Source organism: Arthrobacter sp. LjRoot78 (genome assembly GCF_964254335.1).
Classification (GTDB): domain Bacteria; phylum Actinomycetota; class Actinomycetes; order Actinomycetales; family Micrococcaceae; genus Arthrobacter.
Genome location: NZ_CAXUTG020000001.1, coordinates 1,296,353 through 1,527,038 on the forward strand (window position 1 = coordinate 1,296,353; position 230,686 = coordinate 1,527,038).

Below are 230,686 nucleotides of genomic sequence, written 5' to 3' on the forward strand. Positions count from 1 at the left end.
GCTGGACGCGGACCCGCTCGGGCAGACAGGGCTGCTGCCAACGTTTGAAGGACGCATCTTCAGCGCCTCGGAGGTTGACCGCGGAAAGCCGGCCCCGGATCTATTCCTTCATGCTGCGCGGACGCTCGGTGTGGAACCGGCCGGATGCGCCGTGGTGGAGGACAGCCTCTACGGAGTCCAGGCGGCCCGGGCGGCCGGCATGCATGTCTTCGCCTTTGGTGGGGGAGTGACGCCGGCGGCCAGGCTGGCGGGTCCGGGCACCACGGTTTTCCGGCACATGAGGGAGCTGCCGGACCTCATCGCTGTCGGCAGGCCCTAGGCAGGCCTGCCGAGCACCGCGATGGCGATGGCGATGAAGTGCGCGGCAAAAGCGAACACGGTGAAAGCGTGGAAGAGCTCGTGGAAGCCAAAGTGCTGGTAGCTGAAGTTCGGCTTCTTGAGGGCGTAAAAGACGGCGCCGGCGATGTAGAGGGCGCCGCCGACGCAGATGAGGACTGCCGAGGCGACACTGGCCGCGAAAAAGTCCGGCAGGTAGAACAGGGAGCCGCAGCCCAGGGCTATGTAGATGGGCACGTAGAGCCAGCGCGGTGCATCGGTCCAGAACAGCCGGAACAGAACACCGAGGATCGCGCCGGACCAGATGACCCATAGCAGCACCACTGCCTTGGGCCGTTCCAGCAGCGCCCACGCCAGCGGCGTGTAGCTGCCGGCGATCACCAGCATGATGTTGGTGTGGTCGAGGCGCTTCAGGACGATCTTGACTCCCGGTGTCCAGTTCCCGCGGTGGTACACGGCACTGATGCCGAAGAGCAGTACTCCTGTCACGGCGTAGACGGCCGAAGCGATCTTGAGGTCGGCGGTGGGGGCCAGCAGGATCAGGACCAGCCCCGCGGCAAAGGCCAGCGGGGCGGTGACGGTATGGATCCAGCCGCGCCACTTGGGCTTGATCGTCAGGAGCTCCGCGATACGGACAGCGGCCTCGTCCATCGGGCCAGATTTCCGGCCGCGGCCTGCTCCCGCATCCGGTTGGGGAGTTTTGCTTTCCATTGCTCAAGAATAAACTACGTTCCAGTAAGTTACTGATGAGTAACCAGTGGATGGGCCGGAATCGGAAGTCCTCGTGCACCCCGCCGCCGTTGCGGGCGGGTAGCCTAGGAATGCACCGCCGTCGTACATCAAGGAAGTCAGGTGAGTCTCCGGATGGAGTTGCCCGGGATCCTCTATGGCTTCTACGAACGCAGGCTCCTGCGCTCGCTGGACAAGGACCGCATCCCCAAACACATCGGCGTGATGGTGGACGGCAACCGCCGCTGGGCCAAACAGTTCAACGCGCCCACCAGCCAGGGACACCAGGCGGGCGCTGACAAAATCCATGAGTTCCTCGGCTGGTGCCAGGAACTCGGCGTCAAAGTGGTCACGCTGTACATGCTCTCCACCGACAACATGAGCCGCTCCGGTGAAGAGCTGGACCTGCTGATGGGCATCATTGCGAACACCCTGGACCGGCTGGACGAGGACGAGGACATCTCCGTCCACGCCATGGGCGCGCCGGAGTTGCTTCCCGATTACCTGGCCGAACGGCTCAACAATCTGACGGCGCGGACGCCGGCCCATGAAAAACTCCATGTCAACGTGGCAGTGGGCTACGGCGGACGCCGCGAAATCGTGGACGCCGTCCGGGAGCTCCTCCATGATGCCGTGGCCGGGGGCAAGGACATCGGCAAGCTGGCGGACGACCTCACGGTCGACGACATCTCGCGGTTCCTGTACACCCGCGGACAGCCGGACCCGGACCTGGTGATCCGCACATCGGGTGAGCAGCGGCTGTCCGGTTTCCTGATGTGGCAGAGCGCCTACAGCGAGTTCTACTTCTGCGAGGCGCTCTGGCCCGCCTTCCGCAAGGTGGACTTCCTGCGGGCATTGCGCGATTACGCCGGCCGGCAGCGGCGCTTCGGCTCCTGAAGCCCCGCGCCTGCAGCCCGGCTGGAAGCCCGGACACCTGGAACAGCGCCCGCTCAGGGCCGGTTCACGTGGAATTCACGTGATCGCAACAAGAATCGCCGCGAAATAGTTTGGGAAACAAAGCGGCGGGGAATTACGTTGAATCCATTAGCAGGCACACTGCCCGCTAATCGGGGAGGCCAGTACATGGAGCGAATGTTCGCACCGGATGTATGGGAGGCCGGAACCGGCCTCGTGGCCGCTCCGCCTCACCTATAAATTATCCGGGCGTGCGCCCCGGGGCTGGAGTCGATGTGGCTATTTCTGAACACCTGCCCGACGTCATTTCCGACCAGGGAGAGAAAGCTACCTCTCGCACCGCGCGAGCCACCTCACAGACCGGTGCAGCGAACTATGACGCTGCGGCCGGTCTTGCTGTATCCGGCGGCAGTGCTGCGGCGGATGACACCTTGTGGAGCTTTGTCATCGACACCTCGGTGTTGCTCTCGGACCCCCGCGCCCTGCTGCGGTTCGCGGAGCACGAAGTCATTGTGCCGATCGTGGTCATCACGGAGCTTGAGGGCAAGAGGCATGACCCCGAACTGGGCTACTTCGCCCGTAAGGCCCTCCGCCTCCTGGACGACCTCCGGGTTCAGCACGGCGGACTTGACCGGCCCATCCCGCTGGGCGAAGACGGCGGCACGCTGATGGTGGAAATGAACCATATCTCCACCGAGGTGCTCCCCGCCGGGTTCCGCGGAGGGGACAACGACAGCCGCATCCTCGCCGTCGCGAAGAACCTCGCCAACGAGGGCCGTAACGTCACGGTGGTGTCCAAGGACCTGCCGATGCGCGTCAAGGCATCCGCCATGGGGCTCCTCGCCGACGAGTACCGCAACGAACTCGTGAAGGACTCCGGCTGGACCGGCATGGCCGAAGTGGAGGCAAGCGAGGAGGACGTCTCCACCCTGTACGGCCACGAGCCCGTCTTTATCCCGGCCGCAGCAGAGTTGCCCGTCAACACCGGACTGGTGCTGCTATCTAACCGGGGCTCCGCCCTGGGGCGCGTGGGGGCGGATAAGCAGGTCCGCCTGGTCAAGGGGGACCGGGACGTCTTCGGACTCCACGGACGTTCCGCGGAGCAGCGGCTGGCCATCGACATGCTGATGGATCCGTCCGTGGGCATCGTGTCGATCGGCGGCCGGGCCGGCACCGGCAAGTCGGCGCTGGCACTCTGCGCGGGCCTCGAAGCCGTGCTGGAACGCCGCGAACACCGCAAGGTGATCGTCTTCCGGCCGCTCTACGCGGTGGGCGGGCAGGAGCTCGGCTACCTGCCGGGATCCGAAGCGGAGAAAATGAACCCCTGGGCGCAGGCCGTCTTTGACACCCTCGGAGCCCTGGTCAGCCAGGAGGTCGTCGAGGAAGTCATGGACCGCGGCATGCTCGAAGTCATGCCGCTGACCCATATCCGCGGCCGCTCGCTCCACGATGCGTTCGTGATCGTCGATGAGGCGCAGTCCCTGGAAAAGAACGTCCTCCTGACGGTAATGAGCCGGATCGGCCAGAACTCGAAGATCGTCCTGACCCACGATGTCGCCCAGCGCGACAACCTCCGGGTGGGCCGGCACGACGGCGTTGCCGCCGTCGTCGAAACCCTCAAGGGACACCCGCTCTTCGGGCACATCACCCTCACCCGCTCGGAGCGCTCGCCGATCGCGGCACTCGTCACCGAACTGCTGGAAGGGGCGGAAATCTAGGCGGAATGCTTGAGTGAAGGGCCGTTGCCGGGTTGCCCGGCCACGGCCCTTCGCCGTCGCTTAGACACAGCGCATAGGGACCCGCTTCGGTCGCTGGGCGACCTCCGGGGTCCGATGCGCCGCGATGCGCTCCTACGCGAAGGACCGCGACCGGGCAGGTGGGCGTGTCGCCTCAGGCACTCAGCCGTTAGAGTCCCAGGAACTTGGCCGTGGCTTCGTGGCCTTCTACCTTCAGCGTCCAGTCGGGGCGTTTGAAGGTGGCCGGGGTGACTCGGACCTTCTGGACCTCCTCCACCTTGCCGCCCCAGGAGGCCCTGGTGACGCCGTTCAGTTCGTAGCCGAGGGAGCGGGAGACGCCCAGGGATTTTTCGTTCCAGGCGGCTGCCTCGGACTCCGCGACATCCGCTTTCAGATGATCGAAGGCATAGCTCACGACGGCGGCCCGCATCTCCTTGCCGAAGCCCTTGCCCTGCGCCGCTTTCGTGAGCCAGGAACCGGTGGTGACCGTCTTGAGCGTCGCGAAATCCTTGGCCTCGATGTCCTGGCAGCCGATGAACCCGCCGTCGTGCCAGATGCCGAGCAGGAGCGTCCAGGCTTCAGGGGAGACTCCGGCCCGGCATCGCCAGTACCACTGCGCCATGTTGGGACCCAGCTCCTCGGCAGGGGATTCTGCCCAGGGCCTGCTGAACGGACTGTGGCCGGGATCGTGGATGCCGCTCAGCGCCGCCTGCACCGCGGCCGGGATGTCCTCATCACGAATGGGCCGGAGGGCAAGGCGGGGCGTGGTCAGGGTGAGGGCGAACGGGGGCCAGAAGGTGGCGGGCTCAGTCATCAGGGAAGCTTAGCCGTGGGGCCCGTGCGCAGCCAGTCACACGCCCCGCGAAATGTCCCAGCTGATGTGGCGGCGCACGTCGGTGAGGTTCATGGATTCTGCGAGGAACAGGTCATCAAGCATGTACTCATCCACGCCGAGGATCCTGAGCCAATGGCCAAGACCTGCCGATTCGTTCTCCAGCGAGCGGCTTAGCACGCAGACACCGGTGCCGACATCGATGCGGATCAGGTTCCGTCCCGGTCCGCACAGCGGCGCCAAGGGGTCTGAGGGCCGGTAGGCGGCATTGGGAGTCACGACGGCTTCCAGAGCGGGGCGGCCCTGATGGTCCACCTCGGTGATGGGGCCGAGCTCCACGGCGTTGGTGTTAGGGAATTCGATGGGAACGGGGGCGTTGCCTGCCAGCTCCACCGGATCCAGCGCTGCGGCAAAGCGGCCGTTTCCGAAGCACGGTTCGCCGTAGGCGGCCTCCGGGCGGCGCCGGACCAGCCCGCCGTCGTCATACACGGGGGTGACCAGCTGCGGCGGCAGGAGCCACGACTTCCTGGTGGAGCTGACGTAGAAGCCGTCTTTGGAGTCGTTGATGCCGGTGGTGCTGTGCAGTACCACGCCGGACGAGGACTCCAGGCGGAGGGCGCCGGGCCGGCGCAGCCACGCACGAACGGTGTTGTCCGGGTCCGGGTTTTCGGCGCCCGGATCTGCGGTGCCGGGGTTTGAGGTGTCCGGAACGGGGCGGTCCACATACTCAAAACGGAGGCTCTGCCACTTCCAGGGAGAGGAACGGCACAGGTTCCGGAACTTTGCGGCCATGTCCGGCGGTCTGGTCTGTTGACCGGCTTCCCCCTGGCGCCTCGCGTCCCATGTCGACATATCCACAGTTTACGCGCGGGCTCCGCGGCGGGTCGGGAAAATCCAGTAGCATCCGAGAGTGATCCAACGACTGGGCGAACTTTGGCAATCCACCCCGCTGGGGTTCTGGCTGGTGCTGGCCGCCTGTGCCTACTACGGAGTGATGGCGGTGCGGCTTACGGTCATCGATGTCAGGCACCACCTGCTGCCGAACAGGATTGTGTTCCCGTCCTACGCCGTGGGCGGCGTGCTCCTGCTGGCGGCGGTTGTCGCCGTCCTCGCTGCCGGTGCAGACGCCTCGGCAGTGCCCGACGGCGCCGCCCGGCTTTTCGGGCTCCCGGGCGGACGCATCCTTGCCGGGGGAGCCGTGCTGTGGCTGTTCTACTTCATCCTGCGCATGGTTTATCCGCCCGGGATGGGATTCGGCGACGTGAAACTTGCGGGTGTGCTGGGCCTGTACCTTGGCTACCTCGGCTGGGGACACGTGTTCGCCGGAACCTTCGCCGCCTTCCTCCTGGGCGGTCTCTGGAGCCTGGGCCTGCTGGCTGCCCGCCGCGGCACCCTCAAATCGGACATCCCCTTCGGCCCGTTTATGCTGGCAGGTACGGCCGCAGCCATGCTGCTCCTGCCTGCGGCCTGAGGGCTGCGCAAGCGTTGCTGCCGCTAGGCTGAAGGGATGCCAGCACCTGAATTCGTCCTCAAGCTTCGCGAAAAAATCGGCCATGATCCGTTATGGATTCCCGCGGTTCGCGGGGTGGTCTTCAACGACGACGGCCACGTCCTGCTGGGCCAGCGCTCTGACAACGGACGGTGGGCGCTGATCTCGGGCATGCTGGAGCCGGGGGAACACCCTGCTCCCGGACTCGTGCGGGAGATCTTCGAGGAGACAGCCGTCGTGGCCGAAACGGAGCGCATGGTGTCGGTCGGCGTCGTCGGTCCGGTCACCTTCCCCAACGGCGACGTGTGCGACTTCCTGGATATTGTGTTCCGCTGCCGCCATGTGTCCGGTGAAGCACGCGTGAACGACGACGAGTCCCTCGCCGTCGGCTGGTTTCCGCTGGAGGGACTTCCGGACATCAGGCCCGGCGACCTCGAGTGCATCCGGCGGGCGCTGCTGCCCGAGGACGCCGTCCACTACGAACCCGGAGGGACTCCCTGATGAGGGAGTCCCTCCAGCGCGGCTTCCTAGACTGAGGCGGACTGGCGTTCAGCCTCGAGGCGTTCTGCCTCCTCGCCACCCACAGCCTCGCCCCGGGCCACCATTCCGGCGGTGTCGGAGAGCGGGATCTGCTTCAGGGTCAGCGCGAGGATCAGCGCAATCCCGAGGAACGGCAGCAGGTACCAGAACACCGGCGCCAGCGAATCTGCGTAGGCGTTCACGATGGCGTCCCGGAGCTGTTCCGGGAGCTGGCTCAGGGCCTGCGGATCGAGGGTCTGGGTGGACTGCGCCGCCTGGTCGGCGGAGGCGCCGGCCCCGGTGAACGCCTTGGTCAGGGCCTCGGCAAGCCGGGAGGTGAAGATGGATCCGAACACGGCCACGCCCAGCGATGCACCCACTTCGCGGAAGTAGTTGTTCGTGCTGGTGGCCGTGCCGATCTGCTCCGCGGGCACGGAGTTCTGCACCACCAGGACAATCACCTGCATGATGGAGCCCAGGCCGGCGCCGAAAACGAAGAGCTGGACGCAGATGACCCAAATGGGCGTGTCCGCCGTGAGCGTGGTCAGCCACAGCATGGCTGCCATGGTGAGGGCGGCGCCCATGATCGGGAACATCTTGTACTTGCCGGTCTTGGAGATCCGGATGCCCGAGTAGATGGCCATGCCCATCAGGCCCGCCATCATGGGCAGCATCAGCAGGCCGGATTCCGCGGCGGAGGTCCCGGAGGACATCTGCAGGAACGTCGGGACAAACGCGATGGCGGCGAACATGCCCAGGCCCAGGGTGAAGCCGATGGCAGTCGAGTTCACAAAGATGCGGTTCTTGAACAGGCCCAGCGGGATGATGGGATCCTCGGCGCGGCGTTCCACCATCACAAAGGCGGCAGCGGCCACCACCAGCCCGGCGCCGAATGCCCAGGTCAGCGGCGAATCCCAGCCCTCGTCTTTCTTGCCGCCGAAGTCCGTGAAGAAGATCAGGCAGGTGGTTGCGGCAGAGAGCAACAGCACGCCTGGGATGTCGATCCGCTTTTCGGCCTTCTTGTTCGGCAGCGTCAAGGTGAACCACGCAATGGCGAAGGCCGCAATGCCGATGGGGATGTTGATGTAGAAGGCCCATTCCCAGGTGAGGTGGTCCACAAAGTAGCCGCCCAGCAGCGGGCCGGCGACGGCGGAGAGGCCGAAGATAGCGCCCAGCGGGCCCATGTACTTGCCGCGGTCCTTGGCAGGGACGATGTCCGCGATGATGGCCTGCGAGAGGATCATGAGTCCGCCGCCGCCCAGGCCCTGGATGGCACGGAAGACCACGAAGCCCCAGAAGTCGGTGGCGAAGGCGCAGCCGACGGAAGCGAGGGTGAACAGGGCAATGGCCACGAGGAACAGGTTGCGGCGGCCCAGCACGTCACCGAACTTGCCGTAAATGGGCATGACGATGGTGGTGGCCAGCAGGTAGGCGGTGGTGATCCAGGCCTGGTGTTCCACTCCGCCGAGCTTCCCCACGATGGTGGGCATGGCGGTGGAGACGATGGTCTGGTCAAGGCTGGAAAGCAGCATGCCGGCGATGAGGGCGGAAAAAATGATCCAGATGCGTTTCTGGGTCAGCAGCAGCGGCTCGGCTGCCTTGGGACTGACGGCGGTGCTCATGGGCGTCCTTCTGCGGGTACGGGTTCTTCAAAGGGGAGGGAAAAGAGCTGGCGGGCGGCTGCGACGTTCTCCAGCAACAGTTCCTGGTAAGGACGGGTGTTGCCATCGGAGAAATAGGCCATGCTGCTCTTGCGGGCGATATTGCCCAGCAGGACAACGGCCATCTGGACCACCGGGTGGTCAGGCTCCACACCTTCGCGGATGGCCAGGACGCGGGCGAACTCCGCCTCGCGTTCCTCAGTGGCGCCGATGATCCTCAGCATGAGCTGGGGTTCCTTTTTGATGACCCCGATCAGCTGCCGGGTTTCCTCTTCGGAGGCGGCCATGTTTTCGGATAGCTTCAACGAGAGTTCGATGAGGTCCTGGAACAGCGTGGCGGAGATTTCGCCGGGCGCGGAGGACTCGCCGCCGTGGATGAAGCCGGCGATGACGTCGCCGGGAATTTCGTCGTCCACGTGACCAAGGATGGCGTCTTCCTTCGTGGGGAAGTAGTTGAAGAACGTGCGGCGTGAGATATCCGTCTGCTCGCAGACTTCTTCAACGGTGTAGCCGTTGAGCCCGCGTTCGGCGGTCAGCTTGCGCGCGACGGCGGTGATCGCCGCACGCGTTGCGGCCCGCTTGCGTTCGCGGAGCCCGCCGTCGCTTATTGCACTATTATTCACAAAGTAAAGTTTTGCACCAATCAATGATTAGTGCAATTTTAGCGCGAGCGGACACTTCCGGCCCCAACCGCGACGGCTCCCTTAAACGACGGCGGCCGCCCGCCTTCGCTGGGAAGGTGGGCGGCCGCCGTCGTACGTCTTGGAAACTATGCCTTGTGCGGCGGGCGGGTCATGGACATAACGTCCAGGGCGGTGTCCAGCTGCTCTTCGGTCAGCTCGCCGCGCTCCAGGAAGCCCATGGCGACGACGGTCTCGCGGATGGTGAGGCCCTCGGCGACAGCCTTCTTGGCGATTTTGGCGGCGTTCTCATAGCCGATGAACTTGTTCAGCGGGGTGACGATGGACGGCGAGGCCTCGGCGAGGAAACGGGCGCGCTCCACGTTGGCGGTAATGCCGTCGATCATCTTGTCGGCCATGACGCGGCTGGTGTTGGCCAGCAGGCGGACGGATTCGAGCAGGTTGGCGGCCATGACGGGGATGCCCACGTTCAGCTCGAAGGCGCCGTTGGTGCCGGACCAGGCGATGGCCGTGTCGTTGCCGATGACCTGGGCGCAGACCATGATGGACGCCTCGCAGATGACGGGGTTGACCTTGCCCGGCATGATCGAGGAGCCCGGCTGCAGGTCCGGGATGGCGATTTCGCCGAGCCCGGTGTTGGGGCCCGAGCCCATCCAGCGGAGGTCGTTGTTGATCTTCATGAAGGAGATCGCGATGTTGCGCAGCTGGCTGGAGGCTTCGATGAGGCCGTCGCGGTTGGCCTGGGCTTCGAAGTGGTCGCGGGCCTCGGTCAGGGGCAGGCCGGTGTCGGTGGCCAGCAGTTCGATGACGCGTTCCGGGAAGCCGGCCGGCGTGTTGATTCCGGTGCCCACGGCGGTTCCGCCGAGGGGAACTTCGGCCACGCGGGGGAGCGAGGCGTTGATGCGCTCGATGCCGTAGCGGACCTGTGCTGCGTAGCCGCCGAACTCCTGGCCCAGCGTCACCGGCGTGGCATCCATGAGGTGCGTGCGGCCGGACTTCACGACGTCCTTGAACTCGACGGACTTGCGGTCCAGCGAGTCGGCCAGGTAGCCGAGGGCCGGGATGAGGTCGTTGATCAGCGCGGAGGTCGCGGCGACGTGGACGGAGGTGGGGAAAACGTCGTTGGAGGACTGCGAAGCGTTGACGTGGTCGTTCGGGTGGACAACTTTGTCGCTTCCGGCGGCCTTGAGTGCGCGGGTGGCAAGCTCGGCGATGACCTCGTTGGTGTTCATGTTGGAGGACGTGCCGGAGCCGGTCTGGAAGACGTCGATGGGGAAGTCGCCGTCGTACTTCCCGGCAGCAACCTCATCAGCGGCGTCCGCGATCGCCTTGGCCAGCTCGCCGTCGAGCACTCCAAGTTCTGCGTTGGCCTGGGCTGCAGCCTTCTTGACCCGTGCGAGGGCCTCGATGTGCGCGCGTTCCAGGGTTTTGCCGGAAATGGGGAAGTTTTCAACTGCACGCTGCGTCTGGGCACGGTACAGGGCGTTCACGGGGACGCGGACTTCGCCCATCGTGTCATGTTCAATGCGGAATTCTTCAGTGGAAGTCATGGGGCTAGCTTAGGGCGATTGGCGGCCTTGGCTGAAACCGTGAAGCGCTTGAGTCGGGCGGCGGGCGGACGCCCGCACAACGGGGACTTAGAGTTCGCCGATGCCCGAAACGAGGTCCGCCCGGCCCTCTTTGAGGCTGTAGGAGAGGCCGATCACCGCTGCGCGTCCGGTTTCAATTGCGCTGGAAATCACACGGGAGCTGTCCACGAGCCGCTGTGAGGTCTGCTTCACGTGCTCCACCACCATGTCGTTGACTTCGGTTTCGTTGTTGCGCAACGAGGTCAGCACAGACGGCGTGATCCGCTCCACGAGGTCGCGGATGAATCCCACGGGCATCTTGCCTGTCTCGACGGCGTCCTTGGTGGCACTGACTGCGCCGCAGCTGTCATGGCCAAGGACCACGATCAGCGGCACACCCAGCACACCGATGCTGTACTCCAGTGAGCCCAGCACGGCGTCGTCGATGACCTGCCCGGCCGTGCGGACAACGAATGCGTCGCCCAGGCCGAGGTCGAAGATGATTTCAGCGGCGAGGCGGGAATCCGAGCAGCCGAAGATCACCGCGAACGGGTGCTGGTTCTCCACCAGCGAGGAACGGCGTGATGCGTCCTGGTTGGGGTGGGAGGATTCTCCGGCGACAAAGCGTTCATTTCCTTCGCGCAGTCGTCGCCAAGCCAGCGCGGGAGTCAAGTAAGTAGCCACGGGGCCACTTTACGGTGAAGGTGTGGCCGAGGGTGAAACCGTGGCGGCAGCGTTACTTTCCATGGACTTCACGACGGCGTCCGCCAGGACGGCGAACTCGTCGAGTTGCGCGGTGCCGGTCAGGATGACGGTGGTTCCCTTGTGGACGAGGACCATGCTTCGCTCGCCTTTGCCGGTGTCGCGGAGTTCCCAGTCCAGGCCGCCGGCGTTGCGGCTGCCCGTGACCGGGGCATTGTTAGTCTGCTGGAGCAACCAGGTCGGGTTCGCCTGGGCAGTCTGGACGAGGCCGATGAAGGATTCCTTCGGAGTGAGGTATCCGACCTCCCACGTCGGCACGCCGCTGCCGGCGCCGGACTCCCAGCGGGCGTAATTCGGACTGAATGTGTCGCCGGTCTCGGGTGCCACGGGTGTGAATCCCGCCACACCGGAGGCGTTCTGGGCCACGGCGCTGACATTAACATTCGGGCGGTAACCGTCGGTCTTGGGCGACGGGTTCATGAGCACGATGGGGAGGAACGCGGCGACGCTCACCAACAGGGCGATGATCATGCCGATGACTGAGGCATTGGCCCTTTTCGCCGCCGCCGCGCGGATAACAGGCTTCACGACGGGTGCATCGGGGGTGCCGTTGGTGGCCGCGGGGGAGCCCGTGCTGGCCGTTTGGGTGTCGGGGGTGGACTTGTCCTGCGTTTCGCTCACGCTTCTATAGTCGCCCATGTGAATGCCGTTCTCACATTCCTGCAATTCGGAGGTGAGGAAACGCCGGGTATCACGGGCCGGTCATCCCATGACCTTCGGATGCTGCCGCGACTATGATCAGTAACAGAGGAATCACCGTGACGGACTGTACCGGCCGCACGGGTTCAATGATCGCCACTCGAAGAAGAGGTTCACGTGTCACCAGCGCCTATGACCCAGCAGTATTCCACGATTTCGCCGTCGCTTGCCGTAGGCATTGACGAACCGGACCGCAACCTTGCCCTTGAACTTGTGCGCGTCACCGAAGCTGCGGCAATTGCCGGCGGCCACTGGGTTGGCTTCGGCGACAAGAACAAGGCTGACGGCGCAGCAGTCGACGCCATGCGCTCCTTCCTGCAGACCGTCCACTTCAACGGCGTTGTGGTTATCGGTGAAGGCGAGAAGGACGAAGCTCCCATGCTTTTCAATGGCGAGCACGTCGGTGACGGCACCGGCCCCGAGTGTGATGTCGCCGTCGACCCCATTGACGGAACCCGCCTGACCGCCCTGGGCATCAACAACGCCCTCGCCGTCCTCGCCGTCGCAGAGCGCGGCTCCATGTTCGACCCTTCCGCCGTGTTCTACATGGAGAAGCTCGTCACGGGTCCGGAAGCTGCCGACATGGTTGACCTGCGCCTCCCGGTCAAGCAGAACCTGCACTTAATCGCCAAGGCGAAGGGCGTGAAGGTCAACCAGCTGAACGTCATGATCCTGGACCGGGACCGCCACCGCCCGCTCGTGGAGGAAATCCGCGAAGCCGGTGCACGGACCAAGTTCATCATGGACGGCGACGTTGCCGGCGCCATCGCCGCAGCCCGCTCCGGTACCGGCGTGGACGCGCTCATGGGCATCGGCGGGACGCCGGAAGGCATCGTCGCCGCGTGCGCCATCAAATCCCTCGGCGGCGTCATCCAGGGCCGCCTCTGGCCCACGAGCGATGACGAGAAGCAGAAGGCCATCGACGCCGGGCACGACCTCGATCGTGTGCTGTCCACCAATGACCTCGTCTCCAGCGACAACTGCTACTTCGCAGCCACGGGCATCACCGACGGCGACCTCCTCCGCGGCGTGCGCTACTCCAAGGACAAGGTCCTGACCCAGTCGATCGTCATGCGGTCCAAGTCCGGCACCATCCGCTTCGTGGACGGCGAGCACCAGGCCAGCAAGTGGGAAGGCTACGCCCGCAAGAGCTAGCCCCTGCTTCACCCGCTTCATTCAGCGCGAACGTACACTTGAGGCCCCCAACCCCGGGGCCTCAAGTGTACGTTCGCGCTTTTGTTTGCCGATCAATACCGCGCGTCATGGCCGCTCTCACCTTCTCGAGCACGAACGGCTTGTCTCCCTCGAGATCCTCCTTGTAGACCCTGACTTCATGCCAGCCCGCCCGCTCTGTCAGGGAATGGCGGCGAAGATCGCTGCCGACTTGGAGCGGATCGGCGTGGTGGCCGCCGTCGTACTGCAATGCGATCCGTTGCTCCGTATAGGCCGCATCCGGCCACACGGCCGGCTGTCCCCAACTGTTCCTGATGACGTAGTTGAGTGCAGGTTCGCCATGGCCGGAGCGGGAGAGGATCAGCCGCATCCGGGTCTCCTGAGGAGAGTCAGCGCCTACACGGATTTCAGAGAGTGCAAGCCTTGCGGTCTTCATTCCGCGCATTCCGGGATGGGCCCCGACCATTCGGCGCAGTTCGGCCAGGGTGCAGAGGCCCTCCTTCGGCCTGGGGAAGTCAGTGCCATGGGCACAGACCAGCGAATCGCCGGCCGCGATGAGGTCATCGACGCTCATCAGCGAGGCGAGGTCGAGCCACGTCCTCGCGGGTGAGGTGACCCGGACGCCGTCGTGCATCACAACTTCCCCAACCTTGAAGGTCAGGCGGTGCCCGACGACGTTGTGCCGCCGCGGTTTGCTGCCGTTCCGTTCCCTGGCCACATGGATCCGCCAGTCCTCCTGCATCCAGGCGGGCAACGCGCACTCCCAGATGCGGCCACCGGAATCATGGGTCAGGACTGAAGTGCTGTCCAGCTCCGTGTATGCCCGGACGCTTGCAGCCGGACCGCGAACTCCCTCAAACGGGACGCGGATGCCACGTGAAGGTATGGCGACGTCGGGTTGCCTCTGCCGCTTTCGGGTCACCCCTAGTGCGCTGGCCGTCGTTGAGGTAAAGGATCCCGTGAGGAGTTCCTTGGGCAGGGACGTTCTGAGCATGCTTCAGTCTGCAACGCCGGGGGCCGGGCCAAGCCGTTATCCACAGGTCGGATTCCCCGGCTATGCGCGAACGGACATTTGAGGCCCCAAAGCTGCCCGTGCGGAGGGCCGCAAGTGTCCGTTCGCGCTCGTGCGGAGGGCCGCAAGTGTCCGTTCGCGCTAAGTTCACGCTCAGTCCGCGCTTGGGTAGAGCGCGTGAGCGTTCAGCGTCAGCTGCGGAGTGCGCGGAGCTTTTCGCGGGCCTTCCGGGCGAGCTGGTAGGCGCCGTAGCGGAGTTTCTTCACGGGCAGGTCCCAGGTGCCCGGGTAGGCGATTTCGCGCCCGCCGAAGGACTTCTTGAACGCCGTGAACCCGGCCCACTTGTGGCTCGGCTGATCCTCCGGTGCCACGCCCCACAGGTCGACGTACTTCAGGCCCTTCTCCTTGGCGTCCGCCATGAGCGTCACCAGCAGCGGAATGCCCGCGCTGAGCTTCCGGTGTGAGTCGTCCAGGGCTGCGTGCGCATAGGTGCGGGTGTCGGCGGAATCGTAGGCCAGAGCTGCGGCGATGGGGCCGCCGTGGCGTTCGGCGATGAACAGCGTGGCCGCGCCCGCAGGCATGAGGGACCGGGCCACCTGGCTGAGGTACTCATCGCTTTGCGGCTTGAATCCGCTCCGCTTGGCCGTCATGTGCAGGAAATTCAACAGCACGCGGATTTCTTCGGGATCCTGCGACGTCCGGAAGGTCACGTCCTTTTTGTGGATGTTCCGGTAGAGGTTCCGGTTGACGGGCTTCATACCGGCCAGGACCTCCTTGAAGTCCCGGTCCAGGTCCACGATCCAGCTCAGCTCGGGCTGCTGGTTGACGGGAGCAGGTCGCAGGCCGCGGCTGCGCAGTACGGTTTCGGATGCCGCGTTTTCAAATCCGGCGCGGACCGGCTCGATCCGGACGAAGGCCGCACCGCACTTGCGTGCCAGTGCCACCAAGGCGGCCAACGCGGCGTCGAATGCTTCGAGTGAATCAGCAATTGGGCCGTACGGGGCGTAAAGCACCTTGCCCGCCGGGTTTTTCTCCTCCACGGCGAGGAAGCTCCAGCCGGGACCCGACTGTTCGTGCACCGTGCGCCCGAGGGAACGCTGGACATCGGCCCACTGCGGGGTCTGCAGGAAGTATTCCACCGGATCAAGCCCCTGCGGCAGTGGTCACGGCGAAGGCCACGGCGGTCCCCGCGGAGCCCGCTGCAGGGTGCACGTTGACCGGCGCCTCCGCGGCCGGAAGGAACGCACTCGCGCCGCGGTCCAGATGGAGATCGCCCTTGGGGGAGTCGAGGAGCACGGAGCCGGAGACCACAATGATCACAGCCGCGCCGGACTGTGCCAGCGGGACGGGGCCGCCGTCGGGCTCCAATTCGATCCTTTGCAGCTGGAATTCACGGAACGGGGGCCGGTAGAGTTCCTGGCCCAGCTCGGACATCTCAGCGGCCAGCATTGGCACGCCCACGGACTCGAACTCCACAGTATCCAGCAGTTCGGGAACGTCCACGAACTTCGGCGTCAGCCCGCCACGGAGCACGTTGTCAGACGACGCCATGACCTCGATGCCGAGGCCGTGCAGGTACGCGTGGACATTGCCGGCCGGCAGGTATACAGCCTCGCCGGGGGCAAGCGAGATCCTGTTCAGCAGCAGCGAGATGAGCACTCCGGGATCGCCGGGGTAGTGGCCGTGCAGGCTGACCACCGTGGACAGCTCGGTCTGGTACGGGGACATCGGTAGCCCGGCCTTGAGTGCTGCCACAAGTTCGCGCACGGCGTGCGAGACGGCGTGGCCGCCGCCGATGAGCCGGGTGAACGCGGCTTTCAGGGCATCGTGTTCCACGGGCGCGGCGAGGTCCTGGGCAACGTCGAGGAACACGTGCGGAACCTCCAGCGACATCACACGCATGGACGCGGCCAGGTGCTCGAAGAGGGCGCGCGTGGACGCGGCCGGACGGAAGCCGCAGAGCGCCTCGAACGGCGTCAGGGCAAAGATCATCTCCGGCTTATGGTTGTCATCTTTGTAGTTCCGCTCCGCCGCGGAACGGTCGACGCCGGCAGCCTCCTCGCGGGCAAAGCCCGCCCGTGCCTGTTCCAGCGTCGGGTGGACCTGCAGCGACAGTGGACTCTCGGCGGCCAGGACCTTGAGGAGGAACGGCAGGCGCGGGCCGAACTCCGCCACGCTGGCGCTTCCCAGGTGGTGGCCCGGATCGGAGCTGATCAGCGTATCCAAAGCCAGCGGACCGCCGTCGGCCGCAAGTGCCACGGACGGCGAATCCGGGTGGGCGCCAACCCACAGTTCCGCTTCCGGACCGCCGGAGGCCTGCCTGCCCAGCAGGCCGGCAATTGCCGTGGTGGAGCCCCAGGCATAAGGCCGGAGAACATTCTTAATTTCGTACAAAGCCTGATGTCCTTTGTCTCAGTGCAGCAGTTGCGGCGGAAGGGGCGTGGGCGCTCAGAGCGGGCGGCACTGGCCGTTCGTGGCCACAAGGTCCCGGATCGCCTGCTCGTTGCCCTCACGCTTGAACTGGTTGAGCATCTCTTCGGTGATCGGCTCGCCGTCGGGGGTGGTGGTCACCGGTGTGAAGTCCGACGACGACGGCGATGGCGCCGGCGCCGTCAGGGGCGCCGCCGCCATCAGACGGCCTGGGGCCGTTCCGGCCTGCACGATGCTGTCCCCTTCGGCGGAATCCCCGGCAGCACCTGCCGACTTTTCGGACTGTGCGGCCAACAGCTGGTCCACCTTCTCGTGGATCTGGTCGAAGTCCGGCACGGTCGAGAACGATGCGTCGAAGTCAGGTGGTCCGATGGTCAGGCGGCTGACTTCCTTGCCCTTGGCCTTCATCGCCAGGTCCACAAAGCTGCCGAGCTGGCTGGCGGAAATGTTGGAGTCCACCACCTTCGTGCCCGCATTGGCGATGTCCTCGAACTTGGCGAGCAGCGTTGCCGGGTCCAGCTGCTTCAGCATGGCCTGCTGAACACACTGCTGACGCTGGATGCGGGCGTAATCGTCAACGAATTCGCGGGAGCGTCCGTACCAGAGTGCGTGGTAACCGTCCAGGTGCTGATCGCCGGCCGCGATCCAGCCGGTGGGCATCCCGTGGATGCCGTTGGCCTCATCCACCATGTCGCCGCTGAGCGGCACCCAGCCGCCGGCCTTGATCCTGATGCCGCCCATGGCGTCGATGAGCTTGGCGAAGCCGTCCATGTCCACCAGGACATAGGCCTGGACGGTGATGCCGAGCGTGCCCGAGACAGCTTCGAGGGTGGCCTGGGCACCGGGATCGGCGACGCCGGGATAGAGGTCGGCGTGCTCGTTGGTCACTTCGGTGTTGATGGCATTGATGAGGCACTCGTTGCCGCAGTCGTAGCCGTCCGGGTAGATCTGCCGCATCGGCGAGCCTTCGCTGAACTGTGCGTTCTGCAGGTTGCGCGGCACCGAGATGATGGCGGTCTGGCCCGTCTTGGCGTCGACGCTGAGGACGGAGAGGCTGTCCGGACGGCGGCCCGTGCGGTCGTCTCCGGCGTCGCCGCCCATCATCAGGAAGTTGTAGCGGCCGTCCACGGGATCAATGGCCGGTCCGGCGGAGAAGATGCTGCCGATGGCGTTCCGGCTCACATTCAATACGTAGGCCGCGTAGCCCAGCGTGCCGCTGCTGAGCACCATTGCCAGGACCAGGGCGACGCCCACGATGGGCCGCATTCCGGGCGCCAGCAGGACCGGCCGGATGAGCCTGAGGGTGTTGACGAACAGCGCGGCCCAGCCTATGGCGAGGGCGATGAGGATGACGATGATCAGGAGTGAAGCCACCGTGTTGGTGAGGATACCAATCAGGAGCGTGCGGTTCACCAGCAGCAGGACCAGTGCCACGATCGCCAGTCCCCATGCGCCCAGCGTCACGCGGAGGGCGATCCTTCCCAATTTGCGGTCGCCGGCCACGATCTGGGCGCTGCCGGGGACGAACAGGGTCAGCAGCAGGAGGACAAACGCGCGTTTGGTCCTCACGGGCGCCGGGGCATTCACCGGATTGCGGACGGGGTCCGTTAGAGCCGGTTGCGGTGCCTTGGGACGGGAGTGGCTGGTGGTCATCTGATTCCTAACGGCTGCCCCGGAGAACGACGTTGCCGTCGGAGAACACTTCGCTCACTTTGTGCCGCAGCGTCGCGCCCTTGCGGGTGGCGACGTCGTTGAGTTCCTGCGCGAACTCGATCAGGTCATCGCGCAGGCGGAGGGCGAGGTCGTCTGTGCCGGAGGCCAGGATGCGGACGGCCAGCAGGCCGGCGTTCCGTGCGCCGGCGATCGACACCGTGGCCACCGGAACTCCGGCGGGCATCTGGACGATGGACAGCAGCGAGTCCATGCCGTCCAGCGTTTTCAGCGGGACGGGGACGCCGATGACCGGCAGCGGGGTGACGGATGCCAGCATGCCGGGCAGGTGGGCCGCGCCGCCGGCTCCGGCGATGATGACGCGCAGTCCCCGCTCGTGGGCTGTCTGGCCGTAGCGGATCATTTCAGTGGGCATCCTGTGGGCCGAGACCACATCGGCTTCGAACGGGATGCCGAACTCGGCCAGGGCCTCGGCTGCGGCTTCCATGACCGGCCAGTCCGAGTCGGAGCCCATCACGAGGCCGACGATCGGCGCCGCGGCGTCGGTTTCAGCCAGGTGGATTGCTGCTGCAGGCGTGCTCATACGGTCTCCTCGGAGTTCCCTGGTGCTGTTCGGGCCGGAGCACGGCCGTCCCTGATGATGTTGGCGACGGTAGTGGCGCGCTGCCGGACGGAATCGACGTCGGAAGCGGCTGCGCCCACCAGGTTGACGTGGCCGATCTTCCTTCCGGGCCGGACGGCTTTGCCGTAGCAGTGGATTTTCGCGGCCGGCTCGCTCGCCATGGCCAGCGGATATGCCGAGAACAGTTCCTGGTTGTCTCCGCCGAGGAAGTTCTTCATCACAACAATCGGCCCCAGGGCGTCGGTGGCGCCGAGCGGGAGGTTCAGTACCGCGCGCAGGTGCTGTTCGAACTGGCTCGTGACGGATCCGTCCTGGGTCCAGTGGCCGGTGTTGTGCGGACGCATGGCGAGTTCATTGATCAGGAAGCCGGACCCGACGCCGGGAGTTTCGAAGAGTTCCACGGCCATGACGCCGGTGACTCCCAGTTCGTTGGCGATGCGGATGGCCGCGTCTTCCGCGGCCGCGGCCACCTCGAGCGGGATGTCCTGGGCGGGGGCGATCACTTCGTCGCAGACGCCGTCCACCTGGATGGTGTGGACCACCGGCCACGCGCGGGATTCACCGTTCGGCGTCCTCGCGACGAGTGCGGACAGTTCGCGGCTGAATTCCACCTTGGCCTCGGCCAGCAGGGGAGTCATGGCCGCGAACCAGTCGGCGGTTTCGGCGGCTTCCTCAGCCGAGCCGACCATGCGGACGCCTTTGCCGTCATAGCCGCCGCGGGGCGTCTTCAGCACCACCGGCCAGCCGGTCTGCTCGCCAAAGGCAATCAGGGCATCGACGTCGGCAACGGAGGCCCACGCGGGGTTCGGCAGCTCCAGCCGGTCGATGGCGGCGCGCATCACCAGTTTGTCCTGTGCGTGCACCAGCGCGTCGGGGCCGGGCTGCACGTTGACGCCCGCCTCCTGCAGCGCACGAAGGTGGTCGTTCGGGACGTGTTCGTGATCAAACGTCATGACGTCGAGGCCCTGGGAAAACTCCAGCAGGGCGTCGAGGTCCTTGTAATCACCTACCGGCGACGTCGGCACGGCGGAGACCGCGGACACATCTTCGCCCTCGGCCAGGACGCGTAGTTCAAAGCCCAGGGCCGTTGCGGCGGGGGCCATCATGCGGGCAAGCTGGCCGCCGCCAACTACGCCTATTACTGGAAAAGTCACAAGAACCAGCCTACAGAAGAGCAGGGGAGTTCCGGGCTTCACCACCGTTTCGGCCCGGAATTTGCGTTATTTCGAGCCAGCGGGAGCCTGCGTTGCGTAGCCCGTTCAGACTGTTTCCAGCTAACGGGCTAAAATGGGTACTCGGCCCTATGGCCCGAAATTTCAGACGGCCATGGAGGGTCATGATTTACACACTTGCAGAACGTTTGCGCGGACTCGCCTCGCTTTTTTGGCGTGAGGTGGCCAAGTTCGGCGCCGTCGGCGGTGTCGCATTCGTGATCGACAACGGCCTGACCTACTACCTGATGCACGGCCCGATGACTGACAGCGAGGCCAAGGCACGGTTCGTGGGCGCATCGGTTGCCACGGTCTTTTCCTGGATAGCCAACCGGTTCTGGACGTTCCGCCACCGCCGCCAGGACAATGTGATCCGCGAGTTCTTTATGTTCATCCTGATCAACGGCATCGGTATCGGCATCTCCACCGGCTTCACCGCCCTGGCCAAGTATTCGCTCGGCATCACGGACAAGAACATGCTTTTCCTGGCCGGCGTGGCCGGCATCCTCGTGGCCACCGTGGTGCGTTTCTTCGCCTACCGGTTCCTGGTTTTCAACAAGGAACTGGACGAAGAACCGTCGTTCTCGCACGACCACGAGATCATCGAACTGCACCACCACCAGGACAGGCACGCCGTCCGCGTTCCCGCCGACGAGGTACAGGCCAAGGTGCAGGATCCGGACCTCCCCGCCCCGCCCCGCAGCTAGCTAGGGCCTAGTCTCCCTGCACGCGTTCGTCGTTGAGGAGCTTCTCGGTCACCGAAACGTCGGGGTGGACCAGGACGACTGAACCGCCGTTGTGCCAAGCCCCCAGCGACTGGACAAGGGCCTCCTCGAGGCCCTCGCCTGCCCGGACCAGCAGCCGCACGCCGGTATCGTGCGTGGCGGCGAAGCCTTCGAGCAGTTCTGAGTGCGTATGCGCTGTGCCGGCAGCTGACACTATGGCCCGCTGTGACCCTTCCGGATCCTGATGGGCCATAAAGACGTCGCCGTGCGAACGCACGTCGGCGGCGAAGTCGACGACGCCGGGCGGCAGATCGCCCGGCCAGCGCATCGCCAGTGCCGGAAGCGGCACTGCAATGACGGCGTCGAACGCGGCACCGCCGCTACCGGCTTCCGGTGACTGGGTGGCGAGGAGCTCTGCGTCACCGGAGTCGAGGACAACTTCCATCCCGAGCTGCCAGGCGGCAAGGGCCAGGACCATCGACTTCCAGTGCGCCGGCAGATCCAGCCGGAGCCGTAGCCCGGGCTCGGCATCGAGTTCGTCCTGCAGCAGGTTGCTGGTTTTCGCTACCCAGTTGTCCAGGACCCGGCCGGACAGTTCCACCCGCTCGGAGTCCGGTCCGTACCAGGTCAGACGGGGAGAGGTGGAGTGGCCGGACCGCAGTGCAGTCATCAAGTCGATTGCGGGGATGCTCATGCCAACATCTTGCCACGGTGCCCGGCGGGGCGGGAGGTGGTGCGCGGGCCCGCGGGAACGCGGCCACCCTGAAGGCTGTGTGATTTGCGACACGTAATTTTTGATCACTTTGATTGCCTAAATCGCGGTGGACGGAGGATTCCCCGGGATTCCCGGCAAATTCCCAGAAAACTAGTCAGTATGCTGTTGAAATTCCCGTCATGGCGGCGAGTCGTCCGAAAATTCATGGGCGTGGCGTGGCAGCGGATTGGGAACGAAGTTGATTATTATCCCGGCAGCCGCTTGACTCCCAACGACTTACACACGTGTAATTAGTTATCGAACGCCATTGCGCAGATACGGGCCACACAACCGAGTGTCCAGGTATTCAGTCAGGGGCAGCAACATCAGGAGGGACGCCATAATGGGGCAAGTTGAGCGTATCCATGAAGATGCAGTCGTCGCGGGTCAGGCGTCGGCAAAGTACCGTTCGCGGGGTGTGCCAAGTGATTGGTATGTAGATCCGGCCGATCCGGATGCTGCAGAGCGGTACAACCAAAGCACCAACGATCTGCTGCAGGACCAGGCCACGGCCTTCCTGGCAGCGCATGAAGCACTCCTGGCGGGCAACCCCGACCAGGACAACGATCTGCACGATCCTCCGATGGAACTGCAGACACTCCACTCGGAAACCACCGCACAACCTGTCTGGATCGGGCTACCCTTCGAGCAGAACTTCGACGACGAAGGCGAGCTCGGCTGGCAGACGGACGCATTGTGCGCCCAGACTGATCCGGAGGCATTCTTTCCCGAAAAGGGAGGGTCCACCCGCGACGCCAAGAAAGTATGCGGCGCCTGCAACGTACGCTCGCAGTGCCTGGAATACGCACTGTCGAACGACGAACGCTTTGGCATTTGGGGAGGCCTCTCCGAGCGCGAGCGCCGTCGGCTGAGGAAGCGAGCGGTCTAATTCTTCAAGTAGTACATGTCACCGCCGTTGTGGTCGCCCACAACGGCGGTGACTATCTCCCCAGGACCCTGGCGGCTTTGTCGGAGCAGACCCGACCCGTTGATGCCTTCATCGGCGTCGATACCGGCTCACGGGATAATTCCCTGGCTCTGCTGGACCAGGCGTTCGGCGAGGCCAACGTCACCACTTTCCAGCAGGGGCGGGCCGGGATGGGGGATGCCGTCAAGGCCGGCCTGGCCGCGTTGGCCCCCCGGAACGACGATCCCGGGGACCGTGACCGGACGGCGGCCGACGCCGAATGGATCTGGCTGCTGCACGATGATGCAGCGCCCGCGCCGGAAGCGCTTGCCGAGCTGCTCCATGCCGTGGAGCGGGCACCGTCGGTGACGGTGGCCGGCTGCAAGCAGCTTGACTGGCACGCCAGGCGCCGGCTGATCGACGTCGGACTTTCCACCAGCCGCTGGGCTGAGCGGCTGACCCTCATTGAAGCGGATGAACTCGACCAGGGGCAGTACGACGGCCGCAGCGACACTTTCGCGGTCAACTCCGCCGGCATGCTGGTTCGACGGGACGTCTGGGAGGAACTGGGTGGTTTTGACGCTGCCCTGCCCGGCACCGGGGACGATGTGGACTTCTGCTGGCGCAACCGCCTGGCCGGACACCGTGTGGTGGTGGTGCCCACCGCACGGATGTTCCACGTGTCGCACCGGCCGCACGCATTGGGGAGCGCCAGCGCGGCCCGCAAGGCACAGGTTCACCTGCGCCTCAAGCACACCGTGTGGTGGAAGGTGCCGCTGCACGCGGCGGGGGCACTGCTGGGGAGTCTCTTCAAGCTCGTCCTGAGCATCGCGGTCAAGGATCCCGGACACGGATTTTCCCAGCTCATGGCGACGTTTGTGGCCCTCGGCCGACCTGCGGCGGTGATCCGCGGGCGTCGCGACGCAGCACGGACGCGACGGATCCGCCGCTCGGTCATCAAGGGACTCCAGACCCCGCGGCGCGAAGTCTGGGCACACCGGCGTTCTCTCATCGAAGCTTTGGGCTCCGACGACCAGGACGGGGACTCGGCGCGGATCGATCCGCTGGCCGAACAGCCCAGCGGTGACTCCACAGATGATTTCGCCGCGCTGACCACGTCGGACCGCGGCTGGGTGGGCAACGGCGCCCTGCTGGCCGTGATCCTGACAGCTGCTGCCTCGCTGATTGGGCTTTCGGGGTTGTTCCGTGCCGAAGCCGTCTCCGGTGGTGGCCTTATTCCGGTCTCGTCGAAGGTTTCGGACATCTGGCACCACGCCACCAGCTGGTGGATCGGGCTGGGCGCCGGACTTCCCGGCCACGGCGACCCCTTCGCCCTTCTCCTGTGGGTTCTTGGCATTGCCGGCGGCGGCGATGCCAACAGCGCCCTGGCCTGGCTGCTGCTCCTGGCCATGCCCCTCTCCGGCCTCGCTGCCTGGTTTGCAGCCGGCGGCCTGACCACGCGGCGGCGGTTCCGCCTCGTGGCTGCACTCGTGTGGGGCGGGGCGCCCGCCCTGCAGGTTGCTTTGAACCAGGGACGTCTGGGTGCGCTGGTAGCGCACATCATGATTCCGCTGCTCGTGGTGGGCCTGCTGCGTGCCACCGGCACTGCCCGGGGCCAGGGCCGCTTTGCGGTCCCCGAGCCGGGGGACCGCCGATTCCTGGAAAAGCCTCCCGCCAAGCCGGGCGTCAACGGGATGCCATCGTGGACCGCCGCAGCTGCGGCCGGCCTGGCGCTGGCCGTGGTGGCAGCGGCGGCGCCGTCGTTGCTGGTTCCGTCCGTCACCGTGGTTGTCCTGGCAGGGATCCTGCTCGGCAGGCGCGGGCGCACTGTTTGGTGGGCGTTGCTGCCGAGTGCAGCGCTTTTCGTTCCCTTCGGGTTCTCCGTCCTCGACCGCCCGCGTGCCCTGCTGGCCGACCCCGGCGTGCCGCTCGGTTTTGATGCCGCGCCGTTATGGCAGCAGGTGCTGGGACAGCCGCTGCATTTTGATGCCGACGGCGGGTTGGCCGGCCTTCCGGTTTTCGACGGATCTGCCGTCCCGTGGGCGCTGCTCCTTGCCCTTCTGGTCGGTTTCCCGGTACTGGCCCTTGCGACGGCGGCATTGTTTGTCCCCGGCAAACGCACCCGCGTTGCCCGTGCCCTGTGGGTGGCTGCGCTGATCATCCTCGCGGGCGGGTGGCTTGCCGGCCACGTCGCCACCGGCGCGAGCGCCGACACCCTGGTCACGCCCTTTACGGGACCTGCCGTGTCTGCGTCCGGATTCCTGCTGCTGGGGGCCGCCCTGATCGGGGCGGACGGTCTGCTTTGCTTCGCAGAGAGGACGGCCGCCGCGCCGGCTGCCCGCCGGATCGCGCTCAAGTCCATGTCCGTCCTTGCCATGGTGTTGCTGGTGGCCGGACCCGTGGCCGGACTGAGCGCCTGGGCGGCCCAGAACCTGTTGCAGTCCGCCTCCTTGGCTGCACCAGCCGGACCTGCCCCTGAGGCCTCGGCAACGGCCCCGTGGGGAACCCCGCGGCAGATTGCTTCCACCTCCGCCCGCACGCTGCCGGCAACGGCCATCGATCGCGGCCAAGGACCGGAGCAGACACGGACGCTGGTTATTGACACGGCCGAGGACGGCAGCTTCAGCGCCTCGATCGTGAGGGGGGCCGGCACCACCCTGGACGGATTGTCCACCATTGCGGCCGCCCGCAACATTATTGGCGACCCTGGCAAGGAATCCGTCAGGGATGACGACGCCGTCACCGCAGCCCTGCGCAGCGTCGTGGCCACAGTGGTCGCCGGCCAGGGCGTTGACCCGCGCCCTGAGCTGGAACGGCTGGGGGCAGGCTTCGTTGTCCTCCGGTCCTCGGACACCGCCGCGCAGCTGACCGCGAGCCGGATGGATGCCGTGCCCGGACTGGTGGCGGTGGGGCAAACAAATGTCGGCTGGCTCTGGCGGATCAGCCCGCTGAACCAGCCCGTCATCGACGCCGCGGATGTCGCCCACCGGGTGCGCATCGTGGATGGTGCCGGAGCCGCGATAGGGCTTCTGCCCTCGGAACTGGAATCGGTTGATGCCGCTGTTCCGGAAGGGCCGGAAGGCCGGCTCGTGGTTCTCGCCGAACGTGCGGATCCGGGATGGTCCGCATGGCTGGACGGCAGGCGCCTGACTGCCACAACGTCCGGCTGGTCCCAGGCGTTCACCCTCCCCGCCCAGGCGGGCCAGCTCACCATCCGCTACGAAAACCCGTGGGCGGTGTGGACCGCCGTTGTCCAGGCCACCGTCATTGGACTGACTGTGCTGCTCGCCATCCCCATGCCCGCCCGCCGGCCGAACACCGGTCTCTCCCGCGATGAAGGCTCCCTGCGTAAGGAACATCAGCATGCATAAGGACGGGAACGACGGCGTGCCGCCGGCACATAAGGAAGACGTCGCCTCCGCCGCCGGACCAACAGCGGGACGACCAGAGGGTTCAGACGCGCCGGCAGGTACCGCGGACCACACGGCTGACCATGCAGGAGGATCCGCCCCCGCGGCAGGCCGCCTGAAGGGATTCAAGGCCCGCGGCAGGGCTGTGCGCGGAACGGTGGCCGGGCTGACCTGGGCAGTGGTGATCGTGGCCGCCGCCGGAAGCCTGGTGGCGGCGGCGTCGATGGGCCCGCAAAGCTCCGGCAGCCGTACGCTCGAAGCACCCTTGGCGGCAGTACCCGCGGGAAGCAGCGTGGGGATCTGCCCCGGCCCCGCCCGCTTGTTGGAGGGCACGCCCGTGGGGACCGACCCGCAGTTCAGCCCGGAATCGGCCACCGCCAAGACCCTGGTCAACGGCGCAGTGCTGAGTACCAACGCAGGAGTGCTGCCCGGAAGCAGGCTCGCCGAACTCAACGGGAATCCGCTGGCAGAGATCGCCAAGGATCCCGGCAGCCCTACCGCCGCCACCGCCCCTCCTGCGTTGCTGGCAGGGGTCGTGTCCGAGCGCTCGGTGGATTCCGTCAGCGTCCTGAGTGCGGACGCGGCAGGCAACCAGCAGGCCACGGCCGGCGGCGTGATGAGCTATACCGCCACCGACGGTGACCTGCAGGGCCTGGCCGCGGCCGGTTGCCAGGCACCGTCGAACGACCTGTGGCTTGTAGGGGCGAACACGTCGCTGGGGCGGACCGCTGTACTAAACCTCAGTAACGCCTCCAGCACTCCGGCAACAGTCAGCCTGGACCTGTACGGCGCCGAGGGCCGGATCCAGGCGCCCGGCAGCCGCGGACTCCTGGTTGCGCCGGGAACCACCCGCTCAATCGTGCTGGCCGGACTGGCGCCTGGCCAGGCAAAGCTCAGCATCCACGCCCGGAGCGCCGGCGGACCGGTCACCGCCGTTATCCAGCAAAGTGTCCTGAGGGGGCTGACTCCCGGCGGCGTGGACTTCATTGTGCCCGGCGCGGCACCGGCGACACGGCAGGTCATGTCCGGACTGGACATCCAGGACCCGGCCTCCGCCAAGGCACTCACTGCCAAACAGGGCTTTGCGGACGCCGCTGCGGCGCTGCAGATCGCTGTCCCCGGCCCCGCGGACGCCGTGGTGGAAATCAAGCTGTACAGCCGTGATGGGCAAAAGGCACTGCCGGGCGGCGGCGTAGTGACGGCCAAGGGCGGGTCCGTGACCGAGGTTTCGCTGGCCGGTGTTCCGGCCGGCCAATACACCGTTGCGGCCAGTTCCGACGTGTCGTTCGCCGCTGCGGCGCGCGTCACCCGAGGCCTCAAGTCGGACGGTGCCACGGACTTTGCCTGGTCGCCGTCATCCGCCAGGCTCGGAAGCCAGCACGTGGTGGCGGTGCCGCGTGGTGGAGAACGCTACCTGGTCTTCGGCGCACCCGAAGGCCGGGCCAAGATCACCTACACGCCCATCACAGCTGACGGCAAGGTCCGCACGGCCGCCGCCGCGGACATCGCGGGCGGCACCACCGCAGTCATCAAGGTGCCGGCTGAAGTGGCCGATTCCGCGGTGCTCGGGTACGTCGTATCAGCATCCGGCGATGCGGCGTACGGCACCGTGCTGTTGGAGCAGGACGGGCGCGCGGACATCGGCGCAGTGGCGGTGGCGCCGGGCGCCGCGGGCCAGGAACAAGTCGCGGTGAAGCTCGGCTACTAGCAGCCAGCCAGTGCCGGCGATCAGTACCGGCGCCGGTACACGGGGTCCAGGGTTTCCGGCGCAACCCCGAGCATTTCAGCGGTGCGTTCCACCACGACGTCGTGCACCAGGTCCTGTAGTTCCTCGCGGCTGGAGCAGGCGTTCTCGATGACCCGGCGATAGAGCGTGATCACCGGACCTTCGTCGGCGGTGGCGGGCTCATAAAGACCCATGGGCGCGGGGGAGCGGTCCGCGACCAGCTGTTCCAGGCCCTGCGGGATCTCATCAACAGCAAACCTGACACCGTCCAGCGGCTTTCCCCAGATGTCATGGAGACGCTGGGCGGAGTCCATGACCATCTCGTCGAAGCGGTCCGAACGGGTGCGGTAGCCCGGAAGCGTGGGGAGCATCAGTTCGCCGCGCAGGCCACGCCCATGGCGGTTCCTGCGGCGCTCCCGGAAGCTTTTCCCTCGGACTGTTGGCGCGGGCGCGGCGGTGTCCGCCGGCTGGCCGGATCCCGGGTCAGCCAACCGGACCGTAAAACCCGGAACGTGGTGCGATTGCTGCATACATTGACTCTAAACCCGCCGCCTGAAATACGCGACATAACTAGAAACGCCACACGGACCATCCCGGCAACCTGCGGTACCACAGGACGACACCGCAGGACACTGCGGTCGCAATGCGCGGCACAATGGCCAACGGGGAGTAGTCTGTGATGTCGTGGGTGCTATTCGTCAATGTTCAAGGTCAGCCTGCCGTAACTCTGCGGTGGCCACTTTGACGTACGTCTATGCGGACTCCACAGCCGTCCTGGGGCCCCTGGCCACGTACGCTGAGCCCCATTGTTACGATTTGTGCGAACAGCATGCGGGGTCACTGACAGTGCCGCGGGGCTGGGAAGTACTGCGCCTTGCCATGCCGGCGACCCCGCCGCAGCCGGGGCCAGATGACCTTTTGGCCCTCGCCAACGCCGTCCGCGAGGCGGCCCTGCGACCGTCCGCCGCGGACCCCGCCCCGGGCCAGCGTTCCGCGCATGCGGCGCTCGAGGCCCCGCCGGCTTCGGAAGGCGCCCGACGGGGACACCTGCGCATCCTCCGCGAACCGTCCTGAGCCCGGCCGCCCCGCGAAGCTTGTACGCTGGAAGCTGCAAATCCATCGGCCACCGGCGCCTGCTGCGGCGCCCATCAGGGAGCAGTCACCATGCCAAAGATCAGTCCTGACCTGTTGTCCGTCCTGCGTTGTCCCGTTACCGGCTCAACACTGGTGCAGGAAGGCGATGAACTCGTCTCGACTGCCGCCGGTGCGTCCGGAGAAACGCTGCGCTACGCCATCGAGGACGGCATTCCGCTGCTGCTGCCGCCGGAACTCGTCGCCGCCGCGAACGCTGCGGCATCGGACCAGCATGACGGCGGCCACGGCCCCGTGGTATCAAACCCCGCGGCATCAGACCCTGACGGCGCCGAATAACTTCCCCCGCCGGCCTGAATAACTGCCCGGCCGGCCCATCGCCCTTCCGCTTGGCGCCGAACTTCCCATAGTTCGCCGAACGGACACGGACTTCCGCCGTTCCAGAATCTTCCGGATACAACACAAGGACTCACATGACTTTCGATTACAAGGTTGCTGACATCTCACTGGCTGAGGCCGGCCGCCACCAGATCCGCCTCGCGGAGCACGAGATGCCCGGACTCATGTCCCTGCGCGAAGAGTTCGGCGCCAGCCAGCCGCTCAAGGGCGCCCGGATTGCCGGTTCGCTCCACATGACCGTCCAGACCGCCGTGCTGATCGAAACACTCACCGCTTTGGGCGCCGAGGTCCGCTGGGCTTCCTGCAACATCTTCTCCACCCAGGACGAAGCTGCCGCCGCCGTTGTGGTGGGCAAGGGCACGGTCGAGGACCCGCAGGGCGTCCCCGTCTTCGCCTGGAAGGGCGAGACCCTCGAAGAATACTGGTGGACCGCCGAGCAGATCCTCACCTGGCCCGGCGCGGACAGCAACCCGGACCTCGGTCCGAACATGATCCTTGACGACGGCGGCGACGCCACCATGCTGGTCCACAAGGGCGTCGAGTTCGAAGCCCTCGGGTCCGTTCCGGCGGCAGCAGAGGACGAGTCCGATGAAGGGCGCGTCTTCCTCGATGTCCTGCGTGCTTCGCTCGCAGCGGACGCCGGGAAATGGACCCGCATCGGCTCCCGCCTGCTGGGTGTCACGGAAGAGACCACCACCGGTGTGCACCGTCTGTACCAGCTGGCGGAGCAGGGCAAGCTGCTCTTCCCGGCCATCAACGTCAACGACTCGGTGACCAAGAGCAAGTTCGACAACAAGTACGGCATCCGCCACTCGCTGCCGGACGGCATCAACCGTGCCACCGACGTCCTGATGGGCGGCAAAATCGCCGTCGTCTGCGGTTACGGCGACGTCGGCAAGGGTGCGGCGGAGGCTTTCCGCGGGCAGGGCTCCCGGGTGATCGTCACCGAAATCGATCCGATCTGTGCACTGCAGGCAGCCATGGACGGCTACCAGGTGGCCAAGCTGGAATCGGTCCTCAGCGAGGGCCACATCTTTATCACCACCACCGGCAACAAGGACGTCATCATGGCCGAGCACATGGCCGGCATGCGTGACAAGGCCATCGTCGGCAATATCGGCCACTTCGACAACGAGATCGATATGGCCGGACTGGCCCGGATTCCGGGCATCACGAAGGTGGAAATCAAGCCGCAGGTGCACGAGTGGGTATTTGACCAGGGCACGGACGCCGAGAAGTCCATCATCGTCCTGTCAGAAGGCCGGCTCCTGAACCTGGGCAACGCCACCGGCCACCCGTCCTTCGTGATGAGCAACTCGTTCGCGAACCAGACGATCGCGCAGATCGAACTCTTCACCAAGCGGGACCAGCCCGAAGGCGAGCGGGAGTACGAAAAGCAGGTCTACGTGCTGCCGAAAATCCTTGACGAGAAGGTTGCCAGGCTTCACCTGGACGCCCTCGGCGTCGAGTTGACGGAACTGTCCAAGGAACAGGCCGCGTACCTGGACCTGGACGTTGCCGGCCCGTACAAGCCGGATCACTACCGCTACTAAGGGTGCCGCCGCCAAGGCGGCAGCAAGCCCAGGCGGCAGATCAGCAGCATCGCGAAGGGCCCCGGAATGAATTCCGGGGCCCTTCGCCGTGGCCCTCGGGTGCCGGCTACCCGTCAGCTCCAAGGAGCGTGCCCTATGCTGTGCCCATGATGACTGCAAAGGACCCCGCGCTGTGACGGCAAGGGAACGCTGGACCACCGGCCGGAAGGTCTTCCTGCTCGGGGCGCTGTGCCTGCTCGCCGCCGGCGGCGGCGTTTTCGCCGCTGTGGCACCCGGAGCCGCCCGCGCCGCCTTCGAATCCGAAGCGGGCTCCGCCGAGCGGACGACGCCGGGACTCGCGGCGCCCGTGGTGGCGCCTGTACAGCTGGCAGCGTCGCCGGCAGACGGCGCGCAGCAAGTAAATCCGGCAGCCCCCGTATCGCTGAAAGTCACCAACGGAACCGTTGAACGCGTGGCCCTCACGGGCGGCGACGGCGCAGCAATCGAAGGCAGCCTGAACCCGGACGGTACGGGCTGGTCAGCCTCCGGCCCCCTGCAGTTCAACAGCAGCTACACGTACAGCTTCGTGGTGAGCGACGCTGCCGGCCGCAAGACCAACAGCACTCGAACGTTCACCACGGTGTCAACCGCCAACGAGGCGGATGCCGCCGTCTACCCGCTGGACGGCATGAAGGTCGGCGTCGCGCAGCCCCTGCAGATCACCTTCAGCGAACCTGTGCTGAACAAGCACGCGGTGGAAAAAGCCATCAAGGTCTCCTCGACGTCCGGCCAGGTGGGCGAGTTTCACTGGTTCAGCGATAGTATGGTCCGGTACCGGGCAGAGAATTTCTGGGCGGCCAACAGCACGGTCACCATGGACATGCAGCTTTTCGGCGTCGATTTCGGCAACGGTCAGATCGGAAACTTTAATAAGAAGGTCACGGTCCACATCGGCGACAAGAAGGTCGCCGTGGCCGACGCTACCGCGCACACCTTTTCGGTGAGTGTGAATGACAAGCCAGCCGGCTCATGGCCGGCCACCATGGGGGATACCCGGTTCCCTTCGGCCAAGGGCTACCTCGTGTTCATGGAGAAGTACCGGGTGGAGCACATGTCTGCCGCCAGCATCGGACTCAAGCCGGGCGACCCGGCATACTACGGCGAGCTGGACGTCAACTTCGCCACCCGCCTGACACCCAGCGGGGAATTCATCCACCAGGCCACCGACTCCGCAATGCCCTACATCGGTGTCAGCAACCTCTCGCACGGGTGCATCGGACTGGGCCCGGACGGCGCCCAATGGGTCTTCGAGAACATGACCACGGGCGACGTTGTCCAGGTAGTGAATACCGACGGTGAAAACGCCAACTTCGACGACGGATTCGGTGACTGGAACATCCCCTGGGCGCAGTACGCCAATTGATCCGTTCGCCATACGGTAAAATCGTCTGGTCACGGGTGAGTGCTGAACACCTCACTGACGTGCTGGCGAACGTATCAACTGAAGATTCAAGACGGTATTTGGGCTGATCACGGGCCTGTCGGGGGACATGGAGAAGGTCATGACAAAAGTCCACAAACGCAAAACCATGAAAATCCTGGGGATTGCAGCCATCTGCGTTGCGGTCGCTGCGGGCGGCATCGGTGTTGCCACGGCTCCCAGCTGGGCCGAGCCCGTATTCCAGTCGGAGTCTTCCAGCCCGGTCCGCAACGAACCGGGGCTCGCTGCTCCTGTGGTGAAGGCAGTCGAACTGGGTGTGACCCCCACCGACGGCGCCGCTGGAGTCAACCCCGCCGTTGCGCCGTCCGTCAAAGCCGTCAACGGCACCGTGAAGGACGTTGTCCTGACCACTGCCGGCGGTGAGCCCGTCAAGGGCACCCTCAGCGCTGACGGTTCCACCTGGACCGCCCTGGACCCGCTGGAGTTCGACGCCGCCTACGACTACGCCTTTACGATCGTGGACCAGGCGGGCCGCGAAACGAAAAAGACCCAGTCCTTCACCACGGTGGCAACGGCCAACGAGGCCGACGCTGCTGTGTACCCGCAAAACGGTTCCACCGTGGGTTCGGGCCAGCCGATCGAAATTGTCTTCTCCGAGCCGGTCCTGAACAAGGAGGCCATGGAGAAGGCCGTCACCGTCACCTCATCCTCGGGCCAGGCGGTCGCCTGGCGCTGGTACTCGAACCAGCGCGTGCGCATCCGTCCCGAGGCGTTCTGGGCCTCGGGCAGCCAGGTCACGGTGGACCTCAAGCTGTTCGGCGTCGATTTCGGGAACAAGATGGTGGGCAACGTGGACACCAAGGTCAGCTTCAAGGTCGGCCCGCAGCGGGTGGCCATCGTGGACGACGCCACCAAGACCATGAACGTCTACTTTGACGGCCAGCTGGTCCGGACGGCTCCCGTTACCCTGGGCGACGCCGAGTGGCTCTCGCCCACCGGTTACGCCGTGATCATGGAGCAGGAACGCCACTCCAAATTCAACGCCGGAAGCATTGGCCTCAAGCCGGGGGACAAGGGTTACTACCCGCCGCTGACCGTGGAATACGCAAACAGGCTGACGTCGTCCGGCGTCTACGTCCACCAGGCCCTTGAGTCCGCCTGGAGCTACGTCGGCAAGGCCAATGTTTCGCATGGCTGCGTGGGGTTGCTGCCGGCGGATGCTGCGTGGTTCTTCAACAACATGAAGACGGGCGACGTCGTCCAGACCCTCAACACGGGCGCTCCGCCGGTGGAGCCGCTGGAGGGTTACGGCGACTGGAACATTCCCTGGGCGCAGTACGCCAAGCGGTAGTGCAGGCGGCCTACCGGCTGTCCCGGCTGTAAGGGAGCCGGTTCAGCCGTTCTCCCACACCCGTGCTCCGGGCCCTCGCCCGCGTCAGCCGGGCCAGTTCCCGCTCGCGGCGTTCCACCAGCACGGCTGCCAGATACTCTTCCGGACCCGTGCCTGCCGGCGGCGGCGGGGCAACACACGCTGACACCTCAGTGGCGAGGGACACCGCCATGGAAGCGCGCGACGCCGGCGCCATCCGTCCCGACTGGCGGATGAACTGCGCCGAGCGGCGGGCCACCGGGTCCGGTATCCGGCCGATGTCGGCCAGCGCCGCCCAGGACCTCAGGTGCGGAGGCACGAACGGGACGAACGGCGGTTCGGTGGGCACCCGGCGCCGCAGGGAGTAGGTTCCTGCAACCACGTCACCGAGCCGCTTGGATTTGTCATTGAACAACGCGACGGCGATGGCCAGTCCGCCGAACGTCAGGTAGATCTCCAGGAAGCCGATCAGGCCGCGGATCAGCGCGTGGCGGAAGCGGATGGCGCCGCCGTCGTCCCGGACGATCCGGAGCCCGGCAGCCAGCTTCCCCAGCGAGAGGCCCCGGGTGAGGGTTTCCACCGCCACCGGGAGGATCACGAAACAGAAAACCACACTGACCAGCACCAGGGCACGCGCAGCCGCCCCGTCCAGGTCACTGTAGGCAGACGAAATCACCGTCATCATCACGATGAGGAGGACGACGTTCGCAACGACGTCCAGGATCAGCCCCAGCGCCCGCGCAGCGAACGACGCCGGGCGGAGTTCCAAGACAACTGCTTCACCTGTGATGATCGAGCTCAAACCGGGTCCCCGTCCCCTACACGCCGCCTACGGACGCTCACAGTCTAATCCGGGGGCGCTAGGGTAGTGCCGTGGACATCGATGCGTTCTCCGCGGTCAACGGGGACAAGTGGGCGCGGCTTCACGTGCTGGCGTACAAACGGCGCCTGGACGGCAGCGAAGCCGATGAACTGCTGCGCCTCTACCAGACCACGTCCGCCCACCTTTCCCTGCTGCGCTCCGTGGCCCCCGAAAGCGGGCTTTCGGCCTCCCTGTCGGCCACACTGGCCCAGGCCCGCACACGCTTCACCGGGGCCCGGTCCAACTTCATGGACGACCTCGCACGGTTCTTCGTCATAGCACTGCCGGCGGCGTTGTACCGGATCCGCTGGCTTACCGTCTGGTGCGGCCTGGCGTTCTGCCTGGTCGCGGGGGCGTACGCATTGTGGATCGCCGCGTCGCCCGACGCGCTCCGGGCCCTCGGTTCGGACGCAACCGTCAAGCAGTACGTCGAGCGGGATTTCGTCGACTACTACTCGGAGAATCCCGCCGCGTCGTTCGCCGGCGCAGTCTGGACCAACAACGCCTGGATCGCTGCCCAGGCGGTGGCCCTGGGCATTACCGGTTTCTGGGTTCCGATGATCCTCTTCAGCAACGCCCAGGGGCTGGGGATCGCGGCCGGTGTCTTCGCCGCCGTCGGGAAGTCCGATGTCTTCTTCAGCTACATCCTTCCCCACGGCCTGATGGAACTCACCGCAGTCTTCATTGCCTGCGCCGCGGGCCTGAAGATCTTCTGGGCGATGGTTTCCCCCGGACCCCGGACCAGGGGCCAGGCAGTGGCCGCGGAAGGGCGCTCGCTGATCACCGTGGCGCTGGGACTTGTCGTGGTGCTGTTTGTCTCCGGCCTCGTGGAAGGCTTCGTCACCCCCAGCAGCCTTCCGGTGTGGGCCAAAATCACGATCGGCGCGGCGGTCCTGGCTGCGTACTGGACGTATGTCCTGGTGTGGGGCAGACGTGCCTATCGTTCGGGCGCGTCGGGCGACCTGGACAGCGCTGATGCAGGCTACACGGCGCTGGCTTCGTGAATACGTGACGGAACGGGGTGGCACCTGCCGCCACGGAGTGCCTGACGGTAGGCTCATCTGGAGATAAGTAGCGTTGCCTGGCGGTGTCCGGCAACGCGGACGCCTACGGAAGTGAAACTGCAGTGACTGAAAAGACGCCCACCCCGCCGAATCGGCAGGATCCGCACCTGGACCCGGCCGAGCCCGCCTTCGACTGGATGAAGCCTGCCGGAACTGGGGCAGGAACGGCGGCAAAGGCACAGGGAACAGCCCCCGCCGGAAACACGTCACCTGTTCCAGGCGCTGCTGCAGGCAAGGGACAGCCGGCAGCGTCCGCCGGCACCCCTGCCTCCCAGGGCGGCGCCACTGCAGCCCGAGGCGGCACCCCTGCCTCCCAGACCGAAGCCACTCTCGCCCAAGGTGGCATGCCTGCTTCCAATGCCGGCACGCCTGGTTCCCAGGCTGGCAGCCGCGCCGACCGCAAGGCGGCGGAGGCCGCCGTCGGACCGGCCGCGGAGCCACAGGGGAGGGGCACGCATTTCCGCGAACCCCTGCCCACTTCGGCCCTCCAGGTGCGCCCGCCGCAGGACGAAGTGGAACGCCGGAACGCCGAACGGGAGTTGGCGAACAACACCAAGCCCGTCCTGCCGCGCGTGATGCAGGTGCTGCTCGCGGTCTTCTACCCGCTGGTCCTCCTGGTCCTGGCCGTCCGGGCTGTCGCGAGTCCGTTGTTCCTCTGGGTTGAATACAACCGTCCGGGCTTCCCCGGTGACGGCTACGGCTTCAGCACGGATGACCGCATGACCTACGGGTCCTACGCCGTGGACTACCTCAGCAACTGGTCCGGCCCGCGGTATCTCGGCGAACTGGTGAACCGCAGCGGCGATGCGCTGTTCCAGGAAGGCGAAGTCAGCCACATGGCGGACGTCAAGCTCGTCATCCTGTCAACGTTCGCCGGCGGCGCGCTGCTGATCCTGCTGGGCATCATCGCCATCATCTACCTGCGCCGGCGCAGCACCGGGGGAGTCCGCCGCGGTCTCTTCGCCGGCTCCGTCGCAACGCTGGTGATCATTTTGGGGCTGGGCACCTTGGCGGCGCTGGGCTGGCAGCAGTTCTTCACCGAGTTCCACCGGATTTTCTTCGCCAACGGGACGTGGACGTTCGCCCTGGACGACACCCTCATCCGGCTCTTCCCGGGACAGTTCTGGGTTGATTCCGGGATCGTCATCGGCGCACTGGTCCTGATCGCCTCCGTCGCCACCCTGATCCTCACCTGGCCCACGAGGAAGCGCCGCGGCCTCGCCAGGAAAACGAAGGACAAAGACACGGACGCCTTGGTGGCGTCAGCCAAGGACGGGGACGCCGGGACAATGGACCTCCCCGACGCCGCGCAGCGACGTACCCGTGGAAACTCCGCGACGGTGTAACAGACTCCGCAGAGGCACAAGGAAGGCGACCGGCGCAGGCCGGTCGCCTTCCTTGTGTGCACGGCATTCATTGTGTGCGGCACGGGCCGGGGCGACCGGCCCCGGGTTAGCGGTACAGGCCGTTGATGTGGGCTTCGAAGTCGCGGACGACGGCGGCCCGCTTGAGTTTCAGTGACGGTGTCAGGTGACCCGACTCCACTGTGAAATCGGCATCCAGCAGGACGAAGCTGCGGATCGATTCCGCCTTCGAGACCAGCAGGTTTGCCTGGTCGATAGCGCCCTGCACGGCTTCCCGGACCCGGACATCCGACGTTGCTTCGGCCACACCCAGTACCGGAATTCGCTGGGCCGAGCACCAGTTCTCCAGGCCCTCCGGATCGAGGTTGACCAGGGCGGAGACGTACGGCCGGCCGTCGCCCACCACCACAGCCTGGGCCACGAGCTGGTGCTCCCGGATCTTTTCCTCGAGCGGTCCGGGTGCTACGTTCTTCCCGCCAGCAGTGACGAGGAGGTCCTTCTTGCGGCCGGTGATGGTGAGGAAGCCGTCTTCATCCAGCGCACCGAGGTCTCCGGTGCGGAAGAATCCGTCCACGAACGCTTCCGCGTTGGCGGCCTCATTGGCGTGGTATCCCTTGAAGACGCCAATGCCCTTGACCAGGATCTCGCCGTCGTCGGCGACCCGGACGGTGGTGCCGGGCACGGGAATTCCCACCGTGCCCACCTTGGTCCGCGACGGGGTGTTGGCGGTACAGGGGGCGGTGGTTTCGGTAAGGCCGTAGCCCTCCAGCACGGGAATGCCGGCACCGCGGAAGAAGTGTGCGTCGTTGGAGCTCAGCGGGCTGGCACCGGAGACCGTGTACTTGACGTGTCCGCCGAAGGCCTGCCGGAGCTTGGGGTAGAGCAGCCGGTCAAAGACGGCGTGGTTGGCGCGAAGCATGAGGCCGGGCCCGCTGCCTTTTCCGCGGGCCTCAGCGTCGAGCGCCTTGGAGTAGTCGATGGCCACCGCGGAAGCGGCCGCGAAGAGCCGCTCCTTTCCGGCCAGGGCAGCCTTGTGGCCGGCACCTGCGTAGACCTTCTCAAAGATCCTGGGCACCACCAGTAGGAACGTGGGTTTGAACGAGGCCAGGTCCTCCAGCAGCTGGGCGGCGCCGGACGTGTGGCCCAGGGTCACTCCCGCGCTGAGGCACACCACCTGGACAGCGCGGGCCAGGACGTGGGCGAGGGGGAGGAACATGATTGTCCGGGCACCCTCCTGCCGCAGGATTTCGGGAAGGAAGCCCACGATGTTGGTGGCCACCAGGGCGAAGTTGCCGTGCGTTATCTCGCAGCCCTTGGGCTTGCCCGTGGTGCCGGAGGTGTACACCAGCGAGGCGACGTCGGCCAGGCCTGCCGTGCTGCGGTGCCGCTCCAGCTCGGCATCAGTGACGCCGGCGCCGGCGGCGGCGAGGCTCGCCAGGTTCGGTGCGCCGCCGTCGTCGTCCATGCGCACGACCGTCACCACAGCGTCGCCGAGCACTGCGGAGTGGGCCAGGACGCCGGCCACGAGCCCGGACTTGGCCGGGTCCTCAACGAACACCCTGCGGGCACCGGAGTCATGCAGGATCCACTCGACCTGGCTTGCCGAGGAGGTTTCATAGACCGGAACGGTCACGCCGCCGGCGAACCAGATGGCGAAGTCCACCAGGGTCCATTCATACCGGGTCCCGGACATCACAGCCACCGTGTCGCCCGGTGCCAGGCCTCCGGCGATCAACCCCTTGGCAAGTGCCACCACCTTGTCCAGGAACTGCTGGACGGGGACATCAACCCAGCCGTTCGGGCCCTTGCGCGAATATATGGCGTGCGACGGATCCTTGGCGTGCTGCCCCAGCAGCAGGTCAGTCACGTTGCTGTCCTGATCCAGCTCCACGAGCAGTTCAGTGCTTGCTTCCCTCACAGCCAGTCTCCCTTCCGGATCCGTGATGCGGTGTCCCCGGCACCCTTGCCATACTGCCCTAGATCCAGGACGGCATCCACATCCTGAACCGCCAGTCCTGGTACGGAATGATTTCCGCGGTCCAGATGGGGTAGAAGAACGCCGAGACCAGCACCGCTCCGACCACGAACACCGCCACGAGATACAAGCCGGAACGCCGGCGCCACAACGGGTCCGAGCGTCGTCCAAGAACCAGGCCCAGGCAATATGTCAGGGCCAGGACCAGGAACGGTTCAAAGGACACGGCATAGAACGTGAACATCGTGCGTTCCGGATACATAAACCAGGGGAGGTAGCCCGCGCCGATTCCGGCCAGGATGGCGCCGGCCCGCCAGTCGCGGCGGCCTGCCCACCAGAACAGCAGGATCACCAGAGCAACCGTGGCGCTCCACCAGATCAGGGGGTTGCCCACGGAAAGGATTGCCGAGGTGCAGTTGGCGACGTCGCAGCCGGGGCTGCCCTGTTTGGGGGACTCATAGAAGAACGACGTGGGCCGCCCCATCACGAGCCAGCTCCAGGCGCTCGCCTCATAGGGGTGGTCGGAGCTGAGTCCCTGATGGAACTTGTACGCTTCCAGGTGGTAATGGGCCAGGGACCGCAGCGGCCCCGGAAGCCAGCCCCACTCGGCTGAGGGGTTGGTGTCGGCCCAATGGCGGAAGTACGCATCCTTCGACTGGAACCAGCCGGCCCAGGTGGTGAGATAGACCAGCACGGCAACGGGCACGATGCTCAGGAAGGCGGGAATTCCGTCCTTGATGATGCCTCCGCTGATCCACCCGCGGATGCCTGCGATCCGGCGCGCGCTCAGGTCCCAGAAGACTGTGAGGAGCCCGAAGGCCGCCATGAAGAACAGCGCCGACCACTTCGTGCCCACGGCAAGCCCCAGGCAGATGCCGGCGGCAATGCGCCACCAGCGGATGCCGAGCCAGGGCCCGGACACGAGCTGGACCACGGAGGGCCTGCCGTCCGGGGCAGCTCCGGCCTGGCGCCCCAGCCTGGCTGCCAGGCGCCGTCGGCCGTCGTCGCGGTCCATCAGGAGCGCACCAAAAGCTGCAAGCACCCAGAACATCAGGAAGATGTCCAGCAAGGAGGTCCGGGACATCACCAGATGGTGGCCGTCCACCGCCAGCAGCATGCCTGCCACGGCCCCCAGCGTCAGCGAGTGGAAGAGCTTCTGCGCGATCAGGGTGATCAGGAGGATGGACAGCGTCCCGGTCAGCGCGGCGCCGAAGCGCCAGCCCAGCGGGTTGTCCGGGCCGAACAGCCACATTCCTGCCGCGATCATCCACTTGCCCACCGGCGGATGCACAACATACTCGGGCGAGGACAGGATGACGCCGGGGTTCCCTGCCACGAAGGATTCGTTGGCCTTGTCCGGCCAGCTGCGTTCGTACCCGCTGACCAGGAACGAATAGCCGTCCTTGACGTAGTAGGTTTCGTCAAATACCAGGCTGCGCGGACTCTCAAGGCGGACGAAGCGGAGGACGCCGCCGATCGCCGCGGTGATGGCCGGAATGAGCCAGAACCAGAGCCGCAGCGACGGGGGATAGTCGCGCCAGCTGCGGATCCCGCCGATCAGCCGCTCCTGCAGGGCGCTTTCGGTGAACGCTTCCCGCGGCCGGCGGATCCACCGCTGGCCCTCAAGGTTGCGTCCCGATGTCCCGGAGGCCGGCCGTGCTGGTTTGGCCGGGTCGGCCGGGTCGGCCTCGACAGGAGGTACGGAGGTCTGCGTCACGTGCCCATGCTACCTTTTGGCGCTGGAAGAGCCTGCCAGCAGTAGGCTGGTCGTGTGGACCAACAACTCAGTACTTCCCCCGCGAGCAGCTCCGATGACGCCGGTACCTTCGATGAGGCCTGGGCTCCGGCGGCCGAACCTGCGGCCCGCGTCCCGGAAGGGCAGCCGGGCAGGATTGTGCTGGCTGCGACGCCCATCGGAAATGTCGGCGATGCGTCCCCCCGGCTCGTTGAACTACTCACCACGGCTGACATCGTCGCCGCGGAGGACACCCGGCGCCTGCACCGGCTGGTGCAGAACCTGGGGATCGCCGTGGCCGGGCGTGTGATCAGCTACCACGAGCACAACGAAGCCGCGAAGACCACCGAGCTCCTGGATCAGGTGCGGGCAGGAAAGACCCTCGTGATGGTGACTGACGCTGGTATGCCGTCCGTCTCGGATCCGGGGTTCCGGCTGGTTGAGGGCGCCGTGGCGGCCGGCCTGACGGTCACCGCAGTGCCGGGGCCGTCGGCGGTCCTCACCGCACTCGCCCTCTCCGGGCTCCCGACCGACCGGTTCTGTTTTGAAGGGTTCCTTCCCCGCAAGGCCGGTGAACGTGCCTCCCGGTTGTCCGAGCTCGACGCCGAACGCCGGACGATGGTCTTCTTCGAGGCGCCGCACCGGCTGGAACCGATGCTTCGGGCGCTGCGCGAGCGCTTCGGCGGCGACCGCCCGGCCGCAGTGTGCCGTGAACTCACCAAGACCTACGAAGAAGTCATCCGCGGGCCGCTGAGCCACCTGCTGCAATGGGCAGAAACCAACGAGGTGCGCGGTGAAATAGCGGTGGTGGTTGGCGGCGCCCCGGAGCGTGAGCCGGGCAAGACGGAGGACCATGTGGCCGCCGTCAACGGGCTTATTGCACAGGGCATCAGGTTGAAAGAAGCCGTGGCGGCCGTGGCCGAGGACGCGAAAGTCAGCAAGCGGGAGCTCTACTCAGCGGTCTTGGCCGCCCGCTAGGAGCCGGGCTCCGGTCTTGTGCAGCTGCACAGCAACATCCGGAGTGCGTAGTGCGCCCATGCATAGACGCTCCGGAGCGCGCGGCAGTACCGTGGCTGTAAAGCAGCCGAGAGCTGAACCCATCCCACACCCCAATTGCTGACGAGGGAGTCATCGTGACTGTAACTGCACAGCCCACTGTTACTGCGGAGCGCGAGAGCGAGCTGCTGGCCTCTGTTCCCACCGGCCTGCTGATCAACGGCGAATGGCGCCCGGCAGCGTCCGGGAAGACGTTCGACGTCGAGGATCCCGCCACCGGCAAGGTGCTGCTTAGCATCGCTGACGCCGGCGCCGAGGACGGCAAGGCAGCGCTCGACGCCGCCGCTGCCGCGCAGGACTCCTGGGCGAAGGTCCCGTCCCGTGAGCGCGGGGAAATCCTGCGCCGCGCGTTCGAACTGGTCACGGCCCGCGCCGAGGACTTCGCGCTGCTGATGACCCTGGAAATGGGCAAGCCCCTGGCCGAGGCCCGCGGCGAGGTCACCTACGGCGCCGAGTTCCTGCGCTGGTTCTCCGAGGAAGCCGTCCGTGCGTTCGGCCGCTACTCGGTGTCCCCGGATGGCAAGTCCCGCCTCCTGGTGACGAAGAAGCCCGTGGGCCCCTGCCTGCTGATCACCCCGTGGAACTTCCCGCTGGCGATGGCCACCCGCAAGGTCGCCCCGGCCGTGGCCGCCGGCTGCACCATGGTGCTGAAGTCCGCGAACCTGACCCCGCTGACCTCCCAGCTGTTCGCCGCCGTGATGCAGGAGGCCGGCCTGCCCGCCGGTGTCCTGAACCTCATCCCCACCTCCACCGCCGGTGCCACCACGGGCCCGCTGATCAAGGACTCCCGGCTGCGGAAGCTCTCCTTCACCGGCTCCACCGAAGTTGGCCGCCGGCTGCTCTCGGACGCCTCCGAAACCGTGCTGCGGACCTCCATGGAGCTTGGCGGGAACGCCCCGTTCGTGGTGTTCGAGGACGCCGACGTCGACGCCGCCGTGGCCGGGGCCATGCTGGCGAAGCTGCGGAACATGGGCGAGGCCTGCACCGCCGCGAACCGGTTCATCGTGCACGAATCCGTCGCCGACGAATTCGCGGAGAAGTTCGCCGCGAAGATGGCGGACATGACCACCGCCCGCGGCACCGAGCCGGAGTCCAAGGTGGGCCCCCTAATTGATGCCAAGAGCCGGGACAAGGTCCACGAGCTCGTCACCGACGCCGTGGCCTCCGGTGCGGTGGCTGTGGCCGGCGGCGGCCCCGTGGACGGCCCGGGCTACTTCTACCAGCCCACCATCCTGAAGGGCGTCACCGAGGGCACCCGCATCCTGTCCGAGGAAATCTTCGGACCCGTCGCACCGATCATCACGTTCGACACCGAGGACGAGGCCGTCCGCCTGGCCAACAACACCGAATACGGCCTGGTGGCCTACGTCTTCACGCGCGACCTGAACCGCGGCATCCGGATGGGCGAACGCCTCGAGACCGGCATGCTCGGCCTGAACGCCGGCGTCGTCTCCAACGCGGCCGCCCCCTTCGGCGGCGTCAAGCAGTCCGGCCTGGGGCGCGAAGGCGGCCTCGAAGGCATCGAGGAATACCTCTACACCCAGTACATCGGCATCGCCGACCCCTACGCCGGCTAGTCCGGGCGCAGGACAACCGGCAGGCTAGCCCTGCCGCAGCCGCCGCAGGCCGTCGCGCACCGTCCGCCAGGACTGCGCGGCGGCCTGCGCCGGTATGGCGGCGGCCCGTGCGATGGCACGGAACGGGGCGGTGACCATGCGCCCCCACCGGTTCATGACCGACGGCGGGAGCCATTCCGCCCGCAGCCGTCGGGCCGCCTGAGAGTGCCTCCGCAGCGATGCCTGAACCACCGCTATCCTGTCTGCCGCGGAGGGCGGGGCGGCACCGGCGGTCCCGGCGGCACCGGCAGCGGCGGCACCGTCCGTGTGACCGGGCGGCGGCCCGTACTGCTGCCGTTCGTAGTCCGCGGTCAGTGACGCAACCGCCCGGGCTCCGGCGTCGTCCGCATTGTCCGGCCCGCCCAGAGCCCCCGACCCGCGAAGACGGCCGGAGAAGTGCCGCGGAGTTTCGCTGAGGCCGGGAGCCAGTCCGTAATCGGTGGCCAGGTCCCGCAGTTCAGCCCAGGCTGCCGCGGCCGTGTTGCCCGCGGAGGACGGTGCGCGCCGGAGCCGTCGTGACCGCAGGCCCGTGCGCACCATCCTGGGCGATGCGGCGATCAGGGCAAGGACCAGGAGGCCGGCGGCGCCGTAGAGCGGCAGCGTCAGCGGGTGCCCGGCTTCACCGGCCGAATCCAGCCCCGGGAGCGGCGCCGGCGTTTCCGGTGTGGCGCCCGGCGTGGCGGCATTGGACGGAATGAGGTCGTCGTTGTTTTCGTTGGTGCCGGCGCCGCCCGGGGTGAAGGCCTGCGCTGCGTAGTCCGGCACCATTCCACGTGAAGGCGTCGGTTCAAACGCCACCCAGCCGAGTCCTTGGAAGTAGAGTTCGGGCCAGGCGTGCGCGTCCCTGGAGTCAACTTCGTATTCGGTCAGTGCTCCCTGCCCGGGAACCGAAACCGTGCCACCCGTGGACCGGCCCGGCGCGTAACCCACGGCGATGCGGCTGGGGATCCCTTCCAGCCTGGCCATCACCGCCATGGCCGAGGCGAAATGGATGCAATAGCCGCTCTTTTGGCTCAGGAAATCCGCGAGAACTGAGAGCCCGTTGCCGTCGTAGCCGCCCTGCACCGGGGACTGCAGGGAATACGTGAATTCGACGGAGCGCAGGTAGTTCTGGATGGCCATTGCCTTGGCATACGCCGTGCTGCTTCCCGCGGTCACGGTGTCCGCGGTGCTGCGCACGATGTCCGGCACGTTGTTGGGCGGCCGGATGAATTCCTCCGAGATCCCGCGCACGGCCGTTGTGGACTGGGACAACAGTTCGGGCGTGAGCCTGGGGGCGGTGGACTGCACAACATACTGCTGGTTCCGTGAGTTGGTGTCCACGCCCTTGATGCTCAAGGTGGCCGGATCCCAGCTCCACCGTCCGGCCAGGCCGTTGACCGAGTCCGGAGCGTACGGCGCCGGCAGGTACGGGCTGGTGAAACGCCCGGTATTGATCGCCGTGACCTGCCGGACCTGCTCGTCAGCGACGATCTCGTATCCGGTGTCCATCCGCCCGACCCCCACCCGGCGGGAAGGGTCACGGTCGTCCGGTGACCACGAATCGCCGTCGAACCGGTCCACGGTGACGGACCGCAGGTAGGGGGGCCTGCTGGCACTGGTGGCGTAGGTGATGCGCCCGTCGCCGGCGGGACTCCGCAAGCTGTTGCCCAGGCTGATCATCGGGTTGAGGCCGGTGGACGAGCCCCACGGATTCAGCCTGGAACCCTGCGGGAAGGTGCCTTGGTCAAAGCCCGGAACGGCGAGGGGAAGGAGGAGCGTGATCGCCAGCGCCATGCCGCCGGTGAGGGCTGCGCGGCGGAACTGTCCCGGATTCCGGGCGGTGTCGGCCGTGGTGCGGTCAGCCGGAGCGAACCACTGGCTGCAGGCAAGGATCATCAGGTAGCCGGCGGCAGCGGCCGCGAACGCCCACGGCCCGACGCTCTGCGGTTTGACCATGGCCGGCACCACCAGGATGGCCACGAGCCCCAGCCCGCTGGTTGCCGGCAGAGCCAGGGGCACTGCAAGGGCATCGACCAGGATGACCACCAGGCCCAGGACGGCGCAGGTGACCAGTACGATGCCGGCGTTGGGCGCCACCGGGGAGCTCTCGGCCAGGACTGTTTCGCTGGCCCGGCGCAGGTACCTGCCCAGCTGCTCCATGGTGTCGCCGGATGGAATGAACCCGGCGATGCTGAACCTGCGGAAGAACGTGAAGGTCAGGATGAAGATGAGCGCTGCGAAGCCGCCCAGCGCCACCAGGAAGGGTTGCGCCCGCAGCGCCCGCAGGACGGCCATGGCCAGGGCAACAACAAAGACTGTGGTCAGGACCGGAAGATACCAGGCCCAGCCCCGCAGCACCCCGTTGAGGGACAGGGCGGCGCCGGCGACGGCAAGGGCGACAGCCGCGGCCATGACCCACGGATGCGCACCGACTCGGCGCCGCCGTGGAGCGGGAGCCGTGGATGGTGCCAGGACTTCGGAGGTGCGGCCGGTCCCCGGACCGGAGTGCCGCTGGGGAGTCATGGTCATCGGCTGACTCCTGTGGCGCGGCGGACGTCCGCGGCGGCCGTGGCGGCAGCCGCATCGCGCTGGTCGAAAGAGGACCATGCCGCTGCCACCGATGTGGCGGGGGTGATGGCCACGGCCCGCCAGCCGCCGGACCGCAACGACTCAACGGCGTCGTGGCACTCTCCCGGATGGTCGGTGACGATGATCGCAAAAGCGTTGGCCCCGAACCCGGCGGCGGCGGACAGCGAGCGTGCCTCGGCTGCCTGCACGTGTCCCAGGATCGCCATGATGGGGCCGCGCTGGCGGTGGGCGGAAAGCTTGTCCATGAGCCGGTCGTCGAAGGCCCGCTGACCCGACTCGGGCGCCGCGTGGTGTGCGGCATGGTGTGCGCCGGAAAGCTGGATGGCTGCCAGGCTCTCGGCAATGGACTGCAGGCCCGCGGACCCGGTGTATTCCTCGGCCTCAGGTTCCGGGGCGGAGGGAGAATGCAGGAAGGCGGCTTCCCCCGCGGGATCGAGGAACCGCAGGGCATAGTTGCGTTCGGCCAGATGGGCGCTCACCGACATGGCGGCCGTAACCGCCCATTCGAAGGTGTCGCTGGTGATCAGTTCGTGGCCGTCCTCACCGGATGTGGCTGAAAAGGCGGCGCCCGGTCCGCGCGCAAACGCCGACCACCGCTGGTCCAGGATGATGGTGGCCTCCGGCGTGGTCACGGATTCCTCCTGCCGCACCATCAGGGCGCCGTGCCGGGCGGTCGCAGCCCAGTGGACCCGGCGCATCGGATCTCCGTGGCGGTACTCGCGGGTCATGACGTCGTCGTCGCTCGGGTTCGCCCGGATCCGCGTGGCCGTAACGCCGTCGTTGCCGCGTGCGCCGGCCAGTCCCGTTGCGGGGAGTTCGACGGCGGCGGGCGTCACCGTCAGTGTGTCACCGTCGTCGATCGCGTGGCGGTGCAGCGAGAGTCCGAAGGGGTCGGTGAACTCGGCCGTCACCGGGCCGATGACGAACTGACCCCGTTTGCCGGACCGGAGGTGGTATTCGTAGCGGCTGGTCCCGCCGGTCGCCGCGCGGGACGGGAAACGGAAGGCCGGCGATTCGCCGAACCGTGACGGCAGGCGTTCCTCCATGATCACCTGGCCGGTGGCCGGGCCGGTACGGGCCACGGCGAGGCGCACGGTGGTGGTCGAGGAGGTTTCCACGCTGGCGGGGCTGAATTCGCGGTACACCTTGAACCGGGGCTTGAGGAGGCGGATCCCTGCCAGCGAGACCAGCGGGAGCACGATCAGCAGGATGCCGAGCGAAAGGAGATCGCGCCGGCCCATGACCTGTGCTGCCAGCAACGAAACCACACCGGCAGCCAGCAACCCCCAGCCGCGTGTGCTGAAGAGGTGCCGCGGGAGCCTGTCGGTGAGGGCCATCGTGGCGCTGTCCGCTAGCGGGTATGCCGAAGGTCCGTGCCGCCGCGCGGGCTGCCGGCCCGGGACGGTGCTGCGGACATTTCCTGGGGCACCGGAAGTTTGGCCAGGATGCTGCGGATCACACTATGCGGAGTTTCGCCCGTGCTGGCCGCCTTGCGGTCGAGGATGATCCTGTGCGCCAGCACGGCTTCAGCAACGCTGACGACGTCGTCGGGGAGCACGAAGTTCCGGCCCTCCAGCGCGGCAGTGGCCTTCGCTGCCCGCAGCAGCTGGAGCATGGACCGGGGGCTGGCGCCGAGGCGTAGCATGGCGCTTTCGCGGGTGGCGCGCCCCAGCGACACGGTGAACTCCTTGACTGCCTGCGAAACGTAGACGCGCTGGACGGCGGCGATCATGGCGGCCACATCGGCCGAGGTGACGACGGCGGTCACCCGGGTCAGCGGCGAGGTAGCCTGGTGCGTCTCCAGCATCTCGATCTCCGAGTCCTTGTCCGGATAGCCCATGGAGATACGGGCCATAAACCGGTCCCGCTGCGCTTCCGGCAGCGGATAGGTCCCTTCCATCTCAATGGGGTTTTGGGTGGCCACCACCATAAAGGGTTCGTCCAGCTTGTAGGAGTGCCCGTCCACGGTGACCTGGTGCTCTTCCATGCACTCCAGAAGCGCAGACTGGGTCTTTGCGGAGGCGCGGTTGATCTCGTCCCCGATGACAATGTTGGCGAACACGGCGCCGGGCCTGAATTCGAACAGCCGCGAGGCCTGGTTGTAGATGGACACACCCGTGACGTCCGAGGGCAGGAGGTCCGGGGTGAACTGGATCCTGCTCACCGAACAGTCGATGGTGCGGGCGAGTGTCTTTGCGAGCAGCGTCTTTCCCACACCGGGAACGTCCTCAAGCAGCAGGTGCCCCTGGGCCAGGAGTACCGTCAGGGCAAGCTTCGCCGCTTCGGCCTTGCCGTCGATGACCGTATTAATGGCTGTCAGGATGCGCTCGCTGGCAGCGTGGAAGGCTTCTGCGTCCATGGCCGGCGGCCGGGTCCCGTTCAGTGGGTTTCCCGCCACTCCCGCACTGTCGGGGAAGACCTGCCCGTCAGGGAGGGCTTCATCTACTGTCGTGCGTCTGTGGGAGTCCATCGGCAGCCTTTCAGACCTGGGGAAGCCTGGCACGGGTTGGCAGGAAGTGCCGGCGCCCGCCGTCGGGCGTTCGCCCGTATGCCACCAGACTACTAACACAACTGCCGGAGCTAACAGAGAGTTCCGGTATTTCCCGGCAGGATCCGGAATGCCCGGGAAGCTAGGGTAGAAGGATGAACACCCCGTTGACGCCAGCCCCGTTTCGCGTGCCCGGAAGCGATGGTTCCAGCCGGCAGGGCTATCCGCCCGCTCCCGAGCCGCTGCCCGTCCCGGTCATGGACAACCACACGCACCTGGACTTCCCCAACGCCGACGTGAAGGTGGAGGTGGCTGCCGCCCTGGACGTGGCCGCGTCAGTGGGCGTGCAGGGAGCCGTGCAGGTTGGCTGCGACCTGGAGTCCTCCAGGTTCACGGTGCAGGCCGTTGACCTGGACCGGCGACTTCTCGGCGCTGTGGCCATCCACCCCAACGACGCCCCGGACTATGCAGCCCGCGGTGAGCTGGAGGATGCGCTGGCCGAGATTGAAGCCCTGGCAGCGCATCCCAGGATCCGCGCAATTGGTGAGACGGGCCTGGATTTCTTCCGCACCGAGGGGGAGGGGCTGAAGCACCAGCGGTACTCGTTCCGGCGCCACATCGACATTGCCAAGCGCCTCGGCCTGACGCTGCAGATCCACGACCGCGACGCCCACGACGACGTCGTCCAGGTCCTGCGCGAAGAGGGCGCCCCGGAGCGGGTGGTGTTCCATTGCTTCTCCGGAGACGAACAGCTCGCCCGGACCTGCAACAACGAAGGCTGGTACATGTCCTTCGCGGGCACTGTCACGTTCAAGAACGCGGCCAACCTGCGCGAAGCGCTTGCGATTGCCGACCCTGCCAGGGTTCTGGTGGAAACGGATGCGCCCTTCCTGACCCCGCACCCCTTCCGCGGCCGCCCCAACGCCAGTTACCTCATCCCGCATACGGTCCGGGCAATGGCCGAGTTGACAAGCACTGATTTGTCGGACATTTGTGCCCAAATAGCCCAAAATTCCCTGCAGGCATACGGATCCTGGGACTAGCAACGACCTCGCTCAGGGAACCGTCAGGAATACCAGGTATGCACAATATCTTGGCTGCTTTATAACGCTTCGGTTACAGTGGATAACTATTAGCCGGGGTCGGGGAAGGCCTTCGGATAATTTCGCTCAGTTCCGGACCTGCCGAGAGGCGGGTCTGCGGAGTCCTGAGTATGGCGGCGCACACGTCTGCTGCAAACATCCGGACCATGTCCGGAGTTGCCCTGAGGGTGTTTGCGTCGGTGGGTGATGTGCGTTTTTCCCCGTGCCCGGATGGTCCTAGAGTTACGGGCAATCGTGGTCAAGTTCTTCACTTCGGACGGTAAATTCAGTTTCGTCAAGGTCGGCGCCCAGCTGCTTGTGCTCTCGGCACTCGTGCTGGGCCTCGTGGCCTTCGTAGGCAACAACAAAACAGTCACCCTGAACGTGGACGGCAAAGTCAGCTCCGTCCAGACCTTCGGCGGGACCGTAGGCCAAGTGGTCAAGAGTGCCAAGGTGGAGCTGCAGGCCGCGGACCGGGTATCCCCGTCTGCGGACGCCCGCGTGGAGGATGGCTCAGTCATCAACGTCAATCTCGCCAAGGCTGTGAAGATCAGCCTCGACGGGGCCGAAAAGACCATCAACACCACCTCGGCCAATGTCGAAGGACTGGTCACGGAACTCGGCGTTGCCAGCGCCTCGGAAGTCTCCGTGCCGAAGGATGCCCAGCTGGCTGTTTCCGGTTCCTTTGTGGCCATCTCCACGCCCAAGACCGTCAGCATCCTGGCGGACGGCAAAGCCACTAAAGCGACCACCACTGCGGCAACCGTGGCTGAGGTCCTCAAGGACGCGGGAGTGACCGTCGGCGCCGGCGACCGGCTTTCCCAGCCCCGGAACGCCCACGTCGTCAATGACATGGCGATCAAGGTGTCAAGGGTGGATTCCACGAAGACAGCTGCCACGTCCGAGGAGGTTCCTTTCGACACGATGAGTTCCGAAAGCGCCGACCTGTTCGTGGGCGAGAAGAAGGTCACCCAGGCCGGTGTCCCCGGCAAGGTGGACAAGAACTTCAAGCTGGTGCTGGTGGACGGCCGCGAAGCCGCCCGGACCCTCGTCTCCGAGACCGTCTCCGTCCAGCCCGTGACCGAAAAGGTCTCGGTGGGGACCAAGGAAAAGCCCAAGGCTGAAGCCGCTGCGAACACCGGTGCAGCAGCCCCCGCCATGATGAACGAAGCCATGTGGGACAAGATCGCGCAGTGCGAATCCACCGGTAACTGGTCCATCAACTCCGGCAACGGCTACTATGGCGGCCTGCAGTTCGACATCCAGACCTGGATTGGTTCCGGCGGCGGGGCGTACGCACCCAACGCCAGCCTCGCAACCAAGGCGCAGCAGATAGACATCGCCAACCGCGTCTACGCACAGCGCGGCCTCTCGCCCTGGGGCTGCGGCTGGGCAGCGACCAGCTAGCGGTTACTCCAGGTAGCAAGCACCACCGTCAACAGCCGCGGCAGCTGACCACCGCCGCGGCGGCATCGAAGGCCGGGTCCGGATTTTCACCGGACCCGGCCTTCGCCGTATCCCTTCGCCGTTCCAGTTTGTCCCTGGTCCCCGTCCCGCGGTCGGGCTTCACGCGCCGTGCCGCCGCAGGCCGGCGGGATAGGATACCTAGGTGACTGAACCGACCCCCGCCGCCTCCGGCACCGCGCCCGCACCACTTCTTGGCGCCTCCGACGTCCGCCGGCTCGCCGAGGAGATCGGGGTCCGCCCCACGAAGACCCTGGGCCAGAACTTCGTGATCGACGGCAACACCATCCGCCGGATCGTCGCGGCCGCTGACATCCACGCCGACGAGACCGTCCTTGAGGTCGGTCCCGGACTGGGCTCGCTCACCCTGGGATTGCTGGACGCCGCCAAGTCGGTCGTCGCCGTCGAAATCGACCCGGTCCTTGCCGCCAAACTGCCGGGCACCGTGCAGCAATGGCGCCCCGACGCCGCCAGGGATTTCCATCTGGTGCTGGCCGACGCCATGAGGGTCACGGAACTGCCTGTGGAACCGACCGCCCTCGTGGCGAACCTCCCGTACAACGTCGCGGTGCCCGTGGTGCTCCACCTCCTGCAGCACTTCCCGAGCCTCCGGCACGGCCTGGTCATGGTCCAGGACGAAGTTGCGGACCGGCTCGCGGCCGGCCCCGGTTCCAAGACCTACGGCGTTCCGTCGGTGAAGGCCGCCTGGTACAGCAGCATGCGCAAGGCCGGCGTGATCGGCATGAACGTTTTCTGGCCTGCACCCAAGATCCACTCGGGGCTTGTCGCCTTCACCCGCCGCGAACCGCCCGTGACGTCGGCCACGCGGGAACAAGTATTCGCTGTGATCGATGCCGCGTTCGCCCAGCGCCGGAAGACCCTGCGGGCCGCCCTTGCAGGATGGGCCGGAAGCGCGGCGGAGGCCGAACGTTGCCTGCTGGCGGCAGGCGTTGACCCCACTGCCCGGGGCGAAGTAATCGACATCGCTGCGTTCGCGCGGATTGCCGAAGCCCGCCAGGCTGCGCAGGATTGATGCCCGGGGGCGCTGCCGCATCGGGTGTCTCCATGGGGGCGCATGCTTGGAGCCTGACGCTGCCATGCCATAGCTTGGACTCATGAACGCAGTGAGAGGGCGCTTTGCCGCGAGGACGGTCCGGGTCAAGGCTCCCGGCAAAATCAACGTCTCGCTGGATGTGGGCCCGCTGCGTGAGGACGGCTACCATTCCGTTGCCAGTGTCTACCTGGCCGTTTCCCTCTACGAGGAAGTGGCCGCCACCAGCACTCCCGCGGAAGGCATCACGGTCAGCATCAGTCCGGCCAGCACGCTGGACCTGGCGGACGTGGACATACCGCTCGACGAACGGAATCTCGCTTACAAGGCGGCCGCCATCATGGCCGACGTGTCCGAGTACTCCACCGGTGTCCACCTGGAAATCACCAAGCGGGTCCCCGTGGCCGGCGGCATGGGAGGCGGCTCAGCAGACGCGGCAGCCACGCTGCTCGCGTGCGACGCCCTCTGGAACAGCGGGCTGTCCCGCGACGAGCTCGCCCACCTGGCCGCAGAACTCGGGGCCGACGTCCCGTTTTCCCTGCTCGGCGGCACCGCCGTCGGACTAGGCGTAGGGGACGAGTTGTCTCCAGCGCTGGCCAAAGCGCAAATGGACTGGGTCCTGGTCACAGCTGACTACGGGCTGTCCACGCCGGAGGTCTTCCGCACCCTGGACCGCCTTCGCCTGGCCGAAGGCATCACCGTGGAAGAGCCCGACGCCGTGGATCCAAAGATCCTGCAGGCGCTGCGCAGCGGGGACGCGGACGCCTTGAGCCGCGTCCTGATCAACGACCTCCAGCGCGCCTCCATTGAGCTGGCGCCGGGACTACGCGATATCCTTGGACTTGGCGAATCGTGCGGAGCGATCGCGGGACTTGTTTCAGGCTCCGGCCCCACCGTGGCCCTGCTCACGCACAGCCCCGCTGCGGCTGCCAGCCTCGCGGAAGACCTCAGTCATCACGGCCTGAACGCGCTGGCCGTCCATGGACCAGTGCACGGGGCCCGCATCATCTCCGATACGCTCCTTTAGTACTTTCGACTCCGTTCGATCCTTCACGTTCAACGAATTTCCACCGAAGAAAGCAGTTCCCAGTGGCTCACCTGCTCGGCGGCGAGAACCTCACGGTCTCGTATGCAACCCGCACCGTCCTCGACGGCGTAACCCTCGGCCTTGAAGAGGGTGACCGGATCGGGATGGTGGGCCGCAACGGCGACGGCAAGTCCACTCTCATGCGCCTGCTGGCGATGCGCTCGACGCCCGATTCCGGGCGCGTCACCAAACGCAGCGAAGTCAACATCGGCTACCTGGACCAGAGCGATGTGCTCGACGGCGACCTGACGGTCGGTGCCGCCATCGTGGGCGACCAGGCGGACTACGAATGGGCCCGCAACCCGCAGATCCGCGAGGTGATGGGCGGCCTGGTGTCCGACGTCGACTGGCACGCCAACGTGCACGCCCTCTCCGGCGGGCAGAAGCGCCGCGTTGCGCTGGCCAAGCTGCTGATCGAAGACCACGACGTCATCATGCTCGATGAGCCCACCAACCACCTCGACGTCGAAGGCGTCGCCTGGCTGTCCCGACACCTCAAGACCCGCTGGCGCGCCAACCAGGGCGCCTTCCTGGTGGTCACCCACGACCGCTGGTTCCTCGATGAGGTCTGCAACAAGACCTGGGAAATCCACGACGGAATCATGGACCCCTTCGAAGGCGGCTACGCGGCCTACGTCCTGGCCCGCGCCGAACGTGACCGCTCGGCTTCGGTAATGGAAGGCAAGCGCCAGCAGCTCGTCAAGAAGGAACTCGCCTGGCTGCGCCGCGGCGCGCCCGCCCGCACAGCCAAGCCGAAATTCCGCATCGAGGCAGCCAACGCGCTGATTGCCGACGTCCCGGAGCCGCGCGACTCGATGGCCCTAAGCAAGATGGCCACGGCGCGCCTCGGCAAAGATGTGCTGGACCTTGAGCACGTGTCGCTGGACTTCCTCGGCGGCGAGCCCGGGCAGAAGCTCTTTGACAACATCACCCTCCGCCTTGCACCGGGGGAGCGGCTGGGGCTGGTCGGCGTCAACGGCGCCGGCAAGACCACCCTGCTCAAGCTCCTCAACGGCGAAATCCAGCCCACATCCGGCAAGGTCAAGCGCGGTAAAACTGTTGTCACCGCCGTGCTGACCCAGGAGGTCAAGGAGCTGGACGACGTCAAGGACCTGCGCGTCATCGAAGTGATCGAACGCGAAAAGCGGTCCTTCAATGTCGGCGGCAAGGAATTCAGCGCCGGCCAGCTGGTGGAACAACTGGGCTTCACCAATGAGAAGCAGTGGACCCCGGTCAAGGACCTGTCAGGTGGCGAACGCCGCCGGCTCCAGCTCCTGCGCCTGCTCGTTGGCGAACCCAACGTGCTGATGCTTGACGAGCCCACCAACGACCTGGACACCGACACCCTCGCCGCCGTCGAAGACGTCCTGGACGGCTGGCCGGGCACGCTGGTTGTGGTGAGCCACGACCGCTACCTGCTGGAGCGCGTAACCGACCACCAGATGGCACTGTTGGGCGACGGCAAGATCCGCGCGCTGCCGCGCGGCGTGGACCAGTACCTCGAACTGCGCGAAGGCGCCTTGGCCGGCTCCACCATCACAGGCGGCGGCAACCCCGTCATCGGCGCCAGCGGCAGCTCGGCACCCGCCACCGCCGGCCCGTCCGAAGCAGAGAAGCGCGACGCCCGCAAGGCCAAGAACCGGATCGACCGCCAGCTGGGCAAGCTGACCCAGCAGGAAGACAAGATCCACGCCCAGATGGTCAAGAGCACGGCCGACAACGACTTCGACGCCATGGCCGACCTGAACAAGAAGCTCAAAACCCTGGCCGAGGAACGCGAAGCCCTGGAACTCGAATGGCTGGATGCCCTGGAAGTCCTGGGCGAATAACCACCAGGGTGGCAGCAAGGCGGGCGAGGGAGTTATCCGGCAGCGTGCGTCAAAGCGACGAAGGAGCAGCACGCAGAGGATGACTGCCTCGGCCGACGGCCGGCCCTAGTCCAGGTCGCTGCGGAGCTCCGGTTCCTTCTGCAGACCCGTGAGACCGTTCCAGGCGAGGTTCACCAGATGGGCGGCCACGGCGCGCTTGTCAGGGGTCCGGCTGTCCTGCCACCACTGCCCGGTCATGGCCACCATGCCGACCAGCATCTGGGCGTACATGGCACCGTCCGCCGCGCTGAACCCGCGGCGGGCAAACTCGTCGGACAGGATGTGCTCCACCCGCGCGGTGACGTGGGAGAGCAGCGTGGAGAAGGCACCTTCGGGCTGCGACGGCGGTGCGTCGCGCATCAGGATCCGGAATCCGTCGGTGCGGTCCTCGATGTACGTCAACAGGGCCAGGGCTGCCCGCTCCACCTGGACACGTGGCTTGGCTTCGTCCGTGAGGGCGTCATTGATGGCGGCCAGCAGGATCCGGAACTCGTACTCCACCACCTGGGTGTAGAGGCCTTCCTTGGACCCGAAGTGCTCGTAGATCACGGGCTTCGACACGCCAGCAGCCGCCGCAATCTCTTCGATCGTGGTGCCGTCAAGGCCCCGGATGGCGAAGAGCCCGCGTCCGATGTCGATCAGCTGTGAGCGACGCTGCGCACCGGTCATGCGGGGCCGGGGGACGTATCCGGGTGCCCTGACGGGCCCGCCGGGAGGGTTTCCGGCGCCATCGGGCGCACCGCTGATCTTGCTCACCGTCCCATCATGCCTTAAGGGATGCGCAGGGCCCCGAGTCGCAAGTGCGCCGACCTTCGTGGCAGAATTGGTTCTCGTGCCACGGGGCTGCGGGTCCGGGCACGGTCCGCCCTGGTGTAATGGCAGCACCCCGGCCTTTGGAGCCGTGGAGTATAGGTTCGAATCCTATGGGCGGAACTGCCGCTGTAGACGGGTCCCGGATCCGGAACAGACCGGCGAAGGTGTGAAAGTGCGCGCAACTGAGATCCACCAAGCAAGGAGAGCCTGTACGTGAGCCCCGAGACAACCGGCCCCGCCGCCGTCATCGTCCTAGCTGCAGGTGCCGGTACCCGGATGAAATCCCGGACGCCAAAGATTCTCCACGAAATCGGCGGCCGGTCGCTGGTTGGCCACGCCCTGCGCGCCGCCCGCACTATCGACCCCCGTCAGCTGGCCCTTGTGGTCCGGCACGAGCGCGACCTCGTGGCCGCACACGTCTCCCGGCTCGATCCCGCAGCGCTGATCGTGGACCAGGATGAAGTCCCCGGCACCGGCCGAGCGGTGCAGGCGGCGCTGGAAGCCCTCGACGCCGACGGTCCGCTCAGCGGCACTGTGGTGGTCACCTACGGCGACGTGCCGCTGCTCTCGGCGGAGCTGCTTGCCGAGCTGGTCCTCATCCACGAAGACGAAGGCAACGCCGTCACAGTCCTGACCGCGGTCCTGGACGACGCCGCAGGCTACGGCCGCATCCTGCGGGCGGCCGACGGCACTGTCACGGGAATCCGCGAGCACAAGGACGCCTCCGACGAGGAACGTGAAATCCGCGAAATCAATTCCGGGATCTACGCTTTCGACGCCGCCGTCCTCCGCGACGCCCTGGCCCACGTCACCACGGACAATGCCCAGGGCGAAATGTACCTCACAGACGTTCTGGGCATTGCCCGCGCGGCCGGCGGGAGGGTGGCCGCTGTGGTCACCAACGACCGCTGGCAGGTGGAAGGTGCCAACGACCGTGTCCAGCTCTCGGCATTGGGAGCCGAACACAACCGGCGCACGGTGGAGGCCTGGATGCGCGCCGGAGTTACGGTCGTGGATCCCGCCACCACCTGGATCGACTCAACGGTGACGCTCGCAGAGGACGTCCGGATCCTGCCCAACACCCAGCTGCACGGCGCCACGACTGTGGCGAGGGATGCCGTCGTCGGGCCTGACACCACCCTGACCGACGTCACCATTGGCGAGGGCGCCAAGGTGACGCGGACGCACGGCTCCGGAGCCGCGATCGGCGCGAACGCGAGCGTCGGGCCGTTCACCTACCTCCGCCCGGGAACGGTGCTGGGGGAGACCGGCAAGATCGGCGCCTTCTACGAGACCAAGAACGTCACTATCGGCCGCGGTTCCAAACTGTCGCACCTCGGCTACGCCGGCGACGCGGAGATCGGGGAGGACACCAACATCGGCTGCGGCAACATCACGGCCAACTACGACGGCGAGCACAAGCACCGCACCGTGATCGGTTCCGGCGTGCGCACGGGTTCCAACACGGTCTTCGTCGCTCCGGTCCAGGTGGGTGACGGCGCCTACAGCGGGGCCGGCGCAGTGATCCGGCAGGACGTTCCCGCCGGCGCGCTGGTCATCTCTGTGGCCAAGCAGCGGAATGCCGAAGGCTGGGTCGTCTCGCACCGCCCGGGCTCCATCTCAGCAGTACTGGCCGAAGCCGCGGGGGCAACGGCGCCGGTCAGCGAAACAGCCGCGGCACAGCCGCCCCTGGATTCCTCAAGCACCCCGGCACCTACAGAAGAGGGCAAGCAATCATGACCGAAATTACGGCACGCGGCGAGAAGAAACTGGTACTCGCCGCAGGGCGGGCCCATCCCGAGCTTGCGCGGGAGATCGCCAAGGAGCTGGGCACTGAACTGCTGCCGGTGGATGCCTACGATTTTGCCAACGGGGAAATCTACGTGCGCGCCGGAGAAAGCGTCCGCGGCACCGACGCCTTCGTCATCCAGGCGCACCCGGCCCCGCTGAACAACCACCTCATGGAACAGCTGATCATGATTGATTCGCTCAAGCGGGCATCCGCCAAGCGCATCACCGTGGTTTCGCCCTTCTACCCCTACTCCCGCCAGGATAAGAAGGGCCGCGGCCGCGAGCCGATCTCCGCCCGTCTGGTGGCTGACCTGTACAAGACGGCCGGCGCGGACCGCATCATGAGCGTCGACCTGCACACGTCGCAGATCCAGGGTTTCTTCGACGGCCCGGTTGACCACCTCATGGCCATCCCGCTGCTGGCTGACTACATCCGCACACGCGTCGCCGCCGACAACATCACTGTTGTCTCGCCGGACACCGGGCGCGTCCGCGTGGCTGAACAGTGGGCCGAGCGCCTCGGCGGTGCCCCGCTGGCGTTCGTCCACAAGAGCCGCGACCTCACGGTTCCGAACCAGGCCGTGTCCAAGACCGTCGTGGGCCAGATCGAAGGCCGCACCTGCGTCCTGATCGATGACATGATCGACACCGGCGGAACCATCTCCGGGGCCGTCCAGGTGCTCAAGAACGCCGGCGCCAAGGATGTCATCATTGCGGCGACCCACGCCGTCTTCTCCGACCCGGCAGCCCGCCGGCTCGCGGAGTCGGGCGCCCGCGAAGTGGTGGTCACCGACACGCTGCCCATCCCGGCCGACAAGCGCTTCGCGCAGCTGACAGTGCTGTCCATCGCACCGTTGATTGCCCGCGCCATCCGTGAAGTGTTCGACGACGGCTCCGTCACCAGCCTGTTCGACGGCAACGCCTGAGCTTCCTGACCTAAGCCCGCCGGCGTTGGGCCCCGTTTTCAATAACGGGGCCCAACGCTGGTAGGCTGGTCCACGATACCTTGGCGAGGGAGAGCAGTCTCCGTTATCGACTGGGTCTGAATCTCCCTTCTTGAAGGGCCGGCCACGGGCCGCCCGGCGTTGAAGGTCGCAAACAGACCTCCGCCCTTGCTGAACACCCGTTTAGATTTCAAGGAGATTTACATGTCTGAGCAGAAGCTCGCAGCAGAAGTACGCACCGAATTCGGCAAGGGCTTCGCCCGCCGCGCACGCATGGCCAACCTGATCCCCGCCGTCATCTACGGCCACGGCGCAGATCCGATCCACATCACCCTCCCGGCGAAGGCCACCACCCTGGCCGTCCGCACCGCCAACGCCCTGCTGACCCTGGACATCAACGGCGAACAGCACCTGGCCCTCGTCAAGGACATCCAGCGCAACCCGATCAAGCAGATCGTCGAGCACCTCGACCTCCTGACCGTCCGCACCGGCGAAAAGGTCACCGTCGATGTTCCCGTCCACCTCACCGGTGAGCTGGCTCCGGGCAACGCCTACAACCAGGAAATGACCGTTGTTTCCCTCGAGGCCGAGGCAACCCACCTGCCCACCGCCGTCGAGGTCAGCATCGAAGGCCGCTCCGCCGGCGAGCACATCCACGCTTCCGACCTGGTCCTGCCGAAGGGTTCCATCCTGCTGGCCGACCCCGATTCCCTGGTGATCAACATCTCCGAGGCCACCGAGGTCTCCGAGGAAGAGGCTTCCGAAGGCGCCACCTCCGAGGCATCCGGGGCTGCAGCCGAGTAATTCCGGCAGCCCGTTTCTCGTGGCCGGGTCCCTGTCGGGGCCCGGCCACTGCCGTGTTAAAGCCCGTTTGTAACAACCCTAGGATTGACGCATGACTGACACCTGGCTGATCGTGGGCCTTGGCAACCCCGGCACCGAATACAGCAACAACCGTCACAACGTCGGCCAGATGGTGCTGGACGAACTCGCGCGCCGGGTGGGCGGCAGTTTCAAAGTGCACAAGGCCCGCGCCCACGTGCTGGAGGGCCGGCTCGGGATCGGCGGACCCCGCGTCATCCTGGCCAAACCCATGAGCTACATGAACGTCTCCGGCGGTCCGGTGTCCGCCCTGTCGAAGTTCTATGACATAGGTCCGGAGCACGTCGTGGCCGTCCATGACGAAATCGACATTCCCTTCAATACCGTCAAGCTCAAGATCGGCGGCGGCGAAGGCGGCCACAACGGGCTTCGGGACATTTCGAAAGCGCTGGCCACCAAGGACTACTTTCGGGTCCGCGTCGGAGTGGGGCGTCCGCCGGGCCGGATGGATACCGCCGACTTTGTCCTGAAGGACTTCGCCACGGCCGAAAAAAAGGAACTGCCGTTCCTCCTGGATGACGCCGCCGACGCCGTGGAGACCGTGGTCAAGGACGGCCTGGCGGCCGCGCAGCAGAAATATCACACGTCGGTTTAGTAAAAATGCCTCGAAGCCGCCATTTTAGCGGTAGCCTGCGGGTGGGGACTGGTCACGGTTAGTGCAAGGCAATTGGTTAACCAGTTGCACAAAGCGGCCTAATTGTTTAGCCATACCTGCTATGGTAATTTTCACATTCAAGGTCTTGTTGCCTCGGTTGGCGGCATCGGAAAACTGAACACCCGACGGCTCAGCCAACTCGCATCAGCTGGAGCCACGAAGGTAGCGTGATCGATCGTGCTTGCATCACCAGGTTCTGAACACGGGGGGCTCCTGGAGACTGAACGCCGGGGCATGGGAGCCTCCGAGCGTCGTAAGTGGTCGTCTTTGGTCAGGCAGGACATCCAGGCGTCCGTCGTTTCGATCCTGTCCGAGAACGAACTTCACGGCGTCGTAGTTGTCGGCGCGCAAGGCGTCGGCAAGTCTACATTTGCGCGCGCAGTGGAAGCCAAGCTGGTGGGCAAGATGCATGTCATCCACCTCCACGGAACCACCACCGATCCTGCCATTCCGTTCGGTCAACTGGCGTTTCTCGTAGCCCGGCTGCCCGGACATGTGCTGGAATCCCCGGGTGAAATTGTCCACGGCATTTCCCGGCTCATCCGCGAAGACGCCGCAGGGCGCCCTGTCCTGGTAGTGCTCGAAGACCTGCCGGCGATCGACAGCATGAGCACCGCCGTCCTGATGCACCTCATCCTGAGCGGCGCCGCGAAGCTCATGGTCACCGTACGCAACGTGACGGACATGCCCGAAGACCTGATCCGGCTCCTCCGCAACAATTCGCTCGAGGAAGTCCGGCTCGAAGTATTCACCCGGCCGGAAGTGAGCAAACTGCTTGCCGGCGTTCTCGGGCGTCCCGTGACTGCTACAGCCGCCAGTTCGCTGTACGCGGCGAGCGGCGGAAACCCGCTGGTTCTCCAGGCGATCGTGATTGAGCAATTGCGTTCAGGCAACCTCCACCTCGCGGGGAAAGTGTGGGCGCTCCGCGGGGGGATCAACCTCGCGGAAGCCGACGCCCTTGTGGACCTGGTCAGGTCCCGGCTTGCACGTGAAACCCCCAAAGTCAGGGAAGGCCTGGAGTGGCTCGCCCTGATCCGCCGGGTTCCCTTATTCGTCCTCCTTGATGTCCTGGACCCGGCGGTCGTAGCCGACCTCGAAAAGGCCGGGTACCTGCAAGTCGGCGAGACGGGCCGCCGCTGGGTGAGCCTGAAGGACGAATACGTCGGCGAAGTCATCCGGGGCTGGATGGACCTGCCGCGGCGCAAGGAACTGCACCAGCTCGTCGCACGGGTTGTGGGTGCAACCCCTGCCGAGATGGATGTCGAAGAGCTCCTGGGGTATGTCGCCTGGACCCTTGACTGCGGTGAGCCTGTGGAGCCGGCGTTCGCACTGGCCGCAGCCGCTGCGGCGAACCGGCTGTTCGACCCGATGTTCGCTTTGGAAGCACTGGCGCAGATCCACGTCGGAGATCCTCACTGGGCTGAAGCTGCCAGGCAACGGGCCGCCGCCTACATGACGCTGGCCGAGCATGAATCGGCTGTGGCGGTCCTGGAGGAGGTCACACCCGAGCAGCTGGCTGAACTCCCCGCGACCGCCTACGCGAGCTGCGTGCAGGATTTCTGCAGCGCGCTGCTCTGGGTCCACGGAGGGTACACCCGGATCGACAGCATCCTGTCGGCGGCCCGGCAGGAGCTGACCCGGCGGGAAAGGGCATCCATCGGCAATGAGACACCTGCCGACTTTGCCCGTGCCCACGAGCTGATCATGCTCGCCGAATTCGAGCAAATGATCCACCAGGGTGAGTATGCCGCCGTCGCCGGAGACCTGGAACAGGCCTACAAAGAAGACGGCGACCCGCTGTACGTCCTGAACTGCGCCTGCCTGCTGACCATGGCGTGGGCAGTGCTGGGCAGGGAAGCCGACGCCATTGCCCTGGCAGCCGAGATTCAGCACCGGATGGAACAGTCCAACGTGGTGCCCGGAATGCTGAGCTGGCAGGCCGAAGGACTGTTTGCCGCCCTGCTCTGCAGCGGCCAATGGGAGGACTGCGTCAGGATACTCACTGACGCGCTGGACCAGAAGCCCAAAATCATGCAGTACCTGGGCGGGGCGGCGGAACTTGCGCTGGGCGTCGCCTACACCTATGCCGGACGGGCCGACCTCGCCATCGACACATTGCTCGGCGCCCAGGCACAACTGGAAATCAGGCGAAGCTACTACGGACCGTCACTGGCCTGCTCAGCGCTGGCCTTCGCCTATGCCCAGGCCGGTGATATCCAGGAATCGCGAAACTTCCTCGACCTGGCCGCCCAGGAGGAACAGCATGTCGCCTGGTTCACCTCCTGGATGGCCGACTTCTGCGTGCGGATGGCCAAGCGGTGGCTCAAGGATCCGGGCGCAAAGCAGAAGCTGATCGAGTCCGCGCACGAGGACATTTCCAAAGGGCGGACCACCACTGCCTCCATCAGCCTGTTCGGTGCTACGGTGCATGGAACGGAGGAAGAACTGGTCCTGCTGACCGAGGTTTCCTCCCGCAGGCAGGGAAAGATGGCCAGCGTCAACCGTCTGGTCGGGGAGGGGAGCAGAAAGAAGGATTCCAAACTACTGCTTGAGGCGGCGACACTGGCCCAGGAGCTGCACCTCGACGCGGTGGAGTCCAGATGCGTCGTGCTGGCGCTGGACATCGCCAGGGAAAAGGGTGACTCCCAGTCCGCACGTGCCGCCCAGCACCGGCTGGACCGGCTCGTGGAAACGTTGCCGGTGCTGCCGCTGATGCCGCATACGGTGGGACCTGAACTGACCGAACGGGAACGGCAGGTTGCCAGGATGGCCAGCCAGGGGTTGAGCAACAAGGAAGTCGCCAACCGGCTGCAGCTTTCCATACGCACGGTGGAAGGCCATCTCTACCAGATCTTCACGAAAATGGGGATTTCATCGAGGAGTGAGCTTGAAGGAACCGCTCAAGTCTGACGGGAAGGCTTCGGGGCGGTCGCGCGCCGGGACCCGGCGCCAGAATGCTGATGAACCCTGGATAGACCGGGGGGACATGCTGTCCGCGGTCAAAGACGCCCTCGCGTCGGATGACTGCTGGGCGGTTTTCGTCGTCGGCGACGCCGGATTGGGAGCGTCGTCATTTCTGACGCAACTGAATAGCGCAGGAAATGGCCGGCAGGCGGTCATGACTGTCCACGGAAGCCCGTCACTTTCGCCCGTTCCGTACGGTGCACTATCCCCGTACCTCGCCGATCTCTCAGTAGAGGACGTGACCTCAAAAGTGGCCGTCCTCAGGGCGCTGTGGGCGCACCTCGAAAGTGGCAGGAAGGGGCCGGGACCGGCCTTGCTGCTGGTCGACGACGCCCACGACCTCGACACCGCCACGGCCGAGATGATTTCCGAACTTGTCCAGGCGGGCTGGGCCAAACTCGTCGCCACCTGCATTCCGCGACCCGGCATACCCCAGCCATTGCTACGGCTTTGGCATGACGGCACGGCCGAACGGTTCGACATCGCCCCCCTCACCCTGGAACAGGGTCATCAACTGTGCGAGGCGCTGCTTGAGGGCAAAGTGCTCAACAGCACGTCGCGTGAATACTGGCAGGAGGCCGGCGGGAACACGCTGCTGCTGAAGACCCTGATCCGCGAGGCCCAGCGTTCGGGCGACCTGATCCAGCGCAACGGGGTCTGGCTCAACGCAGGTTCCTCCCATGTACGGACGCTGGAACTCACCGCCGTCGTCAAGGTCCAGCTCATGCGCATCTCGGCCGACGGCCGTGAGGCGCTGAACCTGATTGCGCTGGCTGAACCGGTGGACAGGACCCTCGTGGGAGAAATTGCCGGTGAGCCCGCGGTCAAGGAACTGCTGGACCAGCGGCTGGTAGTCCAGTCGGTGGACAGTGAACCGACCCTCCGGCTGGTCAGCCCGGTCTACGGGGAAGTTCTGCGCCGTATCGTTCCCGCGGCCCGAAGCCTGCAGCTGCACCGGGAGCTCGTGTCCCGGATGGAACTTTCCGCTGATAAACCCGAGTCCCTGCTCCGGATGGTTTCCTGGTCTTTGGACTGCGGAGCGGAAGTTCCTGCCAGACTGCTGATCCGGGCTGCTGTGCTGGCCTGCAAGCTCTTCGAAAGCGAAACGGCCCTGCGCATCGCCTGGGCTGTCCGGGATCCTGAACTGCAACAGACGGCACGGGCCGTGATGGCCCGCTCGCACTACAACCTGGGGCACTACGACGAAGCCGCCGCCCTGTTGAACGTGAATGTGGACGCCGGCAGCGGCCTCACGCACATGGTGGTGAACAGCCTCCTGAGGTCGGCCACCCGGACGGCACTCGGGCACCCCGCCTCGGCGATTACGGACGATGCCCGGCGGCTGCGCCAGTGGGGCGAAGAAGAGGCCGCGGCCCACCCCGCGGAGTCGGCCGCCATCCGCAAGGTCACGGCACGGCGGGCGTCCCTGGTGGAACTCATGGCGTACTCGCTCACGGGCGACTACAGGCAGATGGGTCCCAGGCTCGATGACCTGCTGGTGGCCGACGCTTCCGCCGGGGAACCGGACGGCGCGCTCACCAGGTCGATGGCACTGGCCCTGCAGGCCGAACGGCTGTGTGCACTGGGGTATCCGTTGCAAGGGCGCCAGCTCGCGATGGATGCCTACGGCCAGGTCCAGCCTCCCGACAACGACATCTTCTTCCTCCCGGAGTTCACCGTGGTCCGGCTCGTCGCCTGCGACCTGGCCGCAGGGGAGTGGGCTGAGGCCCAGCAGCTCCTGGACGGCTACGCCCAGACGTCTTTCGGTTCCGCCATGGTCTCGTTCAGCGGTGCCTCGTACGTCGTGATGGGCTACATAGCACTCCGGCAGGGGAAGCTCGCCGAAGCCCTGGAGTTGCTGGTCACGGGGCTCGAGGCCCTCCGCGACAGCGATCCCCAGCAGATGTTCCGGTTCTGCGCGGCCATGGCCTACTACGTGGCCGCAGCCCAGGGCTTCAAGGCCGAGGCCGACAGGCTGCGGTCAGACTATGAAGCATGGGGCGAGCGCGGCATGCACCTTGTGACAGCGTTTGCGCGGGACTTCGTTGCTGCCGGTGAGGAGCTCCAGGCAGGGACCGGGTCCGGCATCGCGGCCCTGCACCGAAATGCGGAGGAAGCCGCGCGACAGGGCGCCGCGTTTTTGGAACTGAATGCCCTCGCCCTGGCCATGGGCCTGGGAGACGCCACCAGGCTGGGGCGGCTGCAGGAGCTGGCGGGCGCAGTGGAAGGCACCTGGGCTGCGGCACTGGCCGAGTACTCTGCCGCGCTCGCCGATGGCAGCGCCGAACTGTTCCTGCGTGCGGGGGAGTCCCTCTTCGCGGCCTCGGCCTTCCAACTGGCCTCGGATGCCTATGCCGCAGCCCTGACCTCATTGGACCGAAGCCGGAACCGGGAGCTGGCTGCCATGGCCCGGGCCGGCATCGCCCGGTGCAACGAAGAGCTGGGCCACGCCGGCAACGAAGCCCAGCCGGACACGGTGGCCCCCATCCTGACCAAGCGCGAACGGAACATTGTGGGGCTGGCGGCCACCGGACTCAGCGACCGGATGATTGCGGACAAGCTCCAGATCTCTGTCCGCACGGTGGAAGGCCACCTTTATCGTTGCTACCTGAAGCTTGGCATCGCGGGACGTGACGAGTTGGCTGCCGCTGCGGGCCTCGGAGAGGACCCGCCGGTTAAGGCCAAACCATCACCCGGGAAATGAGTACCTGGACCGGGAGGCCCTACTCGGACGCGGCCGTCGAAACGGTACGGCGGCGGCAACTTGTTAACTATTTCGAAGCGCCCCGGGCGCCGCTCTAGCCGCCTGTCAGCGGCAGATCCGCGGGCCTGCGTACCTTGGACCGGCGACCAGGGGTACTTGCTTTCCAAGTACAGGTATGGCTAAGGCGCAAATTCGAGTACTCACTACTGGTGCCCGCGGGCGTGACAGCTGGTTAATTTGGGGTACCAGGAATCGCTCGTAAATACAGAGGTCTCACTCATGTTGACAGCTGATAATGTGGCCAGTTCACACGCCACCAGGTCCGCCGGAATGTCACGGGGCGCCGCATGGCCTTTGATCGGTCGCAAGCAGGCGGTCAGCGATATTACCCGCGCCTTGGCGGAGTCAGCAGGGGGAGTACTGGTGACCGGAGCCTCGGGCACCGGAAAGACGTTCCTTACCACCCACGCACTCAAGCAGTTCCGTGACGATTCCCTGGTTGTGACGCTTCGGTGCAGTGCCGCCTTGTCCCGTTCGCCGTACGGGGCCCTCAACATGCTGCTGAGCGACCTGGAGCCGGGATACTTGAACCACCCCGTGCTGGTGTTGTCCGGTCTCATGCGGCTCCTGCGGGAACGGGCCAAGGGAAAGACCGTTTACCTTTTCGTCGACAACGCCGGCGAAGCCGACGAACTGACGGCCGTGACAATCGCCCAGCTCGCCCGAAACCGCGCAGTCCGCCTGGTCCTGACTTGCTCAGATCCGCTGCGGCTGTCGGCAGAGATTTCGGGACTGTGCGACGGCGGATTCCTGACCCGGGTGAACCTCGAACCACTGTCCTTCCGGGAAGCCGTCAGCTGGCTTGAAGAAGGCCTCAGCGCAAAGGTCTCACACTCTGCCGTCCAATCGCTCTGGGCAGCAAGCGATGGCAACCCGCACTACCTCAAGATGCTCGCCATGGAGCTGGCTGACTCCGGTTCGCTGGTGGTCCGGGACGGGGTGTGGGTCCTGACGGCCGATCACAGGGTCCATGGACGGGCCATCACCGACCTGATCGCCACGCGGCTGGGGCGCATGGGCGAGGCTGACCGGCGGATCCTGGAAATCCTCTCACTCGCGGAAACCCTGCCGTTGGACACGCTGCTGACGCTCGTGGCTGCCGACGACGTGGACGCCCTCGAAGAGCGCGGGGTCCTTGCGGTCGAGGACTCCCTGCCCCGCCGCGTGAGGATCCAAAGCCAGCTGGTGGCAGATGTGGTCCGCGAGAACGTTCCGCCCGGCCGGAGCAACGAGCTCCGTGAAATGGTCCTCCTGGCAGCCGCCCCCTCCCTCCGCACCCCCGCCACGGAACTGCCGTTCGCGGTCTGGGCCCTCGACTGCGGCGCACCGTTGTCGATCGAAGAATCCCTTTCGGCCGCCCGACTCGCCAACAGGCGGCTGGATGCTGCCTTGGCGCTCCGGTTCGTCCGCTCCATCCCGGGACACGATGCGCTGGCCGCAGCAGTTACCGAAGAAGTGGCGGCGCTGATGACCCTCGGTGAAGTGGAGGAGGCCCTGGCTGTGGTTCGGCGGCACCGCAAGTTGTCGCAGGGAGACCCCGCGCTCGCCGAATCGATCGGCATACTGCTGTCTGAGAGCTCGGTTTTCCTCGCCACCCCGGACGCCTGGCGCGAGGCGCCGGCGTCTTTGGCCAAGGCCCGGAAAATACTATATGACGATACGTCCGGTCCGGCAGAGAAAATGTCGGCACCGGACCTCAGGCGCATCAGGGAACAGCTCACGCTGGCCGAAGCTGAAGCAGCCGGCTATGACGGAAGCTACCGGGACATGGCGGCGGACCTCACCGATTCCTTGAACAATGTCGAGTTCCACAGCCCGGAATTCAGGCTTCAGGCGGGCAGTTGGCTGTGTGAAGCGTGGGCCGTGACGGGACGCCAGTCAGATGCCGCCGAGCTCGCCGAACAGCTGAAGTTGCAGTGCCTGCGGCCTGAGATCCCGGTGGCCATCGCGCAGTCGGTGATCTCACGGCTCCGCTTTGCGTACCTGGTGGCCGGCAGGTGGGATGAGTCGACCGAGACCCTGCCAACGGAGGACTGGCTCCCGTCATCCGTGATCTACCGGCGGTTCAGTGCCACTGAAATACCGGAAGCGATCTGCGCTTGCATGCAGGGCCGCGGACGCGACGGACTCGATCTCCTCGTTCCCGGCATCAGCCAGCTGCGAATCCAGGACAGTGATGGCATCCTGCCCCTGGCCTGTGCCGCGGCGGCCTATGCTTCCGCGCTGCAGGGCGAACGGGAAGCGGCACTCGCTTATCTTGCCGAGACGGAATCCGTGTCCAGGCGGAAAACCTGGAAGGTGTCCCGGGCAGAAGGTTACTTCACGGCCCTTGCGCGGGCCGAACTGGACGGCTCGCGGACGGGAATTGAGCAGTTGCTCCGCATGGCGGAGGATGACCGTGGTTCCGGCAACGTCGGGCATGAGCTGCTGTGCCTGAGTTCGGCCGTCAGACTGGGGGAATCCGATGCGGCGCCGAGGCTGCTGAATAGTGCGCGCGAAAGTCAGGGACCCTTCGCGGAACTGTGTGCACATTACGCCCGGGGCGTCATGACCCGCGAAGCCGACGACCTCATGGCCGCCGCAAACCTCGCAGCCAGGATTCACAATGACAGGTTCGCCCTGGACATCGCCGAGTCGATCCTGAACCTCGACCAGGCGCACCTCGAAAGGAGCCTGGTCAGGCAGGCGAAGCACCTGGCGGAAACGTGTCGCCGGCGGTTGCGGACGCCACAGGACGGCACCCATGACCGGCTAACGCTGACGGCCCGCGAACTCCAGATAGCACAGCTGGCCGCCGCCGGGGCGAGTAATAAGAGCATCGCGGCCCAGCTGCACGTGTCAGTGCGGACAGTGGAGGGCCACCTCTACCAGATTTACGGCAAGCTAAAAATCGAAGAGCGTTTGGAGCTTCCGGTAGCCCTTGGCAGTACAGGAGATGACCAGCCATGACTGAAACCACCATCACGGCAGAGCGGCTGATTGGGCGATTCGGCATGGTTGCGTCGGTTGTCGACTGCCTCCTCGACGCCAACGGCCCCGGCGCACTGATCCTTGGAGACGCCGGCATCGGCAAGACCGCCCTGATCAACGAGGTTGTTTTTGAGCTTGGCAGCCGGATCCGGCCCTTTTACGTCTACGCGGGACCGTCGCTTTCCGAGGTACCGTATGCGGCCCTTGCACCGTTGCTGACCGCTTTGACTCCCGGACAGACGGACCAGCCGCGCGCAGTGCTCAAGGCGTTGGTAACGGAACTCAATCCGGAGGGCCTGCGGGACCAGTCGCAAGCTGTGCTGGTGGTGGAGGACGCCCAGCATCTGGACGACAGCAGTGCAGCCGTCATTGCACAGCTGGCCGCTGCGGAGGCCGCCAGGGTGGTCTTGCTCTGCCGCCCGCATCCTTCGGCGCCTCCGGAAGTGCTATCGATGTGGTCGGAAGGGCTGGTGGACCGTTTCGAACTGCAGCCGCTGACCAAGCAAGAAGTGGACGAGTTGTGCACGCGCGTGCTTGGCTCGCCCCTCGTCCCCAGCGCCAGCGCCGTATTGTTCAGGTCATCCGGCGGAAACCCGATGTTCCTGCTGGAACTTATAACCCATGCCAAGTCCCGCGGCCACCTGCTTCAGCGAAATGACACCTGGGTGCTCCTCGGCGAGCCCGGAGCGGCCACCGTCCGGCTGATGGACCTGGTCCGGAACCAGATCATGCAGCTGAACCCCGAACAGCGTCAGGCACTGGAATCGGTGGCGCTGGCAGAGGCTATTCCGCTCAGCGTCCTCCAGCGGGCCAGCGACAGCCACGCCGTCGATGAACTCAAGGAGCTCCAGTTCATCGCAATCTCTGCCGACGCCGCGCGGCACGTCCGCCTCGCGCAGCCGCTGATCGGCGAAGTGATCAGGCAGCTGGTACCGACCGCCCGCAGCGTGACCATCCGACGACGGATTGTCGACCTTCTGGACTCCCGCCCCGAGACCCTGGACGGCAGGCTCCGGCACGTCACCTGGGCGCTGGAGTCCGGGGCAACCGTCCCTGACGCAGACATCCTCGAGGCAGCCCAGCTGGCGAACCGGCTCTTCATTCCCGACTACGTGGAACGGGTCGTGGGTGCGATCCGGGAGCCGTCCCTCAAACTCGCGGCACAAGTGGAGCTGGCCCGCGCCAAACTCTATGGGCGCGATCCCGTCGGAGCGGGCCTGTGCCTCGAGGGTGTGGTGGAACAAGCCACCGACCTGCGCACCGTCCGGCAGGCATCGATGCTCGCGGCCCAGCTTGCCGCGGGCAAGCGCAACGGGCCCGAGGCCGTGTTGCGGGCAGCCGATGCGTGGGCAGAGGCCGTTTCCAGGCTGGAAGACGCCACTCCCGGGTTCGACACGAAGGAGTTGGCCACCGCCCGGCTGGGCAGCAGGCTCCTTGCCCTGGAAGGCTACCAGGCGGCAGGACGCCATGTGGAAGCGGAGCAGGAACTCCAGGAGATCTGGGAATCCACGGACGACGACGAGTCCCGGCTTCTGGCCGGAACGCTGCTGGCAGAGTCGCTGGCACTTACGGGACGCGCCGTATCTGCATTGCAGATTGTGATGGACGTCGAGGACATCCTCGCCGCCAGCGGTGATCGGCGGCTTGAGTACGCCGAGTTCGTGATGAGGCGCTACTTGCTGGCGCTGCTCCATGCCGGTGAACTCGACGTCCTCGACGACTACCTGCAGAACCATATCGCGCAGGCCTCGAACTCCCTGATCTACTTTGGCGGGATGCTGCACCTCGCGGCTGGCACGGCAGACCTGCGCCGGGGCACCATCGGGGCGGCCCTGCCGAAGCTGAGCCAGGCAGCCGAGGTGCTGCGCCTCTCCGACGCCGGCGGTGACTTGCCCGATGCGCTCGCGGCCACCGCGTACGCCGCGTCCATCCTCAACCGGACGGACACGGCCACTGCAAACGCGAACGCCTACGACGCGCTGCTGTCGGATCACCGCCATACTTCACTGCTGGGACAGGCCTACACAGTTGCGGCGCGGGCCGAACGGGTCGGTGTCCAGGCAGCTGTATCAAAGCTCATGGCGCTTGCCGACGCCGCGGCAACCTCCGGATTCCTCAGTTACGAAGTGGAGATCCTATCCCTGGTGCTCCGGCTCGGGGACCTGTCCATTGTGCCGCGCCTGGCTGCGGCGGCGGAGGGCTGTGAAGGGCGAAGCGCGGAGTTCCTGGCCGCGTACTGCCGTGCCCTGGCTGCCAAGGACGTCAATCGCCTCGTCGAAATGAGCGATGCGGCGGCACGGGACGGACTGGACCTGGCGGCCGCGGAATGCGCCACCCACGCCCTGCGGATCCTCGAGACCCGGGGAGACAAACCCCGGCAGTTCGAGGCCCAGAAACTCGTCAAACAGCGGAATGCTGCACTCAACAAGGCCGGTGCTTCGGCGGCCGAGATCCCACCGGACCTGCACAAGCTGACACGGCGCGAGCAGGAAATCGCGGCTCTGGTCCAGGCGGGGGCGAGTAACCGGGAGATCGCGCTCCAGTTGGGGCTTTCACTGCGGACGGTGGAAGGCCATCTCTACCGGATGTTCGCGAAACTCGGTATCAGCCACCGTGAGGATCTGGCTTCGGTGGCCTACGGTGCCCGCCACTCCGGCCTGCCTGGCCCTGCCTAGGGCCCGTGACGGGCCCGGTTCGCTGATTCAGGCTCTGCCCCGTCCTGCCCTGCCCCTCCGGCCACGGACCGGACTACATAGCGCCCGCCAACGGTAGTCAAGCCTCCGGCTACCCGCTGGATAATTGCCTGCGCCCCGAAACCGGAGCCGCCACTGCGTTCGCATGGCCCTCAAACGAGTATCCATGCGAGTGGTGGGGGCGGACCGCGCGGGTACCACCCCGTTCCCCTCAGTGATGCACCCGCAAAGACGGGTAGAGCCCACTCGCGCCCCGGCAGGTGGTTGGTTAATACGCTGTAGGTTGTTGGGCCGCAGGCATTTATTGGGGAAAGAAGTGAATCTCTACGTGTATCAATCAGCTGACAACTGGCTTTCGGAATTTCATGTGGCTATCGCCCTCGAACGCTCCTCCAGGGCGACCAGCATACCGCCGATTGCGGGCACCCCATTCGAGCCGGCGACGAAGCAGGCAGCGTCTTCTGAGACCGGGACCTGCCACCCGTCGTCGCCGGCCTTCACACAAACGGGACAAATCGAATACCGGGAGGTCGGTTTAGCATGACACCGAACACCAAACTAAAGGCTCACAAGGCCCCGCTGACCCGGGCCGAACTTCCACCGCTGCTTGACGATTCCCGGGAATGGCCGGAGAACGGGGCAGGGGCGCCTGAACGCGCGCCCGAGGCCGTGGAATCAGAGGCCGTGGCGGACGGCGCCGCCCAGGATCTCACGTTCACGTTCGACGTCGCGATAGTCGGACTCGGGTACGTTGGCCTGCCGACCGCGCTGGCCATCAACGCCTCCGGACGGCGCGTCCTGGGACTTGACGTGTCCGAGAACAGGCTGGCTGTCATCCGGTCCCGCCAGGCGGACCTGCTGGACTCCGACAAGGTCCGGCTGGGTAACGCCCTGGAGGATCCGACGTTCATGATCAGCACGGATCTGTCCCTGCTGGCACGGGCGGCGGCAGTGGTGGTCTGTGTCCCCACGCCGGTGGATCCGTACCTGGTGCCGGACCTCGGCATTCTGCGAGCGGCGTGCGCCTCGGTGGTGGAATTCGCGGTACCGGGCCAGCTGCTGATGTTGACGTCCACCACCTACGTGGGCTCCACCCGGGATCTCCTGGCAGTGCCGCTGGCCGCCAAGGGCCTGATCCCGGGCACGGACGTGTTCGTGGCCTTCTCGCCGGAGCGGATCAACCCGGGAGTGGACGCTTTCTCGCATGAGGACGTCCCCCGGGTGGTGGGCGGAGTAACTCCCGCTTGCGGTGAGGCCGCGTCGGCACTGCTCCAGGCCAGCACCAAGCTCGTGCACGTCGTGCCGTCCGCTGATGTGGCCGAGATGACCAAACTTGTCGAAAACACCTTCCGTGCGGTGAACATCGCGCTGGCCAATGAGTTCGCGGATATTTGCCACGAGCTGGGCATGGAGGTCATGGACGTGATTGACGCGGCCTCGACGAAGCCTTATGGCTTTATGCCGTTCACCCCCGGTCCGGGTGTCGGCGGCCACTGCATTCCGTGCGATCCGCACTACTTGTTGTGGCAGCTCAGGAAGGCACGGGTCACGGCTCCGGTCATCGAGCACGCCATGGCGGGCATCGCAGGCAGGCCCCACCAGGTAGTGGAAAAGGCCCGCCGCATCCTCTCGGACCGGAACCACGGAATCAGCGGAGCCCGTGTGCTGGTTCTTGGCGTGGCTTACAAGCCGGACGTCGAGGACCTCCGCGAATCGCCGGCCTTGGAAATCATCGCCGCAATGGTCGCCCACGGCGCTGTCGTTGCCTACCACGATCCGTGGTGCCCCACGGCTCCCGACGGCCAGGGAAGTGCCCTGGAATCGCTCGAGGATCCCTCGGGCTGGGACGCGGACCTGGTCATCCTTCACACGAGGCACTCGGCAATGGACATCGAGTGGCTGCGCGACGCGCCGGCCGTCCTCGACACCACCTACCGGCTTCCGGCCGGGACCAACGTCACGAGGTTGTGAATTCAGGTTGTGATTCCAGCGGCCCGCTGGGCTTCAAAAGAAAGTAGGAGAAGTGAAAACAGCAATCACCGGCGGAGCCGGCTTCATCGGGAGCCATCTCGTGGAGCACCTCCTCGCGGCCGGAGACACAGTCACCGTTCTGGATGACCTCTCGACCGGTCGCCTGGAGAACCTCCGGACAGTGATTGGCCACCGGAACTTCCACTTCGTGGAGGGCACCATCCTGGACCGCGCGGCGGTGGACAAAGTGGTGGCAGGTGCTGACCGGGTGTTCCACTTGGCGGCAGCAGTCGGCGTCAACCTCATCGTGGAGCACCCGCTGGAGAGTCTGCGCACCAACATCCACGGCACGGAAGTGGTCCTGGATGCTGTCCTGGAGTCCGGTGCCACGCTGCTCCTGGCGTCCACCAGTGAGATCTACGGAAAGAACACCTCGGACAGCCTGTCAGAGGAGTCGGACCGGATCCTCGGCTCCGCGCTCAAGTCCCGGTGGACCTACGCCGCGGCAAAGGGGATCGACGAGGCATTCGCGCACGCTTACTGGCGGCAGTTCGGCCTTCCGGTCGCCATCGTCCGGCTGTTCAACACCGTTGGTCCGCGGCAGACCGGCCGGTACGGAATGGTGGTGCCGCGCCTCGTCAAACAGGCGTTGGCCGGCGAGCCGTTGACGGTCTATGGCGACGGACACCAGACGCGGTGCTTCTCCTACGTCGGCGACATCGTCCCGGCTATCACCAAAATCTCGGAGGAAGAGTCCGCCCACGGCAATGCCTACAACCTCGGCGGCAGCTATGAGATCTCGATTTTGACCCTCGCTCAGCGAATCGTGGAGCTGCTCGGCAGTGAAAGCCCCATCACCCTGGTGCCCTACGAACAGGCCTACGCGGAGGGTTATGAGGACATGCGCCGCCGAGTACCAAACAACAGCAAAGCCAAAGATCTGGTGGGCTTCGACCCCAAGACCACGCTGGACCAGATCATCCAGAACGTGGCGGCCGATCACCGCCCGGTGAAAGCACCCGATCCGCTCGGGTGGAAAGTCACGATGGCGGCCAACTAGCCGTCCGTGAGGTGCCGCGCCGGACGGGGGCGCAACTGTCCCAGAATGAAGTGAAAACAACTGAGGTCCGGGCGGCTATCGATTCCTAGGGGAAACAGTGCGCGAAACTGACTCCGAGCTGGTTTGCCGTGCACGCAGTGCAGGCAGGACAGGGCTGCTGGCGGCCGTGCTGCTGCTGTCAATGGTGGCCACAGCCTGCACACCTCCGGAGTCAGAGCAACGGTCGCAGGGGAAATACCCTTGGCACACGAACATTGTTGCCACCACCTTCTGGGTGGGCGAAGTCTTTGACCCCGACGCCGCCGACGGCAGCCAGGTCTTTTCCACCTATGACTCGAAGTGGATGGACAGTTATGGCGGTTGTGACGGCCGGCTCACATCTGACGGTTGTGAGACCGAACCACGGTCAGGTTCCAACGGCTATGCGCCCGCCAACCTGAAGCCAAAGGAGAACCCCTTCTACCTCGACCTGCCGTATGACGATATCAACAATGCCGCCGCCTTCCGGGAGCGGGCAACAGTCATCCCCTGGGCAAACGACGACGGATACAAAGGCCAGGCCACCAACCGCTCCTTCAGTTACATGAAGAACCGCTGGGTCAAGATCCGCAAGGACGGCAGGGAGTGCTACGGCCAAATCCAGGATGCAGGCCCGGGGGAATACCAGGACAAGGAGTACGTCTTTGGTGCGAACGATGCGCGGCCGGCCAACAAGAAGTTCAATGGCGCCGGAATGGACGTTTCGCCGGCCCTCAACGGCTGCCTCGGCTTCAGCACCCTCAACGGGGAAGCGGACAAAGTGGATTGGCAATTCGTGGATCAGAAGGATGTTCCGCCAGGCCCCTGGCTGGACGTAGTCACAACCAGCCAGGTGAAGTAAGGCCCGCGCTCAATCCATCCGGCCTCAATCCATCCGGCCAGGGAGTCCTGATCCCAGGAGATCGGAGAATCTGCTGCCTCCCTGGTCCACGCCGCTGCAGGTAAAGCTGGCGTCTTCCCTTTGCTCACTGGAGGGGCAGGTCGCGTCGCGGTTCAGCGACCACATCGACAGGCGCTGGATCTCCAACTCCACGGCGTAGTCTTTCAGGTCACGGGCAGCGTCCAGCCCGAAGATCTCGCCCGGCAGGTCGTTGCGGCCGATCATGGGGGTCAGCCCGATCTTCTTCCAAAGCTGTTCGCGGCTGAGGTTGATCCCGGCTCGCTGGTACACGATGCTCAGCTGGTCATGCGTGGCCTCCGCCGCAGCCTTGGCGGCTTCGAGCATGCCTTGGGAAATGCTCCGGCTGGCGCCGTAGTTCATGGTCATGATGTTGACGCCGGCCAGTTGCACGCCAGCCTGGAGCATCTGTTCGACGGCGGCTATGCCGGCGTCGGTGAGTCCTCGCGGAGAAGCAGGAAGAGTCAGCCAGACCGGGAGCTCCTTACCTGACGAATTGCGGTCTCCCTGCAATGCCGCCACTGCCCTGGCCCTGCGTTCGCCACCGGCCTGGTCCAGCAGGTCGGCGCCCTCCAGGTCGAAGTCGATGAAGGCAGGTTCGTAGCGCTCAACGACGTCCCGGTAGGCGGTGCGGAGCTTCCCTTCGTCCCTGCATGTTGTGGCCAGTTCACCGTTCCGCGCCCCGCCAAAGGACACGGCCGCCGATCCGCCGCGGGAGCGAAGATCGGAAATCCGCTTCTCCAGGCCCAGGGCGGTGTTTGCCTCCTCGAGGCCGTAGGTGGGGCCCCAGCTGGCCACACAGAAGTCCTGCGGGGAAGCGACAAGAAAAGCCAGCACAACGTCCCTGGTGCCCGGCGTAGCACCCTCCTCGAAGGCGTAGGGCGGGGAGACAGTGACATCGACGTACCCTGCGAACCACGTGGGTTGCGCGGCTCCCGTGGCCAGGCCGGAACGCCAGGCCCAAAAAAAGATCACGCTGGCGAGGATGGTGGCCACAGCAATTCCGGTTATGAGGGGCGACGAGGGCTGACGCAGCTGAAACGGCCGGCGGGCGCGGGATCCACCGGCAACCGGCTGCTCAACCGGCTGCGGCGACGGCTCCTTTTCGGCCCTGGCGGCCGGACCCGAGCCTCGGCTGATGGCTGACATCCGGTTCCCACGCCCCCCTCTGGTTTACTTAGACACCATTTCACCACGGCACCCCTCTCGGTGGCTCCCAGGCACCTGCCACTTCGGGTGTCTTCGGGTACGCAACGAGTACCGCGCCGGGTAGCGGGCGAGTGGCGCCGGGCCCACCCGGCACGCGATAAAGGCAAAGACGGGTAGGCACCACTCGTGCCGCAGGCCTCCCGGCTTAATAGGCTTTGGATGTCGGATAGATACAGAGTTCCGGGGGAGAATCGGGTCTCAAAATGGGAATGGACGCACCTTTGCGGGCGAATGCACGCAACCATACCCCTGAACGGCAGTCCGTGACGGCCATGGCAGCAGGAATGCCCGGGCCAGCGGAGCCCGCCGGTGAAACCTCTCCCAATTCTGCCGACGCAGCTGCCGCGAGGCAGCCAGCCCTGGCGCGCAGGCCCGGGGCCCATGATCGGGGGTCGGTGGCGAACAAGCCTTTGAGACCAAGGCTTCCCCCCAGTCGTCACCGACCCCTTCAAGGTGTCACTTCATGAAACACTGCGGCCTGGGGGATCCTCTTGCGGCCGGGCGATACGGATGTAAAAGGGGATGTCTGTCATGAGCGAAAGGTATGAACTGCCGGGGGAGCAGGGCGGTCCGCCCGGTTCCGGATTGACCAGGCAGCGGAAACGGACAACGCTCTTGGCAGTTTCGTGGCTTGCCGGACTGGCACTCCTGACAGGCTCCGCCGCCCTGGCGCCAAAGGACAGCATGGTACCGGCCAAGGACGCACAGGGGCCGCTGAAGAATTTTGCGGCACCAGTGGACACCAGCCTGGCGCTGACCACGGTCACACTGACGTTCGACGGCGGCAGGGCCAGTCAGCTGGCTGCCGCCCGGACCCTTCGAAGCCAAGGACTGCGGGGGACGTTCTTCGTTAACTCCGGGTTCATGGGGGCAAAGGACTACATGACAGTGGAGGACCTGCACGCGCTGGCCGCCGATGGCAACGAGATTGGCGGCCACACGGCAACCCTCGCCGACTTGACGGCACTTGAACCTGATGAAGCCACCCGGCAGGTCTGCAACGACCGGTCCAACCTCACTGACTGGGGCTTCAAGGTCACCTCCTTTTCCTACCCGTTCGCCGCGAAGTCGCCGGAGGCGAAGGCGATGGTTGCCGGCTGCGGGTATAACAGTGCACGCAGCGAGGGCGATCTCCGCAGCCGGCTGGGTTGCGGCGACTGCGCCGTGTCTGAAACGGTGCGGCCGGCTGACCCGTTCAGCACGAGGTCGACGCCAGAGGTCGGTTCCGCGTGGACCATTGCGGATCTGCAGCAGTCAGTGATGGAAGCTGAGACCACAGGAGGGTGGCTGCAGCTGGCCTTCTATGACATCGACGACAGCGGCAGCCCGCGGTCCGTCAGCCCGGCACTCTTCAATGACTTCGTCTCATGGCTGGTAACCCGGACTGACGAGGGCACCACTGCCATCCGCACCGTGCACGACGTCATTGGGGGAGGGGCCAAGCCCGCAGTTCCGGGACCTTCTGCTCCGCCCGCGCCGCCAGGCACCAACGCGCTGCGTAACCCGGGGCTGGAAACAGCCGGAAAATACGGACTTCCGGAGTGCTGGCAGGTCTCCTCCTACGGCGAGAATTCACACGTTCTAAGCGTGCTGGCTCCCGGCCGTACCGGCAGCATCGCGCGGCGGCTGGACGTTACCGGATACACATCCGGGGACGCGAAGCTGCTGCCTGTCATGGACCTGGGGGCGTGCGCGCCAAGCGTCGTCCCCGGCCACAGCTACACGCTGCGGGCCTGGTACAGCTCCACGGCATCCACGCAGTTCGAGTTGTACTACCGCAACAAGGTTGGCACCTGGACCTATTGGACAGCCAGCCCATGGTTTCCCGCCAGCGCTGCCTACCGGCAGGCTGAGTGGACTGCACCGCCGGTGCCGGCAGACGCCGTCGGGATCAGTTTTGGCTTGAATCTGTTCAGCGACGGGGAGCTGGCTACAGATGACTACGAGATGTACGACACGGGGGCGCCGGCCGCCTCCCCCTAGGCCCCGCCCGTTGCCGCCAGTGCTGAGGCTCCACGGGCTCGAAAACAAGAATCGAGTCGATTCCCATGAGGTTCAACACTCCGGGGCGATTGCCAACGAAGGTTGACGTGGGACCTGCACCCCGCAGGATTGGAAAACTGGCACAGACCGCCGTGACGGTCCTGGGCATCGTGGCCCTCGCAGTGTCCGGTGTGGCTGCGCTGGCCTTTCCCGCCCAGGCCGCCGGCCCCACCGTGGTGTCGTTGACCTTCGACGACGGCAATGCCGACCAGATGACCGCCGCCCAGATCATGAACAATTATGGGCTGGACGGGACGTTCTACATCACCTCCGGAGTGATCAGCACCCCCAACTACCTAACCGTCGCCAACCTCCAGAGCCTGGCTGCCAACGGCCACGAAATCGCTGGGCACACGGTAACCCACCCGGACCTCGTCACACTCCCTGCGGACGAGGCGACCCGGCAGGTCTGCAACGACAGGGTAAACCTGACCAACTGGGGTTTCGCCGTCACAAGTTTTGCCTATCCGTTCGCATCCTCCAACGCAACGACGGAAGGCATCGTAAAGAATTGCGGATACAACAGCGCGCGCGGCCTGGGTGATATCCAGACCAGGTTCAGCTGCGCCGGATGTGCCCTGGCCGAGACCATCCCGCCAGCCAATGCCTACAACACCGCCGCGCCGGACCAGGTAGACAACAATTGGTCACTCGCCGATCTCCAGCGGTCCGTCACACAGGCAGAATCGGTGGGCGGCTGGATTCAGCTGACGTTCCATCACATCGCAGCCTCCAGCGCGGATCCCCTGAACGTCACCCCGACCGTCTTCCAACAGTTTGCGGCCTGGCTGAAAGCCCGGCCGGCCACCACTACGGTGAAAACGGTGAATCAGGTCATCGGCGGAACGGTCAAGCCTGCCGTGTCCGGCCCCGCCGTTCCGCCGCAGCCCACGAGCGGCAACCTGGTCAAGAACCCAAGCCTCGAAACCCTGGTCGGCGGTGTGCCCCAATGCTGGCAGGAGGGCGGCTACGGCACGAATTCGAGAACGTTCACCACGGTGAGCCCCGGACGGACCGGATCCGTGGCCGAGCGGCTGGTAGTGACCGGCTACGTCAACGGCGATGCAAAGTTCCTGCCGTCCCTGGACCTAGGCGGATGCTCTCCGACGGCTACGCCCGGGCACACTTACCAACTGGGCGCCTGGTACAAGTCCACGGCCAACACTCAGTTTGCGCTCTATTACCGGACAGGCGCCGGGTCCTGGGTGTACTGGACCTCGAGCCCGTGGTTCGGGCCCGCCACTACGTTCCAAAAGGCCAGCTGGACAACGCCCGCCCTGCCCTCGGGAGCTAGTGGCATTAGTTTCGGGCTCAACCTGTTCAGCAATGGCACGTTAACCACCGACGACTACGAAATGACCGACACTGCGTCCTCGCCACCCCCTCCGCCCCCTCCGCCAGCCGGTACCAACCTGGTACAGAATGCCAGCCTTGAAACGGCCGGCGCCGGTTCCACGCCGCAGTGCTGGCAAACCGCGGGATTCGGCTCCAACACCGCCTCCTTCAGCACCGTCTCAACCGCCAGGACGGGGACCAAGGCAGAGCGCCTCGTGGTGAGCAACTATTCCAGCGGTGATGCCAAGCTCCTGCCAACGCTCGACGCCGGATCGTGCGCACCGGCCGCCGTCGCCGGCCGGAGCTACTCGCTTCGCGCCTGGTACACCTCGACGACGGTGACGCAGTTCGCCGTGTATTACCGGAACTCTGCAGGCACCTGGGTTTACTGGACGTCCAGTCCCTGGTTCGCAGCGGCAGGTTCCTACACGCAGGCCACCTTCACCACTCCCGCGTTGCCCGCTGGCGCAACCGCGATCAGCTTCGGGCTGAACCTCTTCAGGAATGGCACACTCGTCACGGATGACTATGCCATGTACGACACGATTGGAGCACCGTCGCTGTGATAGCCGTATATATCGTCCTCGTTCTTGGAATCAGCACGATCTTCTGGTCGTTCGTTGGCTTGCTGCGCCTGGCCAATGAGCAGTACGTCCGGCGAGTGGCGCTGGGCCCTCCGCTGAGCGGACGCCTGCTCCGGCTCCTGCAGCGCTGGCCGCTGGCCAACCGGCTTGGCTCCAGTGTCCACGGCGTCCACACGTTGCCTGCACCGCGGGCACACCGGGGGCAGATCCAGCGGGAGCATGGCCGGCACCGTGCCAGGGCCCCGAGGATCCTGCCGGCAAATGTTGCGGTGCTCATTGCTGCGCATAACGAGGCGCTGGTCATTCGGGAGACCATCCGGGCAGCTGCGGCCCTGGTGCCGCTCCGGAACATCCACGTGATCTCGGACATGTCCACGGACGATACTTCAGCGATTGCCCGCGCCGCCGGGGTCAAGGTGCTGGATCTGGAACCGAACAGGGGGAAGGCCGGGGCGCTTGCCGCCGGAATTGCCTATTTCGAGCTGTGCCGAAACTTCAAAGTGGTGATGATGCTGGACGCGGACACCCGGCCAACCCCCGACTACCTGGACACCGGCCTGCCGCTTTTCGGTGATCCCTTCGTGGTTGCCGTGGCTGGCCGTGCCAAGTCCATCATGACGCCGCCGGCGCCCACGGTGCTTGGGCGCTTCCTGGTTGCCTACCGTGAGCGGCTGTACATTGTGGTGCAGCTCCTGCTGAAATACGGGCAGGCGGCCAGGGGTGCCAACGTCGTCTCGATCGTGCCGGGCTTTGCCAGCATGTACCGGACCAGCGCCCTCGCAAAAATCAAAGTACTGGCACCGGGCCTGGTCATCGAGGACTTCAACATGACCTTCGAGATCCATGCCAAGAAACTGGGACGGATCGCGTTCCACCCTTCGGCCGCCGTCGCCTACACCCAGGATCCGGACAACCTGCAGGACTACACCAGGCAGGTGCGGCGCTGGATCCTCGGATTCTGGCAGACTGTCCGGCGGCACCGGCTGCAGGCCGGAAAATTCTGGTTCGTGCTGGTGTTCTACATCATCGAACTGGTCATCAGCTGCATCTTTTTCGTCTTATTGATTCCGGTCTTCCTGCTCTCTCTGGTGGCGTCAATGCAGTTGGAAGCCTTCGGAGACAACGGCGCATCCTTCCTGTACCTGTCCGGTCTCGTGCGTCCGCAGGACGTCCTGCTGGGTGTCCTCATCCCGGACCTCACGCTCACCGTCATCGCGGCCATTGCCCTCCGCCGGCCGGCCATCCTGCTGATGGCGCCGTTCTTCCCGTTCATGCGGATCCTTGACTCGGTGATCTGCCTGATGGTCCTGCCACGGGCCTACTCAGCGGCCTCATCGGGCGTGTGGGTAAGCCCGATGCGGCGTGTCCAGGGTGAAGTGCTCGAGTTGGAAGAAGCCACCGCGGGCGCCGGCGTCACTCGGTAGCGCAGAAAAGCGCCCCTCCCGAGGGACATTATGTCCAGGGGAGGGGCGCCGCTGCGTTCAGCGAGATGCTGCTGTTACCAGCTCACACCCGAGGTAGTTTGGACGTTCAGCCACGGCCCGGCGGGGACGTCGGCGCGGTCAACAAACCTCCACGAGACGTGGTCGCCGCTGCCGTCCAGTTCGGCGAAGCCGAGGCAGCCGTTCAGTGCGGGGGAAACATCCATTCCCGCGCCCTGGGTGCCATCGGCGGAGAAATCGGTGTTCGCCGGACGTGCGTCGGCGGCACCGAAAACGTAGTTCGCATCATGATATTCGGAACCGCTTGAAGGACCGGCGTCCTCAATCTGTCCGTAGCAGACGTTGCCGTTGGGTCCGGTCATCTGCACCCAGCGGTTCTTCATGAAGGAATAGCTGCCGTCGGCGCAGTGGTCAACACCGGTGGCAGCGTTGTCCGCGGCAGCCCAAGGGATGACCTGGCAGCGCTGCTGGAACGCGACGCTGTCATTAACGTCGTCGTAGGGCAGGTCAAGGTAAAACGGGTTCTCCAGCGGGGCGGGCTGGTTCTTCGGGAAGTATCCGTTGGAAGCGTCGCGTGCTTCGGTAGCGCAGGTGAACGAGGCGCCTGTGCCGGAGCTCACACCGTCGCAGCCGCCGTAGATGCTGCCGGGGCAACCAGAGGCCGACGCGGGTGTGGTGCCCGCGTTGATGCCCGTGTGCTGGAACGCCCACTGGCCGTTGTACGTCGAGCACACCTGGGATCCGTCAGCAAGGCTGGCGTTGAAGATTTCGCCGACCCAGAAAGTGGTGCTTACGACGTTGGTGTGCAACGGGTACTTGCTGGTTGCGGGCGCGGCCGCGGGCACTGCTGCAGCCACTGCTACCGGCGCGGGAGCCGCGGCAGCAGTCTCGGGAGCGGAAACCGCAGCTGGTGCAGGTTCCTCGACGGGGGCCGCCGCCGGCGTCTTACTCGGTGAGGGTGATGCCTTCGGAGTTGCCGGCAACGCTTCTGCGGTGGCTGACGAAGGACTGGTGGAGGCCGACGGGCTGGGCGTCGATTGGGCGGCGCAGCCGGCGGTCAATACTCCGATAAGGAGGATCAACACAGCCATGATTGGTGTGGTCATGTGTTTCATTTTTTTGGGATACATATCTGTTGGGGACATTAACAGGGATGGCAGGTACCCCATGAGGGCACGCCAAGTACGGGTCATGACCGCCAGATTGGCGCAGCAATGGCCGCGCCCAGAATCAATGCTGATAGTGAAACCAGCTAAGCCGCATACTCCCCAGAAGCAGCCAGCGGGACCGTCAAGAGACCCGAAGAGACCGTTAACACCCGCTCCACTTTACACGGATGCCTGTGAGTAGCCTGAACGGGGCTGAGAGCGAGGGGCGGGCATATTCGAGTAGTCACCACTCACGCCAGCGCAAGCAGTGGCTAGGTAGCGTGGAAGTTGCTAATGCCGGCAGGTGGGTTGGGGGCGGTCCGGATCTTCGCGCTCCACGGCTAAGGAATCGGCGCAACCATGGACGTTAGGGCAGGAAATTCACCTTTCCCCCCGGTCATTCGGGTGGCTGAACTGCGGGCTGCAGTCACTGCCCTCACAGGATCCGAGAGTTCAGGCGTCATCGTTACGGGGGCAGCCGGATCGGGCCGTAGCAGGCTCATCGCGGCGGCGGCCGAGGCACTCTCCGGCCAGCTCACGGTCATTGTGCACAGCATTCCCGCGTCCTGCCGTCGGATGAAGTTCGGCATCGGCAGTGTATTGGCACCTGCGTTGCCTGCAGGTGCCAAGGTGTCGCCGCTGAACATTGTCCGGGCCTGCCGTGATGCGCTGCGGAGCCAGGACCCGGGAGCCAACGGAATCCTGGTGGTCCTGGACAATGTGGACCACCTCGACGGGACATCCCTGTGGGTGATCAACCAGCTCCTCGCAGAACCGGACATCAGGATGCTGGCGAGCCACCGTTCCGACCGGCAACTGCCGATGGAGCTGATGGAATCGGTGGTGGCCCGGCAGCTGTCGATCGTGACACTGGATGACCTCACGCTGGACCAGCTCCGGACTTTCCTCGAGTCCCGGCTCCCGGCCCCGCCCGTGCCCACCCTGGTGCGCGACATCCATGCGGCATCGGGCGCCAATGCGCTAACGGCCAGCTGGCTCGTCGAGGAAGCCCTGGCGGGTGGCGGGATTGTGGAGCGCGGCGGCAGTTGCGCCAGCGTCCAGCCGCTGGACCCGTCGCAATCACGCCAAATCGACCTGGCCCGCAGGCGGATAGAAGCGCTTCCGCCGGAGCAGCGCCAGGTGGTCGACTTCCTGGCAGCCGGTGATCCGGCGCCACTGTCCATCCTGGCCAGGGCGGTGCCACCGGACGCCCTGGCCGCCTTGGAACAAGGTCATGTCATCCGGCTGCAGATCAGGAGCGACGGCGGGGCCGACGTTACCCTGAACCACGAAGCCGAGGCCAGTGCAGCCCGGCTCTTTCCGGGTGGGACCGGGCCCCTGGACCTGCGCAGCGAAGCGGATCTGCACGGCAGGAGGCCCCGCTTCTCCGGCCGGCCGGGTGAGGAACCGTTGTGGGACCTCTTTCGCCGGGTGGAAGCGGCGCTGGAATCCGGGGCAGCTGTTGCAGACCTGGACCTCCTGGCCGTGGCCACCGCTGCAAACAATCTCTACGACAGCGACCGTGCCCTGAAGGCATCCGAATCCGTCAAGGCACCTGAGCTACGGTTGATGGCACAGACGGAGGCCGCCCGGGCCCTGTTCCACTCCCACAAGTACGGCCAGAGTGCCGACGTTCTCCGCGGCCTCGTGGAAACCACCCCCGCAGTGCTGAGCATGGAGTTCGCACGGGCTGTTGCCCTGCTCCTGCAGGCACTCCTGCCGATGAATCCCGGTCGCGACGCGCTCCAATCCGTGCTGGACAGTGCGAGGCGGCGGCTCACCCTCGCAGCGGCTGCCTCTATTGGAGATACGGCCGCCGACACCTACCAAAACGCAGTCCAGGATGAGCTGGACGTCCTGCAGCTCTACCTGGAGTCGAGGGAGGGAAACTGGCCCGGCACGGGCGGGGAGCTGTTCCACCGGCTTTGCCCGGCCGGTTTCTGCGACGGCGGCAGTCCCGGTAGTAGCGAGGCGCCGGGCACCCACGCCGGCATCCTGCTTCTGGCACTGGCCTCACAGGGGCTGTCCGTGCGGGGCAGGTCCGCTGACGCCGTCGAGCTTTCCACCCGGGCGCTTAACGCGGTGGAGCGCCTGCCGCGGTGCAGCGTCGACTTCCACTCCATGGTGCTCACCATCCATGCGTCCAACCTGGCCAGGTTCGGGCAGGGTGCCGACGCCGGGAGCGCCGAAAAGCGTGCCGGCCGCAACAGGTGGATGAGCTACCCGGGCGGACCCCTGCAACTTTTCCGGGCCATGATGTTCTGCCGGCATGCCGCTGCCGGCCGCATCCCCTCGCGTGTGTCCGGAGCTGACGGCGGTACAGCCGGTGAGCCGGACGATCTGCTGGCCCTCACCCTGGGCGCGCAGGCCACTGCGGAGTGGCTGACTTGGGACCTGGCACAGCTGCCGGCGGTTGGACCGACTGGTGCACCGGCGCCCGCCGAGGACCGGGCCGGGGACGACCGCGCGGTTGACGGCGACGTCGCGGCCCGGCTGGCTGAAACGTACGCGGCCGTGGCACGTCCGGCCGTTACCGGAACCGCCGGGCCACCCCAAAGGATGCTTCGGAAGCCGGTCAAGGCGGCTGACGGCGCCAGGGGCCGCCGGGCACGGGAACTGCTGAACCTCGGAGTCGCGGGACGGCCTGAAGGTGCGGCGCTTGACCAGGCCGCCGACGGGTTGCCGGATTGGCGGTGGTCGAGTGACGGGAAGACCGGTCCGGTGCCTGGCGAGTCCCTGGACCTTCTGAACGTCGTTCCCGGCCCCGGACTCGAATCCCTCGGCCGGACCGGCGCCAGCCACCGCGGGCCAGCCGAAATGAAGCGGCAGGCCGCGGATCCCGCCAAGCTCTCGCAACGGGAGCGGGAAGTGGCAGTACTTGTTGTCACCGGGATGGGAAGTGCACGTGTAGCGGAGGAACTCGGGATCGCAGTGAACACAGTGAACGCGCATCTGCAAAGGATCTACGGCAAGCTGGGGGTTTCCCGCCGCCAGGAGCTCGCTGAACTCTGGCACAGCCTGGACGGCACACGGCAGTGACGCTGCGCACATAAACGGTGCCGGGCAATAGTGGGACAATTGAGGAGTAGCACCGCGGACGCAAGCGGTGTGCCTGCCTGTGGCGGCGAGCCGTCGGCAGGTCTTGCCTATCAAGGAGCTCCAGTTTGGTCATGGTATCCACTTCCGCCACCGCAGCCGCCCAGGTCGCGCTAAGTGATGTCGAGGTCCTGCGAATTCGCAACGACTTCCCCGTCCTGGACCAGGAAGTCAATGGCAGGCCCCTTGTGTACCTGGATTCCGGCGCCACGTCACAGAACCCCAGAAGCGTGCTCGAAGCCGAGCAGGAATTCTATGAACTGCGGAACGCCGCCGTGCACCGGGGTGCCCACCACCTTGCTGTCCAGGCCACGGACGCGTTCGAAGACGCCCGGGCCACCGTGGCCGGCTTTGTGGGCGTGGCAGAGGACGAACTGGTCTGGACTGCGAATGCCACCGCGGGGCTGAATCTCCTGGCCTACGCCTTTTCGAATGCCAGCGTCGGACCCGTCCGCGGTGAGGCCGGCCGTTTCGCACTTGGCCCGGGGGACGAGGTCCTGGTGACGGAGATGGAACACCACGCGAACCTTATTCCCTGGCAGGAACTCTGCCGGCGCACCGGTGCCACGTTGAAGTTCATCCCCATCGACGACGACGGCGCGTTGCGGCTTGAGGAGGCTGCGCGGCTTATCACGGGACGAACCAGGATCCTGGCGTTCACGCATGCCTCAAACGTGCTTGGAACCATCAACCCGGTTGCCGAGCTCGTGGCGCTGGCCCGGGCAGCGGGCGCCCTCGTAGTACTGGACGCCTGCCAGTCGGTGCCGCATCTGCCCTTGGACTTCAAAGCCCTGGACGTCGATTTTGCCGTTTTCTCCGGCCACAAAATGCTGGCGCCCACGGGCATCGGCGGAGTGTATGGGCGGCGGGAATTGCTGAACGCCATGCCACCGTTCCTCACCGGGGGCTCCATGATCACCACCGTCACGATGGAGAAGGCCGAATACCTTCCTGCGCCCCAGCGGTTCGAAGCCGGCACCCAGCCCATCTCGCAGGCAGTGGCGCTCGCCGCCGCCGCCAATTACCTCCAGGAAACCGGCATGGAACGCATTGCCGGCTGGGAAGCCTCCCTTGGCCAGCGCCTGGTCACAGGGCTGAGCGCCATTGACGGAATCCGTGTCGTGGGCCCGGCGGCAGGCGTGGAACGGCTCGGACTGGCAGCCTTCGATGTTGCCGGAGTGCACGCACACGACGTCGGGCAGTACCTGGACAGCAAGGGGATCGCCGTCCGCGTCGGTCACCACTGCGCGCAGCCGCTGCACCGCCGGCTGGGCCTGACGGCCACCACCCGGGCGAGTACCTACCTGTACAACACCACCGACGAAGTGGACCTCCTGCTGGAGGCTGTGGCCCAGGTCAGGCCCTACTTCGGCGTAGCGGGCACGGGGGCATCCAAATGAGCGCACTTGATGCGATGTACCAGCAGCTGATCCTGGAGCACGCGAAGTCCCGCAGCGGGTCCGACCTGACGGCTGACGAGGCCACGTCAATGCCTGACCAGCCGGGCGTGGGACAGTGCCATCAGCTGAACCCGGTCTGTGGTGACGAAATTACGCTGCGCCTGGAGCTGGAAGCGGCAGGAAGCCAGCCAACGGTGAAAGGCATCCACTGGCATGGCGACGGTTGCGCCATCTCAATGGCCTCTGCCTCAATATTGAGCGAATTGTCCGAAGGTGCATCGCCGGTTGAGCTGGAGGAAATGATCGGCCATTTCAGGGAGCTCATGCGCTCACGCGGCCGGCTTGAGCCGGACGACGAGATTCTGGGTGATGCGGCGGCCCTGGCGGGAGTGGCGAAGTATCCGGCCAGGGTCAAATGCGCCATGCTGGCGTGGGTGGCTGCCGAGGACGCGCTGCGGCAGGCCGTAGCCTCCGGCCGCTAGGTCTTGCCGGCTTCCGGATGCTCGTCGTCCGCGAGCGTTGAGTGGTGCTGCACATAGTCTTCGATCGCGTGCTCCGGGACCCTGTAGGAGCGGCCGAAGCGGACGGCCGGGAGGTCGTGCGCTTTGACGAGCCGGTACACGGTCATCCGGGACAGCCGCATGACTTCTGCGACCTCGGAAACTGTGAGGAAACGGGTATTTGAAAATCCTTCAGCGGCCACTGTTCTCAGCTCTCCTGGGACGTAGTTCAATCCTGAGGACGTACTTCAATCCTGAGACAAACGTCGCTGAGCCGATCGCCGATCTTACTGCCACTTTATGGCATGGTGAGCTTGATGTGAAGAGCGCGCGGCAATGGGGATAAAGACGAGTAGTGACTACTCTAGTGGCGTGCCGGAGGGGCCAGTAGCCTCTAAATATGGTTGATAGCCAGGACGACATTGAAGTGCGGCAAACGCAGCACAGGATTCACAGGGCGGAAATAGTCTGCGTGTTAGCTCTCGTGGTGCTCACGGTGCTGACCATCATGGCCGGCTTCTCCGATTTTGTCCGGTAACCCGCTCCGGTGAACTTTCGGTGCGGAGATATCAGCTTGCTTAAAGTAAAGCTCCGGTAGGTGGGGACCCGCCGGAGCTTAGATTGAAGTGTCTAAATATAAGATTAGTGGGGAAATACAACAATTACCCACGCGATAAGCCCCAATAGGGTCAGTGCGAAATACAACGACCAATTTCGGCGGTCGATTTTCCGGTGGCTACCGTGCCAAACCCGTTCCATATCTTGCGCGTCCATAGCAGAAATTTACGGCTTATCACGTTCAGATAACAGCGTGTTGTCCACTTCATCTACGCCCCCTCCTACTCCATTTGCCGTCCAGAGTACTCGGGTGGCCGGGGTGCTCCCTGGTTGTGTTCGGATAGGTCCATTGGGGGGTGGGCGCGCCGCATAGCTTTGGAAGTCGCGCAGGCAGGTTTGGGCCGTTCCTTCCGGCCGGCAGGGCGCCGGCCGGAAGGAACGGAACAGCCGGTTCGCTAGCCGACGAGGCCGGCGATGCCGATTGCCGCCGTGGCGGCGCCAAGCACCATCGAAACGGACACCAGGACCACGTGCACGGTGAGGAACCTGGTCGCCTTGCCGGCCGCGTCACGGGCCCGCGGATCCTTCATCACCCTTTTGAGGAACTGGGGCCAGACCACCAGTGACCAGACGCCGGCAATAATCAGGACCCAGGCGAGGGCAACGGGAAGCTGCACGGGATTAGTGGCTTTCCAGCCAGGCCTGCGCCTGCTGGGACTGGATGTTCAGGGCCTTGCCCACCATGGGCTCGGCAGCATCGGCAATCTTGCTGCCCAGGAACGGAACAGAAGACGTCACATTGCCTTCGAGCTCGACGCGGGTGCTGCCGCCGTCGGCGACAAGCCGCTGCACGGCGCTGACGTCCAGGGGGGCACCAGCGATCTTCAGGCTGATGCTGCTCTGCCGGGAGCCGTCGGCGGCGGGGGCGTCCCACGTCTCCAGCTGGGTTACCTTCAGGCTGTCGCCCACGAACTTGCGGGCAATCTCCGGCAGACGGGTGGTGGGCAGGGTGCGCACCGAGGTGGTGCTGAAAGCGCCGGCAAGATCGCCGTCGACCTTGAACGATTCAAGGGTTCCGCCCACCAGTTCACTGGTGTGGCGCTGGAAGTCTTCGTTGGCGAACACAGCGGTCACGCGGTCGACGCTGTGGGGCAGGGTGGTGGAAGCACTCAGTGCCATTGTTCCTCCATGGGGTTGGGGGTATGGGGCATCGGTTTTTTGCCTTCCACATCCTATGTGCTGGACGCGGCGGACTCCGATTCGGCCTCTGCCAGCTTTTGCGCAGCGGCAGTGATGTTGTGCGACATAGCGGGAAAAATGACGCTGTGGAACGGCAGGACTGCCAGCCAGTACAGCTTGCCGCTGAGGCCCTTCGGGAAGAAGATGGCGCGCTGCCGGTAGCGGCTGCCCGTCCCGTCCGGCTCCACCGACAGCTCCAGCCACGCACGGCCGGGGGCGCGCATCTCCGCCCGTAGCCGCAGCAGCCGGCCGCGCTCGATCCGTTCGGCACGCCACCAGTCCACCACTTCGCCCTCGGCGAGCAGGTGCGGGTGCCGGCGGCCCCGGAGCAGGCCTGCCCCTCCGGTGAGCTTGTCCAGCCAGCCGCGGACCCGCCACGCCAGCGGCAGGGAGTACCAGCCGTTGCGGCCGCCGATCCCCTCAATGATGGTCCAGACGAACCGGGGGTCCACCGGGCTGGAATAGCTTCGCTCGTCCACGTACACGCGGTGTCCGGCCCATTCCGGGTCGCTCGGCAGCGGGTCTGCGTCGGCACCGGCGCTGGCCCACGTCGTTTCCACCTGGGCGTCGCGTTCCTTGCCCAGGGCGAGGGACACGGCACGCCGATACGGTGTCAGTCCGCCCTCGGGCAGCGGAATGTAGTCGTCGATGTCGTGTTCCCTTGAGATGGCGTCGTGCTGGAGCGATTCGACGAGCGGCAGGGACATAGACAGGGGAATCGGCGTGGTCAGGGCCACCCACATGCCGGCGAGTTTCGGTGCGGGGATGGGCAGCGCGAGCACCACGCGGTACGGCAGGCCGGCCTCGGCGGCGTACTCCTTCATCATGGCCGCATAGGTGAGGACCTGTCGGCACCCGATGTCGAAGGTGCGGTTGATGTGCTCTTCCAGGGACGCTGCTGCGACAAGGTAGTACAGGACGTCCCTGACGGCGATCGCTTCGATCCGGTTCCGGACCCAGCTCGGGGCCGGCATGAGGGGGAGGGTCTCGGAGAGGTGCCGGATCATCTCGAACGACGCCGATCCGGACCCGATCACGACGCCCGCCTGGAACACGACGGCGTCCACCGGACTCGCGAGGAAGACTTTGCCGACGGCTTCCCGGGAACGCATGTGCGTTGACAGCTTCGCGCCTTCGGGGTGGAGGCCGCCGAGGTAGACGATTCTTCCCACCCCGGCGTCGGCGGCCGCCGTGGCGGCAGTCTCCGCCATCGCCTTTTCTTTGGTCTCGAAGCCGGCGCCGGCTGCCATTGAATGGACCAGGTAGTAGAGCACGTCGACGCCGTCCAGCGCTGCCCGGAGCATGCCGCCGTCGTCGAGGCTGCCTTGGATGACCTCAACCTGATCCAGCCATGGCACGCCGGCGATCTTGGCGGGAGTCCGGACGACCACTTTCACCGTGTGCCCCGCCTCGAGGAGCCGGGGGACCAGGCGTCCGCCGATATAGCCGGTGGCGCCGGTGACAAGCACGGTTTTCGGGATGCCGTTCATGTGGATCTCCTTGGAACGTCGCGGAATGCGTCGATGCACAGCCAGCTTAGCAATCGGGTCCGGCTGCATCGCCGGACTTCCGGAGGAGCGTACTCACCGCTCCGCCGTCGCGGTAGGCTGGGAAGACCCGGGATTCTCGCGAATTTCGGGTTTTCGTGTTGCCTGCTTTCCCGTGATCATTTCAGGAGCTTCTGCCATGAGCCTCAACGGCCCGTCACTCACAGGCCTTCGCCGCGCGCTCGCCGGAGACACAACGTTTGCCCGCGTGCAGGCTGAAGCGTCCCGGGGTTTCGGAACCCGCAGCGAGGATTACCAGATCAGCGCGCCGGCAGGCCTCCGCGCGGCGCTGCTGGCGGAAATGTCGGACGGCCTCGCAGCCACGCATGCAGCCGCCGGCGCTTCGCGTGCGGCCACCCACGACGACGGCGGCGCGCCCCTGGTGCTGGCCGTCACTGCCACCGGACGTGAGGCGGAGGACCTCACCGCGGCGTTGCGGGCCTTCCTGCCGGCCGATTCCGTGGCCGAGTTCCCCAGCTGGGAGACCCTCCCGCACGAACGGCTGTCCCCGCGCTCGGACACCGTGGGCCGCAGGCTTTCGGTGCTCCGCCGGCTGGCCCACCCGGGCACAGCCTCGGGAGGACCGCTCCGCGTGGTGGTGGCTCCCGTCCGCGCCGTGGTGCAGCCGATCGTGGCCGGCCTGGGCGACCTGGTTCCCGTGACCCTGAAGGTCGGCCAGGAGGCTCCCTTCAGCAGCGTTGTCAGGAGCCTGGCCGACGCCGCCTACGCCCGGGTTGACATGGTGTCCCGCCGCGGCGAATTCGCCGTCCGCGGCGGCATGCTGGACGTCTTCCCGCCCACCGAGGACCATCCCATCCGGGTCGAGTTCTTCGGCGACGAGGTGGACCAGATGCGCTGGTTCGCCGTTGCCGACCAGCGCTCCCTGTCCTCGCCCGGCCTGCACCACCCTACGGAACTGCACGCCCCGCCGTGCCGCGAAATCCTGATCACCCCTTCCGTGATGTCCCGGGCAGCGACACTGAAGGCGCAGCTGCCCGCCGCTGCGGACATGCTGGAGAAGATCGCCGGCGGCATCGCGGTGGAAGGTATGGAATCGTTGGCTCCCGTCCTGGTGGATGCCATGGTGCCCTTCGTTGAACAGCTGCCCGCCGGGTCCATCTCCGTGGTGATCGAGCCCGAAAAGGTCCGCACCCGCGCCCACGACCTGGCCGCGACCAACGAGGAATTCCTGGAAGCTGCATGGTCAACGGCGTCCGACGGCGGCACCGCACCGCTGGATCTCAGTTCCGCGGCCTCGGCTGCCCTGCATTCGGCAAGCTTCCGCTCCCTGACGGAGACCCGCACCGCAGCCCTGGGCCAGGAGGTCTCGTGGTGGTCCATCACCTCGCTGGCCACCGACGAAGAGCTGACCCCGGACATCAACGTCCTCAACCTGCATGCCCGGGAACCCCGCGGCTACCAGGGCGACGTCGCCGAGATGATGGAGTTCATCGGTTCGCACGTCCGCGACCAGTGGCGACTTGTGGTTGTCACGGAAGGTCCCGGCCCGGCCCAGCGGCTGGCTGAACTGTTCCACGACAACGACATCCCCTGCGCCCGGGTGGACTCGCTGGATGACGAGCCGCAGGCGGGCATCATCGAGGTGACCACCGCCGCCGTCGGACGGGGCTTTGTGCTGGACGGCCTCAAGCTCGGCCTGCTGACGGAAGCGGACCTGCTGGGGCGCACGTCCGCCGGTTCCACCAAGGACATGCGCCGGATGCCGTCCAAGCGGCGGAACGCCGTGGATCCGCTCCAGCTCGTGGCCGGGGATTCCGTGGTGCACGAACAGCACGGCATCGGCCGGTTCGTGGAGCTGATCCAGCGCAAGGTGGCGGGAGGCGGCGACGGCGTGCGCGAATACCTTGTCCTGGAATACGCCCCGTCCAAGCGCGGCGCTCCGGGGGACCGGCTTTTTGTCCCCACCGACCAGCTGGACCAGGTCACCCGCTACGTCGGCGGGGACACCCCGGCGCTGAGCAAGATGGGCGGCGCGGACTGGGCCAGCACCAAGTCCAAGGCCCGCAAGGCCGTTAAGGAGATCGCCGGCGAGCTGATCCGGCTGTACTCGGCCCGGATGGCGTCCCGCGGCTACGCCTTCGGCCCGGACACCCCGTGGCAGCGCGAGCTGGAAGAGGCTTTCCCCTACGTGGAGACGCCAGACCAGCTGACCACCATCAATGAGGTCAAGGCCGACATGGAGCGCGAGATCCCGATGGACCGGCTGATCTCCGGTGACGTGGGCTACGGCAAGACCGAGATCGCCGTCCGGGCGGCGTTCAAGGCCGTCCAGGACGGCAAGCAGGTGGCCGTGCTGGTCCCCACGACGTTGCTGGCCCAGCAGCACTACGAGACGTTCACCGAACGGTTCTCCGGCTTCCCGCTGGTCGTCAAGCCGCTGTCCCGTTTCCAGAGCGGCAAGGAGGCCAAGGAAACCGCCGACGGCGTCAAGGCAGGTTCCGTGGACGTTGTGATCGGCACGCACCGGCTGCTGTCCAAGGACTTCGGATTCAAGGACCTCGGCCTGGTGATCGTGGACGAGGAGCAGCGCTTCGGCGTCGAACACAAGGAAGCGCTGAAGAAGATGCGCACCAACGTGGACGTCCTGGCCATGAGCGCCACGCCGATTCCGCGCACCCTGGAAATGTCCCTGACCGGGATCCGCGAGACCTCCACCCTGGCCACTCCGCCGGAAGAACGCCACCCGGTGCTGACCTATGTTGGCCCGTACACGGACAAGCAGACCTCCGCCGCGGTCCGGCGGGAACTGATGCGCGAGGGCCAGGTGTTCTTCGTCCACAACCGGGTGTCCACCATCGAACGGACCGCCGCCAAGATCCGCGAGCTGGTGCCTGAAGCCCGCGTGGAGGTGGCCCACGGCCAGATGTCCGAAAGTCGGCTCGAGCAGATCATCGTGGACTTCTGGGAGAAGCGCTTCGACGTCCTGGTGTGCACCACCATCATTGAAACCGGGCTGGACATCTCCAACGCCAACACCCTGATTGTGGACGGTGCTGACAAATACGGGCTCTCCCAGCTCCACCAGCTGCGCGGACGCGTGGGCCGCGGCCGCGAACGTGCGTACGCGTACTTCCTCTACCCCTCCGAGAAGCCGCTGGGCGAGGTGGCGCTGGAACGGCTCAAGGCCGTGGCAACCCACAACGAGCTCGGCGCAGGCATGCAGCTGGCCATGAAGGACCTCGAGATCCGCGGCGCCGGCAACCTGCTGGGCGGCGAACAGTCCGGCCACATCCAGGGCGTGGGCTTCGACCTCTACATCCGCCTGGTGGGCGAGGCCGTGGCGGACTTCCGCGGCGAGGCCGAGGAGAAGGCCGCCGAAATGAAGATCGAACTGCCCGTCAACGCCCACCTGCCGCACGACTATGTGCCGGGCGAACGGCTGCGTCTCGAGGCGTACCGCAAGCTCGCGTCCGCGCTCACGAACGAAGCGATCGACGAAGTCCTGGCCGAACTCGTGGACCGCTACGGCGAACCGCCGCTGCCCGCGCAGAACCTGATCGCCGTCGCGCGCTTCCGGGTGGGAGCCCGCGAAGCCGGGCTGTCCGACGTCGCCCTGCAGGGGAACTTCATCAAGTTCTCCCCGGCGCAGCTGCCCGAATCCAAGACCATGCGGCTCAACCGCATGTACCCCGGTGCGCAGTCCAAGCCCGCCCTCGACGCGGTGCTCATTCCCAAACCGAAGACCGCCAAGATCGGCGGCCGGGACCTGCAGGACGCCGAGATCCTGGAGTGGGCCAACGGGGTCATCCGGAACATCTTCGCTGATGCCGCTGTATCTGCGACACCGGCGGTGAAATAAAAGGATGATGGGAGGACATCACGCCGCGTCGGGAGCCGCGGCGTGGGTAGCCATTGCCTCAACAGGGCCGTACACCCTGGGCTGGTACCCGCTGGACGCCACCGGAATCCTGATCGGCGGCATGGCGACGGCTGGAACCGCGCTGGTGTGCGACTGGGACCACCGGCACAGCACGGTCGCCAATTCGCTGCCGCCGCTCTCGAACGTGATTGCCGTCGGGATCGAAAATGCCAGCGGCGGCCACCGACAGGGAACGCACTCCGTACTCGGGGCGGCCTTTTTCGTGCTGCTGGCCACCATTGCCGGGCAGATCCAGCTGCACACGGACTGGGGCCTGCTGTCCGTGGGCGCCGGCCTGCTCTGCATGTTCATGATTAACATCGCCGCCAAGGCCCTCAAACTCTTCCCCAAGTCAGGCTTCATCAGTAACTGGCTCTTCGCCCTGACCATGGCCGGCCTCGTCACCTGGTTCGCGCCGGATCAATGGACCTGGCTGCCGGTCTCCATGCTCACCGGGGTGGTGGTCCACATCGTCGGAGACATGATCACCACCGGGGGAGTCCCCTTGCTCTGGCCGATCGTGATCAAGCCGCCCAGGTTCCTGCGGAAGCTGCCGGTGCTCAACGACGTCTGGAAGGCCAACGGGGCGTTTTCGATCCCCCTGCTGGGACGGGCCGGCTCCCGCCGCGAGTGGCTTGTGCTGATTCCGGTGAGCGCCTACGCCATGGTGGGGATGTGCGTGGCCGCCTGGGCGCTGGCCAAGGCGCATTACCCGGCCGCACTTGCCCTCGGAAGCACCCTTGTCAGCAGCCTGTTCGGCGCCGGCTAGCCGTCCACTGCAGCCAGCGGCGCGGCCGGCCGACTAAGCAGCCGGCCGCTTGCAGAGCCGAGGCTTAAAGAGCTGAAGCCCCCGGAAAATCCGGGGGCTTCAGGCACTTAAGTTCGAAGGCTTAGTGCTCGCCGGCCGAATCCGAACGGCCCAGGATGGTCTGCGGGATCCAGAACGCTGCCGCGAACAGGACCAGGCAGACGGCCATCGGCCACGGGTTGCCGAGCGTGAGGAAAGACAGCGAGTAGATGGAGCCGAGGAACAGGACCATCATGACTGCGAAAACGGCGATGCTCCCGGCAAGGCTGTTCTCGTTCTGAGGGGTCTTGGGGCTATCAACGGTCTTGGACATTCATTCCTCCTCGGCCCCGCAGGGCTCAAAACGCCCCGAAGGGCTCAAAAACTGTGGCGTTTCCGGACCAGGTCAGTACGCGGACGAACCCTGTTCACCCTTGACGATCGCAATGCCGGAACTGGCGCCTATACGTGTTGCACCTGCTGCAATCATAGCCTGCGCGTCAGCCAGCGAACGCACGCCGCCGGAGGCCTTGACGCCGACATCCGGGCCCACCGTGCGGCGCATCAGGGCCACGTCTTCAACGGTGGCGCCGCCGCCGTTGAATCCCGTGGATGTCTTGACGAAGTCCGCTCCGGCCTCCACCGCCGCCTCGCAGGCGAGGACTTTCTGGGAATCGCTCAGCAGGGCTGTCTCGATGATCACCTTCAGGATCGCGTCGCTGCCGTGCACAGCCTCGGCGACGGCCCTGATGTCATCAACCAGCGCGCCTTTGTCATCGGCGCGGGCGGCTGCGATGTTGATGACCATGTCCACCTCGTCGGCCCCGTCGAGCACGGCGCCGCGGGCCTCGAAGGCCTTGACATCGGTGGGCGTGGCTCCCAGCGGGAAGCCGACCACCGAGCAGGTCAGGACGCCCGAACCCTTGAGTGCGGTGCTGACGGTCTTGACCCACACCGGGTTCACGCAAACGGATTTGAAGTGGTATTCGGCGGCTTCGGAGCAGACCTTGAGGATCTCCGCTTCACTGGCCTCCGGCTTCAGCAGCGTGTGGTCGATGAAGGAGGCTATTTCTGCCGATGCTGTGGCCCCGGGTGCGGTGACTCCCGCGGCGGCGGCGTCAGGTGTGCCGGCCGCGGTGGCTTCGTTGCTCATGGTGGTCCTTCCTGGTTGGCCCGCCGGGCCTCGTGGGCAGCAGGCGCCGTTTTCTTCGTGGCTTCTCAGGTGACCATCTTGCCACAACGATGCTAGGCGGCAGCCTGCACAGGCGCCTGCAGCGTTGCCTGCATAAGCTGGGCTGCGCAGGCCCCCGCGGCGGAGCCGGAGGCCACCAGGAGGCCCAGCCGGACGCCGTCGTAGGAGGCGGCGTCGCCGATGGCCCAGATTCCCGGGACGGAGGTCCGGAAGTCCTGGCCGATCACAATGCCGCCGTTTGCAGCCGTCTCCAGGCCTGCACTGGCCGCCAGGCCGTCCCGCGCCACGCGTTCCTCGGCCAGGACCACGAGGTCGCCATTCATGCTGCTGCCGTCGTCGAAGACGATTCCTGCGGCCGGGAGGACAGAACCGGCGAGCGTCGGAACGACGGCGGCCGGCCGGAGCGTTGTGCGGACCGGCCTCACGCCGCGGGCGCGCAGCACCGCTTCCGCCTGGCCGGCCTCCGGGCCGGTTCCCACCAGGATCCCCAGCGGCCTCCGGCCGAGGACGCGGGTTACTTCCTTCACGGCGTCACCGATGCGGGCGGCGTCGTCGATGGTGGAGTAGCTGAGGCAGCGGCCGGCGCCGTCCACGGGAGACAGTGCCGGGGCGGAGCCGGTGGCAATCACCAGCTGGTCGTAGCTGAATTCCATGCCGTCAGAGGTAGTCACCACGCGGTTGGCTGCATCGATGAAGCTGGCCGGCTGGCCGAAGCGGATTGAAACCTGGGGGAGCGCCGCCAGTTCCAGGAGTTCGGACGGGGCGTCGTCGCGGTTGCTGAGTACGGTGATGCTGCCTGCGAAGCGGGACCCGTCCAGCTTGCTCACCAGGGCACGGGCAGCAGGTCCGGCTCCGGCGATGACCACGCGCGGAACAGGCGGCGACGCCTGGAACGAGGCGGAGGAGGGGGTGGACGGTGCCGAGGCGGACATGTGAAGGCCCTTTCGCTGGTGAGGCCTTCGTTTGGCCCCGGTTGGTGATGAAACCCAGCGTAGGCTTCCGGTTTTTCGAGGGTGTTTCCCGGTTGTTGCCGGAATGTCCCTGCCCGTTCCACACTGTTTACCAGACGGCAACAAACGTGTACTTTCGTTGTGTCCTGCCTCACAGTCAGCCCTCTTCCGGCCCGCCCTGCCTGCGGGGACCGCTCAGCCGTACCGGCGGAAAGCCTCACGAAGGCCCCGGGCTGCGACGTTGGCGAGGACGCCCGCCTTGTCGCCGGGGCCATGGACGCCGGCCGGTTCCACGGAGGCGATCAGGGCCGCCGCGTCCGCCAGGCCCATGGTGACCGGAACATCCAGCAGCGAACCGACGGTGAGCCGGGCCTGCCTGGTGTCGTCCCAGGCGTCCGGGCCGGGATCGTCGTGGAAGACCCGGGCAAGGGACAGCCGGTGCCAGGCGCCGCCCGCGCGGACGGAAGCCCGGTAGGTCACCGAATCGCCGCGGACGTCCACGCGCCCGCCGGCCAGGAAGACCCGTGGGCCGAAGGGTGCGTAGTCGAGGAACCCCGTGAGCCGGGCCGCTGCGCCTGAATCGTCGAGGGGCAGGGCCACCGTTACCGTGAGGCGCACTTCCGAGCCGGTGGAGCCCCCGCCCGCGCCGCCCGCGCCACCGCCCGCGCGGTCGCCCGCGTCCCGGCCGCCAAACCGCTCGGTGAAGCGGATGCCTGCCGGCGGTTCCACCATGGCAGTGCAGGACGCGTCCTTGGGCAGGCCTTCGGCGGTCATGTCCTTGAGGTAGCTGCGGGCATCCCGGTACCCCATGCCGATCAAGGTGTCCGCATCGATCCGGTTGAGGTAGAACTCCGGATCCAGCGGCAGGGGATTCTCCGGCCTGACAACGTGGAGGATGAAATCCCTGCCGGCAGCCTTCGCGGCCTCGAAGTCGGCCAGGAGGGCGCCCATGGCGCTCATCTCGATCATATGGACGTACTGTTCAAGCGGGCCGTCGCCCCAGTACCCGGTGTTGCCGATGCACCAGACCAGCCACACCTCGTCCGCCCCGCGGCGGAGGGCTTCGGCCACGTTGGCGTCGCGGACCCAGACGGCGTCAGTCCAGATCTTCCCGTCACGCCGCAGCGGCGTGAGGAAAATGGGCAGGGACATTCCGGCTGCCATCAGTCCGGCATCGACGTCCCGGGCGTCGATGGCGTGGCATAGCTTTCCGGTAAATTCCACTACGTTGAAGGTGCCTTCGACGGCGCCCGGCAGGGCTGCACGGCGCCTGATCTCGCCGTCGTCGATCCCGAGTGCCGGAAAAACCTTGCGGAGCAAGCCGTCCGCGTCGCCGATGGCGGGCAGCGACCACGGCCCCTTCGCGTAGTCGCCCAGCGGCAGTGCCGAGCCGAAGTCCTTGACGTTCACCCCGGACCAGTTCCGACACATATCCTCCGCAGGCACCCCGGACAGCAGCATGCCCGCCGTCAGGATGCCGCCGGACGTCCCGTCCACATGGTCGAAGTGCAGGCCTTCTTCGGCGAGCGCGCGGACCACGCCGGCCTGCCAGGCCACCCGCATTCCGCCGCCGGCCAGCACAAGGGAGCGCTTCACGGCCCCGTCCCCTGACCGCGGCCTTTGCCTGGCCCGCTCTCCCAGTAGACCCGGCGAAGGTAGATCAGGCAGAGGGCCGCCGTCGCAAGGTCGAAGACCGCTACTGCCAGCGCCACCGGCGCGAAAACGCCGTTGATGACCCCGATCGCGACGGCGGCACAGGCCCCCGCCTTCTGCACGCCCGACCACAGCAGCACCTCGGCCGCCGGCCGGGGGCGCAGCAGCGTGTGCAGCAGGAGTCCGCCCACCACCACCATGAACATGCCCACGGTGCCGAACAGCTGGCGCGCCGCCGTCGTCGGCTCCGCCCCCAGCAGCTCAAGGACGGCGCCGCCGAACGGTATCTGGACGGCCCCGGAAAAGACGGTGACGACGGCGATCGCGGCCAGGACGGCGCGCAGCGGGTCCGCCGTGATCCAGGCGCCGACGCCGGGAACAGCCGGCCCCGAAGGGCGGGCAATCCCGCTCATGACCTGTCCCCGCTCATAAAACCGGCGCTCATGCGAACGCCTCCCACAGCCGGCCCCGGTCCACCAGCAGCCAGACGATGGCCAGCCACGTGAGCGTCGAGACGTAGAAACGGATGTCGTTGAGCAGCATCCACCGGCGGAGCAGGGAACGCAGTTCCGCGTCGTCGGCGAAGTCCCCGCCCCGGATCCTGATGTTGACGGGAATGATCATGGCCTGGCCCACCACCGTGAGGACGATGATCCCCAGCAGGCAGAGCGCCGCGGGGACGATCCGGACCGTGCCCCACTCCGTCCAGACCAAGACGATGCCGGCGATGAACATCGGCGGCACCACCACAGTGAAGAACTTGGTGGCCTGGCGGGTGGGGATGCCGAAGTGCATGTCCACGTTGCCGCGGTCCAGGGACTCCCAGGTGGGGTAGAGGAAGAACTTCAGGACCCACATGGTGCCCACGTACATGGTGGCGCCGAACAGGAAATACAGTGCGTTCAGCAGCAGCAGCCAGTTCACGGCGCGTCTCCGGTGCCGGCACCGTCCGACGTGCCATGGGACGTGGCGGGGGACGTACGTCCCCGGTCCGGTGCGGGCAGCCATTCCTGGCCCTGGCCCAGGCCGACGACGGATTCGAGCGGGTCGCCGCCGCGGATCCGGGCGGCCTCCTCGGCGGTTGGTGCGGTCAGGAACCACGCCTCGTAGTGGTCGTCCAGTACTCCGCGTGCTTCGGGAAGGTAGGCGGTGAACACCGGTTTGTCCGCCGGCTGGAGGGTTTTGAGGGCGGCAACGCCCGGGGCGTCGCCCAGCACCAGCCGGGCCCTGGCGTCGCCTCCCAGGGCGATATCCCCGGTGGCCTCGAAGTAGATGTCGGACTTCATCAGCATCCCGCGGAAAGCACAGTAATTGGAGGCTGCCAGCTTCAGCGGGATGCCCATCGGCCGCGGGCGTTCAATTTCGATGAAGCAGCCCAGCCTGCCGCTGTCGTCGTACTGCGCGGAAACGGTTGAATCGGTGACCACGAAGTCCAGGCTGGCCCGGTGCTTGGGCATGCCCCAGATGCCTTTGCCGCCCTTGACCGAAATCTCGGTGCTGACGGGTAGGTCCACCACGTACTGGCCGAGCCCGAACGTCTTCTGGAATACCAGCGGCAGGAGCGGGGGCGCCGGCCGGGAACCGTGAGTGACGGCGATTGCCAACGAGTATTCAATGTATTGGCCGATGTCTGTCGACTCGTAATTGACCACGGTGACCACGAGCAACCCCTTCCCGCCGAGGCTGAACGGCCGGAGCTCCGTGCCGGGAAGGACGGCTGCGGCGGCGCGCTTGTTGATGGGGAACGCCGCCATCAGGACCGGGGAATCGTCCGAATTGACGGGCATGGAGTATTTGATGCCGTCCACCGTGGCATGATGTCCGCGCAGGCGCTCCTGGCGGTGCGGCACCGGGGAGGGCACCAGCCGTAGCAGGGATGCAGCCAGTCCGATGAGTCTGTTCATCTGTTCAGCTCCTTGAGGATGACGGGATAGGTGTCCGCCCAGGCGCGGGCTCCAAAGAAGACATCCAGGTGCCCGTAGCCGGACAGCAGGTGCAGCGAGTCCTTGCCGGGGCGATGACCGTCGAAGAAGGCGAAGGTCCGCTCCTGGCTTTCGGGCAGGAAGCACCGGTTGTTGCGACCGGCCAGGAACGAGAACCTGGCATCCGTCTGGGGCGCCTCAGCCAGGAAGTTGGCGGGCAGTTCCGGGTGGTTTCCTGCGGCCACCATGCGCCTGGCCAGCACGCTGCGTCCCATCTCGGAGAGAAAAGTGAACGGCACTTCCGCGAACTCACCGCTGATCCAGTTGTGGGTGGCCTCATCCAGGTTCTCGTGCGACCACAGTGCGGGCCGGCCGCTGCCGTACGTGAAACTGACCAGCCGGCACACCAGGTTGTCGCATTCGTGGTGGGTGGCCTTGACCATGGACCGGAGGATGCGGGAGAGGTACCCGTTGGACTTATAGCCCCATGACGGGGACAGGTAGGGAGTGAACGGTTTCAGCAGCTCGGCCAGGTAGGTGATTTTGACGATCGACCACAGCGGGATCACCGGATGAAGGGACACAGCGTTGGAGACCACCGTGTCCACCCGGGGGAGGAGCCCGGCTACGGCTGCCATGGTGAAGGACACCGAGCCCTGGCAGTGGATGACCGCCTTCAGCGTTTCGGCCCCGGTCGCGCCCAGGACATAGTCGACGGCGGCGGGGTGGTCGTACACCGCCGCGTCACCCAGCGTCCACGAGAGGGGTTCAAAGTCGATGGAGGCCCGCCAGTTCAGCAGCCAGACGTCCCAGCCGTCTTCCAGCAGGGCGTCCACCAGCGTCCGCGGCAGCGGCGGGCGGAAGAGCTCGGCCCTGACGCCGGCCCCGTGGACCAGTAGCACGGGTCCCTTCTCCGGTGCTCCGGCGTCACGAGGCACGGCGGAGGTGATGTGCACCAGGGTCAGCGGGGTTCCGTCACCGGCGGGAAAGGGGATGACTTCCGTGACGTGGTCCGCCCGGGTGCTGGTGCGAGGGTTGGTCATAGCGGGAATCCCTCCCTTGCGATGGTGATCGGCGGTTCGAAAAGCCGCAGCGGCGGCAGCCCGCCGGCAGGGACCGGGCGGAGGCCGCCGTCGTCGGTCCTTTCCAGGTCCCAGTCCCGGCAGACCCGGTCCACTGCCACCGGATAGACCGTCAGGTTGCCATCCGGGGCGATGCGGATCCGCAGGAAGCCCTTGTGGTCTTCAATGGCCTGGCCGGACATTGCCCACGAGGCAACCTCCCCGCTTCCCGTGCCCAGGATGAAGAAGGCAAACGCTTCGCTGCCGACCGCATAGCCGGTTGTAAACGTGAAAGTGAGCACCAGCCCAAGGGTCAGGAACGGCGGCAACCCGGCCGGCCAGGGAAGGAGGAGGACGACGGCGATCCCCGCCCCGAGCGCCGACAGTTGCCAGAGCGCGCCGCGGGAAACGGTGAACCCGGCGCCGTTCTCCCGCGGATCCCGGTTGAGTCCGAGCGCGGTGCCGAGGGTGGCCAGCAGCAGAAGCAGAAGCAAAGGTACGGCGAGGATCGTCAGTGCCAGGAGTACGGTATTGCCGGTTTTCAGGGTGGTGAGGCTGTCCGGGAAGGAGAGTCCGCGGAACGCGCTGAAGACGGTCCAGAGCGTCAGGGCGGCCAGCATGTGGGCGACGCCGAGCGCGGAGCCGAACCCGGGGTTGCGCACCGGAAGCCAGAAGGGCGAGAACGGATTGGCCAGGCGTCCGCGGAACTGCCGGGACTCCGCCCGTCCCGGGAACGTCCCCGGAGCCAGGACGAAACGGCGGCCCTGGGCCGGCTGGTGGTCCGGCGTCGCGTGGTCCGGCGGTGCGGGGGCCGGCCGGTGTGCGGGAAGTGTGAGCTCCGGCGGCAGCCAGCGGGCGTCCGCTAGAAAGGCGCCGCCCAGGCCGCAGGTCATAAGCTGGGTCCGGCGCGGGTCGGCCCCGGTTCGGCCGGCGGCGGGCAGGGCCGCATCCCCTGGCAGTTCCCCTGGCAGTTCCTCGTAGCGCGAATAGTGGTGCAGGTCCCCGGTGAGCCACAACCGCACGGAAGCGCCGGTTTCCTCGAACATCCCGGCGCGGCGGTTGAATCGGCGCCGAAGGTAGTCCTGCTCGAAGAAATGCACCTGCCGGAAGGCGCTGGCGTTTTCCGTTTCCCGCACCCAGTAGGGGGCCGCCACGCAGAGGATGACGGCGTCGCCCGGCAGCAGCCTGGTGGTCACCGTGTTGTAGAAGTAATCCAGCTGTGGTTCGTCGATGTATTGACCCAGCTGGCTGTCCAGCCCCACAAGCCACCAGCCGGGAGAATCGTCCCCGCCAGTCAGGCGGAGGGCAAAGTAGCTTCGCGTCTGGATGGTTCGCCAGCCGCCGATGTTCCGTTGCCGGGTGAACAGGCGGATGAAGGAGGTCAGGCCGTCGTACCAGTCATGGTTTCCGGGGAGGGCCAGCAGCACACCGGCGCGGCCGGGGGAGCGGCCGCCGGGAAGCGCCGTCCGGTAGGGACCCACCATGCGGTCCTCGTACGCGGCGGGCGATGCCACCGGATACACTTCGTCGCCGCCCAGCACCAGCACCTTTCCGCGGCGAAGCTTCTGCCCGTCCACCTCCAGCGACACTTCTGCCAGCAATGACGCCACCGTGTAGGTGGAGTCGAAGCCGTCGCCCAGGTCAGCCGTGAAATCCAGCCACAGCTCCTCGGCCCCGGAAGACCGTTCAGGCCCGACGGCGTCGGCCGCCGCCGTGCCAGCCGCCGCACCGGCTTTATCAATCCCGGGCAGGCCAAGGTCGCGGACCACCGGCTGCGCGGGCTGGCCCGCGACAGGCAGCCGTTCCAGGTCCAGCTCGTAGCGGGGAAAGCCGCCCTCCAGTTCGCGTTTGTCGCCGAAATCGGCGAAGACGGACGCGAGGACAACCCGCACGGCGGTCCTGCCCAGCTGGGCCGGGGCCAGCCAGCGCACAGCGTCCCGCGGAGTGAAGCCAAGTCCGTTGCTGTGCTGTGCCAGCTCAGCCCGCTTCACGCCGCGCCGCCCTTCATCGCCGGCCGGTGACCTTGCCGGTGACCCGGCCGGTGACCTTGCCGGAGTACACCTGCCAGAGCTCACCCAGGAACACCTTCCCGAATGCGGCAAGGGCGCTCGCCGGGGACGGGCCTTCCGCCCGGAACGTGGTTAATTGCCGGGCGAAGTCCCACGGCCGGATGTACAGCGCTCCGGCCCCCGCCACGGCGGCAGTGGCAGTGGCAGTGGAAGTGGAAGTGGCCGATTCCGGCGGCGGCAGGTGTCCGCGGAGGACGGTGACGTACAGCGTGGTGGTGTCAGCCCAGACGTCGAAGCCTGCGTCGTTGCGGACGTCCTTGTGGCCCAGGAAGGTGAGCGGGGTGCCGCCGGGATCCCGCAGCCAGAGCCGGTAGAGCATCTTCCGTCCGGCCGTGTCGGGACCGCCGTCCTTGACGAGGAGATTGAACCAGCCGCGTTCCACCGGAAGGCGGCCGCCGAACTGGTCGGCCAGGACGTAGCCTTCCGCGGTGGCCGGATGGAGCGGATCACGGACAAACGCGTCAATATCCGGGGCGGTTATGGTGAGCTCGAACATCATCCGGAGGCTCCGGTCACGGCCCAGGCCGCGGCCCGTCTCGGGGTCTGACGCGCCGGCGCTGAACCACCCGTGCATCTGTTCGGTAAAGCTGACCGACGCAGGCCCTGTTTCGGCCTGCTCCGTTTCCTCTTCGATTTCGGCCTCCTGCAAGGCCTCGCTTTCGGAATGCACGCCGGCATCTGCGGATCCGGTGCCGGGGAGCCCCAGGGAACGTCTGCCGGTCCGCGGGACCAACGTTCTTTCCTTCCGGGGTGCCTTCGCACCTTTGGTGGCGTCCGGCACCAGGGCGCGCGGCGGCCCGGCGTCGTAAGATCCGCCGTCGTACGTTCCGCCGTCGTACGTTCCGCTACCCAGCGGTCCGTTGGAAGAGACAGCCGGGACGCCGGCCCCGGCCAGGCCGCCCCGCTGCCTGGCGCCGTCGGTTCCCTCCAGGATCCGGTGGCAGGCCCGTTCGGCAAAGGCGGCGATGGTCAGGGCGGGATTGGCGCCCACCGGCCCGGGCATCGCGGCGCCGTCCACCACATGCAGCCCGGGGTACCCGAACACCTCACCGTACGCGTCGCACACGCCTTCGCTGCTGTTCCGGCCGGCCGGGGCACCGCCGAGCGGATGCACGGTGATGACGCGTTTGCTCCACCACAGCGGATTCTGCTTGAAGCTGCCGCCCAGTTCCTTGGCGATCGCCTGCATGGTGGCCTGCATCCGGCCGAAGTACGCGGCTGAGGTGGCCAGGGTCCAGTTGATGGCCAGCCGGCCGCCCTGCAGGGTCATGACGCCGTCCGGGATGTCCCGTCCCATGCCGAGCAGGGGAACTGACGATGCCGAGAGCCGGCCGTCTCCCAGTGCGGCGGCAAGATCGGCGGAAATGTTGGATCGCTGGGCCTGGAAGAGTCGGTCCTTCAGGAGCTGCACCATCACTTTGCCGGCGCGCCTGGCTACCTGGCGGAACTGTCCCGTCTCCAGCAGCCAGTTCATGAACGAGGGGTACCCGGCGTCTTCGATGTAGTAGCCGCGGCCGTCACCGCCGTCGGTGGAATCGGGCGTGCGGATGGCCGTGGTGATCACCGGTCCGATGCTGCCCGAAAGGGTGCGGGTGGCGCCGTCGGGGTCCTTAGCGTCCAGGACGAAGCCCAGCAGGTCGCCGTTTCCGCTGAACCGTGAGCCGAGTGCCGGGCTGAGGGCGGGCAGTGACGCGCGGTTGCGCAGCAGCAGGAACGTGGTGCCGAAGGTGCCGGCGGCGAGGATGAGGCGGCGGCAGCGAATCACCTGTTCGTGCAGGAGCCCGGGCCGGGCGTCGGCGGGATCGTGGACGACGTAGCGGACCTCATAGCCGCCCGCCGGGAGCGGGCGGATGCCGCGGACGTCGTGGTGGGTCCGGATGTCAGCCCCGGCAGCCTTGGCCGCGGACAGGTAGTTGTGGTCCAGGGTGTTCTTGGCGCCGGCGTTGCAGCCGATGTCGCATTCCCCGGACAGGGTGCAGGTGGTGCGCACGGCCCCTTCGCCGTGGACGCTTCCGTACGGTGCCGGCGCCAGCACCTGGTTCCTGGCCGGAGTGGAGCCCGGGGACTGGGAGAACGTGACGGCGATGGGCGGCCGCGTGATGCTGAGTCCGAGCGCGCGGGCAGCCGTTTCCATGGCCAGGGTCTTCGGCGTGTCCTGATAGGGGTAGGGCACAGGGCTGAGCATGGCTTCGGCGGCCTCGTAGTAGGGGTCGAGGTCCTGCCTGCTGAACGGCCAGCTTTCGTAGCCTCCGCCGGGCACAGGGGATTCCTGGACGAACCACTTTTCGTCCTTGCGCAGCAGCACGTTCGCATAGATGAGTGAGCCGCCGCCCAGTCCGCTGGAGACGATTCCTTCCAGGCCGCGGAAAGTCCAAGCGTCAAAAAGTCCGTAGAGGCCCTTGTCCGGATCCCAGAAATTCCGGCCCATCTCGGACGGCGTCCGGGCGAAACTCCCGGGCGGGTAGGCCCTGCCCCGTTCCATCAGGACCACAGACTGTCCGCCGGCCGCCAAGCGGTAGGCCGCTACCGATCCGCCAAAGCCGGACCCCACCACCACGGCGTCCACAGACTCCGCGGGTTCATCGTCCCCTTGCACCACCGGTTCCACGCAATTCCCCTCGGAAGAGCTGCCCCGCCAAACGCCCCGGCCGCCACGCACCGGAACGGTACGAAGGCGGCCACGGGGCGGTCAGACGCAAACCATAGCGACATGTTCCCACTGCGGACGGGGTCTGTCCACGGATCCGGCTGCGGAAACGGGGCACGGAACCCCGAGGGGGAGTGCTAGACCCGGATCCGGTACCCGCGCTTAACCACGGTTTCCACCATCCGGCCGTCCGGCAGGGAGGAGCGCAGCCGGCTGACAGTCATGTCCAGGGCATGCACGGAGCCGCGCAGTTCGAGCAGGTCGGAGAGTGATTCCCGGGACAGGACGGCGCCTTCGGCACCCAGCAGGGCACGCAGAAGCAGGAGCGGCGCCGGTGCCATTTCAACGGCTTCCCCGTCGATCCGCAGCGACCGTCCGCGGAGCTCCACGTTGCCGGACCGGGTGTCCAGGCGGCGCACATGGTTCAGGGCAAGGTGTTCGCAGACCAGCCGGATCAGGGCACCCATCCGGAAGCGTTCCGGAATGAGCGGGGACAGTCCGGCGTCGATCAGCGGCTGCGCCGTGATGGGACCCACGACGGCGGTGGTGACGGTGGTTTTCAGGGCATCGACGAGCTGCTTGTAGAGGCCCATCTCGTGGGCCGTGCTCCACATGGCGTCGACGGCGGGCGCGCTGGTGAACGTCAGGACGTCCAGGTTGCCGCTGCAGACGGCCTCGATCAGGCGCGGAAGTTTGTCCTCGCCGTCGGGCTTGACCCAGCGGTAGGGGGTGACGGTCAGGACGGTGGCGCCGGACATCCTGAGGCGCTCAAGCTGGCGGACGTCTGTGTAGCCGTGCAGCTGGACTGCCACCGTCTTGCCGCGGACGCCTTCCTTCAGCAACATGTCCACCAGGGTGGCCGTGGTTTCGTCGCTGCTGATCCCGACGTCGGCCAGTCCCGCGGCGCGGACGGCACCGCGGGCTTTGGGCCCGCGGACAAACATCCGGCAGGCCGCGAGGGTCTCCAGCAGCTCATCGCCGATGCCGGACGCGTCGGCCGCCTCGCACCAGCGGCGCATGCCGTAGGCGGTGGTGGCGATGCAGAGGTCGGGCTTGGCAGCAATGATGGCCCGGGTGTCGTCGATAAGCCGCATGTCCTCCTGCACCGGCGCAATCTTGAGCGCAGGTGCGTGCAGCACCTCGGCTCCGCGCCGCTCCAGGGCCTCGATCAGGTCCTGGGAACGCCGGTGCGACGTAACACCGATCCGGAATCCCTCCAGGGGCGAATCGGGGCCGTCGGCAGCAGGGGAGTCCTGCGGGCCGGGGGCGGAAGCGGGGGCAATAGAGTTCATGGCGCTCATGGGTTTTCTTTCACGATTCCATCAGTGACGCTGCGAGGCGGTCGAGATCAGCCGCCGCCTCGGCGTGCCCGCGGTTGGCTTCAGCCACCCGCACCACCTCGCCGATGACCAGCACAGCCGGGTTAGTGCAGTCGGCGGCCGCTGTGACAATCGTACCGAGCTGGGCGATGGTAGTGCGCTGGCCGGGGCGGTAGCCGCGTTCGACGACGGCCATCGGCATGTCTGCCCGCATGCCCGCCCGGCGCAGGCCGGCGGCCAGCTGGTGCAGCGTTCCGATGCCCATGAGGACCACGATGGTCCCGCCCAGCCCGGCCAGGTGCGTGAGCTCCTTTTCGGTAAGCGGCGCGTGGCCGGACACCACGGTGAACATGTGGCTGACCTCGCGGTGCGTGACCGGGATCCCGGCGGCGGCCGGGACGGAGATGGCACTGGTGACACCGGAAACGACCTTGACGGGAACGCCGGCAGCCACACAGGCGGCAACTTCCTCGCCGCCGCGGCCGAAGACGTAGGGGTCACCGCCCTTGAGGCGGACCACGTTGTTTCCGGCCAGGGCGCTCTGCACCATGAGCTTTTCAATGTCGCCCTGGCTCACCTTGTGGTGGCCGGGCTGCTTGCCCACATCCACCAGCTCGGCCGAGGTCAGGGACGGCAGCTCCTGGTAGGGGGCCAGCCGGTCGTAGAACACGACGTCGGCATCGCGCAGCGCCTTGACGGCGGCAACGGTCAGCAGCTCGCCGACGCCGGGGCCGCCGCCCACCAGGGTCACGTGCCCAACTGCTCCGGCAGCCGGTTCCACGGCCACGGGGATGCCGGTGGCGCGGCAACGGTCCAGCAGCGCGTCCCAGCCGGGCTGGCCGTCGTCGACGGCAGCCACGAGGAACGGACGCTCGGGCAGCGGCCCGTCGTGGCTCGCGCCCTGCGGGGTGCTGAGGCGTGAGACGACGGCGCCGGCAGCCTGGTAGCGGCGGACCGCCTGCCGGGCGGCGTGGTCGGATCCGGTGACCAGGACTTCACGGCCCGTGAGATCAATGCTGAGCTGCATGCCTATACCTCGTTCTTGTCGAGTTCCGGGGCGGAGGGACGCATCGGGATGGTGGCCCCGATGAGGACTTTCCCCTTCTCTTCTGCCGTAGCCGGGCGCATCTGGCCGCGCTCGTCCGAGACAAAGGTGATGGAGTCGTCCTTCTGGTCCGGGGCGTTGACGAAGGAACGGAACCGGCGCAGGCGCTCGGGATCCTTCAGGGTGTCAGCCCATTCGTCGATGTAGGTGTCAACGTGCTTTTCCATGGCGGCCTCGAGGTCTGCGGCGATCCCCAGGGTGTCCTTGACCACCACATCCTCGACGTGCTTGATGCCGCCGTCGAGCTCCTCCTGCCAGCGCGCGGTGCGCTGCAGGCGGTCGGCGGTGCGGATGTAGTACATGAAGTACCGGTCGATGTACTTGATCAGGGTCTCGTCGTCGAGGTCCTTGGCCAGCAGCTGGGCGTGGGCCGGGGTGGCACCGCCGTTGCCGCCGACGTACAGGTTCCAGCCGTCGGCCGTGGCGATCACGCCGACGTCCTTGCCGCGGGCTTCGGCGCACTCGCGGGCACAGCCGGAGACGCCCATCTTGAGCTTGTGCGGGCTGCGGAGGCCGCGGTAGCGAAGCTCGAGCTGGATGGCCATGGCCACCGAGTCCTGGACACCGAAGCGGCACCAGGTGGAACCGACGCAGGACTTCACCGTACGGAGGCTCTTGCCGTAGGCCTGGCCGGATTCGAAGCCGGCGTCCACCAGTTCCTTCCAGATTTCCGGGAGTTCCTCGAGCCGGGCACCGAACATGTCGATGCGCTGGCCGCCGGTGATCTTGGTGTACAGGTTGTACTTCTCGGCCACGGCGGCGATGACGCCGAGCTTCTTCGGAGTGATTTCGCCGCCGGCGATGCGGGGGACCACCGAGTAGGTGCCGTCCTTCTGCATGTTGGCGAGGGCGCGGTCGTTGGTGTCCTGCAGCGTTCCGCGGCCGGCGTCGAGGACGTAGGCGCTGTTCTGGCTGGCTAGGATGTTGGCGATGGTCGGCTTGCAGATGTCGCAGCCGGCGCCGGTGCCGTACTTGGCCATGATCTCTTCGAAGGAGGTCAGTTCCAGGACCCGGATGGCGTCGAACAGTTCCTGGCGGGAGAGTTCGATGTGCTCGCAGAGTGCCTTGGAGACCTCGACGCCGGACTTGGTGAGTTCGGTTTCCAGCAGTTTCTTGAGCATCGGCACGCAGGAACCGCAGCTGGTTCCGGCGCGAGTGCAGCCCTTCAGCTCGCCGAGTTCCTGGACGGGAGCGTTGCCGTCGCAGGCACCGCAGCCGTTGACAGTGTCGCGGATGGTCCCGGCAGTCACGTTGTTGCAGGAACACAGGATGGCGTCGTCCGGCAGTTCCGTCTCCGGAGCCTCGCCGCCGCCGGCGGCCGTGAGGTAGGCGCCCGGTTCGGCGGCCAGTTCGCGGCCCAGCATGGGACGCAGGCTTGTATACGGGGTGGCGTCGCCTACGAATATGCCGCCCAGGAGGGTCTTGGCATCGTCGGTGGTGACGATCTTCTGGTAGACGCCGCGGGCGGGGTCGGCGTAGACGATCTCCAGCGCGTGTTCCGTACGGGCGAATGCGTCGCCGAAGCTGGCCACGTCCACGCCGGAGAGCTTGAGCTTGGTGGCGGTGTCGAAACCGGGGAAAGTTGCCTCGCCGCCGTGCAGCCGGTCCGCGACGATTTCGGCCATGGTGTTGGCCGGGGCCACGAGGCCCAGGCACATGCCGCCGAAGTTGGCTACCTCGCCGATGGCCCAGATGCCGGGAACCTGGGTTTCGCAGCCGTCGTTGATTACGACGCCGCCGCGCTGGCCCAGATCGAACAGCTGCTCCTCGCCCTCAGCGGCGCGGAAGAGTTCATCGCGCGGCTTGACGCCGATGGCCACGATGACGAGGTCGGCGGGGATGATGCGGCCGTCCGCCATCAGCACGCCGGTGACCTGGCCGTCTTCGGAAAGCACCTCGGAGGGGAACACGCCGCCGTGGACCGTGAAGCCCTTGGCTTCGATCAGGCGGCCGAGCGCCTGGCCGGCGCCTTCGTCGAGCTGGGTGTTCATGAGCCACGGGGCGCCGTTGATCACAACGGGAGTTGCGCCGAGCTGTTCAGTGCCTGCAGCCGATTCGAGGCCAAGGAGCCCGCCGCCGATGGTGACTGCGTTGATCTTGCGGCCGAGCTTCGCAGTGAGTTCGGCGATCGCCTTGTTGATCGCCCACACGTCCTCGAGGGTGCGGTAGACGTGCACGTGCTCCGCGCCGGGGATCGGCAGGCGGGCGGCGTCCGAACCGGTGGCGACCACCAGTTCGTCGAATTCGTAGGTGTTGCCAGCTGCCGTCTCAACGGACTTGGCAGCGTGGTTGATCTTGATGACGCGTTCGCCGGTCTTCAGGGCCAGGGCTTCGTGGTCCCACATGGAGGCCGTGCCGAGGGTGAGGTCCACGTCGCTGTCGGTGAGCGCCTTGCTGAGGGCCACGCGGTCGTAGGGCAGGTGGGCTTCCTCAGTGAGGACCGTGACATGCCAGCCTTCGAGGCCGCGGGCATGCATTGCGTCCGCAAAACGGTGGGCCGCGGGGCCGCCGCCGGCGACGACGATGCGGCGCGGAGTCTCGGTGCTTGAAGTCTGTTCGGTCACTGTGGGCCTTTCGCATGGGGCGCAGCGGTGATCTGCGACCATCTCAATCGAGGTGTCCATCCAGACTAGGTATGCGCAGTTTCGCTTCAGTTTCCCTTATGTTTCGTGAACTTAACTTCTGCATCACGAATGGATTTCCGGACAGGTGAGTTGCCTTTTACGTGCCGGACACATTGACTGCACGCCGCCGAAACACCGCAGCCCTAGTTTTGAGATGTGGCCGCGTTGGCGGTCCGGGCCCGGCTGCCGTTCCAAGGAGCGCCGGGCGGCAGGCAATGCGAGAGGGGTCGGAAATGACCGCAGTACTTGAACTTGAAGACCAGAGCACCGGCTTTGCAACGGGCTGGAACCGCGTCTGTGCCGTGGAGGAACTGGAACTGGCCTGGGGCGAGGCAGCATTGATCGCCGGCCGCCAGGTGGCATTGTTCCGCACGGCGCCTGCAGAGGTATTCGCGGTGGCCCAGGAAGATCCCGCTACAGGCGCCCATGTGATGGCACGCGGCATTGTGGGCTCACGCGGAGCGCGCCAGACCATTGCGTCCCCGCTGCACAAGGAGGTCTACGACCTGGAAACCGGCGAGTGCTTTGGCACTGCAGAGCTCCGCCTCCCCACGTACCGCACCCGTGTGGTGGACGGCTACGTCGAGGTCGAGCTCTAACTAGAGCCCCAGGGCCTCCCGAACGTCTCCCAGAACGCCGTCGAGGGCTGCCCGTGCCGCCTGCCGCGCCTCGGGCAGTTCCGCAGCTGAACCCACGCTCCGGATAACTTCGAGGTAGCACTTCAGTTTTGGCTCGGTACCGCTGGGCCGGATGATCACCCGGCTGAGGTCCTTGGTGAGATAGAGCAGGCCGTCCGTCGGCGGCAGGTTTTCGCTGCCTTCGGCCAGGTCCTTGAACGTTTCGACGGCGGATCCGCCGAATGATTCCGGCGGGCTGACCCTGAGCCGGTTCATCATGGCATCCAGCAGGCCCAGGTCCGCGACGCGGATGCTGAGCTGGTCGCTGGCATGCAGCCCGTGCACCAGGTACAGCTCGTCCAGCGTATCGAAAATAGTCTTGCCGTCGGCCTTGGCCGCGGCTGCAAGTTCGGCGATGAGCACTGCGGCGGAGATGCCGTCCTTGTCCCGGACCAGTTCCGGGGCCACGCAGTAACCCAGTGCTTCCTCGTAGCCGTACAGCAGGCCCGGAACGCGGGAAATCCATTTGAACCCGGTCAGTGTCTCTTCGTGGGCGTACCCGGCTGCGGCGGCAATCTGTGCCAGCAGGCGCGAGGAAACGATCGAATTCGCGAAGACACCATGTGCTGCAGTTTCGCCGCCGGCGAGCCTGGCCACAATGTGTGCCCCCAGCAGCGCGCCCACTTCGTCACCCCGCAGCATGCGCCACGCACCCGTGTCCGGATCCTTGGCGGCGACGGCTGCACGGTCGGCGTCGGGGTCGTTGGCCAGCACGATGTCGGCGTCCACGCGGGCTGCCGTTTCCAGTGCCAGGTCAAGGGCGCCGGGTTCCTCCGGGTTGGGGAAGTTCACCGTGGGGAAATCCGGGTCCGGCCGGGCCTGTTCTGACACCAGGGTGACGTCGTCGAATCCCGCCGCCTGCAAAACGGCAACAGCCGTGTCGCCGCCCACGCCGTGCATGGGGGTCAGGACGATCTTCAGGTCCCTGGCCGGGAACTGCGCGGGGAGGGCCAGCGCGGCCACTGCTGCCTCGTAGTCGGCGGTGATCGAGGGCTCCAGCACGGTCCAGCCCGCAGGGGCGAGCGTGATGGAGTCCAGGGTGCCCACGCGATCGATTTCCGCGGCGATGCGGGCGTCGTAGGGTGCCACGATCTGCGCCCCGCGTCCGCTTTCCTCCACCGCGTGCCGGCCTAGGTACACCTTGTAGCCGTTGTCCTGCGGCGGGTTGTGGCTGGCAGTCACCATCACGCCGCCGTCGCAATCAAGCGCACGGACGGCGTAGGCAAGCAGCGGGGTCGGGAGCGCCTGCGGCATCAGGAAGGTCTCGATTCCCGCAGCCGTGAAGACCGCGGCGGTCTCCTCCGCGAAAATGTCGGAGTTGTAGCGGGCGTCATAGCCGACGACGGCACGGGGCCGGGCGCCCGGCGAGGCTTCGGCGACGGCGGCGGTCAGGAACGCAGCGAAGCCGGCGGCCGCGCGCCGGACAACGACGCGATTCATGCGGTTGGGGCCGGGGCCAAGCTCAGCGCGGAGGCCTGCCGTGCCGAACTGCAGCGTTCCGCTGAAGCTGTCCTCGAGCTCCTGGCGGGCTGCGGGAACCCCGTCCGAGGAAAGCTGGACGAGTTCTGTCAAAGCGGCGGCAGTTGCGGGATCCGGGTCCTGGGCGGCCCAGTTACGGGCGGCGCTCAAAAGCTGCGGAAAATCGGCATCGGAAGACGTCATAGGAACAAAGCTATCGCCTAACGACCCGGATGCGGTGCCCGGCATGCGCAACCCGGAACCTTGACAGTAAATTTTCCGGACACGTAATGTCTGAAAAATGAAGATGGGTCAGGGGGTTGAGTGGTCGCTGCACTGCTGCGTCAACATGTCCTGGGCCCCTGCCGGGGAGGCCGTAAACAGTGCCAGGCTGGCGGAGCTGTATCAGTTGCCCGCGGCGTATCTGAACAAGCAGCTTCAGGCGCTGGTCCGTGCGGGCATCCTGTCCTCCGTATCCGGACCCCGCGGCGGTTTCCAGCTGGCGCAGCCCGCGGAAAAGATCACCGTGCTGGACGTTGTCCTGGCCATTGAAGGTCCGGAACCCGCGTTTCGCTGCGAATCCATCCTCGCGAACGCACCCGGCGCAGAGCCCGGCGAGGACTATCTGCGCAGCTGCCTCGTGTCGCAGACCATGCGGCAGGCCGAGCTTGTGTGGCGCCAGACGCTGTCCCGGCAGACCATCGCAGGCATTGCCGCCTCGGTTGAGCGGAAGTTTCCCGGCTCCCGGAAGGACGTACTCCGTCGGCTGATGCCCGCCAGATACTAGAACAAACTGCTGGAACGAACTCCTAGGACCTGGCGGGCGCCGTGCACAGGTGCGCGGTCAGAGCTTGGCGATGATTTCGGCGAGCAGCTTGGAGATGCGCGGGCCGGCAGCCTGCCCGGCTTCCAGCACTTCCTGGTGGCTCAGCGGCACCGGGCTGATTCCGGCGGCGAGGTTGGTCACCAGCGAGATGCCGAAGACCTCCATGCCTGCGTGACGGGCGGCGATGGCTTCGAGCGCCGTGGACATGCCCACCAGATCGGCACCGATCCGCTTGGCGTACTGCACCTCGGCGGGAGTCTCGTAGTGCGGTCCGGTGAACTGCGCATAGATGCCCTCATCGAGGGAAGGGTCCACTTCGCGGGCCAGTCCGCGGATCCGTGCAGAGTACAGATCTGTCAGGTCAACGAAGGTTGCGCCTTCCAGCGGGGACGTGGCGGTGAGGTTTATGTGATCTTTGATGAGCACTGGCGTGCCGGGAGCCCAGTCCTCGTTGAGGCCGCCGCAGCCGTTCGTTACCACCAGGACCTTGCAGCCGGCCGCCGCGGCGGTCCGTACTCCGTGGACTACGGCGCGGACGCCCTTGCCTTCGTAGTAGTGCGTCCGGGCTCCGAGCACCAGGGCGCGCTTGCCTTCCTTGGTCAGGACGGAGCGGATGGTGCCTACGTGGCCCTCCACCGCCGGTGCATGGAACCCGGGGACTTCGTCCGCGGACAACGTGGCTGTGGTCTCGCCGATCAGGTCCGCGGCATCGCCCCAGCCCGAGCCGAGGACCAGCGCGACGTCGTGGCTGTCCACGCCCGTCTCCTCGGCGATATAGTCGGCGGCCGCGCGGGCGGCGTCAAAAGGGTCCGTGTTCAGGAATTCTGTATTACTCACTGGTACAAGTTATCCTGCCCGCGGCGCCCTGCCCAGCAGTGGCGCAGGTCCCTTTTATTGGTGTGCGGCGCCGCATGGGTAGAGAATGGATCTTTGTGACTACGCATCCGGATTTCAGCTCACCTCGCATCGCAATCCTCGGCGGAGGGCCCGGCGGCTATGAAGCCGCCATGGTGGCCGCCTCCCTGGGGGCTCAGGTCACCATCGTTGAGCGGGCGGGCCTGGGCGGCTCGGCGGTGCTCACCGACGTCGTGCCTTCCAAGACCCTGATCGCGACGGCGGACCTGATGACCCGCGTCGGTGAGGCGGGGGAGCTGGGAGTGAAGTTCGACGTCGACGGCGGCGATTTCGCCCCGGTGATGAGGGCGGACCTGAAGCACATCAACGACCGGCTGCTCACCCTTGCGCGGAAGCAGTCCGAGGACATCCGGGCGGGACTGGAACACCAGGGCGTGCGCATCCTCATCGGCTCCGGCCGGCTGCTGGACAGCCACACGATCGAGGTCCTCACGGCTGAGGGCACCGAGACGGTGGAAGCGGACACCATCCTGCTCGCGGTCGGCGCCCACCCGCGCGAACTTCCCACCGCCCGGCCGGACGGCGAGCGGATCCTGAACTGGGCGCAGATCTACGACATGGACGAGCTTCCCGAGGAACTCATCGTGGTGGGCTCCGGTGTTACCGGCGCGGAGTTCGCGTCCGCCTACAACGGCCTGGGCTCCAAGGTCACCCTGATTTCCAGCCGCGACCGCGTGCTGCCGGGCTCGGACACCGACGCCGCAGAGGTCCTGGAAGGCGTTTTTGAACGCCGCGGCGTGAAGGTGCTCTCCCGTTCCCGTGCGGAAACGGTTGAGCGGACGGACGACGGCGTGGTGGTCACCCTGGGTGACGGCTCCAAGGTCACCGGCAGCCACTGCCTGGTCTGCGTGGGCTCCATTCCGAACACGGCCGGCATCGGCCTCGAGGAAGCCGGTGTGGCAGTGACCGAAGCCGGCCACATCAAAGTGGATGGCGTCTCCCGCACCACGGCACCGAACATCTACGCCGCGGGCGACTGCACCGGCGTCCTGGCCCTCGCGTCCGTCGCCGCCATGCAGGGCCGCATCGCGGTAGCCCACTTCATGGGCGACAGCGTCACCCCGCTGAAGCTGCACCAGGTGGCCTCCAATATCTTCACCTCGCCCGAGATCGCGTCGGTCGGCGTGTCCGAGGCGGAGATCGACTCCGGCAAATACCAGGGCGACGTGATCAAGCTGTCGCTGCGCAGCAATGCGCGCGCCAAGATGCGCAACCACCGCGACGGCTTCATTAAGATCTTCGCCCGCAAGGGCTCCGGTACCGTGATCGGCGGCGTGGTTGTCGGCCCGAACGCGTCCGAGCTGATCTTCGCGATTTCCATTGCGGTCACGCAGAAACTGCACGTCGACGACGTCGCCAGCACCTTCACGGTGTACCCGTCACTCAGCGGCTCCATCTCGGAAGCGGCACGGCGCCTGCACGTGCATATGTAACGCCAGGCGGGCGGACACCGTCAGGCGGGCGCGGCCCGGATGTGTTCCGTGGCCACTGCGGAACGGGACATCCGGGCAGCCGCCAGGTACAGCAGCCCGGTGATCAGCGGGATCACGCTGATGGCGGAGAGCGACACCACCCCGGCGAGGCTGCCCAGGGCCGAGAAGGCTATCGGGCCGATGCCGAGGGCCACGAGCAGCCAGCCCGCAGCGGCCGTCCGTTTCAAGCCCAGTACTGCTGCCGGTAAGGCGATCACCAGGACTGCGACAGCGCGGACGGGGCCATTGGCGTTCTCGAATGCCCGCCACGATGGGGAATCCATGGCGAACCACATGCCTGCCACGACCAGCAACGCGGTCAGTAGGGCAAGGGCAGGTGTGGCCCACGCGGGACGAAGCCAGGCAAGCACGGCCAACGCGGCCAGTGGAACAGCCCAGGATAGGACAATCGTGATACCTTCGGCGCCGCCGGGATCAGTCAGGGCGTAGCCGCTGATGAACAGGCCGGCGAGGACCGTAAACGCTGCCATGATGGCGGCCGCCGTCCAGGTCAGTGCCCTTGCCCGGGCGGAGCGGTCCAGCTTCCGCAGGGAGACGATGCCCATCACGGCGGCAACCACGATGAGTGCGGCCGCGGCCAGGAAGATCGTTACGGCGAACATGGCAACCCTCCCTTGGATCCACGGACTCTATGTTCCATGACACCCCTTGCCCCGGTTTCAGGGCAAGGGGTCCAAGGTCCCTGGAAAACCGGGCGCGCTGCGCCTCTAGCGGATGACAGCAAGAATGGTTTCGAGGGCGTCCTCCGGCACGGTGCCAGGAATGTTGCCGAGTGAGGCGTTGTAAATATGGCTGCCGGTGCAGACCTGGGCTTCGTGGACACCAGCTTCCTTCGTGGCGGTCCACGCCTGCCATCCACGTTCCCGGGCAAGGGTCTCGACCTTTGTCACACCGGGGGCCAGCTCACCGTACTTGCAGCTTGCCGCCAGCAACGCCTGCATCTCACTGCCAACAGATAAATCGGTGAAGGTCAGCACGGCAAAGGGTCCTGTTTCGTCACCGGACTCAGAATAGGCGCACCCGGTCGAATCCGGGGACGGCGGGCGTTTGCCCTCGGGCTCATAGCGTGGCAGCCCCGGAAAGCGTGCCAGGTACACCGCTCCGGCCGCACAGAAGTCAGGCACCGGCTGCCCTGACGAAGGAAAAGCGGCCGGGGAATCGGGAGGAGGACCGGATGTTTCCGACGAAGTGGAAACGGTAGCCGTAGCCTGCTGGACAAGTGGCCCGGTGCCGGACTCAACTGATCCCGGGGCAGGGGCGGCGCAACCCGAAGCCATCAGCATTAATGCAGCGGCCAGAACCCGCACCACAGCCTGATTCACAGCACCCCCCACGTCGAGATGGTTCAGGCTAGCAGGCGGGGACACCGAAGCGGCAGGGGCCCCGGCGGGGTCCCTGCCGCTTCACGTCACGTCAGGCGGCTGCTGCCGCCTGGAAGTGTTTTTCGATGATGTCCTTAATGTCGGAGTGGCAGCCGCCGCAGCCGGTGCCGGCGCGGGTTGCTCCGGAAACCTCGGCCACGGTGGAGCACCCGTCAGCCACGGCGCCCGCGATCTTGGTTCCGCTGACGCCGGCGCACCGGCACACGGTGCGCGCAGGGTCGGCGTTGGCGGCGGCAGCCAGCTGGTCCGGGCCGTCCAGGCGGAGCAGCAGCGACCTGTCGGCCGGGAGTTCGTCGCCGCGCTCAAACAGCGACACAAGCTCGGCTGCGGTGCGCGGCATCCCCACGGCCACGAGGCCTTCGAGCACTCCGCCGCGCGTGGTCATTTTGACGTAGCGGCCGTGTTCCGGATCCGCCCACTGCGCAATCTGCAGGCGCGGGCGGCCGTCCACGGCACCGGCTGTAAGTACTTCGTCGTCCCACGGCTCGGCGGCGTTGTCGCCAGCCACCGCCATGTTCAGGCCCCGTGCCTTGAGGACAATGACGCCCGGCTTCTCCATAGGGAGTTCCGGCAGGGAATTGGCAGCCTCCGCCGACCCGGCCTCGCTGGCGCCTTCGGCCGCTGCCTCGGCGGATCCCTCGGCAAGAAGGGTCAGGTACTCTGCGAGCCACTCTGCCTGGCGCCAGCCCGGGCCCACCAGGCCGGACGGTCCGCGCGCAGTGCGGCATTCGCTGCAGGAAGGATCCGGGCAGCGGACTTCGGCGCAGTCGCCGATCGCGAAGATGTGCGGCTCGTGGTGGGCCCGCAGCTTGTGGTCCACCAGGATGCCCGTGGCCGTGGACAGCCCGCAGCCTTCGGCCAGTTCCACGCGCGGACGCACGCCGCAGGACAGCACCAGCAGGTCGCCGTCGATCGCTGAACCGTCATCCAGCAGCAAAGCGGAGAACCCGCCGTCGGGAGCGTTGTGTTCAAGGCCGGTGGAGCGAGCATTGCCGGCCATCCGTACGCCGCAGTTGCGCAGGTTGGCGGCCAGCACCGCTCCGCCTCCGCGGTCGATGTTCCGGCCCAGCGGGTGCGGTCCGTTGTGGACCACGGTCACGGTGGCGCCTTCCTCGGCGGCGGCCAGGGCCGTCTCGAGTCCGAGGACGCCGCCGCCGAGCACCACCACGCGCTTGCCGCCGGAAACGGCCGCACGAAGCGCCTCGGCGTCGCGCAGGTCGCGCAGGGCCGTCACACCGGCGGGCAGCACGGGGTGGGCCGGATCCGGGTTGAGGCCGGTCAGGTTGGGAATGACGGGGCGGGAGCCGGTGGCGAACACCAGGCGGTCATAGTGCGGGGTGGTGCCGTCGGTGAGGACCACCTGCTGGCGGGCGCGGTCCACCCGGCGGACGCGGACGCCGAGCCGGACATCCACGCCGTCGGCGATCAGGGCGGCGGCGTCGGACAGCGCCAGCGCAGCGGCCGTGGTACGCCCGACACCGAGGTCGGCCACGAGCACGCGGTTGTAGGCAGCGTCTGCCTCCTCGCCGATCACCGTCAGGCGGGCCAGCCCGCTGCGCACTGCCGGCAGCAGCTCGTCGATCAGCCGTGCGGCAACCGGACCAAAGCCAACAACTACAATCTGCTCACTCATGAGGCCTCCGATGCTTGAAGAACGCTGTGCTGAAGTCCGTTTGCGGCCGCCCGGACCCACACCTTATTGAATTTGAACTCGGGCATTCCGGAGATGGGATCCGTGGCCGCCTCCGTCAGGCGGTTGGCGCTCCCGAGCTCCGGGAAGTGGAACGGCAGGAAGACCGTTTCGGGCCGGATGGCCGTGCTGAGTTCGGCCCGGCAGAGCACCTCGCCGCGCTCGTTGGCCACCGACACGAAGGCGCCGTCGGTGATGCCCATGGACGCGGCCGCCGCGGGGTGGATCTGCATCTTTGCCTCCGGCTGGGATTCCAGTAGCTCGGACACGCGGCGGGTCTGCGACCCGGACTGGTAATGCTCCAGCAGACGTCCGGTAATGAGCGTCATGGACTTGGCGTCCTGATCGGGGTTCGGAACAGGAGTACGACGGCGGCGGGGCGCCACCGGCGTCATGACCGCCTTGCCGTCGGCATGGGCGAAGCCGTCCAGGAAGAGCCGCGGCGTGCCGGTGCTTCCCACGGGGTAGGGCCAGTAGGCTGCCTCGCCGCGGTCCAGCATGGCGTAGTCGATGCCCGAGTAGTCGGCGAGCCCGCCGGCTGAGGCCAGGCGGAGTTCCTCGAAGACCGTCTCGGGATCCTCGCTGTAGGTGGACGGGGCATCGAGCGCTTCGGCGAGCCGGGCCATGATCCAGAGTTCACTGCGGGCCCCGGCCGGCGGCTGCAGGGCGCGGCGGCGGCGCAGGACACGTCCCTCGAGGTTGGTCAGCGTGCCTTCCTCCTCGGCCCACTGAAGGACCGGCAGGATGAGGTCGGCTTCGGCCGCCGTCTCGGAGACGAAGAAATCGCAGACCACCAGGAAGTCCAGGCTGCGCAGGCCCGCAATGACGGCGTTGGCATCGGGGGAGGCCACCGCGATGTTGGAGGCGTGCACGAAGAGGCAACGGACGCCGTCGGGCTGTCCGAGCGACTTCAGGAGCTGCACGGCGGGGAGGCCGGGGCCGGGAATCAGCGATTCCGGCACGCCCCATACCCCGGCCACGTGCGCGCGGGCCGCGGGGTCGGTGATCTTGCGGTAGCCGGGGAGCTGATCGGCCTTCTGGCCGTGCTCGCGGCCGCCTTGGCCGTTGCCCTGGCCGGTGAGGGTGCCGTAGCCGCTGCGGGCGGAACCCGGCAGGCCGAGCAGCAGGCTGAGGTTGATGGCGGCGGTGGCGGTGTCCGTGCCGTCCACGTGCTGCTCCACACCGCGGCCGGTCAGGATGTAGCTTCCGCCCTTGGTGGCCCCATGGGCCAGCCTGCGGGCCGTCTCGCGGATCAGGTCCGCGGGAACGCCGGTGAGGGACTGGACGCGCTCGGGCCAGAAGGCGTTGACGCTGCGGGCCAGGGCTTCGAAGCCGCTGGTGCGCGCCTGGATGAAGTCGGTGTCCGCCAGGCCTTCGTGGATCACCACGTGCGAGAGGCCCAGGAGGAGGGTGAGGTCGGTGCCCGGCAGCGGCTGGAGGTGCAGGCCGCCGCCGTCGGAGGTGAACGCCGCAGTGGCGGAACGGCGGGGGTCCACCACAATCAGTCCGCCGGCGTCGCGCGCACCCTGGAGGTGCTGGACGAAGGGCGGCATGGTTTCGGCAACGTTGGAGCCGAGCATCAGGATGGTGCTGGCGCCGTCGAGGTCTGCAAGGGGGAACGGCAGGCCGCGGTCAACGCCGAAGGCCCGCATGCCGGCGGCGGCCGCGGAGGACATGCAGAACCGGCCGTTGTAGTCGATCCGGGACGTGCCCAGGGCGAGCCGGGCAAATTTGCCCAGCATGTAGGCCTTCTCATTCGTCAGGCCGCCGCCGCCGAACACACCTACCGCGTCCGCACCGTAGCGGGCACGGGTGTCCTTCACGGCTGCGGTAACGAGCTTCAGTGCGTCATCCCAGCTGACGGGACGGTGCACGCCGTCTGAACCCTTCAGCATGGGCTCGGTGACGCGTCCGGGATGGCTCAGCAGGGACGCTGACGTCCAGCCCTTGCGGCACAGTCCGCCGCGGTTGGTGGGGAAGTCGCGGCCGGAAACTTCCAGTACGGGTCCAGCCGGGGCGGTCACGCTCGGAGCGGGTGGAGCCGGCACGGGGTCTGACCCCGGCTGGACAGCCGGGGTCAGAGCCGCTGGGGACTTCAGCGTCATGGCGCACTGCAAAGCGCAGTAGGGGCAGTGCGTGTCGGCGCTTGTGGTCATGTTAGACGTGTCCCATCGCATTTCGGTTGGCATTGCGGATGTAGCAGGCCCAGCAGACCACCAGCATCAGGACGTAAGCCCCGACGAAGCCGTAGAACGCGGGGGTGTAGGAACCGCTGGCCGTGTTGGAGGCGTTCAGCACCTGCGGGATGACGAACCCGCCGTAGGCGCCGATCGCCGAGATCAGGCCCAGGGCCGACGATGCCAGCCGCTGCGTTGCCACGGTGCTGGCGCCGTTGCGTGCCGCCCGGCTGTTGGTGGCAAAGATGATGGGGATCATCCGGTACGTGGCGCCGTTTCCGAAGCCGCTGGCGGTGAAGAGCATCAGGAAGAGGACCAGGAAGAGCCAGAAGTTCTTCATCGGCAGCGTCCAGATCATCGTGAGGGTGATGACGGCCATGGAGGCAAAGGCTGCGACGGTCATGCGGGCGCCGCCCATGCGGTCCGCCATGCGGCCGCCGTAGGGGCGGGCCAGGGAACCGACCAGCGGGCCGAGGAAGGCCAGCGAAAGAGCCACCGTACCCACTCCGATGGAGGAGAAGGCGGGGAAGTAGTCCTTGATGAGCTTGGGGAATACACCGGCGAAGCCGATGAACGATCCGAAGGTGCCGATGTACAGCAGCGCCATGATCCACAGGTGCGGTTCCTTCAACGCAGCGATCGAACCTGCCACGTCACCCTTGGCACTGGTGAGGTTGTCCATGTACTTGTAGGCGCCGAACGCTGCGAGCAGGATCAGCGGGACCCACATGAGGCCTGCGACCGGAAGGTTGACGGTTCCGGCGGCCAGGAGCGTGATGGCGATCGGCACAGCGAGCTGTGCGACGGCGGCACCCATGTTGCCGCCGGCGGCGTTCAGGCCCAGGGCCCAGCCCTTTTCGCGGGCCGGGTAGAAGAACGTGATGTTGGCCATGGAGCTGGCAAAGTTGCCGCCGCCGAAGCCTGCGAGTGCTGCAACCAGCAGCATGACACCGAACGGAGTCTCCGGGTTGGAGACACACATTGCCAGTCCAATGGAGGGGATGAGGAGCAGCAGTGCCGAGACGATGGTCCAGTTGCGGCCACCGAACTTCGGAACCATGAACGTGTAGGGGATGCGAAGAGTTGCACCCACCAGGCTGGGCATAGAGATCAGCCAGAAGATTTCAGAGGTGGAGAACGTGAAGCCTGCCGCGGGGAGCTGGACCACCACGATGGACCAGAGCTGCCAGACGACAAAGCCGAGGAATTCGGCGAAGATGGACCAGTTCAGGTTGCGCCGGGCGATGGAGCGGCCCTGGGTTTCCCACTGCTCCTTGTTCTCGGCATCCCAGTTGGCGATCCAGCGGCCGGGGCGGACTTCAAGGGCGGGGGCGTGAACGGTGCGGGTAGTGCCGGGCTGTGCGCCGGCCTCTGCCGTGCGGTCAACAGTCACGGTGTACCTCCTTCGGGGGTTTGTTGTTCTTCAAAGGTAGGGAGCGCGCGTTTCGTGAAGCGTCGCCGTTTGTTAACGTGCTGTGAAGTTTGCCTATCGGGGCATTTGTGACGGCGTGAGGCGCAGTTAGTGAGACGAATCCAAAAGTCCGCATAGTGGACCCTTTGTCCAGTCGCTGGACGGCGGGAACTATTATTGAGAGATACGTATCCCTTAGCCGGGCAGTCTTTTGGGGCACCCGCCCGGTTTCTCACGAAAGCGTTACTACATGTCATCCACTGCCACCTCACCGCAGCCGGGGTCAGCCAAGCAGGTTAACTCGCGCGGGCGCGTGATCGTCGCCAGCCTCATCGGCACCACCGTTGAGTTCTACGACTTCTACGTCTACGCCACTGCCGCTGTGCTCGTATTCCCCAAGCTGTTCTTTCCCGGACAGAACGAGACCACCCAGCTGCTGAGCTCCTTCGCCGTGTTCGGCGTCGCGTTCATTGCCCGCCCGCTCGGATCGATTGTCTTCGGCCACTTCGGCGACAAGTTCGGACGTAAGGGCACCCTGGTGGCATCGCTGCTGACCATGGGTATCGCCACGTTCCTGATCGGCTGCCTCCCCACCGCTTTGGTTCCGGGCTGGGGCTTCTGGGCTCCGGCGCTGCTGGTAGTCATGCGCTTCGCCCAGGGCCTGGCCCTCGGCGGGGAGTGGAGCGGCGCGGCCCTGCTGGCCACCGAGAACGCCCCCGCCAACAAGCGCGCCATCTACGGCACATTCCCGCAACTGGGTGCACCCATCGGGTTCATCATTGCCAACGTGATCTTCCTGGTGGCCAGCTACACGCTTTCACCGCAGGCGTTTGAAGCCTGGGGTTGGCGCGTTCCGTTCCTGCTCAGCGCCGTCATGGTGATCATCGGACTCTACGTCCGCCTGAAGCTGATCGAAACCCCCGCCTTCACCAAGGTGCTGGAATCCAACGAGGTTGCCAAGCTCCCGCTGGCCCGCGTCTTCAAGACCAGCTGGCGCCCGCTCATCCTGGGCACGTTCATCATGCTGGCCACCTACGTGCTGTTCTACCTGATGACCACGTTCACGCTCACCTACGGAACACGCCCGGCCACGCTGGACGCCGCCAAGGCAGCCGCAGAAAAGGCAGGGAAGCCGATGACGGAGGCCGCAGCCGCCGCATTCGTCCCGGGCCTGGGCTTCACGCGCAACGACTTCCTCTGGATGCTGATTGCCGGCGTCGTGTTCTTCGGCATTTTCACCCTGGTTTCCGGCCCGCTGGCTGAAAAGTACGGCCGCCGCAAGATGCTCATCGCCGTCACCGCGGGAATCTTCGTCTTCGGCATGCTGTTCGTTCCGCTGTTCAGCGGCGGCTTCGTGGGCACCATGGCCCTGCTGATCCTCGGCTTCACCCTGATGGGCCTGACCTTTGGTCCCATGGGCGCGCTGCTGCCGGAACTCTTCCCCACCAACGTCCGCTACACGGGATCAGCCGTCAGCTACAACGTCTCCAGCATCCTGGGTGCTGCGGTGGCCCCGTTCATCGCGGTGTGGCTCTGGGAAATGGCCAAGGGCAGCCCCGTGCTGGTGGGTGTCTACCTCAGCGCCATGGCCGTGCTGACCCTTATCGCGTTGTTCCTGAGCAAGGAAACCCGGGACCTGGATTACGAGAACAACGTAGCCTGACCCTTTTCGCTCGCAACAAATGCCCGGTGCCCCTTTGGGGTGCCGGGCATTTTGTCGTTTCCGGCGCTACTTCGCGTAGCGCTCCACGAAATTGCGGAGGATCTTCATCGGTTCCGTGGCGATGAACTGCCGGGCGTCATTCATCAGCGTTTCGGCCGATTCCGGCGGGAAGTAGCCGGCGTGGCGGTAGATGTCGATCCTGGTGACCAGCCCTTCCGCATCCAGTTCCGGGTGGAACTGGGTGGCATACAGGTTGTCCTTGATCCGGAACATGTGCACCGGGCAGGCCGCTGAACTGGCCAGCAGCACCGCGTGGGCGGGGAGGACGGTGCAGCCTTCCTTATGGCCGGTGAAGGCCGTGAAGCTTTCCGGCAGCCCGCGCAGGAGGGGATCCTGCAGCCCTTCCGCCGTCAGTTTGATGGTGGTGCCGCCCAGCCCCTCGCCGTAGGTCCTGTCGATGACCGCTCCCTGGTGCAGGCCCAGCGTGCCGACCCCGTAGCAGGCCCCCAGGAACGGGAAGTCGGCTGGCACAATGCGGTCCAGCAGCAGGCGCAGTTCACCCTCCACCCGGAGCTGCGCTGCACTTTTGTGGTCCGCCGGGTCGCTGGATGTAAAGGGGCTGCCGCCCACAATCACGCCGGAGTAGTCGGCCAGGTCCAGCTCCGGTAGGGGCCCGGCTTCCATGCGGATGCGCCGGAGTTGTGCGGGCTCGAGGCCGCCATAGCGCAGGTAGGCCTCGTATTCTTCCTCGGCTGCCTTGTCCTCGGCGCGCGATGCAAGAAGTAGAAATGGCTTCACACGCTAAGTCTGCATGCAGCCGCCCCCGGGCGCCATGGGCGCGCCGGGGGCGGCGGGTAATGCTGTGCGTCGAGCTGACGGTGAACCGGCCGGATCAGTCCTCGATCGTGGCGATCACTGCACCGGCGGACACAGTTTCGCCGGCGATGGCGGCCAGACCGGTAATGGTGCCACCCCTGTGCGCCGTCAGCGGCTGCTCCATCTTCATCGCTTCGAGTACGACGACGAGATCACCTTCGGCAACAACGTCGCCTTCGACGACGGCCACCTTGACGATGGTCCCCTGCATGGGGGAGGTCAGGGCGTTGCCGCCGGCAGCTGCAGCCGGTCCGCCGGAGCGGGAGCGCTTCTTGACCTTGGCCGGCTTGGCCGAGCCGCCGCCGCTGCTGAACGAACCGAGCGAAGCCGGCAGCACCACCTCAAGGCGCTTGCCGCCCACCTCGACGACCACGCGCTGGCGATCGCCGGCGTCGGGCGCTTCACCCTCCGCACCGTTGGGCGTCCACGCGGGAATTTCGTTGACGAAAGCCGTTTCGATCCAGCGGGTGTGGACCTTGAACGGTCCTTCCACAGGGGCGAAGTCGGGGTTGGTGACCACGGCGAGGTCGAAAGGAATGACGGTGGGGATGCCTTCGACCACCATCTCCTCCAAGGCTCGGCGGGAGCGCTGCAGTGCCTGCTCGCGGGTGGCGCCTGTAACGATCAGCTTGGAGAGCATCGAGTCGAAATTGCCGCTGATGACATCGCCCTGCTCCACGCCGGAGTCGATCCTGATGCCGGGTCCTGTGGGGTTTTTCAGCGTGGTGATGGTGCCAGGGGCGGGCATGAAGTTACGGCCCGGGTCTTCGCCGGTGATACGGAATTCAATGGAGTGTCCCCGCACTTCGGGATCGTCGTAGCCCAGCTTTTCGCCGCGGGCCAGCCGGAACTGTTCGCGGACAAGGTCGATTCCGGTGACTTCCTCGGAAACGCAGTGCTCCACCTGGAGGCGGGTATTGACCTCCAGGAAGGAGATAGTGCCGTCCTGGCCCACCAGGAATTCGCACGTTCCGGCGCCGAGGTAGCCGGCTTCCTTGAGGATGGCCTTGGAGGATTCGTACAGGCGGCGGTTCTGCTCTTCGGTGAGGAAGGGTGCCGGTGCTTCTTCCACCAGCTTCTGGTTGCGCCGCTGCAGGGAGCAGTCGCGGGTGGAAACCACCACGACGTTGCCGTAGGCGTCCGCCAGGCACTGGGTTTCGACGTGGCGGGGGGCGTCCAGGAAGCGCTCAATGAAGCACTCGCCGCGGCCGAAGGCGGCGACGGCCTCGCGGACAGCGGATTCGAACAGTTCGGGGATTTCTTCGCGGGTGCGGGCCACCTTGATGCCGCGTCCGCCGCCGCCGAAGGCAGCCTTGATGGCAACGGGCAGCCCGAACTTGTCCACGAACTCGAGGATTTCCTCGGCGGATTCCACCGGGTCGGCGGTGCCGGGGACCTGCGGGGCGCCGACCTTTTCCGCGATGTGGCGGGCCTGGACCTTATCGCCGAGGGCGGAGATCGCCTCCGGGGACGGGCCGATCCACGTAATGCCGGCGCCGATGACCATGGCCGCGAACTGGGCGTTTTCGGCCAGGAAGCCGTAGCCGGGGTGGATGGCGTCGGCGCCGCACTCGTGGGCGACCTCGATGAGCTTTTCCATCACCAGGTAGGACTCCGCGGCGGTGTTGCCGCCCAGCGCGTAGGCTTCGTCCGCCAGGCGCACGTGCAAGGCGTCGCGGTCCGGGTCGGCGTAGACGGCCACCGATGAGATGCCTTCGTCGCGGGCGGCGCGGATGATGCGCACTGCGATTTCACCGCGGTTGGCGATCAGGACTTTGCTCAGCCGCTTGGAGCTCGTCAGGGCGGCACCTGCGTGGCCGGGGGCGGTGGACTGCTCTGGACTTGCGGACTGCTCCGTATTTGCTGACAAGGCGTCTCCTTCTTTCCTTCAGGGAGCCTAGCGCGATTTTGAGGGTTCCGCCGATATTACTTGCGGATTCCGCGTGTAAAGCTCCGGTCCTTTGTAGGGAAGCTACAAAGAGTTGCGAATTGGCTCACTCAGCGCGGACTTCTGCGGGGTCAATGGCGCCGCCGGTCCACAGCTCGGTAATGCCCACCTGCGCCTGGCCCAGCAGCGCGCGAAGGGTGGAAATGGAAAGCCCGACGACGGTGTGGGGGTCGCCGTCGACCTTGCGGATGAAGGCCCCGCCGTAGCCGTCGATCGTGAACGAGCCGGCGCACTGGAGCGGCTCGCCGGTGGCGATGTAGGCATCGATTTCGTCGACGCTCATGTCCATGAAGTGGACCTCCGCGGAGGTGACGGAGCCCAGTGTGGCGCCCGTCCCGGTGCCGGTGTCGGAACCGTATCCGTCGTCGTTGCCGTCGTCCTCGTCCGGCTCGGTGTCGCGGCAGTCCACCAGCCAGTGGCCGGTGTGCAGCACGCCCATGGCGCCGCTCATGCGCAGCATCCGCTCCTTGGCGACGTCGGCCGTGTACGGCTTGCCGTGCGCCTCGCCGTCGAACTCGAAAACTGAATCGCAGCCGAGCACCAGGGCCCCCTCCGCTTCCGGCAGCGACGCCACGGCCTCCGCCTTGGCGCGGGCCAGCAGCAGGGCGGTGTCGTGCGGATCCGTCACGCCGTAGCGGGCCTGGACCGCGTCCTCGTCCACATCGGAAACCAGGATCTCGTGGCGGATGCCGGCGTGGCTCAGCAGTTTGGTGCGTGCGGGGGACTGGGAAGCAAGAATGAGGCGGGTCACCGGTCCAGCCTAGTTCCCCCTGCGTCTCATTGTCGCTCGGTCTTTTCGCCAGGATTCATCGCTCAGATCCTATGGGAAGTGGTTCGCCAACGGAAAGGGCTCCGCCACCCGAACTAAGTGCGCCACCGGCGAGAAATGACACGGGCACAGAAGTAGAGCCGCCCGCCGATCGGGTGATCAGCGGGCGGCCCATCTGGGACTGGAACCCGTGCGGACTAGAAGAGGCCCGTCAGCGTGCTCCGACTTCTTCCGGTTCCACCTCGGCGGCCGGCGCCGGCTTGCGGAGCTTCGCTCCCTCTACATCCACATCCGGCAGGATGCGGTCGAGCCAGCGCGGCAGCCACCATGCCTTTTCGCCGAGCAGGTACATCACGGCCGGAACGATCGTCATGCGGACCACGAAGGCATCAATCAGCACGCCGAAGGCCATAGCGAAGCCAAGCGGCCGGACCATGTTCAGGTGCGAGAAAATGAAGCCGGAGAACACGCTGACCATGATGATCGCGGCGGCTGTGACCACCGCGGCGGCGTGGCTGAAGCCCGAGCGGACCGCGTGTTTGGCCGATTCCCCGTGCATGAACGATTCCCGCATGCCGGAGGTGATGAACACCTGGTAGTCCATGGCCAGTCCGAACAGCACGCCGATCAGGATGATCGGCAGGAAGCTCAGCACGGCGCCGGGATTTTCGACGCCGAACACCGCACCGAGCCAGCCCCACTGGTAGACGGCCACGACCGCGCCGAACGCTGCGGCGAGCGAGAGCAGGAAGCCTCCGGTTGCCAGCAGCGGCACCCAGATGGAGCGGAACACCAGCAGGAGCAGTATCAAGGAGAGGCCAACCACGATCGCCAGATACGGCGGCAGTGCGTCACCGAGTTTGGTGGATACGTCAACGTTGCCGGCGGTCTGTCCGGTGAGTCCGATGCTGACGCCTGTGGAGTCCTTGATCTGGCCCTTCTCGGCGCGTAGCTCGGAGACCACCTGAACGGTGCTCGCGCTGGCCGGGCCTTCGTTCGGGATCACTTGGAACACGGCGGTTCGGCGGTCCTCACTCAGTGCCAGCGGCACGGCGGCGGTGACATTTCCGGTCTCGCGCAGGATGTCCGCGACATCGAACTGCTTGGCCTGCGCCTCGGCGTCGCTGAGTCCCTCGGGGAGGTCGCCCACCACAATGATCGGGCCGGTCATGCCCTCGCCGAAGCTCCGCTTGGTGACGTCATAGGCCTTGAAGGCCTGCGAGGCGACCGGCTCTGAGCTGGCATCCGGCAAAGCAAGCCTGAGCTGGCTCGCGGGCAGCGCCACCACACCGAGCAGGACCACGCCAGCCAGCAACGCCAGCCACGGGTGGTTGGTGACCATGCCGCCCCAGCCGTGGCTGCTGCGGTATTCGTCCCTGGTGCGGTCCTCAGTTTCGTGCCCCGGAGCGGCGTTGTGCTTTTCCGCCTTGGCCCATGTCCGCTTGGAGATCAGTTTCCGGCCAACCAGGGAGAGAACAGCGGGCGTCAGGGTCAAGGCAACGACGACGGCGACAGCCACCGTGGCGGCCGCCGAGAGACCCATAACGGCCAGGAATGGAAGCCCGGGGACCACCAGGGCAGCCAGCGCGATGATGACGGTCAGCCCGGCGAACATTACGGCGTTGCCCGAAGTGCCCGTGGCCAGGGCTACGGATTCTTCAGCATCCATGCCGGTCAGCAACTGGCTGCGGTGCCGGTTGACAATGAACAGCGAATAGTCGATTCCCACTGCCAGGCCGAGCATCAGCGCCAGCATGGGCGAGATGGAACTCATTTCCGTGGCACCGCTCAGGGCGATCGTTCCGCCCACACCGACCGCGACGCCGACGACGGCCATCAGCAGCGGAAGTCCGGCGGCGATCAGGGTTCCAAGCATGACTACCAGGACCAAGGCAGCAACCGCGATGCCGATGATCTCAGCGGTGCCAAAGAGCTCGGAGATGTCCTCACTGATTTCCTTGCTGGGCAGGGCAGTGACGTTGGCGGCCGAGACCTCCTTCACGATGTCCTGGACTTGCTGGCGGACATCGGGCGTCAGGCCGTTGATGGAGGTCCTGAACTGGACCTGGGCGATCGCGGCTTTGCCGTCCTCGGAGACGAAGCGGAGCCCCTTCGAGGCCTCCAGCTGGCGGGCGCCAAGCGCAAGCTTGGCTTCGCCCGCTTCCAGTTCCCTGCTGCCAGCGTCGAGCTTTGCCTGGCCTTCGGCGAGGGCAGCCTTCTGCTGGCCGAGCTGTGCCTCGATCGCGGCGGCCGGCAAACCGGCGGCCGTCATCTGCTGTTCTGCGGCCCCCAGCTGTGCCTTTCCGGCGGCAAGCTCGGCAGCGGCCTGGTCCAGCCGGGCCTTGCCGGCCGCGGACTGCTCCCTGCCGGCGGCGAGATCGGCGACCGCCTTGTCCAGCTGCGCCTGGGTGGCGAAGGGATCAACCGTGCCCTGGACATCGGGGAGGGTCTTGAGCTTGGTCAGTGCAGCCGTGACGGCGTCTTTTCCGGCCTGGCTGAACTGGGCGTCGTTGGCTTCGAACACAACGCTGGCTGAGCCGCCGGAGGAGGAAGGGAGCTCCTTTTTGAGCTTGTCCGCCATCTGCTGTGTTTCGGTGCCGGGGATCTGGAAGTTGTTGGACAGTGTGCCGTGGAAGGCGGCCGCAGACCCGCCCACGGCCACAAGCGCTGCCAGCCAGAGCGAAATGACCAGCCAGCGGCGGCGGTACGAGAACTTGCCGAGGCGGTAGAGGAAGAGGGCCATGTCAGTGCCGATCTGTGGAGAGGTTGGCGGTGGGCGTAAAGCCTGAGCCAAGGAGGCCCATGGCGTCGATCAGGAGCTGGCGGAGCCTTGCAAGCGACGTGGCTGAAAGGTCCGCGCCCCACTCGGCAAACCAGACGTCCATGGCGGCCTTCCCGCAGGAGATGATGGACCCCGCAAGCGCACGGAGGTAAAGCTCGTCGAGCTCCTCGCCCGTGGTCCTTGCGAAGCGTTCGCGGGCCGCGTCGATGATTTCCGCGGTGCAGTGGTCCCACGCTTCAAGTTCGGAACGGTTGAGCTGCGGACTGGACTGCGCCAGGCTGTACAGCTCGGCCATGGGGGCCACCGTCATGGGGTCGGCCAACTGAATCAGGGCAGCCCTCGCCGACTCAAGGATGGGCTCGTCGGCGGGCCTCAGCCGGAACTGCGCCAGTGCATTGTCCAAGAAGCCGTGGGTCACCGAAGCCAGCGCCGCCTCGGTGCTGCTGAAGTAATTGAAAAAGGTGCGCCGGGAGATGGCTGCGGCATCTGCAATATCTTCGACGGTGAAGTTCCCCGGCCCCTTGCTGCGCAGAAGCTCCAGGGCGGCATCGGTGATGGCCTGGCGTGTTGCGGCTTTGTTGAGTTCCCGGCGCGAGGTCGGCGGCGGGTCAGCGGTTTCGCTGAGCGGCGGGATGGCTGGAGCATTCTGGGTGGCGGGCACGGCATTACACTACGTGCATTTTTACACTCTGTGCAAGTTTCTCGGAAACTCGGATTCACAGCTTCCTAACAGCTCATTCTTATGTAGGTGCGGGAGCCTTAGGGAAGGTAGGCGTACTGTACCTGCCACCAGAAGCAGCCGCGATGCTGCGGCAGATCGAGGAGACGTGCCATGACAAGCAGAAAGAAGTTGGGCCTCGGCCTGGGCGCCGCTGCCCTGGTTGTCGGGGCCGGGATCGGCGTCAGCGGAATTGCGTCGGCGGCCACCACTCCGACCCCCACTCCGTCAGCCAGCGCATCGGCCGATGCCAACACCGACGGCCACGACCGCGGACACAAGGGCGGCCGTCACGGGCACGCAGGTGGCGTGCAGGCATCGGAGCTCGCCGCCAAGCTCGGTGTCGACGAGGCAAAGGTCACCGAGGCGCTGAAGGCGTTCCGCGATGCCAACAAGCCGGCGACGCGGCCCGCCGAGGGAGAGAAGCCGGACCGTGCTGACAGGGAAGCAGCCCTCGCCAAGTCCCTCGCGGAGTCGCTGGGGATTGACGAATCCAAGGTCACCGCGGCCATTGAGGAGCTGCGCGCAGAGGAACGGTCCGAGCGCGCAGCGGGCCTGAAGACCCGGTTGGACAAGGCAGTCGCGGACGGCAAGCTCACCCAGGCGGAAGCCGACGCCGTCACCAAGGCCGTGGAAAACGGCGTGATCGGCGGCGGAGGCCACTAGGACGTCCCGCCACATCAGCGCGAACGTACAGTTGAGGCCCCAAACCCGTGTGGATTTGAGGCCTCAACTGTACGTTCGCGCTTCGGCGACGAAGCGGGTTACGCCTTGGCGTCCGCCAGCTCGCGTTCGTCCCGTTCAGTTGCCGGAGCGGCCGCCGTCGGATCTGTAGTGGCGGAGTCATCGGCGAACGGGTCGCCGTTGCGCGGAGCGTTGTACAGCGCCTCGTCCAGGATTCCCTGGCGCTTGGCCACGATTGTGGGGACCAGCGCCTGCCCGGCCACATTGACCGCAGTGCGGCCCATGTCCAGGATGGGGTCGATCGCCAGCAGGAGGCCGACGCCGGCCAGCGGCAGTCCCAGCGTGGAGAGCGTCAGGGTCAGCATCACGACGGCGCCGGTGGTACCCGCCGTCGCCGCGGAACCCAGTACGGAGACGAGGGCGATCAGCAGGTACTGGCTGAAGTCGAGCTGGATGCCGAAGAACTGGGCCACGAAGATCGCGGAGATCGCCGGGTAGATCGCGGCGCAGCCGTCCATCTTGGTGGTGGCGCCCAGGGGTACGGCGAAGGAGGCATAGGCGCGGGGTACGCCCAGGCTCCGCTCTGTCACGCGCTGGGTCAGCGGCAGGGTGCCCACGGACGAGCGGGACACAAATGCCAGCTGAACAGCGGGCCAGACACCGGAGAAGTACTGCTTGACAGACAGTCCGTGGGTGCGGACCAGCACCGGGTAGACCACAAACAGGACGAGGGCCAGGCCGACGTAAATGGCAAAGGTGAACTTGCCCAGCGACCCGATGGTGTCCCAGCCGTAGACGGCCACGGCGTTGCCGATGAGGCCCACAGTGCCCAGCGGGGCGATGCGGATGATCCACCACAGCACCTTCTGGATGACGGCGAGGGCTGACGCGTTGAGGTTCAGGAAGGGTTCGGCGGCCTTGCCAACCTTCAGTGCGGCCACGCCGACGGCGATCGCGATCACCAGGATCTGCAGGACGTTGAAGCTGACGGCCGTCGTGGCCACGCCCTCGGTGACGGTGGTGCTGGCGCCCAGGCCCAGGAAGTTCTTGGGGAAGAGGCCGATCAGGAACGCCCACCAGTCGCCGGATTTGCCCGAGTACTTGGCTTCCTGGGTGATACCGGTGCTGGCGCCGGGCTGCAGCAGCACACCGAGGCCGATGCCGATCAGCACCGCGATCAGCGACGTGATGGCGAACCACAGCAGCGTGTTCCATGCCAGTTTCGCGGCATTGGAGACCTGCCGGAGGTTCGAGATGGAGCTGACGACGGCGGTGAAGATAAGGGGAACCACGGCGGTCTGCAGCAGCGAGACGTAGCTCGAGCCAATCGTCTGCAGGGTGGCGCCGAGGGCATTGGGGTTTGCCTTGGTGCTGCCCGTGTACTTGGCCAGGAGGCCAAGGCCAAGGCCCACGATCAGGGCGGCAATGATCTGGAAGCCGAATGAACCGGCCCATGCGGGCAGCCGGAAACCGGTGTTTCCTGCGGGGGAGGGGGTGCTGGTTTGAGTGGTCACCCGAACACGCTAGGCCGTGCAAAATACAGCTTCTACTCGATATTGAGAAATATTACGCAGTCCTAGCCGACCCCGACGCCAACAAGTCCGGAAATTCGGTGTCAGACCAGCCTTTTGTGAAGTTATTCCCGGGAAGCATGTGGCAAACGTCTCGCGAACGGGCCGGAGGGACGGGCATCCGGCAGCGTGCGTCAAAGCGACGAAGGAGCAGCACGCCGAGGATGTCCGTCCCTCCGGGACGCACGGGGACGAGGCTTACCCCAGCAGCGCGCGCTTCAGCGTATCGAGGCCCACGGAGCCGATATTGAGTGCCTTGGTGTGGAAGGTCTTCAGATCGAAGCCGGGGCGCGCTTCCAGTTCGGAACGGATCTGCTCCCAGAGGCGCTGGCCCACCTTGTAGGACGGAGCCTGGCCGGGCCACCCGAGGTAGCGGGCGAATTCGAAGTTGAGCTGGCCTTCGCTGATCGCCAGGTTCTGCTTCAGGAAGTCGTAGCCCTTGTCCGGCGTCCAGGTACCGTTGCCCCAGCGTTCCGGCACTTCCAGCTCCAGGTGCACACCGATATCGAACACCACCCTCGCGGCCCGCATGCGCTGCATGTCCAGCATGCCCATGTGGTCGCCCGGGTCCTTGAGGTAGCCCAGTTCCTGCATCAGTTGCTCGGCGTACAGCGCCCAACCTTCGCCGTGGCCGGAGGTCCAGCAGACATTGCGGCGCCACTTGTTAAGCAGCTCCCGGCGGTAGATGGCCGTGGCGATCTGGAGGTGGTGTCCGGGTACGCCTTCGTGGAACACCGTGGTGGTTTCGGCCCAGGTGGTGAAGGTGTCCTCGCCCGCGGGGACGGACCACCACATCCGGCCCGGCCTGCTGAAGTCGTCCGAAGGTCCGGTGTAGTAGATGCCGCCTTCGTCGGTGGGGGCGATCAGGCATTCGAGCGTCTTCATGATGTCCGGGATCTCAAAGTGCACGCCGGCCAGATCCGCCACAGCCTTGTCCGAGAGGCCCTGCATCCAGGCTTTGAGGGCGTCGGTGCCTTTGAGCTGGCGGGCGGGATCGCTGTTCAGGATTTCCTTGGCTTCCGCCACCGACGCACCGGGACGGATCTCGTTGGCCACTCGCTCCTGTTCCGCGATGAGCCGTTCCAGTTCCTGGACGCCCCAGGCGTAGGTCTCGTCGAGGTCCACCGTCGCGCCGAGGAAGGCCCGGGATGCCAGCGCATACCGGTCCCGGCCCACTGCGTCCTTGGCCGGTGCCACGGGCAGCAGTTCGGCGGACAGGAAATCCGCCAGCTTGAGGTACGCCGCGCGGGCCGCCGCGGCGCCGTCGTCGAGCTTTGCCTGCAGTTCCGCGGAAAGCGGGCCGTCCGCGGTCTTCGCGCCTGCGGCCATCTTGGCGAAGAAGCCGTCCTCGGCGGCGTATTTGGTGGCCTGCTCGACGACGATGGACACCTGCCGGGAGGCGGAGACCTTGCCCTGTTCCCGGGCGTGGCGCAGGGACTCGATGTAGCCGTCGATCGCGCCAGGGACGCTGTGGGCGCGGCCGGCGATGTGCTCCCAGTGCTCCACGGAATCGGTGGGCATCAGGTCAAAGATGGCCCGGATGTCCTGTGCCGGCGAGGAGATGTTGTTCAGGTCCGCGGCATCCCACCCGGATTCGTGGATTTCCAGCTGCAGCCCCAGCCGTTCCCGCATGGCGTCGAGCGTGACGGCGTCCACGTCGTCCACGGGCTCCAGGCCGTCGAGGTCACCGAGTGCCTTCCGCGCCGCCGCGATGAATTCTTCGATGCCCGCAGGCGAGAAGTCCTGGAATTCAGTTTCGTGGCCGGGCACCCCGAGCGTGGTGGCGAAGCTGGGGTTAAGCCTGATCAGGGTGTCCGTGTAGGCGTCTGCGACGGCGTCGATGGCTGTGTGGGGGCGCGCTGAGGCTGCGGTTTCGGTAGTCACCCCACGAGACTAACGGGGCGATCCCAGTTATGAAAGACTCACTGAACTTTTCGGTGTGTCAGTTCCCGGCCGCTGCGGTCACGCGGGGGACCCGGCCTTAGCCGCGGCTTCGCTTCCACGCACCCGGCCCCGGGGTGGGGGCCAGCCGCAGCTGCTGCCGCCGCACCCAGTGGCGGACGCTGGGCTTCGCATCGCCCTCGGGCTCGGCATTGCCGAGGGACAGTACGACGGCAGTGAGCGCCGCGAGTTCCACGTCGGTCGGTTGGCCCTTGACCACGGAGAACAACGGCTCCTCGGCTGGCGTCTCAGGCGCCGGTTCGTTCCCGGCCGGGGAAACGGCAGGGTGCGCGGCAGGCTCCACGTCCGGGATCACAGCGGAATGTTCCCGTGCTTCTTGGCGGGAAGGCTGGCACGCTTGTCCCGCAGGGCACGCAGGCCCTTGATGACCTGCACCCGGGTCTCGGACGGCGCGATGACGGCGTCCACGTACCCGAGCTGGGCGGCCTGGTACGGGTTGAGGAGTTCCTCCTCGTACTGCCGGATGACCTCTGCGCGTTTGGCCTCGACGTCGCCGCCGGCCTCCGCCACCGCGGCAAGCTCGCGGCGGTACAGGATGTTGACGGCGCCCTGCGCCCCCATGACGCCGATCTGGGCCGTGGGCCACGCCAGGTTCAGGTCTGCGCCGAGCTTCTTGGAACCCATCACGATGTACGCTCCGCCGTAGGCCTTGCGGGTGATGACCGTGAGCTTGGGGACGGTGGCTTCGGCGTAGGCGTACAGGAGCTTGGCGCCACGGCGGATGATGCCCTGGAATTCCTGGTCCTTGCCCGGCAGGAAGCCCGGTACGTCCACCAGCGTGATGATGGGGATGTTGAAGGCATCGCAGTGCCGGACGAAGCGCGCGGCCTTTTCCGATGCCGAGATGTCCAGGGTGCCGGCGAACTGCATGGGCTGGTTGGCCACGATGCCGACGGTGTGCCCCTCGATGCGGCCGTAACCGATCATTACGTTGGGTGCGTAGAGGGCCTGCATCTCCAGGAAGTGCCCGTCATCCACGATCTGCTCAACGACCTTGCGCATGTCGTAGGGCTGGTTGGCGGAATCCGGAATGAGCGTGTCCAGGGCGAGGTCGTCGTCGTCGATTTCCAGGTCCTGCTGGTGCTCCAGGACCGGAGCCTCGGCCAGGTTGTTGGAGGGGAGGAAGTCCAGGAGTTCACGAACAAACTCGACGGCGTCCGCCTCGTCCGACGCCAGGTACGTGGACGTGCCCGTGGTGGCGTTGTGCTGCCGTGCTCCGCCCAAAGTCTCCATGTCGACGTCCTCGCCCGTGACGGTCTTGATCACGTCCGGGCCGGTGATGAACATGTGCGAGGTCTTATCCACCATGACCACATAGTCGGTCAGGGCGGGGGAGTAGGCCGCGCCGCCGGCGGAGGGGCCCATGATGAGGGAAATCTGGGGGACGACTCCGGAAGCGTGCACGTTGTTGCGGAAGATGTCCGCGAACATGGCCAGGGAGGCCACGCCTTCCTGGATGCGGGCGCCGCCGCCGTCAAGGATGCCAACCACGGGGCAGCCGTTGCGCAGCGCGAATTCCTGCACCTTGACGATCTTCTCGCCGTTGACCTGGCTGAGCGAGCCGCCGTAGACCGAGAAGTCCTGGCTGTACACGGCCACGGGGCGGCCGTCCACCGTGCCGTAACCGGACACCAGTCCGTCACCCAGGGGCTTCTTCTTCTCCATGCCGAAGGCCGTGGAGCGGTGGACGGCCAGTGCGTCGAACTCCACAAACGATCCCTCATCCAGGAGGAGGTCGATGCGCTCGCGTGCCGTGTTCTTGCCGCGGGCGTGCTGCTTTTCGATGGCCTCGGGGCCGGATGGCTGCTCGGCACGCGCCTGGCGGTCGCGGAAGTCTGCAATCTTTCCCGCAGTCGTTGTCAGATCGTGGCTCATCAAGTGTCTCCGGCTCTGTAGCTGATGGTCGCTGGCCCTGTGTCGCAACGGCGCTTAAGTAGCTTCCGCACAAAAGCAGGACCCTGTTGGCTAGTCTAGTGACGCTATTGGCCGGGACCGCTGTAGAAAACCTACAATTTTCTGCCGTCGGGTGACGCTGACCGTTATGTTACTCACCAGTAACATACTTCGGCTAGAGTGTCCTTATGACTTCAAGCAACGATGCTTCGGGCACCGCCGCAGGGCCGTATCAGGCCGCCGGTTCCCTTCAGGGACGCACCATTTTGATGTCGGGCGGCAGCCGCGGCATCGGCCTCGCCATAGCGCTCCGCGCCGCGCGCGACGGCGCCAACATCGTGCTGATGGCCAAGACCGGCCAGCCGCACGCAAAACTCGAGGGCACGGTCTTCACCGCCGCGGAACAACTGGAAGCAGCGGGCGGCCAGGCGCTCCCGATCGTCGGCGACGTCCGCAATGACGACGACGTCGCCGGGGCGGTTGCCGCCGCCGTCGAACGGTTTGGCGGGATCGACATCGTGATCAACAACGCCTCTGCGATCGATCTGTCTAATACCGACGCCGTGGACATGAAGCGCTACGACCTCATGCAGGACATCAACGTCCGTGGAACCTTCCTGCTCTCCAAGCTCGCCCTCCCGGCACTTCGACGCTCAGCAGACGCCAACATCCTGACCCTCTCACCGCCGCTGAACCTGGATCCCAAGTGGGCGGGCATGCACCTTGCCTACACCATGGCCAAATACGGAATGAGCCTCACCACCCTCGGCCTGGCCGAGGAGTTCAAGGGGGACGGCATCAACGTCAACTCGCTCTGGCCCTGCACGCTGATCGATACGGCTGCCATCCGGAACATGCCCGGGGGCGAGAACATGGTCAAGGCAGCCCGCGGACCGGAGATCATGGCGGATGCGGCACATGCCGTGCTGACGGGAAGCAACCTGGCAGGCGGGGCTGGCAGGCGGAGCGGCAACTTCTATACGGACGAACAAGTGCTCGCCGCGGCCGGGGTGACCGACTTTTCGCCGTACAGCCTTGGCGCCCCGGAGGACCGGCTGGTCCCTGACATTTTCCTCTGAGAACCCGTCCTCCCGCCGCCGGCGCGGCACCAACTCGGTAGGATTCAACTATGGACGCCCCACAGCCTGCCGACGGCCAGGACCCGATCACCCCGCAGTCTCCCGCTGCCCGCGTAGGACTCAACAGGAACGAACTGGGCAATGAGGATTTCCTGGCTGCCAACGGCATAGCGCAGCTCACCGTGGTGAACTCAACAGGTTCCACCAATGCGGACCTCCTGCAGGGAGTGACCGTGGATCCCCGCGCCTGGCCGGACCTGTCCGTCCTTACCGCCGAGCACCAGACCGCGGCCCGCGGCCGCCTGGACCGGCACTGGGAGGCGCCGCCGCTCAGCTCCGTGTCCGTGTCAATCGTGCTCCGGCCGGTGAACGCCGAAGGACGGCCGCTGCCCACCCACAGCTACTCGTGGTTCTCGCTGCTCGCCGCCCTTGCCCTCCGCGAGGCCCTCCTGGAGACGGCAGGGATCCCGGCAGAGATCAAGTGGCCCAATGACGTCATGGTGCGCGGGCGGAAAATTGCGGGCATCCTGGCGCAGCTGGGACCGATGGGGGACGGCACTGTTCCGCCTGTGATCCTGGGCACCGGGCTCAACGTGACCCTGACTGCCGAGGAGCTCCCCGTCCCCACGGCCACGTCCGTGTTGCTGGAAAATGCCCGGACAGTTGACCGGACCGCGCTGCTTAAGAGCTACCTGTCGCGCTTTGCCGCCCTGTACCGCAATTTCTGCAATGCCGACGGCGACCCCGCCGCCGGGATGGCCGGCGGACCGTCGCTGCACAAGCGCGTGGAGTCGGTGATGTCCACCCTCGGCAAGCAGGTGCGCGCACAGTTGCCCGGCGACCACGAGATCATCGGCCACGCTTCCCGCCTGGACGAATACGGCTCCCTTCTCGTGGTGGACGCCGGCAAGCACGAGCATGTGGTGACGGCCGGCGACGTCGTCCATCTCCGCCCCTGGACCCCGCCCGCTACCGGAATTGATACGGGAACCGGCACCGCGGAAAGCGGATATGCGTAAAGAGCTCCTGCCGGGTGAACAGGTCATCACTGTTACCCGGCCGCAGCCCCGGAAGCTCTTTTTCCCGGCGCTGCTGTTCATCGCTGGACCCGCTTTCGGCGCCTTCGCCAGCGCATGGATCGTCAGGGGCGAGCCGGCCAGGCTCGTTCCGCTGATCTCCGAAGAATGGACTATTTGGCTTGTCGCAGTGTGCGTCGGCGGAGTTGCGTGGATACTGTTGGGATACTGCCTGCCGCGGCTGCTCAGGTGGCACGCTACCCAGTACGTGCTGACGAGCCGACGGATAATTGCCCGTTACGGTATGTTGCGCAGGCGGGACATGCAGATCCCGCTCGCGGCGGTGCATCATGTCGGCGTCAGTCAGTCACTGTGGCAGCGCATATTGCGTTCCGGGAATATATCGTTGGATACCGGACACGGTGCCGAATCGGTTATCCCGGACGTTCCGGAGGCTGTGAAGTTCCGGAACTTTGTGCTCGATGCCATCGATGAACTGCCTGCCGGAGTGATCTACGAGGCAGACCGGGCGCAGGACAGCGCCGCGGACATGCCGCGATACCGGCCGTGGGATAGGGGAGAGACGTGGGATACGAGAGAAGGTGGAAGAGATGAGCGCTGAGAATGCCGGACCCGTGGACAACGCCGGAACCGTCGACCAGGCAGAGCCGTCTGAGCTGCCCTCTCCGCCGGACGCCGTAGTGGAGACCGCCACCCTCGAAGCCGCTGTCCTGGAAACGGCCACCTTGGCTCCGGTTTCACTGGACGGGCCGGTTTCCTTGGAGCCGCCCGTTTCACTGGAGGCGCCGGTGCTTGAGACGTCCGCGCTTGAGACGTCCGCGCCTGGAACGTCCGTGCCCGGCGACCCCGCCGGCACCCCGGCAGCCGCCCACCAGCCAATACCCCACGACCCTGCCCAGTATGATCCTCCTCTGCCGGGATCATCCTCGAATGAAGCCACTCCCACGGGAACCCTTTCTGCCGAACGGCTCGCCGCGAAGGCGCTGGAGGCCAGGCTCCTCGGCGGTGAGCGCAAGCTGCGCCGCCGTGAGGTGGCTGCCGGTGCCGGGCTGTCGCTGCTGTCCGCCCGCAAGCTGTGGCGCGCCCTGGGCTTTCCCAACCTTGGCGACGAGGATGTTGCCTTCACCGAACGCGACCAGGCGGCATTGTCCACCGTGGTTGACCTGGTCCGGGCGGGGAAGCTCACCGAGGAAGCGGCTATTTCCGTTACCCGGGCCATCGGGCAAATGACCGACCGCATGGTGGTCTGGCAAATCGAAGCCCTCGTGGAGGACATGGTGCACCGGCAGGGTGTGTCGGACGCCGTAGCCCGCAAGCGGCTGGTCAACCAGCTGCCGTCCCTGGTGGACGCGCTCGAGGAAATGCTGGTTTACTCCTGGCGCAGGCAGCTCAACGCCGGGGTCCAGCGCCTCGCCGTGCGGGCAGAGGCCGGGCTGCAGGCCAGTGAAGAGGGCCGCGAGGGCGACGAGGATGACGCACCGCTGCCACTGGCGCGGGCCGTAGGATTTGCGGACCTGGTTTCGTACACCAGCCTTTCGCGACGCATGAACGAGAAGACGCTGGCTCAACTGGTACAGCGTTTTGAGAACAAATGCGCCGAGATCATTTCGGTCGGCGGCGGGCGGCTGGTGAAAACCGTGGGGGATGAAGTCCTCTATATTGCCGAGACGCCGGCAGCGGGAGCCGAAATTTCCCTCGCCCTGTGCCAGGCCTTTACCGAGGATGAGATCCTGCCCCAGGCCAGGGTGGCCATGGTGTGGGGGAGGATCCTGTCGCGGCTGGGCGACATCTACGGTCCCACCGTCAACCTTGCCGCGCGGCTGACTGCACTGGCGGATCCGGGCACCGTTCTGGTCGATTCGATGACGGCCGCCGCGCTGGAACACGACGAACGGTTTGTATTGGTCCCGCAGGCAGCCGAAGAGGTGCGTGGCTTCGGTGAAATACACCCCGTCCTGCTGCAGCGCGGCAGTGGCCGGGGACTCGTCCTGGACTGAAATCCACAAGCCCGTTCCGCCCGCGTCCGCCGGACTCCCGCATTAGCGGACGGCGGGGGCTGGTTTCTCAAATCGATGGCCTTATGACATAGTCGGACTGTCCCCGTGTGTCGCTCTATGGGGCCTTAGCATGCCCGGAATGCATTTTTGTGGGGGAAATCTGGCAATGAAACGGCTACTTCGATCCGTGACGCCCAAACCGGAACGGACGCCGAACCACCGGCGTACCAGGATCCTCCGCGGCACGGTTTTTGCGGTGGCCGGTGCTGCGTTGGTGGCGGGTGCGGTGATTTATCCGGGGTTTAAGACCACTGAGGTGGAATTGAACGATGGTGGTGTGTGGGTGGTCAGTAAGGCCAGGAATGCTGTTGGCCGTTTGAATTATCCGTCCCGTGTGCTGGATGGTGCGGTGACCCCGGCGAGTACGACTTTCGATGTCCTGCAGAATTCCGGTGACGTTTTTGTCGATGATGAGACGGGTTCGACGCTGAATCAGGTGTCTCCGGCGAATATGCAGTTGGGCGGGGATAAGCAGTTGCCGGGTGCGGCTGATGTGAGTTTTGGTTCCGAGGTTATTTCGGTGACGGACCCGGCCAAGGGCAAGGTGTGGGCGCTTTCGCCGTCCACTGTCAACGGTTTTGACGAGGAGTCCACGGAGCCGGTGTTGGCCGGTTCGGAGGGCCTGGTGTCCGCTGTTGGTGCGGATAACCGGATTTACAGTGCGGATCCGAAGACCGGTGCGGTGACGGTGACGGCTGTTGATGCCAACGGTGCGGTGGCGTCGACCGAGTCCGGTACGTGGGACGGGCTGAAGGGTGCCGGGGATCTGCAGCTGGCTGTGGTGGGGGAGCAGCCGGTGGTGCTGGATGCCGGGCGGGGGAAGCTGTTCCTGCCGGGCGGGCGTGCGCTGGATGTGGCGGATGCGCAGGAGGCGAAGCTGCAGCAGTCGGGTCCGGAGTCGGATGTGGTGGCGGTGGCGACGCGGAAGGCGTTGTTGAAGCAGCCGTTGGACGGGTCGACGGCGAAGACGGTGTCCTTTGATGGTGAGGGTGTGCCGGCGGCTCCGGTGCAGCTGGGCGGGTGTGTCCATGCGGCGTGGTCGGGGGCGAACAAGTATGTCCGGGACTGCGTGAATGATGCCGATGATAAGAACGTGGAGGTGCCCAAGGCGAGTGCGTCGCCGTCGTATGTGTTCCGGGTGAACCGGGACCTGGTGGTGCTGAACGATGTGAATTCGGGCAATGTGTGGCTGGTCAACCAGAACATGCAGCTGGTGAACAACTGGGACGACGTCATCCCGCCGCAACAGACCTCCGATGATGCCGACAAGGACTCCGCGGACGAAGTCCAGCAGACCGTGCTGCCGGACCGGACCAAGCCCAACAGCGCACCGGTCGCCAAACCGGACACCTTCGGCATCCGAGCGGGCAAGACCGCCATCCTCCCCGTCTTGGACAACGACACCGATCCCGACGGCGACATCCTCACCGTCCGCGCTCCGGACGCCATCAGTTCCGGCGTCCTCGCGCCGATCTACGGCTCCACCGGTTTCCAGGTCAGCGTGCCGGCCGACAAGACCGGCTCCGAGACGTTCAAATACACGGTCGACGACGGCCGCGGTCTCACAGCGTCCGCCGACGTCACGCTCAACATCATCCCGCCGGGGGAGAACTCCGCCCCGCGCCAGAAGCCGAACCGGAACACCACCCTGGTGGTGCAGTCCGGCAAACTCGTGAGCCAGAACATCCTCACGGACTGGACCGATCCGGACGGCGACGACCTCTACGTGGTCAGCGCCAGTGGCAGCGACCCCCGCGACCAGGTCAAGGCACGGCCGGACGGCCTGCTCAGCTTCCAGGACGCCGGCTCCGAGCCCGGCCGCAAAGTGGTCACCCTGACGGTGTCCGACGGCCAGTCCACCGCCGAGGGCACGGTCACCGTGGACGTGCGCGCACCGGGCGCGCTTCCGCCCATAGCCAACGCGGACCACATCGTCGCGGTCGCCGGAGTGGACACAGTCATCGCACCCCTGAAGAACGACTCGGATCCTCAAAGCGGAGCGCTCCGGCTTGCCCAGGTCTCTCCGGACGGAAACTCCACCGCCACCATGGGCGCGGACCAGCAGACCTTCACCTTCAACTCCACGGCCCAGGGTGCCCACTACGTGTCCTACCTTGTGACCAACGGTCCGGCCAGTGCCCAGCAACTGGTCCGCGTGGATGTGGTTCCCGGCAATGGCGACGGTGCGCCCGTCGCCGTCCGGGACACGGCGCTGCTGCCCAGCGGTGGCAGCGTACTGGTGGATGTCCTCGGCAACGACTCGGACCCCTCCGGCGGCGTGCTGGTGGTCCAGTCCGTCACAGCGGCCGACGGCCAGCCGGTCAGCGCGTCAGTCCTGGACCACTCCGTCGTCCGGATCACCGACATCCGGGCGCAGGGCCAGCTCAACGTCAAGTACACGATTTCCAACGGCAAAGCCTCGGCCGGCGGAGACATCGCCGTGCTGGTGGTACCGGCACCGGCCAAGCTCCAGGCACCCCAGGCCAAACCGGACGAGGCCTCGGTCCGGACCGGCGACGTCGTCACCATCCCCGTCCTGGAGAACGACACTGACCCCAACGGCGGCAAGCTCACCCTTGAGCCCGAACCCGCGCAGAAGCCGGACGATGCCGACGGCCGCATGTTCCGCTCCGGCGGCACCCTGCGGTTCATCGCCGGGGACGTGCCCAAGACGGTTTATGCCATTTACAAGGTCACCAACGAATCCGGGCAGTCGGACTCCCAGCAGGTCACCATCCGCATCCGCGCGCGCGATGACGAGCGGAACACCCGCCCCGAGCCGAAGAACCTGACCGCCCGCGTGGTGGCCGGCATGGTGGTGCGGATCCCCGTGCCCCTGGACGGCATCGATTCCGACGGCGACTCCGTGCAGCTGATCGGCGTGGACAAGGCCCCCGCAATGGGAACGGCCGTGATCAAGGACGGCTACCTCGCTTTCACCGCCACCGGAACGGCCGCCGGCACAGACACCTTCACCTATCGTGTCCGGGACCGGATCGGCGCCGAAAACACCGGCACGGTGATTGTGGGCATCGCCCCGCCGGAAGCCAACAACCAGAAGCCCATTGCAGTGGACGACGCAGTCGACGTCCGCCCCGGCCGACAGATCGCCGTGGACGCCCTCAGTAACGACTCCGACCCCGACGGGGACCCGATCGGCCTGGTCTCCAACGCCTTCGAGGCGCGCCCGGAGCTCCGCGTTGAGTCCGCCGACGGCGGCAAGGTGCTGCTCACGGCGCCCGGCGCTGCCGCCAACGAGAGCGTCAGCTACAAGGTCCAGGACGACAAGAAGGCCCAGGGGAGCGCGGTGATCCGGGTCCGGGTTAGCCCCGACGCCGCCCTCAAGGCGCCCATCGCACAGGACGATGTGGTCACTCAGGCCGAGACGCTGGGGAAGTCCGCCGTAGACGTCCCGGTCCTGAAAAACGACTCCGACCCCGATGGCGTCGCCGCCGACCTCAAGATCAGCCTGCCCGACGGCAACCCCAACGCGCGCGTCGGAGGTGAGGGCAACGTGCTGGTCAGCCTTGCACCGACGGACCAGCTGGTTCCGTACACCGTCACCGACGTCGACGGCCAAAGCTCGACGGCGGTCATCTGGGTTCCCGGGCAGGGCGAACAGCACCCGTCGTTGGCACGCACCGACGTCGTCGAAGTGATGGCGGGCAAGGAAGCCGCCATCGACCTGAACGAGTACGTCCGCGTCCGGGAGGGGCGCACACCCCGGATCACGCAGGCGGACAAAGTCCGCGTCCAAGGCGCCGATGGCGGAAACGTCATCGCCGCGGACGGAAACGCATTGCGCTACGCCGCGCTCAAGGACTACGTCGGGCCCGGCTCCGTCACTTTCGAAGTCACGGACGGTGCCGGCCCCGACGATCCTCAGGGACTGAAGTCCACCCTGACCGTGATCACCAGAGTGGTTCCGGACCCCAATGCCAACCACGATCCAGTCTTCAGCGGAACCGACCTCGAGGTGCCCCTGGCTGAAACTGCCAGCCTGGAACTGGGCAACCTGGCCAAGGACGTTGACGACGGAGACCAGGAGAAGCTGAAATTCGAGTTTGACGGAACCCTGCCGGAAGGCTTCAGGGCAACGATCGAGGGCCAGACGCTCAGGGTCAGTGCGGAACCCGGCCTGGCCGCAGGCCGGAAGGGCGCCATCCCGCTGAAAGTCACCGACGGCCGCTCGGGTCCGGTGAAAGCCGCCGTGACGGCCACCGTCGTCGCCTCCAACCGGCCGCTCGCTACGGCCAATGAGGATGTCATCGACAAGGCCAACGCCGGCCGGAGTGAGACCATCAACGTCCTCGCCAACGATTTCAATCCGTTCAGCGATGCCCCGTTGAAGATCGCCTCGGTTGCGGTGGAGACCGGTTCCGCCGCCGGACAACCCCTCATTAGCGGGGACTCCATCACGTTCACGCCAGCGGACGGTTCCAAGGGCGTTATGGTGCTCCGGTACACGGTCTCGGACAAGACGGATGACCCGTCACGCCAGGTGAGCGGCAGGGTCCGCGTTACCGTGCGTGACAAACCCGACGCCCCCTCGGCACCGTCCGCCACGGACGTGCGCAGCCGCACCGCCGTCCTGAAGTGGGCTCCGCCGTCGGACAACGGTGCGCAGATCACGAAATACACCGTGCGGTCCAATGGCTTCAGCCAGGACTGCGCCACCACCACCTGCACGCTCAGCGGCCTGACCAATGACGTCAAGTATGTCTTCGCTGTCACGGCCACCAATGACGTCGGTGAGTCGGAATCCTCGCCGCCCTCCAACGAGATCCGGCCGGACGAGAAACCGTCTCCGCCGGAGGCGCCCACGGTCAAAGCGGGCGACAAGACCATGGTGATCGCCTGGCCTGCGGCGAAGACTGAAGGCTCGGCCGTTAAGAGCTACAACCTGGAGATCTCCCCGCCGCCGGCCAGCGGAATCGCCGTGAAGAACGGTGTGACCGGCTTGACCTACACGTGGCCCGGCCTGACCAACGGCGTGCGCTACAAGGTCCGCGCCCAGGCCGTCAACGAGCTTGGCCCGTCCGAGTGGGGCATCTACTCTTCCGAGGACAACCCGGCTGGAGTACCCGCGGCACCGGCGGCACCGACGTCGGCCGTGGCCTCTGCCGTGGGAACCACCAACCAGCTGCGCGTGAACTGGTCCGAACCCGACACCAACGGGGACGCGATCAGGAACTACTACGTCACCATGAGCGGAGGCGGCGGCGCACCGCAAACGCAGACCATCGCGGGCACCGTGCGCACCGCCAATTTCACGGCCAACAATTCCGAAGCTGAGTACACCTTTACTGTCCAGGCCGAAAACAAGGCGGGGAAGGGCGCCGTCAGTCCGCCGTCGGCGCCCCGGCGCGCCACCGGCAAGCTGGGCCAGGTCTCCGGGGTCAGCGCCGCCGCGGCAGACACCGGGGGAGCAGGGCGGCAGGTGACCATCAATTTCAAGGAGCTGACCGCAGCAGAACGCAATGGTTCGGCCCACGGCGAGGTGAGCTACAGCTACAACGCCAGCACCGGCCAGAACGGTCCGATCACGCCAGGGCAGACCGTGGGCGGCTTCACCAACGGTGCCCAGACCACAATTACGGTGATCGCCCACTCCACCGTGGCGCCAAGCTCTAACGCCAGTTCCGGCGCATCGGCCACCCCGTTCGGTTCGCCAGGCACGCCGTCGGCTTCGGGACAGGACGGTGCCATGAACCAGAAGTCCTTGACCTTGAGCTGGTCTTCCCCGTCAACCACGACCAACGACGTCGCGTCGACCTTGATCAGGATTGATGGCGGCGGCTGGGAAAACGTTGCCGCGTCCGGCAGCCGGGTCATCAACACCGGTGGATTCGCTGAGTCCCACCGGATCGACGTGAAAACCGTCAACTCCCTGGGGACCGAGAGCGGAGTGGTTTCCGCGTCCGCCAAGTCCGGGGCGCAAGGCGAATGGATAACAACCGTCGTCAAGGGCACGGACCTCGTGCGCACCTGCACCTTCGAATACGGCAAGGCCAGCTACCGGCCGAACCCGTACTTCGACTGCCAGGGCATCAACAAGGGCGACACTCCGCCGTGGTTCTACGTCAACAGCGGCGAGCGGATCGTGGTCCACTGCTACGTCATGATGAACGACCAATGGACTAACACGCCGGATCAGCCGTTCTATCGGGTCGAGCCGGGATCCAACCGAAACGTGGGCTACTACATGGTTGCGGGGCACTCGCAGCTCGGTCAGCCGTACTCCCACGGGATCCCGCGGTGTTGATGACGGGCGTAGCCGCAGGTCAGGCGGCCGGGGAGAGCTCCCCATCGCGGTGCGCCGGATGGTTGGGTAGGCTGTCGCGGGAAACAGAGAGCCCGGTACCGGGTCTTTGGAAACGCTGCCCTGGGGGCGGCTGCGATTTTGAGGGATTTGAAAACTGGTGACAACTCTGTTCGGCAAGCTGGGTCTCAGGGAACGCCGCAGGAAGTTGGTTTCGGGCACGGTTTTTGCGGTGGCCGGTGCTGCGTTGGTGGCGGGTGCGGTGATTTATCCGGGGTTTAAGACCACTGAGGTGGAATTGAACGACGGTGGTGTGTGGGTGGTCAGTAAGGCCAGGAATGCTGTTGGCCGTTTGAATTATCCGTCCCGTGTGCTGGATGGTGCGGTGACCCCGGCGAGTACGACTTTCGATATCCTGCAGAATTCCGGTGACGTTTTTGTCGATGATGAGACGGGTTCGACGCTGAATCAGGTGTCTCCGGCGAATATGCAGTTGGGCGGGGATAAGCAGTTGCCGGGTGCGGCTGATGTGAGTTTTGGTTCCGAGGTTATTTCGGTGACGGACCCGGCCAAGGGCAAGGTGTGGGCGCTTTCGCCGTCCACTGTCAACGGTTTTGACGAGGAGTCCACGGAGCCGGTGTTGGCCGGTTCGGAGGGCCTGGTGTCCGCTGTTGGTGCGGATAACCGGATTTACAGTGCGGATCCGAAGACCGGTGCGGTGACGGTGACGGCTGTTGATGCCAACGGTGCGGTGGCGTCGACCGAGTCCGGTACGTGGGACGGGCTGAAGGGTGCCGGGGATCTGCAGCTGGCTGTGGTGGGGGAGCAGCCGGTGGTGCTGGATGCCGGGCGGGGGAAGCTGTTCCTGCCGGGCGGGCGTGCGCTGGATGTGGCGGATGCGCAGGAGGCGAAGCTGCAGCAGTCGGGTCCGGAGTCGGATGTGGTGGCGGTGGCGACGCGGAAGGCGTTGTTGAAGCAGCCGTTGGACGGGTCGACGGCGAAGACGGTGTCCTTTGATGGTGAGGGTGTGCCGGCGGCTCCGGTGCAGCTGGGCGGGTGTGTCCATGCGGCGTGGTCGGGGGCGAACAAGTATGTCCGGGACTGCGTGAATGATGCCGATGATAAGAACGTGGAGGTGCCCAAGGCGAGTGCGTCGCCGTCGTACGTGTTCCGGGTGAACCGGGACCTGGTGGTGCTGAACGATGTGAACTCGGGCAATGTGTGGCTGGTCAACCAGAACATGCAGCTGGTGAACAACTGGGACGACGTCATCCCGCCCAAGAACCAGTCCGATGACCAGGACCAGGAATCCGCGGACAACAACACCATCAACATCCTGCCGGACCGGACCAAACCCAACCGGCCGCCGGAAACCAAGGCTGACACCGTCGGCGTCCGGCCGGGGCGCACCACCATCCTCCCCGTCCTGGACGACGACTCCGACCCCGACGGTGATGTCCTGACGGCGTCCGTCGGGGGCTCCGGGCCCGCTTCAGGCACGCTCCAGAACATCTACGGCGGAACGGCCTTCCAGATCACGGTCCCGGCCGACGCCAAGCCCGGCTCCGAAACTTTCAGCTACAACGCGGCGGACGGCCGGGGCCTGACCGCCGGCGGGCAGGTATCCCTGAACGTCGTGGGTCCTGACCAAAACAAGCCGCCCGTCTTCAAGCGCGGTGAGCCCACCACCATGCTGGTGGAGCAGGGGAAGACCGTCAGCCAGAACATCCTCACCGACTGGGCGGACCCCGACGGCGACGACCTCGTGCTGCTGGACGCCAAGGCAGACAACGAGCAGGACCAGGTCAAGGTCCGCCGCGACGGGCTGCTCACCTACCAGGATTCGGGGGCCGCACCCGGCAAGAAAACCGTCGCGGTGTCCGTGTGGGACGGCCGCGACACCACCACCGGACAGGTGGTGGTGAACGTTCAGCCGCCCGGCGCGCTGGCGCCGGTGGTCAACGCTGACCATGTCACCGCCGTCGTCGGCCAGGACCTCGTGATCGCCCCGCTGAAGAACGACGTCGACCCCAATGGCGGCGCCTTGCGGCTCGCCCAGGTGGAAGCCTCCGGCCCGGCCGAACTCGGCCCCGTCACCGACGGCGGAACTTTCACGTTCCGCAGCGAGACAGCCGGCCCGGTGTACCTGACCTACATCGCCAGCAACGGCCCGCAAAGCAGCCAGGGACTCATCCGCGTGGACGTGGAATCAGGCAAGGACACCGGCGACCCGGTGGCCGTCCATGACGTGGCGCTGATGCCGACCGGCGGAAGCGTGCTCCTGGACCCCCTGGCCAATGACTCCGATCCCTCCGGCGGCGTGCTGGTGCTGCAATCGGTCCAGCTTCCGGACAACACCACGGCATCCGTAAGCGTGATCGACCACAGTGTGCTGCGGATCACCGACGTGCTGGGCACCAAAGAGCCCTTCCTGTTCAAATACACGATGTCTAACGGCCGCAAGTCCGCCACCGGCAGCGTCTCCGTGGTGCCGGTGCCGGCGCCCGCCGTCCTCGAAGCGCCCCAGCCGAAACCGGACGAAGTCAACGTCCGCGTCAACGACGTCGTCACCATCCCCGTGCTGGCCAACGACACCCATCCGCAGGGCCAGAAACTGACTGTGGATCCGGTGCTGCCGCAGGCGGTGCCGGCGGAAGACGGCAAGAGTTTCGTGTCGGAGAACACGCTGCGATTCATCGCCGGTTCCCAGCCCAAGACGGTCCGCGCCATCTACAACGCCGTCGACCCGCAGGGCCAGAAGAGCGCCGCGGCGGTCACCATCCACATCCTGCCGCTGGAAGGCGCCGAGAACTCCCGGCCGCAGCCAAAGAACCTGACGGCAAGGGTGGTGGCGGCCGGCTCGGTCCGCATCCCGGTGGAACTGGACGGGATCGATCCCGACGGCGACTCGGTGCAACTGACCGGCATCGACAGCACCCCCAACATGGGCACCGCCACCGTCGGCAGCAACTTCATCGACTTCACCGCAGCCGGTGACGGCGCAGGTACGGACACCTTCCGCTACAAGGTGGTTGACCGGCAGGGCGCCGTCAATTCCGGCACGGTGACCGTGGGCATTGCCCCGCGGGGCGACGCGAACCAGAAACCCACCCCCGTCGACGACGACGTCCAGGTGCGTCCGGGACGCCAGATCGCCGTGGATGCCGCAGGCAACGACACGGACCCCGACGGCGACCCCATCGGGATTGTGGCCGACGGCATCGAAGCTCCCGCGGAACTCCAGGCGACCGTGAGCAAGGCGAGCGGACGCATCCTCCTGCAGGCGCCGGCGAGCGAGGGCACAGTCAACGTCCGCTACACGATCGTCGATGACCGCGGAGCGTCGGCGCAGGCCACTATCCGGGTCAACGTCCGCGGTGACGTTCCGCTCCAGGCACCGATCGCACGGGATGACCGTGTGACGTCCGCCCAGACCCTGGGCAAGACTGCCGTTGACGTGCCCGTGTTGAAGAACGACGAGGATCCGGACGGCGTGGGCGAGAACCTGAAGATCGCCACGGAAGCCACCACCGCCCGGCCGGGAACCGACGGCAACATGGTGGTGGAGCTGACCGAGCAGCCCCAGCTCATTCCGTACACGGTCGAGGACGTGGACGGCCAGAAATCCACCGCCATCATCTGGGTGCCCGGCGTGGGACAGCAGGTGCCGACGCTGGCCAAGGACGAGGTGGTCGAGGTCATTGCCGGCCAATCGGTAACCGTGGACCTGAAGGAATGGGTGAAGGTCCGCGACGGAAAGTCGCCGCGCCTGACCCAGACCGACCGGATCAAGCTCATCGGCTCCGACGGCGGTGACCCGGTTGCCGGGAACGGTACTGCCATCAACTACACCGCGGGCCAGGACTATGTGGGGCCTGGCTCCATCAGCTTTGAAGTCACCGACGGCACCGGCCCGGATGATCCGCAAGGCCTCAAATCAACCCTCAGCATCCGGACCAAGGTCCTGCCGGACCCGAACCGGAACAACCCGCCGACCCTGCTGGGAAGCTCGGTGGATGTACCAAAGGGCGAATCAGCGGACACCGACCTGGGCCGGCTCACGTCCGACCCCGACCGCGATGACGTCGACAACATGAAGTACGAGCTGGTGGGGAACGGTCCGGCCGGTTTCAATGCCCGCATTGAAGGCAAGACCCTTAAGGTGTCCGTGGACGGCTCAACAGCCACCGGCACTGCAGGGGCCGTGCAGGTCAAGGCAAAGGATCCCCGGGGACTCGAAACAACTGCAACGTTCCAGCTGGCGGTCACCGCGTCCAACCGGCCCAAGCCCGTAGCCAGCGACGATGTTGAACCCAACGCGGCCGCCGGCAAGACCGTGTCCGTAAACGTCCTGGCCAACGACTCCAACCCGTTCCCGGAGACGCCGCTGAAAATCGTGGAGGCCGGCGTCGAAACCGGACTCGGCAACGTCGAGGTGGCCGGCGGCGACGTGAACGTGACGCCTGCTTCCGGTTTTACCGGCACACTCGTGGTGGCCTACACCGTTGAGGACAAGACGGGGGAGACCTCCCGGCATGCCACGGCGCGCATCCGCCTGACGGTCAAGGACAAGCCGCTGGCCCCTGCCACGCCGCAGGCGCAGAGCGTCGGCGACCAGACTGCCTTGCTGAACTGGACCGCGCCGGCGGACCGCGGCTCGCCCATTACCAAGTACACGGTCTACGGCGAGGGCGGCTACCGGCAGGAATGCCCGGCAAACTCGTGCACGCTCACGGGTTTGACCAACAACACCAAGTACCACTTCCAGGTCACAGCCACCAATGAATTCGGCGAGTCCGACCGGTCACCGGCTTCGGCCGAGGTCCGTCCGGACGTCAAGCCCGACACCCCGGTTGCCCCTGCGCTGAAGTTCGGGGACAAGCAGCTCAGCGTGACGTGGACGGCGCCGGCGAGCAAGGGCTCGCCCGTCAAGTCATACGACCTGGAGATCTCCCCGGCGCCGGCCGGGCAGAACGCCCAGATCCAGAACCTGACCTCACTCAGCTATGTGTGGAAGGGGCTGCAGAACGGCGTTTCCTATAAGGTCCGTGTCCTGGCACGAAACGATGCCAAGGAGCCCTCCGAGTGGAGTGCCTACTCCGCCGCCGAAATCCCCGCCGGCGTCCCGGTCACCCCGGCCGCTCCCAGCGCGACGGCGGCAAACTCGGTGGGTACGCAGAGCCAGCTCAGGGTGACCTGGACGGCACCGAACAACAACGGCGACGCCATCTCGGCGTACACACTGACCACACTGAGGGGCGGGGCCGTCGTCGCCACCCAGCAGGTCGCCGGGACATCGCAGAACGTCACCGTGGACAACTCCGAGTCGGGCTATACCTTCACCGTGTCGGCCACCAACAAGGCCGGCACGTCCGGCACGAGCGCACAGTCCGCAGCCGTCCGGGCAGTGGGCAAGCCGGACATGGTGGGCAAACCCACCGCGACCCTCGTCGATACCGGCGGAGACGGCGGAAAGATCGACGTGAGGTTCCCCGTGTTGACCGATGCCCAGCGCAACGGATCGACTCCCGGCGAGATCACCTACAAGTACCGGCTGACGTCGGGTGGCGGCAGCGGCAACATTGCTGCCGGCGGAGGAACCGTGGCAGCTGCCAACGGCACCGCTACCGCCGTCGTCGTGTGGGCCGTCTCGTCCCGCAGTACCACCGCCGGCGACGCAAGCCCTGCCTCCAACACCGTCAACCCTTACGGGCTCGCCTTCGCGCCGACTGTGACGGGCAGCAACAGCAGCGGCGTGGGGGACAGGACAGTGTCCTGGAACTGGAACGAGCCCAGCGGCAACGGCCGGGCAGTGACGGGCTACCAGTACAGCCTGGACGGTGGAGGCTGGCAGGACACCGGGCAGCGGTCGTTCTCGAAGACCGTCGGCTTCAGCGAGACGCACACACTGCGGGTCCGCGCGATCAGCGCGGGCCAGGCGGGGCGCATCGGCAGCGATACCTCGCGCAGCGGCGCGGAGCCGCCACCGCCGGCGCCGACGTCGTGGGACATCAGGGCGACCCCGGTCAGGACCTGCACGGAGGCGAATAGCAGCACGAACAGCTACCGGAACACTAACCCGGACCAGTGCCTCAGCCCCGGACGGTGGTTCGACACGGGTTACACAGCCCAGACCGACTACTACGTGGTCTGGAGCGGCAGGGTCTGGTACCACCTCACGTCGGGTGCTGCCTCCGGCAACTTCACCCGCGGCGACACTACGTCCCTGGGCACGAACCCGCCGGCAGGCATGCCCCAGCGGTAATGCTGAGGTAATCAGGGCCCAAGCAAACAATTAGACTAATCGCTGGACGAAGCGGGCTGCGGCCCGAAGATTCAGCCGAAACCCGGAAGAGGATTGACCCATGACCATGACAACTGAGCAGGCCGACTGGTTTGCAGGAACGTTCGAGAAGCTCGTTGCCAACGTAGGACAGGCCGTGCTGGGCAAGTCCCACGTCATCCGCCTGACCTTCACGGCCATGCTCGCCGAAGGGCACGTCCTCTTCGAAGATGCGCCCGGAACCGGCAAGACGTCCCTGGCGCGTGCCCTCGCGGCAACCGTGCAGGGGTCCAACAACCGGATCCAGTTCACCCCGGACCTGCTTCCCTCGGATGTCACGGGTGTGACCATCTACGACCAGAAGACCCAGAAGTTCGAGTTCCACAAGGGTCCCATCTTCAACAACATCGTCCTGGCCGACGAGATCAACCGTGCGTCGCCGAAGACCCAGTCCGCCCTCCTGGAGGTCATGGAGGAATCACGGGTCACGGTGGACGGCACCACGTATGAAGCCGGCCGCCCCTTTATGGTCATGGCCACGCAGAACCCGATCGAGCAGGCGGGCACCTACCGGCTGCCCGAAGCCCAGCTGGACCGGTTCCTGATCAAAACGTCCATCGGGTACCCGGACCATGCGTCCACGGTGCAGCTGCTGGGAGGAGCGAACCTCAAAGACCGGTCCAAGGAGCTCTCCGCGGTCATCACCACGCAGGCGGTGGCTGACATGGCCGACCTCGCTGCGACCACACACGTGGACACCGCCGTGCTGGAATACATTTCACGGCTGTGCGAGGAAACCCGCAACGCACCCGAGACACGTCTCGGCGTCTCCGTCCGCGGAGCCCTGGCCATGGTCCGGGCCGCAAAAGTCTGGGCCGCGAGCCAGGGGCGGAACTTCGTCCTGCCGGACGACGTGAAGGACCTCGCCGGCGTCGTCTGGACGCACCGGTTTGTGATGGACCCCGAAGCGGAATTCTCCGGCGCCACCGCCGAAGCCGTACTGGCCCGCGTGCTGTCCGATGTCGCTGCCCCGCAGCAGCGCGCCGGCGTCTAAGCGGTGACCGCCCACCATTCCGGCACATTCACCGCGCGAACAAAGGCACAGATATGTCCAGCAGCACTCCGTTGACCCGGCTTGCTGAACGCCTGAAAAGGCCGTTTTCAGGTGACGGGAAGGCCTCGCGCCTACGCCCGGCCGCCATGTGGTCCGAAGCCGTCAGCACGGCGGGCCTGGTGCTCGCGCCCGCCTGGTCGAAAGTCCGGGTGCTCTGGTTGACGTACGCCTGGCCGGTTCTCTCGGTGGTCAGCGTCCTGGGCTGGTCCGTCCTGGCCGCATCGATCCTGCTGTGGAGTGTCGGCCAGGCCTATGGCTGGCAGGAAGCCAAGGCCGCCGCAGTGGCTGCCCTCGTCCTGTTCGTCCTTGCCGTCGGATTCATCCTGGGGCGCTCCTCCTACGGCGTGGTGCTGGACCTCGCCAGGACCCGCGTGGCCGTCGGCGACAGCGCCGTCGGCAGCATCGCTGTCTCCAATACCTCCGCGCGTCCCCTCCTGCCGGCCGCGCTGGAGCTTCCCGTGGGAGCGGCCACCGCCGTCTTTCACCTGCCGCGGATGAAACCGCAGCAGGTCCATGAGGACCTCTTCACCATCCCCACCGCCCGGCGCGCCGTCATTGTGGTGGGCCCGGTGCGCTCCGTCCGCGCCGACCCCCTGCACCTGCTGCGGCGCCAGGTGCTGTGGACTGAGCCTGAGGACCTCTACGTACACCCGCGGACCGTTGCCCTGGCCGGTTCCGCCGCTGGCTTCATCCGCGACCTGGAGGGCATGCCCACCACGGACCTGTCCAGCGCCGACGTGTCGTTCCACGCGCTCCGTGACTATGTGCCGGGCGACGACCGCCGCCACATCCACTGGAAGACCACCGCGCGGACCAACAAACTCATGGTGCGCCAGTTCGAGGAAACGCGCCGCGCCCACCTCGCCATCTCGCTGTCCATCAACACGGACGAATATGACTCGGAGCACGAATTCGAACTCGCTGTTTCCGCGGCCGCTTCCATCGGGCGCCAGGCCATCCGGGAACAGCGCGAACTGGACGTCCTCACCCAGAAGGGTCCGCTCCGGTGTGAGACCGGCCGGAACATGCTCGACGACATGACCCGGATCGTGGGTTCCCCAATGCGGAAGACCGCCGTCGACCTGGCCCGTACGCTGGCGGACACTGTCCCGAACGCTTCGGTGGTTTTCTTCGTCGTGGGCAGCCGAGTCACCCCCGCCCAGCTCCGTTCGGCATCGGCTTCGGTGCCGCCGGGAGTGCGCAGCCTCGCCGTCCGCCTTGAGACCGGCGCCGCGCCGGCCCGCGCGAACATCGCTGACCTGACAGTCCTGACGCTGTCCGACCTGTCCGACCTCGCCATCATCCTGAGAAAGGCGGCTGCATGAGCTCCGCGCCCGCATTCCGCCCGCGCAGGCAGCCCGCGCAATCGCAGCCGTCCGCCTTCAGCGACGGCCAGCCGGCCTGGCATTTCGCGCTCGACGCCGGTGCCCTGGTGGTCCTGCTGGGGCTTGGAGTCCTCGGGTTCAGCCTCAGCTTCGGCGGCGACCCCTATTACCTGATCGCCGGATTCGGTGGCATCCTGCTGGGCCTGGGCATTGCCGCGGCCAACGCCCACTTCAGGCTCGGGGCCCTGATCACCGCCGCAGCGACACTCGGCGCGTACCTGGTTCTAGGAACGCTGTTTGCCGTGCCCGATGCCGCCGTCGCCGGCTTTGTTCCCACTCTCGAGTCACTGCGGACCCTCCTGCTGGGCGTCGTCTTTGCCTGGAAGGACATGCTGACCGTAGGTGTCCCGGTGGGAACAGCCGGCGGAATGCTCATTGTCCCGTTCCTCAGCGCCCTCATCACAGCGCTGGCCGCAGGACTGATGACGTGGCGGCTGAAGAGCCCTTACTGGCCGCTCCTGCCTGTGCTGGTGCTCTTCGTTACCGGCATTGCCTTCAGTACCAACGCCGGCTTCCTCAACGTGGAGCGTGGAATCTCCCTCACGGTGGTGGCTGTGGCCTGGGCAACCTTCCGACGCGACGCACACCGGCGCAACGACACCCGAAAGGTGTCCGTCAACCGCCCGGAGGCGGATGCCTCCACCGCACGCCGCGCCAAGATCCGCCGGCTCGGGTCCGCCGCGGGCGTCATCGCGGCCTGTGTGGCCGTCACGGCGGTGGCATCGCCGCTCGTTACGGCCAGCGACGACAGAACGGTACTCCGCAACGCGATCGTTCCGCCGTTCGACCCGAAGGACTACATCACTCCGCTGGCGAGCTTCCGTAATTTCGTCAAGGACAAGAAGGATGACAACCTGTTCGTGGTGAGTGGCCTGCCCCGGGACGGGCGCGTCCGTCTGGCGGCCCTTGACGCCTTCAACGGCACCAACTACAACATGGACCCGGACAGCTCCGGCAACTTCAGCAAGGTGGGGGATGCCAAGTCCCTCAACACCTTGGCCGACTCCGACGGCATCGTCCCCAGCAACGATTACACCCTGGATATCACCATCGAGGACTACCAGGGATACTTCCTGCCCGGCGGCCGCCGCACCACCGGAATCAGCTTCACCGGGGAGTCCTCGGGAGCCGCCTCCGGGCTCTACTTCAACTCCGGAACGGACACCGCGGTCACCACCAGGGGCCTCGCGAAGGGCGACGCCTACAGCGTGCAGGTGTCCGACCCCGCCAAGCTCGAACACGGCCAGCTCACCCAGTACGACTTCGCCAAGGTGGCGCTCCCGGATGCCCAGGAAGTCCCGCCGGTGGTCGGCTCCCAGGCCAACGATTTGTCCGCCGACGCCCCCACGGCGATCGACCGTGTCCGGCAGATCGAAGCCCATTTCCAGAAAAAGGGCGCCTTCAGTAACGGCCTGATCGACGAAGGCCAGCTGCCCAGCGTCTCAGGGCATGGCTCGGCGCGCATCAGGAGCCTCCTGACCGCCAAGCAGATGCTGGGCGACGACGAACAATACGCCGTGGCGATGTCCCTGATGCTCCGGCACCTGGGCATCCCGTCGCGGGTGGTGATGGGCTTCTACCCGGACCCGAAGAGCCCGGAAAACGGCGCCGGCGAAGTAAAGATCACCGGCAAGGATGTCCACGCCTGGGTGGAGGTCGCGTTCGACCGTGTCGGGTGGGTCTCCTTCGACCCCACCCCGCCCAAGGACAACGTGCCCATTCCGCCGGACCCCGAGAACAAATCCAAGCCCAAACCGCAGGTCCTGCAGCCCCCGCCCCCGCCGCAGGAGCCGGCCGACCTGCCGCCGGACTCTTCCCCGGACGCCCTGGACGCTGACGAGAAGAAGAACAACCCGTGGCTGTTCTGGGGACCGATCCTCACGGCAATCGGCATCGCCTTGATCCCCGTTGCGATCCTGGCGCTGCCGCTTCTGCTCATCGCGCTGCTCAAGAGCCGGCGCCGCAGGGCCCGGTTCTCCGACGGGCACCCGGCCCAGCGGGTGGGCGGCGGCTGGAACGAAGTGGTCAGCCTCGCCACGGACATGGGTGCCGCCCTGGACACCCGGGCAACCCGCCGGGAATCCGCCGTCGTCCTCGGTGAAGCTTTTCCCGCGACTGCCGGAACAACCGCCCTGCTGGCGCGGCGCGCCGACGCCTCCATTTTCGGCGCCGGCCAGCCAAGCGAGGCGGAGGTCCAGGAGTACTGGACCATCGTCGACGGCTCGCTGAAGGAAATGACCGCCACTGTTGGATTCTGGCGGCGCCAGGCTGCCCGGTTCTCGCCCCGGTCCCTCCTGTCCGACGGCCGGACTGCGCTCAAGCTCAAGGGACCCAGGCTTGTCCGGACTGCCAAAACGGAGCCCGCGGGTAGGGTGGACGGTGGCCCGGGACCGGTGTCCGGCCACCCTGTCAGGCAACCGGACGGCCCGGTGACCGGACCGGCACCGGCGGCACCGGCGGGTGCTTCCGCTTCGGGGCCGGCCACTTCCGGCCCGGCCACTTCCGGTCCGGACAATGAACAGACCGTGCTGAGGCGCACCCTACGAGAGAACCGCAACGAACCATGACCCATGACGCCGAGCGCTGCCAGCGCTGCCAGCAGTTGATACGTCCCGGAGCGGCGTTCTGCCCGTCCTGCGGCGCGCCGCTGAGCAACCGGGCTGCCCGCAATGACCGGAACATCGACCACTCGCAGCGGGAGCTGATGGAGCGGACGGCCGCGCACGGCGGTCCGATTCCCGGTAGTATCCCCGTAGCGCACGCCGGGACGGAAGCCGCCGGGCCGGGCCTCCGGGAACAGACGGTGCACGGACAATCGGTCCAGGGACACCGTCCAGTTGGACAGGGTGCCCCCGGACAGGGTGCCCCCGGACGGGGCGCCCCCGGACGGGGCGTGCCTGTGCAGGGCGGCCGCCTGGCCGGTGTGCAAACGCACGGCTCGAACGTACAAGGGGGAGGTACCGGAATGGGTGGCAAGCTGGACATCGTTCCCGCAGCGGCGGGACGGCGGCTCGGCGCCGCGGTGCTCGACTGGGTGGGGCCGGCCGCGGTTCTTGTAGTGATGCTAACCATCGGGTTTGCCAGCATCACCCGCACCCAGAGCGGCGGCTACATCATTTACGACACAGCGATGCTTGTGCTGCTGGGCAGCATTGCGGTGGGCATCGCTGTGGTTTACACACTGGTGATGCTCGGAATCGAAGGCCGCTCCGGCAACACCATTGGCAACCAGCTCATGGGCATCCGCAGCACCGACCAGGACGGCTATGCCCCCGGCGCCGGAGCCCTGTTCCTGCGCGGCCTCATCACCGGCGCAGGCATCCTCCTGACGGTGCTTGCAACGGTGCTCGTGGTGGTTTTCAAGTGGTTCGGGGCCGCGCTGTGGATCCTCGTGCCGCTCGGCATGCTCGGTATCGCCTGGGCTTTCCTCGTGGTGGTGTCCAACTCCTGGGACAAGAACGGCAAGCTTAGGGGCTGGCACGATGCCGCGGCCAAGACGCTCATGTTCGATGTCAACGCCGGCCGGAACCCCGTCACCACCGGAGGCATCCAGGGGCCCTACAGTTTCGCACCGCTGGACCTCCCGCCCGTGCAGCAGGTTTCGTCACCGATTGCGGGCGCGGCCGTCAGGCCCGGCCAGGCGGTGACCGCGCCAGCCGCGGAACCGCACCAAGGTTTCAGCCAGCCTGCCGCCGTCCCGCAGCCGCCCCATAACCCGAACCAGTGGCAGCCCCCCGTGGCGCCCGCGCCTGTTCCCGTCCCGACACAGGGACAGGCCCAGCCCCAGGCCGCGCCCGTCCCGACACACTTCCAGCCGGCACCCGCCCCGGTTCAGACCAAGCCCCTGCAGGACCCTGCGCCGCAAGTTCAGGCTTGGGCCCTCCACCCCGATGACGACCACGACCGCACCCAAATGCGCGGACAAACCGTTCCGGCACCAGTGGCCGTGCTGCGCATCAGGCTCGACGACGGCCGCGAATTCCAGCTTGACCGGACGGCGCTCATCGGCCGGAACCCCGGCGGTTTTCCGGGTGAAGACATTGCACAGCTGCTGGCAGTGGCGGACCCCGGCCGTTCCATCTCCAAGACCCACCTGCACCTGCGTGAGGACAACGGGGGAGTATGGGTCACGGACCGCAACTCCACCAACGGCAGCGCCGTCACCACGCCGGACGGCATCCGTACCGCCTTGCAGGCCGGGGAACCCGCCTATGTACGCCCAGGGTCCACCGTCCACTTCGGTGACCGAACCTTCCACCTAGGACAGGCATGAATTCCCAGCCGGCAGCCGCCACTTCCGAAGCGGGCCGGGAGCCCGGACTCCAACTGAGCTGCGGCTACGGCACCGACCGTGGCCTGCGCCGGGAACTCAACGAGGATTCCTTCATCGCCTCCGACCCCGTGTTCGCCGTCGCGGACGGCATGGGCGGCCACGAAGGGGGCGAGATCGCCAGCGGAATCTGCGTCCGGACCCTCGCCGGAATGCCGCAGCTGGCCACGGGGGAGCGGACGGCCACGGCCGCCGTCGTCCAGCAGTACCTGGTCAGCGCGGATGAGCGGATCCGCACCGCCACCGGTTCGCGGGCTGGCACCACCCTCGCCGGCGTTGTGCTCGTGGAGCAGATGGGGGTCCCGTACTGGCTGGTGGTGAACATCGGCGACTCGCGGACCTACCGGCTGAGCCAGGGTGAGTTCGCCCAGGTCAGTGTGGACCACTCGGAGGTCCAGGAGCTTGTGGACTCCGGCGAAATCACCAGGGAGCAGGCTGCCGTGCACCCGCGCCGGCACGTGGTGACCCGCGCCCTGGGCACCGGTGACGAAACCGACGCCGACTACTGGCTGCTGCCCGTCGAGGAAGGCGACCGCATCATGATCTGCTCGGACGGGCTGAACGCGGAGCTCACTGACGACCATATGTTCCGCATCCTGAGCACGGTGGGCCACCCCCAGGATGCCGTGGACGCGCTCATCCAGGCGGCGCTGCGCAGCGGGGGACGTGACAACGTCACGGTGATTGTTGTGGATGCCAAGAACGTGATGAACGACGCCGGAACAGACACCGCGCCCCGGCCCGCCGCAGGCGTCGAAGACGAGGACACGCTGCCCCGTACCCAGGTCCTGGAGAATGCCGAAGTGCAGGACAGCACTGAAGTGGATACCGAGGAACTTCCCGAGGCCCCCGTGGCCGTGCTGCCCGCGGACGCGCCAGAGTCCGCTGATTTGCGCAAGCCCGCGGAGCCGGCCGCGCTACCTGGCCAGGAGTCCGTGCATGACTCCGGGAACGATGATGAGGGCCGCCGCGATGGTCTCAAGTAGCTACACCCCGGGGACCTGGTTCGGGGTAGTCCGGGCAGGGACCGCCGTGCTGCTGGCGCCCGGGACTCCGCCCGCGCTCGTGGACTCCCTGTGGGAGCTGCTGGGCAGTGAGCCTGAGGTCCACGACGTGCTTCACGCGGTGACCAGCGCCTCCTCGGGCTCCCTGGCGCAACTTCCGTGGTTCGGCATTGTGGATATGCGGGATTCCCTGCGGGTGTTCCTCCGCGGCGACATCGAACTGACAGCGGACCTCGCCGCGGGACCGGTGGAGTTGAACGGCAGCGACGTCACCACCTGGACCGAGCGCAGGCTCAGCGAACCGGAACGGTACACAGTGACGCTTCCGGGCGATGCTGCCGGCGCTGCCGAACTCCCGCTGGGGGAGGGGGTTGTCCTGCTGCAGAGCCTCACGGTGGGCCGCGTTACGGGCGCACTGCCTCCGGCGTCGGGGGCGGCGGCGAATGCGGCTCCCGTGACCGAGGTGCCCCTGGCTCCGGAGGCCACTGCGCCTGCCCCGGCCGAGCTCGCGGTGCACGAGCAGGTGCCGGTACCCGAACAGGTACCCGTGCACAACGAAGAGCCGGTGGCCGAGCCGGTCCACGAACCCGTCCCTGAGCCGGTCCACGACGTGCCTGCTGAACATGGTGCGTCGGCCGAGACGGTGATGGGTCTTCCCGACGACGAGCTCGAGTACACGGCCGCCGGCATGCCCGGCATGGAGGGTCCCGGCACGGAAGGTACGGAGGACGAACACGAAAGCACGGAAGATGCCGGCACCGGCGCGCCCGGCGCCTCCCCGGGAGCGGGCGGACAGGAACCCGTTCCGGCGAACGAGCTGACCGGAAGCTACGACCACCTGTGGGAAAAGACCGTCATGCGCCGCATCGAGGACGCCGCCGTTCGGGACGAGCCTGAAGAAGAGCCTGCCGTGGAAACGGAAAACCCGGAAGGCGCCCCCGAGCGGGTAGGCGAACCCCAAGCAACAGCCGCGACCGCGCAGTTGCCTGCCGCGGAGCCGGCCGCGCCCGCGCAGCACGCACAGCCCCTCATCCCTGCCGGGCACGGCGGGCTGATCGACTCCGTCCCCTGGAACACCGGCGGCGGGCAGGCCGCCCGGCCGTCCGGGCCGCCGTCGTTCGCTCCCGTATCCGCTTCGCCCGCAGCCGGTGACATGCCGCACTGGGGCAGCCCGTCGGCAGTGCCCCCGGTGCCGGAAGGCGACCACGACGGCGAAACGATCATGAAAAGCGATCTCGCCGGACTCGGGACCACCCCGCAGCTGCAGGGCACGGCCGGCGGCAGCGACCCGGCCACCGGCCCCATGGTCCTGGCCCGCGTCTGCCCGCAGGGCCACGCCAACCCGCCGACGCATTCGCAGTGCGCCGGCTGCGGCATGGCGCTGGCGTCCGACGCCGTGCAGGTCCGGCGGCCAAGGCTGGGGCGCGTCCGGGTGTCCACCGGCGAACTGATCGACCTGGACCAGTCACTCGTGATCGGCCGCCAGCCCTCCGTGTCCCGCGTCCAGGGCGGAGGCATGCCCCGGCTCGTCCAGGTGGCAAGCCCCAGCGGCGACATTTCCCGGTCGCATATTGAAGTCCGGCTGGAAGGCTGGCACGTGATGCTGTGCGACCTCAAGGCCACCAACGGAACAGTCCTGGTCCGCGAGGGACAGCCGCCCAGGCGGCTTGCCCAGAACGAGATGGCCATTCTTCTTGACGGTGATATTGCAGAACTCGGCGATGATGTGTCGCTGCGGTTCGAGGAGATTCTATGAGTTCCAAGCGGCCCGTAGCCCCGCCGCCGCCGATTCCCGGCTTCACGTATGTCAGCCTGCTCGGTTCGGGCGGGTTCTCCGACGTCTACCTCTATGAGCAGGACAGGCCGCGGCGGAAGGTGGCCGTCAAGGTACTCCTCTCGGACCTGAAGACCGAAGGTGCCCGGCGCCGCTTCGAATCCGAAGCGAACCTCATGGCCCAGCTGTCCTCGCACCCGTATATTGTGACCATTTTCGAAGCCGAGGTCACCGAGGACGGACACTCCTACCTGGCCATGGAGTACTGTTCCCGGCCCAGCCTTGACGTCCGTTACCGCCGGCAGCGGTTCAGCGTGGACGAAGTCCTGGCCGTCGGAATCCAGGTGGCATCCGCCGTCGAGACCGCCCACCGCGCCGGCATTGCCCACCGGGACATCAAGCCGGCCAACATCCTGGTGACCGATTACAACCGTCCGGCACTGACCGACTTCGGCATTTCCGGCACTCTCGGCAGCGACACCGACGAAGACGCCGGGATGTCGATTCCGTGGTCCCCGCCCGAGCAGTTCCGGGACGGCCCGGTAGACGGCGTGATGGTGGACGTCTGGGCCCTGGGTGCGACGCTGTACACCCTCCTGGCCGGGCGGTCGCCGTTCGTGCTGCCGGGGGCCGACAACTCCCAGCGCGAACTGATTTCCCGGATTACCAACTCGCCCGTACCGCGGCTGGGGCGGGCGGATGTTCCCGAATCGCTGGAGCTGGCGCTGTCCACGTCGATGGCCAAGTCGGCTGCCTCCAGATACTCCTCGGCCCACGCCTTCGCATTGGCGTTGCAGCGGATCCAGGCGGAACTGAACCTGTCAGTCACCCCCTTCGAGGTCCTGGACGACGCCCACGCCGAGGAGAGCCACCCGGACGACGGCTTCGAAGAGACCCGGGTCCGGAGCATCGCGTCCGTGGACCCCGATCAGACAGGACACGCCCCGACCTTCCCGGCACGGGTGCGTCCCGTGGTTCCGTCCGCGTTTACGCCCGCGGCGCCGCCGGCACCGGCCGCCGGTCCCGCCCGTGGGCCGGTCCCCGGGCCGGTCCCCGGACCCGCCGCCCGTCCGGACCAGCATGATGACTGGTCGCAGGGCACCATGCTGCGGGGGAGCATCGCGGCAGAGCCGCGGACCGGCGGACCTGGTGACGCGGACATCGCCGCTACGGTCAACAGGCCGCAGGCCGTGCAGGAAGCGCCGGCCGAAGCTCCGGTTGACCATAGCAAGCGGAACCTGTGGCTGGCGGTGGCCGGCGGTGCGGTGCTCGTCGTCGCCGTGATCCTGGGGCTGGTGCTGGGCGTGTCGCGGCCGGAGCCGGTTGTTAAGCCCACCGAGAAGGTTTCCACGCCACCGCCGGATGCCCTGGGTGACGGATCGGTGCCTGACGTGACAAACCTCGTCGGCAAGTTCACGGACTCGGGGAAGGCCCGGTTCACGTGGACCAACCCGGATCCCAAGCCGGGGGATACCTATAAGTGGCAGCTGTCGACATCTGCCCCCGGCGAGGGTTTCCACGCCACCGAAACAACGGAGGCTGAAGTGACTCCCGGCCCGAACAAGTTCGCCTGCATCTGGGTGATGATCGTGCGCAGCGACGGTTCGGCATCTCCCATGGGTGGCGACTCGTCGTATGAGTGCGCCCAGTGAATACAACAATTGCCCTTTGAGTAAGCATTGCCCTTTGAGGAGGCACGGAAAATGGGGGATCTAGCAGTAGATTTCTGTGGCGAATGGTATGAGCCGTCGGACGAGGACGTCTTCAGCATCGGACGCGAGGGCGACCTGGAAGTCGACGATAACCCTTACCTGCACCGGCGGTTCCTCCAGATCGCCCGCTACGACGGCATCTGGTGGCTCAGCAATGTGGGAAGCATGCTCTCGGCGACGGTGGCGGACGGCAGCGGCGGGATGCAGGCCTGGCTCTCACCCGGCGCCCGGATTCCGCTCGTCTTCAGCCACACCAACGTGATTTTCACCGCCGGTCCCACGACGTACGAGTTTGCCGTCCACCTCAAGACGCCCTCTTTCCGGCAGGAGGCCCCCGAAGACGAGAGCGGCGGGGATACGACCATCGGACCGGTCGTCTTCACCGATTCCCAAAGGGCGCTGATCGTTGCCCTGGCCGAGCCCATGCTGCGGCGGGACGGCACGGGGTTCAGTGCCATCCCGTCGTCGGCTGCCGCCGCCAAGACCCTGGGCTGGGCGCTGACCCGGTTCAACAGAAAGCTGGACAACGTGTGCGACAAACTGGACCGCGTCGGCGTGGCCGGTCTCCGCGGCGGCGGCGGCAAGCTGGCCACCAACCGGCGCGCGCGGCTGGTTGAACACGCCGTGACGTCGCACCTGGTGACCGCTGAAGACCTGTACCTGATCGAAAAAATGAGGGGGGTCGACGAAGCGTGAAGATCCGACTGACGCTGCGCCGGGACCCGGCCGATGCCAAAGACCTCGCCGTAACCGTGGACGGCCTGGCAACTGTGGCGGACATCGCCACCCAGCTGTGGGCCGCCGATCCCGAACGCCGGGGCACCCGGCCGCCGGAGAACCTGTCGCTCTGCATCGACGAGGCCTTCGTGGCCGGCGGGATGCGCGGCAACATCCTCAACCGCGCAGACAACCTCCTGGAATCGGGGCTCCGGCCCGGGTCCATTGTTTCGCTGACCCAGGTCAGCGAGCAGTTTGCGGCGCCGGGCGGCAACCGCGGCCCCGCCGCGGCGACGCTCCGGGTGTTGTCCGGGCCCGACGTCGGGCAGGAATTTTCGCTGCCCACCGGCACCAGTTACATCGGCCGGGACCGGGACGTCGACATCCGGCTCTCGGACCCCATGACCTCCAAGCGGCATGCCCGCATCACGGTGGGGGAGACCGTGGAAATCGTGGACACGAATTCCGCCAACGGCCTGATCATGGACGGGCTGCCGGTCACCCGGGCCACGCTGAACTCCTCGGACACGGTGACCCTGGGCGACACGACCGTCTCCGTGGTGGGCCTCGGCCACCACGGTGGTGCGCCGACGTCGCCCTTGGTGGATTTCAACCGCTCGCCCCGGGTGGTGCCGCGCTTCGCCCCGCCCAAGCGGGTGCTGCCGGCCGGACCCAAGCGCCAGGAGCACCACCCGTTCCCGTACATCATGCTGATCGCCCCGCTCATGATGGGCGCCATCCTGTTCGCCGTCACGGGCAACATCTTGTCGGTGCTCTTCATGATGATGATGCCGTTGTTCATCATCGGCCACTACGTGGACCAAAAGATGCAAAGCAAGCGGGAACGCAAGGAGCAGCTCAAACAGTTCCGCGAAGCCATGGCGGCGTTCCGCAAGGACATCACCGAGCTGCAGCACATCGAACGGTCCGTGCGCCTCCAGGAAGCCCCCTCCGTCAGCGACACCGTGGATTCCATCTACAAGCTCGGACCGCTGCTCTGGACGCACCGGCCCGAGCACAACGGGTTCCTCGGCCTGCGCTTCGGGCTGGGCACCGCGCCGTCGCGCATTTCATTCGATGAGCCCTCCAACAATGAGACCGAAGCCGAGTACATGCAGGAGATCCAGGCCTGCCTTAAACAGTTCCGGGACATTGAAGGCGTTCCCATCGTGTCCCAGCTCCGCTCCGCCGGCGCCTTCGGGCTCGCAGGTTCACGCGGCTTGGTGGACGACGTTGCCCGCGGCATGGTCCTGCAGACTGTGGGGCTGCATTCACCCGCCGAAGTGGTGGTCACGGCCATCACGTCGGCCAAATCGCGGGAACGCTGGAACTGGCTTCAGTGGCTGCCTCACGTAGGCTCCGGGCACAGCCCGCTCAGCGGCGACCACCTCGCGGCCGGCCCCGCCGGCGGTTCCTCGCTGCTGGCACGGCTCGAGGACCTCATCGAGCAACGCGAAGCAGGCGCCCAGTCGCCGCGTCCCGTGCCGCGGCCCGGCATCAAGGGCGAGGACGGCGACATCCCCGGACCCGTGCTGCCCTCCGTGCTGGTCATCGTCGAAGACGACGCTCCCGTTGACCGCGGGCGGCTGACCCGGCTGGTGGAACGCGGACCGGATTCGGGCGTCCACGTCATGTGGGTGGCCACCAGCGTCCAGTCCCTCCCGGCCGCGTGCCGCGACTTCATGGTGGTGGACGGCGACCATGGAACCACCACCGGCCAGGTCCGGCTTGGCCGGCACACCTACCCGGTGAGCTGCGAAAGCCTCGACGCCGAACTCGCCTCCCAGCTGGCCCGGATGCTGTCCCCGGTGATCGACGTGGGCAAACCCGTGGACGACGACTCCGACCTTCCCCGCGCGGTGTCCTATGTGAGCCTGATCGGCAAGGACTTCATGGACAACCCCCAGGCGGTGGCGGACCGCTGGAAAGAGAACAACTCGGTCCACGCCACCGCCGTCGCAAACCGCAAGGACAACGGCACGCTCCGGGCCCTGGTGGGGTCCAAAGGTATTGAACCGCTGTACCTGGACCTGAAGAACGAGGGTCCGCACGCCCTGGTGGGCGGCACCACCGGCGCCGGCAAGTCCGAATTCCTGCAGTCCTGGGTGATGGGCATGGCCGCCGCCTACAGCCCGGACCGCGTCAGTTTCCTGTTCGTGGACTACAAGGGCGGTGCCGCCTTCGCCGACTGCCTGCATTTGCCCCACACCGTGGGCCTGGTGACGGACCTCTCGCAGCACCTGGTGCGCCGCGCACTGACGTCCCTGCGGGCGGAGCTCCACTACCGGGAGCACCTGCTCAACCGGAAGAAGGCCAAGGACCTGCTGGGCCTCCAGCGCGAGGCGGATCCCGAAGCTCCGCCCTACCTCATCATCATCGTGGACGAATTTGCGGCCCTGGCCACCGAAGTCCCGGAGTTCGTGGACGGCGTGGTGGATGTTGCCGCCCGCGGCCGGTCCCTTGGCCTGCACCTGATCCTTGCCACCCAGCGGCCCGCCGGCGTGATCAAGGAAAGCCTGCGCGCCAACACCAACCTGCGGGTTGCCCTGCGCATGGCCGACGAGGACGACGCCACGGACATCCTCGGGGTACCCACCGCGGCCTACTTCGACCCTTCCATCCCGGGCCGCGGCGCCGCCAAGACCGGTCCCGGCCGGATCCAGGGTTTCCAGACCGGCTACGCCGGCGGCTGGACCACGGAGAAACCGCAGACCCCGCAGATCGACATTGTGGAAATGGCTTTCGGTTCGGGACCCGCCTGGGCCGCGCCGGCGCCCGAGAAACCGGTGCGGGAGGAGCCTGCCGGGCCCAACGACATCGCCCGCATGACGGCAAACATCATCAAGGCAGCGGAGGTCCTGTCCATCGCGCCGCCACGGAAACCGTGGCTCAACGAGCTGGCCAAGACCTACGATTTCTCCAAGCTCCCCAACCCCAGGACGGACGAGCGCCTCCTGCTGGGCGTGGCTGACGACCCCGCCCACCAGGACCAGCCCACCGTGTTCTACGAGCCTGACAAAGACGGCAACATGGCCATCTACGGAACGGGCGGTTCGGGCAAGTCAGCAGCCCTGCGGGGCATCGCCATCGCCGCTGCGGTCACACCGCGCGGAGGCCCGGTCCACGTCTACGGCATCGACTGCGGTTCCTCGGGACTGAAGATGCTCGACGGACTACCGCATGTCGGCGAGATCATCAACGGAGACGACGTCGAACGCGTGGGCAGGCTGCTGCGATGGCTGCGCGACGTGGCCGATGACCGCGCCGCCCGCTACGCCGACGTCCGGGCCTCCACGATCGTGGAATACCGAAAACTGGCCAACGATCCGGACGAGAAACGGATCTTCATCCTGGTGGACGGCATGTCCAGCTTCCGCGAGGCCTACGAATACAGCCGCCTGTCCGCACTGTGGGACATCTTCCTGCAGCTGGCAACGGATGGCCGGCCGCTGGGCATCCACCTGGTTGTCTCCGGTGACCGCCCCAACTCTGTCCCGGCGTCGTTGCTGGCTTCCATCCAGCGTCGCCTGGTCCTGCGGCTCTCCTCCGAAGACGACTACATTTCGCTGGACGTGCCCAAGGACGTCCTGAACCAGGCCTCGCCCCCGGGCCGCGGCCTGCTGGGAACGCACGAGGTCCAGCTTGCCGTGCTGGGCGGCGACTCCAACCTGGCGCTCCAGGCCCGCGAAGTCCATAAGCTCAGCGAAGCCATGCTGCGCCAGGGGGTGGAGAAGGCTCCCCAGATCGAACGCCTGCCCGAGCAGGTCGACCTGGACATTCTTCCCGCCGGAAGCCCGGATCTGCCGGTCATCGGCGTAGACGACGAGACCCTCCAGCCGGCCGAAATCATGGCGAAGGGACCACTGCTCGTGGCGGGTCCGCCAGGGGCCGGCCGCACGGTGGCACTGGTCACCATGGCCTATGCGCTGCGCCGGTCCAACCCCGGTACCGAGCTGATCTATATCGGCTCGCGCAGGTCTGCCGTCGCATCGCTGAAGGTCTGGAACCGGACACTCGTGGGCGCCGACGACGTCGAAGAGGCAATTGACGCACTGGTGGACTACTCCTCGGAGAACCCTGGCCGGCTTGCCATCTTCATCGAAGGCCTGACCGAGTTCACGGACACGGGTGCCGAGTCCGGCATCGAGCAGCTGGTCACCACATCCATCAAGGCCGACCAGTGGGTGGTGGGCGAGTCTGAGACTTCCACCTGGTCCTCGGCCTGGTCCCTGTCGCAGCCGTTCAAATCCGGCCGGCGCGGACTGCTGATCAACCCGGGCGACATCGAGGGGGACAGCCTGCTGAGCACATCGCTGGGCAAGATCAGTTCCGACTTCGTTCCGGGCCGCGGCTACATCGTAGGCCGCGGCAAGGTCCGCAAGCTGCAGATTGCGCTGCCGCCGGAAAACCGCAGCCAGGCCGATCCGGACCTCAGCCGGGCCGGAGCACTGAGGTGAGAGGCGTGGGGCAGTACGGCACGGGCAGTGCTGTATGGGCAGGGCTGCATGGGGAGCGGTGCCCATCGACGGAGTGTCGGGCCGCGGGATAGTTTCTAGGTAATGGATCTTCCGGATGAGCCGGGGGCCGCTGGGGATGCCGATCGGATCGGGTCCGTTGACTGAAGGAGAAAACTAATGGCTATTTGGGGTGCAGACATTGTTCAGCTCAAGGCGCTCGGAACCAAGCTTCAGGCTGGTTCGTCCGAGATCGAGAAGACCAAGTCGCAGCTGACGAAGGCTCTTAACGGCACGGACTGGAAGGGTCCGGATGCGGAGAAGTTCCGCAGCGAATGGTCCGGTTCGCACGTGACGGCCCTGGCCAAGGTGGCCCAGGCGCTGGAGGAAGCCGGCAAGCAGGCAACCAAGAACGCCGCCCAGCAGGAAGAGGCTTCCCGCTAGGAACGCCCTGCCCTTGTAACGCTGGAAGACAGGCCCCGGACGCAACAATGCGTCCGGGGCCTGTGCGCGCCGGGAGCCAGACAATGTCAGAGATCTAAGGCAGGATAGGTCTGTGAGCACAGGGAACACGGCAGCAGACACGGAAACGCAGGACACTACCGGGGCAGGTACGGGCCAGGAAAAGGTGCCTTCCGGCGCAGTGCGCGAGGAATACGAAAACCTGGTCGAAGAGGTCCGCAAGCACCGCTTCGCGTACTACCAGGAGGACGCGCCCATCATTTCGGACGCTGACTTCGACGAACTCTTCCGGCGCCTCGAAACGCTGGAAGCCATGCACCCGGAGCTGGTGGCCAACGATTCGCCCACCCAGGAAGTGGGCGGCGAAGTATCTGCCGCCTTTACCGCCGTCGAACACCTGCAGCGGATGTACAGCCTGGAGGACGTCTTTTCCCTCGAGGAGCTCGAAGCGTGGATTGCCAAGGCGGAAGCATCCGTGGCCAAACTCGGAAACGGCACGGCCGGACCTGCGTGGCTCACCGAACTCAAGATCGACGGCCTGGCGGTGAACCTGCTCTACCGCGACGGCAAGCTGGTCCGCGCAGCCACGCGGGGGGACGGCTACACCGGCGAGGACATCACGCACAATGTGCTGACCATCAAGGAGATCCCGCAGCAGCTGACCGGCGGGAACTACCCGGCCGAGATGGAGGTTCGTGGCGAGGTGTTCATTCCCTCCAAAGCCTTTGCCGAATTCAACGAGGCCCTGATCGAGGCGGGCAAGGCGCCGCTGGCCAACCCGCGCAACGCCGCCGCCGGCTCGCTCCGGCAAAAGGACCCTGCAGAAACCGCCAAGCGCCCGCTGCGCATGTATGTCCACGGCATCGGCGCGCGCGAGGGGCTGGACACCGTCAGCCAGTCGGACACTTACCGCCAGCTCGCCGAGTGGGGCCTCCCCACCAGCCCCTACTTCGAGGTTCTCGGCAGCCTCAAGGAAGTGCTCGCCTTCATCAAACGCTACGGCGACAAGCGGCACAGCCTCACCCATGAGATCGACGGCATTGTGGTCAAGGTGGACGACTTCGCCATGCAGCGCGCCCTCGGCTACACCTCGAGGGTGCCGCGCTGGGCCGTCGCCTACAAATACCCGCCCGAGGAAGTGCACACCAAGCTCCTGGACATCGCTGTCAACGTGGGCCGCACCGGCCGGGTGACCCCCTTCGGCATCATGGAACCGGTCAAGGTGGCCGGGTCCACCGTGGGAATGGCCACCCTGCACAACCAGGACGTCGTCAAGGCCAAGGGCGTGAAAATCGGCGACATTGTGGTGCTCCGGAAGGCCGGGGACGTCATCCCGGAGATCGTGGGACCGGTGCTTGCGCTCCGGGACCAGCAGGACCCGCCGGTGCGGGATTTTGTCATGCCGACCGAGTGCCCGTCCTGCGGGACACCGCTGGCCCCCGGGAAAGAGGGGGACGTGGACATCCGCTGCCCCAACTCGAGGTCGTGCCCGGCCCAGCTGCGCGAACGCGTCTTCCACGTTGCCAGCCGCGGCGCGTTCGACATCGAGGCGCTGGGCTGGGAAGCCGCGATTGCCCTCACCCAGCCGGCCGAGCCCGAAACGCCGCCGCTGACCAGCGAAGCCAACCTCTTCCGGCTCACGCGCGAAGACCTGGCCGATGTTCGGATCCGCCGCGAGAAGCGGTCCAAGGGCGTGGCCACCGGGGAATTCGAACTCGTCCCGTACTTCTACAGCAAGGGCACGGCCAAGTCCCCGTCCAAGCCCACGGCCACCACGGAAAAACTCTTCAGCGAACTGGAGAAGGCCAAGACCCAGCCGCTGTGGCGCGTCCTCGTGGCGCTGTCCATCCGGCACGTCGGGCCCCGGGCCTCACGGGCGCTTGCCACGGCCTTCGGCTCAATGGATGCCATCCGGCAGGCCTCGGAGGAGGAACTCGCCCACGTCGACGGTGTGGGCCCGGTGATCGCCGCTGCGCTCAAGGAATGGTTCGCCGAGGACTGGCACCGTGAAATTGTGGACAGCTGGGCCGAAGACGGCGTGCGGATGGCGGATGAGCAGGACGAATCCACTCCGCGTACCCTCGAAGGACTTACCATCGTGGTCACCGGAAGCCTTGAAGGCTTCAGCCGGGACGAGGCCAAGGAAGCCATCCTCATCCGGGGCGGCAAGGCCGCTGGATCCGTCTCCAAGAACACCAGCTACGTCGTGGCGGGCGAGAACGCCGGCACAAAACTGGACAAGGCCGAGCAGCTCGGCGTGCCGGTGCTGGATGAGGACGGCTTCCGCGCGCTCCTGGCCAACGGCGCCGCGGACTCGGCGGACCCTGCTGACTCTGCAGGGTCAGCAGAAGCCGCCGGCAACGGTGACGAGCTCGAAGACCATCAGGAGGCGCTGACAGAATGAGTGTCACGCCCGCCGAACTGCTAGAGGTGGCAAAGGCGGCTGCCGCAGCCGGGGCCGCCGTGCTCGCCACCCGTAACGCCGAAGCACTGGACGTCAGCAACAAGGGAGCCTCCGGGGACTGGGTCACGGCCTTCGACGTCGCCGCCGAGAACGCCGTGCGCCAGGTGATCAACGGCGTCCGGCCGCAGGACACAGTCACCGGCGAGGAACACGGCACCCTCAGCCGGCCCGATCCCAGCGGATACCGCTGGTCAATCGACCCGCTGGACGGCACAACCAACTTCATCCGAAACATCGTTTACTACGGCACCTCAGTGGCGGTGGCGGATCCCGACGGCACCTGGCTGGCCGGCGTCGTCAATGCCCCGGCACTGGGCCGCGTCTACTACGCCTCGCGCGGCGGAGGCGCGTGGCTGGAGGAGCAGGGGCAGCGGACCCAGCTCACCGGTCCCGTTCCGGGCCGTGCCGGGCAAATCCTGGCGACCGGATTCAGCTACGATCCCGGCATCCGTGCCGAACAGGCCGAAGCTCTCGGCGGGTTCATGGACGGTTTCGCCGACATGCGCCGGCTGGGCTCGGCTGCCCTGGACCTGTGCCTGGTGGCCGACGGAACCCACGACGCCTTCGGCGAACGCGGGCTCAACGAGCACGACTTTTCAGCCGGTGCGCTCATCGCCGAGGAAGCCGGATGCTGGGTCCGCCGGCCGCGTCTCACGAGTCCCCTCGACGGCGGACCGTCGGACGATGAACGCCTGGCGGCGTGGACGTGCGCCGGGACCCTCGAGCTGTCGGGCAAGTTCCCTCTCTAGGCTTAGGCCTGGGCGCGCGCGGCCGCCAGCCCGGCGGCACCGGAGTAACGGTTGAGCGGCCGCTCCAGCCCGTAGTGCCCGCGCAGCGTGTCCGCCGTGTACTCGGTGCGGAACAGGCCGCGCTGCCGCAGGACCGGAACCACGTGGTCCACGAAGGCCTCCAGCCCTGAGGGGAGCACTGCGGGCATGATGTTGAAGCCGTCGGCTGCGCCGTTTTCAAACCAGAGCTGGATGGCATCGGCCACCTGCTCGGGTGTTCCCGAGAACGTACGGTGCCCGCGGCCGCCGCCGAGGCGTCCGATCAGCTGGCGCACCGTGAGCCGTTCGCGGCGGGCAAGCTCCACGATCAGCGTGTAACGGCTTTTCGCTCCCTGGATGAAATCCTCATCGGGGAGGTCCGCCGGCAGCTGCCGGTCCAGCGGCAGGTCTTCGGGGCTGACGCCCAGGGTCTTCGCCAGTTCGATCCGTGCATATTCCGGACGGATCAGATCGTCGAGCTCACGTTCCAGCTTTTTGGCCTCGGCTTCCGTGCCGGCCAGCACAGGCACGATGCCCGGAAGGATCTTGATACCCTCGGGGTCGCGTCCGGCCGCCGCGGTGCGCGCCTTGAGGTCGGCGTAGAAGTCCTGGGCGTCCTCGAGGGTCTGTTGGGCGGTGAACACGGCCTCAGCGTAGAGGGCAGCCAGGCCCTTGCCGTCTTCGGAAGAGCCCGCCTGGACGATCAGCGGGTATCCCTGCGGCGACCTCGGAACGTTGAGCGGCCCGCGCACGCTGAAATGCTTGCCCACGTGGTCGATCGCCCGGACCTTGTCCGGATCGGCCCACACTCCGGCCTCCTTGTCCGCCACAACGGCGTCGTCATCCCAGCTGTCCCACAGCTTGCCGGCGACATCCAGGAACTCTGCTGCCCGCTCATAACGGGTGGCGTGCGCCGGCTGGTCGTCGACCCCGAAGTTCCGCGCGGCGTCGGGCCCTGCAGTGGTGACGACGTTCCAGCCGGCACGCCCGCCACTGACGAAGTCCACGGAGGCAAAGCGCCTGGCGAGGTTGAACGGATCGTTATAGGTGGTGGACGCCGTGGCAATGAGGCCGATCTTCTCGGTGGCCGCGGCGATCGCGGTCAGCAGCACCGTGGGTTCGAGCTTGCCGGCCGGCCGGCGGCCCACGTGGCCGAAGATCACGGGCGAGTCGGCGAAGAAGATGGAATCGAACGTGCCACGCTCGGCAATCCGGGCGAGGTTGCGGTAATGGCTGATGTCAGTGCTGGCCCGGGGGTTGCTTTCGGGCAGCCGCCAAGAGGCTTCATGGTGGCCGGTGCTCATGAGGAATGCATTGAGGTGCAGAGTGCGCTGGGTGCGTGCCATGGGAGTGGTCCTGTCTGTCGGGGCGGTGTCGGTTGCCGGCGTCGGTGGTGCCAATCAACCACAGCCCGCGGCGCCGGGCCAGTGCCGCCGACCACTGGGGCAACGCCCGGAAATACGGGGCAATGCCGGGCAACACTGGGCAATGCCCGGACACAGAACGCAACCCCGGGAGGCGACTCGGCACGCCCGGAGCGGTTCCGCGCATAGTGATAGTTCAGTCACGGAAACGGCCTTTTCGGGCGCACGGAGTGGTGCCGGCGACTACCATGGATAAGTGCATTCGCAGATCCTCATTCGCCCCGCCATCCCGGCAGATTTCGACGCCGTGGCCCGCATTACGCGGGACGCCTACCTCGCCGCGGGCTACTTCGCGAGTGCCGACCACCCGTACATGCAGCAGATCCAGGATGTCGCCACACGGGCACGGCAGGCCACCATCTGGGTAGCCGAGCGGGCGGGGCACATCGTCGGTTCGGTGACCCTCGCCGTCGCCGGTGAACCGTTTGCGGACATCGCACTGCCCGACGAACTCGAATTCCGCATGCTGGTAGTGGATCCGTCGGTGCAGCGCAGCGGCGCCGGCAAGGCCATGGTCGAGGCGATCATTGCGCATGCGAAGTCGCTGGACGGAGTCAAGGCCGTGGCCCTGACCACCGGCCGCACCTGGGAAAGCGCCCACGGGCTGTACCGCAAGACAGGCTTCCAGCGCGTTCCCGAGCGCGACTGGTTCGTGTCGGATACCGACATAAAGCTGCTGGTTTACCGGCTCGACGTGTAGCCGCCCTAAAGTGGTGCCGAATCCAGGCACCATCGAAAGGCACACCCATGCGCAAGACATTCGGCTCCGGCTCCTCGTGGGAGCAGACCCTCGGCTATTCCCGGGCCGTGCAGGTGGACAACACCCTGTACATTTCCGCCACTGCGGCGAGCGGGGACAACGGAATCGTGGGCGAGGACTTCTACACCCAGACAAAGTTCATCCTCGAAAAGCTTGGTGCCGTCCTGGCAGAAGCCGGGTTCGCCTACGAGGACGTCGTGCAGTCCAAGCTCTACCTGACGGACATCAGCAAGTGGGAAGACGCCGGCCGCGCGCACGGTGAAGTGTTCGGCGAGATCCGCCCGACGCTGTCCCTGGTCCACGTGCTGCCGTTCCTCGACCCGAAAATGCTCGTCGAGATCGAACTCGTGGCCCAGAAGAGCGCCAGCTAGCAGGTTCCCAGAAGCGCGAACGGACACTTGAGGCCCGGGCCTCAAGTGTCCGTTCGCGCTGGCTGTGGGGACTATTTCGCCGGAAGGCCGTAGCGGTGTTCCGGGCGGCCGGTGGTTCCGTAGCGCAGCTGGATGTCGACGGCGCCGTCGTCCGCCAGTGAGGACAGGTACCGCTGGGCGGTGGCCCGGGATACCCCGACGCGTCCTGCCACTTCGGCTGCCGAGTACTGCTCCCCGGGTTCCAGCGATTCGAGCACTGCCGCCTCCGTGGCGGAGCGCGGCTTGGCGGACGGGGTGACGTCGCCCGGGATCAGCGAGCGTTTGGCGCGTTCCACCGTGTCCTGGTCCAGCGCACCCGGCTGGGACAGGATCCGCCGGTACCGGGCATAGGAGCGGAGCTGCTGCGACAGGGACTCGGCCGTGAACGGCTTCAGCAGGTAGCCCAGGGCGCCACGGCGGAAGGCCACCCGCAAAGACGCCGCGTCCGACGCCGCACTAAGGATCATTGTGTCCACGTCCAGCTGCCCGAGCAGGTCAAGGCCGGACGCATCCGGCAGGTACACATCCAGCAGCACCAGGTCGGGGCGCAGGCTGTGGATGGCCTGCAGCGCCAATGACGCCGAACCCGCGGGCGGGAGTGCCATAAAACCCGCCACCGAATCCACATAAGCCGCGTGCAGCTTGGCGACGTGGAAATCGTCATCCACAATCAGCACCCTGAGGTCGTCAGGCATGGTTGTCCTCTCCAATTGTGTTTTCGGTCCCCGCACCGGATGAACCCGCCCGGGGCGAACGCGCACCGGATGAACTCGCCCCGGACGAGTCGGCGGTGGTCCGCGGCAGCGTCGCCATAAAAACAGCCCCCGGGCCGCCGGGGGAGCCGGGCTCCAAAACCCTGACGTCCCCGCCGCGCCGGCGCGCGAGCTGCCGGGCCAGGGCCAGCCCCAACCCCTGCCCGCCGCCGGCACGCGCCGGCCGCGCCGACGTCGTATATCCCTCGGCGAACACTGTGTCCGCCGCGACCGCCCCGGTTTCGCCAGGCAGGCCGGTGGCCAGGCCGTCGCCGGAGTCCGCGACGACGATGTGCAGCGTGCCGCCGTCGGGCCCCGGTTCGTCCAGCAGTTCCACTTCGACCCAGCGCTCCGCCGCGGAGCCGGCGACGGCGGCGTTCACGGCGTTGTCAATCAGGTTCCCCAACACTGTGGTGACGTCCTGCGGCTCGGTGACCTGGCCACGCACCAGGGTTTCGGGGCCGATCCGCAGCGTCACGCCGCGTTCGTCCGCCTCGACGCCTTTGGCACCGACGAACGCCTGCAGGTACGGGTCCTGGAGCAGTTCGGCCTGGTCCACCGGGAACTTCAGCGGGCCGGTGGCGGCCAGGCGCGCCAGGTAGTCGCGGGCCTGCTGGTGCTGCCCGATGCTCATGAACCCGGCGATGGTGTGCAGCTGGTTGGCGAATTCGTGGCGCTGCGCCCGCAGCGCGGCGGACATGGTCCCCACGGCATCCAGCTGGCGCGTCAGGTGCTGGAGCTCGGTACGGTCGCGGAGCATCACCACCCAGCCCAGGTCTTCCTGCCGGTGCAGCGCCTTGCGGGCACTGGCCACCAGGACGCGGGCACCGGCGATGACTTCGACGGCGTCGGCCTCGGCCGCGTCGGGCAGGGTCAGGGCCTTCAGCTGCTCCGGCACCGGAGCCTGCTTCCACGGCGTGCCGGCAAGGTCCGGCTGCTCCAGGAGCCTCTGCGCGGCGGCGTTGAAGACGCTGATCCTGCCGTCGGCGGAGACGCCGATCACGCCGTCGTCAACGCCCTGGAGGACCGCCACCTGGTCGTGGACCAGCGTGCTGATCTCCTCCGGCTCCAAGCCCAGCGTCAGCCGCTGCAGGCGGCGGCGCAGCAGGAACGAGGCCAGGATTCCGGCCAGCAGCGAGCCGGCGGCCGTCAGCGCGATGGGCGTAATGTCGCGGGCCAGGCTCTGGACCACGTTCTCGGTGGAATACCCCACGCTGACCTCGCCCACCACGGTGTCCGAGTCCGGGGCGAAAACCGGCACCTTGGCCCCCGCGGAGGGACCCAGCGTTCCGGTGTTCCGGGTGGTGACCTCCTTGCCCGAGAGGGCTTCGGAGGGATCCGTGCTGACTTTTTCACCGAGCCGTTCGGCGTCCGGGTGCGCGAGCCGCAGGCCGGTTTCATCCGTAATCACCACAAACAGGGCTCCGGTGCGGGTCCGGGCGCCTTCGGCGACCGCCATCAGGGGGCCGGCCAGCAGCACCGATGCCGGGGGAGTGCCCGCCTCGCGGCTGATGGCCTGGACCTCGCGGCGGACCGCGGGATCCGAGGCGACGGTGCGGGCCAGGGTGAGCGCCTGGTTTTCGGCTTCACGGCCCAGCCGCTCGTACGTCAGCCATGCATGCACGGCGCCGCTGAGCAGCACAACGAGCAGAACCACCCCGAGCTGGAGCAGCAGGGTCTGGGTGGAAAACCGCAGGGGCTGCCTCGGTGCCGGACGCTTCATTGCCCTCCTGACGGGTTTTTGTGACGGAGCGGGGTGCTGAGCTAAATGAGCAAAATGCTCCCAATAAGCAGTATGCCAATCAATTGAGCCAAAGGCACTGCCGTGACGCGGGCCACTCTAACGTCTGTAGTGCGCATCACACCGGAGTGGTGCCATTGACTGACAAAGGAGCCGGCCGTGCTGGTATTACTTGGATTCGCCATGATCGCGGTATTCATGGTGCTGATCATGACGAAGAAGTTGACGCCGGTGCTGGCGCTGATAATCGTCCCCACCGTCTTCGGGCTGTTTGCCGGGGCGGGGCTGGGCATCGGGGACATGGTGCTGGACTCGATGAAGTCCATGACGTCCACCGCCGCGCTGCTGATGTTCGCCATCATCTACTTCGGCCTGATGATCGACGTCGGGCTGTTCGACCCGCTGGTGCGGTTCATCCTCCGCAAGCTGGGCAACGACCCCGCGAAGGTGGTCCTCGGCACCGCGCTCCTGGCCGCCGCAGTTTCCCTGGACGGCGACGGCTCCACCACCTTCATCCTCACCACCGCGGCCATGCTGCCTATCTACCTCCGGCTGAAGATGAGCCCCGTGGTCCTCACCTGCGTGGCCGGCCTGGCCAACGGCACCATGAACATCGTGCCGTGGGGCGGCCCCACCGCCCGCGCCGCCAGCGCCCTGAAAATCGACGTCAACGACGTCTTCGTCCCCATGATCCCGTCCCTGATCGCCGGCCTCGCCGTCGTCCTGGTCTTCGCCTGGGTGCTGGGCCTGCAAGAGCGCAACCGCCTCCGCGCCACCCAGCCTGAAATCTGGGGAACGCCGTCCACAGCAGAGCCGTCCACAGCAGAGCCGTTCACCGCAGAAAAGTTCGACGGCGGCACGTTCGACGGCGGCACGGGCACCGGCGGTGCCGGAACCGGCCGCGGACGCAAGGGCTCCGGCACCGCGCCGGCTCCCGCCGTCGGAGGTTCCTCCGTCGCCGTCCTGGAACGCACCGAGATGCTCGTGGACGACAGTGATACCGCCATGGCCGACACCGCCCTTGACCCCAACCGCAAGACCCTGCGCCCCAAGCTGCAGTGGTTCAACCTGGGCCTGACCATCGCCGTCATGGGCATGCTCATCGCGGACCTCGTGCCCCTGCCGTACGTCTTCATGGTGGGCTCGGCCATCGCCCTGCTGGTCAACTTCCCCCACGTCAAGGACCAGGCCACGCAGATCGTGGCCCACGCGCCGTCGATCGTCGCCGTCGTCAGCATGGTCATGGCCGCGGCAGTCCTCACCGGCGTGCTGACCGGCACCGGCATGGTTGAAGCCATGTCCGCGTGGCTGGTGCAGATCATTCCGTCCGACATGGGTCCGCTGATGGCCGTCATCACCGGTGTCCTGAGCATCCCCATGACCTTCTTCATGAGCAACGATGCCTTCTACTTCGGCGTACTCCCCGTGCTGAGCGAGACGGCAGCGCACTACGGCATCAGCGCCGCCGAGATGGCGCGTGCCTCCATCACCGGCCAGCCGTTCCACATGCAGAGCCCGCTGGTCCCGGCAATCCTGCTCCTGGTTTCCCTGGCCAAAGTGGACCTGGGAGACCACCACAAGAAGGTGCTGTGGCGCAGCGCCGTCGTCTCCCTCGTAATGCTCGGTATCGGAATGCTGACGGGAGCCATCGGCATCGGCTAGGGTAAAGCTGCCTGCGGCTGCCGGCTGCCCGCAGCCATGCTGCTTGGAGCCGTGCCGCAGGTCGGTGCTGCCCGTCTGACGCCCGCTGGGGGTCGTCAGGCGGGCACACTGTTGCAACGTAGACTATGGGGGAAACCAAAACTACATTGCAGGGGAGATCCATGGCTGCGATCAACCGCGACGACGTCGCGCATCTCGCGCGTCTCGCGCACATCGAGATGAGTGCAGAAGAGCTGGACCGGATGGCCGGCGAACTCGCCGTCATCGTCGATTCAGTGAAGTCCGTAAGTGAAGCCGCCGGTGATGATGTCCCGGCCACGTCCCACCCGATTCCGCTGACGAACGTGTTCCGCGAGGACGTTGTGGGCCACACCTTCACAGCCGAGCAGTCCCTGAGCGGCGCCCCTGACGCATACGAAGGCCGCTTCAAGGTTCCGGCCATCCTGGATGAGGACTGATACATGACTGAGAACAACGTTCTGATCCGCCTCTCCGCCGCCGCGCTCGCTGAAAAGCTCGCGGCCGGCGAGGTCACCTCCGTCGAAGTCACACAGGCCTACCTGGACCGCATCGCAGCGGTCGACGGCGGCCCGCGGGGAGTCCACGCCTTCCTGCACGTCAACACCGAGGAGGCGCTCGCCGTCGCCGCAGAGGTGGATGCCATCCGCGCCGCTGGCGGTGCAGCCGCTGAAGAACTCCACGAGCTCGCCGGCGTGCCCATCGCCGTCAAGGACCTCATCGTCACCATCGGCCAGCCCACCACGGCGGGCTCCAAGATCCTCGAAGGCTGGCACAGCCCGTACGACGCCACGGTGGTCAAGCGCCTCCGCGACGCCAAGATGCCCATCCTGGGCAAGACCAACCTGGACGAATTCGCCATGGGGTCCTCGACGGAACACTCCGCCTACGGCCCCACCCGCAACCCGTGGGACCTGGACCGGATCCCGGGCGGCTCGGGCGGCGGCTCCGCTGCCGCCGTCGCCGCCTTCGAAGCGCCCCTGGCCCTCGGCACGGATACCGGCGGCTCCATCCGCCAGCCCGGCGCCGTCACCGGCACCGTGGGCGTCAAGCCCACCTACGGCAGCGTGTCCCGCTACGGCGCCATCGCCATGGCCTCCTCGCTGGACCAGATCGGCCCGGTCTCCCGCACCGTGCTGGATTCGGCCCTCCTGCACCAGGTCATCGGCGGCCACGACCCGCACGACTCCACGTCCCTGCCGGATCCGCTGGAGGACCTCGTTGCCGCCGCACGGACGGGCAACGTGGACGGCATGAAGATCGGCATCATCAAGGAACTCCACGGCGAGGGCTACCAGGCCGGCGTCGAGAACCGCTTCAACGAGTCGCTCGAACTGCTCAAGCAGGCCGGCGCGGAAATCGTTGAGGTGTCCTGCCCCAACTTCAAGTACGCGCTGGGCGCTTACTACCTGATCATGCCTTCGGAGGCTTCCTCCAACCTGGCAAAGTTCGACGGCGTCCGGTACGGGCTGCGCGTGCTGCCCAAGGATGCGCCGCTCACCATCGAACGCGTCATGGGCGCCACCCGCGCCGCAGGCTTCGGCGACGAAGTGAAGCGCCGCATCATCCTGGGCACCTACGCGCTCAGCGCCGGCTACTACGACGCCTACTACGGCTCGGCCCAGAAGGTCCGCACCCTGATCCAGCGCGACTTCGAGGCTGCGTTCGCCCAGGCCGACGTGCTGATTTCCCCGACGGCCCCCACCACGGCCTTCAAGCTCGGCGAGAAACTGAACGACCCCCTGGCCATGTACCTGAACGACGTCGCCACCATTCCGGCCAACATGGCCGGCGTCCCGGGTCTGTCCCTGCCGGGCGGCCTGGCCGATGAGGACGGCCTCCCCGTCGGCATCCAGCTCCTGGCCCCGGCCCGCCAGGACGCGCGCCTGTACCGCGTGGGTGCGGTGCTTGAATCGCTGCTCGAGGCGAAGTGGGGCGGCCCGTTGCTGGACCGTGCGCCGGAGCTGGCTGCCTCGGCGGTCGAGCCTGTCGAGACCCTTGTCGACGCCCAGGAGGCAAAATAATGAGCACTGACGCAACCCTGAGCTTCGAAGAGGCCATGGAGAAGTACGATCCCGTCCTGGGCTTCGAGGTCCACGTGGAGCTCAACACCAAGACGAAGATGTTCTCCTCCGCCCCGAACGTCTTCGGCGACGAGCCCAACACGAACGTCAACGAGGTGGACCTCGGCATGCCGGGCGTGCTGCCCGTGGTGAACAGGACCGCGATCGAGTCCTCCATCAAGATCGGCCTGGCGCTCAACTGCAAGATCGCCGAGACCTGCCGCTTCGCCCGGAAGAACTACTTCTACCCGGACACCCCGAAGAATTTCCAGACCTCCCAGTACGACGAGCCCATCGCGTACGACGGCTACCTGGACATCGAACTCTCCGACGGCACCGTGTTCCGCGTCGAAATCGAACGCGCCCACATGGAAGAGGACGCCGGAAAGCTGACCCACATGGGCGGCTCTGCAGGTCGCATCCAGGGCGCGGACTACTCCCTGGTGGACTACAACCGTTCCGGCGTTCCGCTCGTGGAAATCGTCACCAAGCCGATCCAGGGCGCGGGCAGCCGCGCGCCGGAACTGGCCAAGGCCTACGTCGCCGCGGTCCGCGAGATCGTCAAGAACCTGGGCGTCTCGGACGCGAAGATGGAACGCGGCAATGTCCGCTGCGACGCCAACGTCTCGCTGCGCCCGCACGGCCGCGAACGCTTCGGCATCCGCTCGGAAACCAAGAACGTGAACTCACTGCGCGCCGTCGAACACGCCGTCCGTTACGAGATCCAGCGGCACGCCGCCGTCCTGGACTCCGGCGAGCCGGTCATCCAGGAAACGCGCCACTGGCACGAGGACACCCGCTCGACGACGTCGGGCCGGGCCAAGTCCGACGCCGACGACTACCGCTACTTCCCGGAGCCGGACCTGGTTCCGATTGTGGCTTCCCGTGAATGGGTGGAGGAACTGCGCGCCACCCTGCCGGAGCCGCCGGCCGAGCGCCGCAAACGCCTGCAGGCCGACTGGGGCTATTCGGACCTCGAATTCCGCGACGTCGTCAACGCCGGCGTCATGGACGAGATCGAGGAAACCATCGCCGCCGGTGCCACGGCAACCGTGGCCCGCAAATGGTGGATGGGCGAGATCGTGGGCCGCGCCAAGAACGCCGACGTGGACCCCGGCCAGCTGGGCGTCAAGCCCGAAACCATCGTGGAGCTGAACAAGATGGTGGAAGCCGGCAAGATCAACAACAAGATGGCCGCCGAAGTGCTCGACGGAGTGCTCGCCGGCGAAGGCACCCCGGCGGAGATCGTGGAGAAGCGCGGCCTGGCCGTGGTCTCCGACGACGGCCCCCTGCTCGAAGCCATCGACGCGGCCCTCGCCGCGCAGCCCGGCGTCGCGGACAAGATCCGCGGCGGCAAGCTGCAGGCGATCGGCGCGATCGTCGGTGCCGTGATGAAGGCAACCCGCGGCCAGGCCGACGCCGGCCGTGTCAAGGAGCTGATCCTGGAACGCCTCGGCGTCGAAGGCTAAGTCACCCGTTTTGACCCAACTGGGTCGCAGTTAATGTCGTTTTGAGCGCTTATAACGACATCTACTGCGACCCAGTTTGGGGTTAAGGGGACCGGCTGGGTTACGGGGAGACGAGCCCGGCCATGATGTCCTCGAGGGCCTCGCACACCATCATCACCGAGGTTCGTTTCAGGTTTTCCGGCCGGGCGAGGATGTCGATCCGGCGCCGGGTGCTGATGCCCTGCAGCGGCCGCAGCACGATCTCCGGGTTCAGCACCGGCTTCGCCGTGTGCCGCGGCAGCAGCCCGATCACGCTGCCCGTGGCCACCAGCCCGGCCACCGTGGAGTAGTCGTTGATCCGGTGGACGATGTTCAGTTCCCGGCTGGACACGGCGGCGACGGCGGACAGCACGTCCGCGGGGGAGTAGCCGGTGTGGCTGGTCACCCACGGTTCGCCGACGACGTCGTGCGCCGTCAAGGTTTCCTTGCCCGCCAGCCGGTGCCCGGCGGACAGCGCCACGTCCAGCGGCTCGTGCGCGAGCGGGATAACGGCCACCCGTTCCTCCGGCCACCGGGGGCTGTGGTCCATCCGGTGCGCAAGGACGAGGTCGTAGCGGGCGGTCAGCGCAGGGAAGTCCTGCTGAGCGACGTCCTCGTCGGAGAGCAGCACCCTTGGTTTGTCCGGTGAGTCGAGCAGCCGCGCCAGCGGAGCGAACAGCGCCTGCCCGGCGCTGTGGAAACCGCTCACCGTCACCGGCGCCACCGTGGAACCGTGGTACGCCCCGATTGCCAGCCGCGCATCGGCCATCGCGCTGACGACGGCGGCACCGGCGTCTGCGAGTGCCTGGCCGGCCTCAGTCAGGACCAGGTTCCGGCCTTCCTTGCGGGTCAGCGGCACGTCCACGCTGCGCTGGAGTGCAGCCAGTTGCTGGGACACCGCGGAGGGCGTGACCAGCAGCGTTTCGGCCACCGCTTTGACGCTGCCGAGGGCGCCGAGTTCCCGAAGCATTTCCAGCTGATGGATTTCCATCCCCCGAGTCTATAGCTTAGAGAATCCTAAATCGTCGATTGAGAAGAATTCGGTTGTGCTAATGCTTCTTTGTGGTTCTAATGAAGGGAGTCAGCCCGGACACACCGCGGGCACCGCAAGACGCAACACCGAGAGTTAGGAAGCCAATGAAGGCTCTGTACAAAGCCGGCGCCCACGCCGGATTTGAGCTGGTGGACCGCCCCGAGCCGGAAACCGGCCCCGGCGACGTAAAGATCCGCGTGATGACAACCGGGATCTGCGGCACGGACCTTCATATCCAGTCCTGGGATGCCTGGGCCCAGGGCATCATCGAGGCACCCCTGATCGCCGGCCACGAGTTCTACGGCGAAGTAGTGGAAATCGGCGAGGACGTCCGCGACGTCAAGGTAGGGAACCGGGTCTCCGGCGAAGGGCACATTGTCTGCGGCATCTGCCGGAACTGCCGCGCCGGCCGCCGGCAGATGTGCATCCACACCGTGAGCGTCGGTGTCCAGCGTGACGGCGCCTTCGCCGAATACGTCGTGATCCCCGAGACCAACGTCTGGGTCCACCAGGATCCGTCCGTCACCCCCGAACTGGGCGCCATCTTCGATCCCTTCGGCAACGCCGTCCACACGGCCCTGAGCTTCCCGCTCGTGGGCGAGGACGTGCTGATCACCGGCGCAGGGCCCATCGGGCTCATGGCCATCGCCGTCGCCCGCCATGCCGGAGCCCGCAAAATCGCCATCACCGACGTCTCCACTCCGCGCCTGGAGCTGGCCCGCCAGCTGGGCGTGGACCTCGCCATCGACGTCTCGAAGATGCGCGTCAAGGATGCCCAGCGCGAACTGGGCATGCGCGAAGGGTTCGACATCGGCATGGAAATGTCCGGCCACCCCACCGCCCTGCCGGAGATGATCGACAACATGAACCACGGCGGCCGGATCGCCATGCTGGGCCTGCCGAGCCAGTCCATCGACATCGACTGGGGCAAGGTGGTCACGCATATGCTGACCATGAAGGGCATCTACGGCCGGGAAATGTTCGAAACCTGGTACGCCATGAGCGCCATGCTGTCCTCCAACCCGGTGCTGCACGCCAACATCTCGGCGGTGGTCACGGACACCCTGCCCGCCACGGACTGGGAGAAGGGCTTCGAGATTGCCCGCGCCGGCGTGGGCGGCAAGGTGGTCCTCGACTGGACCGTCTTCTAGCCCGCACCAATCGGCGCTACAACCAAAGAATTCACCCAGCTGAGGAGCAACCCCCCCCATGTATTCAGCCATCAAGGACCAGCTGCAGAACGAGCTGGACGAGATCCGCACCGCAGGCCTGTTCAAGACCGAACGCCACATCGACTCGCCGCAGGCCAGCCACATCACGGCCGGCCAGATCGGCGAAGCCGGGGCCAACGTGCTCAACTTCTGCGCCAACAACTACCTGGGCCTGGCGGACCACCCGGACGTCATCGCCACCGCCAAGGCCGCCATGGACGAACGCGGCTTCGGCATGGCCAGCGTGCGCTTCATCTGCGGCACCCAGGACCTCCACCTGGCTCTCGAGGCCCGCGTCTCCAAGTTCCTGGGCACCGAGGACACCATCCTCTTCTCCAGCTGCTTCGACGCCAACGGCGGTGTGTTCGAGTCCCTCTTCGGGCCCGAGGACGCCATCATCTCGGACGCCCTGAACCACGCGTCCATCATCGACGGCATCCGGCTCTGCAAAGCCCAGCGGTTCCGCTACGCCAACCGCGACATGGCGGACCTGGAAGCAAGACTGGTCGAGGCCACCACGCAGGAGAAGCCCGCCCGCCGCAAGATCATCGTGACGGACGGCGTGTTCTCCATGGACGGCTACCTGGCCCCGCTCGAAGCCATCTGCGACCTGGCCGAAAAGTACGACGCCCTGGTGATGGTGGACGACTCGCACGCCGTGGGCTTCATGGGTTCCACAGGCGCGGGAACCCCCGAGCACGCCGGCGTAGGCCACCGGGTGGACATCTACACCGGCACGTTCGGCAAGGCGCTGGGCGGCGCCTCCGGCGGTTACGTCTCCGGCCGTGCCGAAGTGGTGGCCATGCTCCGCCAGAAGGCGCGCCCCTACCTGTTCTCCAACTCCCTCGCTCCGGCCATCGTCGCAGCGACTCTGAAGGCACTGGACCTCGTGGAGAACTCCGCCGAGCTGCGCTCCACGCTCTTCGCCAACGCCGAGCTGTTCCGGACCCGCATGACGGAAGAAGGTTTTGAGCTCCTCGACGGCGAACACGCGATTGTGCCGGTGATGTTCGGGGACGCCGTGATGGCGGCGAAGGTGGCGGGCCGGATGCTCCAGCACGGAGTGTTCGTCACCGCCTTCAGCTACCCCGTGGTGCCCAAGGGAGCAGCCCGGATCCGGGTCCAGCTCTCCGCGGCGCACAGCACCGAGGATGTGGAAGCCTGCGTCAGGGCGTTCGTGGACAGCCGCGACGCGGTGGGAGCCTAAGGTACTGACGTGACGTCCTGACGGGTGCAAGGATGTAGTCATGTCAGCAAATTACGATGTGGTGATTGTGGGCGGCGGCATCGCCGGACTGTCCCTGGCCTCCGCCCTGGCCGGTAAATGCAGTGTGGCGCTCGTCGAGGCCGAACAGTCCCTGGCGTATCACACGTCGGCCCGTTCAGCCCGGCAACTGATCCCCAGCTATGGCCCCGTAGTGGTGCAGGAGCTGACCCTCCGCACCCTCGGGCTGATCGCGGCGCGGGACGCGGAGCTGCCGGTGCCTGTCCTGTCGCCGCGCAGCTTCATGCTGATCGGCGACGAGGACTCTGTCAGGGAAGAAGCCAGCGGCCATATGCACCGGATCTCCCATGATGAGGCCCTGGCGCTGTGCCCCGTGCTGGATCCCGGATTCTTCACTGCGGCCGGCCTGGACACCGGTTCGTTCGCCTGCAACGCGCCCGTGCTGCTGGAAGACCACCGGCAGCGGGCCGAGGCAGGCGGTGTGGACATCATCACCGGCGCCAAAGTCCATTCCGCCCAGCGGCTGGGATCCGGGTGGGAGCTCGGGGCCGGCCAGGAAGCCTTCGAAGCCGGCATAGTCGTCAATGCCGCCGGTGCCTGGGCCGATGAACTGGCCGTGATCAGCGGCGTGGAGAAGCTCGGCCTCCAGCCGTACCGCCGCACGGCGGCGATTGTCGACGTCGAACGTCCCCTCCCGGAGTCCTGCCCCATGGTGGCGGCGGCGGACGAATCGTTCTACTTCCGGAAGGAAGGCGACGACGTACTGATTTCGCCGTCTGAATCCGTGCCGAGCGGCCCCGAGGACGCAAAGCCCTACCCGGGTGACGTCGAAGCGCTGGTGTCGCGGCTCAACGCGGTGACCACGCTGGGCATCAGGAACGTCAAGTCCGCGTGGACCGGCCTGCGAACGGAAGCTGCCGACGGCGTCCCGGTAGTAGGGTTCGACGCCGAAGCCACCGGATTCTTCTGGCTCGCCGGGCAAGGTGGTTACGGTTTTCAGACGTCGTCCGGCATTGCGGAACTGGCTGCGGAGCTGATCCTGGCCGGCCCGTCCGTGGGGCAGCGTGCCTGGGACGAGGAAAGTGGGCTTAGTCCGGCATCCCGGACAGCGGCGGCCCTGGCCGCGACCCGCTGGTCCATCCGGCACTGAAGAATGGACTTATGAGCACCCTCATCACCAACATTGCCGAGCTGATGACCCAGGACGCGGAGCACCGTGTCCTCAAGGATGCCGCCGTGGTGATCGAGGGGGAGCGCATCTCCTGGATCGGACCGTCGTCGGCGGCCCCGGCCGCTGACGAGTCCGTCGACGCCGGCGGCCGCGCCCTGCTGCCGGGCTGGGTGGATTCGCACACGCACCTGATCTTCGCCGGTGACCGCACTGCCGAGTTCGAGGCGCGGATGGCCGGCGAGAGCTACAGCGCCGGCGGCATTGCCGTGACCACGGGCGCCACCCGGGAGACGGGCGACTTCGACCTCACCCGGCTGGCCCTGGGACGCGTTGCAGAAGCGGTCTCGCAGGGAACAACCTACCTTGAAACCAAGACCGGCTACGGCCTGGACGTGGAGAACGAGGCCCGCAGCGCGCGCATCGCCTCCACTGTGGCTGACGAAGTGACCTACCTCGGCGCCCACCTGGTCCCCGCCGGCGCCGATGCCGACGACTACACCGACCTGGTGTGCGGACCCATGCTGGCGGCCGTGCGGCCCTACGTCAGCTGGGCGGACGTGTTCTGCGAGCAGGGGGCGTTCAACGAGGGACAGTCCCGCCGCGTGCTGGAGGCCTGCAAGGATGCGGGCCTGGGGCTGCGCGTCCACGGCAACCAGCTCGGCGAAGGACCCGGGGTGCAGCTGGCCGTGGAGTTCGGGGCGGCGAGCGTGGACCATGTGAATTACTTGTCCGCCGCGGACGTGGATGCCCTGGCGGGCAGCTGGTCCGGGTGGCAGGGTGCGGGCAGCGGGTCCGCAGCCGACGGCAGGGGGACCGTGGCCACGTGCCTGCCGGCCTGCGACCTCTCCACCCGCCAGCCGCTGGCTCCCGGCCGCGAACTGCTCGACGCCGGCGTGCCGGTGGCCCTTGCCTCCAACTGCAACCCCGGAACCTCTTACACGAGCTCCATGGCGTTCTGCGTCACCACCGCGGTGCTGCAGATGCGGCTGAGCGTCCACGAGGCCGTCCGGGCCGCCACGTACGGCGGCGCGCTGGCGCTGCACCGGGAGGTGGGGAACGACGTCGACGGCGAACGGGCGGTGGGGTCGGTCGCCGTCGGCCACCGTGCGGACCTGCACCTGCTTAACGCCCCGTCTGCCACCCACCTGGCCTACCGGCCGGGCATCCCGCTGACCCACGCAGTCTGGCGGGCTGGCGTCCGCGCCCGCTAAGGGTGCATCAGAAGACCATAGGCGGTGCGTCCAGCACCGTTTCGTCGACACGGCGGTCCTCCCACTGGCTGAAGGGCTTGTCCAGCTCGAACTTGCCCATCCGGGTGCGCACCAGGGTCCGCACCTCGGCGTTGTCCGGGTTGTTGAGTGACTCGAAGTACTCCACGGACCAATGGAACCAGCGCATGCAGAAGAGCCGCATGGTGAGCCCGTGCGTCACGAAGAGCGCGTTGCGGGCGTAGTCCGGCCGGGCCCAGTGCCGGTGGAGTGTTTCCATGAAGGAGGAGATCCGGTCGTAGACATCCGAGCCGGATTCGCCCTCACGGAACCGGTAGAAGAAATGGCCGTACGCGTTGCGGAGTTCCTTCTGGTCCTCGATGTCCCCGGCGATCTGGAAGTTCGCCCAGTCCTGCTCCCGGAGTCGCGGCTCCTCGATGACCCGTTCAGTGAGCGGGCCCAGGTTGAGCGCTTCCAGGGTCTGGTATGCCCTGAGGTATGGCGACACGTAGACACACACCTGCTGCCCGTCCAGCTCCCGGCGGATTTGCTCGCCGGCGGCCTGTGCCTGTGCCACGCCGAGGTCCGTGAGCGGTATCCGGTAATCCGGGACCCTGTTGTAGATGGAGGTGTCGGCATTGGCGGCGGACTGGCCGTGCCGGATCATGATGATTTTGTCGGGCGCGCTCATAAATTCCTAGCATAGGCCCAGGGCTGCCCCGCTCCGGTGAGGCGGCGGACAGGAAAGAACCAGCAAGTGCAGGCAAGATAGGAACATGCTGGTTCCCTCCCGCCGTCGTCTGCGGATCGAAGTCTGGATTGTCCTGGGTCTGTCGCTGGGGCAGTCCGCCGTGTATTCGGTGGTGCAGCTGCTCGACAAGCTGACGCGTGCGCCCCTGGCGGAGGGTACGTCCACCCTCAACCGCTCGCAGAGCAGCCGCGAATACTTCGACCTGACCTACCAGTTGCTGGACATTGTGTTCGCCCTCGTGCCGGTGGTCCTGGTGATCTATTTCCTCACGGAACACCGGCGGGCGGGGGAGTCCGGCGCTTCGGCGTTCCGCAAACTCGGCTTCAACTTCGCCCGCCCGGGGAAGGACCTGCTGCAGGGGCTGGGCCTGGCAGCGCTGATCGGCATCCCTTCCCTGGGGCTGTACGCGGCCGGCCGGGCGCTGGGCATCACCACCGCCATCATCCCCAGCGCGCTGGACGCCTACTGGTGGACCATTCCCGTGCTGATCCTCTCCGCAGTGCGGCACGGGATCGTCGAGGAAGTCATCGTGGTGGGCTACCTGCTGGACCGGCTCGGGAAGTTCGGGTGGAGCATGCCGCTGGCCATCTTCGCAAGCTCCATGCTCCGCGGCAGCTACCACCTCTACCAGGGCTTCGGCCCGTTCATCGGCAACGCCGTCATGGGTGTTGTTTTCGCCTGGGTGTACACGAAGACCCGCCGCGTCATGCCGCTGGTGATCGCCCATGCGCTGCTGGACATCGTGGCTTTCGTCGGCTTCAGCCTGTTCGGCAAGGCGATCGGGCTGGGTTAGATCGGGCTGGGTTGGCTCGGGCTCGATTAAAAGGATTCGGCCGCTATCGGTGGGTGGCGTCGTTGGCACCCGCTGATAGCGGCCGAAGTTTATGGTGTGGCACCGTTAAGGGGCAGCAGGCTGCCGCGTGGTCCCTTGCGGTTCCACGTTGTGGAACCGGGTCAGATGGTTACTGCCCCGGAAGCGGTTTCGAAGGTGACGGAGAGGATCCCCGGTGTTCCCTTCGGGGCGATCCATTCGACGGCCACATCTTCCAAAGGCTTCTCGACCGGTTGACCGAGCCACTCCGTGACGCGTTCGGCCGAGCCCGCGATGGTGAGGCTGGACATCTTAACGTTGCTTGGGTAGGCGTTGGACGGGTGAAGCTCCGGGTCGCCTTCCCACTTGAGCATGTACGGAACCTGCGGGTCTGCAATGAGGCCCAGGATGCCGATCTGCTTCCAGACGAGTTCGCGGCCGTCGGGGAACTTGCGGTTGCCGTTGACAGCCGATCGGCCGAGGCGTTCTTCGAACGGTGCCAGGTCGTCCACTTCGACGCACCAGCCCATCCAGCCGCCGCCGGCTGCGGAGCGTGCCCGGACAGCCTGCCCGAACGGAGCCTTGTCGGAGGCCGGGTGGTCCAGGACCTCCACAACCTCCAGGTATTTGTGCCCGGCCAGCGGGATAATCATGTTGCGGGTGCCAAAACGGGGGTGTACCCCGCCCTTCACGGCTTCGACGCCGAGGGCGGTTGCAATACGTTCGGTGGTGGCAGCCAAGCCATCTTGTTCACAGGCGTAAGAGACGTGATCCATGCGCATGCCCTCATCTTGGCACTTTGTGATGGAGCTCTCAGCTAAGGGTGGCCTTACCAAGATGGGATGTCATGGCGGGCCGGCCTGAGGCCCGTGAAATCACGCCGCTGACGTCCTTCGTCACAAAGCTGTTCACAGGCAATCCGCCGTTCCTAGACTGGGGCCAGGTCATGAGCGCCAGCATCAAGCCCCGGCTAGCTGGCCGGCAACCCTCGTTCCGCGGTGGGGTGCCCCGGGTGAAGACCTGGCCCTCCGGCAACCGCCGGGCGGCAAGCGCGGCACCAGTCCTGCCAGGGAATGTCCAGCATGTCCTGCAGGGCAGAGGTGCCCTTCCTCAGAAGGAGCTCTCCGATGTCCAACGCATGGTCATTCGAAACCCGCCAGATCCACGCCGGCCAGGAGCCGGACAGCGCCACCGGCGCCAGGGCACTGCCTATCTACCAGACGACGTCGTTCGTGTTCCCGAGCGCCGAAAGCGCCGCCAACCGCTTCGCGCTGGCCGAGCTGGCGCCCATCTACACCCGCATCGGCAACCCCACCCAGGACACGGTGGAACAGCGCGTTGCCAGCCTGGAAGGTGGCCTGGCAGCGCTCCTGCTCAGCTCGGGCCAGGCTGCCGAAACCTTCGCCATCCTCAACGTGGCCGAAGCCGGCGACCACGTGGTGGCCAGCCCCAGCCTGTACGGCGGCACGTATAACCTCCTGGCCCACACCCTGAAGAAGTTCGGCATCTCCGTGACGTTCGTCGAGGATCCGGACAACCTCCAGCAGTGGAAGGATGCCGTCCGGCCGAACACCAAGCTCTTCTTCGCCGAGGTGGTCTCCAATCCGCGCCAGGATGTCCTGGACATCGAAGGCGTGTCCCGCGTTGCCCACGAGGCAGGCGTCCCGCTGATCGTGGACAACACGTTGTCCACTCCGTACCTCATCCGGCCGCTGGAATGGGGTGCCGACATTGTGGTGCACTCGGCCACGAAGTACCTCGGCGGGCACGGCAGCGCCATCGCCGGCGTGATCGTGGACTCCGGCAACTTCGACTTCGGAAAGGACCCGGAGAAGTTCCCGGGCTTCAATACGCCGGACCCCACCTACAACGGCCTTGTCTACGCCCGCGACCTCGGGGCGGACGGTGCACTGGGGGCGAACCTGTCCTACATCCTCAAGGCCCGCGTCCAGCTGCTGCGCGATCTCGGTTCGGCGGTATCCCCGTTCAACGCCTTCCTCATCGCCCAGGGGCTGGAAACCCTGAGCCTGCGTGTGGAGCGGCACGTTGCCAACGCGGTGACCGTCGCCGAGTGGCTGGAGTCCAGGGACGACGTCGAATCCGTCGCCTATGCGGGCCTGCCGTCCAGCCCCTGGTACGAGCGCGGCCGCAAGTATGGACCCAAGGGCACCGGCGCGATTGTGTCCTTCAACATCGCCGGCGGGGCCGAGGCAGGCAAGCGGTTCGTGGATGCCTTGGAGCTGCACTCCCACGTGGCAAACATCGGTGACGTGCGCTCCCTGGTCATCCACCCGGCGTCGACCACGCACAGCCAGTTGACGGAAGAGCAGCAGGCCGTGGCCGGTGTGACCCCCGGCCTGGTCCGCCTCTCGGTGGGGCTGGAGCACATCGACGACATCATCGCCGACCTCGACGCCGGTTTCCGCGCCGCCAAGGGCGACTGACCAGTACGGCTCCCGGCGTCCACGACGCCGGGAGTCATATTGATGTCACATTCTTAGCCATTGCGGCGACGCATTTCGTAGACTCTTTGAAGGTCATGAGTGCCAGCGACAGCCCCGGCTTGCTGGCCGGCAACCCTCCTTCCGCGGCGGGGTGCCCCGGGTGAAGACCTGGCCTGCCGGCCAGTTGGCGGCGGGCAAGCGCGAAGAAGAGGTCCTCAGATGACGATTGCCGTCACCCGCAGCGGTGTACCCGAAACAGATACCCGCGCAGTGGATGCAACCACAGGCAACACCACGGATACAACGACAGGCAACAACACGGATACCAGCACGGTGGACACCGCCGTCCCTGACGGTACGGTCAAGTTCCTCAGCGTTGGCGGGCTGGAGCTGGAGGCCGGCGGCTTTCTGCCGGACGTAACGCTTGCGTACGAAACATGGGGCACGCTGAACGCGGACCGTTCCAACGCCGTGCTGGTGCAGCACGCCCTCACCGGCACCACGCACGTCACCAGGGGTGCCAGCGACGAGGAAGGCTGGTGGGAACAGCTGGCCGGACCCGGAGCCCCCGTTGATACGGACAAGTACTTCGTGGTCTCCATCAACATCGTCGGCGGCTGCTACGGTTCCACCGGTCCTTCCGCCCCGGCCCCGGACGGTAAGCCGTGGGGTTCGCGCTTCCCCCTGGTGACCCTGCGGGACACAACGGCGGCCGAGTCCCGGCTGGCGGATGCGCTGGGGATCGAGAGCTGGTACGCGGTGTTGGGCGGCTCCCTGGGCGGAGCCCGGGCACTGGAATGGGCCGTGAGCTACCCGGACCGCGTCCGGCGCTGTGCCGTGATATCCATTGGAGCGAGCAGCACCGCCGAGCAGATCGCTTTTGCCCAGGCCCAGACCCTCGCCATCCGCCAGGACGTCAACTTCAACGACGGCGACTACTACGGCGGCCCGGAGCCGGAAGCCGGCCTGGCCCTGGCACGCAGGATCGCACACATCACCTACCGCTCCGCGTACGAGCTGGAGACCCGGTTCGGCCGCAACGCCCAGAGCAGCGAGAGCCCGCTCGAAGCGGTGTCGCTGGGGGACCGCGGCCGCTACCAGGTGGAGAGCTACCTCGACCACCAGGGCACCAAGCTGGTCCGGCGCTTCGATGCCAACAGCTACATCGCCATCACCGAAGCGCTCATGAGCCACGACGTGGGCCGCGGGCGCGGTCCGCTCAAGGACGCGTTGGCCCAGGCCACGGCCGAGTTCTTTATTGCCGCCGTGAATACGGACCGGCTGTATTTTCCGGCACAGTCTTATGAACTCGCGGCTGCGCTGCCGGGGGATGTGCCAGTGCACGTCATCGAAGCGCCCATCGGCCATGACGGCTTCCTGACCGAGATCGGCCAGCTCAGCACGCAGTTGCGGCAGAACTTCTTCGCATAGCCCCGTCGGCTCAATGTGCATTTTTGCAGAGCAGTTCTGCAGAAAATGGCGTTGAGCCTGCGGCAATGTGAGTCCATACTCTAGGGGACCGGCGCGTTGGTGGTGCACATCACACGCGGCCGCTACGGAATGGTCCACATGGCGTCGACGGAGACGCCGAAGGAGTTCACAAATGAGCACGCAAGACTCCGCCGCAAGGCGCACAGATGAGACTGACGTCAAGGCCTCCGGCCTGAAGAAGGTGGTGACGGCCTCGATGGCCGGCACTGTTGTTGAGTGGTACGAGTTCTTCCTCTACGCCTCGGCGGCAACACTGGTTTTCGGCAAGATGTTCTTCCCCAATTCCGGCACGGAGCTGGACGGGATTATTGCCGCCTTCGTGACTTACGCGGTGGGCTTCGTCGCCCGTCCCATCGGCGGCATCGTTTTTGGCCACTTCGGTGACAAGTTCGGCCGCAAGCAGCTGCTCCAGCTGAGCATCATCCTGGTGGGCGTCTCCACGTTCGCGATGGGCTGCCTCCCCACCTTCGCGCAGATCGGCTACTGGGCACCCGCCCTGCTGGTGTTCCTGCGGTTCGTGCAGGGATTCGCCGTCGGCGGGGAATGGGGCGGCGCCGTGCTGCTCGTGGCTGAGCACAGCCCCAGCAAGTCCCGCGGATTCTGGTCCAGCTGGCCGCAGTCTGCCGTGCCCATGGGCAACCTCCTGGCCACCGGCGTGCTCTTCACCCTGTCCTCCACGCTGTCCTCCGCCGACTTCCTCGGCTGGGGCTGGCGCGTCGCCTTCTGGCTGTCCGCGGTGATCGTGATCGTGGGCTACTATATCCGGACCAAGGTCCAGGATGCCCCCATCTTCCTCGAGGCACGCAAGGAAGTTGTCGTCGAGAACAAGGGTTACGGCGTGGCCGAAGTCTTCCGCCGGTACCCGCGCGGTGTCTTCACCGCCATGGGCCTGCGGTTCGCTGAAAATATCCTTTACTACCTCGTGGTCACGTTCTCCATCACCTACCTGAAGGTTGTGGTCCAGACCGACACGTCCAGGATCCTCCTGCTCCTGCTGGTGGCGCACTTCATCCACTTCTGCGCCGTACCGATGGTCGGCAAGCTTTCGGATGCCTTCGGCCGCAAGCCCGTGTACATGGCCGGCGCCATCCTCGGCGGCACCTGGGGCTTCTTCGCCTTCCCGATGATGGACACCAAGAACGACCTCGTCATCCTCGCCGCCATCACCATCGGCCTCCTGTTCCACGCACTGATGTACGCCGGCCAGCCTGCGATCATGGCCGAGATGTTCCCCACCCGGATGCGCTACTCCGGCGTATCACTCGGGTACCAGGTCACCTCGATCGTTGCCGGCTCACTGGCCCCGATCATCGCCACGGCGCTGCTCAGCAACTTCAAGTCCTCCGTCCCGGTGGCGCTCTACCTGCTGGGCGCGTGCCTGGTCACGATGGTGGCGGTGTACTTCCTCAAGGAAACCCGGGGGATTTCGCTGCACGACGTTGACGCCGCGGACGCGCAGGGCACGGCGGACCTCCTGGCCGCTGCCAAAGTATCCGCCAGGAAGTAGTTTCGATGCGAGCAGCAGTCCTTTACGCCGCTGTCCCCGCCGGCACCAGCTACACGCAGGCCCGCCCGCTCGTGGTGGAGGAACTTGAGCGGCCCGAACCCCGCGCCGGCGAACTCGGGGTGGCCATCACCTACTCCAGCCTGTGCCACTCGGACCTGTCGGTGGTGGACGGCTCCCGGGTACGGCCGCTGCCCATGGCGCTGGGGCATGAGGCCGTCGGGAGGGTCGTGACGGTCGGCGAGGGAGTGGAGGACGTCTCGGCGGGGGACCATGTGGTGCTCGTCTTCGTCCCCAGTTGCGGCGACTGCCGCGCGTGCCGCTCCGGCCGCCCGGCCCTGTGCCACCGCGCCGCAGAGGTCAACGGCTCGGGAGACCTGCTGCACGGGGAGGCTCTGCTGCGGACGCCGTCGGGGGAGCGGATCAACCACCACCTCGGGGTATCGGCTTTTGCTGACTACGCCGTGGTGGCACGGGAATCCGTCGTGGTGATCGGCGACGACGTCCCGGACACCGTCGCGGCCATGTTCGGCTGCGCCGTGCTCACCGGCATGGGCGCAGTGTTGAACACCGCGGCGGTCACCGCCGGACAGTCGGTGGCCGTCTTCGGCCTCGGCGCCGTCGGGCTTTCCGCCGTGATGGCGGCGTCCCTGGCCGGTGCCGCCGCCGTCATTGCCATCGACCCGAACGAGGGCAAGCATCAGCTCGCAATGGACTGCGGCGCGACGGCAGTGGGAACTCCGGCCGATGCCGCGCGACTGGTCGCTGAGGCGACCGGCGACGGTGTGGACGTCGCCGTTGAAGCGGTGGGGTCCGCGGGGGTGATCGGCTCGTGCCTGGACCTCGTCACCCGCGGCGGCGCCGTCGTCTCCGTCGGGCTGCCAAAGCCCTCAGCGGAACTGACTGTGGGAGCGCTCCAGTTCGCCGGTGCGGGGAAGCGGCTTCTTGGTTCGTACATGGGAGACGCGGTCCCGGAGCGCGACATTCCGCTGTATCTTGACCACTGGCGCGCCGGACGGCTTCCGGTGGAACTGCTGCACACGGACACGCGGCCGCTCGCGGAAATCAACGAGGGCCTCGATGCGCTGGCGGCCGGGACAGTGGTTCGCCGCCTGTTCCAGGCATAGGTAAATGTCAGGCTGCCAGGATGTCCTGGCGGCCTGACACTTCCGTTTTGAGCGCTGCCACCACGGCCCGGACGGACGCCGAGCGCAGCGACTCCGGACGGGCCACCGCCCAGATGGGAAGCTGCCGCTGGAACAGCTCAGGAAGCACCGGAACGAAGTCCGGGTTGTCCGCGACCATGAAGTTCGGCAGCAGGCCGATGCCCGCACCGCAGCGGACCGCCTCCACCTGGGCGAAGACGCTGGTGGCCTGGAAGCTGGATTTTGGGGCTGGCAGCTGGGACGACCGGTGCCCCAGCTCCGCCACCTGCAGCGCCGACTCGACGTAGGAAACAAAGCCGTGCTCCTTGATGTCTTCCAGGGCGGCCGGCAGTCCGCGGGACCGGACGTAGCCCGGACTCGCGTAGAGCCGCAGGAAGTAGTTCGTGAGGAAGACAGGCTGCATGTTGGTGACCTCCATCCGGCCCACCACCACTTCCAGGTCCACGCCGGAACGGTTTTGGCTGACCTTGCGTGTGGCGCTGAGCATCTCCACATTCAGCAGCGGATTGTCCTGCTGCAGGCGGACCAGCGCCGGCGCGACGAATTCTGCACCGAAGCCGTCGGAAGTGCTGATCCGGACCAGGCCGGACAGCGAATCTTCGCCGTTGCTGAGAGCGCCGGTCAGAGAGCCGAGCGTCGCCTCGATCGCCTCGGCGGCGGCAACGGCCTGGCTGCCCAGTTCGGTCAGTTCCCAGCCGTGCGGGCTGCGCTCCAGCGTCCGTCCGCCGAGCTGCTTGTCCAGCGCCATGATCCGGCGGGAAATGGTGGTGTGCGTTGTGCCCAGGGTTTCTGCCACGGCGTTGAACCGGCCCAGCCTGGCCACCGTCAGCAGGATCAGCAGGTCATCCGGACTCGGCAGCCGGTTCAAATCCACTTCTTCACTTCCACACTTTCAATCTCCGGAACGGCTGTTCGGAGGTATGTGCATCAATGCACATACCGTCTGTATTTTTTCCCCTTGATTGCACTGTAGCAGGGTGTGATGGTGGACACTGAACATCCAGCAATAGGGCTGGTACACGAAGCAAAGGAGCTTTCGCCATGGCAGTTGTCGCCTGGATCGGTCTCGGAAACATGGGTGGATCCATGTCAGCAAACCTGGCTAAGGCCGGTCACGACGTCCGCGGATTCGACCTCAACCCCGAGGCGGTGGCGGCTGCCGAAGCAGGCGGCGTGAAGCCCGTGGCCAGCATTGCCGCGGCCGTGGACGGTGCCGACGTCGTCTTCACCATGCTGCCCAAGGGCGAGCACGCCCGTGCCGTGTACCTGGGCGAGGACGGCGTCCTGGCCCACACCGACACCCGGACGCTGCTGGTGGATTCCTCGACCATCGACATCGCCTCCGCCCAGGCATTGCACGACGCCGCCGCTGCCGCCGGCTTCCGGTTCGTGGACGCCCCGGTCTCGGGCGGCATGAGCGGCGCGAAGGCGGGGACGCTCACCTTCATGATCGGCGGCGAGGCGGGCGCCGTGGCCGACGCCACCGAATACATCCGCCCCATGGCCTCCAACATCATTCCCACCGGCGGCGCCACCACGGGGCAGGCAGCGAAGATCTGTAACAACCTGATGCTCTTCATCAACCTCGCCTCCACCGCCGAAGGTGCCGTACTCGCCGACCGCCTGGGCTTGGACAAGCAGGTCTTCTGGGACATCGCCTCGGTGTCCTCCGGCGACAGCTGGGCGCTGCGGACCTGGTACCCGGTGGCCGGCGTCGTGCCCACCGCCGCCTCCAACAACGACTTCGCCCCGACGTTCACCACCGAACTGGCGAACAAGGACATCGGCCTGGCCATCAGCGCTGCCCGCGACACCGGCACTCCGCTGGAAATCGGCGAGCACGTGCAGACGCTCTTCCAGCGCCTCATCGACTCCGGGCAGTCTGGCAAGGACTGTTCCATGATCATCAAACTCGTCGACGGCTCGCTCGAGTCCTCCAACTAACCGCAGCCTGCTTCACGAATAGGACTTACCCATGGAACGCATTCCCCACTTCATCAACGGCGCCCTGATCAGCGACGCCGACCGCTTCGGCCCCGTCTTCAACCCCGCCACCGGAGCACAGGACAAAGAGGTGGCCCTCGCGTCGGCCGCACGCGTGGAGGAGGCCATCGCTGCCGCCCAGGCCGCCCTGCCGGGCTGGCGGGCCACGAGCCTGGCCAAGCGCACCAACATCTTCTTCCGGGTCCGGGAACTCCTCACGCAGCGGAAGTCCGAGCTGGCTGCCATCCTCACCAGCGAGCACGGCAAGGTGCTTTCCGATGCTGAAGGCGAGATCTCCCGAGGCCTCGAAAACATCGAATTCGCCACAGGACTCTCCCACATGCTCAAGGGCGAACGCTCGGAGCAGGTTTCCAGCGGCGTGGACGTCCACTCAGTGCGCCAGCCGGTAGGCGTGGTCGCCTGCATCACCCCGTTCAACTTCCCGGCCATGGTGCCGTTGTGGATGATCGGCAGTGCGCTCGCCTGCGGCAACACCGTGCTCCTCAAGCCCAGCGAGAAGGACCCGTCGTCGGCCGTTTTCATTGCCCAAGTCTTCGCGGAGGCGGGTCTGCCCCCGGGCGTCCTGAACGTGGTCCACGGCGACAAGGAGGCCGTGGACGTCCTGCTGGAACACCCAGGCGTCAAGGCTGTCAGCTTTGTGGGATCCACTCCGATCGCGCAGTCCATCTACAAGCGTGCGGCCGACCACGGCAAGCGCGTCCAGGCACTGGGCGGCGCCAAGAACCACATGGTGGTCCTGCCGGACGCAGACCTGGACATGGCCGCTGACGCCGCCGTGTCAGCTGCCTACGGCTCGGCGGGTGAACGGTGCATGGCGGTGTCCGTGCTGGTGGCGGTGGGCAGCATTGCCGACGACCTGGTGAAAGCTATTTCCACGCGCATGGCGGACCTCAACATCGGTCCAGGCACGGACCCGGCCTCGCAGATGGGTCCGCTCATCACGAAGGAACACCGGGACAGGGTCGCGTCGTACGTGGCCGGGGCAGCCGAGGAGGGCGCCACGGTTGTGGTGGACGGGCGCGAGCAGGTCTTTGACTCGGACGGTTTCTTCATCGGGGTCAGTCTCGTGGACCACGTCAAGCCGGGCATGAAGGTGTACGACGACGAGATCTTCGGCCCCGTGCTGTCGGTGGTCCGCGCGGACAGCTACGGCGACGCCGTCAAGCTGGTGAACGACAACGAGTTCGGCAACGGAGTCGCCATCTTCACGCGCGACGGCGGCGCGGCGCGCCAGTTCGAGTTCGACGTCGAGGCCGGTATGGTGGGCGTCAACGTGCCCATCCCGGTACCGGTGGGGACGTTCTCGTTTGGCGGCTGGAAGAACTCGCTGTTCGGCGACACCCACATGTACGGCCCGGACAGCATCCGCTTCTACACCCGCGGAAAAGTGGTGACCACACGCTGGCCGGATCCGTCCACGTCGGTGATCGACCTCGGCTTCCCGCAGGTGGACTAGGAGGTCAGTCGTTGGGGCGGCCGCTGGCCCGCTTTTTGTCGGTGGTCACTGCCAGACTTCAGCAATGGAAGGCAATAGCCGGCCGGGAGAGGCTTCGGACGACGCAGGGCGCGGGATCACGGTCAGGGACCTTATCGGTCTCCTGGCTTCGATCCGACCCTGTAGCGACAGCGCCGCCCTGATCGACCAATTGCGGGATCTGGAGGATCTGAAGTCGGCCGCAGCGGCGATGCAAGCCCGCTCCTCTGTGGCGTTCGATGTCCAGCAGCGAGGCGCCCAGGTTGAGGCCGGGCTTCCGGCGGATGAGTTGGGCAAAGGTGTCGCTGCTCAGATCGCCTTGGCCCGCCGTGAATCGACAGCCCGCGGCGGCCGGCTGCTTGGACTGGCCAAAGCACTGGTGACGGAGATGCCCCACACCCTTGCAGCCCTGCGCACCGGGCAGCTCAATGAGTGGCGCGCCACGCTGCTGGTGAAAGAGACCGCCTGTTTATCCGCGGCAGACCGGTGTGCCGTCGATGAAGAACCCGCTGCAGATATCGGGACCCTGGCCGGCGCCGGCGACCGGACCATCGTCGCGGCGGCCCGGACGGCGGCGTATCGGCTGGACCCCCACTCAGTGGTGAATCGTGCCCGCCAGGCCGTGGCAGACCGGCACGTGAGCCTTCGCCCGGCACCGGACGCCATGACTTACCTGACCGCGCTACTCCCGGTCACAGCCGGTGTGGCAGTCCACGCAGCGCTCACCCGGCAGTCCGACGCGCTGCGCTCGGCCGGAGACAGCCGGTCCCGGCGGACAAATCATGGCGGATGACTTGGTAGAACGCATCACGGGGACGCCGGGCGGGATCGTGGGAATTGAAATCCAGCTCATCATGACCGACCGCACCCTGTTCCAGGGCGACAGCGAACCGGCGAGGCTTCCGGGCTACAGTGTGGTCTCCGCCGGGTGGGCCAGGGAGATCTGCGTCCAGGACCAGAGCCAGGGCCAACCTCAGGGCCTGAGCCAAGACCGTGACCGGCCGTTGAACGTTTGGCTGCGGCGGCTCTACACCGCCCCGTGCACTGGTGAGTTGCTCGCCATGGATTCCCGGGCAAGGCTCTTCCCTACCGGTCTCCGCCGCTTCATCCAGGCACGAGACGGCACCTGCCGCACGCCTTACTGCGATGCGCCGATCCGCCACCACGACCACATCGTCGCATGGCAGCACGGCGGGCCCACGAGCCTTGGCAACGGCAGCGGGCTCTGCGAATCCTGCAACCACACCAAGGAGTCCCCTGGGTGGTACGCAGAACCGCGGCCAGGACCTCGGCACACGCTGGAAATCCACACTCCGACCGGGCACGGCTACCAATCCACGGCGCCTCCACTGCCCGGGACATCACTGCCCGCGCCGCCGCCTCCTATGAACCGTCGCCATAGACGCGAGCTTCTTCACCGCGCGAAGATTCTCAAACGCTCCCGGCTAGTCGGCCCGCTGGCTGCCTGAGGACAGACTGCTGAAGGGAACCGGCGGCCCGAAGTAAGCCGGCAGCCCGAAGGAAAACGTCAGCATTGGGAGAAAGCGGGAGGGGCGCCTAACCCTTCATGATCTCGTCACGCCGGGTCATGTATTCCTCCATGGCGATTTCGCCGTTGCTGTACTGCTGGTCAAGCTCCGCCAGTTTCCGCGCGCGGAAACCCTGAGGGGCCGACGGCGGCGGAGGAGTAACCGGGGTGGACGGCTGCTGCGGCTGCTGGCGTGACTGGTTGGCCGGATACTCGGGGCTGTCCTCGTACGGTACCTGTCCGGGGCCGCCGGGGGCAGGATGGCCGGGGTTTTGGAAACCCGGAGCCGGGTAGCCGGGGTTCTGGTAGGGCTGGTCGAGCGGGGGCTGCTGGCCGCCGCCGAGCTGCCGGAAGCCGCCGCCGAAGTAGTCCTGCTGGGTGTAGCCGTCACGCGGCTGGTTGTTGGGCCGGCCAGGAAACTGGTTCGGGAACTGCCCGGGAAACTGGCCCGGGTACTGTCCGTTGAAATCCTGGTTCCGGTTCCTGCCCCGGACGGACTTCCGGTACATACGCATGGCGAAGGGAATCAGGAACGACAGGATGATGATCCAGAAGAACACGTTGCTCACAGTGGAGGGCCTCTCAGAAGTGTCCCTTCAGTTTAACCCCCGGCCGCCAGACTGCCCTGGCCGACCATTGCCGTCCGAGCATTGCCGTCCGATCAATTTCCGTCCTATCGGATCCGTCCGATCATTTCCGTACTGCGGGCATGCCCAGGAACCGTCCGTACGCGGCAACAGCTTCATCGATCGCACGATTGCCGGCCCGGCCGGGATCAGAGCGGGTGCGGATATCCAGCTCACAGCGTCCGCCAGCCAGGTCATGGCGCCACGAACCGATCATGCGGCCGTCGCTCAGCACAACATGCATCGGAGTGTCCCGCTCAGGAAGGGCGGGGGCGGTGCCGCCCAGGAAATACCGTGACCGTGAATAGCCCATGACGTATTCGTCGTAGCACTGGATCAGGTCGACCCTAGGCCCGCCTTCGGCCTCGGCAGCAGGCCCGGGCGCGGCAGCAGGCCCGCGCCCGGCGGAACTGAAATAGAAGTCCAGTCCGTCCAGCGTCGCAGCCGCGAGTACGTCGGGTTCAGCCTCCAGCACGATTCCCAGCCCCAACCGGACATCAGTCACTGTGAGCCCGGACCAGTCGGCACAGTCCTTGACCGTGGCCGGTCCGCGGCTGAGGAAGTAGCGGCGGACGAGTTCGGCCAGCGCCTCGGAGCGGTGTTCGTGACCGTCCGCTGATGCCGGAACGCGTTCATCGAAGAGCGCGTAGGTCTGCTTGAGCGCGCCGCCGGTGCTGCGCACGGGTGTGCCGCTGGTCAGGACGCCACTGATCTCAGCATGCATGATCAGGTAGGCGAGTTCCAGGCCTTTGGCTGCGAACCCGTGGCGCCGCAATTCCAGGGCGAGCTGCTCCCGGGTTTTGTGGGCGAAGCCGGCAACGGCGTCGGCCAGGATCCGGGCGCTTCGGGACGCTGCTTCGGCGTCGATGCCGGTCTGGCGATACATGCCCCCGTTGCCCTGGTGCAGCCGGGGAGCCGAGAGCATCAGAAGCCAGCGAAGGTCGTCCCGGTGCACAAAATGCCAGGTGGGCCGGAGGATATGGGTCCGGAGGATCCGGCCGTCGGCCACTGCCTCTTCGACATCGGCAGCGGAGGCTCCTGCAGTGCGCTGCGCCAGCGACCAGCGGGCATACGGGAACTCCTGTGACTGGACGGCGAGGAGGTTCTTCAGTGGAGCTTCGGCAGAGACCGCGCGGGGATGGCGGAGCAGCTGCTGGCTGAGCCGCAGCCTAACGACGTCGTCAGCGTCCACGTGCGCCTACTTCCGGTCGGACTCGAGTCCCGCTGCCCCTAGTCCCGCGGCCTCGCCCGAGCCCAGCGGCATCCCGGGCCCGAATACGGGACCTGGCGTGGGGCGCTTGGCCGTGATGCCGTCCCCGGATGACTGGTGGCGAAGCCGGCGGACAACCCACGGCACGAAGTATTCGCGTGCCCACACCAGGTCGCCGGACCGCGCCTGCCGCCAGCTGCGCTGGGGCAGGGGCTTGGGGGAGAGCGGCTCCAGGGTGTGCTGGATGTTCAGTGAATCGAGCACCATCGCGGCTATGGTGTGGTGGCCCAAAGGCGAGAAGTGCAGGCGATCCTGGTCCCACATCTGCGGATCGCTGAGCTGGCGGAGGGACCACATGTCAGCGATGACGGCATCGTGCCGCGCGGCCACGGTGCGAAGGTTTTCGTTGTAGATGGCGATCTTGCTGCGGACCCTGCCCAGGACGGACGAACCGGTGTCCGGGCCGTTGAACAACACCACGGTGGCGCCGCCCAGGCTGAGGATGTGCACCACCGAGTCCAGCTTTTCAGCCAGCGCATCGGGGTCGCCGCCGGGCCGGATGAGGTCGTTGCCTCCGGCCGAGAGGGTCACCAAGTCAGGCTTGAGGGCCAGGCACGGTGCCAGCTGCTGGTCAACGATCTGTTCCAGGAGCCGTCCCCGCACGGCAAGGTTGGCATAGGCAAAATCGCTGTGCCCGCGGCTCAGTTCCTCGGCCACCCGGTCCGCCCAGCCACGGTGCCCGCCGGGACTTCCCGGTTCGGGGTCGCCGATGCCCTCGGTAAAGGAATCGCCCATGGCAACATAGCGTCCCCAGGGGTGGCTATCAACAGTGTCCTGCGGGTTCGGAATGGCTTCAGTTTCGCTCACGTTTCCATCCTGCCTCGTAGGTAACAAGCTACGCCACCGTAGGTTGTTACCCGGAGGTAACTGCAAGAATGGACCCCATGACTGAAGCCGACGTTTCCACTGCCCCTGTTGTCCTGTGGTCCACTCCTGACGAAGAGCGCTCGGGTAAGCCACTCCTGGTCCTGCTGCACGGCTACGGTGCCAACGAACAGGACCTGCTCAGCCTTGCCGATCTGCTGCCCGGCGATTTCGCGGTGGCGTCCGTCCGCGCCCCCATCGCCATGGGCCCGGGGTTCACATGGTTCCCGCTGACGGACTCCGCCGACTATTCACTCGACGCGGTTAAGGATGCCGCCGCCTTTGTGCTGGACTGGCTCGACGGCGTCAAAGGTGACCACCCGTCCGTCACGTTGCTCGGGTTCTCCATGGGAATGGCGATGGCCACCACGCTGCTGAGGCAGCGCCCGGCGGACTTTGCCGCCGTCGTCGGGCTTTCCGGCTTTGCGGTGAACGCCGGAGGGGACCCGACTTTCCGGGACGGCGAACTGGACGGCAGCGTTCCGTTGTTCTGGGGCCGCGACCAGCAGGACCCCGTCATCACCCAGGACAAGATCGAATTCACCATGGGCTGGGTGCGGAAGCACGTGAAGCTGACGAAGGTCCTCTACACAGGGATGTGGCACGGGATCAACCAGCAGGAGATCGGCCACGTTTCCGAATTCCTCACCCACGAGGTGCTGAAAAAGTAGTTCAGCGCTGCAACGGTTAGGAACCGGCGGGAGTCAGAATCCGCACGGTCCGGCCGTTCACAGTGACCGTGTCGCCATGGTGCAGCTGCCGGCCGCGGCGGTCGTCGATGTCGCCGTTGACCTTGACCAGGCCGTTCTTGATCAGCTCCGTGGCCTCAACTCCGTCCTCCACGAGGCTGGCCAGCTTCAGGAGCTGGCCCAGGCGGATCATCTCGTCGCGGATGGGGATCTCTTCGATTTCCGGGTTGCTCATACAAGCAATGATGCCTGACGTAAGGTGAATCCAGTGACCCATGCACCCCGTCTGCCCCTCATTGCAGGACTGCCGATTGCCGTAGCCGCCGGACTCGCCATCCCCGTCCAGGGCCGGATCAACGGCGCACTGGGCGCCCGGCTGGACGACGGCATTGCCGCCGCCGTGGTGAGTTTCACCACGGGACTGATCGTGATGGTCCTGGTGTCGCTGGTCCTGCCGCGGGGACGCCGCGGGCTCGCCCAGATCCTGCCCGCGCTCCGGGAACGCCGGTTTCCCCCGATCTACGTGATGGCAGGCGGCATCGGCGCGTTCTTTGTGTTTGCGCAGTCCTTCACCGTTGGCCTGCTGGGCGTGGCCCTGTTTACGGTTGCCACCGTCACCGGGCAAACGCTCAGCGGGCTGCTTGTGGACCGGCTCGGCATCGGCCCCGCCGGCAAGAAGTCCGTCACCGCCATCCGTGTCATCGGCACTGTGCTGACCATCGCCGCCGTCGCGTGGGCAGTGTCCCCGCGGTTCGGCGGCGCCGGGGGTTCCGGGGCCGGTTCCGGGGGAGTCGGCACCGACCCGGCGCAGCTGCTCCTCCCGGTGCTCCTGCCCGTTATTGCCGGTTTCCTGATGAGCTTCCAGCAGGCCATGAACGGGACGGCCACGGTGCACTACGGCACCCCCATCGCGGCCACCCTGGTGAATTTCATCTCCGGCGCCACGGTGCTGTGGCTGGCCTGGCTGATCAAGCTGGCGGTCGCCGGGCCCGGCAACGGGCTGCCGGCCGAATGGTGGTACTACCTCGGCGGTCCCATGGGCTGCGCGTTCATCGGACTGGGCGCACTACTGGTCCGGAGCCTGGGGGTCCTGGTCACCGGGCTGGGCATGATTGCGGGCCAGCTGCTGGGGTCATTGGGCCTGGACCTCGCCTTTCCCGCGCCCGGCACAGTGGTGGCCCTGCCCACGATCCTCGGCACCGTCCTGACGCTCGGTGCGATAGTCCTGGCCACCCTTCCCTGGCCGCGCGGCGCCCTCAAGCGGCAGCCGGGCCGGTAGGCTAGGACACGCAGCTTCCTGCACATCTTTCCTTCGTAACGCCCCGCCCGGCAACCAGCAGGGTACAGGGGCCTAGAAACCGCGCGGACCGCACCCAGCGGCCCTGTAGAAATTGGAGTTCCCCATGGCAGCAAAATCCGTTCTCGACCAGGTCATCTCCCTCTCCAAGAGGAGGGGCTTCGTTTTCCAGGCCGGTGAAATCTATGGTGGCTCCCGTTCTGCCTGGGACTACGGGCCCCTCGGCGCCGAGCTGAAGGAAAACATCAAGCGCCAGTGGTGGCAGTCGGTGGTCCGCGGCCGCGAGGACGTGGTGGGCCTGGACTCCTCCGTGATCCTGCCCCGCCAGGTCTGGGAAGCCTCCGGCCACGTGGAGGTCTTCTCCGATCCCCTGGTGGAGTGCCTTTCCTGCCACAAGCGGTACCGTGCCGACCACCTCGAAGAAGAGTACGAGGAAAAGAAGGGCCGTCCGGCCGAAAACGGCCTGAAGGACATTGCCTGCGCCAACTGCGGCACCCGTGGTGAATGGACCGAGCCCCAGGAATTCTCCGGCCTGCTCAAGACCTTCCTCGGTCCGGTGGCCAGCGAGGAGGGCATGCACTACCTACGCCCGGAAACCGCGCAGGGCATCTTCGTGAACTTCAACAACGTGCTCACCACCTCCCGGAAAAAGCCGCCGTTCGGCATCGGCCAGATCGGCAAGTCCTTCCGCAACGAGATCACGCCCGGAAACTTCATCTTCCGCACCCGTGAGTTCGAGCAGATGGAGATGGAATTCTTCGTCGAGCCGGGCACGGACGAGCAGTGGCACCAGTACTGGATGAAGGAACGCATGGACTGGTACACCGGACTGGGCCTCAAAGCCGAGAACCTGCGTTTCTTCGAGCACCCGCTGGAGAAGCTGAGCCACTACTCCAAGGGCACAACGGACATCGAATACCGCTTCGGCTTCCAGGGCTCCGAGTGGGGCGAGCTGGAAGGCATCGCCAACCGCACGGACTTCGACCTCTCCACGCACTCCAAGGCTTCCGGCCACGACCTGAGCTACTTCAACCAGGCCACCAACGAGCGCTACACCCCGTATGTGATCGAACCCGCCGCCGGCCTGACCCGGTCCTTCATGGCGTTCCTCATTGACGCGTACACCGAGGATGAGGCCCCCAACGCCAAGGGCGGCGTGGACGTGCGCACCGTGCTCAAGCTGGACCCGCGCCTGGCCCCCGTCAAGGCGGCCGTGCTGCCGCTGAGCCGCAACGAGGACCTGTCTCCGAAGGCCAAGGCCCTGGGCACCCAGCTGCGCAAGAACTGGAACATCGACTTCGACGATGCCGGCGCCATCGGCCGCCGCTACCGCCGCCAGGACGAAATCGGCACCCCGTTCTGCATCACCGTGGACTTCGACACCCTCGAGGACCAGGCCGTGACCATCCGTGAACGCGACACCATGAGCCAGGAACGCGTCTCCCTGGACAAGGTGGAGGGCTACCTGGCCGCGCGGCTGATCGGCGCCTGAGCATGGCCATCGAATACCGCGAATGGCGAGAGGGCGACGACCTTGCACTGCTCGAACTCTGGGGCGGCCCGGAGACCGAACAGGCACGGCAGTTCCGCGGCACGCTCGCACCCTCGGGCAACACGCCGTGGCGCCGCTGCATTGTGGCCGAGGACGTCGTGGACGGCGTGGCCATCCCGGTCGCGGCGGCAGTGGTCCACGAAGCATCGTTGCACCCCGAACGCCTCTGGATGTACATCGAGGTGGCAAAGGACCACCGCCGCGCCGGCGTTGGCTCCACCCTGCTGACCATGCTCCGGCACGAAGCCGGCCAGGCGCCGTCGGGCGTGTCCAGGCTGCGGACCAAGGTGGAGCCGGGCACGCCCGGCGCCGCGTTCGCCGAAGCTGCCGGCCTGGTTCCGATCCAGCGCTCACGCCTCGTCGTGGTGGCACCGGGGGCGCTCAAGCTGCCGGTCTTCGGCGACGGTTCGGAGGCCGCGGCCTCCGAACAGATCGAGGACCTTGCCACCGGTTCGGTGGAACTCAGCGACGTGGTGGGCCGGTACTACACGGCCGTGCACACCTGGGATAGCCCGGGCGAGCTCAGCATCGGCACCGTGCAGCGGCTGTTCCTCGACGAACTCAGCGGGGCGCACGGCGCGATCGTGCTCCGGGCGCCGAAGGCCAGCGCCTTCGGCCAGGGCGTCCCGGCCAGCAGGAAGGGCCGGCTCGAGGCATTCGCCATCAGCTACGCGGAACTTGCCCCCGGCGGCGAGAACCCGGCGGGCGGCGAGGGGTCCGCGTCGGGCCAGCCAACGGATGTGTTCGTCGGCCACGATCCCAAGCTGTCCGAGGAGGAAGCCCGCTCGGCGGTCCGGGACCTGCTGGCGCTCATCGCGTTCCAGCACCCCGTGGTGCTGGAACTGGACGATTCGATGACTGCCCTGCGCGCCGTCGTCGAGCCTTTGCTGCAGAGCGGCACTGCCAGCCTCCGGGGCAGCGAAACCCTGGTGGTTTCCGACCCCGCCTAGGCACTAACCCAACTGACCCGCAGCGGCAGCCGTTTCGACGGCGCCCGCTGCGGGTCAATGTGGTTTAAGGCCGGCTACTTGGGGATCACCGGGGGAACGAAGTCGAACGTCATTCCCAGCAGCCACACCAGCAGGAGAACCACGGGCAGGTGGAACACGAACTGCAGGAAGGTGAAGCCCACCAGGTCACGGGCCCGGAGTTTGAGCACGGCGAGCAGCGGCAGCATGAAGAACGGGTTGATCAGGTTGGGCAGCGCCTCCGCGATGTTGTAGATCTGGACGGTCCAGCCCAGGTTCATGTTCACATCCGTCGCCGCCTGCATCACGTACGGCGCCTCCACGAGCCATTTGCCGCCGCCGGAGGGCACAAACAGGCCCAGCACGGCCGTGTAGAGGGCAATCACGACGGCGAACGCACCGCCGCCGCCGATGTCTGAGAAGAATTCGGCCAAATGTGCCGACAGCGACATGCCCCCGTGGCCGGTGGCCTTCGTGAGGATGGCGGCCATGGCAGCGTAGAGCGGAAACTGCACCAGGATGCCTGCGGTCGCCGGAACTGCTTTGGTCACTGCCTGCAGGAAGTTCCGCGGCGTCCGGTGCAGCACCAGGCCCAGGATGAGGAATACGAGCAGGTAGCCGTTGAGGCTGCTGACCACAGTCAGGAATGGCTTCGTGAGGAACTGCGAGACCAGCCAGCCCAACGTCAGGATCCCCGCGAGGACCGGCAGGATCACGCTGTACTCCAGCCATTCGCCGGGCCGCGACCGTGGCTCGGGTTCGCTGGGGTCGTCGTCGAGATCCACACCGAGATCCGCGGCCGTGCGCACCGCGGCACCCCGCGGCGCCGAGAAATGGGCGATCACCGTAGTCAGCGCCATGAGGATGGCCAGGGTGAGCAGTGATTGCCACGTGAAGATGGTGGTGCCGAAATCCAGGACGCCGGTGATCTTGAGGAGCGCCGGCGGCAGGGAGGCTGCAGTGGCCTGCAACTGGGCGGCTGAGGACGACAGCCCCAGCGCCCATACGGCGCCGAGGCCCATGAAGGCGGCCGCACCGAGCGCCCGGTAGTCCACGGACAGGTCCTTGCGCCGTGCAATGGCACGCGCCAGGAGGCCGCCAAAGATCAGGCTGAGGCCCCAGTTGAGGAAGGACACGGACATCGACAGCATCGCTACGAAGCTCACGGCGGTCCGGGCGGTCGACGGGACCAGCGCGAGCCGGTCGATGAGCTTGGCCACCGGAGGAGAGGTGGCCACCACGTAGCCGGTGAGGACAACCATGGACATCTGCAGCGTGAATGCTGTGAGGTCCCAGAATCCGTTGCCGAAGGAATCGGCGATGGATTGCGGTGAGGCACCGATCGCGAGGGCAGCTACGGCAATGAGCACCACGCCGGCCAGCGCGAAGATATAAGCGTCCGGAAACCACTTTTCCGTCCACGCCGCCAGCCTTTGGGCCAGGCGGGCCAGGCCGCGTTCGTCGATCTCGCTTCTTGTCAGGACGGTGTCTGCCACAGGAAGGATCCCTCTCCATTGAGTGCGTGCAAATGTGCTTGCGTACCCATGGAGCCTAGCCAAGGCCCGGCTCTGCCTGCCTAAGCGCGCCGTCCGCCCGCGCGCCGGGGACCTTCCGCCTCATCCAGCCGCCGGCGTTCCGCGTCCGTGGGAGCACCGCCGCCCAGGTGCGCGGGCATCCACCAGTCGCCGGGCCGGGGTGCGAGGGGGAAGTCCGCGATGGCGGCGTCGATTCCGGCCTGCAGGACGCTCCGCAACCGTTCGGTGGCAGGCTGGGCGTCACGGGCGGGATCGGGCAAAACCGCGGGCAGCAGGGGCTCGCCCACGTGGATCCGCACAGGCGCGCGCCAGGCGCGAAGTGGTGAGAACCCGCGGTGGCGGGTCATGAGCCGGTGCGCTCCCCACACTGAAACGGGAATGATCGGCACGCCGGCTTCTGCCGCCATCCGAACGGCACCGGTCTTGCAGTCGCGGACCGTGAAGCTGCGGCTGACACCCGCCTCGGGAAGGACGGCGATGTACTCGCCCGAGCGTAATTTCTCGACGGCGGCGTCATACGCGCCGCTGCCCGAACCGTATGGAACCACGACATGTCCGGCAGCGCTGATGGCCGGACCGGCGAGCCAGTGGTCGGCCGCGCCCTGGGTCACCAGGTAGCGCAGCTCGGCCCGGTTGTGGCTCCACAGGAGCATCTCGGCGAAGGCAAAATCGAGGTAACCGAAATGGGTGATGGCGACGACGGCTCCCGCACCCGGCACCACCAGACGGGACGCACCCTTGAGCGGCCCCGGTGGTGGCAGGTGTTCGCGCCCCGTGACGATGACGCGGATCCGGAAGAACCTGCGCAGCGCCAGCCCGGTGCCCACGATGAAACGGTAGAAGCGGTCATTGGGCTGCGGCCGCCAGGCCATTTCAGCGCCCGCCCGCCGGCCGCCGCGGGGGCCAGGGGATAAAGCCCGACGTCGACTCGACGTATTCCTTGTAGCCCGGCCGGGCGGACATCGCCTTCTCCGTGAGCGGCTTCCCGGTCTTGCCCGCGAGCGCCCAGACCATCAGGGCCGGAGACAGTATGGTCAGGATTCCGGGCCAGGAGTCTGCGGCAATCAGGAACAGGCCGGTCCAGACGGCGGCGTCCCCGAAGTAGTTGGGGTGCCGGGTGTAACGCCACAGCCCCGTCTTCAGCACTGTTCCCTTGTTGGACGGGTTCTTCTTGAACTGTGCGAGTTGCCAGTCGCCCACCGTTTCGAACACGAAGCCGATGACCCACAGCAGCACTCCCAGGAGGGCGACCCAGCCCACTGCACCGGTGGCGAACATCCCTACCTGAACCGTCAGGGACACGAAGAACATCACAAGGCCCTGGGGCAGGTAGACACGGCGCAGTGCGTACACATCGCGGGAGCCCGGGGCGTCGCTGAGCATTGCCTCGTAGCGGGGATCTTCATGGCCGCCACGGGCGCGCCAGCCGATGTGGGTTCCGAGGCGGAGGCCCCAGACGCCTGTCAGCAGCAACAGCAGGAGGCGCCTGCCGTCGTCGCCCGTGCCGGAGGACAGCAGCCATGAGGCGACGGCGACGGCAAAGAAGCCGGGTCCCCATGCCACGTCCATGACGGAGTGCCGCTTCTGCACCACGGCCACGGCGAAGGTGACCGCCAGGACACCCGCCACGGCCAGCGCCGTCCAAGGCAGGCTGGCCAGGAATTCGTTCACGGGAAAGTCGGCCATGGTCACAGCACCACCGGAATGCCGGGGGCGGCGCCTGCCGGAAGCAAGGCATCCAACCGTGCCGAATCGCCGTCCAGGTCCACACCGGTGCTTTCCGCAAAGGCCTTGAGGACAAAGCCGGCGGCCAGCGTGTGCCACAGCCGGACCTTGCGGAACATGAAGTGACCTGCCCCGGCCAACGAGACATAGCGCATCTCGTCGGCCAGATCCGCTGCCCGTTGCGCAAATTTCAGCGATTGGGCCGGGCTTGTCCAGCGGTCCCTGGAACCGTGGACAATCAGCACCCTGCGGCCGGCCACATTTTCGGCCGGTGTCTCGGCGCTCAGCCAGGGGGCCAGGGCCACCACGGCGTCCACCTGGGGATCGTCGGCCGCGCACATGGCAGTGAGTCCGCCCATCGAGTGCCCCAGGAGGTAGACGGGCACTCCCGGGTGCCGGGCGTGGATCCGGGCAAGCGCCCATCGAGCATCCTGCAGCGGTGACATGTCCGGGCCGTTCCAGCCGCGTACGCTGTTCCGCAACGTCCAGACGGCAAGTCCGTGGCTGCCGCCGGCGCGGTGCAGGTGCTTGGCGAAGGGCACCATGCGGGCGGGGCTCAGGTGGCGGGCCTCTACGGGCTCGTAGCTGTGCGAGCGGCCGCCGTGCAGGACCAGGGCCACGCCGCGGGTAACGCCCGCCGCCTCGCGCACAGTTAGTACGGGCTTGTTGCTGCCTTCGTCATTCCTGCGATTACCCATGCGGGCCTCCAGACTCCTCGTCCTACATTTATAAACCCAAGGGTCCCGGCAATACGTCCAACCGGCCCTTCCCGGATCACAATGGGCATTCGGAGCCGCCGGGCCAGAAGATTGTGCGTGCTCCTAAAATCCCTTGACGGCGCCCGCTCAGAGGAGTAGGCCGGACGCGTAAGCTCCGGTCGTTAGCCCGATGGGAGGCGAAGTGGGCGGCCGGATCCGAGGTCGAAGAGGATCGGCGGTACTGGAAATGAACGCAACATCGTTCGATGCCCTGCGGGAACAGGTTCGCGGGCAAGTGATCACAGCGGATGATGCGGACTACGACGCTGCCCGCGCCGTCCACAACGGAATGATTGACAAGCGGCCCGCTGCCGTCGTGCGGGTGTCCCAGGTGGCGGACGTCATCGCTGCCGTCAACCATGCCAGGGACAACGGCATGCCCGTCGCCATCCGGGGCGGCGGCCACAGCGGGCCCGGGTTTGGCACGGCGGACGATGCAGTGGTCGTCGACTTTTCCGCCACCCGGGGGGTCCGTGTTGATCCGGCCGGCAAAACGGCCAGGACCGAGGCCGGCGCAACGTGGGCCGACTTCAACCACGCCACGCATGCCTTCGGGCTGGCGACCACCGGCGGCATCGTCGGTTCGACCGGTGTTTCGGGGCTGACCCTCGGCGGAGGCATTGGCTACCTTGACCGGAAATACGGCCTCAGCTGCGACAACCTCCTCTCTGCCGACGTCGTCACCGCGGACGGAAAGTTCCTCACCGCCAGCGAAACCGAGAACGAAGATCTTTTCTGGGCGCTGCGCGGCGGCGGCGGGAACTTCGGCGTCGTGACGTCGCTCGAATTCCGCCTGCATCCCGTGGATATGGTCCACGCCGGCATCATCATCTACCCGCTGGAGCACGCCGAAACCGTCGCGAAGTTCTACCGCGAGAACGTGGCGGCAGCCCCGCGGGAGTTCGGTGCCTTCCTCGCGTTCCACCAGGGGCCGCCGGTTCCGTTCCTTCCCGAGGAGTGGCATGGCAAGCCCGTCTGCATTGTCGTGGGTATGTGGACCGGGGATCCGGCCGAAGGACCGGCCCGCTGGCAGCCGTTCCTCGACGCCGCGCCGGTGGCGGGGTCCATGGTGGGGCCGATGCCCTACCCGGCCCTGAATTCGGCCTTCGACGGGATGTATCCCAAGGGGCTGCTCGCCTACTGGAAGGCGGCCTTCCTGACGGAACTCAACGACGGCGCCATCAACGCCCACTTGGAGTACGGGAAGCGGGTGCCCAGCGTACAGACCGCAGTGCACATCTACCCGATCGACGGCGCCGTACACGATGTGGGAATTGCGGACACGGCCTTCCCCAACCGGAATGCCAGGTTCTCCCCGGTAATTGCGTGCCACTGGGCGGATCCCGCGGAAAGCGCGGCGAACATCGCCTGGGTGCGGGACTTCGCGGCGGCGCTTCAGCCCTACTCTGAGACTGCGGGCTACATCAATTTCATGGACGGCGATGACACGTCCCGGGTCGCGGAAAACTACGGACCCAATTACGGCCGCTTGCAGGAAATTAAGGGCAAGTACGATCCCGGGAACCTGTTCCGTGTCAACCAGAACATCCAGCCCCAGTAAAGTGCAGGCATGAGGTTTTACTGCTGATGGGTGCCGGACACTCCCACGGTCACACAGATCATTCGGAGCCAACACCCGGGGCTCTCGCTGCCCGTAAACGGGCCAACTGGCTTCTCGCGGCGGTCTTGATTCCGCTGACGCTCCTGACCCTGGCGGCCATGGTCATGATGTGGCCGTCCGGGAACAAGGAGGACCTGAAGCTGGCCAGCCCGTACGCGGCAGCCCCGGGCGTGACGTTCGACACCGGCAAGATCCAGCGGGTGGTGGTGGAAAGCTGCATCCAGGGAAGCGCCGGCCAAAACGCCACCGCGCAGCCAGGCACGGGCCAGGATGCCGCCCAGCAGGGGAGCGAGTGCACCTTCGCCTTTACCGAGCCGGACAAGGGCGGCAACCCGGTCAAGGTGGTGATCAACCCGGACGTGGTGAAGTCCCACGGCGTCAAGGTGGGTGACGACATCCGGTACCTGAACCTGTCCAACGCGCAGGGCGCATCCGCCGGCCAGGGCGGCGCGCCCGCCTATATCTTCGTGGACTTCGTTCGCACCCTGCCGATCATCCTGCTGGCCGTCCTCTACGCGGTGGTGGTGATCGCCGTGGCGCGCTGGCGCGGTCTGCGGGCGCTGATCGGCCTCGTGGGAGCCTACGGGGTGCTGGTGACGTTCATGCTGCCCGGGCTGGTGGAAGGGAAGCCACCCCTGCTGCTGGCCCTGGTGGGTTCCACTGTGATCATGATCGGCGTTCTCTACTTCGCCCACGGCTTCTCGGCCCGCACCTCCACGGCGTTGCTGGGCACCATGTTCGGCCTGGGCATCACGGCGCTCCTGGCTGCCTGGGCCACGGACGCGGCAAACCTGGCGGGCGTGGGCAGCCATGACGCCGCCACGCTCGCGAACATCTCGGACAACATCTCCATTTCCGGCATCATCCTGTGCGGGCTGATCATTTCCGGACTTGGCGTGCTGAACGACGTCACCATCACCCAGTCTTCCGCGGTCTGGGAACTGTATGAACTCGCGCCGGAGACAAGCGCCCGCCAGCTCTTCTCCGCAGCCATGCGGATCGGCCGCGACCACATCGCGTCCACTGTCTACACCATTGCGTTCGCCTACGCTGGCGCCGCGCTGCCCATCCTGATCATCGTGATGCTGTACGACCGTCCGCTCGGCGAGGCGCTGACCAGCGCGGAACTGTCCGAGGAAGTCATCCGGACGCTCGTCGGTTCCGTAGGGCTGGTGCTGGCGATCCCCGTCACCACGCTGATCGCGGTGCTCGTGGTCAAGGCCACCGGGATCAGGCAGGCCGCCGTCCCGGAAACGGGCGGCAGCGGCTCCGGCACCACCGCTTCCGGCAGCATCCCTTCCCGCCGTGCATCCGTAACGCCCGACGACGTCGGGGACACCGGCGCGCTCGCGGCGGCAGCGGAGTTCTCCCGCGGCGGCCGGACGCGCGCAGCCGGCACCCCTGCCTCCCGTGAACCCGCGCGGGAACCCGTGCCCGGCAGCCGGCGTGCACGGCGGGCCGCGGAAGGGGAGTAGCAGGGGACAGGCCCGCGGTTGAACCCTTTTCCGGCCGCAGGCTCGCCGATTTAACCGGCTGGAGGCCGATTTGCCCGGCTTTGAGACAATGAACGGGTGACTGTTGTAGCAACGCCTCCCGCCCCCAAGCTGGAACTCCCGCCCCTGAAGCTGGGCCCCATCACGGTGGACACCCCTGTGATCCTGGCTCCCATGGCGGGCATCACCAACTCCGCGTTTCGTCGCTTGTGCCGTGAGTACGGCGGCGGCATGTATGTGGCGGAGATGGTTACTTCGCGTGCCCTCGTGGAGCGCACCCCTGAATCCCTGCGGATCATCTCCCATGACCCCGACGAAAAAGTGCGGTCCGTCCAGCTCTACGGCGTGGACCCCGTAACGGTCGGCCAGGCTGTCCGGATGCTCGTCGAGGAGGACCGTGCGGACCACATCGACCTCAACTTCGGCTGCCCCGTGCCCAAGGTGACCCGGCGCGGCGGCGGCTCAGCCCTGCCGTGGAAGATCGACCTCTTTACCTCCATCGTGCAGACCGCGGTGAAGGAGGCCTCCAAGGGCGGCGTCCCGCTGACCATCAAGATGCGCAAGGGCATCGACGAGGATCACCTGACGTACCTTGACGCCGGCCGGATTGCACGCGATTCCGGCGTCGCCGCCGTCGCGCTCCACGGCCGCACCGCGTCCCAGTTCTACTCCGGCCAGGCCGACTGGTCCGCCATCGCCCGGCTGCGCGAAGCGCTGCCGGACATTCCGGTGCTGGGCAACGGTGATATCTGGTCCGCTGAGGACGCGGTCCGCATGGTCCGCGAGACCGGCGTGGACGGCGTGGTGGTGGGCCGCGGCTGCCAGGGACGCCCGTGGCTGTTCGGCGACCTGCAGGCCGCGTTCGAAGGCAGCGACAAACGCCACAAGCCCAACCTGCGGCAAGTGGCCGAAGGTGTGTACCGGCATGCGGAGCTCATGGTCGAAACCTTCGGCAACGATGAAGGCAAGGCACTCCGCGAGATCCGCAAGCACATGGCCTGGTACTTCAAGGGTTATGTCGTGGGCGGCGAACTGCGGACGCGGCTGGCCCTGGTGACCAGCCTGCAGGTCCTGCGCGAAACGCTGGCCGAGCTGGACCAGGACTCTCCGTACCCCGGCGTTGATGCGGAGGGGCCGCGCGGACGTGCCGGTTCCCCGAAGAAGCCCGCGCTGCCGAAGGACTGGCTGGTCAGCCGGCAGATGGATGCCGACCAGACGCGCGACATCGCTGCTGCGGAACTGGACGTCTCAGGTGGCTGAAACACGGACCACCGCGCCCGTGCTGCCAGGCTACGAGGCCCACGACTCCGCCCGCTGGGTGGAGGAACCGCCCAAAACCACCTACCGCTCCGACTTCGAACGGGACCGGGCACGGGTCCTGCACTCGTCCGCGCTGCGCCGGCTCGGCGCCAAGACCCAAGTGGTTGCCCCGGACACTGACGACTTCGTCCGGACCCGGTTGACGCACAGCCTGGAAGTGGCCCAGGTGGGCCGCGAACTGGGCCGGGCACTGGGCTGCGACCCGGACGTCGTGGACACCGCCTGCCTCAGCCACGACCTCGGCCACCCGCCCTTCGGGCACAACGGTGAATCCGCCCTGAACGAGATGGCGCACGGCATCGGCGGCTTTGAGGGCAACGCCCAGACCCTCCGGCTGCTGACCCGGCTGGAGCCCAAAGTCCTGGCCGCGGACGGAACCCCGGCCGGTCTGAACCTGACACGCGCCAGCCTGGACGCCGCCGCGAAGTACCCGTGGTCGGCGCTGAACGCCCCGGTGATCCACGGCCAGCGCACCAGCAAGTTCGGCGCCTACGAGGACGACCTTCCCATCTTCGACTGGATCCGCCAGGGCGCGCCGGAGCGCCGGTCATGCCTCGAGGCGCAGGTGATGGACCTCGCCGACGACATTTCCTACTCGGTCCACGACGTGGAGGACGCCATCGTCGCGGGCCACTTCCAGCTTCGCTGGATGGACAACCCGGACCACCGCGCCCGCGTGGTGGGATACGCCAAGCAGTGGTACCTGCCGCACAACGATCCCGCTGCCATCGACGCCGCCCTGGCCCGGCTCGAGGCCACCGACGTGTGGGTGCGCGAAGCCGACGGCAGCCGCAAGGCGATGGCCGCGCTGAAGAACATGACCAGCCAGCTGATCGGCAGGTTCTGCCAGAGCGCCCTGGAGACCACGCGGGCCGTCTACGGGCCCGAGGACCTCACCCGGTACAACGCCGAGCTGATGGTGCCGGACGAAACCGTGATGGAAATCGCAGTCATGAAGGGCCTGGCCACCACCTTCGTGATGACCACCGAGCACCGCCAGCCCATTTACGAACGCCAGCGCGAGGTCCTGCATGCCCTGGTGACGGCGCTGAACGCCACCGGAGACCGCCACCTGGAGCCGATGTTCGCTGCTGACTGGAGGGACGCGCCCGACGACGGCGCCCGACTTCGCGTCGTCGTCGACCAGGTCGCCTCGCTCACCGACGGTTCCGCGCTGGCCATGTACGAGCGTTTGGTGGGCAGCCTGCCGTCGCTTTGGTAAGGACTAGGATGGCTCTGTGGCCGGGCTGATTAAACGCGAAGATATTGACGAAGTACGCCAGCGCACGGACATCAAGGAAGTCGTCGACGGCTACGTGACGCTCAAGGGCGCCGGGCTGGGATCGTTCAAGGGCCTGTGCCCCTTCCACGACGAACGCTCGCCGTCGTTCACTGTCCGCCCCCAGGTGGGCAGATACCACTGCTTCGGCTGTGGAGAAGACGGCGACGTCATCTCCTTCGTCCAGAAACTGGACCACACCTCGTTCCATGAGGCCGTGGAAAAGCTGGCCGCCCGGATCGGCTTCGAACTGCGCTACGAAGATGGCGGCACGGGCCCCAACCGCGAGGAAGTGGGCAAGCGACAGCGCCTCCTGGACGCCCATAAAGTGGCTGACGAGTTCTTCCGCGCCCAGCTGCTGACCCCCGGCGCCGCAGAGGGCCGCAACTTCCTCCATGGCCGCGGCTTCGACCGCGCCGCCTCCGAACAGTTCGGCGTAGGCTACGCCCCGCAGGGCTGGGACGCGCTGCTCAAGCACCTCCGCGGCCGCGGCTATACCGATGCCGAGCTGAAACTCACGGGCATGTTCTCGGAAGGCAACCGGGGGATCTACGACCGCTTCCGCGGCCGCCTGATCTGGCCCATCCGCGACATCGCCGGTGACACCATCGGCTTCGGCGCCCGGAAGCTCTACGAGGACGACCAAGGCCCGAAGTACCTCAATACACCGGAAACCACGCTCTACAAGAAATCCCAGGTGCTCTACGGCATCGACCTCGCCAAACGGAACATCGCCAAGGATCGGCAGCTGGTGGTGGTGGAGGGTTACACCGACGTCATGGCCTGCCACCTGTCCGGAATTACGACGGCGGTGGCCACCTGCGGCACCGCGTTCGGCGCTGACCACATCAAGATCGCCCGGCGGTTGCTGTCCGACGACGGCACCGGGGGAGAGGTCATCTTCACGTTCGACGGCGACGCCGCCGGCCAGAAGGCTGCCCTCCGCGCCTTCGAGGAGGACCAGAGATTCGTCGCGCAGACCTACGTCGCGGTGGAACCCACCGGCGCGGACCCGTGCGACCTGCGGCAGTCCCGGGGTGACTCAGCGGTGCGTGACCTGATCAGCAGCCGCCGTCCGCTGTTCGAATTCGCCATCAGGGCCACGCTGAAGCGGCACAACCTGGACACGGTGGAAGGCCGGATTGCCGCTCTCCGGGAGTCCGCCCCGGTGGTGGCCCAGATCCGGGACGCGGGCATCCGCCCCGGCTACGCCCGCGAGCTGTCAGGCTGGCTCGGCATGCCGGTGGAAGAAGTCAGCCGCGCAGTGGCGGTTGCCGCCAAGCGTGCCGCTCAGGGCGAAGCGCCAGCCGGCAACAGCGGGGGACCGCAGCGTGCCGGAACCGGGCCGTCCGGCGGGCAGCACGGACGCCCCGCGCAAGGCACGGCGCCGGGCATTGCCGAGCTGCCGGCGTCGGGCGTGGTGCCGTCCTTCAACAGGCCGGACCCCCGGGACCCCGTGGCATCCATGGAGCGGCAAGCGCTGGAGGTGGCGCTTCAGGAGCCCTCCATGCTTGCTGGCGGGACCTGGGACCGGTTCAGTGCGGCGGGGTTCAAGACGCCCGCGTACCAGGCCGTCCACGACGCCATGCGCGCCTCCGGGCCGGGGCTGACCGGCGATCCGGTGCGTTGGGTGGAGCAGGTGATGAACGAGGTGCCGGAGCCACTCCGTCCGCTGGTCTCCGAGCTTGCGGTGGTGCCGCTGCCGGCGAGCAACGCCGAAGGCGTGCTCAGGTACTGCCGTGACATCCTGGCCCGGCTGTTCGAGCTGCAGATCACGCGGGTCAAGGCGGACAAGATGGGGCAGCTGCAGAGGCTGGATGCCTCGGCCCATCCGGAGGAGTTCCAGCGGCTGAACCGGGAACTGATGGTGCTGGAAATGGAGCGCCGTTCGCTGCGTTCCGATGCCTAGCTGCCGCTCGACCCCGTTTCCCGATTTCACTTCCTGACGGGGGCTTGCTAGGCTAGTACCCGCTTCATTCCTCCTTAGCTCAATTGGCAGAGCATTCGACTGTTAATCGAAGGGTTGCTGGTTCAAGTCCAGCAGGAGGAGCGCGCAGTCCCCGTTCCGGGTCACCGGGGCGGGGACTTTTTTATACCCTGGCGGGGTATTTGGCAGCGCCGTGGGAGCCGATTTCACATTGGGGCAAAACCTTTGCTAATGTCATACCTGCTTCATTCCTCCTTAGCTCAATTGGCAGAGCATTCGACTGTTAATCGAAGGGTTGCTGGTTCAAGTCCAGCAGGAGGAGCGGATTGGCCCCGTGGCCGGCGAACAGCCGGGTACGGGGCCTTTTTTATGCCAGCAGGTCAGCCGGAAAGTCAGACGAAGTCCATCTCCACCTGCAGGAAGCGCTCCGCCTCTGCGATGGCGGCCCGGAACGCCTCGTCCTCGGTGGGTGACTTCCGCGGCTCGCGCGGGTGCCATTCGTGCGGCGCTGAATGCACCCTGGTGAATCCGCTGTTCGGCGGGGCGTAGAAGATGCCAAACCGCTGCACAGGCCATTCAGGGGACGTCTCAGGGGCCACCAGGAGCGCGGCGTTGAACGCCGGGTTGAACCACTGGGCGATGGGGCGGCGCCGGTCCTCAGTGAAGAGCCCGGCGGCGTACAGCGCTGCCGACTGCGGGCTTGTCTGCGAGCACAGCCGTTCCCACCACAGGGGCAGGATGCCGGCGTCGTCGCAGCGCTGCCACGTGGCCGGAAGGGGCGGATGATGCTTCTGCCAATCGGGCACAGAACAACTTTATCGCGTGGGCATTTGCCGGAACAGGGCCACTAAGCCCGTGCCCTGCCTCTGGAAGCGATTGCCTGTTGGGGCGTTCGTCAGGGCCGGTTCCAGGGGCCGGGGTTGACCCGGAAGAGCAGCGCGGAGCCAGCGATCGCCCCCAGGATGATGCCCATTGCCGGGTTCCCCATCGCCCGCCCGGCGAAGTAACCGGCGACGCCGCCAATCACCGCGCCGAGGAACAATCCCCTGCGGTTACGGTGCGGTCTCTTGGCCATGGGTCCAGCCTATCGGGATGGGTTCGGGGCCCTGTTGGACGAATGGTGCCCAGTGGATGGAGCGAGCTCAGTGGATCGAAGGCACGGTGCGCGGGCGCACCACCAGCCACAGGGCAGCTGCTGCCAGCAGGATGCTCGTGGCCTGGACTCCGCCCATAACTGTCGCCGAGATGTCGCCGAACCAGCCCACCACGGGGGACACGATGCCGGCCATCATGAAGGTTGCCGCTCCCAGCAGGGACGCCGCGGTTCCGGCCTGGGCCCCGTGCTTGGAGAGTGCCAGGACCTGGACGCAGGGGAACGTAAAGCCGGTGCCGAGGATGTAGAACCAGAGCGGCACCATCACGCCCCAGAGCCCGAAGCCGAGCTGGTCGAAAATAACGATCAGCACGGCCATGACGAACATCCAGGCGGTGGAACAGGCCAGGATCCATTGCGGCGGGACGCGCCGGATCACCCGGGAGCTGGTCTGCACCCCGGCCACGATGCCCAGCGAATTGATGCCGAAGAGCAGGCCGTACTGTTGCGGCGTGAACCCGTACACATCCTGGAACAGGAACGGCGACGCGGACAGGTAGGCGAAGAGGCCGGCGAAGTTCATGCCGCCCAGCAGCAGCAGGCCCACGAAGATCCGGTCCGAAAAGAGCAGCTTATAGCGCTGGCCCGCCGTCAGGCCCGACCTGCCCCGGAGTTCGCGGGGGAGCGTTTCGCGCACCAGGAGGATGGCGGCAATGATCACCAGCGTGCCGTAGCCGGCCAGGAAGTAGAAGATGCCCGGCCAGGGCATGATCAGCAGCAGCTGGGAGCCAATCACGGGCGCCAGGATCGGAGCCAGGCCGTTGACCAGCGCCATCCGGGAAAACATCCGCACCATGGCGTACCCGGTGAAGAGGTCCCGCACCATGGCCATGGCCACCACGCCGCCGCCGGCTGCGCCGATGCCCATCAGCACCCGGAAGAGGCCCAGCGTGGCAAGGTCCGTGGACAGCGCCGCGCCGAGCGAGGCGGTGATGTGCAGCGCAGTGGCAAGGATGAGCGGGAGCCTCCGGCCGAACTTGTCGCTCAGCGGCCCCACCACCAGCTGTCCCAGGGCGAAGCCGATGGTTGTACCGGTCAGCGTGAGCTGGACTTCCGCCTCGGACACCCCAAGGCTCGCCTCCAGTGCCGGAAATGCAGGCAGGTAGAGGTCGATCGTGAAAGGGCCCAGTGCCGTAAGGGCGCCGAGGAGGAGGATGTACAGAAGTTTCCGCTTGCGGCTCAGGGAGTCGCCCGGATTGGCAGGAATGCTCACAGGGACCAATCCTATGGCCCTTGGATCATACTTTTACAGCGTTGGAGGGCGCGCCACGGGTTATTACCCGAAGGAGGTGCCGAAGCTGAATGATAGTTTTGACAACGGGGAGTGTGTGAAGCCGCGCAGGCCCCCGGAATCCACCGGAATCCGAATCAAAGATGGAACCAGTTAGGCGGGATCGATGAGCGGACGACACAGCGGCCGGGCAACAGGCGGACTGAGTATTGCGGCGCTGCCCAAAACTCTGAGGCTAGTTGCCAAGCTGGCACCACGCCAGCTCAACGACGAAATCGCCCTCGCGAAGATCGAGATCAAGCGCAAGGGCATCCAGGTCGGGGTGGCTGCAGCGTTCTTCGCCGTCGCGGTGGTGTTCCTCGCCTTCCTCGTCACCGGACTCATCGTGGCCGCCATCATGGGGCTCGCCACCATCATGCCCGCCTGGCTGGCAGCCCTCCTGGTGTGCGCCGTGTTCCTGGTCATCGCCCTCATCGGCGGCCTGATCGGCATGCGTAAATTCAAGAAGGCCATGCCGCTGGTGCCCGAGGACACGATCCGCGGACTCAAACACGATCTCGGCATCGTCAAGGAAGGCTCGGAGTTCAACCCGGCCGTACTTGATCCGAGCTCCGAAGAGGCCAAGGCTGCCAAGGCCGCCAAGGAAGCGAAGGCAGCCAAGGAGAAGGCGGAGAAACAAGCCAAGGAAGCGGCAAAGCCGGACCTTGGTCCCGCCCCCACGGAAGCTGAACTGAAGAGCCGCCTGGACAAGCGCCGCCGGCACCTCACGGGCGTCCGCGACGAGCTCGGCGAGGAGCTTGACGTCAAGACGCAGGCCCAGCTCCTGCTGGGTGCCGCCGAAGCGCAGCTGAAGGCCGGCAAGGAACGCGCGGGCCACCAGGCTGAATCCCTCAGCCGCTCTGCCTCCAGCCTCCTGAACCGCGCCGGCGAGAGCCCGGTTGGAACCCGATGGAAGCCGCTGGCCGCCCTGGTCGCGTCGGCCGCCGTCCTCGTCGTCCTCCTCCGCAAGCTCCTCAAGGGCTAGGACTTACCGGCACTACCCAGGTAGCCGTAGCGGAAGGGAAGGAGGTGGGGGATGAAGTTCATTAACGCAGGTGCGCGTCCGGGCCAGCGGCACGTAGACAGTGACGCCGTCTTCACCATCCCCAACATCCTGACGGTCGTCCGCTTCATGGGTGTGCCCCTCTTCATCTGGCTGGTCCTGGGGCAAAAGGAGTATGCCCTCGCCACGATTGTGCTGGTGGTCATGGGCAGCACGGACTGGGTGGACGGGTACATCGCCCGCCGCTTCAACCAGACATCCAGGCTGGGCCGGATCATGGATCCGATCGCCGACCGTATGGCGCTCATTGCCGTGGCCGTCACCCTGGTGATCGCCGGCGTCGTGGAATGGTGGTACCTGACTGCCCTGGTGGTTCCGGACGCCATCCTGATGGCCGTTTCGCTGTACTACTTCCACAGCCACCCCGACCTCCCGGTCAGCCGGATCGGAAAGATCCGCACAGCGCTCCTCCTCGTGGGCACCCCGTTGCTGGTGCTTGCCAAGCTTCCCATCCCGCTGACGGACGTCTACTTCGTGGCGGCCTGGATCTTCCTCGGCCTGGGACTGCTCGGCCACTGGGTGGCCGGTTACAACTATTTCCGGGCCATCATCCGTAAGGGCCGGCTCAAGCTCTCGAACGACGGCGGACGCGGCTGATGGTGTGGCTCGCCGTCTTCCTGGCGGTGCTGGGCGCGTTTTGCCTGGCCATCGGCGCGCAGCGCCAGGGCAGCGCCGTCAAGGCGGACACCGGCGGCCTTGCGCTCAGTTCGCACGGCCTCCTGCGGCTGATCCGCAATCCGCGGTGGGTGTTCGGTCTGTTGCTGCTGTGCGCAGGCATGGCGATGAACGCCGTCGCCCTCGTGTCGGCGCCGCTGACGGTGGTGCAGCCAATCGGGGCCATCGCCCTGGTGATCACCACTATCGTCAATGCCAAAGACCAGGGTCTGAGCATCAACCGGGCCACCGTGGTGGCCATCTCGGCGTGCGTCACCGGCTCGGCCATCTTCGTCCTGCTGGCGGTGAACGTGACCCAGGAAAACCATCATGTAAGTTTCGACGACGAACTCACCATTGTGCTTCTGCTCACCCTTGCGGTGGGCCTCTTCGGCACGCTGGCGCTGGTGTTCAAGCACCGGATGAGCGCCTTCATCTACATCCTCGGGGCCGGAGTGCTATTCGGTTTCGTGGCGGTGCTGACCCGCATCATCGGCAAGCACCTGCTCGACCCGAACGGGCTGGCCCTGCTCAACGTGCAGTGGTATTCGGTGGTGGCGATCGCCGCAGCGGGCGGGCTGGGTTCATGGTTTGTCCAGTCGGCGTACTCCGGCGGGCCGCCGGATCTTGTCATCGCCGGGCTGACCGTCATCGACCCCATTGTCGGGATCGCCATCGGCATTGCCATCCTCGGAGAACTCCGCCCCGATGTCCACGCCGTGCTGGCGATTGCCATGGGGGCGGCCGCTTCGCTTGCTATCGTGGGGGTAATCGCCCTCTCGCGGCACCATCCCGAAGTGACCAAGCGCAAGAAGGACGCGCGCAAGGCCGCAGGGCGGGTGTCATAGGGCGGGTAATACCCAGACTTCACCAGAAGTCCCGGCGCTACTGCGCCGAGGGCCAGCCGGCCGCCACAGCCACCGCTGACCGCACCGTGACCACCAGGAGCTCTCCACGTGACCATGCCCGACAGCCAGCAACCACTCACCATCCTGATTGCTGCGGACACCTACCCGCCCCACGTCAACGGAGCCGCACAATTCGGATACCGCCTGGCCAAGGGCATGACGGCACGGGGACACGACGTCCACGTGCTCGCGTGCCGGCCGGACAAGGGCAAGAGCTTCACCGAGTTCCGCGCGGAGGGTACCGTGCACCGGATCCGCTCGCACTCAGTGCCGACGCACGAGTACTTCCGCATCACGTTTCCCTGGGAGATCAAGAAGGAGATCAGCCTCCTGTTTGACCGCGTCAAGCCGGACGTCGTGCACATCCAGAGCCACTACATGATCGGTGAGCACGTGCTCTACGAAGCCGAGCGGCGCGGAGTTCGGATCGTGGCCACCAACCACTTCATGCCGGAGAACCTGAACCCCTTCCTGCCGTTTCCGCAGTGGTTCAAAGACATCGTGGGACGCATCTCCTGGAAGGACATGGGCAAGGTCATGGGCCGGGCCGACGTCGTCACCACGCCAACGCCGCTGGCCGCCAAGGCCATGCACCAGCACGCCTTCCTGCGCAAGGTCCTGCCGCTCTCCAACGGCATAGACTCGGCCGCTTATGAACTCCGGGAGGGCGAGGTGATGGAGCGCCACCCGCACCCCACCGTGCTGTTCGCGGGCCGCCTTGCGGAGGAGAAGCACGTCAACGTCCTGATCGATGCCGTGGCGAAGACTCCCGCTGAGTTGAACGTCCACCTGGAGATCGTCGGCGGAGGCGAGGTCCGCGCCGCCCTGGAAGCCCAGGTGGCACGGCTCGGACTGGAATCGCGGGTGAAGTTCCTGGGCCTGGCCAGCGACGCCGAACTGCGCGAGGCATACATCAAGGCAGACCTGTTCTGCATGCCGGGAACAGCCGAGCTCCAGTCCCTGGTCACGCTGGAGGCCATGTCCGCATCAACACCGGTGCTGTTGGCGGACGCCATGGCGCTGCCGCACCTGGTGCGAGACGGTGAGAACGGCTACCTCTTCACGCCAAACGACAGCGACGACCTCGCCGCCAAGATCACCAGGGTGCTGGAGCTCCCCGCCGAGGATCTTGCGGCAATGGGCAAGGCCAGCCGCTGCATGGTTGAGCCGCACAGCATCCAA

173 protein-coding genes, 3 tRNA genes, 1 pseudogene and 2 riboswitches (2 of these 179 cut by a window edge) are annotated in these 230,686 nt (G+C 66.5%); of the genes and pseudogenes, 101 read left to right on the top strand and 76 right to left on the bottom strand.

All coding sequences use genetic code 11. From position 1 onward, the window contains the following. Positions 1–319 carry the 3' portion of an HAD family hydrolase gene (locus ACSQ1X_RS06110; protein ID WP_436057031.1) on the top strand. Its footprint begins 236 nt before the window's first position, so the window shows 319 of its 555 coding nt (coding positions 237–555); its start codon lies off the left edge, out of view; the stop codon is at positions 317–319. On the opposite strand, the gene trhA is transcribed toward ACSQ1X_RS06110, so the two are convergent. Further along, positions 316–987: a PAQR family membrane homeostasis protein TrhA gene (gene trhA / locus ACSQ1X_RS06115; RefSeq protein ID WP_436057032.1), complete on the bottom strand. Its 672-nt coding sequence runs from the start codon at positions 985–987 to the stop codon at positions 316–318. The two genes, ACSQ1X_RS06110 and trhA, sit on opposite strands and share 4 nt — an antisense overlap. 213 nt (positions 988–1,200) lie before the next feature. Between trhA and ACSQ1X_RS06120 the strand changes: the two genes are divergently transcribed. Further along, positions 1,201–1,962, top strand: coding sequence for an isoprenyl transferase (locus tag ACSQ1X_RS06120; RefSeq protein WP_436059277.1), 762 nt, complete (start codon positions 1,201–1,203; stop codon positions 1,960–1,962). A gap of 293 nt (positions 1,963–2,255) precedes the next feature. Beyond that, on the top strand, positions 2,256–3,698 hold the full coding sequence (locus tag ACSQ1X_RS06125) for a PhoH family protein (protein ID WP_436057033.1): 1,443 nt from the start codon (positions 2,256–2,258) through the stop codon (positions 3,696–3,698). Between the two features lie 187 nt (positions 3,699–3,885). On the opposite strand, the gene ACSQ1X_RS06130 is transcribed toward ACSQ1X_RS06125, so the two are convergent. Together ACSQ1X_RS06130 and ACSQ1X_RS06135 are read right to left on the bottom strand one after the other, a co-directional pair. Next, positions 3,886–4,530: a GNAT family N-acetyltransferase gene (locus ACSQ1X_RS06130; protein WP_436057034.1), complete on the bottom strand. Its 645-nt coding sequence runs from the start codon at positions 4,528–4,530 to the stop codon at positions 3,886–3,888. 36 nt (positions 4,531–4,566) lie between these two features. Continuing rightward, complete coding sequence (locus ACSQ1X_RS06135; protein ID WP_436057035.1) at positions 4,567–5,400, bottom strand: hypothetical protein; 834 nt, start codon at positions 5,398–5,400, stop codon at positions 4,567–4,569. A 58-nt stretch (positions 5,401–5,458) separates the two neighbouring features. On the opposite strand from ACSQ1X_RS06135, the gene ACSQ1X_RS06140 reads away from it, so the two are divergent. Continuing rightward, positions 5,459–6,019, top strand: a complete 561-nt coding sequence (locus ACSQ1X_RS06140; protein ID WP_436057036.1) for a prepilin peptidase — start codon at positions 5,459–5,461, stop codon at positions 6,017–6,019. A gap of 36 nt (positions 6,020–6,055) precedes the next feature. After that, entirely contained in the window at positions 6,056–6,538 is a 483-nt protein-coding gene (locus tag ACSQ1X_RS06145) for an NUDIX hydrolase (RefSeq protein ID WP_436057037.1), read from the top strand. Between the two features lie 26 nt (positions 6,539–6,564). Here the strand turns inward: ACSQ1X_RS06145 and ACSQ1X_RS06150 are convergent, their stop codons facing one another. The 5 genes from ACSQ1X_RS06150 to ACSQ1X_RS06170 all read right to left on the bottom strand — a co-directional run bounded on the left by ACSQ1X_RS06150 (position 6,565) and on the right by ACSQ1X_RS06170 (position 11,809). After that, complete coding sequence (locus ACSQ1X_RS06150) at positions 6,565–8,178, bottom strand: MDR family MFS transporter (RefSeq protein ID WP_436057038.1); 1,614 nt, start codon at positions 8,176–8,178, stop codon at positions 6,565–6,567. Then, entirely contained in the window at positions 8,175–8,840 is a 666-nt protein-coding gene (locus tag ACSQ1X_RS06155; RefSeq protein WP_436057039.1) for a TetR/AcrR family transcriptional regulator, read from the bottom strand. Before ACSQ1X_RS06155 ends, ACSQ1X_RS06150 begins: the two co-directional genes overlap by 4 nt. A 146-nt stretch (positions 8,841–8,986) precedes the next feature. Further along, complete coding sequence (locus tag ACSQ1X_RS06160; RefSeq protein WP_055804037.1) at positions 8,987–10,408, bottom strand: class II fumarate hydratase; 1,422 nt, start codon at positions 10,406–10,408, stop codon at positions 8,987–8,989. 87 nt (positions 10,409–10,495) lie between these two features. After that, positions 10,496–11,110 carry a carbonic anhydrase gene (locus ACSQ1X_RS06165; RefSeq protein ID WP_436057040.1) on the bottom strand — a complete coding sequence of 205 codons (615 nt, stop codon included), beginning with the start codon at positions 11,108–11,110 and terminating at the stop codon, positions 10,496–10,498. Between the two features lie 9 nt (positions 11,111–11,119). Beyond that, positions 11,120–11,809, bottom strand: coding sequence for a DUF4245 domain-containing protein (locus tag ACSQ1X_RS06170; RefSeq protein WP_436057041.1), 690 nt, complete (start codon positions 11,807–11,809; stop codon positions 11,120–11,122). 210 nt (positions 11,810–12,019) lie between these two features. Here ACSQ1X_RS06170 and glpX point away from each other — a divergent pair, with 210 nt between their 5' ends. Beyond that, the gene (glpX, locus tag ACSQ1X_RS06175) at positions 12,020–13,042 is read left to right on the top strand and encodes a class II fructose-bisphosphatase (protein ID WP_028270439.1); all 1,023 of its coding nucleotides are present in this window, start codon (positions 12,020–12,022) and stop codon (positions 13,040–13,042) included. A 61-nt stretch (positions 13,043–13,103) separates the two neighbouring features. On the opposite strand, the gene ACSQ1X_RS06180 is transcribed toward glpX, so the two are convergent. From ACSQ1X_RS06180 to ACSQ1X_RS06205, 6 genes are all read right to left on the bottom strand, one after another. Beyond that, positions 13,104–14,054: a hypothetical protein gene (locus tag ACSQ1X_RS06180; protein WP_436057042.1), complete on the bottom strand. Its 951-nt coding sequence runs from the start codon at positions 14,052–14,054 to the stop codon at positions 13,104–13,106. 209 nt (positions 14,055–14,263) lie between these two features. Further along, positions 14,264–15,211: a lipid II:glycine glycyltransferase FemX gene (locus tag ACSQ1X_RS06185; protein ID WP_436057043.1), complete on the bottom strand. Its 948-nt coding sequence runs from the start codon at positions 15,209–15,211 to the stop codon at positions 14,264–14,266. Between the two features lie 4 nt (positions 15,212–15,215). After that, positions 15,216–16,466 carry a mannose-6-phosphate isomerase, class I gene (gene manA / locus ACSQ1X_RS06190; protein WP_436057044.1) on the bottom strand — a complete coding sequence of 417 codons (1,251 nt, stop codon included), beginning with the start codon at positions 16,464–16,466 and terminating at the stop codon, positions 15,216–15,218. 54 nt (positions 16,467–16,520) lie between these two features. After that, positions 16,521–18,155 carry an LCP family protein gene (locus ACSQ1X_RS06195; RefSeq protein ID WP_436057045.1) on the bottom strand — a complete coding sequence of 545 codons (1,635 nt, stop codon included), beginning with the start codon at positions 18,153–18,155 and terminating at the stop codon, positions 16,521–16,523. Positions 18,156–18,162: 7 nt separating this feature from the next. Continuing rightward, positions 18,163–18,756, bottom strand: a complete 594-nt coding sequence (purE, locus tag ACSQ1X_RS06200) for a 5-(carboxyamino)imidazole ribonucleotide mutase (protein WP_436057046.1) — start codon at positions 18,754–18,756, stop codon at positions 18,163–18,165. Continuing rightward, positions 18,753–19,901, bottom strand: coding sequence for a 5-(carboxyamino)imidazole ribonucleotide synthase (locus tag ACSQ1X_RS06205; RefSeq protein WP_436059278.1), 1,149 nt, complete (start codon positions 19,899–19,901; stop codon positions 18,753–18,755). Before ACSQ1X_RS06205 ends, purE begins: the two co-directional genes overlap by 4 nt. 230 nt (positions 19,902–20,131) lie before the next feature. On the opposite strand from ACSQ1X_RS06205, the gene ACSQ1X_RS06210 reads away from it, so the two are divergent. Further along, complete coding sequence (locus ACSQ1X_RS06210; RefSeq protein ID WP_436057047.1) at positions 20,132–20,713, top strand: GtrA family protein; 582 nt, start codon at positions 20,132–20,134, stop codon at positions 20,711–20,713. Positions 20,714–20,720: 7 nt separating this feature from the next. On the opposite strand, the gene ACSQ1X_RS06215 is transcribed toward ACSQ1X_RS06210, so the two are convergent. Beyond that, the gene (locus tag ACSQ1X_RS06215; RefSeq protein ID WP_436057048.1) at positions 20,721–21,425 is read right to left on the bottom strand and encodes a TIGR03089 family protein; all 705 of its coding nucleotides are present in this window, start codon (positions 21,423–21,425) and stop codon (positions 20,721–20,723) included. A 403-nt stretch (positions 21,426–21,828) separates the two neighbouring features. Here ACSQ1X_RS06215 and ACSQ1X_RS06220 point away from each other — a divergent pair, with 403 nt between their 5' ends. From ACSQ1X_RS06220 to ACSQ1X_RS06230, 3 genes are read left to right on the top strand one after another with little or no spacing between them, the layout of a single operon-like run. Further along, entirely contained in the window at positions 21,829–22,374 is a 546-nt protein-coding gene (locus ACSQ1X_RS06220; protein WP_082506901.1) for a WhiB family transcriptional regulator, read from the top strand. 29 nt (positions 22,375–22,403) lie between these two features. Continuing rightward, entirely contained in the window at positions 22,404–25,763 is a 3,360-nt protein-coding gene (locus ACSQ1X_RS06225; protein WP_436057049.1) for a glycosyltransferase, read from the top strand. Next, entirely contained in the window at positions 25,756–27,510 is a 1,755-nt protein-coding gene (locus ACSQ1X_RS06230) for a DUF5719 family protein (protein WP_436057050.1), read from the top strand. The genes ACSQ1X_RS06225 and ACSQ1X_RS06230 overlap by 8 nt, the downstream gene beginning before the upstream one ends. A 20-nt stretch (positions 27,511–27,530) precedes the next feature. Here the strand turns inward: ACSQ1X_RS06230 and ACSQ1X_RS06235 are convergent, their stop codons facing one another. Further along, positions 27,531–28,058 (bottom strand): metallopeptidase family protein, encoded by a 528-nt coding sequence (locus ACSQ1X_RS06235; protein WP_436057051.1) that lies wholly within the window; start codon positions 28,056–28,058, stop codon positions 27,531–27,533. A gap of 154 nt (positions 28,059–28,212) precedes the next feature. On the opposite strand from ACSQ1X_RS06235, the gene ACSQ1X_RS06240 reads away from it, so the two are divergent. The 5 genes from ACSQ1X_RS06240 (at position 28,213) to ACSQ1X_RS06260 (ending at position 33,343) form a co-directional block, all read left to right on the top strand. Then, on the top strand, positions 28,213–28,602 hold the full coding sequence (locus ACSQ1X_RS06240) for a DUF3499 domain-containing protein (protein WP_436057052.1): 390 nt from the start codon (positions 28,213–28,215) through the stop codon (positions 28,600–28,602). Positions 28,603–28,692: 90 nt separating this feature from the next. Then, entirely contained in the window at positions 28,693–28,959 is a 267-nt protein-coding gene (locus ACSQ1X_RS06245) for a Trm112 family protein (protein WP_055803998.1), read from the top strand. Between the two features lie 134 nt (positions 28,960–29,093). Then, complete coding sequence (gene ahcY, locus ACSQ1X_RS06250) at positions 29,094–30,572, top strand: adenosylhomocysteinase (protein ID WP_436057053.1); 1,479 nt, start codon at positions 29,094–29,096, stop codon at positions 30,570–30,572. A gap of 172 nt (positions 30,573–30,744) precedes the next feature. After that, positions 30,745–31,974: a L,D-transpeptidase gene (locus ACSQ1X_RS06255; protein ID WP_436057054.1), complete on the top strand. Its 1,230-nt coding sequence runs from the start codon at positions 30,745–30,747 to the stop codon at positions 31,972–31,974. 139 nt (positions 31,975–32,113) lie between these two features. Beyond that, positions 32,114–33,343, top strand: a complete 1,230-nt coding sequence (locus tag ACSQ1X_RS06260) for an Ig-like domain-containing protein (RefSeq protein WP_436057055.1) — start codon at positions 32,114–32,116, stop codon at positions 33,341–33,343. A 10-nt stretch (positions 33,344–33,353) separates the two neighbouring features. Here the strand turns inward: ACSQ1X_RS06260 and ACSQ1X_RS06265 are convergent, their stop codons facing one another. Continuing rightward, on the bottom strand, positions 33,354–34,163 hold the full coding sequence (locus ACSQ1X_RS06265) for an RDD family protein (RefSeq protein ID WP_436057056.1): 810 nt from the start codon (positions 34,161–34,163) through the stop codon (positions 33,354–33,356). A gap of 71 nt (positions 34,164–34,234) precedes the next feature. Here ACSQ1X_RS06265 and ACSQ1X_RS06270 point away from each other — a divergent pair, with 71 nt between their 5' ends. Then, a complete protein-coding gene (locus ACSQ1X_RS06270) occupies positions 34,235–35,227 on the top strand; it encodes a stage II sporulation protein M (RefSeq protein ID WP_436057057.1) in 993 nt (330 codons plus the stop codon). A gap of 122 nt (positions 35,228–35,349) precedes the next feature. Beyond that, entirely contained in the window at positions 35,350–36,633 is a 1,284-nt protein-coding gene (locus ACSQ1X_RS06275) for a TIGR01906 family membrane protein (protein ID WP_436057058.1), read from the top strand. Positions 36,634–36,739: 106 nt separating this feature from the next. Here ACSQ1X_RS06275 and ACSQ1X_RS06280 read toward each other — a convergent pair whose 3' ends face one another. Beyond that, positions 36,740–38,569 (bottom strand): AMP-dependent synthetase/ligase, encoded by a 1,830-nt coding sequence (locus ACSQ1X_RS06280; RefSeq protein WP_436057059.1) that lies wholly within the window; start codon positions 38,567–38,569, stop codon positions 36,740–36,742. A 58-nt stretch (positions 38,570–38,627) separates the two neighbouring features. Continuing rightward, entirely contained in the window at positions 38,628–40,343 is a 1,716-nt protein-coding gene (locus tag ACSQ1X_RS06285; RefSeq protein WP_436057060.1) for a dolichyl-phosphate-mannose--protein mannosyltransferase, read from the bottom strand. Between the two features lie 54 nt (positions 40,344–40,397). Between ACSQ1X_RS06285 and rsmI the strand changes: the two genes are divergently transcribed. Together rsmI and ACSQ1X_RS06295 are read left to right on the top strand one after the other, a co-directional pair. Next, a complete protein-coding gene (gene rsmI / locus ACSQ1X_RS06290) occupies positions 40,398–41,339 on the top strand; it encodes a 16S rRNA (cytidine(1402)-2'-O)-methyltransferase (RefSeq protein ID WP_436057061.1) in 942 nt (313 codons plus the stop codon). 155 nt (positions 41,340–41,494) lie between these two features. Continuing rightward, positions 41,495–42,994: an NAD-dependent succinate-semialdehyde dehydrogenase gene (locus ACSQ1X_RS06295; protein WP_436057062.1), complete on the top strand. Its 1,500-nt coding sequence runs from the start codon at positions 41,495–41,497 to the stop codon at positions 42,992–42,994. Between the two features lie 24 nt (positions 42,995–43,018). Here ACSQ1X_RS06295 and ACSQ1X_RS06300 read toward each other — a convergent pair whose 3' ends face one another. From ACSQ1X_RS06300 to ACSQ1X_RS06310, 3 genes are read right to left on the bottom strand one after another with little or no spacing between them, the layout of a single operon-like run. Further along, complete coding sequence (locus ACSQ1X_RS06300) at positions 43,019–45,544, bottom strand: DUF3488 and transglutaminase-like domain-containing protein (RefSeq protein WP_436057063.1); 2,526 nt, start codon at positions 45,542–45,544, stop codon at positions 43,019–43,021. Beyond that, a complete protein-coding gene (locus ACSQ1X_RS06305) occupies positions 45,541–46,941 on the bottom strand; it encodes a DUF58 domain-containing protein (RefSeq protein WP_436057064.1) in 1,401 nt (466 codons plus the stop codon). Before ACSQ1X_RS06305 ends, ACSQ1X_RS06300 begins: the two co-directional genes overlap by 4 nt. A gap of 14 nt (positions 46,942–46,955) precedes the next feature. Beyond that, the gene (locus ACSQ1X_RS06310; RefSeq protein WP_436057065.1) at positions 46,956–48,074 is read right to left on the bottom strand and encodes an AAA family ATPase; all 1,119 of its coding nucleotides are present in this window, start codon (positions 48,072–48,074) and stop codon (positions 46,956–46,958) included. Between the two features lie 173 nt (positions 48,075–48,247). Here ACSQ1X_RS06310 and ACSQ1X_RS06315 point away from each other — a divergent pair, with 173 nt between their 5' ends. From ACSQ1X_RS06315 to ACSQ1X_RS06335, 5 genes are all read left to right on the top strand, one after another. Next, entirely contained in the window at positions 48,248–49,135 is an 888-nt protein-coding gene (locus ACSQ1X_RS06315) for a TatD family hydrolase (RefSeq protein ID WP_436057066.1), read from the top strand. 270 nt (positions 49,136–49,405) lie between these two features. Continuing rightward, on the top strand, positions 49,406–50,581 hold the full coding sequence (locus tag ACSQ1X_RS06320; RefSeq protein ID WP_436057067.1) for a ubiquitin-like domain-containing protein: 1,176 nt from the start codon (positions 49,406–49,408) through the stop codon (positions 50,579–50,581). Between the two features lie 202 nt (positions 50,582–50,783). Beyond that, positions 50,784–51,671 (top strand): 16S rRNA (adenine(1518)-N(6)/adenine(1519)-N(6))-dimethyltransferase RsmA, encoded by an 888-nt coding sequence (gene rsmA / locus ACSQ1X_RS06325; RefSeq protein ID WP_436057068.1) that lies wholly within the window; start codon positions 50,784–50,786, stop codon positions 51,669–51,671. An 82-nt stretch (positions 51,672–51,753) separates the two neighbouring features. Then, positions 51,754–52,716 (top strand): 4-(cytidine 5'-diphospho)-2-C-methyl-D-erythritol kinase, encoded by a 963-nt coding sequence (locus tag ACSQ1X_RS06330; protein ID WP_436057069.1) that lies wholly within the window; start codon positions 51,754–51,756, stop codon positions 52,714–52,716. Positions 52,717–52,778: 62 nt separating this feature from the next. Then, entirely contained in the window at positions 52,779–54,605 is a 1,827-nt protein-coding gene (locus ACSQ1X_RS06335) for an ABC-F family ATP-binding cassette domain-containing protein (protein ID WP_436057070.1), read from the top strand. A gap of 105 nt (positions 54,606–54,710) precedes the next feature. Here the strand turns inward: ACSQ1X_RS06335 and ACSQ1X_RS06340 are convergent, their stop codons facing one another. Then, positions 54,711–55,313 carry a TetR/AcrR family transcriptional regulator gene (locus ACSQ1X_RS06340; protein ID WP_436059279.1) on the bottom strand — a complete coding sequence of 201 codons (603 nt, stop codon included), beginning with the start codon at positions 55,311–55,313 and terminating at the stop codon, positions 54,711–54,713. A gap of 192 nt (positions 55,314–55,505) precedes the next feature. On the opposite strand from ACSQ1X_RS06340, the gene ACSQ1X_RS06345 reads away from it, so the two are divergent. The 12 genes from ACSQ1X_RS06345 (at position 55,506) to ACSQ1X_RS06400 (ending at position 75,031) form a co-directional block, all read left to right on the top strand. Then, positions 55,506–55,577, top strand: a tRNA-Gln gene (locus tag ACSQ1X_RS06345). A gap of 93 nt (positions 55,578–55,670) precedes the next feature. After that, the gene (glmU, locus tag ACSQ1X_RS06350) at positions 55,671–57,197 is read left to right on the top strand and encodes a bifunctional UDP-N-acetylglucosamine diphosphorylase/glucosamine-1-phosphate N-acetyltransferase GlmU (RefSeq protein ID WP_436057071.1); all 1,527 of its coding nucleotides are present in this window, start codon (positions 55,671–55,673) and stop codon (positions 57,195–57,197) included. Further along, complete coding sequence (locus ACSQ1X_RS06355; protein ID WP_028270407.1) at positions 57,194–58,174, top strand: ribose-phosphate diphosphokinase; 981 nt, start codon at positions 57,194–57,196, stop codon at positions 58,172–58,174. The genes glmU and ACSQ1X_RS06355 overlap by 4 nt, the downstream gene beginning before the upstream one ends. A gap of 222 nt (positions 58,175–58,396) precedes the next feature. Next, the gene (locus ACSQ1X_RS06360) at positions 58,397–58,996 is read left to right on the top strand and encodes a 50S ribosomal protein L25/general stress protein Ctc (protein ID WP_436057072.1); all 600 of its coding nucleotides are present in this window, start codon (positions 58,397–58,399) and stop codon (positions 58,994–58,996) included. Positions 58,997–59,087: 91 nt separating this feature from the next. Further along, positions 59,088–59,669, top strand: a complete 582-nt coding sequence (pth, locus tag ACSQ1X_RS06365) for an aminoacyl-tRNA hydrolase (RefSeq protein WP_055803952.1) — start codon at positions 59,088–59,090, stop codon at positions 59,667–59,669. Between the two features lie 237 nt (positions 59,670–59,906). Next, positions 59,907–62,639 (top strand): LuxR C-terminal-related transcriptional regulator, encoded by a 2,733-nt coding sequence (locus tag ACSQ1X_RS06370; RefSeq protein ID WP_436057073.1) that lies wholly within the window; start codon positions 59,907–59,909, stop codon positions 62,637–62,639. Then, positions 62,617–65,397 (top strand): LuxR C-terminal-related transcriptional regulator, encoded by a 2,781-nt coding sequence (locus tag ACSQ1X_RS06375; RefSeq protein WP_436057074.1) that lies wholly within the window; start codon positions 62,617–62,619, stop codon positions 65,395–65,397. The genes ACSQ1X_RS06370 and ACSQ1X_RS06375 overlap by 23 nt, the downstream gene beginning before the upstream one ends. Before the next feature lie 330 nt (positions 65,398–65,727). Next, complete coding sequence (locus ACSQ1X_RS06380) at positions 65,728–68,406, top strand: LuxR C-terminal-related transcriptional regulator (RefSeq protein WP_436059280.1); 2,679 nt, start codon at positions 65,728–65,730, stop codon at positions 68,404–68,406. Beyond that, positions 68,403–71,102 carry a LuxR C-terminal-related transcriptional regulator gene (locus ACSQ1X_RS06385; protein WP_436057075.1) on the top strand — a complete coding sequence of 900 codons (2,700 nt, stop codon included), beginning with the start codon at positions 68,403–68,405 and terminating at the stop codon, positions 71,100–71,102. The genes ACSQ1X_RS06380 and ACSQ1X_RS06385 overlap by 4 nt, the downstream gene beginning before the upstream one ends. Before the next feature lie 558 nt (positions 71,103–71,660). Next, positions 71,661–73,091, top strand: coding sequence for a nucleotide sugar dehydrogenase (locus tag ACSQ1X_RS06390; RefSeq protein ID WP_436057076.1), 1,431 nt, complete (start codon positions 71,661–71,663; stop codon positions 73,089–73,091). Positions 73,092–73,143: 52 nt separating this feature from the next. Continuing rightward, the gene (locus ACSQ1X_RS06395; protein WP_055803938.1) at positions 73,144–74,151 is read left to right on the top strand and encodes a dTDP-glucose 4,6-dehydratase; all 1,008 of its coding nucleotides are present in this window, start codon (positions 73,144–73,146) and stop codon (positions 74,149–74,151) included. A gap of 97 nt (positions 74,152–74,248) precedes the next feature. Beyond that, positions 74,249–75,031 carry a hypothetical protein gene (locus tag ACSQ1X_RS06400; protein ID WP_436057077.1) on the top strand — a complete coding sequence of 261 codons (783 nt, stop codon included), beginning with the start codon at positions 74,249–74,251 and terminating at the stop codon, positions 75,029–75,031. Between the two features lie 24 nt (positions 75,032–75,055). Here ACSQ1X_RS06400 and ACSQ1X_RS06405 read toward each other — a convergent pair whose 3' ends face one another. Then, positions 75,056–76,237 carry a chitinase gene (locus tag ACSQ1X_RS06405; RefSeq protein ID WP_436057078.1) on the bottom strand — a complete coding sequence of 394 codons (1,182 nt, stop codon included), beginning with the start codon at positions 76,235–76,237 and terminating at the stop codon, positions 75,056–75,058. Between the two features lie 591 nt (positions 76,238–76,828). Here ACSQ1X_RS06405 and ACSQ1X_RS06410 point away from each other — a divergent pair. From ACSQ1X_RS06410 to ACSQ1X_RS06420, 3 genes are all read left to right on the top strand, one after another. After that, entirely contained in the window at positions 76,829–78,280 is a 1,452-nt protein-coding gene (locus tag ACSQ1X_RS06410) for a polysaccharide deacetylase family protein (protein WP_436057079.1), read from the top strand. 107 nt (positions 78,281–78,387) lie between these two features. Continuing rightward, a complete protein-coding gene (locus ACSQ1X_RS06415) occupies positions 78,388–80,241 on the top strand; it encodes a polysaccharide deacetylase family protein (protein WP_436057080.1) in 1,854 nt (617 codons plus the stop codon). Further along, entirely contained in the window at positions 80,238–81,683 is a 1,446-nt protein-coding gene (locus ACSQ1X_RS06420) for a glycosyltransferase family 2 protein (protein WP_436057081.1), read from the top strand. The genes ACSQ1X_RS06415 and ACSQ1X_RS06420 overlap by 4 nt, the downstream gene beginning before the upstream one ends. A 74-nt stretch (positions 81,684–81,757) precedes the next feature. On the opposite strand, the gene ACSQ1X_RS06425 is transcribed toward ACSQ1X_RS06420, so the two are convergent. After that, positions 81,758–82,807, bottom strand: coding sequence for a hypothetical protein (locus ACSQ1X_RS06425; RefSeq protein WP_436057082.1), 1,050 nt, complete (start codon positions 82,805–82,807; stop codon positions 81,758–81,760). Between the two features lie 447 nt (positions 82,808–83,254). Between ACSQ1X_RS06425 and ACSQ1X_RS06430 the strand changes: the two genes are divergently transcribed. The 3 genes from ACSQ1X_RS06430 to sufU all read left to right on the top strand — a co-directional run bounded on the left by ACSQ1X_RS06430 (position 83,255) and on the right by sufU (position 87,827). Continuing rightward, the gene (locus ACSQ1X_RS06430) at positions 83,255–85,888 is read left to right on the top strand and encodes a LuxR C-terminal-related transcriptional regulator (protein WP_436057083.1); all 2,634 of its coding nucleotides are present in this window, start codon (positions 83,255–83,257) and stop codon (positions 85,886–85,888) included. 125 nt (positions 85,889–86,013) lie between these two features. Next, positions 86,014–87,345 (top strand): aminotransferase class V-fold PLP-dependent enzyme, encoded by a 1,332-nt coding sequence (locus ACSQ1X_RS06435; RefSeq protein ID WP_436057084.1) that lies wholly within the window; start codon positions 86,014–86,016, stop codon positions 87,343–87,345. Then, positions 87,342–87,827, top strand: coding sequence for a Fe-S cluster assembly sulfur transfer protein SufU (gene sufU / locus ACSQ1X_RS06440; RefSeq protein WP_436057085.1), 486 nt, complete (start codon positions 87,342–87,344; stop codon positions 87,825–87,827). The genes ACSQ1X_RS06435 and sufU overlap by 4 nt, the downstream gene beginning before the upstream one ends. Here the strand turns inward: sufU and ACSQ1X_RS06445 are convergent. After that, positions 87,824–88,048, bottom strand: a complete 225-nt coding sequence (locus ACSQ1X_RS06445) for a helix-turn-helix domain-containing protein (protein ID WP_011691098.1) — start codon at positions 88,046–88,048, stop codon at positions 87,824–87,826. The two genes, sufU and ACSQ1X_RS06445, sit on opposite strands and share 4 nt — an antisense overlap. Positions 88,049–88,245: 197 nt before the next feature. Between ACSQ1X_RS06445 and ACSQ1X_RS06450 the strand changes: the two genes are divergently transcribed. Next, complete coding sequence (locus tag ACSQ1X_RS06450) at positions 88,246–88,383, top strand: hypothetical protein (RefSeq protein ID WP_156037236.1); 138 nt, start codon at positions 88,246–88,248, stop codon at positions 88,381–88,383. Positions 88,384–88,858: 475 nt separating this feature from the next. On the opposite strand, the gene ACSQ1X_RS06455 is transcribed toward ACSQ1X_RS06450, so the two are convergent. The 3 genes from ACSQ1X_RS06455 to ACSQ1X_RS06465 are packed head-to-tail and all read right to left on the bottom strand — an operon-like array spanning position 88,859 to position 91,132. Continuing rightward, positions 88,859–89,080 (bottom strand): SCO4848 family membrane protein, encoded by a 222-nt coding sequence (locus tag ACSQ1X_RS06455; RefSeq protein ID WP_436057086.1) that lies wholly within the window; start codon positions 89,078–89,080, stop codon positions 88,859–88,861. Positions 89,081–89,084: 4 nt separating this feature from the next. Further along, on the bottom strand, positions 89,085–89,582 hold the full coding sequence (locus ACSQ1X_RS06460) for a DUF2505 domain-containing protein (protein WP_436057087.1): 498 nt from the start codon (positions 89,580–89,582) through the stop codon (positions 89,085–89,087). 53 nt (positions 89,583–89,635) lie between these two features. Beyond that, positions 89,636–91,132 (bottom strand): SDR family oxidoreductase, encoded by a 1,497-nt coding sequence (locus ACSQ1X_RS06465; protein ID WP_436057088.1) that lies wholly within the window; start codon positions 91,130–91,132, stop codon positions 89,636–89,638. Between the two features lie 196 nt (positions 91,133–91,328). Here ACSQ1X_RS06465 and mfd point away from each other — a divergent pair, with 196 nt between their 5' ends. Both mfd and ACSQ1X_RS06475 read left to right on the top strand, forming a co-directional pair. Next, positions 91,329–95,009, top strand: coding sequence for a transcription-repair coupling factor (gene mfd / locus ACSQ1X_RS06470; protein WP_436057089.1), 3,681 nt, complete (start codon positions 91,329–91,331; stop codon positions 95,007–95,009). A 4-nt stretch (positions 95,010–95,013) separates the two neighbouring features. After that, positions 95,014–95,838 (top strand): metal-dependent hydrolase, encoded by an 825-nt coding sequence (locus ACSQ1X_RS06475; RefSeq protein WP_200939390.1) that lies wholly within the window; start codon positions 95,014–95,016, stop codon positions 95,836–95,838. 121 nt (positions 95,839–95,959) lie between these two features. Here ACSQ1X_RS06475 and ACSQ1X_RS06480 read toward each other — a convergent pair whose 3' ends face one another. From ACSQ1X_RS06480 to nirB, 13 genes are all read right to left on the bottom strand, one after another. Continuing rightward, a complete protein-coding gene (locus tag ACSQ1X_RS06480) occupies positions 95,960–96,190 on the bottom strand; it encodes a hypothetical protein (protein WP_436057090.1) in 231 nt (76 codons plus the stop codon). A 72-nt stretch (positions 96,191–96,262) separates the two neighbouring features. Further along, entirely contained in the window at positions 96,263–97,009 is a 747-nt protein-coding gene (gene deoC, locus ACSQ1X_RS06485; RefSeq protein WP_436057091.1) for a deoxyribose-phosphate aldolase, read from the bottom strand. Positions 97,010–97,101: 92 nt separating this feature from the next. Next, positions 97,102–97,980, bottom strand: a complete 879-nt coding sequence (locus tag ACSQ1X_RS06490) for an FAD-dependent oxidoreductase (RefSeq protein ID WP_436057092.1) — start codon at positions 97,978–97,980, stop codon at positions 97,102–97,104. Between the two features lie 213 nt (positions 97,981–98,193). Continuing rightward, positions 98,194–99,594 carry a patatin-like phospholipase family protein gene (locus ACSQ1X_RS06495; RefSeq protein WP_436057093.1) on the bottom strand — a complete coding sequence of 467 codons (1,401 nt, stop codon included), beginning with the start codon at positions 99,592–99,594 and terminating at the stop codon, positions 98,194–98,196. Then, positions 99,591–100,064 carry a hypothetical protein gene (locus tag ACSQ1X_RS06500; RefSeq protein WP_436057094.1) on the bottom strand — a complete coding sequence of 158 codons (474 nt, stop codon included), beginning with the start codon at positions 100,062–100,064 and terminating at the stop codon, positions 99,591–99,593. The genes ACSQ1X_RS06495 and ACSQ1X_RS06500 overlap by 4 nt, the downstream gene beginning before the upstream one ends. A 28-nt stretch (positions 100,065–100,092) precedes the next feature. Beyond that, entirely contained in the window at positions 100,093–100,575 is a 483-nt protein-coding gene (locus tag ACSQ1X_RS06505; RefSeq protein ID WP_436057095.1) for a hypothetical protein, read from the bottom strand. Then, positions 100,572–101,555: an acetoacetate decarboxylase family protein gene (locus ACSQ1X_RS06510; RefSeq protein ID WP_436057096.1), complete on the bottom strand. Its 984-nt coding sequence runs from the start codon at positions 101,553–101,555 to the stop codon at positions 100,572–100,574. Before ACSQ1X_RS06510 ends, ACSQ1X_RS06505 begins: the two co-directional genes overlap by 4 nt. Beyond that, positions 101,552–102,616: an alpha/beta fold hydrolase gene (locus ACSQ1X_RS06515; protein ID WP_436057097.1), complete on the bottom strand. Its 1,065-nt coding sequence runs from the start codon at positions 102,614–102,616 to the stop codon at positions 101,552–101,554. The genes ACSQ1X_RS06510 and ACSQ1X_RS06515 overlap by 4 nt, the downstream gene beginning before the upstream one ends. Next, positions 102,613–104,625 (bottom strand): hypothetical protein, encoded by a 2,013-nt coding sequence (locus ACSQ1X_RS06520; protein WP_436057098.1) that lies wholly within the window; start codon positions 104,623–104,625, stop codon positions 102,613–102,615. Before ACSQ1X_RS06520 ends, ACSQ1X_RS06515 begins: the two co-directional genes overlap by 4 nt. A gap of 13 nt (positions 104,626–104,638) precedes the next feature. Further along, positions 104,639–107,311: a GMC oxidoreductase gene (locus ACSQ1X_RS06525; RefSeq protein ID WP_436057099.1), complete on the bottom strand. Its 2,673-nt coding sequence runs from the start codon at positions 107,309–107,311 to the stop codon at positions 104,639–104,641. A 176-nt stretch (positions 107,312–107,487) separates the two neighbouring features. Beyond that, on the bottom strand, positions 107,488–108,642 hold the full coding sequence (locus ACSQ1X_RS06530) for a uroporphyrinogen-III synthase (protein ID WP_055804340.1): 1,155 nt from the start codon (positions 108,640–108,642) through the stop codon (positions 107,488–107,490). 19 nt (positions 108,643–108,661) lie between these two features. Further along, positions 108,662–109,696, bottom strand: coding sequence for a uroporphyrinogen-III C-methyltransferase (cobA, locus tag ACSQ1X_RS06535; protein WP_055803865.1), 1,035 nt, complete (start codon positions 109,694–109,696; stop codon positions 108,662–108,664). A gap of 2 nt (positions 109,697–109,698) precedes the next feature. After that, positions 109,699–112,338, bottom strand: coding sequence for a nitrite reductase large subunit NirB (gene nirB / locus ACSQ1X_RS06540; protein WP_436057100.1), 2,640 nt, complete (start codon positions 112,336–112,338; stop codon positions 109,699–109,701). Positions 112,339–112,631: 293 nt separating this feature from the next. Here nirB and nirD point away from each other — a divergent pair, with 293 nt between their 5' ends. Next, positions 112,632–112,997 (top strand): nitrite reductase small subunit NirD, encoded by a 366-nt coding sequence (gene nirD / locus ACSQ1X_RS06545; protein ID WP_055803860.1) that lies wholly within the window; start codon positions 112,632–112,634, stop codon positions 112,995–112,997. Here nirD and ACSQ1X_RS06550 read toward each other — a convergent pair whose 3' ends face one another. Further along, positions 112,998–114,737, bottom strand: a complete 1,740-nt coding sequence (locus ACSQ1X_RS06550; protein WP_436057101.1) for a phospho-sugar mutase — start codon at positions 114,735–114,737, stop codon at positions 112,998–113,000. A gap of 97 nt (positions 114,738–114,834) precedes the next feature. On the opposite strand from ACSQ1X_RS06550, the gene ACSQ1X_RS06555 reads away from it, so the two are divergent. Further along, a complete protein-coding gene (locus ACSQ1X_RS06555) occupies positions 114,835–115,320 on the top strand; it encodes an RrF2 family transcriptional regulator (RefSeq protein WP_055803854.1) in 486 nt (161 codons plus the stop codon). A gap of 57 nt (positions 115,321–115,377) precedes the next feature. On the opposite strand, the gene ACSQ1X_RS06560 is transcribed toward ACSQ1X_RS06555, so the two are convergent. Next, complete coding sequence (locus ACSQ1X_RS06560; RefSeq protein ID WP_436057102.1) at positions 115,378–116,196, bottom strand: purine-nucleoside phosphorylase; 819 nt, start codon at positions 116,194–116,196, stop codon at positions 115,378–115,380. Between the two features lie 95 nt (positions 116,197–116,291). Between ACSQ1X_RS06560 and ACSQ1X_RS06565 the strand changes: the two genes are divergently transcribed. Beyond that, complete coding sequence (locus ACSQ1X_RS06565) at positions 116,292–117,707, top strand: NAD(P)H-quinone dehydrogenase (protein WP_436057103.1); 1,416 nt, start codon at positions 116,292–116,294, stop codon at positions 117,705–117,707. Between the two features lie 20 nt (positions 117,708–117,727). On the opposite strand, the gene ACSQ1X_RS06570 is transcribed toward ACSQ1X_RS06565, so the two are convergent. The 5 genes from ACSQ1X_RS06570 to ACSQ1X_RS06590 all read right to left on the bottom strand — a co-directional run bounded on the left by ACSQ1X_RS06570 (position 117,728) and on the right by ACSQ1X_RS06590 (position 124,409). Beyond that, positions 117,728–118,369, bottom strand: a complete 642-nt coding sequence (locus ACSQ1X_RS06570) for a hypothetical protein (RefSeq protein ID WP_436057104.1) — start codon at positions 118,367–118,369, stop codon at positions 117,728–117,730. A 105-nt stretch (positions 118,370–118,474) separates the two neighbouring features. Next, positions 118,475–118,744 (bottom strand): hypothetical protein, encoded by a 270-nt coding sequence (locus tag ACSQ1X_RS06575; protein ID WP_436057105.1) that lies wholly within the window; start codon positions 118,742–118,744, stop codon positions 118,475–118,477. Positions 118,745–119,180: 436 nt separating this feature from the next. Continuing rightward, positions 119,181–120,782 (bottom strand): FAD-dependent oxidoreductase, encoded by a 1,602-nt coding sequence (locus tag ACSQ1X_RS06580; protein ID WP_436057106.1) that lies wholly within the window; start codon positions 120,780–120,782, stop codon positions 119,181–119,183. Next, positions 120,779–122,995, bottom strand: a complete 2,217-nt coding sequence (locus tag ACSQ1X_RS06585) for a molybdopterin oxidoreductase family protein (RefSeq protein WP_436057107.1) — start codon at positions 122,993–122,995, stop codon at positions 120,779–120,781. Before ACSQ1X_RS06585 ends, ACSQ1X_RS06580 begins: the two co-directional genes overlap by 4 nt. 1 nt (position 122,996) lies before the next feature. Next, positions 122,997–124,409, bottom strand: a complete 1,413-nt coding sequence (locus ACSQ1X_RS06590; protein ID WP_436057108.1) for an MFS transporter — start codon at positions 124,407–124,409, stop codon at positions 122,997–122,999. 268 nt (positions 124,410–124,677) lie between these two features. Between ACSQ1X_RS06590 and ACSQ1X_RS06595 the strand changes: the two genes are divergently transcribed. Then, positions 124,678–126,090, top strand: coding sequence for an MFS transporter (locus tag ACSQ1X_RS06595; RefSeq protein ID WP_055803830.1), 1,413 nt, complete (start codon positions 124,678–124,680; stop codon positions 126,088–126,090). A gap of 66 nt (positions 126,091–126,156) precedes the next feature. On the opposite strand, the gene ACSQ1X_RS06600 is transcribed toward ACSQ1X_RS06595, so the two are convergent. From ACSQ1X_RS06600 to ACSQ1X_RS06620, 5 genes are all read right to left on the bottom strand, one after another. Continuing rightward, positions 126,157–126,888 carry a glutamine amidotransferase gene (locus tag ACSQ1X_RS06600; RefSeq protein WP_436057109.1) on the bottom strand — a complete coding sequence of 244 codons (732 nt, stop codon included), beginning with the start codon at positions 126,886–126,888 and terminating at the stop codon, positions 126,157–126,159. Between the two features lie 94 nt (positions 126,889–126,982). Then, the gene (locus ACSQ1X_RS06605; protein WP_436057110.1) at positions 126,983–128,836 is read right to left on the bottom strand and encodes an acetyl/propionyl/methylcrotonyl-CoA carboxylase subunit alpha; all 1,854 of its coding nucleotides are present in this window, start codon (positions 128,834–128,836) and stop codon (positions 126,983–126,985) included. A 124-nt stretch (positions 128,837–128,960) separates the two neighbouring features. Further along, on the bottom strand, positions 128,961–129,665 hold the full coding sequence (locus tag ACSQ1X_RS06610) for a Maf family protein (RefSeq protein ID WP_436057111.1): 705 nt from the start codon (positions 129,663–129,665) through the stop codon (positions 128,961–128,963). 229 nt (positions 129,666–129,894) lie between these two features. Next, positions 129,895–132,426 (bottom strand): MMPL family transporter, encoded by a 2,532-nt coding sequence (locus ACSQ1X_RS06615; RefSeq protein ID WP_436057112.1) that lies wholly within the window; start codon positions 132,424–132,426, stop codon positions 129,895–129,897. Position 132,427: 1 nt separating this feature from the next. Further along, positions 132,428–133,126, bottom strand: a complete 699-nt coding sequence (locus ACSQ1X_RS06620; RefSeq protein ID WP_436057113.1) for a TetR/AcrR family transcriptional regulator — start codon at positions 133,124–133,126, stop codon at positions 132,428–132,430. 171 nt (positions 133,127–133,297) lie between these two features. On the opposite strand from ACSQ1X_RS06620, the gene ACSQ1X_RS06625 reads away from it, so the two are divergent. Beyond that, entirely contained in the window at positions 133,298–133,849 is a 552-nt protein-coding gene (locus ACSQ1X_RS06625; protein WP_436057114.1) for a hypothetical protein, read from the top strand. A 98-nt stretch (positions 133,850–133,947) separates the two neighbouring features. Here the strand turns inward: ACSQ1X_RS06625 and ACSQ1X_RS06630 are convergent, their stop codons facing one another. The 4 genes from ACSQ1X_RS06630 to ACSQ1X_RS06645 form a co-directional block, all read right to left on the bottom strand. Beyond that, entirely contained in the window at positions 133,948–135,381 is a 1,434-nt protein-coding gene (locus ACSQ1X_RS06630) for a dicarboxylate/amino acid:cation symporter (protein ID WP_436057115.1), read from the bottom strand. 255 nt (positions 135,382–135,636) lie between these two features. After that, positions 135,637–137,322, bottom strand: coding sequence for a DUF885 domain-containing protein (locus ACSQ1X_RS06635; RefSeq protein ID WP_436057116.1), 1,686 nt, complete (start codon positions 137,320–137,322; stop codon positions 135,637–135,639). Between the two features lie 97 nt (positions 137,323–137,419). After that, positions 137,420–137,608, bottom strand: a complete 189-nt coding sequence (locus ACSQ1X_RS06640) for an acyl-CoA carboxylase subunit epsilon (RefSeq protein WP_055804331.1) — start codon at positions 137,606–137,608, stop codon at positions 137,420–137,422. 83 nt (positions 137,609–137,691) lie between these two features. Next, positions 137,692–139,275 carry an acyl-CoA carboxylase subunit beta gene (locus tag ACSQ1X_RS06645; RefSeq protein WP_436057117.1) on the bottom strand — a complete coding sequence of 528 codons (1,584 nt, stop codon included), beginning with the start codon at positions 139,273–139,275 and terminating at the stop codon, positions 137,692–137,694. 206 nt (positions 139,276–139,481) lie between these two features. On the opposite strand from ACSQ1X_RS06645, the gene ACSQ1X_RS06650 reads away from it, so the two are divergent. From ACSQ1X_RS06650 to ACSQ1X_RS06735, 18 genes are all read left to right on the top strand, one after another. Beyond that, positions 139,482–140,372: an SDR family oxidoreductase gene (locus tag ACSQ1X_RS06650; protein WP_436057118.1), complete on the top strand. Its 891-nt coding sequence runs from the start codon at positions 139,482–139,484 to the stop codon at positions 140,370–140,372. A 50-nt stretch (positions 140,373–140,422) separates the two neighbouring features. Then, entirely contained in the window at positions 140,423–141,391 is a 969-nt protein-coding gene (locus ACSQ1X_RS06655) for a biotin--[acetyl-CoA-carboxylase] ligase (protein WP_436057119.1), read from the top strand. Continuing rightward, positions 141,384–142,010 carry a PH domain-containing protein gene (locus tag ACSQ1X_RS06660; RefSeq protein ID WP_436057120.1) on the top strand — a complete coding sequence of 209 codons (627 nt, stop codon included), beginning with the start codon at positions 141,384–141,386 and terminating at the stop codon, positions 142,008–142,010. Before ACSQ1X_RS06655 ends, ACSQ1X_RS06660 begins: the two co-directional genes overlap by 8 nt. Before the next feature lie 55 nt (positions 142,011–142,065). Further along, positions 142,066–143,406, top strand: coding sequence for an adenylate/guanylate cyclase domain-containing protein (locus ACSQ1X_RS06665; protein ID WP_436059281.1), 1,341 nt, complete (start codon positions 142,066–142,068; stop codon positions 143,404–143,406). 166 nt (positions 143,407–143,572) lie between these two features. Further along, on the top strand, positions 143,573–149,731 hold the full coding sequence (locus tag ACSQ1X_RS06670; protein WP_436057121.1) for an Ig-like domain-containing protein: 6,159 nt from the start codon (positions 143,573–143,575) through the stop codon (positions 149,729–149,731). Positions 149,732–149,888: 157 nt separating this feature from the next. Beyond that, on the top strand, positions 149,889–155,993 hold the full coding sequence (locus tag ACSQ1X_RS06675; protein ID WP_436057122.1) for an Ig-like domain-containing protein: 6,105 nt from the start codon (positions 149,889–149,891) through the stop codon (positions 155,991–155,993). Between the two features lie 100 nt (positions 155,994–156,093). Then, positions 156,094–157,065: an AAA family ATPase gene (locus ACSQ1X_RS06680; RefSeq protein WP_055803122.1), complete on the top strand. Its 972-nt coding sequence runs from the start codon at positions 156,094–156,096 to the stop codon at positions 157,063–157,065. Between the two features lie 53 nt (positions 157,066–157,118). Further along, entirely contained in the window at positions 157,119–158,450 is a 1,332-nt protein-coding gene (locus ACSQ1X_RS06685) for a DUF58 domain-containing protein (RefSeq protein WP_436057123.1), read from the top strand. Continuing rightward, on the top strand, positions 158,447–161,077 hold the full coding sequence (locus tag ACSQ1X_RS06690; RefSeq protein ID WP_436057124.1) for a transglutaminase-like domain-containing protein: 2,631 nt from the start codon (positions 158,447–158,449) through the stop codon (positions 161,075–161,077). Before ACSQ1X_RS06685 ends, ACSQ1X_RS06690 begins: the two co-directional genes overlap by 4 nt. Beyond that, complete coding sequence (locus ACSQ1X_RS06695) at positions 161,074–162,783, top strand: RDD family protein (protein ID WP_436057125.1); 1,710 nt, start codon at positions 161,074–161,076, stop codon at positions 162,781–162,783. Before ACSQ1X_RS06690 ends, ACSQ1X_RS06695 begins: the two co-directional genes overlap by 4 nt. Continuing rightward, positions 162,780–163,826 carry a PP2C family protein-serine/threonine phosphatase gene (locus ACSQ1X_RS06700; RefSeq protein WP_436057126.1) on the top strand — a complete coding sequence of 349 codons (1,047 nt, stop codon included), beginning with the start codon at positions 162,780–162,782 and terminating at the stop codon, positions 163,824–163,826. The genes ACSQ1X_RS06695 and ACSQ1X_RS06700 overlap by 4 nt, the downstream gene beginning before the upstream one ends. Further along, positions 163,780–165,600 carry an FHA domain-containing protein gene (locus ACSQ1X_RS06705; protein ID WP_436057127.1) on the top strand — a complete coding sequence of 607 codons (1,821 nt, stop codon included), beginning with the start codon at positions 163,780–163,782 and terminating at the stop codon, positions 165,598–165,600. The genes ACSQ1X_RS06700 and ACSQ1X_RS06705 overlap by 47 nt, the downstream gene beginning before the upstream one ends. Next, positions 165,597–167,270 (top strand): serine/threonine-protein kinase, encoded by a 1,674-nt coding sequence (locus tag ACSQ1X_RS06710; RefSeq protein ID WP_436057128.1) that lies wholly within the window; start codon positions 165,597–165,599, stop codon positions 167,268–167,270. The genes ACSQ1X_RS06705 and ACSQ1X_RS06710 overlap by 4 nt, the downstream gene beginning before the upstream one ends. A 51-nt stretch (positions 167,271–167,321) precedes the next feature. Continuing rightward, positions 167,322–168,026: a hypothetical protein gene (locus tag ACSQ1X_RS06715; RefSeq protein WP_436057129.1), complete on the top strand. Its 705-nt coding sequence runs from the start codon at positions 167,322–167,324 to the stop codon at positions 168,024–168,026. Beyond that, positions 168,023–172,504 (top strand): FtsK/SpoIIIE domain-containing protein, encoded by a 4,482-nt coding sequence (locus tag ACSQ1X_RS06720; RefSeq protein WP_436057130.1) that lies wholly within the window; start codon positions 168,023–168,025, stop codon positions 172,502–172,504. Before ACSQ1X_RS06715 ends, ACSQ1X_RS06720 begins: the two co-directional genes overlap by 4 nt. A 177-nt stretch (positions 172,505–172,681) precedes the next feature. Continuing rightward, positions 172,682–172,945, top strand: coding sequence for a hypothetical protein (locus ACSQ1X_RS06725; protein WP_055798718.1), 264 nt, complete (start codon positions 172,682–172,684; stop codon positions 172,943–172,945). Positions 172,946–173,057: 112 nt separating this feature from the next. After that, the gene (gene ligA, locus ACSQ1X_RS06730; protein WP_436057131.1) at positions 173,058–175,367 is read left to right on the top strand and encodes an NAD-dependent DNA ligase LigA; all 2,310 of its coding nucleotides are present in this window, start codon (positions 173,058–173,060) and stop codon (positions 175,365–175,367) included. Beyond that, the gene (locus tag ACSQ1X_RS06735; protein ID WP_436057132.1) at positions 175,364–176,176 is read left to right on the top strand and encodes an inositol monophosphatase family protein; all 813 of its coding nucleotides are present in this window, start codon (positions 175,364–175,366) and stop codon (positions 176,174–176,176) included. The genes ligA and ACSQ1X_RS06735 overlap by 4 nt, the downstream gene beginning before the upstream one ends. 2 nt (positions 176,177–176,178) lie before the next feature. Here the strand turns inward: ACSQ1X_RS06735 and ACSQ1X_RS06740 are convergent, their stop codons facing one another. After that, a complete protein-coding gene (locus tag ACSQ1X_RS06740) occupies positions 176,179–177,540 on the bottom strand; it encodes an LLM class flavin-dependent oxidoreductase (RefSeq protein ID WP_436057133.1) in 1,362 nt (453 codons plus the stop codon). Between the two features lie 274 nt (positions 177,541–177,814). Between ACSQ1X_RS06740 and ACSQ1X_RS06745 the strand changes: the two genes are divergently transcribed. Together ACSQ1X_RS06745 and ACSQ1X_RS06750 are read left to right on the top strand one after the other, a co-directional pair. Further along, on the top strand, positions 177,815–178,318 hold the full coding sequence (locus ACSQ1X_RS06745) for a GNAT family N-acetyltransferase (RefSeq protein ID WP_055798703.1): 504 nt from the start codon (positions 177,815–177,817) through the stop codon (positions 178,316–178,318). A 47-nt stretch (positions 178,319–178,365) separates the two neighbouring features. Next, complete coding sequence (locus tag ACSQ1X_RS06750; protein ID WP_436057134.1) at positions 178,366–178,749, top strand: RidA family protein; 384 nt, start codon at positions 178,366–178,368, stop codon at positions 178,747–178,749. Positions 178,750–178,820: 71 nt separating this feature from the next. Here the strand turns inward: ACSQ1X_RS06750 and ACSQ1X_RS06755 are convergent, their stop codons facing one another. Together ACSQ1X_RS06755 and ACSQ1X_RS06760 are read right to left on the bottom strand one after the other, a co-directional pair. After that, positions 178,821–179,483, bottom strand: a complete 663-nt coding sequence (locus ACSQ1X_RS06755; protein WP_055798696.1) for a response regulator — start codon at positions 179,481–179,483, stop codon at positions 178,821–178,823. After that, positions 179,476–181,263, bottom strand: a complete 1,788-nt coding sequence (locus tag ACSQ1X_RS06760; protein WP_436057135.1) for an ATP-binding protein — start codon at positions 181,261–181,263, stop codon at positions 179,476–179,478. The genes ACSQ1X_RS06755 and ACSQ1X_RS06760 overlap by 8 nt, the downstream gene beginning before the upstream one ends. 177 nt (positions 181,264–181,440) lie before the next feature. Here ACSQ1X_RS06760 and ACSQ1X_RS06765 point away from each other — a divergent pair, with 177 nt between their 5' ends. The 4 genes from ACSQ1X_RS06765 (at position 181,441) to gatB (ending at position 186,493) form a co-directional block, all read left to right on the top strand. Then, on the top strand, positions 181,441–182,943 hold the full coding sequence (locus tag ACSQ1X_RS06765; protein WP_436057136.1) for a CitMHS family transporter: 1,503 nt from the start codon (positions 181,441–181,443) through the stop codon (positions 182,941–182,943). Positions 182,944–183,104: 161 nt separating this feature from the next. Beyond that, positions 183,105–183,401 (top strand): Asp-tRNA(Asn)/Glu-tRNA(Gln) amidotransferase subunit GatC, encoded by a 297-nt coding sequence (gatC, locus tag ACSQ1X_RS06770; RefSeq protein ID WP_028272567.1) that lies wholly within the window; start codon positions 183,105–183,107, stop codon positions 183,399–183,401. A 3-nt stretch (positions 183,402–183,404) separates the two neighbouring features. Then, positions 183,405–184,985 carry an Asp-tRNA(Asn)/Glu-tRNA(Gln) amidotransferase subunit GatA gene (gene gatA, locus ACSQ1X_RS06775; RefSeq protein WP_055798689.1) on the top strand — a complete coding sequence of 527 codons (1,581 nt, stop codon included), beginning with the start codon at positions 183,405–183,407 and terminating at the stop codon, positions 184,983–184,985. Then, positions 184,985–186,493, top strand: coding sequence for an Asp-tRNA(Asn)/Glu-tRNA(Gln) amidotransferase subunit GatB (gatB, locus tag ACSQ1X_RS06780; protein WP_055798686.1), 1,509 nt, complete (start codon positions 184,985–184,987; stop codon positions 186,491–186,493). Before gatA ends, gatB begins: the two co-directional genes overlap by 1 nt. Positions 186,494–186,593: 100 nt before the next feature. Here the strand turns inward: gatB and ACSQ1X_RS06785 are convergent, their stop codons facing one another. Then, positions 186,594–187,502 carry a LysR family transcriptional regulator gene (locus ACSQ1X_RS06785; RefSeq protein ID WP_055798683.1) on the bottom strand — a complete coding sequence of 303 codons (909 nt, stop codon included), beginning with the start codon at positions 187,500–187,502 and terminating at the stop codon, positions 186,594–186,596. Between the two features lie 146 nt (positions 187,503–187,648). Between ACSQ1X_RS06785 and tdh the strand changes: the two genes are divergently transcribed. Genes tdh through ACSQ1X_RS06805 form a run of 4 tightly spaced genes read left to right on the top strand, consistent with a single transcriptional unit; the run spans position 187,649 to position 192,362 of the window. After that, positions 187,649–188,695, top strand: coding sequence for an L-threonine 3-dehydrogenase (tdh, locus tag ACSQ1X_RS06790; RefSeq protein WP_436057137.1), 1,047 nt, complete (start codon positions 187,649–187,651; stop codon positions 188,693–188,695). Positions 188,696–188,753: 58 nt separating this feature from the next. Beyond that, entirely contained in the window at positions 188,754–189,962 is a 1,209-nt protein-coding gene (locus ACSQ1X_RS06795) for a glycine C-acetyltransferase (protein WP_436057138.1), read from the top strand. 40 nt (positions 189,963–190,002) lie between these two features. Then, positions 190,003–191,130 carry an NAD(P)/FAD-dependent oxidoreductase gene (locus ACSQ1X_RS06800; RefSeq protein ID WP_436057139.1) on the top strand — a complete coding sequence of 376 codons (1,128 nt, stop codon included), beginning with the start codon at positions 190,003–190,005 and terminating at the stop codon, positions 191,128–191,130. A gap of 11 nt (positions 191,131–191,141) precedes the next feature. Continuing rightward, positions 191,142–192,362 (top strand): amidohydrolase family protein, encoded by a 1,221-nt coding sequence (locus tag ACSQ1X_RS06805; protein WP_436057140.1) that lies wholly within the window; start codon positions 191,142–191,144, stop codon positions 192,360–192,362. 7 nt (positions 192,363–192,369) lie between these two features. On the opposite strand, the gene ACSQ1X_RS06810 is transcribed toward ACSQ1X_RS06805, so the two are convergent. Further along, entirely contained in the window at positions 192,370–193,050 is a 681-nt protein-coding gene (locus ACSQ1X_RS06810; RefSeq protein ID WP_436057141.1) for a histidine phosphatase family protein, read from the bottom strand. Positions 193,051–193,135: 85 nt separating this feature from the next. Between ACSQ1X_RS06810 and ACSQ1X_RS06815 the strand changes: the two genes are divergently transcribed. Then, positions 193,136–193,903, top strand: a complete 768-nt coding sequence (locus ACSQ1X_RS06815) for a CPBP family intramembrane glutamic endopeptidase (RefSeq protein WP_055798667.1) — start codon at positions 193,136–193,138, stop codon at positions 193,901–193,903. Between the two features lie 161 nt (positions 193,904–194,064). Here the strand turns inward: ACSQ1X_RS06815 and ACSQ1X_RS06820 are convergent, their stop codons facing one another. After that, on the bottom strand, positions 194,065–194,703 hold the full coding sequence (locus ACSQ1X_RS06820; RefSeq protein ID WP_055798664.1) for a VOC family protein: 639 nt from the start codon (positions 194,701–194,703) through the stop codon (positions 194,065–194,067). 160 nt (positions 194,704–194,863) lie between these two features. After that, positions 194,864–194,979, top strand: a riboswitch (SAM riboswitch). A 69-nt stretch (positions 194,980–195,048) separates the two neighbouring features. Between ACSQ1X_RS06820 and ACSQ1X_RS06825 the strand changes: the two genes are divergently transcribed. From ACSQ1X_RS06825 to ACSQ1X_RS06840, 4 genes are all read left to right on the top strand, one after another. After that, complete coding sequence (locus ACSQ1X_RS06825) at positions 195,049–196,365, top strand: bifunctional o-acetylhomoserine/o-acetylserine sulfhydrylase (protein ID WP_436057142.1); 1,317 nt, start codon at positions 195,049–195,051, stop codon at positions 196,363–196,365. A 91-nt stretch (positions 196,366–196,456) separates the two neighbouring features. Continuing rightward, a riboswitch (SAM riboswitch) is annotated at positions 196,457–196,572 on the top strand. A gap of 12 nt (positions 196,573–196,584) precedes the next feature. Continuing rightward, positions 196,585–197,796 carry a homoserine O-acetyltransferase MetX gene (gene metX / locus ACSQ1X_RS06830; protein WP_436057143.1) on the top strand — a complete coding sequence of 404 codons (1,212 nt, stop codon included), beginning with the start codon at positions 196,585–196,587 and terminating at the stop codon, positions 197,794–197,796. 172 nt (positions 197,797–197,968) lie between these two features. Then, the gene (locus ACSQ1X_RS06835; protein ID WP_436057144.1) at positions 197,969–199,363 is read left to right on the top strand and encodes an MFS transporter; all 1,395 of its coding nucleotides are present in this window, start codon (positions 197,969–197,971) and stop codon (positions 199,361–199,363) included. 5 nt (positions 199,364–199,368) lie between these two features. After that, the gene (locus ACSQ1X_RS06840) at positions 199,369–200,487 is read left to right on the top strand and encodes a zinc-dependent alcohol dehydrogenase family protein (protein WP_436057145.1); all 1,119 of its coding nucleotides are present in this window, start codon (positions 199,369–199,371) and stop codon (positions 200,485–200,487) included. 7 nt (positions 200,488–200,494) lie between these two features. On the opposite strand, the gene ACSQ1X_RS06845 is transcribed toward ACSQ1X_RS06840, so the two are convergent. After that, complete coding sequence (locus tag ACSQ1X_RS06845) at positions 200,495–201,394, bottom strand: LysR family transcriptional regulator (protein WP_436059282.1); 900 nt, start codon at positions 201,392–201,394, stop codon at positions 200,495–200,497. A gap of 173 nt (positions 201,395–201,567) precedes the next feature. On the opposite strand from ACSQ1X_RS06845, the gene mmsB reads away from it, so the two are divergent. From mmsB to ACSQ1X_RS06860, 3 genes and pseudogenes are all read left to right on the top strand, one after another. Beyond that, positions 201,568–202,470 (top strand): 3-hydroxyisobutyrate dehydrogenase, encoded by a 903-nt coding sequence (mmsB, locus tag ACSQ1X_RS06850; protein WP_436057146.1) that lies wholly within the window; start codon positions 201,568–201,570, stop codon positions 202,468–202,470. A gap of 31 nt (positions 202,471–202,501) precedes the next feature. Continuing rightward, positions 202,502–203,986, top strand: coding sequence for a CoA-acylating methylmalonate-semialdehyde dehydrogenase (locus tag ACSQ1X_RS06855; protein WP_436057147.1), 1,485 nt, complete (start codon positions 202,502–202,504; stop codon positions 203,984–203,986). 64 nt (positions 203,987–204,050) lie between these two features. Continuing rightward, positions 204,051–205,473, top strand: a pseudogene (locus ACSQ1X_RS06860) (DUF222 domain-containing protein). An 88-nt stretch (positions 205,474–205,561) separates the two neighbouring features. Here the strand turns inward: ACSQ1X_RS06860 and ACSQ1X_RS06865 are convergent. The 3 genes from ACSQ1X_RS06865 to ACSQ1X_RS06875 all read right to left on the bottom strand — a co-directional run bounded on the left by ACSQ1X_RS06865 (position 205,562) and on the right by ACSQ1X_RS06875 (position 208,163). Continuing rightward, positions 205,562–206,101 (bottom strand): hypothetical protein, encoded by a 540-nt coding sequence (locus ACSQ1X_RS06865; RefSeq protein WP_436057148.1) that lies wholly within the window; start codon positions 206,099–206,101, stop codon positions 205,562–205,564. 121 nt (positions 206,102–206,222) lie between these two features. Then, positions 206,223–207,350 carry a winged helix DNA-binding domain-containing protein gene (locus tag ACSQ1X_RS06870; protein ID WP_436057149.1) on the bottom strand — a complete coding sequence of 376 codons (1,128 nt, stop codon included), beginning with the start codon at positions 207,348–207,350 and terminating at the stop codon, positions 206,223–206,225. A 6-nt stretch (positions 207,351–207,356) separates the two neighbouring features. Further along, on the bottom strand, positions 207,357–208,163 hold the full coding sequence (locus ACSQ1X_RS06875; protein WP_235505617.1) for an SGNH/GDSL hydrolase family protein: 807 nt from the start codon (positions 208,161–208,163) through the stop codon (positions 207,357–207,359). A gap of 149 nt (positions 208,164–208,312) precedes the next feature. Between ACSQ1X_RS06875 and ACSQ1X_RS06880 the strand changes: the two genes are divergently transcribed. After that, positions 208,313–208,963, top strand: coding sequence for an alpha/beta hydrolase (locus ACSQ1X_RS06880; RefSeq protein ID WP_436057150.1), 651 nt, complete (start codon positions 208,313–208,315; stop codon positions 208,961–208,963). Positions 208,964–208,979: 16 nt separating this feature from the next. Here the strand turns inward: ACSQ1X_RS06880 and ACSQ1X_RS06885 are convergent, their stop codons facing one another. After that, positions 208,980–209,216, bottom strand: coding sequence for an RNA-binding S4 domain-containing protein (locus ACSQ1X_RS06885; RefSeq protein ID WP_055798629.1), 237 nt, complete (start codon positions 209,214–209,216; stop codon positions 208,980–208,982). Positions 209,217–209,249: 33 nt separating this feature from the next. Between ACSQ1X_RS06885 and ACSQ1X_RS06890 the strand changes: the two genes are divergently transcribed. The 3 genes from ACSQ1X_RS06890 to ACSQ1X_RS06900 all read left to right on the top strand — a co-directional run bounded on the left by ACSQ1X_RS06890 (position 209,250) and on the right by ACSQ1X_RS06900 (position 212,780). Continuing rightward, positions 209,250–210,260 carry a DMT family transporter gene (locus ACSQ1X_RS06890; protein ID WP_436057151.1) on the top strand — a complete coding sequence of 337 codons (1,011 nt, stop codon included), beginning with the start codon at positions 209,250–209,252 and terminating at the stop codon, positions 210,258–210,260. Positions 210,261–210,384: 124 nt separating this feature from the next. Further along, positions 210,385–211,770 carry a glycine--tRNA ligase gene (locus ACSQ1X_RS06895; protein WP_028272541.1) on the top strand — a complete coding sequence of 462 codons (1,386 nt, stop codon included), beginning with the start codon at positions 210,385–210,387 and terminating at the stop codon, positions 211,768–211,770. A 2-nt stretch (positions 211,771–211,772) separates the two neighbouring features. Continuing rightward, positions 211,773–212,780, top strand: coding sequence for a GNAT family N-acetyltransferase (locus tag ACSQ1X_RS06900; RefSeq protein WP_436057152.1), 1,008 nt, complete (start codon positions 211,773–211,775; stop codon positions 212,778–212,780). 74 nt (positions 212,781–212,854) lie between these two features. On the opposite strand, the gene ACSQ1X_RS06905 is transcribed toward ACSQ1X_RS06900, so the two are convergent. The 4 genes from ACSQ1X_RS06905 to ACSQ1X_RS06920 form a co-directional block, all read right to left on the bottom strand. Next, positions 212,855–214,294: a short-chain fatty acid transporter gene (locus ACSQ1X_RS06905; protein ID WP_235505614.1), complete on the bottom strand. Its 1,440-nt coding sequence runs from the start codon at positions 214,292–214,294 to the stop codon at positions 212,855–212,857. Positions 214,295–214,374: 80 nt separating this feature from the next. After that, on the bottom strand, positions 214,375–215,205 hold the full coding sequence (locus tag ACSQ1X_RS06910; RefSeq protein ID WP_436057153.1) for a lysophospholipid acyltransferase family protein: 831 nt from the start codon (positions 215,203–215,205) through the stop codon (positions 214,375–214,377). Between the two features lies 1 nt (position 215,206). Continuing rightward, a complete protein-coding gene (locus ACSQ1X_RS06915) occupies positions 215,207–216,019 on the bottom strand; it encodes a DUF1295 domain-containing protein (RefSeq protein WP_436057154.1) in 813 nt (270 codons plus the stop codon). Between the two features lie 2 nt (positions 216,020–216,021). Continuing rightward, entirely contained in the window at positions 216,022–216,756 is a 735-nt protein-coding gene (locus tag ACSQ1X_RS06920) for an alpha/beta hydrolase (protein WP_436057155.1), read from the bottom strand. A 247-nt stretch (positions 216,757–217,003) separates the two neighbouring features. Here ACSQ1X_RS06920 and ACSQ1X_RS06925 point away from each other — a divergent pair, with 247 nt between their 5' ends. The 7 genes from ACSQ1X_RS06925 to ACSQ1X_RS06955 all read left to right on the top strand — a co-directional run bounded on the left by ACSQ1X_RS06925 (position 217,004) and on the right by ACSQ1X_RS06955 (position 224,778). Further along, positions 217,004–218,377, top strand: a complete 1,374-nt coding sequence (locus ACSQ1X_RS06925; RefSeq protein WP_436057156.1) for an FAD-binding oxidoreductase — start codon at positions 217,004–217,006, stop codon at positions 218,375–218,377. Between the two features lie 26 nt (positions 218,378–218,403). After that, entirely contained in the window at positions 218,404–219,912 is a 1,509-nt protein-coding gene (locus ACSQ1X_RS06930; RefSeq protein WP_436057157.1) for a YibE/F family protein, read from the top strand. A 96-nt stretch (positions 219,913–220,008) separates the two neighbouring features. Next, the gene (gene dusB, locus ACSQ1X_RS06935; protein WP_055798606.1) at positions 220,009–221,190 is read left to right on the top strand and encodes a tRNA dihydrouridine synthase DusB; all 1,182 of its coding nucleotides are present in this window, start codon (positions 220,009–220,011) and stop codon (positions 221,188–221,190) included. Continuing rightward, complete coding sequence (locus ACSQ1X_RS06940) at positions 221,183–222,472, top strand: deoxyguanosinetriphosphate triphosphohydrolase (protein ID WP_436057158.1); 1,290 nt, start codon at positions 221,183–221,185, stop codon at positions 222,470–222,472. The genes dusB and ACSQ1X_RS06940 overlap by 8 nt, the downstream gene beginning before the upstream one ends. Before the next feature lie 16 nt (positions 222,473–222,488). Then, entirely contained in the window at positions 222,489–224,438 is a 1,950-nt protein-coding gene (gene dnaG, locus ACSQ1X_RS06945) for a DNA primase (protein ID WP_436057159.1), read from the top strand. A gap of 68 nt (positions 224,439–224,506) precedes the next feature. Continuing rightward, positions 224,507–224,579 (top strand) — tRNA-Asn (locus tag ACSQ1X_RS06950). Between the two features lie 126 nt (positions 224,580–224,705). Beyond that, positions 224,706–224,778: transfer RNA gene (locus ACSQ1X_RS06955), tRNA-Asn, on the top strand. A 70-nt stretch (positions 224,779–224,848) separates the two neighbouring features. Here the strand turns inward: ACSQ1X_RS06955 and ACSQ1X_RS06960 are convergent. The 3 genes from ACSQ1X_RS06960 to ACSQ1X_RS06970 all read right to left on the bottom strand — a co-directional run bounded on the left by ACSQ1X_RS06960 (position 224,849) and on the right by ACSQ1X_RS06970 (position 226,822). Beyond that, on the bottom strand, positions 224,849–225,262 hold the full coding sequence (locus ACSQ1X_RS06960) for a hypothetical protein (RefSeq protein ID WP_028272120.1): 414 nt from the start codon (positions 225,260–225,262) through the stop codon (positions 224,849–224,851). Between the two features lie 89 nt (positions 225,263–225,351). Continuing rightward, entirely contained in the window at positions 225,352–225,531 is a 180-nt protein-coding gene (locus tag ACSQ1X_RS06965; protein ID WP_028272121.1) for a hypothetical protein, read from the bottom strand. A 67-nt stretch (positions 225,532–225,598) separates the two neighbouring features. Further along, a complete protein-coding gene (locus ACSQ1X_RS06970; protein WP_436057160.1) occupies positions 225,599–226,822 on the bottom strand; it encodes a multidrug effflux MFS transporter in 1,224 nt (407 codons plus the stop codon). Positions 226,823–227,006: 184 nt separating this feature from the next. On the opposite strand from ACSQ1X_RS06970, the gene ACSQ1X_RS06975 reads away from it, so the two are divergent. From ACSQ1X_RS06975 to ACSQ1X_RS06990, 4 genes are all read left to right on the top strand, one after another. After that, complete coding sequence (locus tag ACSQ1X_RS06975; protein WP_436057161.1) at positions 227,007–227,864, top strand: phage holin family protein; 858 nt, start codon at positions 227,007–227,009, stop codon at positions 227,862–227,864. A 51-nt stretch (positions 227,865–227,915) separates the two neighbouring features. After that, positions 227,916–228,539, top strand: a complete 624-nt coding sequence (locus ACSQ1X_RS06980; RefSeq protein ID WP_436057162.1) for a CDP-alcohol phosphatidyltransferase family protein — start codon at positions 227,916–227,918, stop codon at positions 228,537–228,539. Further along, positions 228,539–229,444 (top strand): DMT family transporter, encoded by a 906-nt coding sequence (locus ACSQ1X_RS06985; RefSeq protein WP_436057163.1) that lies wholly within the window; start codon positions 228,539–228,541, stop codon positions 229,442–229,444. The genes ACSQ1X_RS06980 and ACSQ1X_RS06985 overlap by 1 nt, the downstream gene beginning before the upstream one ends. Positions 229,445–229,552: 108 nt before the next feature. After that, positions 229,553–230,686, top strand: the 5' portion of a protein-coding gene (locus ACSQ1X_RS06990) for a glycosyltransferase (RefSeq protein WP_055798587.1). The gene runs 63 nt beyond the window's last position; only the first 1,134 of its 1,197 coding nucleotides appear in the window; the start codon lies at positions 229,553–229,555; the stop codon falls past the right edge of the window.

Bases quoted from the DNA above. Each gene is read 5' to 3' on its own strand.
- trhA (WP_436057032.1), bottom strand. From the start codon at position 987: ATGGACGAGGCCGCTGTCCGTATCGCGGAGCTCCTGACGATCAAGCCC.
- ACSQ1X_RS06120 (WP_436059277.1), top strand. From the start codon at position 1,201: ATGGAGTTGCCCGGGATCCTCTATGGCTTCTACGAACGCAGGCTCCTG.
- ACSQ1X_RS06130 (WP_436057034.1), bottom strand. From the start codon at position 4,530: ATGACTGAGCCCGCCACCTTCTGGCCCCCGTTCGCCCTCACCCTGACC.
- ACSQ1X_RS06135 (WP_436057035.1), bottom strand. From the start codon at position 5,400: ATGTCGACATGGGACGCGAGGCGCCAGGGGGAAGCCGGTCAACAGACC.
- ACSQ1X_RS06145 (WP_436057037.1), top strand. From the start codon at position 6,056: ATGCCAGCACCTGAATTCGTCCTCAAGCTTCGCGAAAAAATCGGCCAT.
- ACSQ1X_RS06150 (WP_436057038.1), bottom strand. From the start codon at position 8,178: ATGAGCACCGCCGTCAGTCCCAAGGCAGCCGAGCCGCTGCTGCTGACC.
- ACSQ1X_RS06160 (WP_055804037.1), bottom strand. From the start codon at position 10,408: ATGACTTCCACTGAAGAATTCCGCATTGAACATGACACGATGGGCGAA.
- glpX (WP_028270439.1), top strand. From the start codon at position 12,020: ATGACCCAGCAGTATTCCACGATTTCGCCGTCGCTTGCCGTAGGCATT.
- ACSQ1X_RS06180 (WP_436057042.1), bottom strand. From the start codon at position 14,054: ATGCTCAGAACGTCCCTGCCCAAGGAACTCCTCACGGGATCCTTTACC.
- ACSQ1X_RS06195 (WP_436057045.1), bottom strand. From the start codon at position 18,155: ATGACCACCAGCCACTCCCGTCCCAAGGCACCGCAACCGGCTCTAACG.
- purE (WP_436057046.1), bottom strand. From the start codon at position 18,756: ATGAGCACGCCTGCAGCAGCAATCCACCTGGCTGAAACCGACGCCGCG.
- ACSQ1X_RS06205 (WP_436059278.1), bottom strand. From the start codon at position 19,901: ATGATGGCCCCCGCCGCAACGGCCCTGGGCTTTGAACTACGCGTCCTG.
- ACSQ1X_RS06210 (WP_436057047.1), top strand. From the start codon at position 20,132: ATGATTTACACACTTGCAGAACGTTTGCGCGGACTCGCCTCGCTTTTT.
- ACSQ1X_RS06215 (WP_436057048.1), bottom strand. From the start codon at position 21,425: ATGAGCATCCCCGCAATCGACTTGATGACTGCACTGCGGTCCGGCCAC.
- ACSQ1X_RS06220 (WP_082506901.1), top strand. From the start codon at position 21,829: ATGGGGCAAGTTGAGCGTATCCATGAAGATGCAGTCGTCGCGGGTCAG.
- ACSQ1X_RS06230 (WP_436057050.1), top strand. From the start codon at position 25,756: ATGCATAAGGACGGGAACGACGGCGTGCCGCCGGCACATAAGGAAGAC.
- ACSQ1X_RS06235 (WP_436057051.1), bottom strand. From the start codon at position 28,058: ATGCAGCAATCGCACCACGTTCCGGGTTTTACGGTCCGGTTGGCTGAC.
- ACSQ1X_RS06245 (WP_055803998.1), top strand. From the start codon at position 28,693: ATGCCAAAGATCAGTCCTGACCTGTTGTCCGTCCTGCGTTGTCCCGTT.
- ahcY (WP_436057053.1), top strand. From the start codon at position 29,094: ATGACTTTCGATTACAAGGTTGCTGACATCTCACTGGCTGAGGCCGGC.
- ACSQ1X_RS06260 (WP_436057055.1), top strand. From the start codon at position 32,114: ATGACAAAAGTCCACAAACGCAAAACCATGAAAATCCTGGGGATTGCA.
- ACSQ1X_RS06300 (WP_436057063.1), bottom strand. From the start codon at position 45,544: ATGACCATGACTCCCCAGCGGCACTCCGGTCCGGGGACCGGCCGCACC.
- ACSQ1X_RS06305 (WP_436057064.1), bottom strand. From the start codon at position 46,941: ATGGCCCTCACCGACAGGCTCCCGCGGCACCTCTTCAGCACACGCGGC.
- ACSQ1X_RS06310 (WP_436057065.1), bottom strand. From the start codon at position 48,074: ATGGACTCCCACAGACGCACGACAGTAGATGAAGCCCTCCCTGACGGG.
- ACSQ1X_RS06315 (WP_436057066.1), top strand. From the start codon at position 48,248: ATGAACACCCCGTTGACGCCAGCCCCGTTTCGCGTGCCCGGAAGCGAT.
- ACSQ1X_RS06320 (WP_436057067.1), top strand. From the start codon at position 49,406: ATGGTCCTAGAGTTACGGGCAATCGTGGTCAAGTTCTTCACTTCGGAC.
- ACSQ1X_RS06330 (WP_436057069.1), top strand. From the start codon at position 51,754: ATGAACGCAGTGAGAGGGCGCTTTGCCGCGAGGACGGTCCGGGTCAAG.
- ACSQ1X_RS06340 (WP_436059279.1), bottom strand. From the start codon at position 55,313: ATGACCGGTGCGCAGCGTCGCTCACAGCTGATCGACATCGGACGCGGG.
- ACSQ1X_RS06355 (WP_028270407.1), top strand. From the start codon at position 57,194: ATGACCGAAATTACGGCACGCGGCGAGAAGAAACTGGTACTCGCCGCA.
- ACSQ1X_RS06360 (WP_436057072.1), top strand. From the start codon at position 58,397: ATGTCTGAGCAGAAGCTCGCAGCAGAAGTACGCACCGAATTCGGCAAG.
- pth (WP_055803952.1), top strand. From the start codon at position 59,088: ATGACTGACACCTGGCTGATCGTGGGCCTTGGCAACCCCGGCACCGAA.
- ACSQ1X_RS06380 (WP_436059280.1), top strand. From the start codon at position 65,728: ATGTCACGGGGCGCCGCATGGCCTTTGATCGGTCGCAAGCAGGCGGTC.
- ACSQ1X_RS06385 (WP_436057075.1), top strand. From the start codon at position 68,403: ATGACTGAAACCACCATCACGGCAGAGCGGCTGATTGGGCGATTCGGC.
- ACSQ1X_RS06390 (WP_436057076.1), top strand. From the start codon at position 71,661: ATGACACCGAACACCAAACTAAAGGCTCACAAGGCCCCGCTGACCCGG.
- ACSQ1X_RS06405 (WP_436057078.1), bottom strand. From the start codon at position 76,237: ATGTCAGCCATCAGCCGAGGCTCGGGTCCGGCCGCCAGGGCCGAAAAG.
- ACSQ1X_RS06410 (WP_436057079.1), top strand. From the start codon at position 76,829: ATGAGCGAAAGGTATGAACTGCCGGGGGAGCAGGGCGGTCCGCCCGGT.
- ACSQ1X_RS06425 (WP_436057082.1), bottom strand. From the start codon at position 82,807: ATGACCACACCAATCATGGCTGTGTTGATCCTCCTTATCGGAGTATTG.
- sufU (WP_436057085.1), top strand. From the start codon at position 87,342: ATGAGCGCACTTGATGCGATGTACCAGCAGCTGATCCTGGAGCACGCG.
- ACSQ1X_RS06450 (WP_156037236.1), top strand. From the start codon at position 88,246: ATGGTTGATAGCCAGGACGACATTGAAGTGCGGCAAACGCAGCACAGG.
- ACSQ1X_RS06460 (WP_436057087.1), bottom strand. From the start codon at position 89,582: ATGGCACTGAGTGCTTCCACCACCCTGCCCCACAGCGTCGACCGCGTG.
- ACSQ1X_RS06465 (WP_436057088.1), bottom strand. From the start codon at position 91,132: ATGAACGGCATCCCGAAAACCGTGCTTGTCACCGGCGCCACCGGCTAT.
- mfd (WP_436057089.1), top strand. From the start codon at position 91,329: ATGAGCCTCAACGGCCCGTCACTCACAGGCCTTCGCCGCGCGCTCGCC.
- ACSQ1X_RS06475 (WP_200939390.1), top strand. From the start codon at position 95,014: ATGATGGGAGGACATCACGCCGCGTCGGGAGCCGCGGCGTGGGTAGCC.
- ACSQ1X_RS06480 (WP_436057090.1), bottom strand. From the start codon at position 96,190: ATGTCCAAGACCGTTGATAGCCCCAAGACCCCTCAGAACGAGAACAGC.
- deoC (WP_436057091.1), bottom strand. From the start codon at position 97,009: ATGAGCAACGAAGCCACCGCGGCCGGCACACCTGACGCCGCCGCCGCG.
- ACSQ1X_RS06490 (WP_436057092.1), bottom strand. From the start codon at position 97,980: ATGTCCGCCTCGGCACCGTCCACCCCCTCCTCCGCCTCGTTCCAGGCG.
- ACSQ1X_RS06500 (WP_436057094.1), bottom strand. From the start codon at position 100,064: ATGAGCGGGATTGCCCGCCCTTCGGGGCCGGCTGTTCCCGGCGTCGGC.
- ACSQ1X_RS06510 (WP_436057096.1), bottom strand. From the start codon at position 101,555: ATGAACAGACTCATCGGACTGGCTGCATCCCTGCTACGGCTGGTGCCC.
- ACSQ1X_RS06515 (WP_436057097.1), bottom strand. From the start codon at position 102,616: ATGACCAACCCTCGCACCAGCACCCGGGCGGACCACGTCACGGAAGTC.
- ACSQ1X_RS06530 (WP_055804340.1), bottom strand. From the start codon at position 108,642: ATGAACTCTATTGCCCCCGCTTCCGCCCCCGGCCCGCAGGACTCCCCT.
- cobA (WP_055803865.1), bottom strand. From the start codon at position 109,696: ATGCAGCTCAGCATTGATCTCACGGGCCGTGAAGTCCTGGTCACCGGA.
- nirD (WP_055803860.1), top strand. From the start codon at position 112,632: ATGACCGCAGTACTTGAACTTGAAGACCAGAGCACCGGCTTTGCAACG.
- ACSQ1X_RS06550 (WP_436057101.1), bottom strand. From the start codon at position 114,737: ATGACGTCTTCCGATGCCGATTTTCCGCAGCTTTTGAGCGCCGCCCGT.
- ACSQ1X_RS06555 (WP_055803854.1), top strand. From the start codon at position 114,835: ATGAAGATGGGTCAGGGGGTTGAGTGGTCGCTGCACTGCTGCGTCAAC.
- ACSQ1X_RS06570 (WP_436057104.1), bottom strand. From the start codon at position 118,369: ATGTTCGCCGTAACGATCTTCCTGGCCGCGGCCGCACTCATCGTGGTT.
- ACSQ1X_RS06580 (WP_436057106.1), bottom strand. From the start codon at position 120,782: ATGAGTGAGCAGATTGTAGTTGTTGGCTTTGGTCCGGTTGCCGCACGG.
- ACSQ1X_RS06585 (WP_436057107.1), bottom strand. From the start codon at position 122,995: ATGACCACAAGCGCCGACACGCACTGCCCCTACTGCGCTTTGCAGTGC.
- ACSQ1X_RS06595 (WP_055803830.1), top strand. From the start codon at position 124,678: ATGTCATCCACTGCCACCTCACCGCAGCCGGGGTCAGCCAAGCAGGTT.
- ACSQ1X_RS06615 (WP_436057112.1), bottom strand. From the start codon at position 132,426: ATGGCCCTCTTCCTCTACCGCCTCGGCAAGTTCTCGTACCGCCGCCGC.
- ACSQ1X_RS06625 (WP_436057114.1), top strand. From the start codon at position 133,298: ATGACAAGCAGAAAGAAGTTGGGCCTCGGCCTGGGCGCCGCTGCCCTG.
- ACSQ1X_RS06645 (WP_436057117.1), bottom strand. From the start codon at position 139,275: ATGAGCCACGATCTGACAACGACTGCGGGAAAGATTGCAGACTTCCGC.
- ACSQ1X_RS06650 (WP_436057118.1), top strand. From the start codon at position 139,482: ATGACTTCAAGCAACGATGCTTCGGGCACCGCCGCAGGGCCGTATCAG.
- ACSQ1X_RS06655 (WP_436057119.1), top strand. From the start codon at position 140,423: ATGGACGCCCCACAGCCTGCCGACGGCCAGGACCCGATCACCCCGCAG.
- ACSQ1X_RS06660 (WP_436057120.1), top strand. From the start codon at position 141,384: ATGCGTAAAGAGCTCCTGCCGGGTGAACAGGTCATCACTGTTACCCGG.
- ACSQ1X_RS06670 (WP_436057121.1), top strand. From the start codon at position 143,573: ATGAAACGGCTACTTCGATCCGTGACGCCCAAACCGGAACGGACGCCG.
- ACSQ1X_RS06680 (WP_055803122.1), top strand. From the start codon at position 156,094: ATGACCATGACAACTGAGCAGGCCGACTGGTTTGCAGGAACGTTCGAG.
- ACSQ1X_RS06685 (WP_436057123.1), top strand. From the start codon at position 157,119: ATGTCCAGCAGCACTCCGTTGACCCGGCTTGCTGAACGCCTGAAAAGG.
- ACSQ1X_RS06690 (WP_436057124.1), top strand. From the start codon at position 158,447: ATGAGCTCCGCGCCCGCATTCCGCCCGCGCAGGCAGCCCGCGCAATCG.
- ACSQ1X_RS06695 (WP_436057125.1), top strand. From the start codon at position 161,074: ATGACCCATGACGCCGAGCGCTGCCAGCGCTGCCAGCAGTTGATACGT.
- ACSQ1X_RS06700 (WP_436057126.1), top strand. From the start codon at position 162,780: ATGAATTCCCAGCCGGCAGCCGCCACTTCCGAAGCGGGCCGGGAGCCC.
- ACSQ1X_RS06705 (WP_436057127.1), top strand. From the start codon at position 163,780: ATGACTCCGGGAACGATGATGAGGGCCGCCGCGATGGTCTCAAGTAGC.
- ACSQ1X_RS06710 (WP_436057128.1), top strand. From the start codon at position 165,597: ATGAGTTCCAAGCGGCCCGTAGCCCCGCCGCCGCCGATTCCCGGCTTC.
- ACSQ1X_RS06715 (WP_436057129.1), top strand. From the start codon at position 167,322: ATGGGGGATCTAGCAGTAGATTTCTGTGGCGAATGGTATGAGCCGTCG.
- ACSQ1X_RS06725 (WP_055798718.1), top strand. From the start codon at position 172,682: ATGGCTATTTGGGGTGCAGACATTGTTCAGCTCAAGGCGCTCGGAACC.
- ACSQ1X_RS06735 (WP_436057132.1), top strand. From the start codon at position 175,364: ATGAGTGTCACGCCCGCCGAACTGCTAGAGGTGGCAAAGGCGGCTGCC.
- ACSQ1X_RS06740 (WP_436057133.1), bottom strand. From the start codon at position 177,540: ATGGCACGCACCCAGCGCACTCTGCACCTCAATGCATTCCTCATGAGC.
- ACSQ1X_RS06750 (WP_436057134.1), top strand. From the start codon at position 178,366: ATGCGCAAGACATTCGGCTCCGGCTCCTCGTGGGAGCAGACCCTCGGC.
- ACSQ1X_RS06755 (WP_055798696.1), bottom strand. From the start codon at position 179,483: ATGCCTGACGACCTCAGGGTGCTGATTGTGGATGACGATTTCCACGTC.
- ACSQ1X_RS06760 (WP_436057135.1), bottom strand. From the start codon at position 181,263: ATGAAGCGTCCGGCACCGAGGCAGCCCCTGCGGTTTTCCACCCAGACC.
- gatC (WP_028272567.1), top strand. From the start codon at position 183,105: ATGGCTGCGATCAACCGCGACGACGTCGCGCATCTCGCGCGTCTCGCG.
- gatA (WP_055798689.1), top strand. From the start codon at position 183,405: ATGACTGAGAACAACGTTCTGATCCGCCTCTCCGCCGCCGCGCTCGCT.
- gatB (WP_055798686.1), top strand. From the start codon at position 184,985: ATGAGCACTGACGCAACCCTGAGCTTCGAAGAGGCCATGGAGAAGTAC.
- ACSQ1X_RS06785 (WP_055798683.1), bottom strand. From the start codon at position 187,502: ATGGAAATCCATCAGCTGGAAATGCTTCGGGAACTCGGCGCCCTCGGC.
- tdh (WP_436057137.1), top strand. From the start codon at position 187,649: ATGAAGGCTCTGTACAAAGCCGGCGCCCACGCCGGATTTGAGCTGGTG.
- ACSQ1X_RS06795 (WP_436057138.1), top strand. From the start codon at position 188,754: ATGTATTCAGCCATCAAGGACCAGCTGCAGAACGAGCTGGACGAGATC.
- ACSQ1X_RS06800 (WP_436057139.1), top strand. From the start codon at position 190,003: ATGTCAGCAAATTACGATGTGGTGATTGTGGGCGGCGGCATCGCCGGA.
- ACSQ1X_RS06805 (WP_436057140.1), top strand. From the start codon at position 191,142: ATGAGCACCCTCATCACCAACATTGCCGAGCTGATGACCCAGGACGCG.
- ACSQ1X_RS06810 (WP_436057141.1), bottom strand. From the start codon at position 193,050: ATGAGCGCGCCCGACAAAATCATCATGATCCGGCACGGCCAGTCCGCC.
- ACSQ1X_RS06815 (WP_055798667.1), top strand. From the start codon at position 193,136: ATGCTGGTTCCCTCCCGCCGTCGTCTGCGGATCGAAGTCTGGATTGTC.
- ACSQ1X_RS06820 (WP_055798664.1), bottom strand. From the start codon at position 194,703: ATGCGCATGGATCACGTCTCTTACGCCTGTGAACAAGATGGCTTGGCT.
- ACSQ1X_RS06825 (WP_436057142.1), top strand. From the start codon at position 195,049: ATGTCCAACGCATGGTCATTCGAAACCCGCCAGATCCACGCCGGCCAG.
- metX (WP_436057143.1), top strand. From the start codon at position 196,585: ATGACGATTGCCGTCACCCGCAGCGGTGTACCCGAAACAGATACCCGC.
- ACSQ1X_RS06835 (WP_436057144.1), top strand. From the start codon at position 197,969: ATGAGCACGCAAGACTCCGCCGCAAGGCGCACAGATGAGACTGACGTC.
- ACSQ1X_RS06840 (WP_436057145.1), top strand. From the start codon at position 199,369: ATGCGAGCAGCAGTCCTTTACGCCGCTGTCCCCGCCGGCACCAGCTAC.
- mmsB (WP_436057146.1), top strand. From the start codon at position 201,568: ATGGCAGTTGTCGCCTGGATCGGTCTCGGAAACATGGGTGGATCCATG.
- ACSQ1X_RS06855 (WP_436057147.1), top strand. From the start codon at position 202,502: ATGGAACGCATTCCCCACTTCATCAACGGCGCCCTGATCAGCGACGCC.
- ACSQ1X_RS06875 (WP_235505617.1), bottom strand. From the start codon at position 208,163: ATGGGCGATTCCTTTACCGAGGGCATCGGCGACCCCGAACCGGGAAGT.
- ACSQ1X_RS06880 (WP_436057150.1), top strand. From the start codon at position 208,313: ATGACTGAAGCCGACGTTTCCACTGCCCCTGTTGTCCTGTGGTCCACT.
- ACSQ1X_RS06885 (WP_055798629.1), bottom strand. From the start codon at position 209,216: ATGAGCAACCCGGAAATCGAAGAGATCCCCATCCGCGACGAGATGATC.
- ACSQ1X_RS06895 (WP_028272541.1), top strand. From the start codon at position 210,385: ATGGCAGCAAAATCCGTTCTCGACCAGGTCATCTCCCTCTCCAAGAGG.
- ACSQ1X_RS06900 (WP_436057152.1), top strand. From the start codon at position 211,773: ATGGCCATCGAATACCGCGAATGGCGAGAGGGCGACGACCTTGCACTG.
- ACSQ1X_RS06910 (WP_436057153.1), bottom strand. From the start codon at position 215,205: ATGGCCTGGCGGCCGCAGCCCAATGACCGCTTCTACCGTTTCATCGTG.
- ACSQ1X_RS06915 (WP_436057154.1), bottom strand. From the start codon at position 216,019: ATGGCCGACTTTCCCGTGAACGAATTCCTGGCCAGCCTGCCTTGGACG.
- ACSQ1X_RS06920 (WP_436057155.1), bottom strand. From the start codon at position 216,756: ATGGGTAATCGCAGGAATGACGAAGGCAGCAACAAGCCCGTACTAACT.
- ACSQ1X_RS06925 (WP_436057156.1), top strand. From the start codon at position 217,004: ATGAACGCAACATCGTTCGATGCCCTGCGGGAACAGGTTCGCGGGCAA.
- ACSQ1X_RS06930 (WP_436057157.1), top strand. From the start codon at position 218,404: ATGGGTGCCGGACACTCCCACGGTCACACAGATCATTCGGAGCCAACA.
- ACSQ1X_RS06965 (WP_028272121.1), bottom strand. From the start codon at position 225,531: ATGGCCAAGAGACCGCACCGTAACCGCAGGGGATTGTTCCTCGGCGCG.
- ACSQ1X_RS06975 (WP_436057161.1), top strand. From the start codon at position 227,007: ATGAGCGGACGACACAGCGGCCGGGCAACAGGCGGACTGAGTATTGCG.
- ACSQ1X_RS06980 (WP_436057162.1), top strand. From the start codon at position 227,916: ATGAAGTTCATTAACGCAGGTGCGCGTCCGGGCCAGCGGCACGTAGAC.
- ACSQ1X_RS06985 (WP_436057163.1), top strand. From the start codon at position 228,539: ATGGTGTGGCTCGCCGTCTTCCTGGCGGTGCTGGGCGCGTTTTGCCTG.